The organism is Streptomyces sp. TN58 (assembly GCF_001941845.1).
In the GTDB taxonomy this organism is placed as follows: Bacteria; Actinomycetota; Actinomycetes; order Streptomycetales; family Streptomycetaceae; genus Streptomyces.
Window position 1 is genome coordinate 6,858,790 of sequence record NZ_CP018870.1, and the last position, 224,854, is coordinate 7,083,643.

A 224,854-nucleotide genomic window follows, 5' to 3' on the forward strand; every position below is an offset into this window, starting at 1 on the left:
GTCCGGAGCGGTCCTCGCCGAGGTCACCGGCGGCCCCGTCACCACCAACCTCAACCTGCACGGCCGGCTGACCGGACACGAGATCGTCTGCCCCGGCGAGAGCGGCACCCTCCCGCCGGAGCACCGGCTGCACCTCGACGACCTGTACGCCGAGCACGTGCCGGCGACCGGTCGGGTGGTGCTGCGCTCGCGCCGGCTGGGCCGCGAGGTGATCCCCGTCTACCTCGGCTACCTGGTGCCGCTCGCGCTGCCCGCGATACCGCGCACGCTCCTGCTGCTGTCCCCGTCGTCGATGTCACCGCTCGACGTGTGGGCGGGCGTACCGGAAGGCGCCGCGCGCGACAGCGTGACCACCCGGCCCCGGGTGGTCCACGGCGACGTCGTGCTGAGCCGCCGCAGCTGGACCACCACCGCCGGCGAGCTGCCCGTACAGGGAGTGCGGGAAGCCGGGCACTTCCTCGACTGGCAGCGCTGGCGGCGCCGCCACGGCCTGCCCGAGCAGGCCTTCGCGACCGTGTCGGCCGGCCCCTCGGCCGCCGGGGCCAAGCCGCAGTACGTGGACTTCGCGAGCCCCCTCTCACTCGGAGTCTTCGAGACGCTGCTGCGCGACCCGGCCCACCGGGTCGTCTTCCGCGAGGTGCTCCCCGGCCCCGAAGGGCTGCACGTGCACTCGGGGCGCGGCGCGCACGTCGCCGAACTCGCCGTGGAGACCTTCACCACGACGCCCCGGGAGGCGGCGGCCCCAGCGGGCGCGGCAGACGCAACAGACGCACCGGACACGACAGACCAGGCAGACCAGGCAGACCAGGCAGAGCTGGAAGGCGGCACGCGATGGCCGAGATGACCCCGTCCCCCACCGGCGCGCGCGCAGACGTCCGCGCCGACGCCCGCGCCGACACCCGCGGCGCCTGGCAGGCCCTGCACATCTTCTACGCCGCCAACCCCCAACCCCTGCTGGTGCAGTGCGTCCGGCCGCTGATCGCCGGGCTGACCGCCGACGGACTCCTCGCAGGCCACTTCTTCATCAACTACTGGCTGGAGGGCCCGCACGTGCGGCTGCGGCTGCGTCCCGCCACGCCGGAAGCGGAAACCGAGGTACGGCGCCGCTCCGAGGAAGCCGTCGCCGCCTTCCTCAAGGCTCGCCCGGCCCTCTACGAGGTCGATTCCGGATTCCTCAACGAGTTCTACAACACGCTGTTCGACATCGAGTTCCCCGAAGGCGACCGGGGCGCCTTCACGGGCCCCGACGGCCGGATGAACCTGCGGCCGAACAATTCGTACGCGCGCGAGCCGTACGAGCCCGAATACGGAAAGTACGGCGGCCCCGCCGGAGTCGAACTCGCCGAATGGCATTTCGCCCGCTCCAGCGACCTGGTCATCGACGCGCTGCACCGCATGAACCTGCACCTGCGCACCGTCCTGCTGGGCACCTCCGCCCAGCTGATGATGGTCATGGCCGGTGTCTTCCTGCCGGACCGGGACGAACTCGCCGGATATCTCGACCGGTACTACGAGTTCTGGCACCAGGCCTTTCCCGGCACCGGATTCATCGGTTCCGAGGAGTACGACCTGACCTACGGCCAGACCGCATCCGGGCTCGGACGACGCTTCGCGGCCGTGCGCGGCGCACTCGCCTCCGGCAAGAGCGCCCGGCTCCCCGCGTTCCTCGCCGGATGGGCGGACCACTGCCACGAGCTGCGCGCACGCGCCGAAGCGCTCGCCGTCGCCGGCGACCTGGTCTTCCGCTCCTGGGACGGCACCCGCGACGAACGCGTGACGGACCCCGCCGAGGCCCTGCCGCTGCTGCTCTCGCCGTACATGCACATGACCAACAACCGGCTGCACGTGACCATCCGCGACGAGGCGTACCTCGCACACCTGCTCGGCCGGGTGCTGCGCGAGGGCGCGGGCGACGGCGAGGCCGAGCGCGCGGGCGAGCGCGAGGCCGGCGCTACGGCGGCCGCGACATGAGCGGGCTGCTGCACCACAGGCCCGCCCTGCGGCCGGACGTCCTGCTCTCCCCGCCCCTGCTCGACGGGCCGGCCACCGTCCACCTGGTCAAGGACCCGGTGTCCGGGGCCTCCTTCGAGATCGGCCCCAAGGAGCACTTCCTCGTCTCACGGCTGGACGGCACCCGCAGCCTCGCCGAGATCGGCACCGAATACGGCCGTACCTTCGGACGCCGTCTCGGCGAGGGCAACTGGCAGCAGCTCCTCGCCCTCCTCGGCAGCCGGAGGCTGCTCGCCGGCGGCCCGCCGCCGTCCCCACCCGCCCCGCCCGGCGGCACGCTCCGGGGCGGTCTGCTGCGCGGCACCCTGCGCCTGGTCGCGGACGCCGACGCCACGACGGCCCGCCTGCACCGCGCGCTGCGCCCGCTCCTGCACCCGGCGGTGCTGGGCGCGCTGCTGCTCGGCTGCCTCGCCATGGAGGCCGCCCTCGCCGCGTCCCTGAGGGAACTCCTGACCGCCTTCGGGTGGTTGCTGCGCCACCCCGTGCCGCTGCTGGCCGTGGCGACCCTGATGTGGCTGAGCACCGCCCTGCACGAGTTCGCGCACGGCGTCGCCGCCCGGCACGTCGGCGGGACCGTCGGGGAGATCGGGCTGCGCTGGCGGCTGCCCGTCGCCGTCATGTACTGCACCGTCGACAACTACCGCTTCCTCAGACGGCGCCGGCACCAGCTGGCGGTCGCCTCCGCGGGGGCCTTCGCCAACCTGCTGTTCCTGCTGCCGTTCGCCGCCTGGTGGGCGGCCATGCCCCCGGGCGGCGACCCCACCCGGCGGACGCTCGCCGCGCTGCTGCTCGTCGGCAGCGCCCAGGCGCTCGTCAACCTGGTCCCCCTGCCCCCGCTGGACGGCTACACGATGCTCGGCCACGGCCTGCGCGTCACCCGCCTGGCGCCCGCAAGCTCCGGCTACCTCCGGCTGCGTATGCGCGACCGGACGGCCGCCGCCGCATACCCGCCGCGCGCCCGCCGGCTCTACCTCGGATACGCCGTCGGCTCCGCCGTCCTCGTCCTGCTGCTGGCGGCCGGCCTCACGGGAGCCGTCTGGCACGCCGCCACCGCCTGAACCACCCGACAGCCCTGCCACCCCGTACGACAGACACAGAGGGACGCACCACCCATGACCACAGACAGCACCCAGCCGCCCGACTCCCCGGCCGTCACCGTCCAGGACGTCCACAAACGCTACGGCGACCGCCGGGCGGTCGACGGGGTCTCCCTCGACGTGCGCCGCGGCGAGTTCTTCGGGCTGCTCGGCCCCAACGGAGCGGGCAAGACCACCCTCATCGAGATCATGGAGGGGCTGCGGCAGGCCGACGGCGGCACGGTCACCGTCCTCGGCCAGAGCCCCTGGCCCCGCAACACCGCACTGCTGCCCAGGATGGGCGTACAGACCCAGGCCTCGGCCTTCTTCGTACGGCAGAGCGCGCGCGAGCACCTCGCCACCGTCGCCGGCCTGTACCGCAGCGACCCGGCCGCCGCGGACCGCACACTGGAGAGCGTCGGGCTCACCGAGCAGCGCGACGTCCCCGTGGAGAACCTCTCCGGCGGCCAGCGCCAGCGCCTGGCCATCGCCTCCGCGCTCGTCCACGACCCGGAACTGATCTTCCTGGACGAACCGACGGCCGCCCTGGACCCGCAGGCCCGGCGCGATCTGTGGGAGGTGCTGCGCGCCCTGAAGAGCCAGGGCCGCACCATCGTCTACACCACCCACCACCTCGACGAGGCAGAGGCCCTGTGCGACCGCGTCGCCATCCTCGTCGGCGGCCGCATCGCCGCCCTCGACTCGCCGCACCGGCTGGTCACCGCGGCCGGCGCGCCCTCACGCCTGCTGCTGCCCGCCGGCCGGCTCGGCGTCGAGGAGGCCGCCGCACTGCCCGGCGTCGACCGCGCCGTCCTCCAGGGCGGCTCCCTCGTCCTGGAGACCGCCACGCCCGGCAGGGTGCTCCAGGCCGTGGACACCCTCACCGGGCTGGACGGGGTCATGACCCGCACGGCCACGCTGGAGGACGTCTACCTCGAACTCACCGGCGCCGCCGCACGCACGGACGCCGCGCACACCGCCGCCGCGCACACCGACGCCGCCCCCATCGGCCCGCAGGCCGGCCCCCACACCACGACGGAGCACCAGGCATGAGCGCGTACACGGCCCTGACCGCAGCCGGCTACCGGGCGCAGGTCCGGGACAAGGCCACCCTCTTCTTCACCTTCGCCTTCCCCCTGCTCTTCCTCGTCGTCTTCGGCCTGATCTTCAGCGGGCAGGACGTCGAGGAGACCGGCCGCCCCTACATCTCCTACATCGCGCCGGGGGTGATGTCCTGGGGCGTCGCCAACGCGGCCGTCTTCGGCATCGCCTTCACCCTGATGCAGTGGCGCCGCGACGACCTGCTGAGGCTGATCCGGCTCACGCCGACCCCGCTGACGACCGTGCTCGCCTCCCGGTACGTCCTGGCCCTCGCCGTGGGTGTGGTGCAGGCGGCCGTGTTCATCGCGGTGGCCATGATCCCCGGCTTCGGCCTCGTCCTGGACGGACGCTGGCCGCTCGTACTGCCCGCCCTGGTCCTCGGCATCACGGCCTTCCTCGCCATCGGCGTGATCGTCGGCACCTACGCGGACACCCCGGAGGCCGTCGCCGCCATCGCCAACTGCCTCATGGTGCCGATGGCGTTCGTGTCCGGCTCGTTCCTGCCGCTCGACATGATGCCGTCGTGGCTGCAGTCGGTCTCCCGCGTCCTGCCGCTGCGCTACCTCAACGACGCCGCGACCGGTGCGCTCACCGGCAGCGGATCCCTCGCCGCCATCGGCACCGGCTGCGCGGCACTGCTCGGCTTCGCCCTCCTCTTCGGCGCGATCGGCCTCAAGACCTTCCGCTGGAGCAACCGGACATGACCACGACCACCGCGGCACGCCCCCTCGCCCCCGACGGCACCCCCCTCGAAGCCGCCCGGCGCGCCCTCGCCCGCACGCTGGAACCGCTCGGCGCCGTCGTGGTGACCCTGGGCGTCCACGACGCCCTGGGGCCGCGCACCGCCGACCCGTTCGCCGCCGTCCGCCCGGCCGCCGGCGTCCACCTCAGCGCCCGGGAGGTCCTGGTCGGCCCGTGGGGCGGCGACGGCAGCGCACCGGCCTGCGGCCAGTGCCTGGCCATGCGCCGCCAGCGGCTGCGCAGCCGCAGCGAGCGCGACGCGCTGGAGACGGGCAGCCGGCCGGGCACCCCCACCGGGCCCGAATGGCCGCGGCTGTCCCCGTACGCGCACGACGCGGTGTACGCGCTGCACCAGGCCGTCCACGGCGGCCGGGCCACCGCACCCGCCGGGCCGGCCGCCGACCGGGCCCTGCCCCAGGTGTCCCGGCTGGACCTGGAGACGCTGCGGATCCGCACCCACCCGCTGCTCGCCGACCCTCTGTGCCCGGACTGCGGCCCCCGCGGAACCGACACGCCGCGGCCCTTCACCCCCGCGTCCAGGCCCAAGCCCCACCCCGGCGCGCAGCGGCTGCGCCCCGCCTCGTCCTACCCGATGCCGTACGCGGCCCTCGCCAACCCGGTGACCGGCGTGCTCGGCGCCGGCACCTGGCAGAACACCACCTCACCGACCACCGCGCCCGTCGCCGGGAGCGTCTTCATGCGCGGCTACGCCGGACTGACGGACGTCACCTGGAGCGGACAGGCCAACAGCTTCACCGCCAGCCGTGACCTCGCCCACCTCGAAGGGCTGGAACGCTACGCCGGCACCCACCGCCGCACCGGGAACACGCTGCTCACCGCCTCGTACGCGGAGCTGGGCGAGCGGGCGCTGGACCCGGCCGAGTGCGGCTTCTACCCGCCCGAGACCTACCGCGACGACCCGCTCGTGTCCCCTTTCGACCCCGAACGCCCCATCCCGTGGGTGTACGGGCACTCGCTGCGCGACGACCGCCCCCTCCTGGTCCCGGCCCGGCTGGTGCACTACAGCGCCGGCGTCGCCGCGGACAACTTCGTCTTCGAGTGCTCCAACGGCTGCGCCGTCGGCAGCTGCCCGGAGGAGGCGCTGCTCGGCGCGCTGCTCGAACTCGTCGAGCGGGACGCGTTCCTGCTCGCCTGGTACGGGGGGCTGCGGCTCACCGAGATCGACCTGGCGAGCGTCCCGGGGACCGCGGTGCGCACGATGGCCGACCGGGCGGCCCTCCAGGGCTACGACGTGCACGCCTTCGACAACCGCGTCGACCTGCCGGTACCGGTGGTGACCGGGCTCGCGGTGCGGCGCGACGGCGGACCGGGGCTGTACTCCTTCGGAGCGGGCGCCGCCCTCGACCCTGCGGACGCGGTGGAGGCCGCCCTGTCGGAAGTGCTCACCTACATCCCGCACCTGCCGCGGCAGGTCGAAGAGCGTCGGGGCGAACTGGAGGCGATGGCAGCCGACTTCGGCAAGGTGCTCCACCTGAAGGACCACGCACAGCTGTACGGGCTGCCGGCGATGGAGGAACACGTCCGGCCCTACCGCGAGCCCGTGGCCGTACGGCCGATGGACGAGGTCTACCGGTCCTGGACGGGCCGCGGGCGGCCGCGCACCGGCGACCTCCGGGACGACCTGCTGTACGTCGTCGACGAGCTGGTGCGCGCCGGACACGACGTCATCGCCGTCGACCAGACCACCCCCGAGCAGCGGCGGATCGGCCTGCACACGGTCTGCGCGGTGGTGCCGGGACTGCTGCCCATCGACTTCGGCTGGTCCCGGCAGCGCGCACCGCACCTGCCGCGGCTACGCAGCGCGCCACGCAGGGCGGGACTGCGGACGGCCGACCTCACCGGCGCCGAGATCCGCCGGGTCCCGCACCCCTTCCCGTAGGAGCGGCCCCGAACGGGCGGATGCCCCGGCCCCGCACGCGCGGGGACCGGGGCATCCTGGCGTCCGCGGCCCGACGGGTCAGGCGGAGCAGGAGGTGGTGCTGGTGGTCGACGAACACGTCGAGGTGGAGCTGCAGCTCGTGGAACCGGCGAGTACGACCTCGCTGGCGTCCGAGTAGTCGGAGATCTCGAAGGTCTCGGACTCCAGCTCCAGGATCTCGTCCGCGAGCGAGGCGAGGGGCGACTTCTCCATGGTGACTCCTTCTGAACGGTCGGGTGAGGGGACGGCACCGGGCAGCGCCGCGCCTGCCCCCATCAGAGCCGGTGCCGCCGTCACCCGACCCCCCGTACCTCTGACACTCCGCTGACACGAGGTGTCAGCGCCCTGCCGCGGCCACCCCCCGACGGTCGGCCGATGATGGGCCCATGACCGGCCACACACCCCAACCGCTCGCCCGACTCGGCGCGCACCTGAACGACCTGACGGCCTTCTACCTGGAACTGCACCGCGACCCCGAGCTGTCGGGAGCGGAACGGCGTACGGCGGACCGCTTCGCCGGGCGGCTGGAGTCGGCGGGGTACGCGACCATCCGGGGCATCGGCGGACACGGCGTCGCCGGCGTGCTCCGCAACGGGGAGGGGCCCACCGTGCTGCTGCGGGCCGAACTCGACGCGCTGCCGCTGCGGGAGACGACCGGGCTGCCGTACGCCGCCGACGGAGAGGCGGCGCACGCCTGCGGGCACGATCTGCACCTGGCCGCGGCGGCCGGCGCGGCCGACCTGCTGGCGCGGGCGCCGCAGGCCTGGCGCGGCACCCTCGTGGTGGTCGGACAGCCGGCCGAGGAGACGCTGGAGGGCGCCAGGGCGATGCTGGCCGACGGCCTCTACCGGCGGTTCGGGCGCCCCGACGACGTCCTGGCCCAGCACGCGGCTCCGCTGCCGGCCGGGATGGTCGCGCACGCGTACGGGCCCGTGACGGCGGGCAGCGCCACCTTCCGCGTGGTGGTGCACGGCAGGGGCGGCCACGCGGGCGCTCCGCACCTCGCCGTCGACCCGGTGGTGGCGGCCGCGCACGTGGTGACGGGGCTCCAGAGGGTGGTGGCGCGAGAGACCGCCCCGGCGGACCAGGTGGCGGTGACCGTCGGCTCCTTCCACGCGGGGGAGCGGGCGAACGTCATCCCCGACCGCGCCGAACTGGGCATCACCGTACGGGCGGTGAGCGAGGCCTCGCTGGCCCGGGCGGCCGCGGCCGTGGAACGGATCGTGCGGGCCGAGTGCGCCGCCGCGGCCTGCCCCCGCGAGCCGGAGATCGACCGGCTCTCCGCCTCCCCCGTCACCCACCCGGATCCGGGGCTGACGGCGGCCGTACGGCAGGCGCACACGGCCGAGTTCGGGGCGGATCGGGTGGCGATGTGGCCGCCCTCGCTGGCCACGGAGGACTTCGCACTGTTCGGCGACGCGGGAACGGACGTGCACGCAGAGCGCGGCATCCGGCTCGGCTACTGGATGGTGGGCACCGTCGGTCCGGCCGCCTGGTCCCGCGCCCCGGGCGCGACGGCGGCGGAGAAGATGGCGGCCCTGCCGGCCAACCACGCCCCGGACTTCGCTCCGGACGCCCGCACCGCCCTGCCGGCCGCCGTGCGCGCCCTGACCGCCGCGTCCCTGGCCCGCCTGGGCTCCCCCTGACGCGCGCACGCCCCGTACGGTCGGACCGAAGGGGCCGGCCTTCGCGTACCGGCCCCTGCGCCACACGCGGAGCGGCAGGCGGTGGTCAGCGGCCGGAGCTGCTGCCGGCCGACTTCACCGCGGCGCCGTTGCGGCCCCGGATCGGGTCGAGGGTGGCGAGGTGCTGGGCGATGAGAGCCCTCTGGAGCTTGGACTCCTCCTTGAACCACACGTCGACCAGCCCGGTCTGCGCCTTGCAGTCGACCTCGGCGACGGCGACGGCGATCTCCTCCGGCGAGGGACGGCCCGGCACGTGGGGCACCCGGTCCGCCGCGTCGAACGGGGTCGCGAGGCCCTTGTGCCCCTTGCCGTCCATGCACTGTGACCACTCGGCCAGGGCCTTCGTGACGGCAGGCAGCTTCATCGACTCGGTGAAGGAGTTGCCGTTGAGCTCGGAGACGAACGTCAGGTCGTCCTGCGAGGGCTTCGCGATCTGCCCGGCCGCCCAGTTCGCGCAGCCGCCCTCGTGGAGCTTCTTGCCGTTGTACGCCTCGCGGGCGCGCTCGGGGCTCTGCTGCGGCGCGTCCTTCGCGGTGGCGGCGGCCGGCAGCTTCCGGCCCGTCAGGACCTCGAACTCCACCGGCTCCAGCTCCGGCACCTTCTGGCGCACCGGCTCGGCGGCCTCGTCGGGCAGCCCGTACCCGTGGGCGGCCGCCGCCTCCCGGTCGGTGAGGCCGTAACGCCGCTCCATGTTCGCGTCGTTGTCGCTGGGCGGCGGGTTCGTCCCCTCCACCGGCAGCCGGACCGGCAGGCCGTAGTCGGCCATGCACCGCTCCTGGAGCTGCCGCACGGCCCCGTCGAGGAGGACGGCCTCCTCGAAGGTCTGCATGTAGGCCTCAAGCGGGAGGGTCAGCCCGCGGGCCAGACCGCGCTCCGGGGTGGCCTTGGGCCACTTGGCCCGGTCGACCAGGGGCCGGTCCCCGGCCACCGGCGCAGCCGGTGTGGCGGAGGGGGTTCCGCCGCCGGCGCAGGCGGTCAGCAGGCTGGTGGCCGCGACCACCACGATCGCGGCGGCGGATGCGCGCTGGTTGAACTTCACGGTCTCGGCTTCCTTTTCGGCGGGGGGAGGGGAGGAGGGGCGGGGTGGGGCGGGACGGGTCAGGCGAAGTGCTGGGAGGCGTTCTCGTTCTTCAGCGCGGAGATCAGGTTCGACCAGGGGCAGTTCCCGTAGGGCTCGCGCTTCTGGAAGTACTGGGAGGTGCCGCCGTAGCCGGAGTTGAAGTACACGCGGTAGGCGTCGGTGCCCGAGCAGTTCTGCACCGAGGCGGCGTTGTTCTTCATGTACTGCCACGACCCGGTGCCGTTGCCGTTGAAGGCGTACCGGAAGGTGGTGAGAGTGGAGCCCTGGTACTGGCTGGTGCCGGTGTAGTCGTGGACGTTGCCGTAGAACTGGGCCCAGCTGGAGGTGTAGGAGCCGTTCTTCACAGCCAGCTCCTTGGAGTTGTAGAAGAGCATGAGCAGGGGCTCGTTGGCGCAGTTGATCCAGGTCACCTCGCAGTTCGAGGTGACCTTGTGCTCGGCCGCGTGCGCGCTGGTGGCGGTGGCCGCGACGAGTGCCGTGGCCGCCGTCACCGTGGCGAGCGCGGTGCCCAGGCGGGCGACGGAGGTCTTCTTCATGAGGGGGAGGGCCTTTCGTGTCCTGGGGCGGGGCGGCGCGCCCCGCACCTGCGGGTGTTCAGGGCGCGCCGTTCGCCGTCGGTCGTGGGGTGTGCCGGAGGCCGGTTCAGAACCTGACGACGAAGTTGTTGACCGTGCCGGTGTTGCCGGTGATGACGTCGTCGACGCGGAGCTTCCACCAGCCGTTGACCGGCAGGTCGGTCCCGTTGACCGTGTACGTCTTCTTGAAGGCGCCCGACCCGGTGGACGTGCCGCTCGTACCGGCCGCCTTGAGGAGGTGGAAGGAGCCGTCCGGCGCGATCAGGTCGATCTTGAGGTTGTTCAGGGCCTGGTGCTCGACGTGCACGTACACCTGGAGCTTGTCGGAGCCCACGCCGGACAGGCCGTCGGCCTTGGTCCAGATCTCCGTGTAGTTCTTGTCCGGGACCGCCTTCACGGTCTGGTTCTCGTACGAGGGGAAGCCCAGCGACCAGCCCTTGAGGTCACCGGTGGAGCCGCCGGCCGAGTCGGTGACCTTCAGCGTCCAGGTGCCGTTCGCGGTGGCGTCGGTGGCGTCCACGCCGTAGGTGGTCTGCAGGGTGCCGCCGGCCTCGGAGCCGTACGGCTTGAGGGTGAAGGACTTGTTGTCCGGGCTGGTGAGGACGAGCCGCAGGTCGCCGATCTTGGAGTGGGTGAGGTTCGTGTACACCTGGAGCGGGCCGGAGGCGTTGCCGGGGATCTCCGAGACGCTGATGGTCGAGGAGAGGGTGCCGGTGTCGGGGATGACCTGGCTCGTGGTCTTCTCGAACGGCGTGGGGAAGATCAGTGACCAGGTGGTCAGCTTGCCCGCGTCGCCGTCGTCGGTGTCGGTCATCCGCAGCTTCCACTCGCCGTTGGCGGGCGAGTCGGAGGCGTCCACCGCGAACTGCGCGATGACGTTGTCGGCGCCGTCGGAGACGTTCGAGCTCTTGAGCAGGTACGTCTTCCCGGTGGGCGAGAGGAGTTCCAGCTTGACGTCGCCCCGGTAGGCGTGGGTGATGTTGACGGACGCGGTGAGGTTCTTCGGCGCGTTGCCGGGGTACTCCGTGATTTTCACCGGCGAGACGACCGGCGTCCCGGGGGTGCCCGCCCCGGCGGGGGCGTCGGGGATGTTCACGTCGAGGTCGTTGTCGACCTGGAAGGAGCGGGGCTTCTTGTCCGCCTCGGGCTTCGGCTCGATCGCCGTGAGGGCCTTGCCGAGGTCGACGCGGGGCGTGGTCGTACCGGAGTAGGTGACCGAGGTGGCGCTGGTGGCGAGGAGCGAAACCAGGCTGTCGATGCCCTCGGTGGGGTAGGTCTGCTTCAGCACGGCGAGGGCGCCCGCCACATGCGGGGCGGCCATCGAGGTGCCGTTCTTGGAGGCGTAGGTGTTGCCGGGCACGGAGGAGACGATCGAGGTGCCGGGGGCGAACAGGTCCAGCAGCGGGCCTCGGTTGCTGAAGGTGGAGACCTGGTCGTCATCGGTGGTGGAGCCCACCGTGACGGCGGAGGAGACACAGCCGGGGGCGCTGACGGCGTCGGCGTAGCCGTTGTTGCCCGCGGCGACGACGGTGGCCACGTTCTCGGTGAGCAGGCTGTCGATGATCGCCTTGCGGGGGTCGGCGGCGCAGGCCGTCGTCCAGCGGCCGCCGCCCAGGCTCATGTTGGCGGCGACGATGGCGCTGCCGGCCTTCTTCAGTGCGTGGACCTTCTCCAGCCCCTTGATCTGGGAGCTGGTGAAGCTGAGCACGCACGGGCTGGCTCCGGCGCCGCAGTACTCGTCGGATTCGAACTTCGAGAACACCTGGACGGCGACGATGTCGGCGCCGGGGGCGACACCGCGGACGGGCGCCCCGCTGACCCCGGCCCCGTTGCCGGCGGCTATGCCGGCGACGTGCGTCCCGTGGGAGCACGCGGTGCCCAGGGTGGCGCAGGCGCCGGCCTCGGCGTCGGCGCTGCCGGGGCCCTCCTGCTCGTCGCTGCCGTCGGGGCAGAGGCTGGTGGCGCCGTAGCTCTCGTCGTTGACGGAGAAGCAGGACTCCGACTTCACACGGCCCGCCAGGAACGGGTGCCGGGTGGCGACACCGGTGTCGAGGACCGCCACGGCCGTGCCGGCGCCGGTCTTCCCGGCGGCGGCGGCCTTGTCGCTGCCGATCCTGACGGTGGACTCGTTCAGGGTCGGCGGGACCGGGACGTCCTCGGTGACGCTGAGGACGCCGGGCTTGGAGTTCAGTGCGTCGAGACCCGCACGGTTCACACGGAGGGTGACCATCGGCACCGTGTCGTACGACACGAGGGTCTGGCCCGCCTCCGCCGCCGAGGCCAGGTCCGTGCGCTGGTCGGTGACGACGTTGACGCGGACGGTACCGCCGCTCGCCGTCTCGTCCAGGAGCGGCGGGTCGACCGGGCCGGTCGGCGCGGCGGCTGCCGGGCTGGTGCCGATCAGCGGGTTCGAGGGCACCGGTGTCGCGGTGAGCACCAGGGCCGCCGCGGTGGCGGTCACCATGGCCCATACGGGTCTTTTCACTTACTACTCCAGCTCGTGAAGGGGTTTTCGGGCGCGCAAAAGGGGGCCGGGCAGCGAAGCGTTCTCGTTGCCGGGCCCCCTCGTGGTCAACGGGGCCGGGACAGCTGGCGGATCAGGTGGCGTTGGCGCCGTTCTTGGGGCGTCCGAAGTAGAAGACGGCCGTGTAGTAGGTGTAGGCGGTCGACCGGCAGGCACCCTTCCAGAAGTAGGCAGGGCAGGTGTTGTTGTAGAGGATGTTGTAGAACGCGACATCGACGGAAATGCCCTTGTTGCGATCCAGGTAGTAGCGGTAGCCCTTGTAGCTGTTGCCGATGGTGCCGTAGCCGTAGTCGTGCGAGTCACAGGCGGCACGGAAGTCCCAGCCTCCGGGCTTGTCCGAGGCGCTGGTGCAGTGGTCGCCGTTGATGCCGATGACCCAGGCCTTGGTGGGCGTCTGCTTCCAGTACGGGTTCTTCCAGCCGTAGTGGGCGACCTTCGTGGCGCAGCCGCTGTACTGGTACCACATCCACGACACGGCGGTGGAGCAGTGGCGCGGGTAGGCCTGCGGGTCGGTGATCTCCGAGCCGCTGAAGTCGGACGCGGCCGGGGTGATGCCCTCGTCCTGGGAGATGCTGGGGGCGCCGCTCAGCGCGCTGCCCGCGTCCGGGACGGTGCCGGTGGTCTCCTGCGCCTGCGGGGCCACGGCGTCGCCGTCGAACGTCAGCTCCCAGCGGGCGCCGTTGTCGGAGGTGGCGGTGGCGACGCGGTCGCTGCCGTCGTAGGTGTAGGCGTTGAGCTCGCTGCCCTCCGCCGGGTTGCTGACCTGCCGCAGCAGACCGGAGGTGTCGTAGGAGTAGCGGGCCAGCGTCTGCACGGTCTGGTCGACGGTGAGGGTGATGTCCTTCACCTGGCCGTTCACATCACCGAGGGCGCTGCCCGAAGCGGTGGTGGCGGTGGCGTAGTTGACCTTCAGGGACTGCTCGGGGGTCTCCCCGCGGGCGGGCTCCTTGACGGTGGAGACGCGGCCCACGGAGTCGTAGGAGACCGTGGACTGCTTGAACGCCTTGCTGCCCACCGCGGTGACGCGCCAGTTGTCGCCGCCGCCGCCGACCTGTTTCCACGTGAAGGAGGTCTTCAGGTCGGCCGCGGCGATCGGGTTGCCCGCCTGGTCGACCGGGGCCTGGTCACCGGACTCGACGGTGGTCAAGTTGACGTTCAGGGTCTCCACGACGGTCGTCTTCAGCGTGCCGAGGAGGTCGTCCCACGTGATGCTCTCGACCACGGTCGAGCCGTCCTGCGCCTTGTACGTGTTGACGCTTCCGCCGTTGGCGCCGGCGACCGAGTCGGTCAGGTCGTAGCGGGTGGACTCGTTGGTGTCCAGGTACGTCGTGGTGATCGCACCGTTGCCCGTGGACAGCTTCCGGTTGAGCTGCCCGCCGAGGAACTCCGCCTCCCAGCTGGGCCCGAAGACGCCGAGGTCGGAGCGGGTGGCGGGGGCGTCCTGGGCCTGCGAGACACCCTGGGCCTGGGCGACGACCGTGTGGGAGCGGCCCATCAGGCCGGCGGGCACGTCGTTCTCGGCGATCTGGTAGCTGTTGCTCTCGGACATGTACATGCCCGGGCCGATGTTCTGGATCTCGCCCTGGGCGAGGGGCTGCGTGGGCAGTTCGGTGGCCGTGGCCGCCTGCTGCGGGAGCAGCAGGGCCAGGGACACGGCGGCCACGACAGGGAGCGCAGTTCTGCGCATGGGTGTTTCCCTCTCGGTCAAGTCGACCGGCGGTGATCGACAAGCAGGACCGTAGGGAGGGCTTTTGTTGTCCGCAAAGAACGCCCGCACCGATCAAAACCCCTTGTTTTGTTGATGGTCGGAGCCCGGACACGATGAGTACGCGTACTCATTCCCGGCGCGTCCGGCGGCGCGCAATGATGCCCGCATGCGATCGACGACGCTCTTGAAGCCTGTACTGGCGGCCGCGCTCGGCTGCCTGGTCCTCTCCGGCTGCGGCACCCCGGACGCCACCCCCGAGCGGGCGCCCGCGGGCAACACGGTGGGGGAGGTGCCGCAGGACCCGTCGTCGCCGGGCGGCGATCCGGAGGTGCGCTTCCTCGCCCTGATGACCCGTACCGCGCAGGGCTGCGCCCCGGACGCCCCGAAGGACGCCACGGGGGGTGGCGGCGTTCCGAAGCCGGAGGACCTGCCCGGCGCGGAGGCCCCACCCACACCGCGGTACGGGCCGGGCCGGACCCCGCCGGGCGTCCCGAACGCCGACGGGGACATCCCCGTACCGCTCGACGACGCCGCTCCCGCGGACAGGCCGGGCGCCGGCTCCGCCCCGGCCGCGAGCACGCCGGAGGTGCCGCTGGCCGGAACCGAGAAGTGCGTGGGCGGCGAGCACGTGAAGCGGGTCGCGGAGGCCCTCAAGGGCACGAAGCCGACCGGCCACGAGGAGCTGCGCGAGCGGCTGACGGGCCTCGACTACCCCGCCCCCCGGATCCACCGGATGCCGGACCGCGCGGGCGCCCCGCGGGTCAGGATCGACCTGCGGGTGATGGGCGGCCATGTGGCCCTGGAGGTCACCGCCGCCGGCGGCGGGGTCGTCGCGGAGGCGTTCGGCGCTCCCGAGACGGAGGACGTGAAGGTGACCGACGTCAGCCGCGGTACGGGCTCCGACGCCCCCGCGTCCTGATCCCGTCCGCTCCGGACGGGCGGGGCCCGCACCCGGTCTCGCTGTCCGCCCGCACCGCGGTCGGGGAGCGCGCCCGCAGGCGCCCCTCTCCGCCCGCGCCGTGACCGAACGTACGCGCGGGTATACGGGCGGGCGGACGAGTGAAGGGCGGGTGGGTGGGCAGGCGTACACAGGAAGCTACCCGGGACGTGTCCGGGAAGCGGTTTGCCCTGTCGTCCAGGAGAGCGGGCCCATGCCTCTCCAGCTGATACTGCACCTCGATCTGCACGGCCGGAGCGCCGCGGCGCAGGCCCGGCGTGCGACGCTGGCGCACCTCGCCGCTGCCGAGGCGGGCGGCGGCGAGCCCCTCCCGCCCCTGGCGATGGACACGGCGCTCCTGCTGATCAGCGAACTCGTCACCAACGCCGTCCGCCACACGAGCGGGGGCTGCCTGCTGGAGGTGCGTCTCACGTCGGAGGGGATCGACATCGAGGTCACGGACACCAGCGACGCGGAGCCGGAACCGAGAAGGCCCGAGCGGCGCGGTGAGGGCGGCTGGGGATGGCACCTCGTCAACCGGCTGGGTACCGACGTGGGGATCCGCCACCACGCGGCGGGAGGCAAGACGATCCACGTCCGCGTCCCGCGCTGACCTCAGGCCCGACCGGCCCGACCGGCCCGACCGGCCCGACCGGCCCGATAGGGCCGGTCGGCCCCGGCCGTGCGGTGCAGGCGTCAGGCCACCGCCCGGGCCCGCAGCACGCGCGCGGGCTCCTGGCCGCCGCCCGTCGCCAGCACCCGTACCTCGCCGCCGCTGCTGATCTCGGCCCGGACGATCCCGGTGGCGTCCTCGTACACGGGGTGCCCGCCCGGTCCCGCCGCGCTGGTGCGGGTCATCCGGACGACGTCCTCGCCGACCCCGTCCGCGGCCGCGAAGACGACCTCGTAGGCCTGCGCGTCCTCCTCCGGCGACCCGGCGCCCTCAGGTTGCACCGTACTCATGGCCGGCCTCCTGCCGTGACGTCTGCCCTTCGCCGGCGGTGGCCGACTCTCCACCTGCCACGCTAAGCCCGGCCCGCCGCTCTGTCCTCACCGGCCGCCACCGCCGAACCGGTCGGGTGCCGCTGCTCCCGGCGGGTGAACCCCGGCCGGGGGAGTGGGCGGCCCCGGCCCGGAGGAGAGGTCTCAGCCGCCGGGACGCACCACGAACGCGACCGCGTCCACCGGTCCGCTGCGGCGGAAGTGCAGCACGAACGGCATGGCGTCGCCCACCCGCCGGCGCGTCCTGACCGTGACGCCCAGGTCCAGGGTGGCCGAGGTCATGACGACGAAATCGCCCGCCGGGATGTTCGCCGAGGAGACCGTACGCGTCGTCTCGTCCTCCTCGCCGACCCGCTCGTGCCGGTTCAGCGTGATCTCGTCCGCGACCGGGGAGGTCACCGCCACCAACTGGTCGTCGGCCTCGCCGGTGTTGGCGATCCGGAAGAAGGCCGTGGTGCGCTCCTTTCCCGCGGCCGGGAGGAGGACCCGGCCCACGCCGACGTCGATCCGTGCCGGGCTGCCCGCGGCCCCCGCCTTGGTCCAGGCCGTCAGCCCGACCAGCATCGTCATACAGGCGACCACGGGCACCACGGCGCCGAACAGCCCTTCGCGCAGGCTCCGGCGGCCGGGGCAGCGGCCGTCCGCTACCGCCTGCACCACCCGGTTGCCCGCTCGGCCGCCCGTCCGGAGGGCGGCGCGCAGGATGTGCATCAACGGAGTGCCTTCCGTACGGAGGAGCCGAGGCGTCCCGGCGCGGGCTGCCAGTTGCACAGGCTGAGGCTGTTGGCCACCACCAGGAGCGAGCTGGCGGACATCGCGGCGGCCGCGGGCATCGGGCTCAGCAGCCCCACGGCCGCCAGCGGGACGGTCACCGCGTTGTAGCCGAACGCCCAGACCAGATTGAGCCGGATGGCCGCCAGGGTGCGGCGGGCCAGGCGGACCGCGTCCGCGACGGCCTCGATGTCACCCCGTACGAGGGTCACGTCGGCGGCCCCGATGGCCACGTCCGTGCCGCTGCCCATCGCGATTCCGAGATCCGCCTCCGCCAGCGCCGCCGCGTCGTTCACGCCGTCCCCGATCACGGCCACCCTGCGGCCGCCACGGCGCAGCTGCCGCACCAGCTCCGCCTTGCCCTCCGGCGTGCAGTGGGCGTGCACCCGTACGATGCCGAGCCGGCGGGCGGCGGCCCGCGCGGCGGCCTCCCGGTCGCCGGTGGCCAGGACCGGCTCCACACCGAGCCGCCGCAGCCGGTCCACCGCCCGGTGGCTGCCGGCCCGCAGGACGTCGCCCAGGGCGACGAGTGCCTCGTCGAAGCCGTCCACGCGGACCAGGACCGGGGTGAGCGCGGCGGCCTCCGCCTCGGCCAGGGCGTACGCCAGGGAGGCGGGCAGGCCCTCGCCCGGCGTACGTACCTCCACCCGGTGGCCCTCCACGACCCCGGTGACGCCGCTGCCCGGAACGGCCAGGAAGCCGGCGACGGGCGGCAGCGCGCCCCCGGCCGCGAGGCGCTGCGCGTACGCGGCGACCGCGCGGCCCAGCGGGTGCTCGGAGCCCTGCTCAACCGCCCCGGCCAGCCGGACGGCCGCCTCGCGGCCGATCCCGCCGGCCGCCCCCGTGACCTGTACGACGGACATGTGGCCGGTGGTGAGGGTGCCGGTCTTGTCCAGCACGATCACGTCGACGTGCCGCAGGGCCTCCAGGGCCCGCGGCCCCCGGACCAGGATGCCGAGGCGGGCACCGCGGCCGGTGGCGGCCATGAGGGCGGTGGGGGTGGCCAGACCCAGCGCGCACGGGCAGGCCACGACGAGGATCGCGACGGCGGCGGTGACGGCCGCCTCGGGGTCTGCTCCGGCGCCGAGCCAGAAGCCGAGCACCGTGACGGCCAGGGCCAGCACGGCGGGGACGAAGACGCCCGCCACCGTGTCGGCCAGGCGCTGGGCCCGCGCCTTGCCCGCCTGGGCCTCGGTGACCAGGTGCGTGATCCGGGCCAGGCGGGTGTCGGCGCCGACCGCCGTGGCCTGTACGAGGAGCAGCCCGCCCATGTTGAGGGCGCCGCCCACCACCGGCCGGCCGGGACCCACCTCGACGGGATCGCTCTCACCGGTGATCAGTGACAGGTCCAGGGCGGAACTGCCCGAGACCACGACGCCGTCGGTCGCGACCCGTTCCCCGGGCCGGACGACGAATCCCTGTCCCGGCACCAGTTCCCCTATGGGCATCCGGCGTTCCCTGCCACCCTCGCTGACCGTCACGTCCTTGGCGGCCAGACCGGCGAGGGAGCGCAGCGCCGCGCCCGTGCCGCGCCGGGCGCGCGCCTCCAGATGGCGGCCGGTGAGCACGAAGAGCGGCACGGCGACCGTCGCCTCCAGGTAGACGTGAGCGGTCTCCGTCCCGGCCGAGGGCAGGAGGCTGAACGGCATCCGCATGCCGGGATCCCCCGCGCCGCCGAGGAACAGCGCGTACAGGGACCATGCGAAGGACGCCAGGACGCCGAGCGAGACGAGGGTGTCCATGGTGGCCGCCGAGTGCCGCAGCCCGCGGGCCGCCCTCAGGTGGAACGGCAGGGCGCTCCAGACCGCGACGGGGGCGGCCAGTACGAGGCACAGCCACTGCCAGTGGCGGAACTGCAGGGCGGGCGCCATCGACAGGACGAGGACCGGCAGACCGAGCAGGGCGGTGATCAGCAGCCGTTCGCGGTCCCTGCGGGCCTCCTCCCGTGTCGGGCCGGCGGGATCGTCCGGATCGTCCGGGTCGTGGGGGTGCCGGGGGTCTTGGGGGTGGTCCCGACCGGCCGTGGCCCACGTTGCCGCCCCCGGCGCGGGGGGCCGTACCAACTCCGCCTGGTATCCGGCCCGTTCGACGGCCGCCAGGAGGTCTGCGGTCGGGACGCCGGCCGGATGGCGGACGCGCGCCCGGCCCGTGGCGAGGTTGACCGCGGCCGTCACCCCCTCGATGCGGGCCAGCCGCTTCTCCACCCGGTTCACGCACGCCGCGCAGGTCATGCCCCGGACGACGAGGTCGGTGGTCGCCCCGGCGACCGTTCTGCCGTCCGCCGTCATCGTCCACCGCCGGTGTGGCCGCCGGTGTTCCCGCTGCCGCCGTCGCCGGACCGCCCCGAGGGACCGGCCTCGCCCACGGTGCTCCGCAGGCCGGGCGCCACCGGCCCGGCCGCGGAACCGACCCCGTAGGCGAGGGCGAACATCGCCAGGAGCAGCACGGCGAAGCCGGTCAGCGCCGGGGGCGGGCCCCACCGCCCGGTGGCCGCGGGTGACGTGACTGCGGACTGCTGTGCATCGGCCATCGACATTCCCTGATCCGAGGATTCGCTCACGGAGCCACCGCCCCGCCAGTTCCTCTCAGGTGGTCGGATGCGGCGCCCGCCCGGTTCCCGCGGATCGCGCGGGCGGCCGGCGCCGGTGACGGACCCCGGTCCGTCCGCCCCGACCGCGTCAGGGGCGGGCGGTCAGGTAGCCGCCCATGGTGGTGAAGTACTCGGCCGCGGGCAGCTCGCGGCCGTCCTCGGTCCGCACCCGGGTGATGGCGAGCCCGTGGTTGCGGCCGGTGCGGGCGTCGGCGCCCGCGACGACGACGACGCCGTCGCCCTCGCGGTAGAAGACACGGCCGGGTGTGCCGCCGTACCGGCCCTGTGACACGAACGCGGCCAGGACCTCGATCCGGCGGCCCCGGTGGTAGGTGAAGGCGCTCGGGTACGGCTCGGACTGGGCGCGCACGAGGCGGTCCAGTTCCTCGGCTGACCAGGTCCAGTCGATGCGGCTGTCCTCGACGGAGCGCTTGTGGAAGAAGCTCGCCTGCGAGCGGTCCTGGCGGACGAACTCCCGCTGCCCCGAGGCGATGAGGTCGAGCGCGCCCACGGTGACGGGTGCGATGAGGTCGACGGTGCGGTGGAAGAGGTCGGTGGCGGTGTCCGCGGGCCCCACCGGCACGGCCTCCTGCCGCACGATGTCGCCGGCGTCGAGCTCGTCGTTCATCATGTGCGCGGTGACGCCCACTTCGCTCTCGCCGTTGATCAGCGCCCAGATCAGGGGCGAGAAGCCGGCGTACTTCGGCAGCAGCGAGTCGTGCACGTTCAGCGTGCCGTGACGCGGGAGGTTGAAGACGCGCGGGGGGAGCCAGGTCCGCCAGTTGTTGGCGACGATGATGTCCGGGTCCGCCTCCTTCAGGCGGACGAACAGCTCCTCGTCGTCGGGGCGGTTGCGCAGCAGTACCGGGATCCCGTGCTCCTCGGCGAGGTCGGCGACGGAGTCGCTCCAGATCTTCTCGTAGACGTGCTCGCTCTTGGGGTGGGTCACGACCATCACCACGTCGTGCTCGGAGTCCAGGAGTGCTCGCAGGGTGCGGTGCCCCCAGGTCTGGTAACCGAACATGACGACCCGCATGGGGTTCCTCCTCAGCACAGGGGCGTTGGTCATGTCGAGTAAAGCAAGGCTTGCCTAAGCCTGCAATGCCCTTGGTCCGCAAGGGAGTTGAAGATCACCCTCATGGGTGACTGCCCGTTTTGCCTATCGACAGTGGTGGCTAAATCAGCTTAGCCTTGCCTAAGTCTCACGGTTGCGGCTCTGCCGGCGTGCCCGAATTCCGGGCCCGGCGGACGCCCGGCCGACGGCCACCGTCCCCACGGCGCGCGGCCGCCCTCGCACGATGGGAGTGACATGGCACAGGTTCGTCCTGGCGAAGACCCGTTGGTCCACGACCTCGTCGGAATCGGCTTCGGCCCGTCCAACGTGGCCATGGCCATCGCGGTCAGCGAGCACAACTTACGCGTCAGCGGACAGGAAACGGTCAACGCCCGCTTCTTCGAACAGCAGCCCCGCTTCGGCTGGCACCGCGGGATGCTCATCGACGACGCGACCATGCAGGTCAGCTTCCTCAAGGACCTGGTGACGCTCCGGAACCCGGCGAGCGAGTTCAGCTTCCTTTGCTACCTCAAGAGCAAGGGACGGCTGGTCGACTTCATCAACCACAAGAACCTCTTCCCACTGCGCGTCGAGTTCCACGACTACTTCGAGTGGGCCGCCGCCCAGGTCGACGACATGGTGTCCTACGGCCACGAGGTCGTCGGGATCACGCCCTCCGTCCGCGACGGGGCGGTGGAGTACCTGGACGTCACCGTCCGCTCCGGCGAGGGCCTCGCACTCCACCGGGCCCGCAACGTCGTCATCGGCACGGGACTGCGCCCCTTCATGCCGGACGGCGTGGAGCGCACCGGGCGCGTATGGCACAACTGCGACCTCCTGACGAAGGTCGAGGCACTGGACGGCACCGCCCCCTCCCGGTTCATCGTCGTCGGCGCCGGGCAGAGCGCCGCCGAGAACGTCGCCTATCTGCACCGCCGCTTCCCCGGGGCCGAGGTCTGCGCCGTCTTCTCCCGGTACGGCTACAGCCCCGCCGACGACAGCGGCTTCGCCAACCGGATCTTCGACCCGGAGGCCGTGGGCGAGTTCTTCGCCGCGCCGGAGGACGTCAAGCGCCGGCTCATGGACTACCACGGCAACACCAACTACTCCGTCGTCGACATCGACCTGATCGACGACCTGTACCGGCAGATGTACCAGGAGAAGGTCCTCGGCACCGAGCGCCTGCGCTTCCTCAACGTGTCCCGGCTGACGGACGTCAGGGAGACCCCGGCGGGCGTCCACGCCACCGTGCGGTCCCTGGTCACCGGTGAGGAGACCGTACTGGAGGCGGACGCCGTGGTCTTCGCCACGGGCTACCGCCCCGCCGACCCGCTCGGCCTCCTCGGCGAGGTCGCCGGACGGTGCCTGCGCGACGAGGCGGGCCGCGTCCGGGTCGAGCGCGACTACCGCGTCGCGACCGATCCCGCGCTGCGCTGCGGCATCTACGTACAGGGCGGAACGGAGCACACGCACGGCATCACCTCGTCCCTGCTGTCCAACACCGCGGTCCGGGTCGGCGAGATCCTGGACTCCCTCCTCGGCCGCGGCCCCAAGTCCGGCTCCGACGAGGCCCGCACGCTCGCCGGCGGCACCGGCGGAACGGCCGCCCGCTGACGGCGGTACGGCCGCCGCCCGCCGACCGGCGGTCCGAGGCCGCCGACCCCCGCCCCACCGGTGGACCGAAGGGATGACGTACGGCGACATGGGCACGATCGCAGTGGAACGCCGCCTGCCCACGGGCACGACGCGGGTGCGCAGGCGGCGGATCGCCGGCTCGCTCACCCTGGTACTGCTCCTCCTCGTCGCGATGGTGGTGTCGTTGGGCGTCGGTGCGCGCGCACTGAGCCCGTCCGAGGTCTGGTACGGCCTGTCGGCCGCCCCCGGCCCCGGCGCCGACCAGCGGCTCACCGACATCCGGCTCATCGTGCAGACCGTACGGATCCCCCGTACGGTGCTCGCCGCCGTGGCCGGAACGGCCCTGGGCGTCGGCGGGGCCCTGATCCAGGGCTACACCCGCAACCCGATCGCCGACACGGGTCTGCTGGGCGTCAACGCGGGCGCCTCGTTCGCCGTGGTCTGCGTGATCGCCTTCCTCGGCTTCGCGAACCCGTTCCAGTACGTCTGGTTCGCGTTCGCCGGGGCGGCGGTCGCGGGCGTCGTGGTGTTCGGGCTGGCGAGCATCGGCCGGGGCGCGGGCAACCCGCTGACGCTCGCACTGGCCGGGCAGGGGGTCACCGTGTTCCTCGCCGCCATGACCACCGCGGTCGCGCTGTCCGACAAGGCGTCGCTGAACGCCCTGCGCTTCTGGAACGCCGGCTCGGTGGCCGGCGTCGGATTCGGCGTCATCTGGCCGGTGACCGCGTTCGTCGCGGTCGGGCTGCTGCTGGCGCTGACGACGCTGCCCGCCGTCAACCTGCTCAACCTGGGCGACGACGTGGCCCGGGGCCTGGGCGTGAACATCGCGCTGAACCGCACCGTCGGCATCGTCGCCATCACCCTGCTGGCCGGGGCCGCGACCGCCGCCTGCGGCTCCATCGCGTTCCTCGGACTCATGGTGGCCCACGTGGCCCGCTACCTCACCGGGCCGGACTACCGGTGGCTGGTGCCGTACGCGGGGCTCCTCGGCGCCATCGTCCTGCTGGTCTGCGACATCGCCGGACGCCTGGTGGTACGCCCGGGCGAGCTGGACGCGGGTGTCGTCGTGGCCCTCCTCGGCGCCCCCTTCTTCGCGGTCCTGGTGTGGCGCGGAAAGTTCAGGAGCGCATGAACGGAACCGGTATGGACACGACCCCGGTGAAGCAGCCGGTACCCCCGGTGAAGCAGCCGGTACTCCCCGGCGTGCGGTTCGGCCGGGTCTCCTTCGTCTGGAGGCCGTGGCTCGTCTGCACCACGCTGCTGCTCGCGGCGGCCACGTTCCTCGTCTTCTGCCTGTCCATCGGCGTGGGGGACTTCCCCATCGGCCTGCCCCGGGTGGTCGCCACCATCCTGGGCCGGGGCGAACAGGTCGACGAGTTCGTGGTCATGGACCTGCGGATGCCGCGCGCCCTGGCCGGATGCGTCGTGGGCGTCGCCCTGGGCATGTCCGGGGCGATCACCCAGTCCATCGCGCGCAACCCGCTCGCCAGCCCGGACATCCTCGGGATCACCTGGGGCGCCGGCGCGGTCGCCGTGTTCCTGGTGACCGTGTCCGGCGGGACCGCCACGGCGGTCGTCAACTCGGTGGGCCTGTCCGGGGCCGCCCTTGCGGGTGGTCTCGGCACGGGCCTCCTCGTCTACGTACTGGCGTGGCGGCGCGGGATCGACGGCTTCCGGCTCATCCTCATCGGCCTGTCGGTCAGTGCGGTGATGGAGGCGGTCACGACCTGGCTGCTGGTGACGGCCGACATCAGGGACGTGGCGCGGGCGCAGGCCTGGCTGATCGGCTCGCTGGACAACCGCTCGTGGGACGACGTGCGGGTGGCGCTGTGGTGCACGCTCGTCCTCGCGGCGGTCGTGGCGGGCGTCGCCTTCCAGTTCAGGACGCTGCACCTCGGCGACGACGTGGCCGCCGGCCTGGGCGTCCGCCACACGGTGGTACGCGCCGTGCTGCTGCTGTGCGCGGTGCTGCTGGCCGGGGTCGCCGTGAGCGCGGCCGGGCCGGTCTCCTTCGTCGCGCTGGTGGCGCCGCAGGTCGCGATGCGCCTGACGAGGTGTCCGACGCCGCCCATGGCGGCCTCCGGCTTCACGGGGGCCCTGCTGCTGATCGGTGCCGACCTGGTCGCGCGTACGGCGCTGCCCATGACGCTGCCGGTCGGCGTGGTCACCGCCGCGATCGGCGGCCCCTTCCTCGTCTACCTGCTGGTGAGGGCGAATCTTCGGTGATCGGAACATGTCGGCGCAGGTCGGGAACGAGGGGGAACCGTGGCCGTTGAGCACGTCGCCGGGAGAGCGCACGGGGGTGGTGAGACCGTGCGGCTGGCCGCCAGAGGGGTCACCGTCGGATACGGGGGGCGGGTCGTCATCGACGACCTGGACGTGGCCGTCCCGCCCCGGGTGATCACCACCATCATCGGCTCCAACGGCTGCGGGAAGTCGACCCTGCTGCGGACCCTGTCGCGGCTGCTGAAGCCGACCCGGGGCAGCGTCGTCCTGGACGGCGACGACATCGCCCGGCTCCGGACCCGGGACGTGGCGAAGAAGCTCGGGCTGCTGCCGCAGGCCCCGGTGGCCCCGGAGGGGCTCACCGTGGCCGATCTGGTGGCCCGGGGGCGGCATCCGCACCAGAGCTGGCTGCGGCAGTGGTCCTCCGACGACGCGGACGTGGTGGAGCGGGCGCTGGCCATGACCGGGGTCGCGGACCTGGCCGACCGCCCGGTCGACGCGCTGTCCGGCGGCCAGCGGCAGCGCGTGTGGATCTCGATGACGCTGGCTCAGGGCACGGACCTGCTGCTGCTGGACGAGCCGACCACCTACCTGGACCTGGCGCACGCCGTCGACGTGCTCGACCTGGTGGACGACCTGCACGAGTCCGGATGCACGGTGGTCCTGGTGCTGCACGACCTGAATCTGGCCGTCCGCTACAGCGACAACCTCATCGTGATGAAGGCGGGCGCCATCCTCGCCCAGGGGCATCCGCGCGACGTGATCACGGCGGAACTGCTGCACGAGGCGTTCGGGCTGCGTGCCAAGGTGATCGACGACCCGGTGGGGGACAGGCCGCTCATCGTGCCGATCGGCCGCGCCCACGTGAGGCCGGATCAGATGGACAAAGATACGGTTCAAGTAAGGCTAGGCTAGCCTCACTTGGGCGCGCTACTGTGTGCCTGCCCTCGGCCGGGGGCGCAATGGACAGCACGAAAGCAAGGGATTGCCGATGCTTCTCCATCGAACACCAGCCACGAACCGCTGGGTGCGGCCGGCGGCGGCGCTGGCCGCCGCGGCGCTCGGCGCCGGGCTCCTGTCCGGATGCGGCTCCGACCCGGCGGACCCGGCCGACAAGAAGAGCGGTGACGCCCCGGCCGCCGCGGCGGGCACCTTCCCGGTCACCGTGGAGCACGCCTTCGGATCCACGAAGGTCGCCAAGGCCCCCCAGCGGGTCGTCTCCGTCGGCTACACCGACGACCAGGCCGTCCTCGCGCTCGGCATCAAGCCGGTCGGCATGGTCGACCAGTACCCCAACCCGCCGGGCACCAGCCCCGACATCAACACCCAGTGGCCGTGGACCAAGGACAAGTGGGGCGACACCCGTCCCGAGGTCGTCATGAACAACGGCGACGCCGGCCCGAACTACGAGAAGATCGCCGCCCTGCGGCCGGACCTGATCGTCGCGGTCTACTCCGAGATCGACCAGGCCGCCTACGACAAGCTCTCCAAGATCGCCCCGACGGTGGGCCGGACCAAGGCCGAGAAGGAGCCGTTCAGCGCCCCCTGGCAGGACAACGCCGTCCACATCGCCAAGGCCCTCGGCCAGGAGGCCAAGGGCACCGAACTGGTCAAGGGCATCCAGGACAAGCTCGACGCGGCCAGGAAGGCGCACCCCGGCTTCGCGACCCAGACCGCCGTCGCACTGTCCTGGTACAAGGACTCGGTCGCCCCCTTCACCACCACCGACGTACGCGGCCGACTGGTGACGGGCATCGGCTACAAGGGCCAGACCGAGATCGACAAGATCGCCGACGGCAAGTTCTACACCACGCTCTCCCCCGAGCGCATGGACCTCGTCGACGTCGACCGCATCTTCGTCATCGCCGACAAGGCCGACCAGGAAGCACTCAAGAAGTTCGAGCTCTTCACCAACCTGAACGCCGTCAAGAACGGAAAGGTCTCCTACCTCCTCGACAGCGAGGGCCCGGCCGTCGGCGCGGCCATGTCCCAGGGAACCCTGCTCTCCCTGCCGTACGCCATCGACGAACTCGTCAAGTCGGCCGGCTGAGCGTGAGCGCCACGGACACGCTCGTCGCGCCGGCCACCCTGCGCACGACGACCGGAGGCGAGGCCACCCGCTGGGTGGTCTCGCACTGCCGCGAGGTGCCCTGGCTGACGGCCGCCACCGTCCTCACCACGGTGGCCGGCGCGGCCCTCCAGGTGCTCCCGCTGCTCCTGCTCGGCCGCGTCGTCGACGGGGTGGTGGCGGGCGGACCCCGCTCCGTGCTCGTCACCACGGGCGTGCTCATGGCGGCCGCCGCGCTCCTCGGCGCGGCGGCCACCGCCCTGTCCACCTACCTGGTCGGCCGGCTCGGCGCGGACCTCCTCGCCAAGCTGAGGGAAGGCGCCGTCCGGGCGGTGCTCGGGATGCCGAGCGCCCGGATCGAACAGGTCGGCCGCGGAGACGTGCTCTCCCGCGTCGGCGACGACGTCGCCGTGCTGTCCAGGGGGATCCGCACCGCCGTACCCACCGTCTTCTCGGCCGGCGTGCTCGTCGCCATCGCCACCCTCGGCATGTTCGGCCTCGACTGGAGGCTCGGCCTCGCGGGCGCCGGCGCGCTCCCCGCCTACGCCCTCGCCCTGCGCTGGTACCTGCCCCGCTCCGCCCCCCTGTACAAGCAGCAGCGGGCCGTCCAGGCGGACCGCGCACAGGCGCTGATCAGCGGACTGAACGGGATCGACACCGTCCGCGCCTACCGCCTGGAAGGCGCCGTCCGCGAGAAGGTCACCACCGAGTCGTGGCGCGTACGCGAACTCGGCATCGAGGTGTTCCGCCTCTTCGGCCGGTTCGTCGGCCGGGAGAACCGCGCCGAGTTCATCGGACTCGTCCTCATCATCGTGACCGGGTACGCCCTGCTGGAGGCCGACGCCGCCACCCTCGGCGAGGTCTCGGCGGCCCCGCTCGTCTTCCACCGGCTGTTCACCCCGCTCGGTTCCATCATGTTCACCTTCGACGAGGCGCAGAAGTCGGGCGCGAGCCTCACCAGGCTGGTCGGCGTCCTCGGCGAGGACGCCCAGGACCGGCTGGTCGGCGCCCCCGCCGTCGAGCCGGCGGCCGACGAGCCCCACCCGGTGACCGTGAAGGGCCTGACGTTCGCCTATCCCGGCTCCGAGCGGCCGGTCCTGCAGGACGTCGACCTGTCCATCCCGGCGGGCGGCTCGCTCGCCCTGGTCGGGGCGACGGGCGCCGGCAAGTCGACGCTGGCCGCGCTGATCGCCGGCATCGGCACCCCGCAGGCCGGATCGGTACGCATCGGCACGACCGACCTCGCCGGCCTGGACGAGGCCGGCGCGCGAGCCCTCGTCAGCATCCTGACGCAGGAGACGCACGTGTTCTCCGGGCCGCTCGCCGACGACCTGAGGCTCGCCGCACCGCAGGCCACCGACGCCGAACTGACCGCCGCCCTGCGCACGGTCGGCGCCGACGGCTGGGTGGACGCACTGCCCGACGGCCTGCGGACCCCGGTCGGCGAGGGAGGCGAGCGCCTCGACGTCACCAAGGTGGCCCAGATCGCGCTCGCCCGGCTCGTACTGGCCCGCTCACCCGTGGTGGTACTCGACGAGTCCACGGCCGAGGCGGGCAGCGAGGGCGCGGCCGAGCTGGAGCGGGCCGTGCTCGCCGCGTGTGCCGGCCGCACCACGCTGTTCGTCGCACACCGGCTGACGCAGGCCATGGCGGCGGACCGGATCGCCGTGCTCGACGCCGGCCGGGTCGTGGAGCACGGCACACACGAGGAACTGGTGGCCCTGGGCGGCCGCTACGCACAACTGTGGCGCGCCTGGCGCGAGGGAAGCCAGGACACGGCCTGAAGTCCGGCCCACCCGGTCCGGGTGGGCCGGCCGGCGGACACTGAAGGGGCGTTGAGTCTTCGATGACGGAACCGACCGCTCGTCTCGTGCGGCTTTCTCCCACGCGCCTGGCCGCGTTACGCCGGCGCGCGGGCGACTACCGCGACCGCACCATCACCACGGCGTGCTCGACCGGGCTGGCGTACTGGGCCACCGGCCGCAGCCCCGACGGCATGGAACTCACCCGCGACACCCTCTTCGCCGACGTCCTCGGCTGGGCCGACAACGGCGGCGCCCCGCCAACCGGCTGGGAGATCGGCGACGACGCCCGCAGCATCACCCTCCCCGAAGGCGTCGACCCGGCCGACGCGCAACTCGCCCTCGACGACCTGGCCGACTTCCCCGACCGGCCCCTCGGCACCATCGCCCCCTCCAGCGTCGCGGCCCGCGTCGAGACCCTGGCCCGCTGGAACGACACCGGCGCGGACCGGGCCCGCCCCACCATCGTCGAGATGTTCCGCGAACAGGCGCGCACCCGCCCCGACGCCGTCGCCGTCGTCGACGAACGGCGCTCCCTCACCTACGGCCAGGTCGCCGCGTACTCCAGCCAGTTGGCCCATGAACTCCTCGACCGCGGGACCACCGCCGAACAGGTCGTCGGCATCTCCCTGGCCCGCTCCGCCGACATGGTCGTCGCCCTGCTCGGCGTGCTCCAGGCCGGCGCGGCGTTCGTACCCCTCGACCCGCAGTGGCCCGCCGCACGACGGGCCGTCGTCGTCGAGGACGCCGGCGTCGTGCTCCAGCTCAACGGCACGGGCGGGCACGCCCCCGGCGAACCGGCCGCCGTCGCCGTCGACCTCGGCGACTGGCGGCACGGCTCCCACCCCGGCGGCGGCACCGGCATCACCACACCCGGCGACGCCCTCGCCTACGTCATCTTCACCTCCGGCTCCACCGGCAGGCCCAAGGGTGCCATGATCCGGCACGAGGCGATCAGCGAGCGCCTGCTGTGGCAGACCCACGAGATCCTGGGCTTCGGCCACGACGACGCCTCCCTGTTCAAGGCACCCCTGTCCTTCGACATCTCCGTCAACGAGATCTTCCTGCCCCTGGTGTCCGGCGGCCGCCTGGTGGTCCTGCGGCCCGGCGGCGAACGCGACCCCCACCACCTGCTCGGCGTGATCGCCGAGCAGCGCGTCACCTTCACCTACCTGGTGTCGTCCATGCTGGACGTACTGCTCGACATCGCCGGCGACTCCGGCCGGCTCGCCAGCCTGCGGCACGTGTGGTGCGGCGGCGAAGTGCTCACCCCCGAGCTGTACGAGCGGTTCCGCGACCGGCTCGACATACCCATGTACCACGGCTACGGGCCGGCCGAGACGACCATCGGCGTCTCCCACGTCGTCTACCGGGGCACGGCGGAACGCCTGACCACGTCGATCGGCAGGGCCAACCCCAACACCCAGCTCTACGTCCTCGACGACGAGCTGCGCCCGGTACCGGTCGGGGTCGGCGGCGAACTGTACGTCGGCGGATTCCTGCTCGGCCGCGGATACGCCGGCGCCCCCGGCCTGACGGCCTCCCGGTTCGTCGCCAACCCCTTCGCCGCAGACGGCTCGCGCCTGTACCGGACCGGGGACCTGGCCCGGTACGCACCGGACGGGACACTCGACTTCCTCGGCCGTGCCGACAACCAGATCAAGATCCGCGGCATGCGGCTGGAGATCGAGGACGTCGAGGCAGGCCTCGCCGAACACCCGCGCGTACGCCACGCCTGCGTCGTCGCGAAGCAGAACACCGCCGGCGGCACCTACCTGGCCGGCTACGTCATCCCCGCCGCCGGAGCGGCGGACCTGACGGCCCAGGAGGTCGCGGAGTGGGCGGCCGGGCACATGGTCGAGTACATGGTGCCCGCCCGTATCGTCGTCATGAAGGAGTTCCCGCTCACCGCCAACGGCAAGCTCGACCGCGCCGCGCTCCCCGAGCCCGGCACCGGGACAGGCCCGCTCGTCCCGCCCGCCACCGACAACGAGCGTCTGGTGTGCGCCGCGGTCGCCGCGCTCCTGCGGCTGGACGCGGTCGGCGTCGACCAGGACTTCTTCCGGCTCGGCGGCGACAGCCTGCTCGCCATCTCCCTGCTCGGCGCGCTGCGCAAGGACGGCCTGCACGTCACACCGCGGCAGATCTTCACCCACAGCGTGATCGGCGCGCTGGCCGCGGCGGCCGTCCCCGCCGACACCGCCGCCGAGGACCACGACGACGTCGAGACCGGCCCGGTCACCGGCTCGCCCGTCCTGCGCTGGCTCGGCGAGACCACCGACGCCGTCGACGGCTTCGTGCAGTCCGTCGTGCTGAACACCCCCGCGGACCTGACCGCGGGCGCCCTCGACGCGGTCCTCGCCGCCCTCGTCGAACGCCACGCCGTGCTCCGCGCCCGGCTCGTACGCGGCGACCACTGGAGCCTCGACATCCCGGCGCCGGGGGACCGCACCACCGCCGGCTGGCAGGAGAGCGACCGGCCGCTCGACGAGTGCGCCGCCCTCGCCGCCGCCGCACTGGACCCCGAGCACGGCGTCATGCTGCGCGCCGTATGGCGCCGCGACGCCCGGCAGCTCGTCCTCGTAGCCCACCACGTCGTGGTCGACGGCCTGTCCTGGCGGATCCTGGCGGAGGACTGCGCCACCGCATGGCGCCTGTACACCTCCGGCGAACCGGTCCGACTGCCGCCCGCGGGCACCTCGTTCCGCCGGTGGACCCAGCTGCTGGAACACGCCGCGTTCGACGGCGACCGCGCCCACTACCGGCGCCCCCTGCCCGGGCCGGACGCCCCGCTGGGCCGGCGCGCGCTCAACGCGGCCGACACCGTCGCACGGGAGCGCACGACGACCGTCACGGTCGGCCCCGACGTCACGGCCACCCTGCTCGGCGACCTCCCCGCCCGGTTCCACGCGGGCGTCAACGACGTACTGCTGACCGCTCTCGCCGTCACCCTCGCCCGGTGGCGCCGCGACCTCGGCCAGGACCAGTCCTTCGCCCACATCGAGCTGGAGGGCCACGGCCGCGAAGCCCGCTTCGTCGCCGACGGCGCCGGCTTCGAACCCGAACTCTCCCGGACCGTCGGCTGGTTCACCACCCTCTTCCCGGTCACCGTCGACCCCGGCGCGGCGGCCGACCCCACGGATCCCGCCTACCTGGCGGCCGCCCTGAAGGCGGTCAAGGAAGACCTCGCGCGCGTCCCGAGGAACGGCCTCTCCTACGGCGCCCTGCGCCACCTGGGAGGCGCCCGGTTCGACACCCCCGCACCCCAGGTGCTCTTCAACTACCTCGGACGCTTCGACGCGGGATCCTCAGCAGACTGGGAACTCGCGCACACCACCAGCCAGTTGGGGGAGCGGCGGGACCCCCGCATGCGACTGCCCCGCGCACTGGAGTTCAACGCCATCGCCGAACCCGACACGGCCGGCGCCTACCGGCTGGCCACCACCCTCTCGTGGCCCGAAGGGCTGCTCACCGACGAGGACGCCGCGGCCATCGGCGCCCACTACCGGCAGACCCTCACCGCGCTCGCCGCACTCGACCGGAACGGCCACGGCGGCCACACCCCCAGCGACTTCCCCCTGGTCTCCCTCACCCAGGCCGACGTCGACGAGCTGGACGGCCCCGCCCTGCGCGACGTCCTGCCGCTGACCCCGCTCCAGGAAGGCCTCTACTTCCACTCGGTCTTCGACGACGACTCCGCCGGCGCCTACGTCGAACAGCAACTGCTGACCCTGGAAGGACAGGTCGACGCCGACCGGCTCGCCGCGGCGGCCACCCGCCTGCTCGCCCTCTTCCCCAACCTCGCCGCCCGCTTCACACCCCTCGCCGACGGCCGCGTGGTCTGCGTGCTCGAAAGCGGCACACAGGCCCCCTTCACCGTCCTGGACCGGCCCGGCATCACCGACGACGAGATCCGCGAGCACGCGGAGCAGGACCGCCGCGCCGGATTCGACCTGGCCGCCGGCCCGCTCATGCGGTACACGCTCATCCGTGCCGGAGCCGGCCGCACCGTCCTGGTCCAGACCGTGCACCACATCATCGCCGACGGCTGGTCGGTGCCGCCGATGCTCCGCGCCCTCCTCGCCGAATACCACGCGCCGGGCACCGTGCACCCCGTCGGAGGCTTCACCGACTACGTGCGCTGGCTCGCCGGCCGGGACCAGGACGAGAGCGACCGGGTGTGGCGCGAACAGCTCGCCGGCCTGCCCGGCCCCTCGCTGGTCGCCGAAGGGCACACACCGTCCGATCGGTTCGCCGACACGGCCGCCGAGCCGGACGGCGACGACCTCGACGGAGCCGTCCGGGCGGCCGGCGTCCCCCTCAGCGTCGCCGTGCACAGCGCCTGGGCGGTGGCCCTCGGCGGCCTCCTGCACGCCCGCGACGTCGTCTTCGGCTCCACGGTGTCCGGGCGGGACGCGGAGGTGCCGGGCATCGAGGACATGGTCGGCCTGTTCATCAACACCGTCCCCGTACGCGCCCGCTGGACCACCGCCACCACGGCCCGCGACCTGTTCGCCCAGGTGGGTGAGCACCAGAGCGCCGTGCGGCCGCACCAGCACGTCTCACTGGCCCGCATCGGCCGCCACACCGGCGCCGGCCCGTTGTTCGACACCCTGGTCGTCTTCGACGTCACGACCGACACCGCCGCGCTGCGCGGCCCCGGGGACTCCCTCGTCGTCACCGGCATCGTCAACGAGGGTGCCCCGCACTACCCGCTGACCCTCGTGGCCGAGCGTACGCCCGAAGGCCGGCCCCGCTTCAACCTGATCTACGACGGCACCCTCCTGCGGGAGGCCGGCGCCCGCGCGATCCTGTCCGCCTTCACCCGCGCCCTCACCGCCCTCCTCACCCGGCCGGACGCCCTGGTCGACGTCCTGGCCGGCGACCTGGCACCCGGCGCCGCCCGACGCCCGGCCGGTACGACACCCCAGGCCGCCGAGGCCGCCCCGACGGCCCGGACCGACCAGCCCGCCCAGACGGCCCAGCCCGCCCCGAACACCCTGGGCGCCCTCTTCGACGCCGCCGCACGCCGCGACCCGGCCGCCACCGCCGTCACCCAGTGTGCCCTCGACGGCGCCACCCGCTCGCTGACCTACGCCGAACTGGCCGCGGGCCGCGACGAACTGGCCGCCACCCTGCGCGCCGCCGGCATCGGCCCCGGCACCCGCGTCGCCGTCGCCGTACCGCGCTCCCTGGAACAGGTCACCGCACTCGTCGCCGTCGTCACCGCGGGCGGCGCCTACGTACCGCTGGACCTCGGCCACCCCGACGGCCGGCTGGAGTACGTCCTCGCCGACGCCGCCCCGCAGGCCGTCCTCGTCACCCCGGAGCACCGGGACCGCTTCACCCGGCTGCTGGCCCGGGCGGGCGTCCCCGCCCGCGTCCTCGTACAGGGCGAGCGGCTGCCGCGAACCACCACAGGCCCCGCCGCGCGCGCCGCCGGCCCGCACGACCCCGCCTACGTCATCTACACCTCCGGATCCACCGGCCGGCCCAAGGGCGTCGTCGTCCCGCACTCCAGCGTGGTGGCCCTCCTCGCCAACACCCGCCCCGACATGGACTTCGGACCGCGCGACGTATGGGTGCAGTTCCACTCCTACTCCTTCGACTTCGCCGTCTGGGAACTGTGGGGAGCCCTGGTCCACGGCGGCGAACTGCTGGTGCCGGACTACGCGCTCACCCGCTCCCCGGTCGACTTCCACCGGCTGGTGCGCGAACGCGCCGTGACCGTCCTCAACCAGACCCCCTCCGCCTTCCACCGGTTCATGGAGGCCGACCGGCACACCGCCGAGCCGCTCCCCGCACTGCGCCGGATCATCCTCGGCGGTGAGCCGCTGGACCTCGGGCGGCTGCGCGGCTGGGTCGGGCGGCACGGCACCGCCTCCCCCCAGCTCGTCAACATGTACGGCATCACCGAGACCACCGTCCACGTCACCCACCGGGTCCTGACCGACGAAGACTTCGAGCGCGGCGGCGGCGCCAGCCCGATCGGCGTCCCGATCCCCGGCCTGGTCACCCATCTGCTCGATGACCGGCTCCGGCCGGTGCCGCCGGGCCGGGTGGGCGCCGTCTACGTCGCCGGCGACCAGGTCTCGCTCGGCTACCTGGGCCGGCCCGGGCTCACCGCCGGCCGGTTCGTCGCCGACCCCTTCGCCGGCGGCGGCGCCCGCATGTACCACACCGGCGACCTCGCACGCCGCACGCTCGACGGCGAGCTGGAGTTCACCGGCCGCGCCGACGACCAGGTACAGCTCAACGGCTTCCGCATCGAGCCGGCCGAGGTGGAGGCGGCGATCAGGGAACTCGACGGCGTCGTCGACGCCGCCGTCACCGTGGCGGACAGCGGCGACCACCTCGTCGCCCACATCGCAGGCCGGGTACCGGACGACCTCACCGGCCTGCTCTCGGCGAAGCTTCCCCCGCACATGGTGCCCGCCCGGGTGCTGGAGACCGACGCCCTGCCGCTGACGGTCAACGGCAAACTGGACCGCCAAGCCCTCACCGAACGGGCCGCCCGCGCCGCTGCGGTGGACGCCGGTGCCGTTCCGCCCGTGACGGCGCAGGACACCGCACTCACGGCGCTGACCGCCATCTTCACCGACACCCTGCCCGGCACCGCCGTGGACGGCGACTGCGACTTCTTCCGGGCCGGCGGCGACAGCATCCTCGCCATCACCGTCGTCAACCGGGCCCGGGCCCTCGGCCTCGCCATCACACCGCGGGACGTCTTCCTGCTCAGGACGCCGCGCGCGCTCGCCGCACACCTGGCGGCGAGCGCACCAGAAACCGCGACACCCGCCCCCGAGTCCGCCGCCCGCGAGGACGGACCCCTGACACCGACCCCGATCATCCTGCGCCTGCGCCGACTGGGCGGCTCCCTCGCCCGGTTCGCGCAGGCCCGGGCCGTGACCGCGCCCGCAGGAACCGGATACGCCGACGCCGAGCGCGCCGCGAACGCCGTCGTGGCCGCGCACCCGGTCCTGCGGCTGCGCCTGCGCGTCGAGCACGGCGTATGGACCCTGCGTACCGAACCCGCCCGCACGGCCACCGTCGTACGCACGGACACCGCCGACCCCGAGACCGCGGCCGACGAGGCCGCGGGACGCCTCGACCCCGAGACCGGCGACGTCATCGCCTTCTCCTGGCTGGAGGCGAGCCGCACCCTGGTGGTCGCCGTGCACCACCTCGCCGTCGACACCGTGTCCTGGCTGATCCTGCTGGACGACCTGGCCGCGGCCCTGCGCGGGGCGCCGCCGGCGCCGCCGACCACCTCCTACGCCGAGTACGCGCGGGCCCTGGCCGACCCGTCGGCCCACCCCGGCGACGACGGCCTCGACCACTGGATCACCACACTCCAGGCGCCCCCGCTGCTGCCCGCCGTCCGGGCGCCGCGCGACACCGTGACCGTGCTCCCGCCCGACCTGAGCGACCTCCTCACCCGCACCGCCCCCACCGCACTCGGCGTCGGCCTCACCGAACTGCTGTGCGGCGCCCTGCGCGCCGCCCTGACCCGCATCCAGCCCGCACCCACCGACCTCGCCGTCGACCTGGAGCGGCACGGCCGCGACCCGGTACTGCCCCACCACGACTACACCCGCACGGTCGGCTGGTTCACCTCCATCGCACCCGTGCGCCTCACCCCCCACACCGACCCGGTCGCCGCCGCCCGCGAGGTCGCCGCACGCCGCCCCGACGAGCGCGCCCACCTCGCCTACGGCCGGCTCCGCCACCTCGACCCGCAGACCGCCCCGCTCCTGGACGCCCAACCGCAGGTGCTCTTCAACTACCTGGGCCGGGGCGGCGAATCCCAGGCCCTGCCCGTCACCGGCGGCGACCGGGACAGCAGCCCCTACGCCGTCGAGGTCAACGCCTGGACGGACGCGGCCACCGGAAGCCTGCACGCCGTCCTCACCCTCGCCGAGGGCATCCCCGACGAGATCACCGGACACTGGCACGACGCACTGGAGCACATCGCGCGGGCCGCCGCGACCGCCGAGCGCACCGCACCGGTCACCCCCCTCCAGCGCGGCCTGTACTTCCAGGCCCAGCTGGGCGGACCGGCGGGACACTACGTCGCGCAGAGCTGGTTCGCCTTCGACCGGCGCCTGGACACCGACGCCCTCGCCGAGGCCATGGCCAGGGTGATCGCCCGCCACCCGTCGGTGGGCGCCGGCTTCGCCACCGACGACGACGGCAACGCCGTGCAGGTCCTCGCGGCCGGCCGGCGCGTCGACGTACGCACCGTCCACCTCGCGACCGACGCCGAGGTCGACACCCTGCTGGCCCGGGACCGCGACACCGGCTTCGACCCGGCCCGGCCGCCCCTGATCAGGCTGACCGTGGTGCGCCGCCCCGACGGCCGCGACGGCCTGCTGCTCAGCTACCACCTCCTGCTGTGGGACGGCTGGTCACGCGAGATCGTGCTCCGCGACCTGTTCGCCGCCTACGAGGGCTGCCTGGCCGGCGACCCGGCGACGCCCGCCCCGGCCAACCCGAGCTTCGAGGACCACGCCCGCGCCCTCGCCGCCAAGGACCCGGCCCCGGCCGAACGGTTCTGGGCGCGGCACCTGGCAGGCCTCCCCGGCCCGACCCTGCTCGCCGGCCCCGCACCGGCCCTCGCCGACGGCCTGCCCCGCGCGCTCGTCCACACCCTCGACCCCGACCGGTCACAGCTGCTGCGGGACACCGCCCGCACGCACGGCGTCACCCTGAACTCGGTACTGACCGGCGCCTTCGGCCTCCTGCTCGGCGCCCGGACGGGCCGCGGCGACGCCGTGTTCGGGGTGACGGTCTCGGGCCGGGAGGGCGAAGGCCTGGACGGCATCGTCGGCGTGCTGCTCAACACCGTGCCCATGTGGACGCGGGCACGGCCCGAGGACACCGTCCGCGCGTACCTGACGTCCGTGCAGGCCGCCCGGGTCGAGGCGATGGAACACGAACACATCGGGCTCGGCGAGATCCAGCGCGCCGGCGGACACGACACGCTCTTCGACAACCTCTTCGTCCTCCAGAACTTCCTGGACCTGGACGCCTTCGCCGACATGAACGCCCGCCACGGCATCACCGGCGTCCGGGCCGACGACTCCACGCACTACCCGTACACCTGGGTCGTCACCCCGGGCGACCGGCTCACCGTCAAACTGGAGTACCGCGACCACGACACCGCGGCCGCCCGGCAGCTCCTCGACGACTACCTGCGCATCCTCGACGACCTGGCCAGGGCGACCGGACCGCTCGGCACCCTGCCGGGCCTCGGACCGCGGCCCGAGCCCGCCGAGCGCACCGACGTGGGCACGGACACCGTCGTCGACCGGTTCGACCTGGCGGCCGACCGGGACCCCGGACGGACCGCCCTCGTCGCCCACGGACACACCATGACCTTCGCCGGCCTCCGGGACCGCAGCCGCGCCGTCGCGGGCGTCCTCGCCGCACGCGGTATCGGCCCCGAGACCACCGTCGGCCTCGCCGTCCCCCGTTCCCTCGACTCGATCGTGGCGCTGTTCGCCGTACTGCGCACGGGCGCCGCGTACGTCCCGCTGGAGCTGGACCACCCCGACGAAAGGATCGCCGCCATCGTCGCGGACGCCCGCCCCGAGGTGATCCTCAGCGTCAGCGCCGTGTCACCACGGCTGCGCCGACTGCCCGGCGACCTGATCGAGCTGGACCGGCCGCTCCCCGCGGCCGAGCCCGTCACGACGTTCGCCCCCGGCGACCCGCACCGCCTGCGCCACCCCGCCTACACGATCTACACCTCCGGATCGACCGGCAGGCCCAAGGGCGTGGTGACCGAGTACGCGGGCCTGACCAACATGCTGGTCAACCACCAGCGCCGGATCTTCGAACCGGTACTGGCGGACCACGGCCACCGGGTCTTCCGGATCGCGCACACCGTGTCGTTCGCCTTCGACATGTCGTGGGAGGAACTGCTGTGGCTCGCCGACGGCCACGAGGTGCACATCTGCGACGAGGAACTGCGCCGCGACGCCCCACGGCTCGTCGAGTACTGCCTCCGGCACGCCATCGACGTCGTCAACGTCACCCCGACCTACGCCGGGCAACTGCTCGCCGAGGGCCTGCTCGACGACCCGGACCGGCGGCCCGCCCTCGTCCTGCTGGGCGGCGAAGCCGTCACGCCCGCACTGTGGCAGCGGCTCGCCGAGACGGACGGCACGGCCGGCTACAACCTGTACGGACCCACCGAGTACACCATCAACACCCTCGGCGTCGGCACCTTCGAATGCGAGGACCCCGTGGTGGGCGTCGCCATCGACAACACCGACGTGTACGTCCTGGACCCCTGGCTGCGGCCCCTCCCCGACGGCGTCCCCGGCGAGCTGTACGTGGCGGGCATCGGCATCGCGCGCGGCTACCTCGGACAGCCCGCCCAGACCGCGCACCGCTTCGTCGCCTGCCCCTTCGGCCGGCCCGGCGAGCGCATGTACCGCACCGGGGACCTGGTGTCACGGCGGCCCGACGGGAACCTGGCGTACCTGGGCCGCACCGACCAGCAGGTCAAGATCCGGGGACACCGCGTCGAACCGGGCGAGGTGGAGGCCGCGTTCGCCGCGCACCCGGCGGTCCGGTTCGCCGCCGCGGTCGCCCAGCCCGACCCCCAGGTCGACGGCGCGTACCGGCTGGCCGCCTACCTCGTACTGGACGGCTCCGACCTGGCGGCGGTCGCCGCCGAAGTGGGCGCCGCGCTGCCGGACTTCCTGCGCCCGACGCACTACGCCCAGGTCGACGCGATCCCGCTGACCGTCAACGGCAAGGCCGACACCAGGGCACTGCCCGAGGCCCGCCCGCTGGGCGCGCTGACCACGGCGGGGGAGCGCGGGCCGCGTACCGCCACCGAGGCCGCCGTCTGCGCGTTCTTCGCCGAGGCACTGGACCTGGACGACGACGAGGTGAGCGCGGTGGGTGACTTCGTGTCCCTCGGCGGACACTCCATGCTGGCGGTGCGGCTGATCGCCCTGCTCCGCCGGGAGTACGGTCCAGTGGTCACGATCCGCGACCTGTTCACCCTGCGCACCCCGGAAGCGATTGCCCGCCACCTCGATGACAACTCCTGACACGCAGCGGCCCCGTTCGGGGTCCGGCATCCTGCGCACCGCACTGCGCCGCAACGTGGGCGCCATGGCCGGCGGCACCGTCCTCATGGGTCTTTACCAGGCCGGCGAGACCGCCTTCCCCATCGCGCTCGGCCTGATCGTCGAGCACACGATGCGGGACCGGAGCCCCGGCGCCCTGGTGCTGTCGATCGCCGCACTGGCGGTGATCATCACGACGGTGTCGCTGTCGTGGCGGTTCGGCATGCGCATCCTGCAGAAGGCCAACACGACCGAGGCGCACCGCTGGCGGGTGCGGGTCGCCGACTGCGGGCTCCAGCCCGTGGCCGGGGACGTCGGCCTGAAGTCCGGCGAGATCCTGACCATCGCCACCGAGGACGCCGACCAGACGGCCGACATCATCGAGGTCGTGCCCCTGCTGATCAGCTCGCTCGTCGCGGTGCTGGTCGCCGCCGTCGCGCTGGGGCTGGCGGACCTGCGGCTCGGCCTGCTGGTCATCGCGGGCACCGTCGCGATCCTGTCGATCCTGTCGGTGATGTCCCGGCGGATCGGCTCCAGTACGCGCGAACAGCAGGCCCGCGTGGCCCGCGCCGGTGCGAAGGTCGCCGACCTGATCACCGGTCTGCGCCCGCTGCACGGCTTCGGCGGCAACCACGCCGCCTTCCGCTCCTACCGGACGGTCAGTACCGAGGCGAAGCACCAGGCGGTCACCGTCGCCGGCGTGAACGGCGCGTACGCGGGCACCGCCATGGCCCTCAACGCGGCGCTGGCCGTCGCGGTGACGCTGACGGCGGGATGGCTGGCCTTCGACGGCCGCATCACCGTCGGTGAACTCGTCATGGCCGTGGGACTGGCGCAGTTCATCATGGAACCGCTCAAGATGTTCTCGGACATGCCCAAGTACGTGATGATGGCGCGGGCTTCGGCGGAGCGGATGGCGCTGGTGCTGACCGCCCCGCCGGTCTCCGTGCCGGGCCCGCGCCGGCCCGCCCCGGGCGGCGGCCTGGAGATCGACGGGGTGAGCCACGGAGCCCTGCACGCCCTGAAGTTCCACGTGGCGGCGGGTGAGTTCGTCGCCGTCGCCGCGTACCAGCCGCGTGCGGCGGCCGACCTCGCCGCCGTCCTGGCCGTGAAGGTCCCGCCGCACACGTACGAGGGAGCCGTACGGGTCAGCGGCCAGGAGATCGGTGAGCTGTCGGTGGAGGCGGTGCGCGAGCACATGCTGGTGAACCCCTACGACGCGGAGGTGTTCGCGGGCACGCTCCGCACCAACATCGACCCGTCGGGCCGCAGCCGCTCGGTCGCGGAGGCCGTCGAGGCGTCGATGCTGACCGACGTCGTGGCCCTGCACCGGGAAGGACTCGACTACGCCGTCCGCGACCGCGGGGCGAACCTGTCCGGCGGGCAGCGCCAACGGCTGTCGCTGGCCCGGGCCCTGGCCGCCGACAGCGACATCCTCGTCCTGCACGACCCGACGACGGCCGTCGACGCCGTCACCGAACAGCTCGTCGCACGCAACATCGCCCGCCTGCGCCGGGGGCGCACCACCGTCGTGATCACGAGCAGCCCCGCCCTCCTGGACGCAGCCGACCGGGTCCTCGTGCTGGACGGCGGCGTCATCACCGCCGAGGACACCCACCGCAACCTGCTCGCCACCGACCAGGACTACTGCCTGGCGGTGGCCAGATGAGCGGCCGGGCCGCTTCGGGGCCGGCCGCCCGCGTCACCCCAGGGCCCACGCCACGTCCCGCAGCAGGGCGTGGCGCCAGCCCGCCCGGTCGTGGGCGGAGGGCGAGCGCGACACGCGTACGGCCGCGCCCGCCCGGGCGGCCAAGGTCTCGACCAGTGCGCAGTGGGGCAGCATCCGCGTCTCGTGTTCCCCCACGTCGAAGGCGACCCGCAGTCCCGACAGGTCGGCGCGCTCGCGCAGCCGCGCCGCGACGGCGCCGCCGAGCGGACCGCCCAGCGGGTCCGCCAGGTCCGCGGCGCCGGGCGCCCACCAGAACGACGGGGACTGGCAGGCGACCCGCGACACCAGGTCCGGGAACTCCAGAGCCGCGTACATGGCGCTCAGTCCGCCCAGGCTCTGCCCGGCGACCACCAGGCGGTCCGCGTCCACCGGCAGGCCCGTCCGCACCACCAGCGGCAGCAGTTCCTCCCGTACCGCCTCCCACAGCTCGGGCCGGCATCCGAACTCGGCCTCCCGGTCCCTCGTCGGCAGGAAGACCAGGGTGGCGGGAGGCATCCCGCCCGCCGCGACGGCCGCGTCGAACGCCGTCATGGCCGGATGCAGGTACAGCCAGTCGTCGCCGTCGAGGAGCAGCACCAACGGGCCGCCCCCGCCCGCCGGATGGACCCGTACGGTGCGCCGCCCGCCCAGGCGCCCGCTCGTCCAGCGGACCCGGGTGGACGGAAGCGGAAGCACCGGGTCGGCGCCGAGGGCGGGCCAGTACGGCTGGGCGGGGACGTCCGGGGTCGCGGCGAGGGACCGGTCACCGCCCGCACCGGCCGGGTTGAACGGGTCGGGGCACTCCGCGCCCTGCGCGAGGAACCGGTACGTGACCCGCAGCCGCGCCGGCATGCGGACCTGTGCGTACCAGCAGTCGGTGTCCGCCCACCGGCGCAGCGCCACCGGATGCGACCAGCTCTCGAAGACGACACTCGCCGGGGAGCCGCGCCACAGGAACAGCGTCACCCACCCGCCGTCCCCGGCGGGGACGGACGCCGGGCCTGCCGCAGCCGCCCAGAACTCCTCCGACCCGGGTTCGCCGGGCAGTCCGTACGGGGCGAACTCGCCCTGCGCATCCGCGCCTTGGCCGGGGACGGTGTCGGGCAGGCGCATGCGGGTCTCCTTGTGAGCGGCAAGGGGAGAGACTAAGCTCGATGCAATTAGGCGAGCCTAACCTAATCCCGACGTTCCGGGGAGGCAACGACCGTGAGCACCAACCCCTTCGACGACGACGAGGGCCGCTTCCTCGTCCTGGTGAACGACGAGGGCCAGCACTCGCTCTGGCCGTCCTTCGCCGACGTGCCCGGCGGATGGACGATCGCCCTGGGCGAGAACACCCGGGCGGCGTGCCTGGACTTCGTCGAGGCGAACTGGACCGATCTGCGGCCCCGGTCCCTCGCCCGGACGGCGGACGCCTGACCCTCCACCCCGCCTCCGCCTCCGCTTCGCCGTCCCGCACACCGCCGGCCGCGCCGGCCGACCTCTCTGGGGGCCCGCCCGATGCTCTGCACCCGGCTGACCAACGCCCGCTTCCTCACCATGGACCCGGACCACCCGGTCGCCCGCGAACTCGGCATCTGGCGGGGCCGGATCGTCGGCCTGGACGGCGCGGTCGCCGCCCTGCCCGCCCGCGAGGTGGTCGACCTCCAGGGGGCCACCGTGCTCCCCGGGTTCATCGACGCCCATGTGCACCTGCCCTGGACCGGTTTCAAGGAGAACACCCCCAGCATGGCCGGCCGCACCCGGATCGAGGACGCCCTCGCCGTCGTGGCCGAGGCGGTCGCCCGCAAGGACGCGCCCGGATCCTGGGTGAGCGTCGTCGGCTACGACCAGCGGGCGCTGGGCCGCCACCTGACCGCCTCGGAGCTCGACGGGGTCAGCCGGGGCCACAAGCTGTACGTGCTCCACGACTCCGGGCACGGCTGCGTCGTCAACACCGCCGTCCTCGACCTGCTGCCCGCGGACGTCCCGCACGAGGACGGCTTCCTCACCGAGGGCGCCATGGGAGCCGCCCGCGCCCTACGACTGCCCTACTCCCAGGAGGAGTTGGCCGAGGCCATCGGGCGCGCCGCCCGCACCTGTCTGGCCGAGGGCATCACCGCCTGCGCCGAGGCGGGCATCGGTGGCGCCCTCTTCGGGCACACCCCGGTCGAACTCGGCGCCTACCAACTCGCCCGCGAGAAGGGCCTGCTGCCGCTACGCGTCCAGCTGATGGTCTCCGCCGACCGGCTGCGTCCGGCCGGCGCACACGAGGCCGACGGCATCCCCAGGGCGCTCGATCTCGGCCTGCGCACCGGATTCGGCGACGACTGGCTGTCCGTGGGCGCGCTCAAGGTCTTCACCGACGGCGGGATGATGGCCCGCACCGCAGCCCTCAGCGCCCCGTACGAAGGCCTGGACCATGCCGGCCAGTTGCAGGACGACCCCGACGTCCTCGCCCGGACGATCGTCGACGGCCACCTCGCCGGCTGGCAGCTCGCCGTGCACGCCATCGGCGACCGGGCCGCCGACGTGGCCCTGGACGCCCTGGAGGAGGCCCAGCGCCTGCGGCCCCGGCCCGACGCCCGGCACCGCATCGAGCACGCCGGCCTGATCCGCCCCGACCAGCTCCCGCGCTTCGCGCGGCTGGGCGTCAGCGCCGTGGTACAGCCCAACTTCCTGCGAAGCTTCGGCGACGACTACGCGGCCGTCATGGGCGAGGAGCGGGCCCCCTGGCTCTACCGCGGCCGGGGCTTCCTGGACCACGGCATCACCCTGGTCGGCAGCTCCGACCGCCCGGTCACGGACGGCTCCCCGCTGCGCGCCGTCCAGTTCATGGTCGAGCGCGCCTGCGAGTCCGGCCGCCGGATCGGCCCGGCCGAGGCGATCACCGTCGACGAGGCCCTCCACGCCTACACGGTCGCGGGCGCCCACGCCTGCCGCTGGGAGGACACCGCAGGCAGCCTCACCCCGGGCAAGCGCGCCGACCTGACCGTCCTGGGCGACGACCCGCGGCGCGTGGACGTATCGCGCATCGGCGGCATCGACGTGGTGGCGACGTACGTCGACGGCCGCGAGGCCGGCAAACCGCGGCACTAGGGTCTGTATCGAGTTGCCCCGCGGCGTCGCGACGCCGCGGGGCAACTCGACACAGACCCCAGGCCGTGTCTGACAAATCCCGCCGGGCGCGCGGCGCCCGGCACGCACACTCGCTGCGTTGTCGGAGTCATCCAAGTACGCCCAGTACAAGGATGATCCTCCGCCTTGCGATCGCACGCACCGGACGCCGCACGCCCCGCCCTGCGGGCGGACGGCGCAATGTGTCAGGCACGGCCTAGCCTCTGCCCGGCGTGCCCGTCGGCCGTCAGCAGGGGCGGACGGGCTGGTGGTCGTGGACGAAGCGGGCCGAGACCCAGCCGTTGGCGCCCTGGAGGCGGTACCAGAGGGGGTTGCCGTCCACCCATCCGCCGCGCGCCTGGCACCTGAGGAGCACCCGCTGACCGGGGCGCAGCGACTTGACGACCCCGGAGTAGACCGTCGGCCTCGCGCGTACGTGGAGCGGCGCGTCCGAGACCACCTCGCCCACCGGGTACGCGGCCCGGGGCGCGGCGGCGGCCGGCGCGGCCCCAGGCTGCGGGGCGGCCCACCCGGCGCCGCCCATCGGGCCGAGCGCCAGCCCTGCGGCCAGCACACACATCAGTACGGACTTGTTCATCTTCGGCCCTCTTCTGCGACGACTTCGGCGCGGGCATGCCGCCGCGGACCGCGGACGGTCGAGAGTGCCCGACACGACTATCCGCGCGGGCCGGTGCGGTCCGGCGGCCGACACGTCCGCCGTTCCCCCCAATGGCCCGCGAGCGGCCGCACCCGGGCCTCTGGCCGTGCCCCTGTCCGAGCGGCCGTCCGGGCGCATGTCCGGATCCCGCTGTTTCGGACGCGGACGAACGAGCAGACGCGAACCACGGCACCCGTGTCGTCGCGCCGCCGCGCCGTCGCCGCTGCCGTGCCGCCGTGCCGCTCCGGCCGGGCGGCGCGCCCCACCGCCGCCCGGCCGTCCGCCGCCCTCCCGCAGAGACGAGTCATCATGGACCACCGGCCCCACGTCCCCGAGCAGGACCTGACCTGGACGACCGAGATCCACCAGGTGCGGACCCGGCTGCGCTTCCCCCTGCGGGCCACGTTCCGCTGGTCGTCCGAGAGCCCGCTGGAGGTCGAGGTCGCCTTCCACCCGGTGGGGGCCGACGACGTGACCTGGGTGATCGGCCGCGACCTCCTCGCCAGGGGCCTGCGCACCCTGGCGGGAACGGGAGAGGTCCGGATCCGGCCGTGCGCCGGCCCGGGCCGCCAGGGGCAGGTCCTCCTGCGGCTGGGGGCCGAGCCGCCGTACGCCCTCTTCCTGCTGGACCGGGCGGGGCTGGAGTCCTGGCTGGACAGGACATGGGCGGGGGTCCCGCCCGGCCGCGAGGCGGAGCACCTGGACTGGGGATTCTTCGAGGGCCTGCTCGCGGACCGGTAGTGCCGTGACCGGCCCGGGTGCGTGCGCCGGGCGGCTGCTCTAGCGTCGAAGGAGGGGGAGGTCCGGCTGAGCCGGCCCGGTGGCCGCACGCCAGGCCGCGGGCCCCGTCGGCGGTCGCCTGCGGACCCGGAGGCGTAAAGGGGCCCGGGACCGCGCATCCCGAAAGCAGCGGTGAACCCTGAGAGCGGGTGTGTTCCATGCGTACGTCGACACATGTCGCCGGTGTCCTCACCGGCCTGGCCCTCGCACTCGGCGGCACGGCCCTCACGGCCCCCGCCGCGCACGCGGACGTCACGGCCTGCATCAACGAGGTCGAGCGGGAGCTGCGGGGCGGCGAGGCCCCGTCCTACGTCAGGACGGCCTGCTTCACCGGGCAGAGCGGTGACCACGAGGGGTGCGTGACGACCCTCACCAAGGGCGGCGGTGTGACGAACGGCACCGCCGTGACCGCCTGCAAGGTGGCCCCGTAGCCGTCACAGCCGCGGAGGTCACACCAGCGGGAGGGCCCTGTCGTCCGGGACGCCGTCCGCCGGGCCGGGGCCAGGCGCCGCCGGGGCGGCGGACGGCCCCGCGAGGTAGGCCAGGAGGCCGGCGATCTCACGGCCGGCCTCCGCCGGGTGCCGGAAGCGCGCGCCGGGGGCTATGGCGTAGCGGTTGCGCCGCCCGTCACGGGTCCGGGTGAGGTACCCGTCCGTCTCCAGGTCGGTGACGATCCCCTGCACGGTGCGCTCGGTGAGGTCGCAGCCCGCCGCGATGTCGCGCAGCCGGATCCCCGGGTCGCGCGCGATGGCGATCAGGACCCGGGCGTGGTTCGTCAGAAAGGTCCATTGGTTCCGACGGGAACCCGCGTGCTCGTTCTCCACTCCGACATTCTTGAGGGGCGAATCGCGAAAATCAAATCCCGAAAAGTTTTTCCGGTATAACTTGACGTGTGTCCGGGCTCCCGGCAGGGTGCAGGGGAGCGGAAGGGGACTTCCGCACCGACCGAGCAACGAGCGACCCAGATCGCGCTACGCGCCGCAAGCACCTGTGCCCAAGGAGCGACGATGACCATGACGGCCACGACCGAGGCCACCACCTCGGCGACGCCTCCCACGACGGACCGAACCCCCGCCGACGGCGCCGCGGAGGGCCCCGCGCTCAGCGGGCTGCCCGAGGTGCCCTGCCCGCGGGAACTGTCGACCGTCGACGCCCGGCAGCTGACCCGGGTGTTCTTCGAGCGGCTGCGGAGCCTGGAGGAAGGCACCCGCGAGTACCAGTACGTGCGCGGCACGCTGATCGAGATGAACATCTCACTGGTGAACTTCGCAGCCCGCCCGTTCCGTGACCGTCCCGGCGGACCCGAGAACGAGGACATCGTCCAGGTCGGCATCATCGGCCTCATCAAGGCCATCGACCGCTACGACCCGGAACGCAACACCCAGTTCACGACGCTCGCCCTGCCCTACATCACCGGGGAGATCAAGCGCCACTTCCGCGACGCGACCTGGGCCGTGCGGGTCCCGCGCCGGCTCCAGGAGCAGCGCCTGCTGCTCGCGAAGGCCACGGAGGAGCTGACCTCCGAGACGGACCACGCGCCCACCCCGGCGGAACTGGCCGCCCACCTGGGCCTCACCGAGGACGAGGTCCGCGAGGGCCTGGTGGCGGCGAACGCCTACTCCACCCAGTCCCTCGACGCACCCCAGACCGAAGCCGGCGGCACCGGTGCCGCGGCGGGCGGCCAGTCCGCCCGCTCCCTCGCCGAGACCGTCGGCGGCCTCGACCCCGCGCTGGAGGCCGTCGAGGACCGCCAGGCCCTCGGGCCCCTGCTCGCCGGCCTCGACGAGCGCAGCACCCGCATCCTGGAGCTGCGCTTCGGCCAGGAGATGACCCAGGCGGAGATCGGCGAGGAGGTCGGCCTCTCCCAGATGCACGTCTCCCGCCTGCTCACCCGCACCCTGGAGAACCTGCGCGAGGAGATGCTGCGCGACTGACCGGCGGTCGGAGGACCTCAGGGGGCCGGGCGGCCGTCACCGCCCGGCCGCCCCGACCCGTTCCCGAGACCTGACACCGGGGAGTCATGAACAGCTTCATCCGACTGCTGGCCGTCCTCGGCGGCTCCGCCGTGCTCACCCTCGTCGTGGGCCGCCTCACCGACCTGCTGCTGCGGCGCGCCGACGACCGCCACCACGAAACACCCCTGTGGCACATGCTCCGCCGCCGCGGACCGGCGTTGCGGGTGCTGCTGTTCACGGCGGTGCTGCGCGGCGCGTACCGGCAGATCGAATGGCGGCCGCTGCACGACCACGAGGCCGCCGTGGGCCGGACCCTGACGCTCGTGCTGATCGGCGCGGGAGCGTGGTGCGTCGTCGGCGTCGCCTCCGCCATAGTGGAATCCTCCTACGCCCGCTACGCGTTGGGCACCCGCGACCCCTCACGCGTACGCCGGGTCCGCACACAGGTCACGCTCATCAGAAGGATCGTCACCGCCGTCGTCGCCGTGGTCGCGGCGGCCGCGATGCTGCTCACCTTCCCCGCCTTCAAGGCCGTCGGCACGTCCGTGCTCGCCTCGGCCGGCGTCATCGGCATCGTCGCGGGCGTGGCCGCCCAGTCCACTCTCGGAAACCTCTTCGCCGGCTTCCAGATCGCCTTCGGCGACATGGTGCGCATCGGGGACACCGTCGTCGTCGACGGGGAGTGGGGTGTCGTCGAGGAGGTGACGCTCACCCTGATCGCCGTGCGCACCTGGGACGAGCGCCGGATCACCATGCCCGTCTCGTACTTCACCTCGCGGCCCTTCGAGAACTGGTCGCGCGGCGGCGTCCAGATGACCGGCACGGTCTTCCTCCACTGCGACCACACCGCCCCCGTCCCCCTCATGCGCGAGAAGCTGAAGGAGATCCTGGACGGCTGCGAGGCCTGGGACGGCCGAGGCTGGAACCTGGCCGTCACCGACGCCACCCCCACCACCATCGTGGTCCGGGCCATCGTCACGGCCGAGGACGCGGACCGGCTGTGGACGGCCCGCTGCGAGGTACGCGAGCAACTGGTCGGATGGCTGGCGGAGAAGCACCCCTACGCCCTGCCCCGCGTCGCCACGTCCGCGGCCGCACCCCTGCCGGACCCTGCCGGGGGACCGCTCGCGCCCGCGGCGCCGGCCGCGGACCGCCCCGGCGTCAGGCGGCCAGCGGGGTGAAGGGGTACAGCCCGTCCGCACCCGGCTGCACGATCCCGTAACTGCTCTCCGGCACCTCGTTCCACGCCCCGGGCAGGTCGCCGAGCGGCTCGGACACCACCAGGCGGGTCTCGTCGGACACGCCCTGCAGGAAGCGCATGTCGGGGTGCAGCCTGCGCAGCGTCTCCACCCGGCTGCTGTAGAACAGCGACCGGGACGCGCCCTCGCTGGAATAGCGGAAGGCCCACACCGCGACGCCGTTGGTGACGGCCACCGTCATCTGCATCGGATGCTCCACACCGTGTTCCCGGCCGACCCGCTCCACCACCCCCACCATCCTGGCGACGGCGCCCGGCGGGTCCTCCTCCAGGCCGAGGGTGAGCGCCAGGTAGAACATCACCTCGGAGTCCGTCGTGCCCTCGATCTCCCCGTACAGCGCGGGATCGACGAGCAGGGCGAGGTCCCGCCGCATCGTGTGGAAGCCGGCGATGGCTCCGTTGTGCATCCACATCCAGCGGCCGTGGCGGAAGGGATGGCAGTTCGTCTGCTGCACCGCCGTGCCCGTCGACGCCCGGATGTGGGCGAAGAACACCGGCGAGGTGACATGGTCCGACAGCTCCCGCAGGTTGCGGTTGTTCCACGCGGGACCGACGTCCCTCATCAGGGCGGGGGTGCCGTCGCCACTGCCGCCGTCCGGATACCACCCGACGCCGAAACCGTCACCGTTGGTCGTCTCCACACCCAGCTTGGAGTGGAGGCTCTGGTCGATCAGCGAGTGGGCGGGTTTGTACAGGATGGTGTCGAGCAGCACGGGGGTTCCCGAATACGCCAGCCACCGGCACATGTGCGATCACCTGACTCGTCCGCCCCGTCCGGTCGGCCGTGCCGTGCCGTGCCGCGCCGCGGGCCGGCCGGGGCCGTAACCGCCCGCGTGGACGCCCCGTCGCCCATGCGCCATTCTCCCGCCGCCCGGCGGGAGCCGCACGCGGGACGAACGGGCACCGGAGCGGCTACCAGCCGAAGCGGCGGTCGACGACGGCCGCGAACTCCTCGAAGCTCAGCACACGGTCGCCGTTCTGGTCGGCCGCGTCGAAGAGGGCCGAGGAGTCCTCGGTGTCCCCCACACCCCAGAACGGGATCGCTCCCTGCGCGGCGAGCGTGGGCCCCTTGGAGCGCAGGGCGCCGATGACCTCGGCGCGTGTCAGGGTGCCGTCCTGGTCGAGGTCGAGGGCGTCGAACAACCGCCGGGCCTTCTCACTCATCACATGTCCTCTCAGCGGTGCGCGCGCCGTCGCGGCCGACGGGTCCTGTAACCGAGGACGCGATCGGCCCCCGTAAGGTTGCCCGGCCCGCAGGGCGCGACTCACCAGACGGCGTGCAGCGCCTCCGGCGAGCGGTGGATCAGGGTGGGCCGCATCCGCGGCCGGGGACGGCCGGGGTCCGGGCGCAGCCCCGGCAGGCGGCTCGTCAGCAGCTCCAGCGTCAGCCGCAGCTGCTCGCGCGCGAGCCGGGATCCGGGGCAGCCGTGCGGGCCGTGCCCGAAGGCGAGGTGCCGGCGGTTCACGGGCCGGGTGATGTCGAACTCGCCGGCCCGTTCGTAGCGCTCCCCGTCGCGATTGGCCGCACCGTACGCCACCAGCACGGCGGCCCCGGCGGGCAGCTCGCTGCCGCCGAGGGCGACCGGCCGGGTGGTGGTCCGCCGGAAGGCCTGGATGGCGGTGTCGTGGCGGGCCGCCTCCTCCACCGCCGCCGGGATCAGCGACGGATCGGCGCAGAGCATCCGCCACTGCCGCCGGTCCTCGTCGAGCAGGTGCATCAGTGCCGTGCCGATGAGGGCTCCGGTGGTGAGGAATCCCGCGATCAGCAGGTTCTGCAGGCTCGTCACCAACTCGTGGCGCTGCTCCAGGGTGAGCTCGCCCGTACCGGGGGCGAGATCGGACACCATGGCCGAGCACAGGTCGTCCCGCGGCCGGTCGCGCCGGTCGCGCACGTACCCGTCCAGCAGGTGCTGGAGCGCGACCACGTCCTCGGCCGCGGCCGCCTGTCCCTCCGGGGGCAGCGGACGGAACAGAAGCTCCTCGGCCCGGTAGCCGCCGAGCACGGCCGCGGGCACGTCGGCCGGGTCCAGCCCGATCAGCCGCCCCACCACCATCCCCGGCAGCCGCCGCGCGTACGCCTCCACCAGATCCGCGGATCCGTCCGCCGCGAAGCCGTCCACCAGCTCCGCGGCGCACGCCCGCGCGTACGGGACCAGCGCCGCCACCCGCCCGGCCGACAGCCCCCGGTTGAGCGGGGCCCGGTGCCGGCGGTGGGCGGCGCCGTCCGAGGACACGACCGTGGGCCGGGGCCCGAACCCCCGCGACAGGACGGCCAGCGCCGCCTCCGACAGCTCCGCCGGCGGGACGTCCGGGAGCAGGGCGTTCGCGGAGGAGAAGTCCTCCGCGCGCAGCAGCACCTCCCGTACGTCGCGGTCGCGCGCGACCAGCCACGCGTCGAACTCGGGCACGTACGTGAGCCCTTCGGCCCGGCGGGCGCGGTCGTACAGCGGGTACGGGTCGCGGTACAGCTCGTCACGCCGTGCCTGCTCGTCGTGCCACGTCACAGGGGGACCTCCGGGGAGCGCGCGGGACCGGGCGGGGCGCCCGGCCATCCTGCCCGAACCCGGCCGCGCCCGACAGGGCGCGAGCCGGGGCGGGAAGGATCAGGAGCCGGAGTTGAGTTCGGCGACGATCGAGGCGGGGGTGTGGCCGCTGCTGTCCGACAGGCGGTGGAAGTCGACCGAGACGAAGTTCGGCGCGCGGCCGCCGGCCGCGGGCCGGCACCGCTCGGCGATGCGGTTCCTGAGCTTCGCGCCGTTGTCCAGCGCCGCCGTCAGCACGGTGGGCACGTTGCGGTGATGGCTCATCGTGAACAGTCGCCGGAAGCCGGGCTCCTGCCGGTCCAGGGGCACGTCCGGCCAACGGCTCACGCAGGACGTGTCGTTGCCCAGGTCGCCCAGGCTCCAGTAGTTGCTCACCGTCCAGGACCTGTCGTACATGACGCCCAGGTGTTCGCGGTCCGACCGGTCCGAGAAGATCAGCAGCCGCTTGCCGGAGGTGACCAGGTCGGCGGCCTTGGGCCAGCCCTTCTGCCGCACGCCCCACTCGTCCGGCCTGAACACCATGTCGGACAGCCCCCTGACCCGGCCCAGGGACCCGCCCAGCTGGTCGGCGCCCACGTAGTCCTCCAGGAACACGGTCACGATCTCCTGCGGGTGCGCGGCGAGGAAGTCCACCACCGTCTGCATGGTGCCGTGGAAGGACTGGCGGGGCAGCGCGTAGGTGGCACCCGCGAAGGTCTTGCAGTCGCCGTGGCACAGGTACACGTCGCTCGGGTAGCAGTCGCTGCCGAAGCTGATGACGCACAGCCAGGTGCTGCGCTCGTACCAGTGGGTGTCCAGGCTGAGGCCGCGGACGCCGCCTTCGAGCTGTGCGCGCACTGATTCGGACTGGTTGACGGAACTCCAGCGGGAGTCCTCGTAGTTGGTGAAGGCGTTGTGGGTGGTCAGGAAGGAGACCTCGTCCAGGCGCCGGTCGCCCCAGCGGGCGGCCGCGAGGTCGGCGAGGGCGCCTACCGGGGCGGCGCGGGTCGTCGTCGCGGTGCCGGCGGTGGAGGCGGTGGCCGTGGTCGCCGTGCCCAGCAGCGCCGGCAGGAGCAGGCACACCGCGGTGCGCCGGTGGTACCGGGGGGAGGGCCGGGGGGTCTGCCCCCTCCGCAGCGCACCGCGCAGGCGTCCGCGGAACCCCACTCGCCTCATGTCCATGTCAATCATGGCGGGAGGTTAGCGCGCGCCTCGGCGTTATAGCTCCCGGTGGACGCGCGCGGGATGCCCGCGGGCGCGGCTCAGTAGCGCAGAGCCCTGGCGGTCTGCGCCGACACCGTGCCGGACAGCTTGTGCGTGCTCCGGGCCGTGCCCTGGCCCGTACCCTTCCCGGGGACGTCGGAGACCGTCACCACCACGGTGTCGACGAGGTTGCCGCTCTCGTCCTTGAACTCCACCTGCACGGCGAAGGACTTGGCCGCGTCGTCGGTGTTCCGCACGGTCACGGGGACCGTCGTGTAGCCATCCCCGCCGGTGGCCACGGTGCCCAGGGACACCTGATCCTTGGCGTCCACGCCGTCCTTGACCTCGGCGAGCTTGTCCTTCGCGACGGCGGCAGCGGACTCGGCGGCCTTCGCGGCCTCGGACGCGGCCGACGAGACCGCCTCGCCGGCCGACTTCACCGCGGACGCGGCACTGGACACGGCCCCGCCCGGGTCGCCGTCGCCGCCCGAGCAGCCGGCGGCGCCGAGCACCACCGCCGCCAGCACCGCACCTGCCGCACCACGCATCCACGCGACCGTAGCCACCACGCCTCCAAGGGTGTTCCGGACCTCCCAGTCAAGGCCCCGGCACCCCCCGCCCGCCCGCTGGACGGGGCATCCGGGTGAGAAACGGGCGTACCGCTCCAGGGGACGGAAGCGAGTTTTCAAGGCAGCGCCTTGTGACAGGGCTGTCACAGCTTCGAAGATCGCTTGATCTTGCCCCGGTGGGAGAGACGACAGTGTCTCGATCACATGAGCGGGCGGTGTGCTCGCTGGTCAGACCAGGACGAAGAGGGGGAGTCGGCGTGACCGCGACCTGCGTCATTCTCGACATCGGCGGCGTGTTGGAGATCACGCCGGAAACGGGATGGGTGCAACGGTGGGAAGAGCGGCTGAGGCTGCCTCTCGGCACTGTCCGCGAACGGATGCACGACGTGTGGCGGGCTGGGAGCGTTGGGAGCATCGGCGAACGAGAAGTGCACGAGCAGGTGGCAGCCCGTCTGGGTCTCGACGACCCCCAGGTCGAAGCCTTCATGGCTGATCTCTGGGCGGAGTATCTGGGGACGCCGAACGAGGAGTTGATCGCCCATGTGCAAGGGCTGCGCGGAAGCTGCAGACTGGGCATCCTGAGCAACAGCTTCGTCGGTGCCCGGGAGCGGGAGGCGACGCTGTACCACTTCGACGAACTGGTGGAACAGATCGTCTACTCACACGAGATCGGTGTCGAGAAGCCCGACCTGCGGGCCTTCGAAGCGGCATGCGCCAGCTTGGATGTGCGGCCGGAAAACTGCCTGTTCATCGATGATGTCGCAGTCAACGTCGAGGCCGCCCGGGCGGCGGGCATGCAGGCGCATCTGTTCGAGGACAACGCTCGGACCGTCACGCGCATCGCAGCCCATCTGAATGCCGAGCCCTTGGCTCCAGAGCGGGTCCCGCTCGGATGACGTCGGGCTACGGGCTGCGGGGCAGCAGTCCGGCGTCGATGACCTCGGCGATATGGGTGGCGCCGCGACTGTTCTGGTGGATGTGGTCGGTCGTGAGTAGGAGGCCTCGCCGCCGCGAGATCGTGTCCAGGCTGCGGCGCAGCACCGCATGCTGGAAGAGGACACCGACGACCGCCGCGGGCGTCGCCTCCCGGTACGGGATCGGCGGCGGGTCCGCTTGGCGCAGTTCCTCGGTCTGGCGCTCGTGGAGCGGAAGGTAGGCCACCCCGTCGGTGGCGGCGACCTCCGCGATCATCCGGCTGTACGCCTGCGACGCCTGTGCCGCTGCTCCGTCCGGTTGTTGGCCGAGCACCGGGAGCGACAGCAGGCCGATCGTCGCGTCCGTCTCCGCTCGCAGCCGTGCTACGACGGCTCCCAGGCACTGTTGGAACCAGCCTGCCGACGGGCGGTCGGGGAGCTGCTTGCGCTTCATGGCCTGCTCGACGGGGTAGCCGGCCAGGCTCGCTCGGGCGTCGTTGGTCCCGATCAGCACGGTGATCACATCGGGCGGGTTCCGGACCACGGCATCGAGGCGCTGCAAAAGGTTGTAGGCGAAGTCGCCGTTGGCGCCGAAGCGCGCAGGCCGTACGTCACCGGGAGGGAGCCGTCGTCCGAGCAGTTCCAGGTAGTCGGCACTGAACTGCGCGCGGGTGAGGCTGTCGCCGAGGCACGCGACGCGTGTCGTCACGGCGCTGCCTGCGGGCTGGGCGTGCCGGCGCGTTCGGTCGGGCGGGTGTCGGTCCGAGGACGGGTGGCGGTCCGAGGACGGTGGTCGGTGCCGAGGGGCGCGGTGACGGCCAGGATGGACGCAGGCCCCTCCATGTCGACCACGTGCCATACCCCCGCCGGGTTGACGGTGGCCTCGCCCGGTCCGAGCAGAACGCGGTCGGGCACCCCGTCCACGTCGCGGGTGACCGTCACGGACCCGCTGAGGCAGACGACCAGTTCGTCGCCTGCGGGGTGACTCTCCCAGTGGTCGCCGGGCCCGTCGCCGTCGAAGATCATCACCATCCGGCCCTCGGCGCCGTCCGCCGCGACCGCGGCGCTGTAGGCCTGGAGCACTTCCGGGTCCCAGGCGAAGCCCTCGACGGGTTGCGCTCTCGATCCCAGTCCGAGGTGCACCGGGGTGGTCCGCAGGTCCACGGCATCGCGTTCGTGATTGAGGAGTCTCATGCCGACGATCGTCCACGACAGCGATCGGGGCCGTCTTGAACAAAAGGGAAGGGAAGCCGGCGCGACGGGCAGACGGCTCGGCTGTTCGGCGGCTCGGCTACCCGGCTCCGAGGAGGACTTCGCCGCGACGCCAGACCGTCGGCGACCGGCCCGTGAACTCGCGCCAGTCCCGGACGAGATGGGCCTGGTCGGCGTAGCCGGAGGCGGTTGCCACATGGCTCCACGGGAGAGGGTCCCGCACCGCCGCCAGTTCGTGCGCGTGCTCGAAGCGCAGGACTCGGGCGAAGGTCTTCGGCGACAGGCCGACCTCACCGCGAAACCGCTCGGTCAGGTACCGGCGGCTCCAGCCGAGTTCCGCGGCGACCGCACCGACCTGGACGCAACCCCGCGCGGCGACGAGGCGGCGCCACGCCTCGGCCACCTCGGGGCGCACCCGGCGCACACGGTCGCCGCAGGGGCCGCGGCCGACAGCTCGCAGGAGCAGTTCGTCCAGCGCGGCGAACCGCGCCGGCCACGTCGTCGCCGATCGGAGCCGGTCGACCAGCTCGACGGCAAGCGCTCCGAGAAGTTCGTCGAGTGGGACCAGCCGGTGGGCGAGCTCGGCGGCGGGCATGCCGTAGACGGCCCGGGCCCCGAGCGGTGTCAGCGATATCCGAACACCCTCCTCGCGTCCGTCGTGGTGGATCGCGACGGACCGGCACATCAGACCGCCGGCCAGGCTGCCGAACCGGGTGACCGGTGACGCGCCGTCAACGCCCGCCGCCACCTCCAGAGGATCCGACAGGCTGATCACCGCAGTCAGCGCGCGGCTCGGCGGTCCGCAGTGCACCCCCGTCGGGAGCCCGCGGAGGTCGAAGCCGACGTACGAGTCGACGTACTGCCGCAAGGCGGGCGCCGGACGTGCACGGATCCCGGTGGCCGTGTGGTCCCCCATTGCGTCAGTGTACGAGTCGCCGCCCGGCGCAGGACGTCAAGATCATCCCGTTGCCCCCTTGTCGTGCACCCCGCGCACCTCTCTCTTGGGGGCGGGTGAAGAGCCGTCGACGGGAGTCCGCGGGGTGCGGTTACGCGGGGCGTACCGGGAGACCGCCACGCCGGCCAGGCACAGCAGCCCGCCGAGCAGCGTCAGCCAGGCAGGTACCTCGCCCAGCAGGGCCCAGCTCAGCAGGACGACGATGGCCGGGACGGCGTACGTCGTCGCTCCCAGCCGGCCTGCGGGCATGCGCGCCAGGGCGTAGGTCCAGGTGGTGAAGGCGAGGGCGGTGGGGACCACGCCCAGGTAGACCATGTTCAGGGTCGCGGACAGCGGCGCCCGGGGAAGCTCGTCGAGCAGCCGTCCCGTGAAGGGCAGGCAGACCGCGGCGCCCACCATGCAGCTGTAGGCGGTGATCTGGAGGGGTGTTCCGTACGACAGGGCGGGCTTCTGGGCGATCACGCCGGTCGCGTAGGCCATCGCCGCGAGCAGGCACAGGAGTACTCCGAGGAGCGAGGTGGAGCCGCCGTCGCCCGTGGACATGGACAGGCCCACGACCGCCGCCCCGACGAAGGAGACGGCCATGCCGCCCAGCAGGCGCGGCGGCAGCGCCTCGCCGAGCAGGCGGGCCGCGAGCAGAGCCATGAGGACGGGACCGGTGTTCACGAGCAGGGACGCCGTGCCGGCGTCGACCAGCCGCTCACCCCAGTTCAGGGCGACCGTGTAGCCGCAGAACCACACCACACCGGAGATGAGGATCCCGCGCCAGGCCTCGCGGGGCGGCAGCCCCTGCCTGCGGATCAGGAGCAGGACGCCGAGCACCAGCGAGGCGGCCAGCAGCCGGCCCAGGGCCAGGGCGCCCGGGGAGTACGCCGTCCCCGCGCTGCGGATGGAGACGAAGGCGGAGGCCCAGGCGAACACCGTGAAGGTGACCGCGCCGACGGTGAGGACGCCGGGCGGTATCGGACTTGAGCGGAACGTCATGCCACCACCATACGACCACAACATTTCGGCATCCACCGAAATATGGTTCGGGGCCCAAGTGGCCCAGGCCGGCTCACCGCAGGCTCAGGACCAGTCACCGGAGGTGATCCCCAGGAGGCCGCCGAAAGCCCGCTCGCCGGCCGCGGTCACCTCCAGCGCCCGCCCGCCGCCCGGCGGGCGCACCACCCAGCCCTCCGCAAGCGCCCGCGCGCACAGCCCCGCCCCCGCCAGGCCGCCCAGATGGCGGCGCCGCTCGGTCCAGTCCAGGCAGGAGCCGGCCGGCCGCCTGCGGCCCTCGCCCGCGAGGTCGACATCGGCCTCGGCGCACCAGAGGCGACCTGCCTCCGTCAGCTCGAACACGCCGTCCGTGCGCAGCAGCCCGCGCCGTTCCATCGCATCCGTCACCGCCATGCCCAGCCGCCCGGCGAAGTGGTCGTAGCAGGTCCGGGCCCTGGCCAGCGGATCCGGTGCGCTGACGACCGGCACGGCGTGCGGGGTGTCCCGGTCCGGGATGGCGTACGAGGCGAGCTCGTCCAGCAGGCGGGCGGTCGCGGCGTCCGCGACGCGGACGTAACGGTGCCGGCCCTGCCGCTCGGTCACGCAGATGCCGGCATCGAGCAGCCGGTTCAGGTGTCCGGAGACGGTCGAGGGCGCCACCCCCGTGATCCGGGCCAGCTCGCCGGCGGTCCATGCGCGGCCCTCCAGCAGCGTCATGCAGATCGCGGCCCGGGTCTCGTCGGCCAGTGCCGCGGCGAAGGCCGCCAGCCGGGCGGCGGGAGCCGGGGCGTCCGCGGCGCCGGGGGCGGACGCGGCGGGCCCGGGAAGTGACTCGTTCATACGTCCAGGATGCCCGATGGTTTCGGCGGGCGGCGAACCATCCGGTCGACGGAAGGGGTCAGTGTCCGGCCGCTGCCTTCACCAGGGCCACCGCCAGGCCGATCGCCGCGTCGAGCGCCCCGGCCAGCAGGGCCACGGCGGCGCCGCTGCCCATGCGTACGCCCCCGTACCATCCCCAGCCGAAGAGCCCGGCGACGCTCACGCCGGCCGAGGCGTACAGGGCGGTCCGCAGGTCCATCACCCCCAGTGCGGAGGAGGCGATCAGGATCAACGGGGCGACGGCGGACAGCAGCAGGGGACTGCCGATCCAGAGCATGTGCCGCAACTCGGCCCCGGTGGCGAGGCGGCCGTGGACGACGCGGTGGGCCTGCTGGTCCGCGACGAGCATCGCCATCCACAGTCCGACGGCGGCCGTCAGCACCGTGGCCGCCGTCCCGGCGGCGCCCGCGTGCTCCGAGGCGGCCAGACCGATCACCACCGAGATCATGGTGATGGTCGCGTACAGCCGCTCCTTCAGCCGGGCGGCGGCCGCCGCCGCCACGTCGGCGGGCGAATCGGCACCTCCGGCGGCTCCGGCGGCGGCTCCGGCATGATCCATGCCGTCAGCGTAGGTCCTGTCCCCGAACTGCCGGGTCAGGCGCCACGTCCAGGTCGGGGCAGAGGGGCGCGCCCCCCGTGCGCCCTGCCCTGACGGGGCTTCAGGGGCCACACTGGAGGCCCGGGGGTGCGTCGCCCCCGTCACGAGGAGGCGGTGGCATGCCGGCGGAGGACCCTGCGGAGCGGCCCGCTCCGGCCGTACGGCCCGAGGTGTGGGAGACGTACGGGCCGGCCGATCTCAGCGCCGTGCCCGTGTTCGCCGGAGGGTTCATCAACTTCGGCTACTGGCACTCCGTCGACCTCGAAGGGCCGCTCTCGCAGGCGGACCGGATCCGAAGCGAGCAGGACCTCTACCGTCATGTGCTCGACGCGCTCGCCCCCGACGGCGGCCGCGCCGTGGAGGTCGGCTGCGGCCTCGGCCTCGGGTGCGCCCTCGCCCTCGACGAGTACGGCCCCGCGGCGGTCACCGGTGTGGACGTCCACCCCCAGCAGCTCCGTCGGGCCCGCGAAGCGAACTCGCCGCTGCTCGCCGCCGAGCCGCGGCGGCTGTCCTTCGTCCTCGGAGCGGCCGAGAGCCTGCCGCTCGGCGACGCGCAGTACGACTGCCTGTACAGCGTCGAGGCGGTCCAGCACTTCCCGGACCTGCCGGCGTTCGCCCGGGAGGCGGCGCGGGTGCTGCGGCCCGGCGGGCGGGTCGCGGTCGCCGGCTTCTTCAGCGTGGAGGGAGCCCCCGACCCGGAGAAGCGGCTCGCGGGCCTGCTGGAGACGTTCGCCAGCGGACTCGACATCGCCCGGCCCGTGTCCCGGCTGGCGCACGCCCTGCGCGAAGCCGGATTCGACGACGTCCGGGCCGACTCGATCGGCCCGCAGGTCTGGCCCGGCTGGGACCGCTGGCTCGCCCGCCTCTGGGCGCCCGGCACCTGGCCGCGGAACTTCATGGCCGCCTGGGAGCAGCAGATCCTCGACTACTACCTGGTCACGGCCGCCCGCCGGTAGGCCTCCGCCCGACAGCCGAGGCCACCGGGGCCGCCCGTCAGGGCGTAGGTCGCGGAGCCTCCTGCAGGTACGCGGCGATCATGGCCAGGTCGTCGGCTATGGCCACCACGTCCTGGGTGTCCGGGCCGGGGGTGGAAGCGCCGTTCACACCCGCGTAGAAGGGGTCGAAGCGGCCGCCGCCCCGGTCCAGGTATCCGGCGATGGTGATGGCCCCGACGGCCAGCCGGTCGTTGAGCGCGTCCTCTCCGACCGCCGCACCGGTCTTGGCGAACACCTTCCCGCGCGCCGGGCATTCGCGGCAGTTCAAGGCCAGCAGACCGTCGACACCGAGGATGGGCAGCGCCTCGCGGAAGAGCCGGGCGTCGGGGGTCCGCTGCCAGTACGCCAGCATCTGCACCAGTGCGGCGGGCGTGGCCCGGTCGGCCGGGTTGCCGCCCCTGCCGTCCGCCAACTGCAGCTCACCGCGGTCCACGCCCGCCTCGTCCAGGAAGTCCGCGAGGACCGGGAAGCCGTCCTCGCACTGGCGGCTGCCGGTCGTGACCGCCATCAGGCAGATGCCCAGGTTGGCGCCCAGGTTGTGGCTGACCTTGAGGATCAGCTTGGCGTACTGGGCGTAGGGCGGGGAGGTGTACGCGGCCACCCGCGGGCGGCCGTCGTAGTCGCGGGGGAGCCTGGCGACCGGGTTGGGGCCGGCCGGGTCCGCGGTGACGTCCACCCCGGCCCGTTCGAGTGCCTGGATCAGCGCGGCGCGCCCGAACGCGGCCGGGTCGGTGACGGGGGAGGTGCGCAGCAGTGGCTGGGCGCCGGCCGCGATCGTGCCCGACAGCCGGATCCGGGTGCCGCCGTCGGTGGCCGTCACCGTGATGTCCGTCGGCTTCCCGGCGGCGACGGTCTTCACCGTGGAGCTGACCTGGTACGGGGCGACCTTCGGCCGCCAGTCCAGCCGGGCGGCGGCGCCGGCGCTGTCCCCGGGAGTGGTCAGGAGGTCGATCAGGTTGTCGTTGATGATCAGCGGTGTCGGGGTCGGGTCCAGGACCGGGTCGGGGGCGAACAGCCGGCTGTCTACGATCACGTCCCCGGCCACGCGGGTGATGCCGGAGGCGCGTACCTGCCGGGCGAGCTCGTCGATCCCGGCGAGGGGGTTCTCCGGGGTCAGGGTCGCGCCCGTGAAGTCGTTGGCGTAGGTGTGGTCGAGGTCGGTGTACGCGACCGTGCCGTCGGGGCGCGTCCTGCCGCCCATGGTCAGGTCTCCCTGGGCGACGAGGTCGAGGTCGCCGGTCAGGGTGGCGCCGCTGCGGTCGCCGACCGCGTAGACGGGTGTCACGAAGCGGTGTTCCGAGCCGAGGGTGTGCCACGGGCCGGAGACGCTGACCAGTTTGGCGGTGGACCCGGGGACGAAGAACTGGTCGGGGTACATGCTGTGCACCACGCGGCGGCCGTCGGGACCGGTCTGCAACAGACCCCACTGGGCGTTGCGGTACTCCGGCTTCCGCATGATCTCCGTGATGCGCGGGTCGAGCCCGCCGGCGTCCCCGCCGCCGGTCGGCGAGGGCGTGGGAGCGGGGGGCGGGGTCGGGGCCGCAGCGGTCGCGGTACCGGAGGCCAGTGCCACGAACAGGAGGGCGGCGCAGACGGCGGCCATGCCGCGGCGCAGCGGGGCGGAGGGGTACGGACCGTTCACAGCGCGCTCCGTTCGTCGCGGGCTGCCGTCCCCGAGGCCTGTGAACAGCGTGGCACGCACGGCGGATTCCCGCATGCATGTCACCGCGCCGGCCGCACTTGGCCCGGCAGGCCACCTCGCCCGAGAGGTCCGGGTCCGGTGGCCTGCCAGGGGCGGACCGACGCATGGCCACCGGCCGGTCCGCCGTCCCGCCGGCGCTCCTGGCCGTGCCGCAGGTCCGCCGTCCCGCCGGTCCCGTCAGTCGTCCTCGTCCTCGTGCTCGTTCTCGCCCCCGCCGCCGGGGCGCACCGTCTCGACGAGGGTGGCGAGCACCCCGGCGCTGCCGTCGTGGTCGCTGCCGGCCGTCCCGCTGCCGCTCTGCAGGTTGGCCGCGCGGTCGACCTCGACCACGGAGTCGGAGTGCGAGTTGTCGATGACGGTGATCAGGCTGCCGCCCGCGGCGGCCGGGCTCGCGCCGCAGCCGACGAGGGCCACCGCGAGCGCGGCCGCGGCCCTGATGCGCGCGCCCGTCACACCTGCACGCTCTCGCGTGCCACGGGCACCGGGCGGTGGCGTGAGATGTTGTTCGTCAGCAGCCTCGTGGACTCGCCGACGCCGACCTCCTCGCCGCCGTCCGCCGCCGGCAGCCGCCCGTCGGCGAGCCGCAGTTCGGCGAGGGCGGTGTCCATCGCCTTGTGCGCGGCGAAGAGGCACGGCGTGCTGTAGATGGCCACGTCGACACCCAGTTCGGTCAGCTCGCCGAGTGAGAGCCGCGGGGACTTGCCGCCGGCGATCTGGTTGAACAGCAGGGGCTTGTCGCCCACCACCTCGCGGATCCGCTTGATCCACTCCACGCTGCGCACCCCGTCGACGAGTACGACGTCCGCGTCGGTCGCCGCCAGGGCCTGCGCGCGGTGAAGGATGTCGGCCTCCTCCGTCGCGTCGGTCCGCGCGACGACGACCAGGTCCTTACGGGCCGCCAGGACCATCTCCAGCTTCTCCAGGTACTCCGCCAGCGGAAGCACCTGCTTGCCGTCGGCGTGCCCGCACCGCCGCGGGCGCTTCTGGTCCTCCAGGATGACGCCGGAGGCGCCCGTCCGCTCCAGCGCCTCCACCACGTGGCAGGCCACCTCGGCGTCCACGTAGCCGTCGTCGATGTCGACGAGCAGGTGGTGGCGCGGGAAGGCGCCGCGCAGCCGCTGGACGAAGGCCACCATGTCGGGCCAGGCGATGAACCCGATGTCCGGCAGCCCGTAGTAGGAGGCGGCGAACCCGAAGCCGGACACGAACATCCCGTCGTAGTGCGCGGCCGTCACCGAAGCCGAGTACATGTCGTACACGCCGATGAGCGGCGTGGTGCCCGGCATCGCGATCTGTTCCCGCAGCTTGTTCCCGTAAGTCATCGTCAGTCCTCCGAGGAGCGCATCGACACAGGGGCAGAGAGCCGCGCCACCAGGGCTCTTTACCTGATGTAGATCATTCCTTGGGAAAGTGCGGAAGCTCGGCTGGCCAACGCTTTACTCACCCTGATGGCCCAACCGGTTCACCACAGAAACGTCACTGGGAGGATGGGAGGACAGGAGCGGGGTTCACGACTCCGTGGGCAGCCAGCAGCCGTGCAGCCCGAGCGGCACCCGGACGGGAATGCGGGCGCGGGCCACCGGCCCCGCCGCGGGGTCCTCGCCGGGGATCACCAGGAACCAGCTCGATCCGTCCGTACGATCCGTGGCGAAGGTCAGCCAGTAGCCGTGCTCCTCGGAATCCCGCCCGGGCTCGGGGGCGAAGACCGGCTCACCGACCGACAGGTCACCCGCCTCCCAGACGCGGGAGCTTCCCGTCTCCGTGTCGTACCAGCGCACGGCGTCGTACTCGCCCGGCAGCAGGTCCACCCGCCCGGTCTCGGTGGCCAGCGCGGTGTGCCGGTGGCGCCGGCCGATGAGCCGGTCGTCCACCCGCGGGAACTCCACCCGGGCGTCGTCCAGCGGCGTACGGACCATGCGCCCGGCGACCGGGTCGACACGAGCCCGCACCAGGCCGCCGCGCACGGCCTCGCCCGACGCCCCCGCGGCGCCGCCGACGGTGAGCCTGCTCCACTGCACGTAGTCGAGGACCACGGGAGCCTCCTCACCGGGGCCGTCGTCGTAGGCGTTCACGGTGTGCCACAGCCAGAACGCCTCGTCGGACGCCCAGCGCAGCGGCCCGCCGTCGCGCGGGATCAGCGCCACGCGGGTGCCCCGCTCGGGCCGCCAGGCCAGGAACGAGCCGCCCGCCATCGCCGCGGCCAGGTCGAAGAAGGCCGGGGCGAGCACGAGGACGGCGTAGCGGGCGGTCAGGGCCATGTCGTGGATCATCATCGGCTCGTCCACCCCGTCGACCGGCGTGGGCCCACGGGTGACGGCGCCGTCCCGGCCGATGACCGACCAGGTGAGGTAGGGCGGCTCCAGGCCGTAGCAGAAGACGGTCATCTCGCCCGTGAGCGGATCGACCTTGGGATGGGCGGTGATACCGGCGGGCAGTGCCCCGTCGAAGTCCTCGCGGCCCACGGTCCCCAGGCCCGCGTCGATGCGGAACGGGCACGCCGACTCGGCGAGAGCCAGGAGCCGTCCGGCGTGCCGGACGACGTTGATGTCCGGGAGGTCGCGGAAGGTGCCCGCGAGCTCCGCACCGACCTGGTCGGCGGTCGGCATGATCATGGACTCCAGGCCGCCCCAGAGGGCGTGTCCGGCCCGCTCCTCGGCCTCCAGCGCGGGGGTGCGTACGAAGCGGTTGCGGTAGCGGGCGCGGCCTCCGCTCACCCAGACCCCGTGCAGCATGCCGTCACCGTCGATGGGGTAGAGGTACGAGCCGATCGGGGTGAAGCGCGGATTGGGGCCGTTGCGCAGGTACAGGCCGTCCAGCGAGGGCGGGAGCCGGCCCGTCACCTCCAGGTCAGCCACGTCGACCTCCTCCGAGACCGGGGTGAACGACCCCAGCAGATGGGGGACGCGGGTCGGGTCGAAACGGGGCGGCGTGGGCGTGTTCACGGAACCTCCCGGCGTAGGACCGGCGGGATCCCGGCGACCGGAAGGGGCCCCGCACGGGCGCGCTGTCGCGGCACATTCCAGTGAAACGCGGCAGCCGAACGGGTGCCAGGCAGGCCGGCCGCCGACCCTGGGCCCCTGCCGAGGGGCCCCGGGCGCGGGCCCGTCGTACGGGCCCGTACCGGCAGGTCAGGAGGGGCGGTTCGGGCCGGCGGGAGCGAACAGGTCCGCGTCGGCGCCGTCGAGGACGAAGCCGTTGTCCAGGCGGACGCGCACCGCCACCCGAGGTCCGTGCTCCCCGTGCGCGATCCACTCGGGTTCGAGAGAAGTGATCTGCTCCGCCAGCTGCTGCCTGCTCGCGGGGGGCATCTGGTGCCCGAAGTCGTCCATGAGCGCCTTGAGGCGAACGTACTCGCGCACCGCGTGGCTCTGCTCCCGCTCCCGGGGCGCGTCCACCCGCTCGACGGTGCCGGCGGTGCCCGACGCGAGGGCCAGTGAGCCGGCTGCCGTGCCCTCGCCGGCGGGGGAGTCCTCGGCCGCGACGACCGTCCCGGCCAGCCTGAGATCTGCCGCCAGCGTGACCCGCTGGCCTTCCTGGAGCCGGGGCGTCATCGATCGTTCACTTCTCCGGTCGGGTGGCGGGGTCGGGGTCCGGTCGGGTCCGGGGGGTCCGGGGCGGCTGCCCTTCCCCAGTGTCCCACCCCGGCCGGCGGCGACGATCTTGAGGCGGCGGCCCGGCGGCCCGGCAGCCGCTCAGCGGTTCAGCCGCTCAGCCGTACGGCAGCGGGCGGGGAGCCGGCGGCAGGGCCCAGCGGATCGCCCGGGTCACCGCATGCCCGCCCGCGCGGGCGGCCGGGCCTGGGATCCGCTCGGCCACGGAACCCGAACCGGCGGTGACGGCCGCCCTCGCCCACGGCGGAAGCAGGTCCACGGCCGCCGCCGCCAGCAGCGCGTACGGCATCCGGGCGGGGCCCCCGGCAGCGGCGGATCGGTCAGCAGGAAACGGGCCGTGTCCCGGGACGCGGCCGTCGCCCGCAGGCACGGCCGGAACCCCGCCATCCGCGCGGCCAGTTCGCGCATGTCCTGCGGCGGCCGGTCCGCGCCCAGCGCCCGGGCCACCCGTGCCGTGTCGGCGAGGTAGGCGTCGCAGCCCGCCGGATCCAGCGGACGCCTGCCGTACCGCTGATGGGCGCGCAGGAAGCATTCCGCCTCGGCGACGTGCACCCAGGCCAGCAGTTCCGGGTCGTCGGCCCGGTACGGTACGCCGTCGGCCGTCCGGCCGCGGATGCGCGCGTGCACCTCCCGGACGCGCGCCACCGCAGCCTCGGCGTCAGCGCTCGTACCGAAGGTGGTGACGGCCAGGAAGGTGCTGGTCCGGTGCAGGCGCCCCCAGGGATCGCCGCGGTACCCGGAGTGCGCCGCCACGGCCGCCATCGCCACAGGGTGCAGGGACTGCAGCAGCAGGGCGGCGAGGCCGCCGACGAACATCGACGCGTTCCCGTGGACCTGCCTGACCGGCCGGCCCGGGGCGAACCAGCGGGGTCCGGGAGTCGAGTGGATCCGCTCCCGGTTTCGGGCTCCGTCGGGTCCGGCGACGCGGAGGAAGACCGCCTCGCCGGCCTGCCGCCTGAGCCGCCGGACGGCCGTCGTCGGGCTCGCCATGCGCCCAGTATGCGCCCGGCGCCGCTGCGCGGTCCCATGGACGGTAGGACGGCACGACGGTCGGGCCGTCGTCCCGGCGGGCCGTCGGCCGGCCGGGCCGTCCGGTGGTCGTACCGGAAGGAGTCTGGGCCGGTCGGGACGGTTGAGAGGTACCGCGCCGGGCAGGCGCACCGTGTACGAGGAGGTACGCCATGGCTACCGAGGACGCGCCCGTACCGGAAACCGACGCCGGGGCCGGGCACCAGGACCACTACGTGGTCGAGGTGAGCGGTGACATGGACCTGGACCACGCGGCCGAACTGCGCGAGACGCTCGCCGCCGCCCTGTCGCAGGCTCCTCCGGGCGCCGAGATCATCGTCGACCTGCGGAATTCCTCCTTCTGTGATTCCACGGGCCTCAACACGCTGCTGGACGCCCAGCGGCAGGGCGCCCGGACGGGCCATGTCCTGCACCTGGCCGCCCCCAGCCACCAGCTGCTGCGTCTGCTCGAACTCACCGGTTCGAGCGGCGCCTTCCCCCTGGACGCCTCAGTGCCCGGCTGAGCGCACCGGGGGCCGGTGCGCCCCCACCCGGCGGCACACCGACCCGGAAAGATCGGAGAAACCGCGATGATGAGCGCCGACGAGACCTACGGCGACGAGGTCTACCAGCCGCAGGAGACCGACGAGCCCGCCGAGGCGCAGCCCGACCTGGAGAACACCCTCGACGAACCGGGCCTCGACGACACCCTCGACACCGCGTACGTGCCCTTCGACCGCCCCCTCGCGGTCGACGACAGGGGCACCACCGCCGCCGAGGGGCACACGGGCGAGACACTCGAACAGCGCCTGGCGCGGGAGCAGCCGGAGGTGTCGGACCAGGACGAGATCGCCGACGAGGCCGGTGACCCCATGCTGGCGGGGCCGGACCGGGCGGGCCGTCTCGCCGCGGTGGACGACTCGGCTCCGCAGCGCCACATCTCCGTACTGGCCCGCGACGTCGGGATCGACGGCGGCGCCGCCTCGGCCGAGGAGGCCGCGGTCCACGTCGTCGAGGACCTGCCGCCTGTCGAGGACCTGCCGCCCGCCGAGGACCGGGACGCCTGAGGGCCGGTCCCGCCCCCCTCCGCGGTCGGACGCCGGTCAGTCAGTGAGCCGGTGACCACATGGCGGTCAGGTGCCCGCGGCCGCGGTCCAGGACCAGGTCCTGCCAGCCGCCCGCGAGGTCCACCACCACGACACCGGAGGTGGGGAACCCGTCCCGCAGCTGCTCCAGGAGCTCCGCCGGCCCGGTCCCGCACAGAGCCGTGGCAAGCTCGTGGATACCGGAGTTGTGGCCGACCAGTGCCACGCAGCCGAGCCCCGCCCCCCGCTCCCGCACCACGGTGACCAGCGTGTTCGGCTCCGCGTTGTAGAGCCTGTCGTCGTAGACGGCGTCGGGCGGGTCGGGCAGGGCGGGGACGAGCAGCTGCCAGGTCTGCCGTGTCCGGCGCGAGGGCGAGCACAGGGCCAGGTCCGCCCTGTAGCCGTTGTCCGCCAGCCAGCGGCCCGTCCGGGGGGCGTCGGCCTTGCCGCGCTCGCCCAGGGGGCGTTCGAAGTCATTGGCGGGATCACCCTTGGGCACCGCCTTGGCGTGCCGTACCAGCAGCAGTCGGCACCCGGTCGTGTGCGGCGCTGGGTCCGAGGACATGGCGGTCTCCCTTGCGGCTGGTGCGGTCCCGGGCGGCATACGCTCCCCGGATGGAACGCGCAGACGTACTCAGGCGAGTGATCGGCATCCTCACCGAGGCCCAGGACATCCGCCGGGCAGCCGAGGCCGGCGAGGACGCGGACACCCCGGCCGAGACCTCCGGAGTGGCCACACAGCTCCTGAACGAGATGCTGCCGTCGATCAGCGTGCCCGCCGACGCGTCACCGCAGCAGGTGGCGACCCTGGTGGCGGAAGCGCTCGGGCCGGCCCTGCACACGATGGTGTCCGGCTTCAGCCTGGCTTTCACCAGCCTCGCCATCGCCCACGACAACGGACGTACGGACGTCTCCTCGATCGAGGTACTCCAGGAACTCGCCCTGGAGGTCGAGGCCGGCACCTACGACGAGGGCCCCGGGGAATCCTGACCCGGCCCGGGCGCCGGCCTGCGGCCCCGGGCCGGCGACGTCACTGCGGGTCCCGATCCGACGGGTGGGACATCTTCCGCTCCTGCCGCATCCGCAGCTCCTCCGGCGTCTTGCCGGCAACCGGCTTGCTGGCCTCGGGGTGCACCGGGTCCGGACCCGGATGCTCCTGCTGCTGCTCCTCGCGGCCTCCGACCGGCTCCTGAGGCCTGTCCTGCGTACCCTTCATGGCTGTCGCTCCCTCGCACATCCGATCGACGCGGACTTCGGACTTCCTCCACCTACCCCACCCGTCACTTCCGACACGGCCGGGCCCACCTGCCCCGGGACGCGTCATCCGCCACTGGCTGGGAAGATGCCCAGTCATGTCGGAAACGATCAGCAGCTTCGCCACCCGTGTCGTACGGCGCCGCCGCGAGCCCGTCGCCGTCCAGGCGCTCCGCTCCACGGCCGCGGCCGTGATCAGCTACGTCGTAGCGCTGCGCCTGAGCAGCGAACCGAACCCGCTGACCGCGCCGCTGACGGCGCTGCTCGTCGTCCAGGTCACGCTCTACTCCACGTTGACCACCAGCATCCGCCGGGTCAACTCGGTGGTCGTCGGGGTTCTGATCGCGATCGGGTTCAGCGCCCTCGTCGGCCTTACCTGGTGGAGCCTGGGACTGCTGATCCTCGCCTCCCTGGTGGTAGGCCATCTGGTGCGCGTGGACGAGTTCGTGCCCGAGGTCGCCATCAGCGCCATGCTCGTCCTCGGCGTCACCCAGGTGGCGGACACCGCCTGGGACCGCGTACTGGAAACCGTCATCGGCGCGGTGGTCGGACTGCTGGTCAACCTCCTCCTCGCGCCACCCCTCTGGATCGGCCCGGCGGGCGACGCGATCACCGATCTCGCCCAGCGCATGAGCCGCCTGCTCGACCATCTCGGCGAGGAGTCCCTCGGCCCGGGCAAGGTCGAGCAGGCCGCCGCACGGCTGCACGAGGCACGCCGCCTCGACAACGACATCGCGCAGGTCGACACCGCCCTACGGCAGGCCGAGGACAGCATCCGGCTCAATCCGCGGGTCAAGGAGGGCCTGCTCTTCCGACTGGTGCTGCGCACCGGGCTGGACACCCTGGAGATCTGCGCGGTGGTCCTCCGCGTGGCCTGCCGGACCCTGACCGACCTGGCCAAGGCCCGCCCCGACGGCCCGCTGTTCGAGCCCCCGACCGCCGCGGCCCTGCGCGAGGTGCTGCGGCACACCGCGATCGCCGTGGAGAGCTTCGCCCAGCTGATCACCGCCCAGGTCAGCGCCAACGCCGAAGAGGCCGAGGCGCGCCTGACCGGCGAACTGGCCGTGGCCCGCTCCCATCGCGACCGGCTCGCCGAACTGCTGCTGGCCTCCGCCCGTGAGGACCCCGAGCACTGGCAGCTGTGCGGTGCGCTGCTCGCCGAGATCGACCGGGTCCTCGACGAGCTGGGCGTGGAGAAGCGCTCGCAGCGCCTGCTGGAGGAACTGGACCAGAACGCCCGTACCCGGCACACCGGCCGGCTGCGGGCGTGGACCCGCGGCCGCCGACGCGGACGCGGCGGCACGAAGCGGCCGGAGGGAGCGGGGTGACGTACGTGCGCCGGGGCGACCCGTGCGCGAGGGTGGGGGCATGGTGCACGTACTGGGCAGCAGGATCCTGCTGCGTCCCACGGACCCGGAGCGCTCCCGCGCGTTCTACGGTGAGACCCTGGGCCTCGCCGTATACCGCGAGTTCGGAACGGGACCCGAGCGCGGCACGGTCTACTTCATGGGCGGTGGCTTCCTGGAAGTGTCCGGCCGCGCAGACGCGCCGCCCGCGCCCGGCCTACGGCTGTGGCTCCAGGTCGCCGACGTACAGGCGGCGTACGAGGAGCTGCACAGCCGCGGCGCGGAGGTACTGCGGCCTCCGCTGCGGGAGCCATGGGGACTCATCGAGATGTGGATCGCAGACCCGGACGGCGTACACATCGCCGTCGTGGAGGTCCCGGCGGACCATCCGTTGCGCTTCCGCCCCTGATCGGGTGCGCGGGGCGCGGCCGGTCCGCCGGGAGCGCCAGGAATGCCCGGCGTCAGTAGTAGTGCTTGCGGCCGCCCACGGCGTGTCCGAGCGCGCCCAGCAGCCAGAGCACCAGGCCGATGACGACGAGGATCACGCCTATCGTCCAGAGGATCGAGATCCCCGTGACGAAGCCGATGATCAGCAGGATGACGCCCAGAACGATCATGACTACCTCCTGGTTCTTGTCGAACCGGTATGCAGGGCGTCTACCACGGTTGTGGGTGCTTATGCCTGCTTCCGCCCAGTTGTCAGTCGGCCCGGGCCGGGAGCCCCGCGAGACCCGTGTCGCGCATGATCCGCCCGACCGTCTCGGCGAGGGCGCTGTCGGCTCCTACGACGGTCTCGACACCACCGGGGAGAAGGTCCCGTTCCCGGTACCAGGCCCGCAGCTCCCGGTCGGTGACCTGGGCCAGGAGCCCGGGATCGGCTTTGGAGGCGTGGCGGGCCAGCGTCTCCTCGAACGGGACGTCGAGGTAGTAGCAGCAGGAGACGCCGCGGTGGTCGCCCAGCAGGTCCAGGAGCATGTCGCCGTACCGGTCGGCGTGGAGGATGCCCTCGACCACCACGTGGTAGCCGGCGTCCAGCGCCTGGCGGGCGACCGTGTCGATCAGTGCGATGTTGGCGCCGCCGGGCACGTCACGCTCCCTCAACACGGTGCGCCTCAGGTTGTCCTGGCCGACCAGGGCCACACCGCGGCCGAACCGGTCGCGGATCCCCGCCGCCACCGAGGACTTGCCCGACGCCGAGTTGCCCCGGACGACCACCAGCCGGGTCCCCTCGCCTCCCACAGCGCGCGGAGTGCTTGCCGCGGCGCCGCGGCGGATCCCGGTGCGGCCGGGGTCCGCCTGGCCCGGATCGCCGTCCCGGTGTTCCACGGGCTCGCCCGGCCGCTGGAAGTGGACGGCTGCCGGGAGTCCGGCCCGGTAGGCGTCCAGCCCGGCCCGGCAGTACGCGACCATCGGCGCCGGCAGCGCGTCCAGCGCGTACCAGCCCATGCCGTCGCACCGGTCCGGCTCCATCACGCGGGGCCGGCCGGACCAGCGACGCACCTCGAAGAAGACGCCGAGCCGGGACGACGTGCCCATGGGGGGCCGGTGGTGCACGGTGACCGCGGCGCGTACGTCCGCCGTCGCGATGACGATCCCGGTCTCCTCGCGGGCCTCCCGGATCACGGCCGCGACGAAGTCCTCGTCCGCCTCCAGGTGGCCGGACGGCAGATGCCACATGCCGGTCGCGTACACCGGGCCGGCCCGCCGCGACAGCAGGACCTCGGGGCCGCGGCCGCCGTCACGGCGCAGCAGGAGGTGGACGTCGACCGGAAGCAGGTGCCGCTGCGGAGCCGTCATCGGCCGGCCTCCTGCCGCGCCTCCCGGAGGTGGACGCCGACGATGTGGGCGACGGGCGCGTTCGCGGCCCCGACGCGCCCGCCCTCGGGAACAGTTGGCATGTCGGCTACCCCTCCGAGTGGCTGCGGAACACGGGCCACTGTCCCAGAAACGGCCAGTGGAGTGAGGCGTTTGCCGGCGAACCCAGCCGTTCCGGCCTCCTCGTCAGCGAGCCGTGGCCCTGGCCGGGCTTCCGTCCGGGGCGAACGGGTGGCGGAAGGTGAAGGCGTACGGAGCGGCGCCGTGACCGTGCAGGTGCTCCAGCCTGGAAACCCCGTCCTGCCAGGTCGGTATCACCTCGTCGGACACCCACCAGAACACGTGGCCCGGGTGCCCCGTCCTCTCGAACCAGTCGTGACGCCTGTTCAGAGCCCCTCGGTGCAGACCGGTGTAGACGGCGTCGAAGGCCGGGCGCACGCCCGTCCAGAGCGAGAGCGTCGTGGCCAGGGCGGTGGTTTCCACCGTACGGCCCTTGCCGTACCAGGCCGGTACGCAGAACTCTCCCCATGCGCCCCAGTCCGCTCCGAAGTGTGCGCCCCGGTCACCGGCTGCCGCCTCGGCGTGGGCAAGGTATCCGGGGTGCCGGCCGATCCCGCGGTAGACGGCCTCGCCGGTGTCGTAGAACTCGCGGGTGAGCGGTCCGGGATCGGCGAGAGGTGACTTCAGGACTCCGAATGTGTACAGCGCAAGACGGGGCACGCTTCTCTCCCTGGTGTGGGGTGCCTGGTGGGGACCGGTTCGGTGGCTCTCCGGGCGGTCCCGTCGCGGGTGGCCGGCCCGAAGAAGCCCCGTGCGACCGTGCACGATCGCCGAAGACCAGGTGAAGGTAACGGCCCGTGCCGAGCCTGTCGAAGTTGCGTTTCCCCGGTTCCCGTGGCTCCCTGCGCGGGTCCGCGGCGTGCAGGGGCGGCGCCGTCTCCCCGCCGCCGCACCGCGAGCGTGCCCCGCCGCCCGGACGGTATGACGACGCCTCAACTGGCGCCGCCCGGCCGCGTGCCGGGTTCCGGATCGGTTCAGCGCCTCGTCTCGTACCTGGTCATGACCACGCCGCCGGGAAACGTCCGCGTCTCCGCCAGGGTGAGGTTCACCCAGCTGTCCAGCGCGGTGAAGAACGGCGTGCCCCCGCCGATCAGGACCGGATGGGTGGCGATCACGTACTCGTCGATCAGCCCGGCGCGCATGGCCGCCCCGGCGAGCGTCGCGCCGCCGATGCTCATCGGGCCGCCGTCCTCGGCCTTGAGACGGGTGATCTCGGCGATCGCGTCGCCGGTGACGAGGCGGGCGTTCCAGCCGACGGTGTCGATCGTCGAGGAGAACACCACCTTCGGCGTGTCCCGCCAGTTCCGCGCGAAATCGACCTCCGCCGGGGCGGCGTCGGGCCTCTGGTCACCGGTCGGCCAGTAGGAGCTCATCGTCTCCCACAGCTTGCGCCCGTACAGGGTCAGGGCGCTCGCCCGCTCCTGGTCGAGCCAGAACCGGAACAGCTCCTGGCTCGGCGGTCCGCTCCAGCCGATGTCGTCGCCGGGGGCGGCGATGTAGCCGTCCAGAGTCAGGTTCATGCCGTAGATCAGCTTCCGCATGGCCCAGCCTTCCGTTCCGTGGGCGTCCGGCGTACAGACCGGCGCGGCGCGGGAACCGTCGGTGCGCGATCCGGGACCGCCGGCGATCCTCGTGTCCGGGGCTCAGCGTGGTCCACCCACCCGGCCCGGGCAAGTCACCAGATACCGCCCCGTCACGGCGCGGCGGCCCCGTCGTCCGACACACCAGGGGCCTGTCGGCCATCGTCCCCGACCGGGCCCTCGTCGCGCCGGCGGAAGCTCCAGGCCTCGATGTCGCGGTAGTGGATCGGTCCGGGGCCGCGGCCGATGTTGCTGCCCACCAGGTGCAGGCGGGCGGCCCGCCATCGGCGGCCGGAGAACGCGGCGAGTCCGGCGGCCGCCTCCACCACGCACGCGGGATCGTTGCGGCGGGTGCGGGCCAGAGTGAGGTGGGGGCGCAGCGGGCGGTCCTCGAAGGGGACACCGCACTCCTTGGCCACGGCGCGCACCTCGGACGCGAGCAGGTGCAGGCCTTCGAGGTCGCCGTCGACGCCGCTCCACAGCACCCGCTCGTCGAAGTGGCCGCCACCGCGAAGCGCCAGCTCGACGGGGCTGCGGCCCGCCGCCAGGGCCGCCAGCGGCGGACGCAGGAGCGGGACGGTGCCGACCGGCAGCTCTCCGAGGAAGGCCAGGGTGATGTGCCAGTCCTCGATGCGGTTCCACCGCATGCCCGGGTACGCCGCATAGGCGGGCCGCAGCGCCCGGGCGAGCTCCTCCTTGGCGTCGTCGGGCGGGGCGAGCGCTATGAACACACGAACGGTCGAGGGCTGGATCTGTTCCTTCACAGGAGTCTTCGTACCGTACGCCGCCCGCCCCGGTCATCTTCCGGCCCGCCGCCGCGCGCTGCCGCTCAGTCGACGAGTACGCCCGGGTTGAGGATGCCCCGCGGGTCGAGTGCGCCCTTGGCGGCGCGCAGCGCGAGCGCGAAGGGGTCGGGGCGCTGGCGGTCGTAGCCGGGGCGGTGGTCGCGGCCGACTGCGTGGTGGTGGGTGATCGTGGCCCGGTGGCGGTGCAGGACGTCGCTCGCCACGGCCTTGAGGTCGTCCCAGAAGGCCACCTCGTCGCCGGGGCGCCCGCCGGCGAGGACCGTGAAGTACGGCGCCGCACCGTCGGGGTAGACGTGGGTGAGTCGGCAGTTGACGATCGCCGGGTGCCCGGAGGCCTTGAGGGCGGCTTCCCCGACCTCCGTGCGGACGGCTTCGATCAGGCCGGGGATCCGGTCCCAGGTGGCCGCCGTCTCGAAGGTCTCCGCGACGGCTCCCATCCGGGCCAGCCCGTCGCGGAGGTAGGGCATCCGCAGGAAGGCCGACCGCCAGGCGCTCACGGCCGCGTCGTCGTCCGCGCCGCCGGTCCCGCCCGGGCCGCCGTGTCGGCCGCCGTGGGAGCGGGCCAGGTCGACGGCCTGTCCGAGCCGGGCGGTGACCGGTCCGTCCGCTGACTCGAATCCCAGGACGAGCACGGCGGAACCGTCGTGCGAGGCACCCGACAGCGCCGCCTCTCCGGCGTCCAGCAGCCGGCAGTTGGCGGGGGACAGGTCCGACTGCGCGAGGGCGCGGACCGCCTCCAGCGCCGCGTGGAAGTCGGTGAAGGCGAGGGAGGCCGACGCCTTGTGGGCGGGGCGTTCCTGCAGCCGCACCCACGCTTCGGTGATCACCCCGAGTGCGCCTTCGGAACCGAGGAACAGCCGGTCGGGGGAGGGGCCCGCGCCGGACGCGGGCAGCCGCCAGGAAGCGCTCGTGCCGGCCGGTGTGACCACGCGCAGGGACTGGACGAAGTCGTCGATGTGCGTGCGCCCGGTGGCGTAGTGGCCGCCGGCGCGGGTGGCGAGCCAGCCGCCCAGCGTGGAGAACTCGAAGCTCTGCGGGAAGTGCCGCAGGGTCAGCCCGTGGGGCCGCAGCTGGTCCTCCAGGCCCGGGCCGAGCGTACCGGCCTGGATGCGCGCCGCCCGCCCGACGGCGTCCACCTCCAGGACGCGGTCCATGGCGGTCAGGTCCAGGGACAGCACCGCGTCGTGGGCGTCGCCGCGGTACTCGACACCGCCCGAGACCGAGGACCCGCCGCCGTACGGGACGACCGCGACCTGCCGCTCGCCGGCCCAGTCCAGCAGGTCGGCCACCTCCCGCTCGTCCGTCGGGCGGGCGACCAGGTCGGGGATGCGTCCGGGGCGTCCGCGCAGGGCCCGTACGACGTCCCGGTAGGCCTTGCCCATGGCGTGGGCGGCCCGCTCCTCGGGCGCGGTGGAGACCAGGTGCGCCAGGCCGGCGGGAGGCTGCACGGCGGGGCGCTCGATGTCCAGGTCGCGGACGCGCGGGACGGGGAGGGGGTGGGCGAGGGTGCCCGGCACCAGGGCACCCATGGCGGCGCACTCCGCGTCCCCGGGGTGGGCGTCCGACCATCCCCACCCCCACCAGGAACGGGTGCGCGTGGCAGGGGTCGGCTGCGGCCTCGTACCGGGCATGGGGGCGCTCCAGGGGTGGCGGGACGTGAACTTACCTTGCGGTAAATTACCTACTGATAATATCCGCCCATGGCAACCCCCCGCTCGAAAGCCGGTACCAAGGGAGTCCCGCAGCAGCACCGCCGGCAGCAGATCCTGGCCGCCGCCACGGAGGAGTTCGGCACCCGCGGCTACGCCGCCGCCTCCCTCCCCGCCATCGCCGAACGCGTCGGCGTCACCAAGACCCTGCTGCACCAGTACTTCGGCACCAAGGAGGACCTGCACCTCGCCTGCCTGGTCCCCGTCGGGGACCGCCTGCTGGACACCATCCGCACCGCGATGGAGCCGGACGGCGGCACCACCGCCCACACCCCGCTGCGGGTGCTCCACAGCCTCTTCACCGCCCTGGAGGGCCGCCGGGAGGCGTGGTTCGTCCTCTACGACACCTCCCTGCCGCCCGGCGGTGCGGCCGCCCGCCGGGCGGCCGAGTACTGGTCCGCCATCGACTCCCTCGCCGCCGGCGGCACCGCCGACCTGCTGCGCGCGGCCGGATCCGACGACCCGCTGGACGCCGACGCGCTCAAGTACGTCTGGCGGGACCTGGTCGCCACCCTCGTCCGCTGGTGGATCAAGCACCCCGACCAGTCCCCGGAGGCCATGACCCGGCGCTGCGCCCGCCTCTTCGCGGCGGCCGCCGCCCTCACGCCCGACCCCGCCGACCCGCGTCGCTGACGTTGACGTCTGACCTCCGGCGCGCGGCGGCCGGAGCCGGTGCGGTGCCCGGCGGACGCGTGCCGCCGCCGCACCGGGGTTAGCCTGGACGGGGGAACGCGACACCGGCCGCGCCGGCACGCGAGAGGGAGGTCCCGTGGTCGCCAGACTGCGCGTGACGACGGTGGACGCCGGGCCGTTCACCATGCCGAGGAGCGACCTCCAGTACGGGGCCGACGGCATGATCACCATCCCGTCCACGGTCGCCGTCATCGAACACGCCACCCACGGGCTGGTCCTCTTCGACACGGGCATCAACCACCGGGTGGCCGATCCCGAAGCCGCCGAAGCCCACTGGGGCCCGGGCCTGCGCGCCGCGTACGGCGCCGAGGGGTTCACCCGGGCCCACGCCGTCGACGCGCAACTGGAACGCCTCGGCTACCGCCTCGAAGACGTCCGGTACGTCGTCTACTCCCACCTGCACCTCGACCACGCCGGCGGGATGACCTACTTCCCGCACGCCGTGCACGTCGCCCAGCACGAGGAGCTGCGCCACGCGTGGTGGCCCGACCGCTGGACCGCCCGGGGCTACGCGTTCCACGACTACGCGGCCGCCCGGGACTACGACTTCCTCGAACTGCGCGGTGACGCCGACCTGTTCGAGGACGGCACGCTCACCATCGTGCGCACCGCCGGCCACACCCCCGGCCACCAGGGCGTCGTCCTGGACCTCGACCACCACGGACGGATCGCCCTCATGGGCGACGCCGCCCACCTCCAGCAGGCGCTCGACCGCGACATCCCGATGCCCAGCGACTGGAACGTCGAGGAGAAACTGCTCGCCTACGGCCGCCTGCGCAGGCTCGCCCGGGCAGGGATCCGGGTCTTCCTCTCCCACGACCCGGACCACTTCGCAGACCTCCCGCACGACGGCGCCTACTGGGACTGAGGCGCCGCGGCCGGGACCGCGGCCGGCGCAGGCGCCGGGCCGGTCGACGGGGTCGGGGGTCGGTCAGCCGTTCAGGGAGGCCATCAGCTCGGGCGCGTACCGGTCGCCGGAGGCCACACCGTGCGGGGCCACGGCGTCGATCGCGGCCAGTTCGGCCGGGGTGATCGTCACGGCGGTGGCGGCGATGTTCTCCTCCAGGTAGCGGCGGCGCTTGGTGCCCGGGATGGGCACCGCGCCCTGGTGCAGGGTCCAGGCCAGCGCGAGCTGCGAGGGTGTCACGCCCTTCGCCGCTGCGAGCCGGCGAACCTGGTCCACGACGGCCAGGTTCCGGTGGAAGTTCTCGCCCTGGAACCGCGGGTCGGTGCGGCGGAAGTCGTCCGCCGCGAAGTCGTCGGGGCTGGTGATGGCACCGGAGAGGAACCCGCGGCCGAGCGGGGAGTAGGCGACGAGCCCGATCCCCAGCTCGCGCAGTGTGGCGAGCACGCCGTCGTGCTCGATGCCGCGCTCGAAGAGGCTGTACTCGGTCTGTACCGCGGCCAGCGGGTGCACGGCGTGCGCGCGGGCGATCGTGGCGGGGGAGACCTCGCAGAGGCCGATGTGGCGGACCTTGCCGGCCTCGACCAGCTCGGCCAGGGCGCCCACGCTCTCCTCGATCGGGACGTCCGGGTCGACGCGGTGCAGGTAGTACAGGTCGATGTGGTCGGTGCCCAGGTGGCGCAGGGAGCGGTCGGCGGACCGGCGAATGTACTCGGGGGTGGCGTTGTGCCCGCGGAACGCGCCCTCGTCGGTGAACTCGACCCCGGTCTTCGTGGCCACCACGGCCGCCTCGCGGCGGCCGGACAGGGCCTTGCCGAGCAGCTGCTCGTTGCGGAAGGGGCCGTAGCCCTCGGCGGTGTCGAGAAGGGTGACTCCCAGCTCCAGGGCGCGGTCGATCGTGGCGAGGGACTCGGCCTCGTCGGTGGCGCCGTAGTGGGCGCTCATGCCCATCAGGCCAAGGCCCTCGGCCCCTACCTCCAGGCCCTGGCCGCCCAGTGCGCGCATCTCCATGGTGTGCTCCTCGAAAGAAAGTAACTAACTGGATAGGTAGAGTCTGCGACGACGTGGTGGGCGTTGTCAATAACTGGATAGTTACTTGCTACGCTGCGGGCATGGCACGGGACTCCAACGCGACCAAGGCGCGCCTGCTCGACGCGGCCTTCTCCGAGTTCGCGGCGTACGGCATCGCCGGTGCGCGCGTCGACCGCATCGCCGACGCCGCGCAGGCGAACAAGCGGCTCATCTACGTCTATTACGGCAACAAGGAGCAGCTCTTCGACGCCGTGCTCCAGCGGGCCCTGGAGACCGGCTCGGAATCGGTCCCCTTCGACGCCGACGACCTGCCCGGCTACGCGGGCGCCGTCTTCGACCACCTCGTCGAGCGGCCCGAGCTGATGCGGCTCGTGCTGTGGAAGCAACTGGAGCGCCCCGGGTCCACGGGTGCGGAGGCCGAGTCCTACGAGGGCAAGATCGAGGCCGTGCGGAGGGCGCAGGAGGCCGGCCGGGTCAACGCGGGCCTGGCGCCGGCGGACGTGCTGACGCTGGTCATCGGCCTGTCGCAGGCCTGGTTCGGCGCGGTGGGCGGCCCGCCGGCAGGAGCCGGCGCCACCGCCTGGCCGGCGGCCCGCCTGGCCGCCCACCGCGCGGCGGTGGTGGAATCCGTCCACCGCATCACGGTGCCGTAGGGGGGTGGGGGCGGGGGCGGGGCCGCTCGGGCGGGAGCTTCGAGGACGCGGGGCGGGGGCTTCGGGGGCGGGAGCCGCACGGGCGGGCGGGGAGGCGTGAGGGGGTTCCGGGACTGGAGCCGCACGGGCGGGGTGGAACGCGCCGCGGCGGCGCGGGGCGGGAGCCGCCGGGGCGTGGCGGCGAAATGGGTGGCGGTGGCTGCGGGGGAGCGGGATCCGCACGGGCGGGGCGGGCAGGTGCGAGGGGCTCCGGGGCGGGAGCCGTGCGGGCGGGGTGGCCGGACGGGAGGTGGCTTCGGGAGGGCCAGCCGCGTGCGCGGGGTGGCCAGGTACGAGGAGGCTTCGGGGTGGGCGGGATCCGCTGGGGCGGGGTCGGTGGGGTTCTGGGGGTTTCCCGGCAGTCCCATCGTCTCTCCGCGTCGGGCCGGTCCGTCAAGGGCGCTCCCTTCGGTCGCGTCACTTCGTGAGGGCCTTCGGCCCCCCTTGACTGACCGTCCCGCCACGGAAATCCGAAAGACTGCCGGGAAGCCCCCAGAGGAACGGGCCGGCCATCCAGAGACACCCAAGGCGGTCGGCGCCGCGCGCCCGGATCCAGGAGCGCCCCCAATCGCTACGCGCTCCTGCCCGACGGCGTCAGCGAGCCTCTTGGGCTGGGAATAGGCCGCCACCAATTGCTACGCGCTTCTGCCTGACGGCGTCTGCGAGTCTCTTGGGCTGGGCATAAGCCGCCATCGACGCTACGCGCTCCTGGGTCCAGACGGCGTCTGCGAGTCTCTGGGGTTGGGCATAAGCCGCCAGCGATCCCTGTGCGCTGATCCATCACGCGCCTGCGGTTCGCCCGGGGCTGGGCACAAGTCGCAGAAAGCTTTCAGCGCCCCTTCCCGGACGGCGTCCGGCCCCTGGGTGGGGTGGAAGAGCGTCGGATGACGGCTGCGCCGATGCCAATCCATGTCTGGGCGGGTGAGCGCCGCCGGGAGGCTGCAATTCACCCCAATTACCCCGTCTGTGCCGGCGGGTGGAATCTCGTCGTGGTCTTGAGGGGGGTTGAGTTCGGCTGAGCCGATGCATCACCTTCCCGCCCCTCGATTCGCCCCTGTCGGCCGCTGTCCGCTTCTCGGTCACGCGTCTGCGGTGAGTTTGGGGTTGGGTGCAAGCCGCAGAAAGCTTTCCGCGCCCCTCTTGGACGGCGTCCGGCCCCTGGATGGGGTGGAAAAGCGCCGGATGACGGCTGGAGCGATGCCAATCCATGTCTGGGTGGGTGCGCGCACCCGAGAGGCTTCTCTTCGCCCCATTTACCCCTGTCTGTGCCGACGGGTGGGATCTCGTCGTGGTCTTGATAGGGGTTGAGTTCGGCTGAGCCGAGGAATCGTCTTCCCGGCCCTGGATTTCGCCCCTCCCAGCCCCGAACGAGGGGCGGACGCGGTCGTCGAGGAGCGCGTAGCGATTGGTGGCGGCTTATGACCGACCCCAGAGGCTCGCGGACGCGTGATGGAGAAGCGCGTAGCGATCTGGGGCGGCCTATGCCCAGCCCAAGAGGCTCGCTGACGCCGTCTGGCAGGAGCGCGTAGCGATTTGACGCGCTCCTGGATCCGGGCGCGCGGCGCCGACCTCACCGAGGGATGCCTCGATGGCCGGCCCGTTCCTCTGGGGGCTTCCCGGCAGTCTTTCGGATTTCCGTGGCGGGACGGTCGGTCAAGGGGGGCCGAAGGCCCTCACGGAGTGACGCGACCGAAGGGAGCGCCCTTGACGGACCGGCCCGACGCGGAGAGACGATGGGACTGACGGGAAACCCCCAGAACGTCTCTGGCCGCCGAATTCTCGAATCCCGTTCTACCCGAAGCCTCCTCGTACCTGGCCACCCCGCCCACGCGGCTGCCGCCCCGAAGCCCCCCGCAACTGGGCGCCCCCGCCCCCGCGGCTCACCTTCCCGAAGCCCCCGCCCCGCCCCGCCCCGCCCCGCCCCGCCCCGCCCCGCCCCGCCCACGCCCCGCGTGCCGTCAGGCCGTTGGCGCCGTTGGCGGGTGTTGCGTCAGGAGGGCGGCTACCTGGCGGGCGGTTTTCTCGCCCGCGCGTTGCTTGATCAGGCCTTCCTTGGCGGCGCCGCGGACGAGGGCCGCCGTGGAGTGCGGGCCGGTGCCCGTCAGGGTGACGGTGACCAGGACCGGGTTCATGTTCCCGAAGCCACCGCCGACGAGGGCGCGTACGACGCGCACCCCCGCGGAGGCATCCGCGTCGGCCGTACGCACCGGGGTCCCCAGGCGCAGGAGGACGTCGGCCGTGCGGGCGGCGGCCTCGGCCGGCGAGGCGCCCGGCAGGGCCACCTCGACCTCGTGCACGTTCTTCTTCAGCCGCCGGGCGGCGAACTTCGCGCCGAGCCGGCCGCCGGAGCCGCCGCCGGCGGCCCCCGTCGAGCCCAGCGCTTCCGCGAGTATCAGGTCTTCGTCGTCCGTCACGGCGGTAGCGTACGCCGCCCCCGCACACGCTCGGGAACCGATCACGTGTCTGCGCAAGTTGACGGTCCGGAGGGGTGCTGGCGGAAAGTGGACGGCGCGCGTGTCCGAAACCGCCGAGGCCATGAACAAACATGGCGCGACTCAAGATCACTGGTTCGAGGTAATCCCCACCTCTTCCGATGGGTGATCGGGTTCAGGGCTGGCTACTGTGCTTCCGGATCTAGAGGGATTGCCCGGGTATTCACCCTATTTTTCTTCTTCCATCGGTGATGTGCACAGCCATGCGCTGATCACCGCCCGCACGAAGGACACCAAGGAAAGGCCTGCGCGATGACCGTGGACACCAGCCCAGAGGCCCAGCTGGAGCCGACCCAGCAGATGAGTCTGGGCACGGCGGCCGCCCGCAACCTTGCCACCACGACCAAGTCCGCCCCCCAGATGCAGGAGATCACCTCCCGGTGGCTCCTGAAGACGCTCCCCTGGGTGGAGACCAAGGGCGGCACCTACCGCGTCAACCGCCGCCTGACCTACACCGTCGGCGACGGCCGCATCGAGTTCGTCCAGGACGGGGCCACCGTCCGGGTGATCCCGCGCGAACTCGGCGAACTCGCCCTGCTGCGCGGCTTCGAGGACGAGCAGGTCCTGGCCACGCTCGCCGACCGCTGCGTCCAGCGCGACTTCCGCGCCGGTGAGGTGCTGGTCGAGCGGGGGACCCCCGCCGAGCGGATCCACCTCATCGCGCACGGCCGCGTCAACCAGACCTCCGTCGGCAAGTACGGCGACGAGATCGCCGTCGCGGTACTGGCGGACGGCGACCGGTTCGGCGAGAACGCGCTGCTGGACGCCGACGCGACCGCCGACTACACCGCCACCGCCGAGACCTCCGGCACCCTGCTCACCCTGTCCCGCGCCGACTTCGCCGCCGTCCTCGACGCGGCGCCGAACCTCCGTGAACACGTCGAGCGCTTCGGCTCGCTCCCGAACCAGCGGCAGAACAAGCACGGCGAGGCCGAGATCGCGATGTCCGCCGGGCACACCGGTGAGGCCGCGCTCCCCGGCACGTTCGTCGACTACGAACTCAAGCCGCGCGAGTACGAGCTCTCCATCGCCCAGACCGTCCTGCGCGTCCACACCCGCGTCGCCGACCTCTACAACGGACCGCACAACCAGACCGAGGAACAGCTCAGGCTCACCATCGAGGCGCTGCGCGAGCGCCAGGAGTACGAGCTGGTCAACAACCGGGAGTTCGGCCTGCTCCACAACGCCGACTTCAAGCAGCGCATCCAGACCCACTCCGGCCCGCCCACCCCGGACGACATGGACGAACTGCTCTGCCGCCGCCGCGGCACCAAGTTCTTCTTCGCGCACCCCCGGACCATCGCGGCGATCGGGCGCGAGTTCAACGCACGCGGGCTCTACCCGGACCACGTCGACCTCGGCGGCCAGCAGGTCCCGGCGTGGCGCGGGGTCCCGATCCTGCCCTGCAGCAAGATCCCGATCAGCAAGGAGAACACCAGCTCCATCCTCGCCATGCGCACGGGCGAGGACAACCAGGGCGTCATCGGCCTGCACCAGACCGGCCTGCCCGAGGAGTACGAGCCCGGCCTGTCCGTGCGTTTCATGGGCATCAGCGAGCAGGCGATCATCTCGTACCTGGTCACCACCTACTACTCCGCCGCGATCCTGGTGCCCGACGCGCTCGGTGTGATGGAGAACGTGCAGATCGGCCGTCGGCGCGACTGACGGCCGGGCCGCCATCGGCCCGATCTCCCGGATCCCGGCCCCGCACGGGCGCGGGATCCGGGCGGCGCGCCCGTGCGGCCGGGGCCGTCCCGCCGATCACGCGGGCCTCGCGGCGTACGGTGCTGCGCCGTGCCGCGCCCCGCTTCGGCTCGTGGTCGTCGCCCCCCGGCGGCGCCTTCCCCGCCCGCCCCGTCCGCCTCAGCCTTCTTCCCCTCGGCCCAACGGCCCTGCGGGGAACCCTCCTGACGTCATCCTAGGAGCCACGGATGCCCGTTCCCGGGCCTTCCCCTGCGCAGTCGAGCCTGCCTGCCGCCGCGGCGCGCTTCGGTACCCACGGTCACGGCCGCGGTGCCGACGCCGCCACCGTAGGCAGGCCCGCACTGCCGACCGGGCCGGCGCTGCCCTTCGGGCCGGCGGCCGCCCCGCCCGCCCACCTCGTCACCGGGACGCCGCCCGCGCCGGGCGGAGGACCGGGCGGCGACCTGGCGGCGGCGCCGGCACGGGGGGCCGCCGCAGCGACGCCCGCACCGAACCCCGCCCTGGAGCGCATCCGGCGCGGCCCCAGCGGCCTCGGTACGGACGGGCTGTACTTCTTCACCCCCCACCGCGCCCAGCCGGCCGCCCCGGCACCGGAGGCGCCCGAGCCCCCGCCCGCGGCGCAGGGCAGGCCGATCCCCGGCCTCTACCACCACCCGGTCCCGGAGCCCGACCCCGCCCGCGTGGCGGAGGTCAGCCGGCGGATCAAGCGCTGGGCGGTGGACGAGGTGGAGGCGTACCCGCCGGAGTGGGAGGACCAGTTCGACGGCTTCTCGGTCGGCCGGTACATGGTCGCCTGCCACCCGGACGCCCCGACCGTCGACCACCTCATGATCGCCACCAGGCTGATGGTCGCCGAGAACGTGGTCGACGACTGCTACTGCGAGGACCACGGCGGTTCCCCGGTCGGACTGGGCGGAAGGCTTCTGCTGGCGCACACCGCGCTCGACCCCGTCCACACGACGGCGGAGTACGAGCCGGCCTGGGCTGAAACGCTCCTCTCGGACGCGCCCCGCCGCTCCTACCGCTCGGCCATGGAGTACTTCACCCGGGCGGCGACCCCGTCCCAGGCCGACCGGTACCGGCACGACATGGCCCGGCTGCACCTGGGGTACCTCGCCGAGGCCGCCTGGTCCGAGACGAAGTACGTCCCGGAGGTGTCCGAGTACCTGGCGATGCGCCAGTTCAACAACTTCCGGCCCTGTCCCACCATCACCGACACGGTGGGCGGTTACGAACTCCCGGCCGAGCTGCACGCGATGCCCGCCATGCAACGGGTGATCGCGCTGGCGGGCAACGCCACCACCATCGCCAACGACCTGTACTCGTACACGAAGGAACTCGAAAGCCCCGGCCTGCACCTCAACCTGCCGGTGGTCATCGCCGAGCGGGAGGGCCTGTCCCACAAGGAGGCCTACCTCAAGGCGGTCGAGATCCACAACGAGCTCATGCACGCCTTCGAGGCCGCCGCCGCCGAACTGGCGCTCTCCTGCCCCGATCCACGCGTGGTGCGCTTCCTCCGGGGCGTGGCCGCCTGGGTCGACGGCAACCACTACTGGCACCAGACCAACACCTACCGCTACAGCCTCCCCGACTTCTGGTAAGGATGGACTTATCCGTGACTAGCACCGATCTCTCCGTTGCCGCTCCCACCTCGGCCTTCATTCCCGCCCCGGCGACGCCCTACCAGGGCGACATCGCCCGCTACTGGGACCACGAGGCCCGGCCGGTGAACCTGCGCCTCGGCGATGTCGACGGCCTCTACCACCACCACTACGGCATCGGTGACATCGACCACGCCGCCCTCGGGGACACCGAGGACAGCGCCTATGAGAAGAAGCTGATCGCCGAGCTCCACCGCCTGGAGTCGGCGCAGGCGGACGTCCTGCTGAGCCACCTCGGGGCCATCGGCCGCGACGACACGCTCGTGGACGCCGGCTGCGGCCGCGGCGGTTCGATGGTCATGGCCCACCAGCGGTTCGGATGCAAGGTCGAGGGCGTCACCCTGTCGGCCAAGCAGGCCGATTTCGCCAACCAGCGCGCCCGGGAGCTGGGCATCGAGGACTCCGTACGCGCCCGCGTCTGCAACATGCTCAACACGCCCTTCGAGACCGGGCAGGCCGCCGCCTCGTGGAACAACGAGTCGAGCATGTACGTCGACCTGCACGACCTGTTCGCCGAGCACTCCCGGGTCCTCGCGGTCGGCGGCCGCTACGTGACCATCACCGGTTGCTGGAACCCGCGTTACGGCCAGCCTTCCAAGTGGGTCTCCCAGATCAACGCGCACTTCGAGTGCAACATCCACTCCCGCCGTGAGTACATGCGTGCCATGGCGGACAACCGCCTCGTACCGCAGGCCGTCGTCGACCTGACCCCCGAGACCCTGCCCTACTGGGAGCTGCGTGCGACGTCGTCGCTGGTCACGGGCATCGAGGAGGCCTTCATCAACTCCTACAAGGACGGCTCCTTCCAGTACGTCCTGATCGCCGCCGACCGCGTCTGACACGGTGCTGAAGCGGTCGGGCCCGTACGCACGGGCCCGACCGCCGCATGTCAGGAGTCGTCCTGTACTGGCCACGCTCGTAAAAAACCGATCAGATCTCGCGCTAATGTGCGCCCGTGAGTCTTCATGTCGTCATGGGTTACGGGCCCGCGGGCGCTGCCACCGCCCGTCTGCTGGCCGAGCAAGGACATTCCGTACGCGTCGTCACCAGGTCGGGCAGAGACCCGGAACCGGGGATCGAGCACGTCGCGCTCGACGCGGCCGACCGGGAGCGGCTGACCGCCGTGGCGCGTGGTGCGGCGGCGATCCACCACTGCGCCGCGCCGCCCTACCACCGCTGGGTGCGCGAATGGCCACCGCTCGTCGCCGCCGCCTGCGCCGCGGCCGAGGACACCGGGGCCGTACTGGTCATGCTGGGCAACCTCTACGGCTACGGGCCGGTGGACGGGCCCATGACCGAGGGGCTGCCCCTCGCGGCGACCGGCCCCAAGGGGCGGGTACGCGCCGCCGGGTGGGAGCAGGCGCGGGCACTGCACGAGCAGGGCCGCATCAGGGCGGTCGAGGTACGGGCCGGCGACTTCTTCGGCCCCGGCGTCACCGACGGCGGGCACCTCGCCCGACGGGTCGTGCCGGCGCTGCTGCGCGGCAAGCCGGTCTCCGCGCTGGGGGATCCCGACGCCCCGCACAGCTGGACCTACCTCCCCGACGTGGCAGCGGCGATGGCCGAGGCCGCCGGCGAGGAGCGGGCCTGGGGCCGTCCCTGGCACATCCCGACCGAACCCCCGCGCTCCGTACGGGAGATGGCCGAACTGATCGCCGCCGCTGCGGGAACCGGTCCCGCGGTGGTGCGCAGCATTCCTCCGGCGGTACTGGGCCTCGCGGGGCTGTTCTCCCCGCTGATGCGCGAACTCAAGGAGATCCGCTACCAGTTCGACCGCCCCTTCGTCGTCGATTCGAGCGCCTACGAAGCCGCCTTCGCGGTGCGTGCCACTCCCCTCGACGAACAGGTCAAGGCCACCCTCGACTGGTGGCGCGCACTCCCGGACTCCGCCCGATGACCGCCGTGACGGGGACGCCCCCGCCGGCGGGGCGCGAGGCGATAGCGGTCGTGGGCATGGCCTGCCGGTTCCCGGGAGCCCGAAATCCGAACGACTACTGGCGGCTCCTGACGGCCCCGCGGGCACAGTTCTCCGCCATCCCGGACTCCCGCTGGCGCGGCGCCGCCTTCCTCAGCGACGACTTCCGCGACGCGTCGTCCACCTACACCGACACCATGGCGCTGCTGCCGGACGTGGCCGGCTTCGACGCCGCGCACTACGGGATACCCCCGCGCCGGGCCACCGCGATGGACCCCCAGCACCGGCTGCTCATCGACCTCGCCCGCGAGGCGATCCAGGACGCGGGGTGGGAGGCCGACGGCTTCGACCGTGAGGAGACCTCGGTGGTCACGGCCCTCACCGAGAGCGGCTACCGAAACCTCAGCACCATGCAGATACGCATGCGCCAGCTGGCCGGCGGCGAGTTCGGAGCCCCCGCGGCGGACCCGGAATGGCAGGAGACCGTACGCGCGGTCCCCGGCCTGCACGGCACGTCCGTCGCCGGCCTGCTCCTCAACATGGGCCCCAACACGATCAGTTCGGTTTTCGACCTGCACGGCGAGAGCTACGCCCTGGACTCCGCGTGCTCCGGTGGGCTCATGGCCGTCGCCAACGCGGTGCACGCACTGCGTGCGGGCCGCTCCCGCATCGCGATCGCCGGTGGCGCCCAGCTGATCCTCACCCCGGACCTGCTGGTGGGGCTGTGCCGGATAGGCGCCATCTCCCGCAGCGGCAGATGCCTGCCCTTCGGCGCCGAGGCCGACGGCTTCGTGCTCGGGGAGGGCGCCGGCGTCCTGGTGCTGAGGCCGCTCGCCGACGCCCGGGCCGCCGGGGACCGCGTCTACGCGGTGATCCGCGGCGTGGGCACGGCCAACGACGGGACCGTACAGGGCGGACTGCACCCCCAGGCGGGCGGACAGCTCAGGGCCCTGCGGCGGGCCTACCGCGACGCCGATCTGCCCCCGGGTGCGGTGGGCTACCTGGAGGCGCACGGCACCGGGACCACCGTCGGCGACCCCGTCGAGCTCGCGGTCCTGGGCGAACTGCGCGGTGCGGACGCCGCCCCGGCCCACCTCGGCGCGGTCAAGGCCGTCGTCGGGCACTCGCTCAACTCCGCGGGCATGGCCGGACTCATCAAGACGGTCCTGGCCGTGCAGCGTGGGGTGATCCCGCCGCAGCCGGAGTTCGGCCTCGCCGACACCGCCGCCCTCGACGCCGCGCGGCTGACCGTCCCCACGGCGCCGGTCCCGTGGTCCGGGAACGGCCTGCCCCGCCGAGCCGGGGTGAGCGCCTTCGGCTTCGGCGGTACCGGCGTGCACATGGTCGTGGAGGAGTGCCCGGAGCCGCCCGCGCCGCCGGCACCGGCCGAGGGACCGTACGAACTGGTCCTGACCGCCCGGGACCGGCCCGGGCTGGCCCGGTACGCGCGAGACGTGGCACGGACCCTCACCGAGGACCGGCCGCCGCTGGCCCGGGTGGCGGACACCCTGGCCCGCCGCGCGCCCCTGGCGGAGCGCCTGGCCCTGGTGGCGCGGGACACCGCCGACGCGGCGGCCCGGCTGGGCGCGGCGGCCTCGGAGCTGGAGACCGGGCGCTCCGGCGCCGGGGAGCCCGTGCCGCCGACGGCCGAACCCCGCTCCGCGGGCCGTACGCCGCCGTGCACCCTGCCCCCGAGCCCGCTCGCCCCGCGCCGCCACTGGGTCGTGGACGACGCGGCACGCGAGGCCCCCGACCCCGCCGTGCGCCCAGTGGCGGTGCGTGCGCCGGCCGGGCACGCTGCTCCCGCCCCTGCCCCTGCTGTATCCGCTGCCCCCGCCGCATCCGCTGTTTCCGTCGCTTCGGGCGAGGACGCCGCGTCCCTCGTGCTGGCGGAGGTGTCGCGCACCGGGGTGTTCCCGCTCTCGGACCTCGGCGAGGACATGAAGCTCGTGGCCGGCCTCGGCTTCGACTCCCTCATGCTCCAGGAGCTGGCGGTCAACATCGGCAAGCACGCGCCCGGCTTCCCCTCCGAGGAGCTGTTCACGCCCGGACTCACCGTCGGCGGGCTGATCGCACTGCTCGATCCGGACCGTGCCGGGCCGGCCGCCTCCGGCCGGCCGCCGTCCGACGCTGCGCCGCCGGCGGCCGAGTGGCGTGCCGACGCCGCGAGCGTCGACGACTTCCCGGAGGTGGCCCTCTTTGAGCAGCGTCTGGACGCGGTCAAGGCCAGTGGCGCGGCCTTCCCGTACTTCCGTGTCCACGAGGGCACCATCCGCGACACCACCGTGATCGGCGACCGCTCGTACCTCTCCTTCGGCAGCTACAACTACCTGGGGATCTCCGGCCATCCGGCCGTCAACGAAGCCGTCCACCGGGCGGTGGAGCGGTACGGGACCTCGGTCTCCGCGAGCCGCGCCCTCTCGGGCGAGCGGGAGCTCACGGTCCGGCTGGAACGCGCCCTTGCCGGCTTCCTCGGCGTGGGGGACTGCCTCACGCTCGTCAGCGGCCACGCCACCAACGTCACCGCGATCGGGCACCTCGTCGGCGCCGGGGACCTGATCCTGCACGACGCGCTGGCCCACGACAGCATCCTCCAGGGCTGTGCCCTGTCGGGGGCGGCGAGACGCCCGTTCGCCCACAACGACGCCGACAGCCTGGAACACCTGCTGCGGCTCAACCGGTCCCGCTTCCGGCGGGTGCTGATCGTCGTCGAGGGCGCCTACAGCATGGACGGCGACCTGGCCGACCTGCCCGCCTTCATCAAGCTGAAGAGGCGGTACGGAGCCCTGCTGATGGTCGACGAGGCGCACAGCATCGGCACCGTCGGCGAACAGGGCCGCGGAATCGGTGAGTTCTACGGCGTCGACCGGTCCGACGTGGACCTGTGGATGGGCACCCTGTCCAAGTCCTTCGCCAGCTGCGGGGGTTACCTCGGCGGCTCGGCCCGCATGGTGCGCTGGCTGCGGCACACCCTCCCGGGCTTCGTCTACAGCGTGGGGCTCACCCCGGCCAACGCGGCCGCCGCCCTGGCCGCCACGGAGCTGATCACCGCGGAACCGCACCGGGTGAGCACGCTCAGACGCAACTCCGCACTGTTCCTCGGTCTGGCCGCGGCGGCCGGCCTGGCGACCGGCGCCAGTTCGGACACTCCGATCGTGCCGGTCGTCCTCGGCGATTCGGCGCGCACCCTGCATGTCGCCGACCGGCTCTTCGCCCGCGGGGTGATCGCCGATCCGATCTTCCACCCCGCCGTCGAGGAGGGTTTGTCGAGACTGCGGTTCTTCCTCACGTGTGAGCACCGCGAGGACGACATCCGCCGGGCGGTCGCCGCCGTGGCCGAGGAGGTGGACGCTTCCGCGGGAACCTGAATCGGCCATGGTCAGAACAGCGTTCGTTCGATCCGGCTGAGCATGGCGCTGGTGCCGGGGTCGCCGGCCGGTCCCGCCTCCGCGGAGGGGGCGGCGCCGTCCCGGCCCTCCGCGCCGCCCATCCGCTGCGAGAGCAGGTAGGCGATGATCTCCGCCTCCTGCTCCTGCACGTCGTCGTAGGCCGCCCGCAGGAGCATGTCGCGGACGAGTTCGGGGTCGAGGTTGGGGAAGAGCAGGCGGGCGGCCGTCTCGTCCAGCCCGCCGGCGCCGCGATGGCAGCAGATGATGTGGCCCAGCTCGTGCAAGATGATGTGCTCCTGATGCGCGCTGGTGGTGTTGGCGTCGTAGAAGATGAGGTCCTCGTCGCGGGCGGCTACCCACATGCCGCACGGGTGCGACGAGGGCATCTGCATCGGGACCAGGATGATCGGGCGGCCCCGCGCCTCGCCGAGGTGCCGGCACAGCTCGGCCACGTCGGTCGACTCCGGCAGGTCGAGCTCGGCGATCCGCTCCGCGCCGGCCTTCCGCAGCTTCTTGAGCCGGCTGCGGCGGTCCTGGTCCGCCGACCGCTCCTTCCGGGCGCTCCTCATTCCGGGCTGGAGGGGTCGTCGACGGGCGGGAGGCCCTGCAGCTGCCGGTACTGGTCCATGATGGCCGTGATGGCCTGGAGGTTCTCCTTCTTCATCCCGGCCGCCCGCATCGCCACGGCGCGGACCCCGGACTGGCGCAGCGCCTCGATGGCGGCGATCTCGCTGAGGACCGACTGGGCCACCTTGTCGTCGAAGAAGTAGGCCACCGAGACGCCGAAGAAGCGGGCCAGGGCGGCGAGGAGGTCGGGGGACGGATTCGAGCGCTTCCCCGTCCGCAGCTGCGACAGGTACACGCCCCCCACCTTGAGTTCGGGGTTGGCCCGCTTCAGTTCCTCCGCCACCTCGGCGTTGGTCCAGTGCTTGCCCTTGGGGCGGACCGTCTTGAACAGGTCGTCGAGACGCACTGCGAGCAGGGGCCGGTCATCGCCCCCGGTCTCGGTCTCCGTCATGGTGAACCTTCCTCCCGTCACCTCCTCGGCATAGCCCTTGGCTATGCGTCACTTTCCCAGAATAGCGGTCAGTTGACAATCGGGCTGGACTCCGCCAACGTTGGGTCTCGCCGATAGCTGTCAGCTAACGCGACTCACGGGGGAAACGGGGTCGGGTTTGCTGCGGAAATCGGACTGGCCCGGCCCTCGGGGGATGGGCCGGGCCAGTCCGGGCGGAAGCCACCCGTCCGGCCCGATGAAACACGGGGGAACGGGAGAAGCCCGCCCGGTTTGACGGGGGATGCAAACCGGGCGGGAGCTCTCAACTCGCCTTGCTGAGCTTACTGTAGGCGGCGGCAACCTGGGTGAGCCAGGCGACTTCCGCCACGAAGTTGTCGGTGTCGCGGTCGTCGAAGTCGCCCGCGTCCTTGCTGTGGTCGGGCACGATCCCCGTCCGCTTCGCCTCCAGGGCCTGCCTGATCTGCGCCGCTTCGGCGAAGGCCTGACGCAGCTCAGCGCCCGCCTCCCCGCCCGACATCCCGCCCGCGGCGCCGGCGGCGCTGGTCTCACGGTCGATGTAGGGCCTCAAGTCCCGCCAGCCGTCCCGGATTTCCACCACGCGGCGGTGCAGCCGGTAGTTCAGGTCGGATACCGAGGGTCCCGGGGGCTCCAGCGCGATGTCCGGCGAGGCCTCGTACAGGTCCCGCCACAGCGGGTGCAGCGCCCGGTAGGACCGGTAGCTGCGGGCCCACTCCGCCAGCCGTGAAACGGGCGGCCCCCACAGGGAGTTGATCAGGCTCAGGGAGAGGATCACGATGCCCGAGGCGCTGAAGACGTTGGAGGCGAGCTTCCACGCGCCGATGTCCACCCCGGCCGCCAGGGTCAGGATGTTCACCGTACGGGCCGTGCAGTAGAGGAACAGCACCACGGCGGCGACCGAGAGCATCCGCAGGGCCTGCCGCAGCGAGGCGTTGTCCGTCATCCGGGCGTACGGGCCGCACTGGCGGTAGATCGTCACGCACGGCACCGCCTGGGACACGATGAAGACCAGGAGGTAGGTCAGCAGCAGCGGCCTGTTGGTGCCGTCGAAGTCCGAGGCCGGTCGGCCGGGGCCGTCCGCGAGGAAGAACAGCACCGTCAGCAGCACGTCCAGGGCGATGCCGGTGATCAGCCAGTACCGGGTGCCGCGAGCCGCCGCCTCGTCCGTCGCCGCCCAGCGCAGCAGGATGATCTGCGCCGCGACGCAGAAGGCGACGGCGGCCAGGTGCATGATGAGGATGGCCAGGTTGCCCACGCCCAGGATGCTCCCGCCGCCCATGGCGACGGCGCCCATGGTGAAGGTGAGGCACTGGAGCAGCAGGGTGGCGATCAGCGCGCGGTAGGCGCTGTCGCGCCAGCTGCGGCGGACCTGGGAGAGGCGGTAGAAGAGCGCGGCGTAGGAGGAGAGCGCCGCTGTCGCGAAGCAGAGGGTTCGGATCGCGTTCACGTCAGCGGTCGCCCTCGCCCAGTGGGACCACGAGGCCGACGGTCTCGGCCGTCACGGCGACGGCCTGGTCGAAGTAGGCGGCCTCGTCGCGGACGCTGTCGTGCGTCCGGCTGAAGACCTGGAAGACCAACAGGCCGATCAGGCTGCTCCACAGGGCGATGCCGCGCTCGACGATGTCCGAGAACGGAGCCGGGGGCGCGCCTCCGAAGAGGGCCAGGGCCTCCGGCCGGAGCAGCGACGGGCCCGGCAGCGTCCGCCGGGGCGGGGTCAGTTCCCCGCCTTCCAGCGCCGAGCGGAGGATGCCGGCGAGCACTGCGGGAGTGCGCGAGGCGGGCGGGACGGTGTCCTGCGGGGCGTGGTAGCCGGGTACGGGCGAGCCGTAGATCAGCGTGAACTCGGCGGGGTGGGCGAACGACCACCCCCGCAGGGCGCGGGCCACCGCGAGGAGGCGGGCGCCCGCCGGCGCACCGGCGTCCGCGGCGGCCCGGTCGGCCTGCTCCATCGCGGCCCCGGACGCGTCGTAGGCGTCGACGACCAGCGCCGTCAGCAGGTCGTCCCGGTGCGGGAAGAGGGCTTCCACAGCACTGACGTCCAGACCGCCGCCGCGGGCCACGGCGTCCAAGGACAGTCCTGACGCCCCGTGTTGCGCCAGTTGTCGGCGGGCGGCGTCCTTCACCACCGCCGTCAGGGCCAGGTCGTCACTCGATTGCGTTGCGGAAACGTTCATGCGCGAACGGTACCCGCGGACGGCCGGACGGGGGGACCGGGTGGCCCGAACGCCCGTGCCACCCGCCGGGATCCGGCCACAGCCGGCAGGACGGGGGTCGGGGGAGACCGGTCCCCGGGCCCGGGGACCGGTCCTCCTCCGTTCAGGAGACGGTGACGAACTGCCCGACGCTCGGCACCCCTTGGGCGTCGAGGGCGAAGAGCATGTACGTACCCGGCAGCACCACACCGGTGTCCGAGGGGATCGACACCGTGTACGCGCCCGCCCCCGCAGGAGCGGACACGAGCGGGACCCGCCGCTGGTCGTTGTCGGTGGAGTGGGTCGCGGCCGCGGCCCGCATCAGGACGAACGACGTCACGGCCGAGTCCGTGGACACCGTCAGCGACGTGCCCGGAGCCGTCCTCGGGGGCACGCCCCCGGTGATGGCCGGCCTCGGCTTCTCCGTACCGTCCGCGTTGAGCAGGTACGGCGGAGTGAAGACCGCCCCGTCCGGATGGTTGGTTGCGCACTCGCCGCACAGGCCGCCGCCACCGGAGAAGACCCGTCCGTCCGGCAGCAGGTTGGCCACGCTGTGGTAGTTGCGCGGCACGGCCATGGTGGCGAGCGGGGTGAACTTCCCGGTGGCGGGGTCCCACAGCTCCGGCGTCAGGACCGAGGTGGCGTCGCTGAACGGCACCGGATAGGCCTGACCGCCGAAGACGGCCACCTTGCCGTCCGGCAGGACGACGCTGTTGCTGAACGCGCGGGCGTACCCCATGTCCCCCGTCCGGGCCGCCTGGACCTGGCTGCCCGAGATGCCCACGGTATAGGCGCGCTGCGTGGCGGGGGAGTCCTGGTAGGCCGGCGAGCCGCCCAGCGTGACCAGCTTGCCGATGTCGTACGGGACGGCGTTGCCGGTCATCGCGTCCTGGCTGTCGGCCCGGTTGCCGGCCGGTGTGACGGCGCCCTGCCCGCTGGTCGAGATCCAGTTCATCTGCCTGCTCGGACCCAGCTGGAGGACCTTGCCGCCCGAAGTGGCGTGCAGCCACATGTGGTTGTCCGCGCGGTACGGGCCCGCCGGATCCGCGGTCAGCGCCGCGGACGCGGGAACGCCGGGGAGCCGCCGCCAGGTACGGGTGTCCGGCGACCAGACCTCGCCGGCCTTGTCGGTGCTCGCGTTCCCGCTCCAGGAGCCGCCGAGGACGAAGGCCTCACCTGTGGAGAGCAGCGTCATGGCCTGGTAGCCGCGGGCGATGTCCATGCTGGTGGTCGCCGACCAGGAGTCGGTGGCCGGGTCGTAGATGCTGGCCTTCTCCGCGTTGCTGCCGCCGGTGACCAGTACCCGGCCGTCGGCCAGCATGGCTATGCCGGGGCAGAACATGTCGTGGCCGGTGTTGTCGATGCGGCGCTGGGTGACCTTGCCCGTCTTCAGGTCCAGGATCGCGGTCTGGGTGTAGCCGTTGCTGCCGCCGAAGCGGTCGACCGCGTACGCCGACCACGCGAGCAGCTTGTCACCGGGCAGGGCGGCGGTGGCCACGGGCACCAGCGGGAAGCCGATGACCCGGCCCCAGGAACCGTGCACGGCGGGGCTGGCCGGCCCGCTCAGGCGAATCTCGCCCGCCGAGGTCCACGGGCCGCGGCCGCCGGCCTCGGTGGTCACGGTGAGGCGTACGTACCGGGCGTGTGCGGCGCGGGTGAAGGTGGCGGTCTTGGCGGTGTCGTCGTCCCGCCAGGCGCCGGAGGCCACCGCGGCGCCGAAGGAGATGCCGTCGGTGCTGGTCGCCACGGTGTACGCGCCCGCGCGGCCGTTGGGGCCGTTGCCGCGGGGATGGTAGACGAGCGCGGAGACGACCGCGGTGCGGTGCATGTCGATGGTGATGCTGTGCGGCAGGGGAGCGGCCGGGGCGGTCCATCTGCTGTGCCAGATGGTGTTGGCGTCGCCGTCGAGGACGTTCGCGGCGCGGCCGTTCTCGCCGGTGGTCTCCTCGTCGCTCGCTGTCGCCGTCCAGCCGGTGCGGGGCAGGTCGACGGTGGCGGCGGGGGTGCCGGGGTCGCCGAGCAGGTCGATCTCGGCGGCGGAGGTCCAGGGGCCGCGGTTGCCGGCCTCGCTCTGGGCCGTCAGCCGGACGAACCGTGCGCCCGTCGGGGCGAATCCGAGGGTCTTGGCGGTGGCGTCGTCCGCGAGGGTGCCGGTGGCGAGGGCGCTGCCCCAGGTCCGGCCGTCCGCGCTGACGCTGATCGCGTACTCGCCGACGCGCCCGTTGGGGCCGTTGGTGCGCGGGCGGTAGACGAGTGCGGAGACGACCGCGGTGCGGTGCATGTCGATGGTGATGCTGTGCGGCAGCGGTGCGGTCGGGGCGGTCCATTTGCTGTGCCAGATGGTGTTGGCGTCGCCGTCGAGGACGTTCGCGGCGCGGCCGTTCTCGCCGGTGGTCTCCTCGTCGCTCGCCGTCGCCGTCCACCCGGCCCGGTCGAGCACGGGAGCCGCGGGCTCCATGGCGTTCGCCGGCGCGACACCGTGGTGCGGTGACTGCACCGCCGCCTGCTGATCGGTGGGCACGGGCGCGGCCCGCGGCCCCGGGGCCCGGCCGGCCGCGGAACTCGTGACCGCGAGCCACGGTGTCAGGCCTATCAGCAGGGCGCCGAGGCCGAAGGCTATGAGCAGATGGGAGCGGCGTAACAGACGAGAGAGCGCGAGAGAGCGCCTGGACTGCAATCTGACCTCCTGGGGCGAACCGGTGAGCCCCGTAGAAGATAGTCAGACCAAGCGCAACTCGTGCGGAAATATGGAGAGTTGGCGGGAAACCGCGACGGCCCGTACAGCGCGCCGCGGATCCCGCCGTCCGGGTCAGGCGCCGACGTAGGCCGCGAGGTGCTCCCCGGTGAGGGTCGACCGGTCGGCGACGAGGTCGGCGGGCGTGCCCTCGAAGACGATCCGGCCGCCGTCGTGGCCGGCGCCGGGGCCGAGGTCGACGATCCAGTCGGCGTGCGCCATGACCGCCTGGTGGTGCTCGATGACGATGACCGACTTGCCCGAGTCGACGAGCCGGTCCAGCAGGCCGAGCAACTGCTCGACGTCGGCGAGGTGCAGGCCGGTGGTCGGCTCGTCCAGGACGTACACCCCGCCCTTGTCGGACATGTGCGTGGCCAGCTTCAACCGCTGCCGCTCGCCGCCGGACAGGGTGGTGAGCGGCTGGCCGAGGCTGACGTAGCCCAGACCGACGTCGGCGAGCCGGTCCAGGATGCGGTGCGCGGCCGGTGTCGCGGCCTCACCGGACCCGAAGAACGCGAGCGCCTCGGTCACCGGCATCGCGAGCACCTCGCTGATGTCGCGGCCCCCCAGGTGGAAGTCCAGCACCGACGCCTGGAACCGCTTGCCCTCGCAGTCCTCGCAGGTGGTCGCCACCCCGGCCATCATCGCCAGGTCCGTGTAGACGACTCCCGCGCCGTTGCAGGTAGGGCAGGCGCCCTCGGAGTTGGCGCTGAACAGCGCCGGCTTCACCCCGTGGGCCTTGGCGAAGGCCTTGCGGATCGGGTCGAGCAGACCGGTGTACGTCGCCGGGTTGCTGCGCCGGGACCCGCGGATGGCGCCCTGGTCGATCGACACGACGCCCTCGCCCGCCGGGACCGAACCGTGGATCAGCGAACTCTTGCCGGAGCCCGCGACCCCGGTGACGACGGCGAGCACACCCAGCGGGATGTCCACGTCGACGTCCCGCAGGTTGTGCTTCGACGCTCCCCGGATAGCCAGGACACCGGTCGGCGTGCGCACCGTCTCCTTCAGCGCCGCCCGGTCGTCGAAGTGCCGGCCGGTGACGGTGCCGGCCTTGCGCAGCCCGTCGACGGTGCCCTCGAAGCAGACGGTGCCGCCCGCCGTCCCGGCGCCGGGACCGAGGTCGACGACGTGGTCGGCGATCGCGATCGTCTCCGGCTTGTGCTCCACGACGAGCACCGTGTTGCCCTTGTCCCGCAAGCGCAGCAGCAGGCCGTTCATGCGCTGGATGTCGTGCGGGTGCAGCCCGGTGGTGGGCTCGTCGAAGACGTACGTGGTGTCGGTGAGGGAGGATCCGAGGTGGCGGATCATCTTCACGCGCTGCGCCTCGCCGCCGGAGAGGGTGCCCGCCGGACGGTCCAGGGAGAGATAGCCGAGCCCGATCTCGACGAACGAGTCGAGGGTGTGGTGCAGCGAGGCGAGCAGCGGCGCCACCGACGGCTCGTCGAGCGAGTCGACCCACTCGGCCAGGTCGCTGATCTGCATCGCGCACGCGTCCGCGATGCCGACCCCCTGGATCTTCGAGGACCGGGCCGCCTCGGTGAGCCGGGTGCCGTCGCAGTCCGGGCAGGTCGTGAAGGTCACCGCCCGGTCCACGAACTCCCGGATGTGCGGCTGCATCGACTCGCGGTCCTTGGCGAGCATCGACTTCTGGATCCGCGGGATGAGCCCCTCGTAGGTCATGTTGATGCCCGCGATCTTCATCCGGACCGGCTCGCGGTGGAGGAAGTCGTACAGCTCCCTCTTGGTGTACTTGCGGATCGGCTTGTCGGCGTCGTAGAGGCCGGACTCGCTGTAGAGCCGGTAGCTCCAGCCGCCCGGCTTGTAGCCGGGGACGGTCAGGGCGCCGTCGTTCAGCGACTTGGAGTCGTCGTAGAGCTGGGTGAGGTCGAGATCGGTGACCGAGCCCCGGCCCTCGCAGCGCGGGCACATGCCGCCGGTGATGCTGAAGGAGCGGCGTTCCTTCACGGTCTGGCCGCCGCGCTCCACGGTGACCGCGCCCGCGCCGCTGATCGAGGCGACGTTGAAGGAGAACGCCTTGGGCGAGCCGATGTAGGGCTTGCCGAGCCGGCTGAAGAGGATGCGCAGCATCGCGTTGGCGTCGGTGGCGGTGCCGACCGTGGAACGGGGGTCGCCGCCCATCCGCTGCTGGTCGACGATGATCGCGGTGGTCAGGCCGTCGAGGACGTCGACCTCGGGCCGGGCCAGGGTCGGCATGAAGCCCTGCACGAACGCGCTGTACGTCTCGTTGATGAGCCGCTGCGACTCGGCGGCGATCGTGTCGAAGACCAGCGAGCTCTTGCCCGAGCCCGAGACGCCGGTGAAAACCGTCAGCCGGCGCTTGGGGATCTCGATGCTCACGTCCTTGAGGTTGTTCACGCGGGCGCCGTGCACGCGGATCAGGTCGTGGCTGTCGGCGGCGTGCCGGCCGGCGGGCTGCGTGTTCTTCCTCGTGGCCATGCTTGACGTCTCTCCATCCGGGAACGGGCTCAGGCTTGCGGGGGCGACCGGGCCGCGGTCGCGCTCCCGCCGGGTGGCGGGACCGAGACCGCGGCCGTCTCGTGCGGGTGGCGGTTCCTACTGCTTGCGGGGCTGGTTGAAACGGAGCATGTTGCCCGCCGGGTCGCGGAAGGCGCAGTCGCGCACACCGTACGGCTGGTCGATCGGCTCCTGCATGACCTCCCCGCCGGCCGCCCGGATGCGTTCGAAGGTGGCGTCGACGTCGTCGGTGGAGAAGATGACGCCGCGCAGCATGCCCTTGGCCAGCAGTTCCGCCATCGCCTGCCGGTCCGCGGCGGGGGCGCCGGGGTCGGCGAGCGGCGGTTCGAGGACGATCTCGACGTCCTGCGAGGGTGAGCCCACGGTCACCCAGCGCATCCCTTCGAACCCGACGTCGTTGCGCACCTCCAGGCCCAGGACGTCGCGGTAGAAGGCGATCGCCTTGTCGTGGTCGTCGACTGCGATGAAGCACTGCGAGAGGTTGATGTTCATGGCTCCGACGCTACGAGGCGCCCGCCGATTCCGCTTCTCCATTCCTGATCGGTTCACGGCGGACCGGTTCACCACCCCTGACCGGCCGTGTCAGGTACTTCGCGACGCACGCCGGGACGGCCTCGCCCGCCTCGTGCCCGCGGGCCCGGTAGGCGCTGGGGCTCTCGCCGACCAGCTCGGTGAAGCGTGAGCTGAACGACCCCAGTGACGTGCTCCCGACCGCGAAGCAGACATCCGTCACGCTCATGTCGCCCCGCCGCAGCAGCGCCTTCGCACGCTCGACACGCCGCGTCATCAGATAGCTGTACGGGGTCTCCCCGAAGGCGGCGCGGAAGCTGCGGGAGAAGTGCCCGGGGGACATCAGGGCGACCTTCGCCAGTGCCGGAACGTCCAAGGGCTGCGCGTAGTCGCGGTCGATCACGTCCCGGGCACGGCGCAGCCTCACCAGGTCTTCCAGGGTCATACGCACCAGCATCGCACGGCGCGGACCGCTCGCCTCGGCGTCCGCCGGATCCGGCGATATTCTTGATCCCTGAGATGAATTCCGGGTCTGCGAGCTCTCCCCGAGCCTTCCCGAGGGGTGTGGCGGTTCGACGCCGCGGCCGGGGGGCCTCGCCACCGCCCCGAACGGCAGTGGCACCCTGCGCCGGCCGGCCCCGTTCGGCGGGCGGTCCGCGCACGGTCGTCGTCGTGAGGGAGACCGGTCGACATGGATCTCAACACCGTCACCGAAGTCGTCCGGCGCCCGGGCGACCCGCCGGGCGCGGACTGGCGCGAGGGCGACGCCTGGCTCGCCGGCGGGACGTGGCTGTTCTCCACGGAGCAGCCCGGCCTGCGCCGCCTGCTCGACCTGACGGCGCTGCACTGGGACGCCCTGGTCCCCGACGACACCGGCCTCGACATCGGTGCCACCTGCACCGTCCGCGACCTGTACGCCTTCGCGCCACCGCACCGCTGGAAGGCGGGCCCACTCCTCGCGGCGAGCTGCGAGGCCTTCCTGTCCTCCTTCAAGGTGTGGAACTCCGCCACCGTCGGCGGCAACATCTGCATGTCCCTGCCCGCCGGACCGATGATCACCCTGACGGTCGCGCTCGAAGCCGGCTACGAGCTGTGGCCCCCCGACGGACCGGCCCGCCACGTCGACGCGCTCGACTTCGTCACCGGCGACCACCGCAACGTCCTCGCGCCCGGTGAGATCCTGCGCCGCGTCCGCATCCCGGAGCGAGCGCTGCGCAAGCACACCGCGCACCGCCGGTTCACCCTCACCCACCTCGGCCGCTCCACCGTGTTCCTCATCGGCACCCGGACACCGGGAACGGACGATCTGCTGCTCACGATCACTGCGGGCACCACCCGGCCCGTGCGCCTCGCCTTCGACGCCATGCCGGACGCCCGCTCCCTCCGGCAGAGCATCGACGCGATCCCCGCCCACCTCTGGTTCGCCGATCCCAACGGCACCCCCGAGCACCGTCACCACCTGACCACGTACTTCGCCGAAGAGATCCGCGGCGAACTCACCGCCGGGGTCTGACATGACGTACACCGTGAACGGCAAGAACTTCGACGAGACACCGGCCCCCGGCCAGTGCCTGCGCACCTTCCTGCGCGCCCTCGGCCACTTCGGTGTCAAGAAGGGCTGCGACGCGGGCGACTGCGGCGCCTGCACGGTCTGGGTGGACGGCGATCCGGTGCACAGCTGCATCACCCCGGCCTTCCGGGCGGAGGGCCGTGAGGTCACGACCATCGAGGGCCTCGGCTCACCCGGCGGTCTGCACCCGGTCCAGCGGCGGTTCCGCGACGCCCCCGGCTTCCAGTGCGGCTTCTGCACCGCCGGGATGATCATGACGTCGGCGACCTTCACCGAGGCCCAGAAGGCCGACCTGCCCCGCGCGCTCAAGGGCAACCTCTGCCGCTGCACCGGCTACCGCGGCATCGAGGACGCGGTCAGGGGCGTCGCCGGGATCGAGGAGGCCGCCCCGGGCCGGGCCGTAGGCACCAGCGTCGGCGCACCCGCGGCCGACGACGTGGTCACCGGCCGCGCCGAGTTCACGATGGACACCCACGTGGAGGGCATGCTGCACCTGAAGGTGCTGCACTCGCCGCACGCCCACGCCCGCATCCTCTCCGTCGACAAGAGCGCCGCGCTCGCCGTCCCCGGCGTACACCGCGTCTACACCTGGGAGGACGTGCCGCGCAGGCCCTACACCACCGCCATCCACACCGACCACCTCGTCGACCCGGACGACACCTTCATCCTCGACGACACCGTCCGCTTCGTCGGCCAGCGCGTCGCCGCCGTCCTCGCCGACACCGTCGCGGCCGCCGAGGAAGGCTGCCGGAAGGTCGTCGTCGAGTACGAGCCGCTGCCGGCGGTCTTCGACCCCGAGGCGGCCATGGCCGACGGAGCGCCGCAACTTCACGGCTCCCACGACCCGTTCGTCCGCGACCCCGTCCACAACATCCTGCTGGAGCTCCATTCCGACATCGGCGACGTCGACGCCGGGTTCGCCCAGGCCGACGTGGTCCACGAAGGCACGTACTCCTCGCCGCGCGTCCAGCACGCGCACCTCGAAACCCACGGCTCCATCGCCTGGATGGAGGACGGCCGGCTGAACGTCCGCACCAGCTCCCAGTCGCCGTCCATCGCGAAGGTCAAGCTCTCCTACCTCTTCGCCCTGCGCCCCGACCAGCTCCGCGTGTTCTGCATGCGCGTGGGCGGCGGCTTCGGCGGCAAGCAGGAGGTCATCTCGGAGGACCTCGCCGCACTCGCCGCCCTGGACACCGGGCGGCCCGTCTGCTTCGAGTTCACCCGCGAGGAGGAGTTCACCACGGCCTCGCCCCGGCACCCGATGTCGCTGACGGTCAAGATCGGTGCGACATCGGACGGAACGCTCACCGCCCTCCAGGTCCGCAACGTGTCGAACACGGGCGCCTACGGCAACCACGGCGGCGAGACCCTGTACGCGGGCGGCGCCGCCGTCATGATCTACCGCTGCCCCAACAAGCGGTACGACGCGTACTCCGTCTACACCAACACCGTTCCGAGCGGAGCCCTGCGCGGCTACGGCATGACCCAGCCGGCCTTCGCCGTGGAGTCGGCGATGGACGAGCTCGCACGCGCCCTGCACATCGACCCGCTCGACCTGCGCCGGCGCAACATCGTGCTGCCGGGTGACCCGCTCCTCGCCATGCACGACGGCCCCGACGACGTGATGTTCACCGAGAACGGGCTCGGCACGTGCATCGACCTCGTGGACGCCGCCCTGGCCGGTACGGCCGACGAGCCACCCCCCGGACCCGGCTGGCTCGTCGGCGTCGGCGTCGGCGTCGCCAGCTCCCTGCACGAGACCGCGCCCCCCACCGAGCACGTCTGCGAGGCCTGGGTCACCCTCGGCAACGACCTCATCTACGAAGTCGCCGTCGGCACAGCAGAGTTCGGCGAGGGGACCTCGACGGCGCACGTCCAGATCGCCGCCACCCAACTGGGCACCACCCCTTCCCGCATCCGCCTGGTGCAGTCGGACACCGACCGCACGGGATTCGACACCGGTGCCTTCGCCAGCGCAGGGCTCTTCGTCGCGGGCAACGCGGTCCTGCGGGCGGCGGGCGCCGTGCGCGACCGGATCCTGGAGTTCGCCGCCGCGCAGACCGGCGTGCACGTCGTGATGTGCTCGATGGCCGACGAGGGCGTCGTATGCGGGGACCAGCGCCTGTCCCTGGCCGAACTGGTGGCCCTCGCCCGTGCGCGCGGCATCCGCTTCACGGCCGCCAGGAAGGCCTACGGCTCGCCCCGGAGCGTCACCTCCAACACGCACGGGTTCCGCATCGCCGTGCACCGGGTGACCGGCGAGATCCGCATCCTGCAGAGCGTCCACGCTGCCGACGCGGGCGTCGTCGTCAACCCGGCGCAGGTCCGCGGACAGGTCGAGGGCGGCGTAGCCCAGGGCATCGGCTTCGCCCTGACCGAGAACCACCTCGTCGACGCCGGCGGCACCATGGTCAACCCGAACCTGCGCAACTACCGCATCCCCACCTACGCCGACGTGCCGCGCACGGAGGTGCTGCTGGTGGACTCCTCCGACTCCGTCGGCCCCATGCGGGCCAAGGGGATGGCGGAATGCTGCATCAACCCGGTGGCCCCGGCCCTGGCCAACGCCCTGCACGACGCCACCGGCGTCCGCTTCCGCGCGCTGCCGCTCACCCCGGAGAGGATCTACAGCCGCCTGGGCGAACAGCAGCCCGTACAGAGGGCCTGAGCTGATGGCCACCGAGAAGCCCGAGTCCGGCGTCGCGACCGTCATCATCGGCCACAAGGTGTTCCCGGGGCTGGAGCGGGAGTACGAGGTGTGGCAGGAGGGGGTCAACGCGGCGGCCGCCGGCTACCCGGGGCACCTGGGCGCCGAGATCTCCCCGCCGACGGCCCTGCAGCCCGACTGGGTCGTCGTCTACCGGTTCGACTCGGTCGCGCACCTCCAGGCCTGGCTCAACAGCGCGACCAGGCAGAACCTCCTCGACCTCGCCGGGGACTACTTCGACGGCCCGGCGACCCAGCAGTACGTCAGCGGAGGCACCCAGCCCGCCGACCCGCTCGTGACCGTCGTGGTCACCCACCGCGTCCAGCCCGGAAGCGTCGACGACTTCCTCGACTGGCAGCGCCGTATGAGCCTTGAGGAAAGCAGGTTCGAGGGCTTCCGGGGCACCGAGGTATTCCGCCCCATCGAGGGCCTCCAGGACGAATGGACCACCCTCTACCGCTCCGACAACGCCGCCCACCTCGACGCCTGGCTCACCTCGGACCGGCGGCGGGAGGTGCTGGCCGAGGGCGAGAAGTTCAGCGACTTCAAGCTGCGCACCATCGACAACTCCTTCGGCAGCTGGTTCGCCTTCGAGGAGAACGGCAGGGAACTCCCGCCGCCCTCGGAGACCAAGACCGCCGTCGCCGTCTGGGTGGGCCTGTACCCGACGGTCGTGCTCCTCACGCTCGCCCTCCACCCGCTGGGCATGCCCCTGTGGCTCGGGCTCCTCGTCGGAAACCTCCTGTCGAGCTTCATCATGAGCTTCGTGACGATGCCCTACTACGTGAACAAGCTGCTCCGGAGATGGCTGTGGCCCGACCCGGACGAGCCATCGGGCCGGACCAACATGACCGGCCTCGGCATCGTCGCCGCGGTGACGGTCCTCTGGGCTGCCTTCTTCTACGTGATCACGACCCGGATCTGGACGCTCCCCTGACGTTTTCCTCAACCTTTGGCTTTCCCGGCCTTCCCGGCCTTCCGTGTCCAGGCCGGACGCTCAGCCCGACGGGGAGTCGCCGACGATCAGGCTCCTGAGGGCCGGCATGCCGCCCTCCCGCAAAGCACGGCGCTGCCGGTCGGCCGGCGTCCCCTCCTGGAGGAGCCGGTGGACCAGGGACGACACCTCCCGTTCGTCGCCCGACTCGGCCAGCGCCGGAGCGACATGATCGAGCAGGGAGTACAGCACGTCACCACTGCTGCGGCAGCGCCCGTCGGGGTCGACCAGCGTGGAGTTCAGGCCGTGCCGTGCCGCGTGCCAGTTCGCGGCCTGCAGCAGCTCCGGCCGGCACCACACGGGAGCGGCCCCGGCCTTCTCCTCGGCCAGGGCCACCGCGACCAGCGCGCGCACCAGGCCCGCCAGCATCACCGCGTCGTCGGCCCGCAACTGCACGTCCAGGCACCGCACCTCGACGGTGGGGAAGCGGTCGGAGAGGCGCGCCTGCCAGTACAGCTGGCCCCGGTCGGCGATCACCTCGGACGCTACCAGCGCGTCGATCCGCTTCTCGTAGTCGTCGAACCCGTCGAAGTACGGCGGCGGGCCGCTCACCGGCCAGCGGCCGAAGACGATCGTGCGCCAGCTCGCGAAGCCGGTGTCCTTGCCGTCCCACAGCGGCGAGTTCGCCGACATGGCCAGCAGTGTCGGGAGCCAGACCCGGATGCGGTTCAGCACCGCGACGCCGGTCGCCGGATCGGGCACTCCCACATGGACGTGCATGCCGTTGATCAGCTGCTCGTCCACCAGCTGCCGGGCCTGGCCCTCCATCCTGAGGTAGCGCGGCTTGCGGGTGACCGGCACCGCCGAGGTGTCCCTGAGCGGCGCGGCCGCGGCCATGGCGACCCGGCAGCCGTGCTCCTCCGCGGCCGACGCGACCGCGTGCCGCAGCCGCAGCAGGTGGCCGCCCACCTCCTCCAGCTCCGTGCAGACCGGGGTGGCGACCTCGACCTGCGCCTGGAGCAGCTCGTCCTGGACCTCGTCGTCCTCCGCCAGCGGGCCGAGCCCCGCCGCCCTGCGCACGTACTCGGCCCCGGGGACCGGCAGCACCGTCACCGGATCCACCAGGAGGTATTCCTCTTCGACGCCGAATGTGATCACGCCCTGCGGTTACCCCGGGAGCGGTCTGATCATCCGGCGAATGCGCCGACCGGCCTACGGGCCGTCCGGCGGTCACGCGAGTGCGGTGGCCGGGAAGGTTCGCCGGGTCGCGGTGTCCGGTGCGGTGCGTCGCGACGCGGAGGACCACGGCTCGTACCAGACGTACGTGCGGGGTCCGACAACGCCGCGAGGTGCCGTACCGGGCGCCGTCGCCCCGGTGGACTACCCGGCCGCAGCACTAGTAGGTGCCCGCCGGGCGCTCAGCGGTCGTCGTCCTGCGCCCGCCTGCCGCCCGGGGGGTGCGGGCGGACCTGTTCCTCCCGGCCGGTGCCCGTCTGCTGTCGCTTCGCGGCGTGGGCGCCCGCCCCGCTGTCGCCCCCACCGTCGCCCCCGCCCTCCGTACCGCGCAGGACGGCCTCCTCGGCCTCCCGGCGGGCCTCCCGGTCACCGCTCTCGCCGGGGGCCTGCGACGGGGTGGTCCGCCGTCCGTGGCTCTGCCCGTGGCTCTGTCCGTGTCGTGTCATCGGGTCCTCCTCGATCGTCGCGGGCGGGCCGGGCTCAGTAGCCCAGCTCCCGCTTGAGCTCGGCCTTGTCCATGGACGACCGGCCATGGAGGTTCTTGCGCCGGGCCTCCTCGTAGAGCTGGTCGTAGGTCGGGCCCTGGGCGCCCTTGTGGGAGTGCAGCCCGCCGCGCCTGGCGGACGACATGTCCTCCAGCGACGTCCTGCTCGCCGTCTCGGACTCGCCTGCCCGGGCCCGTTCCTTGTTCACGGTCCGCGCGGCGATCTCCTTCGCCCGCTCCGGGCTCTCGCCGCGCTCCTCGGCGCTCTCCTTGATGTGCTCGTACTGGCGTTCCCGCTTGGGGCTGGAACCGCGAGGCATGGTGGACTCCCTGGCTGGTGTGCGGACACTTCGGTACGTCCGGCGCCTACCCCTGGCGGGCCGCCGCACACGGCGCGCCCCGGCCGGGCGGTCGGGCGGTCGGGTGGTCGGGTGGTTGGGGGATCGGGGGATCGGGGACGGGTGGATTGGTCCGCCGCCGACCGGGTAGCCGCCGCGGACAAGGGTTCTCCGGGAGGGCTTGCCATGATCCACGTGTCGATACCGCTGATCCCCGCCACGGACGGGGTACTGCTGATCCCCGCCGACCACGTGACCACCCTGCTGCGCCGCCTTGCGGCGGACTGGGTGGAGTCGGCCGAATCCGGCGAGCTGCGGGGCGACCGGCAGACCGCCGGCGACCTCTCCGGAGTGCTGACGGAGCTCGCCGACCAGATCGACGTCGAGTGCATCGGGTTCGCCTCCGCACTCGACGACGACAACGCCTGAGGAATCCCGCCGGTCAGTCCGGTCCCGCCAGGTGCAGTTCGGCCGCCAGGACGGCCTCGTGGACGGCCGACCGGCCCATCAGCACGCACAACGTGTAGGCGGCGTCGTCCATGGCGCTCCGGGCCGCCCTGTCGCCGGGGGCCGCCGCGAGCCGCTCCCGGGCCACCCGGAAGCGGGCCAGGGCCTCCCGGGTCCGGGCCCGGCTGGGCAGCAGCCCCACGCCCCGGACACCCCGGCCGGCCTCCGCGCCGGGCGGAGGACGCAGCAGGGCCTCCACGGCCCGGCGCAGCGCCCGTTCCCAGAGGGTGGGCACCGGTACCCCGTACGCGCCCGCGACCATCGCGGCCGCGAACTCCGCCGGCGGGACCAGGACCCGCTCGGCGGCGGCCGCCAGTAGGAGCCGCGCCTCGCGCGTCCCGCAGGGCGCGAGGGCCATCACCATGCCCGTCGCCCACTCCACCGCCTGCTCGGCCCGCAGGACCGGTACATGCCCTACAGAGGACTGATGAATGCTTTGAGACGTCACCGATCATCCTTTCAACCGAAGGCTGTGCGCGCGGTGGGAGGAAGTATGGAAGGTATGCCCGCAGCGGTTGCCTTCCCACACCCGAAGAACCCACCCTTGCCGCCGCGTTGCCGGTACGGCCCACCGCTTCAGCGCGCGGTGAGGTTGAACGTCGAACATTCGCCCCGCACTTCGGCAGGGCCGCGCGTGGAATCGGTGGGATAATCCTGTGTGGGGAGACCGGCGGGGAACACCGGCGGGGCACACCGGATCGTGAAGCTCGGGCGGTTCGAAGGAGGACGCGATGAGCACCCCCGACGCTCGCATCGCCGACCTGCTGGAGAACGCCCCTACGGCCGCCAACCCGGCCGCCCGGCCGCCACCCCCACCGCCCGGCCAGGAGCCGCGCACCGACGGCCCGACCCTGCGCGTCACGGTGCTCTGGGGCGACCTCTCGGAAGTCGCCGCCGACCTGCACGTCACGGGGCACTACCAGTCGGTCGTGCCCGCCGACGCGGAACTCGCCCTCGACCGCGCCATATCCGCCGGGCCCCGCGGGCTCATCACGGCCCACACCAAGCTCGGCTGGATCGACGCCCAGCTGGGGGAGGTCACCTACTTTCCCTGCGCGGACGGCACCGTGCGGTCCGCCGCCGTCGTCGGCATGGGCCCCATGGGAACCCTCACGGAACGCCGCGCCGGCCAGCTCTACGCCTCACTGCTCGGCGAGGCGGTCGCGCTCGGCCACGTCGCGACCATGGCCACCGTGCTCATCGGATCGGGCACCGGCAACCTCAGCGTCAGACAGGCTGTTCGCGCCCTCGTACGAGGGTTCTCCCAGGTCCTCACCGCCCTCCCGGCGTCCCCGGCACCCCGCCTCACGCAGGTGCTCCTCGTCGAGGTCGACCGACTGCGCGCCGAACAGCTCCACCTCGCGCTGACCGAGGCCACCGCCCACCTGCCCCAGCTGACGACCACCCCGGAGGTGCGCGAGGGCGGCGGTGGCCGGCTGTCCAGGCCCTCCGCCGCCGTGTACGCCCTGGCAGCGCTCACCGGGCTCGGCGGACCGGACGACGAGAGCGCCCTGCGCGCCGTACTGAAGGACTTCGACGACGGCATCCAGGCGCAGATCCGCGAGCAACTCACCGACCTGGCAACGGTGAGGCACACCGACCTCTCCCTCACGGTCGGCCGGTCCGCCGAGGCACCGGACGGCTCCGTACCCGTCCGGATGTCCGTCCAGTCGGGCGTCGGCGGGCTGCGCTGGGCGGCGCTGACCGGGCGGGCGACCATACCCGAACGGCTCGTCCCCGTGGAGATGGGCCTGCTGCGCGAGCTCGTGGACCGGCTGACGGAGCCGAGCGTCGAGGACGCACGCGAACTGCCCGGCCTGCTCTCCCGGTTCGTGGTCCCCTCGGAGTTCCAGCGGCTCCTCACCGACGACGCGACGGTGCTGCTCGAACTCGACCGGGACACCGCCTCCGTACCGTGGGAGTTCCTGACCGAGATCCGGCAGGCGGGCGCCGAGAGGCGGGACCCGCTGGCGATCCGCACCCAGCTCTCCCGGCAACTGCGCACGCCCTACTCGCGCGTGATGACCGAGGCGCTGTCGGACGGGCCGCTGCGCGCCCTGGTGATCGGCGACCCGGGGGACCCCGAGAAGGGCTTCAGGCTGCCCGGCGCCCGCGAGGAAGCCCTCGGGGTGGCCGCCCAGCTCCGGGAACTGGGCGTGGACGTGACCCTGTTCATCGGTGCGACCAATGCCTCCCGCGAGCAGGGGGTCGATCTCGCACGGCGCCTCGACGTCCTGCGGGTCCTGCTCTGCGGCGGCAACCACATCGTCCACTACTGCGGCCACGGCGACTTCGACTTCTCCGGTACGGGGCGCCGCGCCGGATGGGTCTTCGCGGACGGCCTGCTCACGTCCCAGGAACTGGCCATGCTGGAACAGCCGCCCCTCATCGTCATGGCCAACGCCTGCTATACGGCCCGCCTCGCCGGCCCGACCGGCCCCGGTACGGGTACCGGGACCGGCGTCGGAGCCGGGGCCGGCGGCGGGGCGGCGGGCGCGGGTACCGGCGCCCAGCCCGTACCGTCCGCGGCAGCCGCCGCGGACCGGACGCCGTGGGGGAACCCGCAGGCCGCCCTGGTGCCGAGCCTCGCCGACGAGTTCCTGCGCGCGGGTGTCGGGCACTACATCGGGGCGGCCTGGCGCATCCCCGACGACCAGGCGGTCACATTCGCCAGGCAGTTCTACAAGAACCTCTTCGCCGAGGGCACCGGCGACGGCGCGCCGACCGTGGGCGCCGCGGTCCGGGCGGCACGCAAGGCCATCCACCAGCCGGACGACGCGAGCGGACAAGTCCCGGGCACCGTGGCGAACGGACAGCGCCAGAGCGCCTGGGCCGCCTACCAGCACTACGGGGACGCGGCCGAACCGTTCACCCTGCCCGGCACATCCGACCGGCCAGGGGGGCAGTGAGGAGGGTCCGCTCATGGCCAGGATCCCGATGGGCGACGTCGTCGTGCTGCTCCCCGGCATCACCGGGAGCGTACTGACCAGGGACGGCAAGGACGTCTGGGCGCCCTCGCCGTCCGCCGTACTGGGCGCACTGGCCAGTCTGGGCGGCTCGCTGGACTCCCTCGAACTGCGCGGGGACGACTGGCGCGTGGACGACCTCGGCGACGGGGTCGCCGCCGACCGGCTGGTACCCGACCTGCACACCCTGCCCGGCCTGTGGAAGATCGACGGCTACACGGCCGTCGAGAGGTTCCTGCTGGACCGGTTCGACCTGGAGAAGGGCAGGAACTACTTCCCGTTCCCCTACGACTGGCGGCGCGACAACCGGGCCGCCGCCCGCCGGCTCGCCGAGCGGAGCACCACCTGGCTGCGCGCATGGCGCGAGTCGAGCGGCAACACCGCGGCCCGGCTCGTCCTGATCGGGCACTCGATGGGCGGACTCGTCGCCCGCTACTTCGTCGAAGCCCTCCAGGGCTGGCGGGACACCCGCGCCGTCGTGACCTTCGGCACCCCCTACTACGGCTCCCTCAACGCCGTCGAGTTCCTGTGCAACGGCTTCCACAAGCGGATCGGCCCCTTCGAACACGACCTCACCCGCCTGCTGCGCTCCCTCACCTCCCTGCACCAGCTCGTGCCCGTCTACAGGTGCGTGTACGGGCCGGACGGCCAGGCCGCGGTCCCCGCCAAGGCCGGACTGCCCGGCTGGCAGCCGCAGTGGAGCAGCCACCTCACCGAGTTCTTCGACGAGATGGAGAACGCCGCCAGGGACAACCGCAAGGACCCCGCCTGGGAGGCCGATCCGGTGGTCTACCACCCCATCGTCGGCATGGACCAGCCCACCCTGCAGTCGGCCCGGATCACCGACCACAAGGCCGTCACCCTCAGGGCCCGCGACGCCCGCGACGAGGGCGGCGACGGCACCGTCCCCAAGCTGTCCGCCGCGCTCTCCGGCACCGAGGACGCCCGCACCTTCGTCCCCCAGAAACACGGCAGCCTGCAGAACCAGGAGGCGATGCTCGACCACCTGAAGGGGATCCTGCAGTCCCTGCACGACATCCGCATCGACGACCTGCGATCCGCGGTGACCTCCTGGTTCAGCTACCTCGGTGACGACCTCTACCTCGCCGACGAGCCGTTCGTCTGCGAGATCGGAGCCAACAGCGCGCTGCGCGAGAGGGACCTGCCCGAGATCGAGGCCAACCTCTCCGTGACCGACCGGTCCACCGGTCTGAGCGTCCGCAACATGCCCGTCACCGTCCCCCGGGTCCGGCAGCGCTTCACCCTGGGCCTCCTGCCCCCCGGCACCTACGACCTGCTGATCAGGGCGAAGGCGGACACCGCACCCCTGTCCGACGTCTTCGTCGTCGCCGACCCGAACACCGCGGTGCCCTGACCGGCCCACCACCGTCGCCCGAGCCGACACGGGCCCGGTTGCGCCTCGGCGGAGCGGGGCGGGCGGGACGATGGGGACATGGCCGACACCTTCGTATCGCGCACCGTCGACGTGACGACCGGGAACCGGGAGACCGTCCACGACCTGACCCCGGCGTGCACCGCCTTCCTCGGGGAGGTGGCACGCGGCCGGAGCGGACTGCTCAACCTCTTCACGCCGCACGCCACCGCCGGGCTCGCCGTCATCGAGACCGGGGCGGGCAGCGACGACGACCTGCTGACCGCCCTGAGGTCGCTGCTGCCGGCCGACGACCGGTGGCGGCACCGGCACGGCTCCCCGGGCCACGGACGCGACCACGTCCTCCCGGCGATCGTCCCGCCCCACGCCACGCTCCCGGTGATCGACGGGACACTGGCACTGGGAACGTGGCAGTCCGTCACCCTGGTGGATACGAATCGGGACAATCCGGAGCGTCAGGTGCGGCTGACGTTTCTCGGACAGCCCTGATGCCGCCAGGACCGGTCGACGGTTGTGGTGGCCCACAGGTCGCCATGGCCCTCCCCCGTACCCGCGACAGCGCCACGCGACCCGGAGCAGTGGAACTCGGTGTCCACCCGACGCGACAGACGGCCACGAGCCCGCCCACCATCAACCACAGAACGTGAAACGGCCCGCCGACTCCGTCGGCAGACCGTCACGACACCCCCTAGGGTCTGTATCGAGTTGCCCCGCGGCGGCGCGACGCCCGGCACGCACCCTCGGCGCACGAGCCGAATGCCCTGGTAGCTCCGCTACGAGGACATTCGTCCCGCACGCCGAGGGCACGCACCGAACGCCGCTCCTTGCTCCACGGGGCAACTCGATACAGGCCCTAGCGGCCCATCTTGTAGACCGGCGGCTGCGGGGCGGGACGGGTCCGGGACAGCTTCGCGGCCGTGCCGCGGGCCTTTTCGAAGGCCACGACCGGGTCCCCGTCCTTGCGCCAGGGCTGGGCGCCGCACCACGGTCCGATCAGGCGGAACTGCTCCAAGGCGGGCGCGTACATCATCGACCGGAGCATGTAGTGGGCCAGCAGGTGGCGCAGGACCGGCAGGCGCTCGTCGTCGGGCGCGACCCGGTCGAACGAGGCGGCGATCCGCTTCAGCACGCTCCTCGCCATCGGCGTGACGGCCAGCGTGTCGGTGGCGGACCGCTCGGTGAGCTCGTTCAGCGCGTGGAGATAGATGCCGGCGAGCGGGCTGCCGGGCGGGGCCTTGCGGACCGCCTGGCGGGCGAACCGCATCATCCGCCGGTTGCTGCCGAACCACTTGGCGCACCAGTACTGGAGGGCCTGCCAGTGCCCCTCGTAGTGGTGGGGCGCGCGGGCGACGAGCCCTTCCCACAGCGGCTCGAACTGTGCGCGGTTGTACTGAGCACCGCGCGCTGCCGTGACCATGACGACCCAGGGGCCCGGGTTCGCGGGGTCGAGCAGCGCGGCCTGCCGCGCCTCCTCGATCGCGGCCGGGAGCATGGCGCGAAAGCGGTCCATGTCCGAGGCCATGACCTCGTGGGCATACCCGCTGCCTCGGATCTCCCAGGCACGGTGGACCATGATGCTCGCGTGGAGGGTGGCTGCGTCGCAGTTCCGGGGCTCGGCGGCACGCCAGGCGTCAAGCCAGGCGTCGTTCTCCCGGGCGACCTGTTGCAGGAGCTCCAGTCGGTTCCAGCGCTCGTCCCAGTCCTCGCCCGACGCCCGGACGTACCGCTCGGCGGACTGCCAATCTCCTCCCCACGCAGCGTCGGCGACGGCCTGCCGCTCCTCCGAGCGGTGTGCCGGCGGGGGTGGGCCGGGGCGCCGCGAGTCGAGCTGCTCACGGGGCAAAAGGCCGTACTCGGACGCCACGAAGCGCTCTCCGGCGCGGCGAGGGGCGATGAGCAGCGGGTAGAGCGCGAGGAGGAACACGCCGAGTACGACGGCGAGGAAGACGGTCACACCGGGGGATCATTCCCGAGCTCGTCACCTTCCGCAACAGTCGAGGCCAACGATAAGGCGAGGTCAAAGGGGGGAACAGGGCCGCGCCCGGCCGGGCGCGTGGACCGGTGACTGCCGGCGATCGGACCGGCCACCACGGCTGCGGCCACCGGCATCGCGCCGACAGAGGACGTGGTGGCCCATGGCACAAGCGTCCCGCTGGGGTTTCCTCGGCGCCGGCCACCTCTCCTGGAGCGGGCGCGCTGCCTGGCGCCCTAGGGTCTGTATCGAGTTGCCCCGCGGCGTCCCGACGCCGCGGGGCAACTCGATACAGACCCTAAACGGATGTGCGAATGTCGGACGTGCGTGATAGTCACTACCTCCACGAGGGGGGTGATCACGTGCCTCCCCGTGAGAGACACCAAGGGGTGGGGACAATGGCGTTGCTCCGTGAACGGGGGCTCACGCTGGGACGATGGACCGGCCGGCCCGGGGCGCGGCTGGAGAAGGACTCCGGCGATCCGGACGTGGCGCGGGTGCGCGAGGCGGCCGCCGCGGCGGACTGGGATGCCGTGCGGGGCCTGTTGGAGGCGCGACCGGAGAGCCAGGACCGTACGGGGCTCCTGTGGGCCGTCGGCGACACGGCCGGCGTCGAGCGGTGGATCGGCGACGTGCTGAAGAGGGAGCCCCGGTCGGCGCTGGCGCTGACCGTCGCGGGCATCCGCTACGTCAGCTGGGGCTGGGAGGCCCGGACCTCGGCGCGCGCGAAGGACGTCTCACGCGAGCAGTTCGAGGTCTTCCACTCCCGGCTGCGGCAGGCCGAGGAGTGGCTGTACGAGGCTGCCGAGCTCGAACCGGGCTGGACCTCGCCCTGGTACGTCCTCCAAGTCACCGGCCGCGGTCTGCAGGTCGGGCAGGTCACGGCGCGCCGCCGGTTCGAGGCGACCGTGCGCCGGAACCCGCACCACATGGGGGCGCACACGCAGCAGTTGCAGCAGATCTGCAAGAAGTGGGGCGGGTCGCACGAGGAGATGCACGCGTTCGCCCGTGAGTCCGTGTTCAAGGCTCCTGGCGGCACGCCGCTGGGCCGACTGGTGCCGGACGCGCACATCGAGGAATGGCTGTCGCTCGACTCGGGCCCTGACGCCGCGTACATGAGCCGGCCCGAGGTGGCGGAGTCGCTGAGGCAGGCGGCGGACCACTCGTACCGGCATCCGGACTTCGTGCACGAGGGTTCCTGGCTGGGGCTGCTGAACAGCTTCGCGATGGCGTTCTCGCTGGCAGGGGACCGGGCCTCCGCTCGGCAGTGCTTCCAGGCCACGCAGGGGCGGGTCACGGAGTCCCCGTGGGACTACCTGAACGGCTCCGACCCCGTCGCGGCCTACCGCAAGCACCGCTCGGCCGCCGGGCGCTGACCCGCGGGGCGCGCGCCGTGACCGGCGCCGCGCCCGCCCTTGCCCCCCATCGTCCGTTCTCCGCCCGCGCCCTTCGCATGCGCGGGCGCGCCAGTGAAGGATTCCGCCCGGTGCCACCGTCCGAGACCGCCCACACCTTCCAGGTCGACCTGCGCGGTCTGGTCGACCTGCTCTCCCACCACCTCTACTCAAGTCCCCGCGTCTATCTGCGCGAGCTGTTGCAGAACGCCGTGGACGCCATCACCGCCCGGCAGGCCGCGGCCCCTGACGCGCCCGGCGCGATCACCGTGCGTATCGGTGACACGCTCACCGTCACGGACACCGGCATCGGTCTGACCGAGGCCGATGTCCACCGCTTCCTCGCCACCATCGGCCGCAGCTCCAAGCGGACCGCCGAGGGCGCCCTGGACGGTGCCGGACTTGAGTCCGCCCGCGGCGAGTTCATCGGCCAGTTCGGCATCGGTCTGCTGGCGTGCTTCGTCGTCGCCGACGAGATCACCGTGCTCAGTCGGTCCGCAGCCGACCCGGCGGCACCGGCGGTCGAGTGGCGCGGTCACTCCGACGGCCGGTACACGATCCGTACGCTGCCGTCGTCGGCCGTTCCGGAGCCGGGCACGACCGTGCGGCTCGTCCCGCGGGCCGACAACGCCGAGTGGACGAGCCCGCGGCGGGTCGTCGACCTGGCCCGGCACTACGGCAGCCTGCTGCGGCACGAGGTCACCGTCGTGGGCCCGGACGGCGAGAAGGAGCGGATCAACGACACGCCGCCGTGGGAGCAGACCCACCGCTCCCCGCTGGCCCGCCGCGAGGCGCTGACCGCGTACTGCCGCGACCTGTTCGACTTCACCCCGCTCGACACCATCGAGCTGGACCTGCCGGCGGCCGGGCTGCGCGGAGTCGCGTACGTGCTGCCGACGCCGGTGAGCCCCGCGCAACGGGCGGGGCACCGGGTCCACCTGAAGGGCATGCTGCTCACCGACCAGGCGCGCGAGCTGCTGCCGGACTGGGCGTTCTTCGTGCGCTGCGTGGTCGACACCACGAGCCTGCGGCCGACCGCCTCGCGCGAGTCGCTGTACGAGGACGGCACGCTGTCTGCCGTACGGGATGCCCTGGGCGACCGGATCCGGGACTGGCTCACCGGGCTCGCGGCCAGCGACCCGGCGCTGCTGCACCGGTTCATCGACACGCACCACCTCGCGGTGAAGGCGCTGGCGCGGTACGACGACGAGCTGCTGCGGGTGGTGCTGCCGTGGCTGCCGTTCGAGACCACCGACGGCAACGTCACGCTGGAGGAGTTCGCACGCACGCACCCGACGCTGCTGGTCACCCGCAGTGTGGAGGAGTTCCGGCAGGTCGCCCCGATCGCCGCGGCGGCCGGTCTGGGTGTGGTCAACGGCGGTTACACGTACGACCGCGATCTCGTGCACCGGCTGCCGGAGATCCGTCCGGGCACGTCCGTGAGCGACCTCGACCCGGCCACGGTCACCGCCCATCTGGACGCGGTGGACCCGACGGCCGAGCTGCGCGCGGCGGCGTTCCTGGCCGTCGCCAGGGAGACGATCGGCGTGCACGACTGCCACGTCGTGCTGCGCGATTTCCAGCCGGTGACCGCCCCGGCACTGCTGCTCGACAACCGGGAGGCGCGCCACGAGCGGTCCCGGTCGAGCCTCGCCGCCGAGAGTGACGGTCTGTGGGCCGACATCCTGGGTTCTCTGCGGCACGAGACGCCGCGCGCCCAGCTGGTCCTGAACCACCTGAACCCGCTGGTGCGCCAGGCGATCACGATCTCCGAACGCGGTCTGGCGGTCACCACCGCCGAGGCGCTGTACGGGCAGGCCCTGCTGCTCAGCCGCCGCCCGCTGAAGGCGAGCGAGAGCGCCCTGCTGAACCGGGCCTTCATCGGCCTGCTCACCCACGCCATGCACAACCCCGGCACGGACGCGGACGGCTCCGGGCCCCGGAAGGACATCTGATGCTGGACACCCCCGAGGCCGTGATCGAGGCGCTGCGCGAGAACCACGACCGCCCGCACGGTCTGCAGCGCACCGTCACCGCCGAAGAGCTCGTCGAGGCTGCCGGGCAGTTCGAGAAGCCGGACGTCTTGGTCACGGCCCTGCTGGAGCTGATGTCGGCGTACGAGTTCACCGGCGAGTACCGCAAGTCGCCGGTCGTCTTCGGCCGGCTGCTGAAGCTCTGGGACGAGTCGCCCGAGGAGTTCAGCGAGTGGGAGGCCCACCAGGTCTACTGGCGGTTCAAGTGGGTGGCGACCTCGCTGCTCGACGTGCCCGAGGTGCCGCTGGCCTCGATCCAAGGCTGGATCGACGAGATGCGCACCCGGTACGAGAAGGCCGAGCACGGCATGCAGCCGGTGGCGGCGATGCGCTATCACGTTGCGGCCCACACGGGCGTCGGGGTGGCCGACGCGTACGACCTGTGGGTCACCCGGCCGCGTACCGAACTCAGCGACTGCGAGGCGTGCGAGACCCGGCACCTGGCCGCCCACCAGATGGACGGCGGCGACGACGCCCGGGCCCTCGACACCCTGCAGGCAGTCCTGGACGGGGCGATCGGCTGCTCCGAGGAGCCGCAGATGAGCCAGGCGCTCGCCCTCGCGGCGCTGCTGCGCTCCGGCCGGCTCGACGAGGCGCGCTCCCACCACCTGACCGGCTACCGCCGGGTCCGCGGCAACACCGGCATGCAGACCTGGGTCGGCCGGCACCTGGAGTTCTGCGTGCTGTCCCGCAACGAGGGCCGCGGTCTGGAGATTCTCGCGGAGAACCGGCCGCTGTTCGAGGCGACCGGTGCTCCGCACGCCCATCTGGACTTCCTGACCGGCGTCGAACTGCTGATCGCCCGGATCGTGGAGGACGGGCACGCCGACACGGTCGTCGCGGGCCCGCCGGGACGGAACTGGACGGCGGACGGACTGCTCGCCCATGTGCGCGCCGAGGCGGATCGCCTGACCGCGGCGTTCGACGCCCGTAACGGAACCACGGCGGTCGGCGACCGCCGTCGTGAGCGTCTGGCGCAGCGTCCGCTGCTCGACGCGCCGCTGCCGCTGGGGCTGCGGACGTCCGTCGCCCGGGCGGCGGCAGGCACCGCCGCGCCGGTGGCGGTTCCCGCCACTGCGGCTTCCGCCGCCGTCGAGATCCCCGACGACTTCGTCGCCCTGGTGCGCGAGGCACGGCGGATGGCGAACGCGGGGCACCCCGGGGACGCCCGGCTGTGGAACCGGATCACCGAGCGGCTGGCCGACGGCGGCGCGGTGCACGACGACCGGCTCGGCCCCGAGGAGCTGCTGCGGGCGGAACTCGCCGAGCAGCGGGCGGGCGAGCTGGCTATGGCGGAGCGCGACGACGAGGCCACCGTGGAGATGCGGCGGGCCGCGGAGCTGTACGAGCGGATCGGCATGCCGTGGCAGGCGCTGGCGGCGCGGGCCCGTGCCCTGGCCTGGACGGACCCGGTGGCCGACGGGGACGCCGAGCCGGCCGGGAGCGCCGGGCGTCTGGACGCCGACGGGATCCGGGAGGCGTTGGACGAGCTGATGCGCGAGGCGGAGCGGCTGCAGACCGAAGCCCCGTTCACCGGGGTGGCCCTCGGGGTGGCGGAGGCGGCGGCCGGCGACGATCTGGCGCAGGAGCGCAAGCTCGCCTATCTCGCGGTGTTCTATGGGCGCACCTACGCGGCCTACCGGGAGCTGGGCCGCGGTGGTCCGGAGGCCGCCCCGGGCGCCGTCGAGCGCTTCGAGGCGTGCGTCCAGGCCCTGCACACCGAGGCGGAGCGGCTGTCCGTCCCCCACCAGGTCGCCAACGCACGGCAGTTCGCCGCAGACGTGGCAGGCCGCCACGGCGACCTCGTGCGCGCCGAGGAGGGGCTGCGCGCCGTGCTGAAGGACCTGGAGGCCGCCGACCGGCCGTGGCGCGGCTCGCGCCCGCGCGCCCTGCTCGCCCAGATCCTGTTGGCACGGGAGCGACCGCAGGAGGCGGTAGAGCTGCTGCACCAGGCGATCGCGGACGCGGTGCGGTACGACGACGCGGACTTCCCGATGGCGCCGACGTACGCGATGCTCGGCCACGCGGCCTCGCACCTGGGCGACCACACGGGCGCGGTGCGCCACCTGTCGGAGGCGGCCGCGCGGTTCGACCAGTCCGGAGAGTCCGAGGAGGCGGCGGACGTGCGGCTGCGGCTGGTCGACGTCCTGATGCGGACGGGCCGGCAGGCCGACGCGGTAGCGGTCCTGGAGTCGCTGGTCGCCGAGGGGGCGGCGGCCGCGCTCGACGAGCGGACGGTCGCCCAGGCTCGGCTCACGCTGGCCCGAGGGTTGCGGGACCTGGGGGAGTTCCTGCCGTCCGCCGAGGAGTTCCTGCGGGTGGCGGACGCCGTCTCCGGCTGGGAGGACGACGCCCCCATCCAGACCATGGTGACCGCTGACACGGCCATCGCGCTGGCTCTGGCGGACCGCTGGGACGCGGCGGGCACGGCGTACGAGCGGGCGTTGGCGGCGCACGCGCAGGCGCCGAACCCGTCCCTGCTCATGCACATGATGTGCGAGTTCGCGCGTCTGGTCATGAACGCGCGGGGCTCGGAGGGCCTGGAGACGGCGCTGAAGCATCTCGCCGAGGCGGACGCGCTGGCGGCATCCGTGCCGGAGGGCACGGAGGGATTCGTGCCCTGGTGCGAGCGGGGCGCCGTGCACTACCGCAGGGGCCGTGTCCTGGCGGAGGCGGAGCGGTTCGAGGAGGCCCTGGCCGAGACGGAGGCCGCCGTCGCCGCCAACGAACAGGGCGGCGAGGAAGGCGAGTTGGCGCGTGCCGAGGCGGTCCGGATCGCCGCGCTGATCGAGGGCAACGCGCTGCGCCGGTTCGAGGAGGCCATCGCCCGGCTGACGGCGGCGTCGGCACGCTGCCGGCAGGCCGGCCTCTCGGAGGCGGCGCAGATCCTCGAAGCGCTGCGGCAGGACTACATGTCGCGGCTGACGTAAGGCCGTTGAGCCGGCGTCGCACCCAACCGCCCCCGGGCCCGGCCGTGCACTACGGCCGGGCCCGGGCCAGCGAGAACAATCCGGAGCGGCATGTGCGGCTGTCCTTCCTGGGATAGCCGCCGACCTGCACCGGGCTCCGGCAGCGGTCGGGACGAGTCGCGCGGCGGCGACCGGTCCGGCGACCACCACCGGAGCCGGGGCGGGGTGCGGACGTCAGCTCGTCAGGGACGTCCACACGGTCAGCGGGCGGTCGTCGACGCTGATCCGGTCCTCGTGGCGGTGGCCGTCGCGGATCACGATGATCCGGTACTTGTCCTGGTGGAACACCCAGAACAGGCTCAGGCCGTTGATCCGCTGCATGTCCGGTACGGCGAGGAACTCGTCGACCCGCGTGATCCCGTGCAGCGACCGCCACAGGTCGAGCCCGCGGTCGCCGCGCTCGATGACGTCCTGGTGCGCACTGCCGTCGGCGATCGAGATGAGCCGGTAGACCTGGCCGCCCATCAGGGTGTGGAACACCCAGTAGTAGCTCTTGCCGTTCATCCGCTGCATGTCGGGGACCGGCAGGAAGGCGTCGACCTGCTGCACCCCGCCGAGCGAAGTCCACGCGGACAGCGAGCGGTCCGGGCGGTCGATCCGGCCGGCCTGCTCGGGCGGGAGTCCGCTCTCCGCCCCGTCGGCGATCGAGATGAGCCGGTAGACCTGCCGGCCCTCCACGCTGTGGAACAGCCAGAACCGGCTGCGGCCGTTGACCTGCTGCTCGTCCGGAACGGGCAGGATCGCGTCGACCTTCGTGACCCCGGCGTAGCACGGCCAGGTGCTCAGCGGCCGGTCGGGGCGTTCGCGGGCGTCGCTGTGCTCGTCCCCCTCGGCGACGGAGAGGGTCCGGCAGACCGAGGTGCCGTCGCTGCCCGTCCCGTACGCCCAGTACCAGCTCCTGCCGCCGACCCGCTGCATGCCGGGGATGGGCAGGAAGGCGTCGGTCGGCCGGACGACGGCGGGCGGCTTGTCGGTCAGCCGGCCGTCACCGAGCAGGCGCAGCAGCCGCAGCGACGGCACGAAGCAGTAGACGGACCCCTCGGTGACGACGAACTGGCTCAGGCTCAGCTGCGTGGTCTTCCCGGGCGTCTCGTAACTGAGCGTGCCGGCGGCCCCGACCATTCCGTCGGGGCCGGGCTTCTCGGTCCGGTTCGGGGGGAAGTCGGGACTGTCGATCCACGCCTTCTGGATGAACTCGAACTGCTGCACGAGGTCCGACTGGTAGCAGACGAAGAGCAGGCCGCGCTTCTCGTCGGGCCCGCCCCCCTCCGCGGCGGGGTCGAACGGCGCGCCGTAGGGAGCGCCGCGGCGGATGATGCGGCGCCGGTCCATGACCGGGTTCTCGTCGAACGGCGCGTCCCCGGGCCTCTCCTGGAGGCCGTCGCGGGGATTGGTTTTGCGCAGGTGCGAGAAGAGGGGGGTGAGGAAGCCCTCGGGGTCGTTGCGGTAGCCGAAGTCGTTGTCCTCGCCGGCCAGCGCGTTGGACGGCTTGTCGGCGTGCGGGCACGTCGCGACGGGGGTGCCGGAACGCCACCGGCCGACGAGGCGGGCCGCGAGCCACTCCACGGTGGCCTCGGGCGGCACCACCTTGGCCTGCTTGAGGACCTTGAGCTGCCCGGCGACCTGGGACCAGAAGCCCGGGACGTCCTGGCCGAGCCGACGCACCACCTGGAAGCTGCCGTTCTCGGCCCAGTCGGGCATCTCGCGCGGCTCGCTGTCGACCCGGTCGTGGCCGACCACGAACTCCCCGGGCGGGATCAGCCGGGTGCCGTGATGGCCCTTGACGTACTCGGGCCTGGCCGGATCCGGTTCGTCGAAGCCGATCACACCGGGCTCGCTCACTCCGTCCTTGAAGCCGAAGTGCTCCTTGCCCCTGCGGTTGCCGGGCAGTGTGGCGGCGTCCTGCTGGAAGACAATCACGATCTTCGCCGCGGCGCAGGCCTCCCGCTGCTGCCGGACCGCCGCCTGGAGGTCCTCGACGGTGTCGGAGGCGACGGTGAGGACGGCGTGGACGGTCTGGCCCCTGCCGTTGCCGTTGCCGAACAGCCACATCCCCGGTGCGCTGTCGCCGGTGTCCCCCAGGGCCCGCTTGTCCGAGCCCTGCTTGAAGGCCTCCAGTCCGCTGAGGGGCCGGACGGAGGGCAGGGGGTCCTTTCCGGTCAGCTCGCGCAGTCCCTCGTAGGTGAAGCTCACGTTGATCCAGGTGGCCTTCAGCGTCTGCGGGTCGCCGCCGGCCGACGCCTTCCTGGCCATGCTGAAGGCGGCGTTGAACGTCGCCACCTGTCTCGTCGTGGAAATCTGCGGTTCCAGTGCCCTGACCCAGTTACGCGCCCTCGCAGGCTCCTCGAACTTGAGGAACAGCAGGGTCATCTGGTCCTTCTTGAAGCCCGCGAGCACATCGCCCTGGATGTCGTCGCTCTCGCGCAGCTTGAGATCGTCCACCGAATTGCCCTCCAGAAGATCGACAACTCCGCACTCTGGTTGCGCGGAGTAATCGGACGGTACGCGGTGATCGTCTCCGTTTCCGGGGGCCGACTGGCCTCGCGTAGGTGCTCATCACTCGATCACCGTCGATAAACGGGCTGGTCGGAGGGCGCATGAGGCTCGGTGGGGCGCATTCGGCGCTCGGGATCACCCACCTGCACCGGTCGGCAGGACAAGTCGGCCGACGGGTGGGAACACTGATCTTCGTCACTGTGCGTGCACAAGTGGCGGTCCTGGCGCGGACGCCTCCCGGCGTCCCCCTCGCCGGAACCCGCACCACCGCCCCCTTCCCAGCGAGGAGCCCCCATGCCCCCCGGTAACCCGCCCCCGCCCGCCCGCCGAAGGCTCGTCCCGGCGCTCGCCCTCTGCGCCGCCACCGCCATGGCCGCGTCCATGGCCCTGGTGTCCGCAGGCCCCGCACTCGCCCATACCGGTCACGCAGACGCAGAGCACGAACACGCCTTCCCGTACGCCCCCGCCTCCCGGGCGGCGACGGCTCCCGTCACCGTCGACCCGGAGGAGGCGGCCACACTCGGCAAGGAGCACGCCGAGGAACACGCCCGATCCCGGAAGGCCCTCGCCGACGTCGGCGAATACCCGCAGAGCACCCGGACCGCGCGGCTCGCGGCGCTGACCGCCTCCCAGGAGAAGGCCAACGGCTCCTTCGACGCCGCGGAGTTCGGCCGGTTCCAGGAGTACTTCCGATCCCCGGACTTCGCCGCCCACATCGCGCTGCTCCCCACCGGCAAGGTCCTGCTCTTCTCGTTCGAACGCATCGAGACCAACCCGCAGAAGGAGCCCGCACCCACCGACACCATCGGCGTGGAGAACGCCGGCCGAGCCTGGATCTGGGATCCCGCCAAGGGAACCGGAGACGCCGCGTTCACGGAGAAGAAGCCGCCGGTCGTCAACATGCCCGACGGCAAGAACGAACCCCGTCCGGCCCCGTTCTTCTGCGCCGGCCACTCCTACCTGCCCAACGGCATGCTCGGCGTCTTCGGCGGCAATCTCGGTGGCAACGGCGGCTCCGGCGCCAAACTGTCGCTGGTCTTCGACCCCTGGGCGGAGGAGTGGTACCTGAACGAGGACATGTCCGTCGGCCGGTGGTACCCGACCGTGGTCACCGGAGCCGACGGGCGCCAGATCATCATGTCCGGGCAGTCGGAGCTCGGCTGGGGCACCCCCACACCCGTCGTCGAACGCTTCCCCGCCGCAGCACACCCGGTCCCCTTCGACAGGTGGGTCAAGCCGATCGGCTGGGGCGTGGACACACTCCGGACCGAGGCCCCGTTCAAGTGGGACTATCCGCACCTGTTCTCGCTGCGCGACGGAAAGATCTACGGCCTCGGCCGCTCGGTGGACCAGCAGTGGCTCTTCGACACCGCCGCCGACACCAGGACCGACCTGCCCGACCGCCCGGACGCCAACAAGGGCAAGCCCGGCCCGGACGGCGGTGAATGGCGGCGCAACTACGGCTCCGCGGTCCCCCTCCCGGCCGGCTTCCGAGGCCCCGACTCCGTCCTGGTCCTCGGCGGCGACCGCAACGACCCCAACACCTACCGGCTGGCCGGCGGGAAGTGGAACACCGAGAAGCCGCGCGCGTTCGGCCGCACCCAGGACGACACCCTGCTCCTGCCCAACGGCAACCTGCTCACCGTCAACGGCGCCTTCGACATCCGCGACTACGGCAACGGACCGTACAACCCCAACGCCGACCTCAAATACCGCCAGGTCGAACTGCGCGACGAGAACGGAGACTGGAAGCTCGGCCCCGCCCAGCGGCTGCCCCGCGGCTACCACTCCAACGCGCTGGTCCTTCCGGACGGCCGCGTCATGATCACCGGCGACGAGCTCCAGCAGCTCGCCAACGACCCCGACATCAACGACAACTACAACGGCAGCATCGAGATCTACGAGCCGGCCTACCTCCACCAGGGCAGCCGCCCCTCGCTCGGCCGAATCCTCAACCCCACCGTCGGCTACGACGAGAGGATCACGGTGCGCACCGACACGCCCAACGACGTCACCCGCGCCGTGCTGCTGGCCCCGACCACCGCGACCCACGCGATCAACACCAGCCAGCGCCATCTCGAACTGCGCGTCAAGAGCCGCCGCGACAACTTCCTGGAGCTCCAGGCCCCACCCAGCGCCGCCGCGGCCCCGCCCGGCTACTACATGCTCTTCCTCCTCAACGAGGAGGGCGCACCGAGCAACGCCGGCTGGGTCCAGCTCAACCCGTCCACAGCCACCACCGGAAAGGCCGTGAAAACCGGCGGCTGACGGTCGCAGCCCGGCCGTCCCCGCCGTCCCTGCCGGCGTCCGGGGCGGGTCCCTCACCAGCGCCAGATGAGGGACCCGCCTTTTTTCGCGGGCCCGGTTCGCCTCCGGGGCGCCATTTGCCGGCTCGTGAGGGCGTGCGTGCTCGTAAACGCTCGTACCTCGCGTTTCCTCCGCGCGCTCGCCCTCACTCCCCGGCGCGCCCCTTCGGCTCACTCGCCGCCTCTTGCCGGGGGCTCGGTTCACCTCCGGGGCGCCGGGTGCCGACTCGTGGGGCCGCGTGGAACGGCCTCCCGAGGTGCCGGACCTTCCGGGCTGGCCCATCCTGCTCATGGGGCGACCTCAGCGGGCAGCAGCGTCCGCGGAAGGAGCCGTGACCGCAGCCGTGACCGTGTCCGCACCGCGCGACAAGCCGCCCCGCTTCACCGTGCCGGGCTGGATGCGCAGGTACACGCCTTTCCTGGGCCGGACCCTCGAACAGTTCGCCCGCGTCAACGTGCTGGACTGCGCCACCCGGCTGGCCGCGCAGGCGTTCCTCGGCGCGATCCCCGCCCTCTTCGTCATCGGGGCCCTCGCCCCCGACTGGCTGCGCGAACAGCTCATCTCCACGGTCAGCACGACCCTGGGCATCACGGGCCCCGCCCTGGACCAGATCCGTGCGGTGTACGCGGCGGGCGACACGGCGGCCGTCACGAGCACCGGCGTGGTCGGAGTCGTGGTGACACTGATGTCCGCCACCGCCTGCAGCCGCGCCCTGCAGAGGACGTGCGAGCGGTCCTGGCACCTGCCGAAGGCCGGGGCCCGGCTCGCGGCCTGGCGGTGGGTGGCCTGGCTGCTGGTCTGGCTGGCCGCCCTGCTGTTCCAGGGACCCCTGCAAGAGGCGTTCGGCATCGGCGGGGTCTTGGGCGCGGTCGTCTCGCTGGTCAGCGGCATCCTGCTGTGGTGGTGGACCCAGCACCTCCTGCTCGGCGGCCGCATCGCATGGCTGCCCCTGCTGCCCGGCGCCGTACTGGTCTCGGTCGGGGCCGGCCTGGTCAGCTGGGGCTCCCGGTTCTACATGCCCCGCGCCATGAACCACAGCCTCCAGCAGTTCGGCGGCCTCGGCCTGGTCTTCGTCATCCTGTCCTGGCTGATCACGTTCTTCGTCATCGTCACCATGGGCATCGCCCTGGGATACATCCTGGCGCACGAGCCCTGGACGGCACACCGGTTGCACACCCCGGACGACCCGCCGGAGCCCGCCACCCCCGCACCCGCCTCCACCCCCGCACCCGCCTCACCCGATCCGGGTGACCCAAGTGGTGATCACGACCGATGACGGATTGAGTGGAGGCCGTGGCCCGACCACAGTGCGACCCGATGCTCACGGCCAGGTTCACCGCACCGGCCGTGCCGAAGACCCTAGTCCACCGACCCGAGCTGCTCAGACGCCTGACGGCCGGGGTACAGGGCCCGCTCACCCTGATCAACGGCCCCGCCGGCTCCGGCAAGACCGTGCTCACCGCCCACTGGGCGGCGTCCGGCGGGCGCGCGCCACGGACCCCCTTGTGGCTGACCGTCGAGCCCGACGACGCCCCCGGCGTCTTCTGGGCCTACGTCCTGGAGGCCCTGCACCGGGGCGGGGTCGAACTGCCCGCCACCGTGGGCAGGCCCAGCCGCGCGGAAGGAGTGACCCAGTCGTTCCTGGTCCGCCTGGCGGCGGGCCTGGCCGAGTCCCCGCAGCCCGTCGTCCTCGTGCTCGACCAGTTCGACACGGCCCAGCCGCCCGCCATGACCGAGGGACTGGACTTCGTCCTCCGGCACGCCGCAGGAGGGCTGCGCATCGTACTCACCAGCCGGACGGACTCCCTGCTCCCCCTGCACCGCTACCGGGCGGCCGGCGAGATCGCGGAGATCCGGCAGGCCGACCTCCGGTTCACCCAGGCGGACGCCGCCGCCCTGCTGGGAGAACACCGGCTGGACATCTCGCCGGAAGGCATCCGGCTGCTGATGCGGCGGACCGAGGGATGGGCGGCAGGGGTGCGGCTGTGCGCCCTCGCGATGCAGCGCAGTCCCGACCCCGAGGCCTTCGTCCGCCAGTTCGCGGCCGACCGCACCACGATCGCCGACTACCTGCTCAAAGAGGTACTCGACGCACAGCCGCCGGACACCCAGGACCTGCTGCTGCGCGTCTGCGTCACCGACCGCGTCCACCCCGACCTCGCCGACGCGCTCACCGGCCGCGACGACGCCGCCCGGACACTCGCCGGGCTCGCCCGCGACAACGCCTTCCTGGAACAGGTCGACGCCTCGGACTGGTACCGGCTGCACCCCCTGTTCGCCGAGGTCCTGCGCGCACACCTGCGCCAGCGCCACCCCGGGCTGGAGCAGCAGCTGCACGGGCGGGCGGCGCGCTGGCTCGCCGGGACGGGCCGGCTCACCGAAGCCGTGGCCCAGGGGGCCGCCGCCGGTGACTGGCAGTTCGCCGCGGGTCACCTCGTCGACGACCTCGCGATCGGCCGGCTGTTCACCGGCCTGGAGGCCGAGCAGCTGAACAGGGCCCTCGCTCCGCTGCCGGCCGAGGAGCCGGGCGCGGCGCCGGCGCTGGTCGCCGCGGCCGCCCGGCTCGCCGTACAGGACCTCCCCGGATACGAGGACGCGGTGCGCCGCGCGGACTCCCGCCTGACCCCGGGCTCCGGCGCGGCCGCCCGGTACGGCCGGGCCTTCCTCGGGGTGCTCGCCGGGCGTACGGCCGGCGACCCGGCGGCCACCGAACGAGCCGCGGCCGACGCCGAACGCGTGCTCGGCGAGCTTCCGCCGCCGCGGGTCGCCGCGCACCCCGAGGCACGCGCCCTGATGCTGGCGGCCCTGGGCGCGGTACGGCTCGGCGCCGGACGGCTCGACGCCGCGGAGAGCGCCCTCACGGCGGCCGTCGCGGCGTGCGCAGCGCCCTGCGGGCCGGGTACGGGCCCCACGGCCGACGCGGGCACCGGCCCGGGCACCGACCCGGCCACGCAGTACCCGCTCTGCGACGCGCTCGGCTCGCTGGCCCTCGTCGAGTTGATGCAGGGCCGGCTGCGGCGGGCCGCCGAGCACGCCCGCGCATCCCTCGACGTCGCCGAGCAGTCGGCGCTCCCGCCGGGCCGCCGGTCCGGCGCCGGCCACCTCGTGCTGGCGGGCGTCGCGGCCGAACACGGCGACCTGCCGACCGCCCGCGCCCACCTGGAGCTGGCCACGGAGATCACGGCCGCGGCCACCGGTTCCCGCCCCGACTCCGCGGCCGTGGTCCTGGCCGCCGTCATCGCTGCCAGGATCGCGGCGTACGAGGGCGACGGTGACGCCGCGCTCGCCGTACTCACCCGCCTGCGCACGGCGGCCACAGCCGGGGCTGCGTCCGTTTCCGCGTGGGCGGTGGTCGAACTCGCCGTCGCCGAAGCGGCCGCACACCTGGCGCGCGGAGACGCCCCCGCGGCCCTCCGGGCACTCGACGAGGCCCCCTCCGGGCGGCCCGAGCACACCCTGGCCCGAGCCCGCGCCCTCCTGGCGGCCGGCCGTACCGGGCCCGCCGCGCGGGAGCTGGCCGGCCTGCCCGCGGACAAGGACCTCGCGGCCCCGGCCCGGCTGGCGGCGTTCCTGCTCAGGGCGGATCTCGCCGCAGCACAGGGCGACATCGCGGAGGCCCGGCGGAGGCGGGCCGAGGCCGCCGACCTCGCCCGGCCGGAGGGACTGCGCCTGCCGTTCGCCGAAGGCGGGCCCCGCGCGGCTCGGACCCCACGGGACGCCCAGCGGCCGGGCCCGCGCCCCGGCCGCCCGGCCGAGGGACCGCCGCCCGTGGTGGAGCCGCTCAGCGCGAGGGAGACCGAGGTGCTGCGCCAGGCCGCGCGGATGCTGTCCACCGAGGAGATCGCGGCCGAGCTGTACGTGTCGGCGAACACGGTCAAGACCCACCTGAAGAGCATCTACCGCAAGCTCGGCGTCGCACGCCGCAGCGACGCCGTCCACCGGGCTCAGGACCTCGGCCTGCTGTGAGACCCGCGGCGGCGCGGTCGCCCGTGGCGGGCGATGCCAGGACGCGCGGCGCGGGCCGACGATGGCAGGGCACCACCAGCACGAACACCAAGCAGCACCAGCAGCAGAAGTCTTCCTTCGGAGAGAAGTGAGTGCTCTCATGCGCTACGAGTTCCGCATCTCGGGCGTCGTGCCGGACACACTCGCCGCGAACTTTCCCGAGCTCGACCGCATTGCGGTCCGGGAGCAGACGCTCCTCCTCGGCATCGTGGCGGACGAGGCACACCTGTACGGGCTCCTCACACGCTTCCAGTCCCTGGGCCTGCGGGTGCTCGAAATGCGCCAGGTGCCCGCCTGACGCCGCACCGCCCGCCACCGACCCGGAAGGGAGGACCACCCGCTTCGGGTGATCACGAGAAGCCGTCGGCCGGACGACACTGCGATGGTCCGGCGCGGTACCGCCAACTGTGAGGTGAGATCGATGGGCCAGTCGACACCGACCGGGGGAAATTGGAACACCGGCCCCGCGCCGGGCACCACACCGCTGTCCGGCGGTGGGGACGGAACCGGAGCGGCGGTGGGCACGTTCTTCGCCGCGGTCCTCCTCGTCGTGACCGGATGCCTGGCGATCTTCCAGGGCATCGCGGCCATCGCCGAGGACGACGTGTACGCACGCCTCGGCAGCTACGTCTTCGAATTCGACCTGACGGCGTGGGGGTGGATCCACCTCATCGTCGGACTCGTCGTCGTCCTGACCGGAGTGGGCCTGTTCCTCGGCTCCAATGTCGCCAGGGGAGCGGGCATCGCCCTCGCCGGCCTCAGCATCATCGTCAACTTCCTGTGGCTGCCGTACCAGCCGTGGTGGTCGATCATCATCATCGCGATCGACGTGTTCATCATCTGGGCCCTCTGTACGAGTTGGTCGCAGAAGCCCGTGTGAGGCGACGCGGTGGGGCAGGCGGCACCCGGTCCGATCCGCTCGGACCGGGTGCCGCCACGCGCGCCGTCCCGGCGGCCGGCGAGGACGACCCGTCGCCGGCTGCCGCACGCGCACGCGGCAGCCGGCGACATGGCCGGCCGCCCGCTCGAACAACAGGGCCTCGAACCGACTGCCGCGCGGATACCTCCAAACGGCGCCGCGGGGACACCTCTTCGGGCGAACGGGGCCTTCCGGACTTCGGCCGGCGGTGGTCGGCTGCCGAAGAAGGAGGGGCGGCCCCCCTCGGGGCCGTGCGGTGCTCCGGCACCGCACTGCACGACAAGGAGATTCCACGTGTCGCGTGTTTGGAAGAGTGCGGGCGTCGCCCTGGTGCTGGGCCTGGCGGTCATCGGCGGTGCGTCCTCGGCCTCCGCGGACTCCGTCGCGGAGGGCATCGCCGTCGGCTCGCCGGGCGTGCTCTCGGGCAACGTCGTCCAGATCCCGATCCACATTCCGGTCAACGTCTGCGGGAACAGCATCAACCTGGTCGGCGCGCTCAACCCCGCCGCCGGCAACACCTGCGTCAACGTCTGAGCGACGTAGCACCGAGCCCGTCCCGGCCGCACCCCGGCCGGGACGGGCCGTACGTGTTTCCGGGGACCGGGAGCACTGCCGGCCGCGGACCCCCGTACGGCGCCGGGTGCTCCGCGTGCGAGGCTTGGCCGGTACCCGGAAGGAGATCAGCCGATGCACACGCCGAGCCGGCCCGAAGACCTCGACCACCCCGAGCAGTTGTGGACCAGAGCCGTGATCATGGCCATGGTTGACGCCGCATGCTCCACCGGCACGGAGTTCGCCCTCGACGAGGACGGGCTGTGGTGCCACGCCACCGGCGCCGGCGGCTGGTGGCGTCTGAGCGTGTTCGAGGGGGGACGCGCCGTCTTCTGCGGCCAGGACCCCGACGGAAGCCACACCCACGTGAACGGCGAGCAGATCGACTTCCTCGCGGGCGGGCCCGACTGGCTGCCCTGGGACCTCCTCCGCGACGACGCCGACGGCAACCTCTTCGGCTTCGTCTACTGGTGGGAGAACGGCGCCTGGCACCGCATCCCCTACCCGGAGGAGGTACACGAGGACGGGCTGGACGGAGCCGCGCCCTGGGTCGGCTCGCACGAGGAGTTCCTCGCACTCACGGCCTCCTCCTTCGACGCCCCCCACGTGCAGGAGAGGGCCCTCACCGAGGCCGTCGACCGGTTCGCGGCGCTCGCCCGGGACGGCAAGGCCGACGCCGACGCCGTGACGGCCCTGCTGACCGCACCCGGTACGGAGGGCCGCCCCACGCCACGCCTCGACGTGGCGCTCGACATCGCCGGCCGCGCGGGCATCCTGGCGTGACCCGGCCGAAGCCGGCCAGGGCGTCCGCTACTTGAGGGCGGCGAACGCCCTGGTGAAGGCCAGCGGCTGCTGGAGGATCGAACTGCACGTGGCGTCCGCGTGGTTGACGGCCCCGGCGGCGCACTGCTTGTCACGCGTCGAGGACCACATCGCCAGCCTGCCGATCCCCTTCGCCGCCGCGAACTCCACGAGCTGCGTGGCGTCCGCGACGGTGAAGACCTCGCTGACCACGTCGTTGACACCGATCATCGGCGTGACGGCGACGGCCTTCCAGGCCGCCGCGTCGGAGAGCCCGAGCACCCCCTTGATCTGGGCCTGCGTGGCCGTCGCGGCCTGGATCGCGTACTGCCCCATGTCCCCGCTGTACGCCGGGCCGTAGTCCATCGCCATGATGTTGACGGCGTCGACGCGTACGCCGTTGCTGCGGGCGTCGGCCAGCAGTGCCACACCGGGCTGGGTCAGGCCCTCGGGCATCACGGGCAGGGTGAAGGCCACGTCCAGACCGGGGTGGGACTTCTGGAGCCTGGCGATGGCCTGCGCGCGACGCGTGTTCGCGGCGGTGTCCGGCAGGGCCGCGCCCTCGATGTCGAAGTCGACCTTGGTGAGCTTGTAGTGGTCGACCACCTTGCCGTAGGCGGCGGCCAGGTCGTCCACGGTGGCGCAATTCAAGGCCAGTTCGTGCCCGGCGGCCCCGCCGAAGGACACGCGGACGTCGCCGCCCTTGGCGCGCAGCGCGCCGATCTGTGCGGCGACCCTGTCGTTCGCGAGGTCGGTGACGCCGCCCCACAGCGGTGCGCAGCCGCCGCCGGAGGTGATGAAGGCCAGGTGGAACTCCTTCACACCGGTCTGGGCCGCGGTGTCGAGCAGGTCGTACGCGGGATACAGCGAGGTGTCCACGTACGGGGCGAAGCGCGCGCCACCACCCGTGGGGGCGGGCGCGGTGGCCGTGGGGGAGGGGGTGGCCGTCCGGGTGGGTGCGGCGGAGGTGGCCGACGCCGTCGGGGCCGTGGTCGGCGCGGTGGTCGGCGCCGCGGTGGCGGTGGGACGGGCGGTGGGGCGCCCGCTCGGCTGGGCCGTCGCGCCCTGGTCGACGGAGCACTTCATGCCGTTGATGCGGCAGCCCGTGGGGTCGCCGGGGGCGCCGGAACCGCCGGCCACGAAGCCCACGGTGACGGAGGCACCGGCCGCCAACTGCCCGTTCCAGCCGGCGGGCTTCACGGTGACACGCCGCCCGTCGACGGTGTGGGTGCCGTTCCAGAGCGAGTCGATCTTCGTGCCCGCCGGCAGGTCGAACTCCAGCGTCCAGCCCGACTGCGCCTGGCCGGTGCTGTTGGTGATGACGTACTGGCCGGTGTAACCACCGCTCCAGGAGCTGGACTTCGTGAACACGGCGCCGACGGCACCCGCCTGCGCGGTCCCGGTGAGCGCGAAGGCCGCGCCGCCGATCACCGCCGCCGCCACGATCGCGCCCGTGACCCTCGCCGTACGACTCGCCCTGCGCCGGTGACCGACTGTGCTGCCCATCGCGTGCCTGCCTCTGTGTGTTACTGGGGAGTTGGGGTTGCGGCAGCACGCTAGCCGCACCGAAACGGACATTCGTTCGTTTCGGTGCGGCGGTGATGACTCTTAGGTTCCGCTTAAGGAAGGGGAAAGCGGGGGATCAGGAAGCGGCCCCGCGGTGTGGGGCGGTGCCGCCGGCCGTACGGTGGAAGGGGGCCACGGAATCAACCGCGGGCGAGGTGTGCTCCATGCGAAGGCCCATCCGATGCGCCGGGGCCCTCACCGGCCTGGTCCTCACGCTCGGCGGCATCGTCGCCGCCGCCCCCACCGCTGCGGCGGACATCCCCGCCTGCACGCAGACGGCGGCCCAGGCCGGCACGGACACCACCGAAGCCGTCACCGCCGCCTGCCGCAGCGGCGTCGCCGGCGACCTCCAGGGCTGCGTGGCCGGCCTCACCGCAGCCGGCGTCCCCGGCGGCGCGGCCACCGGCGCCTGCCGCCTGGCCGCCCAGGAACCCCGCTAGGGGGTCTCGTCGAAGTCCCGTCTGGGTGGCGGGGCCCGGCACGCACGCTCGCCGCGTTGTCGTCGGTCGCCGACGCCCGCGTCGACTCCTTCCTCCGCCTTGCGAGCGCACGCACCGGACCCCGCCACCTCCGCCCTCACGGGCGGTCGACGCTACTTTGACGACACCCCTAGCCGACCGCGCCGACGGGCCGGCAGGTGCCTGGGGGAGTCAGCCGTGGGTGGCGTCGATCACGCAGAACCTGTTGCCCTCGGTGTCCGCCAGCACCACGAAATCGGGGTCCGGCGGGTAGGAGTCCCAGTCCACGTGCCGCGCGCTCAGCGCCACCAGGCGCGCCACCTCCGCCGCCTGCTCCGCCGCGTCCGCCGCGTACAGGTCGAGGTGCACACGGGGGCGCTCCTGGACCGGCGTGACACTGCGCCCCAGCGCCAGCCCGGGGCCGCCTCCGTCGGCCGGGACCAGCACGGTCCAGCCGTCGTCCACCTCGCCGTCGCGCGGTACGTAGCCCAGTGCCCGGCACCAGAAATCCGCGGCCCGCCGCACGTCCTCGGCGCCCATGACGATCGTTCCGATGGTCAGCATGATCCGATTCTGGCAAACGCGGCCCGGCCGGCCCGCCTCAGGGCGGCGCGGTCGAGCGGCCCGTCTCAGGGCCTCGCGGGCCGCTCGACGGCGACCATCGCCGCGTCGTCGCCCAGGGTGTTGCCCGTCGCGTGCGCGAGCAGGTCCGCGCAGACGTGGTCCAGCAGCGCCTGCGGGCGCATGCCGGTGCATCCGGCGACCCGATCCGAGAGGGGATAGAAGGCCCCCGTCCGGTCGCGGGCCTCCAGGACGCCGTCCGTGTACAGCAGGAGCACGTCACCCGGCCCGAAGAGGAAGGTCTGGGCGGTGACCGTGGACGCCACGAGCCCGGCGAGCCCCAGAGGCGGCGCGGACCGGGCCACGTCGAGGCCCACCACGGCGCCGTCGCGGCGCAGGACCAGCGGCGGCGGGTGCCCGCAGCTGACCAGGCGCACCACCGGCTCGTCGTCGGGGATCTCCAGCACCGCGGCCGTCACGAAGCTCTCGCCCTCGTCCCCGCCGCCGTCCAGCTCCGCGCTGACCGCGGCCTCCAGGTAGTCCACCAGGCCGGCCAGCCCGGCCTCCTGGTGGGCGGAGGCCCGGAAGGCACCGAGGACGAGTGCGGCGTCCCCGACCGCCTCCAGCCCCTTGCCGCGCACGTCGCCGATGATCAGCCGGGTACCCGTGGCCGTACGGGCGGCCGCGTACAGGTCGCCGCCGATCTGGGCCTCCGCCGCCGCGGCCAGGTACACCGAGGCGACGCCGAGCGGGCCCACCCGGTCGCGCAGCGGCCGCAGGACCACTTGCTGGGCGGTCTCCGCCACCGTGCGCAGCTGCACCATCTCCTTCTCGTGCACCTCCCGCAGGTGGGCGAAGAAGGTCACGAAGACCGAGATCATGACGAGCGCGATGATCTGGAAGGTGTGGTTGAGATCGGCCAGGCTGGTGCGCGCCGTCGAGACCACCACCTGGGCCAGCACGGCCACCACGCCGACGAAGCCCGTCATCCGGGGCCCCGCGAAGGAGGCCGTCATGGCCGGTGCGGCGGCCAGGAACGGCCCGAGGTGCACCTCGGGCGGGGCGAGGACGTCGACCACGGTCACGCCGGCGATGAGGACGAACGGAGCCACCAGCTGCGCATGGCTCAGCTGCCGGGAGCGGTGGGGGCGCGTAGGCGGCGGCCGGAGATCCATTCCTCCTGCATACACCGGGCGCGATCGAAGATCCCCGAAGCCAGGCCGTCGGCGGACCCGGCCGGTCCACCGACGGTCCAGCCGGTTCCGTACGGCTACGGACGCCGGCGGGGCTTGCCGCCCTTGACGCCCTTGCCGCCCTTTGCTCCACCGGCTCCGGCGGATCCGGCGCGCGTACCCTTCCCCGCCGACTTCCCGGACGCGGGCTTTCCGCCCCCGCCCCCGGTACCGCGCCGCGCACCGGCGCCGCCGGCCTTGCCGGCGCCCGTCTCCGGCCCCTTGCGCTTCGCCTTCTTCGGCTGCGCGGGGGTCTGCGGACGGCCCCGGGTGCTGTTCACGGTCCGGCCGCGGACGATCCCGATGAACTCCTCCACCAGGTCCGGGGTGGGTTCCGCCTGCGGCCACGACAGCGCGACCCGCGACGTGGGCGCGTCCGACACGGGCCGGTAGGTGAGATCCCTGCGGTGGTGCAGGCGGGCCAGCGACTGCGGTACGACGAGTACGCCCACGCCCGCCGCCACCAGCTCGATCGCGTCCGCCGTCGTCGCGGGCCGCTCGATCGCGGGCCGGCCCGGCAGCTTCTCCCAGTCCAGGGTGTCGTCGAGGGGCTGCCACACGACCTCGTCGGCGAGGTCCCCGGTGGTGACCTCCTCGGCCGCCGCCACGATGTGGTCCTTGGGGACGACGACCACCGTGGTCTCGGTGTAGAGGGGGATCGCGCTCAGGTCCTCGCGGTCGACCGGGAGCCGGACGAAGCCCGCGTCGGCGTCACCGGAGCGCAGTACGCCGAACACCTCGGCGGAGGAGACCTGGGCGAGGGTCAGCGGGACACCGGGCAGCCGCTCGTTCCAGATCCGCACCCACTTCGCAGGGGTCACGCCGGGGACATAAGCGAGCCGGAACGCATGGGGTACTTCCGAGCCTGTCACCCCGCAAGGCTACCGGGCGTGGTCGGAACCCGTGCACACGCTCGATACCCTTGACCTCATGACGTCGCACCAGAACACCCAGACGATGAAGCCCGCGACCGCGGCGAAGAAGCTGGGCGTATACCTTGAGGCCACCCCCGCGGAGTTCCAGGAGGGTGTCGTCTCGCGCAGTGAATTGAGTGCGCTCCAGGCCGACCCGCCCCAGTGGCTCCAGGAGCTGCGCCGCAACGGCCCCCACCCCCGCCCGGTGGTCGCCTCCAAGCTGGGCGTCTCCATCGCGGGCCTCGCCCGCGGCGGAGTCACCGAGCCCCTCACCACCGAACAGATCGAAGCACTGAAGCAGGAAGCCCCCGAGTGGCTCCAGCGGGAGCGGGCCACCCAGGCCGAGGTCCGCAAGGAAGCGGTGCGGATCAAGGAGCGGAACGCCGAGCGGGCCGAGAAGGCGCGCAACCAGGAGTCCTGACGCGCGGCTCGGACTCCCGTCGGGCCCGGCCCTCCCTCACGGGGAGGACCGGGCCCGACGTCTTCCTCACTGCGGAGGGTCGCCCGCCAGCAGGCGTACGGCCCGGTCGAGCCTGGCCCGCCTGGTCTCCGGCGTGAGCGCCTGCAGCAGGGGAAGCGCCACCAGGTAGCGCCCGGTACGGTCCAGCGCCTCGAAGGCCGCACGGGCCTCGGGGCGCGCGTCGAGCGCGGCTTCGAGGTCTTCGGGCACCCCCGCGGTCCGCTGCGACGCGTAGGCGCCGCCCCAGCGGCCGTCCGCCTGCGCACGGCGCACCTCGGCCAGCCCCGGTTCCCGCATCCGGCCCGCCGCGGTCAGCGCGGCCACCTTGTCCACGTTCACCTGCGACCAGAGGCTCTTCGCGCGCCGCGGCACGTACTTCTGCAGGTAGTGGAGCTCGTCCAGGGAGCGCCGCTGCCCCGAGATCCAGCCGTAGCAGAGGCCGACGTCGACGAGCTCGTCGTCGGTGACCGACGCGATGCCGGACTTCTTCTTGGCGACCTTGACCCACACCCCTTCCCTGCGCGTGTGGTGCTCGGCGAGCCAGCTCTCGAACGCCGCGGCGTCCGCGAAGCCGACGATCTCCACCCCGTTGAGTTCGTCCATGTGCCACAGGCTATCGGCAGCCCCGGCGGCCGGTTCCGCGCTGGGACGGCCGGCGCGGAACCGATTCCGCGGGGTCAGGCCGCCACCGTCTCCGGGCGGGTGTCGTCACGGTGCCCGGAGGCGGCCGAAGCGCGCGACGTGAACAGGGAGTCCAGCGCGAGGGCGCCGGGACCGGTGAACACCAGCAGCAAAAAGGCCCAGCAGAACATCGCCGAGGCCTCGCCGCCGTTCTGCAGCGGCCACAGCGCACCGGGCTGATGCACCGTGAAGTAGGCGTACGCCATCGAACCGGAGGCGGCGAAGGCGGCGGCCCGGGTGCCCAGGCCGAGCAGGACCAGGGCGCCGGCGACCAGCTGGATGGCGGCCGCGTACCAGCCGGGCCAGGTGCCGGCCGCGACGGCACCGCCGCCGGGGGCGCCGCCCAGGACCCCGAAGAGGGAGGCCGCCCCGTGCGAGGCGAACAGCAGACCGGTGACGATCCGGAACAGGCCGACGGCGTAGGGCTGGGCATGGTCGAGACGTGCGTACATGGGGGGAGGCTCCTTCGGTTGGGGACGAATCCCGAAGTCGTGCCGAGCTGCTCAAGCGTGAGCGAGCACAGGTTAGGTAGACCTAACAGGCGTGGCAAGCGCGAGTTCCGGCCACCCCGCGTCCCCGGTCCGGTCGGCCCAGTCCGCTGGCGGGCCGCCTGCACGTGGGGTCCGCTGGACGGGTGAGCATCCTCCCCGGCCCGGGCTGGTGGGCGGGTCTCCCGCCCGCGGCGGGAGCCGCCGTCATGGCCACGGGCATCATCTCCGTCGCGCTGCACATGACGGGACACCAGGCGCTGTCGCTCGTCGCCTTCGCCATGGCAGTCGCCCTGTGGCTCGTACTCGCCGTCGACTTCACGGCGCGACTGCTGGGCGACCGCGGACGGTTCCGTGCGGAGGCCGACACCCCCGCCGCCCTCACGGCCGTCGCCGCCACCGCCGTCGTCGGCACCCGGCTCTCCCTCTTCGGCTGGCAGACCGCTGCCGCCGCCCTGCTCGTCCTGGCCGCGCTCGTCTGGCCCGGCCTCCTGCTCAACGTCGTACGGCACTGGCGCCGCGGCATGCCCGGAGGCGCCTTCCTCGGCTGCGTCGCCACCCAGGGGCTCGCCGTCCTCGCTGCCGCCCTCGCCGCCGTCGACCGCCAGGACTGGCTGGCCCGGGCGGCGCTGGCCGCGTTCTGCCTCGGGCTGGTGCTGTACGTGGCCGCCCTCTTCCGGTTCGACCTGCACGAGGTGGTGGGCGGGGCGGGCGACCACTGGGTGGCGGGCGGCGCGCTCTCCATCTCCGCGCTGGCCGGCTCCAGGCTCACCGCGTCACCCGTCTGGTCGGGTTGGGAGCACACCGCCCTGCGTACCGTCACGCTCGTCGCGCTCACCGTGTCCCTCGGCTGGTACGTCGTCCTCCTCACCGCCGAGCTGCGCCACCCCCGGCCGCGCTACGACATCCGCCGCTGGGCCACCGTCTTCCCGCTCGGCATGACGTCCACCGCCTGCCTCTCCGTCGCCGAACCGGCCGGCATCGCCTGGCTGGTGCCGCTGGGCGAGATCCTGCTGTGGATCGCCGTGGGCGCCTGGCTGTTGACCGTATCCGTCCTGGTCGCCCACCACCTCACCGCCCGGCGCCCGCCCGCCGCCTGAACCGCCGCTCCTGTGGCACGGCCGCCGCCCGGTCAGTAGGGTCCGGGCATGGCGTACACGTTTCAGGTGACCATCGACTCGACCGACCCGCACCCGCTCGCCGACTGGTGGGCCGACGCCCTCGGCTGGGAAGTGGAGCCCAGCGACGAGCAGTTCATCCGCGGCCTGATCGCCGCGGGACACGCGACCGAGGACGACACCACCACCCACCGCGGCATCCTCGTCTGGAAGACGGGCGCGGCGATCCGCCACCCGGAGGGGCTCGAAGGCGCACCCCGCATCCTCTTCCAGCTCGTCCCCGAGGCCAAGACCGTCAAGAACCGGGTGCACCTCGACGTACGGACCGGCGACGACGACCCGCAGGCCCTGGTCGAACGCCTCGTCGCCAAGGGCGCGAAGCACCTCCACGAGGGCCGCCAGGGCCCCAGCACGTGGACCACCCTCGCCGACCCCCAGGGCAACGAGCTCTGCGTCTCCCACTGAGGCGCGCGGCCAGGCGCTGCACCGTGCCCGCCCCGCCCCGCCCCGTGTGCCGGCCGGCCCCCGCGCGCCGGCGCCCGGCACGGCCTACGCTTCCACGGGTGAACGTCATCCTCTTCGGCGCGACCGGGATGCTCGGCCGGGGCGTCCTGCGCGAATGCCTGCGCGACGAATCCGTCAGCGGCGTCCTGGCCATCGGACGCCGCCCGCTCGGCGTCACCCACCCCAAGCTGCGCGAGCGGGTGCAGGACGACCCGTCCGACCTGTCCGCCGCCGGCGTCGACCCTGCCGCGTACGACGCCTGCTTCTACTGCCTCGGCGTCTCCTCCGTCGGCATGAAGGAGGAGGAGTACCGGCGCGTCACCCACGACCTGACCCTCGCCGTGGCCCGGCCGCTGGCCGCCGCCAACCCGGGCATGACCTTCGTCTACGTCTCCGGGGTGGGCACCGACAGCACCGGGCGGGGCCGTTCCATGTGGGCGCGCGTCAAGGGGCGTACCGAGAACGACCTGCTGGAACTGCCCTTCCGCGCCTACATGTTCCGGCCCGGCATCGTCCAGCCGGTACGCGGCGTACGCTCCAGGAGCCGGCTCCACCGCGTCCTCTACGCCGTCGCAGCGCCGCTGCTCCCGCTGCTGCGGAGGTTGTCGCCGGACCTCGTCCTCACCTCCGAGGCCTTCGGCCGCGCCATGATCGCCGTGGCCGCTCCCGGCACCGAGGTCCCCGGCCACATCCTGGAGCCCGCGGACATCAACCGCCTGGGAAGTGCCCGGACCAGGTCTAATTGACTACCGGGCACACCCTCCCGCAGGCGAGAATGAGCCATCTCAAACCGGGAGGACCCCATGAGCCAGGAGACCCTGACTCTGCATGACCTGCTGCCCGCCCAGGCGCTGGCCGACTCGATCGACGCCGGGTACGTGACCCGCAAGCCGCACCCCGAGCTGCCGCTGTCCATCTACACGTACACACGGACGGCCCAGTACGAGCGCGTCTGGGACGAGGTCACCACACGCTGCCGCGGTCTCGTCGCCGACGACGAGACCGGTGCGATCGTCGCGCTGCCGCTGCCGAAGTTCTTCAACGTCGCCGAACACGAGTCGGGCCAGCCGTACGCCCCGGCCCTCCCCGACGAGCCGTTCGAGGTGTACGACAAGGTCGACGGCAGCCTCGCGATCGTCTTCCACTACGCGGGCCGCTGGCGGGTCGCCTCCAAGGGTTCCTTCATCAGCGCCCAGGCCGTCTGGGCACAGCGCCGGCTCGACGGCGCGGACACCGCGGCCCTGCGCCCGGGCACCACCTACCTCGCGGAGATCCTGTACCCGCAGAACCGCATCGTCGTCGACTACGGCGACCGCCGCGACCTCGTCCTCCTCGCCGCCTTCGGCCTGGACGGCACCGAGGTCCCGCTCGCCGAGGCCGCGGCCCACTGGTCCGGCGTCGGATCCGTCGTGACGGTCTGGCCCGCCATGCCCCTCGACGAGCTGCTCGCGCTCGCCGAGTCCAACACCCTGCCCGGCGGCGCCCGCGTCAACGGCATGGACGCCGAGGGCTTCGTCCTGCGCTTCGCCTCCGGCGTGCGCGCCAAGGCCAAGCTGTCCGAATACGTACGCCTCCACAAGGTGCTCACCGGTGTGACCGCGCGGGACATCTGGCGCGGCCACGGCGTGCAGCGCTTCGCCGGCATGCCCGCGAAGCAGCTCGCGCAGGGCCTGAACTGCACCGTGGCCGACATCGAAGCGGCGGGCGGAAAGCCCCTGGACGCCCTCCTGGAGCAGGTGCCCGACGAGTTCGACCACTGGGTGCGCGAGGTCGTCGCCGGCCTGGAGGAGGCGGCCGCCCGCCACGAGCGCGCCATCGACGAGACGTACGCGGGCCTCGCGCACCTGACCGCCGACCGGGGTGCCTTCGCCCGCGCGGTCGCGCAGCTGCCCGACCGCACGGTCCGGCCCGCGATGTTCATGCGGCTCGACGGCCGGTCGACCGAGCTGACCACCTGGCGCCAGGTCCGGCCGGAGGCGGCCGACCCGTACATCGGCGACGAGGAGAACAGGACGGGACCCGAGGCGGTTCACCGACCCGGTCCTGGGGCGGAGAACAGGTCCGCTTCCGGGGCGGCGAACCGGATCCTCTCCGGGGAGGGGGACCGGACCGCGCCCGCGCAGGCTCGCTCCGGCCGGCCCGCCGCCGCGCCCGCCCGCACGCCCGGCGCGGCGCCGAGGATACCGGCGCCGGCGGCGGACGGGGCCGACCGCCCCGTGCGGCGGGAGGCCCGGCTGCCCGTCGTCCACGTCATGACGGGCCTGCCCGCGTCGGGCAAGACGACGGCCGCACGCGCCCTCCAGGCCGAGTCCGGCGGACGTATGCGCCGGGTCAACCTCGACGACCTGCGGGCCATGCTCGACCTGCCGGACCCCGCCCGCGGCCGCAGCTTCGCGCACGAGCAGACCGTACTGGCGGTCCAGGACGCGGCGGTCCGCGCGGCGGTCGACGGCGGCTTCGACGTGGTCGTCGACAACACCCACCTGACCAAGCACATCCCCAAGCGGCTGAAGGCGGCGGTCGGCGGCCTGGCGACCTTCGTCGTGCACGACTTCACCGACGTGCCGCTGGAGGAGTGCCTGCGCCGGGACGCCGCCCGCGAGCGGCAGGTCGGCGAGGAGGTCATCCGCGTGCTGGCCGAGAAGCACCGCAACGCCCGCAAGGGCGGCTGGCGGCTGACCACCGAGTGGATGAACGGCGGTTCCGGCGCGGTGGCCGCACCGCCCGTGACGCAGTACGTGCCCGACACGGCACTGCCGACGGCGGTGATGTGCGACATCGACGGCACGCTCGCGCTCACCGGCGACCGGGGGCCGTACGACTTCACGCGCTGCGAGCTCGACCTGCTCAACGAGTCGGTCCGGCACGCGCTCGACGCCTTCCGGCGCGCGGACGGCGACGTGATCGTCCTGCTGTCGGGCCGGAGCGAGGAGTTCCGGCCGCAGACCGAGGCCTGGCTGCGCCGGCACGCGGTGCCGTACGACGAGCTGTGGATGCGCGCGGCCGGCGACACCCGTCGTGACGACATCGTCAAGGCGGAGCTGTTCGACGCGCACGTCCGCCACCGGTACGCGGTGCGGGTGTCGCTCGACGACAGGGACCGCGTCGTCGCGGTGTGGCGCCGGATGGGCCTGCCCACCTGGCAGGTCAACTACGGCGACTTCTGAGATGCCCGGGGTCGGCGGGGCCGGAGTACCCGGGTGAGGACCGTTCTGATCGTCGACGCGGCGAACGTCGTCGGGTCCGTCCCGGACGGCTGGTGGCGCGACCGGCGCGGCGCCGCCGAGCGGCTGCGCGACCGGCTGGCCGCCCGGGCCGCCGGCCCGGAGGACGACGAGGAGATCATCCTCGTCGTCGAAGGCGCCGCCCGCGGCGTCGGGTCCGTGCCCGGCGTACAGGTCGAGGCGGCGCCCGGCAGCGGTGACGACCTGATCGTGGAGCTGGCCGAGGCCAGGGCGCAGGACGGCTGGCCGGTGGTCGTGGTCACGGCCGACCGTGCACTGCGGGAACGGGTCCGGGCGTACGGTGCGCGGTGCGTGGGGCCGCGTACCGTACGCCCGGTGGACTGACCGCGGTCACGGGTCAGCGGCAGTACTTCACCTCGGAGAGGTTCTTGACGTAGCGGGCGGAGACCCAGCGCTCGTTCTCGTAGGCCTTCGCGCGGCTGGGGGCCCGGCGCTCCTCGCCGTCCTGGCGGTCCTCCCGGTCCTGGCGGTCTTCGCGGTCCTGGCTGTCCTCCCGGTCCTGGCGGTCTTCGCGGTCTTCTCGGCCGGAGCCGTTCTCCCAGTCGCGGTCCTCGTGCAGGCGGTACCAGAGGCGGTTGCCGGCGACGTTCTCGCCGGACTTCTTGCACTCGATCTCGACCCTGCTGTTCGGCTGCACCTGGCCGACGGCGCGGGACTCGGTGGTCGGCTTGCTGCGCACCTTCAGCGGGCCCTTGGAGACGACCTTGCCGAAGGCGTACCTGCCGTACGGGTATTCGCCGGGCTGCGCGGACGACGGCGCCTCGCCGACGACGATCTCCCGCGGGCCGTCGTCCGCGACGGCGGCGCCCACCCCGACCAGACCGAGAACCAGGCTTCCGGCGGCGAGAGCGAGGATGGTTCTGGTGGGCTTCAGCATGAGCCGACTCCTCTGTGAAGACGTCCGACCGGCCGCGGCGCGCGGCACGGGATGGCAACGGGCGGCTGCCAGGGACGACTATGGCCAGGACGAGGCGCGCGGCCCCGATGGCTCACCGGCTTTTAGCCCGATATGACCAACCTGTCCACCGGGGTGCGGCGGCCGTGGCAGCCCCGTACGGGCACGGCCGCGCCGTCGGCCGCCCGAGCGCCCGGATCGCGGCTCCTCCCGGATGCGGCTGCGGGCGGTGCGGGCCAGAGTGGGCGCATGAGTATCGATGACTACGGCGGCGGAGCCGGCGCGCACGAGACCGGGGTCCTCGTCGTGACGACCAACGACGTCCCCGGATACCGGGTCGAACGGGTCATCGGAGAGGTCTTCGGCCTCACCGTGCGCTCCCGCCACCTGGGCAGCCAGATCGGCGCCGGCCTGAAGTCGATGATCGGCGGCGAACTGAAGGGCCTCACCAAGACCCTGGTCCAAACCCGCAACCAGGCCATGGACCGGCTCGTCGAGCAGGCCAAGGCGCGCGGCGCGAACGCCGTGCTGATGATGCGCTTCGACGTCACCGACGCGGCCGACGTCGGAACCGAGGTGTGCGCCTACGGGACGGCCGTCGTCCTGGTCCCCGCCTCCACCTGACCGCCCTTGTACGGTGGTTCCCCTCCGGAGACGAAGGGGCGGGGCCGATGGGTCGACGCAAGTCAGCGGCAGAGGTGTTCGACGCGCTGGGGGAGCGCTACGAGGAGGTGTTCGGGCGGGTACCCGGCCAGATCGAGGCCCTCGACTGGCTCACCGCCCGACTGCCGGGGAGAGCCCGCGTACTGGACGTGGGCAGCGGCACCGGACGGCCCACCGCCGAGACACTGGTCCGGGCCGGCTGCGACGTGACCGGCATCGACGTCTCGGCGGCCATGGTCGCCCTGGCCCGGGCCAGGGTTCCGGGGGCCCGCTTCGAGCAGGCCGACGTACGCACCTACACGCCGCCGCCCGGCGGCTTCGACGCGGTGTGCTCCTTCTTCCCCCTGCTGGTCATGGACCAACCGGAGGTGGCGGCGGCCCTGGACCGGATGGCCTCGTGGACCGCACCCGGCGGCTACTTCGTGATGGCCACGGTGCCGGGGGACATCCGCGGCCTGGACATCGAGTGGATGGGCCACGAGGTCACCGTCAGCAGCCTCTCCACGGAGGACCACCTGACGCGGCTCGCCGACCGGGGCCTGGAGGTCCTGCACCACCACACCGCGACGTTCATGCCCGCCGGCGACGGGGCGGTCCCCGAGGAGCACCTGTTCTGCTACGCCCGCCGCATGCCCTGACCGGCTGGCCGGCCGGCCGTGCCGAGGTGAAAGTTTTTCCGAAGAGGCGGCAACCTCCCGGCAGGTCGCGCGTCGTGCGGGGGTGAAGGGGCGTGGTCCCGCGCCCCCGACCCGACCGTGGAGAACCACCGTGAAGAACCTGAAGCGTGTCCCCCTGGCCGTCCGCCGCACGGCCGTCGCCGCAGCAGCCGTGGGGACGGCCGTGGCCCTCGCCGGACCGGCCCACGCCGCCGGCGGCAGCTCGGCCACCCCCTCCCCGTCGGTCAGCGTCCCGGCCAGCGCCGCGCCGAGCCCCGTCGGTCCCGCGCCCGCTCCCTCGATCAGCACCCCGCCGGTCAACGGCGAGGACGCCGGCAGCGCGTCTCCCTCTGCCGCCCCCAGTGCCTCCCCGAGCGTGCCGGGAACCGGCGCCGGACCCAGCGCCTCCCCCTCGGCCCCCGCCGCCGCGCCCGACGCCCCCGAGCTCGCGCATACTGGCTCCTCGGCGACGACCGTCGCGATGGGGGCAGGTGCGACCGGTCTGATCCTCGCCGGCGCCGGAGCCCTCTACGCCGTGCGGCGCCGCGCGAACAGCTGAGGAACCACGTGCTCCACCTCGCACCATCCGTCGGCCCCCTCATGCCCGGTCTCGGCCGGGCGTGGCGGGGCCTGTGGCCGTTGCTGCGCCGCGAGTCCTCCACCGCTCCGCTGGTCGCGCCCCGGTCGTACGGTCCGGCGTACGGGCCTTCGCCCGCGCACCGGCTCCACCGCCATCCGGGCGACGGCGATCCCGAGCCGCCCACCGTCACCGGGCTCTACCACGCGCACCGGCTGGGCATGGTCCGGCTGGCGGTGCTGCTCGTCGACGACCTCGCCACCGCCGAGGACGTGGTCCAGGACGCCTTCACCGCCCTGTACCGGCGCCACGGCGAGCAGATCGCCGACGTCGACAACGCCCTCGGCTACCTGCGCACCTCGGTCGTCAACACCGCACGGTCCGTCCTGCGCCGCAGGCGCACCGTACGGGCCTGGACCCCGCCGCCGACCGTGGACGAACCGTCCGCCGAGGACCACGTCGTCCTGGACGAGGCGCACCGCGAGGTGCTCGCCGCGCTCGCCCGGCTCACGCCGCGCCGCCGGCAGGTCCTCGTCCTGCGGTACTGGGCCGACCTCAGCGAGGCGGAGATCGCGGCCACCCTGGGCATCAGCCGGGGAGCGGTGAAGTCCAACGCGAGCCGCGGCCTCGACGCGCTGGAACGGAATCTGGAGGGACGGATATGACGCCGGACGGCGAACGCCTCGGCGAGCACCCGGGCGAGCGCCCCGTGGAGCGCCGACTGCGCCAGGCGCTCGACGCACGCGCGCAAGCCGTCGACGTGCGCCGGCTGCGCCCGGCCGGTCCGCCGGGCATGCGGGCGGGCCGCCGACCGGCGGGAGGGCTGCGGCGGTTCGCGCTGCCGCTCGCGGGTCTCGTGGCGGCCGCGGCCGCCGGGATCGGGTACCTGCTGCTCGCCCCGGACGCCGGGCCGGGGCCGCAACTGCCGGCCACTCCGCCGGAGGTCACGGCTCCGGGGCCGTCCACCGAAGCGCCGCCGTCACCCTCGCCGAGCCGGCCGGGCCCGGCGCCGAGCGGGGACCCCTCGTCGGCCCCCTTCGGTACCCCGGGCCCCAACCGTTCGGCGAGCCCGTCGGCGAGTCCCTCGGTGCAGGTCTCTCCCCGGCGCTCCGGATCGGTGACGCCGTCGTACAGCCCGTCCGTGACGCCCGGCGCGGTGACCGTCTCGTCCCCGCCACGGCCCTGAACCCAAGGGCTGTCCCGCACTCCCTCGCGCCCGCCGGGGAGCACGGGACAGCCCTCAGGGCTTGCGGAGGTTCTCCACCGCCGCCACCAGCGGCGCCAGTTCCGGGTTGCCCGCGGCCTCGTCCAGGGCCTCGCGCAGAGCCCTGTCGTTGGTGGGGCGGGCCTCGGCCAGCAGCGCGAGGCCGGATTCGCTGACGTCGGTGTAGATGCCCCGGCGGTCGGTGTCGCAGATGTAGCGGTTCAGCAGGCCGCGGTCCTCCAGTCTGCTGACCAGCCGGGTCGTCGCGCTCTGGCTGAGCACCACCGAGTCGGCGACCTGGTGCATGCGCAGGTGTCCGCCCGGCCCGTCGTGCTGGCGGCTGAGGACGTCGAGCAGGGAGTACTCGCGGACGCTGAGGCCGTGGCCGGCCTGCAGGGCCCGTTCGATGTGGGCCTCGATGCGGCCGTGCAGGAGCGAGAGGGCGCACCAGCCCTGGGAGAGGGCGGTCAGCGCGCTGTCCGTGGCCGTCATGGGCTCTCCTCCGTCGAAGGCGTTCACACCGTCGCACCCCAGGATATGACACCCCTGCAATAGCCCGCGCTTGCAATTATCCCGCGTCTGCAATTAATGTGGACGCACGTAAGCGGCGTCAGCATCGATGAGTGCAGGCCGCACCCCACCCGCACCACCCCCTGAAGGGCACCTCCCCATGCCTCTCGCACTTCTCGCCCTGGCCGTCGGGGCCTTCGGCATCGGCACCACCGAGTTCGTGATCATGGGCCTGCTCCCCGAGGTCGCCTCCGACTACGGCGTCTCCATCCCCACCGCAGGCTTCCTGGTCACCGGCTACGCCCTCGGCGTCGTCCTGGGCGCCCCCCTCATGACCGTGCTCGGCACCCGCATCCCCCGCAAGCGCATGCTGATGCTGCTCATGGGCCTCTTCATCGCGGGCAACCTGCTCTCCGCCCTCGCCCCCGCCTTCGGCGTCATGCTCACCGGCCGTGTCGTCGCCTCGCTCGCCCACGGCGCGTTCTTCGGTATCGGCGCGGTCGTCGCCGCCGAGCTCGTCGCCCCCGAGAAGAAGGCCGGCGCGATCGCCATGATGTTCACCGGCCTGACCGTCGCCAACGTCGTCGGCGTCCCCCTCGGGACCCTCGTCGGACAGACCGCCGGCTGGCGCACCACCTTCGTGATCGTCGCCGCGCTCGGCGTCGCCGGCCTCCTCGGCATCGCCCGCCTGGTGCCCGACCTGCCCCGGCCCGAGGGTGCGGTCCGCATCCGCCGCGAGCTCGCCGCCTTCCGCAACGTCCAGGTGCTGCTCGCGATGGCCATGACCGTGCTCGGATTCGGCGGCGTCTTCGCCGCGATCACCTACATCACGCCGATGATGACCGACGTCGCCGGCTACGCGGACTCCTCCGTCACCTGGCTCCTCGTCCTCTTCGGCCTCGGCATGGTCGCCGGCAACCTCATCGGCGGCCGCTACGCCGACCGGGCCCTCATGCCCATGCTCTACGTGTCCCTGGGCGCCCTCGCCGTCACCCTGGCGGTCTTCACCCTCACCGCCCACACCAAGGCAGGCGCCGCCGTCACCGTCGTCCTGATCGGCGCCCTCGGCTTCGCGACCGTGCCCCCGCTCCAGAAGCGGGTCCTCGACCAGGCCGCCGGAGCGCCCACGCTGGCCTCCGCCGTCAACATCGGCGCCTTCAACCTCGGCAACGCCCTCGCCGCCTGGCTCGGCGGGCTCGTGATCTCCGCCGGGCTCGGCTGGACCGCCCCGAACTGGGTCGGCGCCGCACTCGCCGCCTCCGCGCTGGTGCTCGCCCTCGTGTCCGGAGCACTGGAGCGCCGTACGGCCGCACACGCGGCCAGCGCCGCCGGCCGAGTCGTCGCGGCCGCGGCCGCCCCGGCTCCCGCGACGACCGCGGCCGCGCCCGCCCGCCACTGATCCCCCTTCCGCGAAACCCCGCCACCGCAAGGAGAAACTGGCATGACCACCCCCAGCCCCGCCCCCACCGCTGTCCGCACCGCCGTCGCCCCCCTGACCACCGGGGACGCCGAGCTGCTCGTCGCCGTCGCCACCTCCGCCGCCGAAGCGGCCGGGGCCGCAGTCAGCGTCACCGTCCTGGACGCCGGCGGCCACCTGCTGGCCTTCCGCCGAGACGACCGGGCCGTACTGATCTCCGGCGAGACCAGCACCCGCAAGGCCTACACCGCCCTCCAGCTGGACGCTCCCACCGCGGACCTCGTCGACGCGGTCCGCCCCGACGGGCCCTTCCACACGCTGCCCACGGCCCTCGACCGCCCCCTCCTCTTCATCCCGGGCGGGCTGCCCGTCCACCGCGACGGCCGGCTCGTAGGCGCCGTGGGCGTCGGCGGTGAGGCCCCCGCCCAGGACCACGCCTTCGCCGCCGCGGCGCTGGAAGCCCTGGCCTGAGCGCCGGGTCGCGCGCCCGTGTCCCCCGTGCCACCTTGGTACGGGGGACACGGGCACATGATGCGGAAGACGAAGCGGCACAGGAGGGTCCACGCCATCGCGACGGCAGGCGTCGCCGCGCTGGTCACCCTTGCCCTCCCGGGATGCACCGCGGCCTCCGACGAGGTACGCGCCCCCAGCCCTACGGCCCCCGGCGCGGCCCGTACGACGACCGCCCCGGCCGCCGCCCCCACCCCGCCGTCCCCGTCCCCGACGTACGCCCTGTCCACCGCCCCGCGGACGATACCGGCCGTACGGGAACACGAACCGGCCCGAGGCCCCGGCTGGAAGCCCGCCCCCGGCGCCCGGGTGGTCGTCGCACAGGACGACAAGGCCGCCCTCGCCGACGAGGCCCGGCTGATCGCCGGGGAACTGGGCCTCGCGTACGGCGAGTCGGCGGCGCCGCGCACCGGCGACGTGGAGCTCTCGGTGGAGGGGTCGGGCAAGCCCGAGTCGTACACCCTCACCGTCAAGGACGGCCGCGTACGCGTCAACGGCCCCGACGAAGCCGGGGTCTTCTACGGCACCCGCACCCTCAAGCAGGCCGTGCGCGCCGCAGGCGCGGCCCCCGAGGGCACCGTACGGGACGGCCCGGCCAAGCCCCAGCGCGGCCTCAACCTCGACATAGCGCGCAAGCACTTCACCCCCGACTGGATCAAGGGCCGGCTGCGTGAGATGGCAGACCTCAAGCTCAACCAGCTCGGCCTGCACTTCTCCGACGACCAGGCCTTCCGGATCCAGTCCGACAGCCACCCCGAGATCGTCTCCACCCCGCACCTCACCAAGGCGCAGGTCCGCGACATCGTCGCGCTCGCCTCCCGGCTGCACATCACGGTGGTCCCGGAGATCGACTCGCCCGGCCACCTCGGCGCGGTGCTGCGCGCCCACCCCGACCTGCAACTGCGCGACGTGAACGGCAAGGCCGTCAAGGGAGCGGTGGACATATCCAACCCGGCCTCGGCCAAGCTCGTCGACGACCTGCTGCGCGAGTACCGGCCGCTCTTCCCCGGCGGCGCCTGGCACCTCGGCGCCGACGAGTACCAGGCACTGGTCGTCCGGAACCCGCAGGCCTCCTTCCCGCAGCTCGCACGCGCGGCGCAGCAGCGCTACGGGCCCTCGGCCCGTGTGCAGGACCTCGCCACGGGATGGCTGAACGACCGCGCCGACGTGGTCCGCCCGTCGGGCAAGGCCCTCAAGGCGTGGAACGACGGCTTCTTCGCCGGAGGGGTGGCCACCGCCGCCAAGGACATCCAGGTCGAGTACTGGACCGGCAAGGAGATCGGCGCCCGCCCGCCGCTGGAGTACCTGCGCGAGGGCCGCAAGCTGGTGAACCTCAACGACGAGTACCTGTACTACGTGCTCGGCGAGCCGAACGAGTTCACCTACCCCACCGGCCGGCGCATCTACGAGCAGTGGACCCCGCTGGTCCTGCGCGGCACCACCCCGGTCCCGGCCTCCTACGACGGCCAGATCCTCGGCGGGCGCCTCGCCGTCTGGGCCGACCTGTCGGGCGCGCAGACCCAGGACCAGGTGGCGACGGGCATACAACTGCCGCTGGCGGCCCTGTCCCAGAAGGTGTGGGACGCACGGACACCGCAGCTGCCGTGGTCCGACTTCCAGGCCCTCGCCGGCCGGCTGTGAACGGGACGGCCGTCCGGCTGCGGTTCACGCCTCGGTGCGCGGCCGGACCCGTCCGCGGATGCGGCGGACCCGCTCGACGGCCGGCGGCAGGGCCGTCACCACCGTGAGGGCCAGGGCCGCCGCACAGCCCCACAGCAGTGCCTCGGACACGGCCGCCGAAGCCGCCACGAAGAGCGCCGCCGTCACCGCGGCCCACACCCCCGCCCAGACGGCGCGCCGCCGCCGGCGCCCCGACCGCAGCATCCGGTCGAGGGCGCGGTCGCCCCTGAGTTCCGCCTCGATCGCGGCGAGGGCGCGCTGCTCCCGATCGGAGAGGCCGGCTCCGTCCATCACGACGCACCTCCGCAGTGTTCGGCTCGGTCGCCCTCCGGGCCGCCGCCGGGGCGCGGAACGCAGCCTGTGAGCTGCGAATACCCGGCCTGACGCGCGTCAACCCCCGAAGGGCGAGGATGCCGCCGAGCGAGGTCACCAGATGGAGTCGACCCACTCCGGGTGGTCGATGAACGGGTTGCGGTTGTGCTGGTACACGTCGAATATGACCTGGTTGCGACGCTGTTCGAAGGCGTCCGGCGGATCGATCCGGTTCCACTGCTTCAGCAGGCTGATCCGGCCGAAGAGCGGGGCGGAGCCGTTGTTGACCTGGTCGTTCATCTCCAGGTTCGCGAAGCCGTCGCCGCCGTCGTAGCGGACGGCCATGTAGAGCAGCATGCGCGCCACATCGCCCTTGACCGCGTCGCGGGGCTCGAAGGAGTCGGCGTCGGTCAGGCTGCCCGGCGCCTCGCCGACGGGGCTGCCGCCCTCGTCGAAGTCCTTGTTGCCGCGGGTGTTGTTGACGGTGACGTCCTCGGGCCGCAGGTGGTGCAGGTCGGTGCCCGGGCCGGTGGCCGTGCCGAAGTCGCCGTGGCTCTTGGCCCAGACGTGCTCGCGGTTCCAGTCGTTGGCGCCGCCGCCGTTCGTCGACTTGGACTGCGAGCGGCCGGAGTAGAGGAGGATGACGTTGTTCGGGTTCGCCGGGTCCTGGTCGGTCGCCTTCAGGGCGTTCCACACCCCGTCGTAATTGACCTTGGACTGGTTCTTGACGATGTCGTGCAGAGCGGCCTTGAGGGCGGCACCGGTCTTGCCCTCGGCGGGCGCGTAGTAGGAGTCGTACGAGTACGAGTACGAGTATGAGTCGTACGAGCCGGCCGCGGCGGTGGCGGCCCCGGAAGTCCGGGACGCTGCCGTGTCCTGCTGGCCGGCTGACGCGGCCGCCGGTACGGCCACCAGGGCGGCGGCGGCGAGGCCGGCCGCCCAGGGGGTCAGGCGCGAGAATCTCATCGGTGGGGGGTACCTCTCCGTACGCACCGTCCCCGCCCGGGGAATTGGCGGGGGATCAGGTGGTAGAGCGAGGATTACATTGTCATGTGCCCATCAGGCAAAAAACATGTGTCGGCGAGGTGGAAACCGGCGTGGCCCCGGTGACCCGACCGGCGTGCCCCAGGTGGCCGACCGGCGCGGCCGTCCTCGGCTCACGGCGCGGAGCGCGGACGCACGGATGGCGGTGACCCCTGCACGGGGCCACTGCCATCCACGCGACGGGCGTCAGCTGCCGGTGGTGATCGCCGGAGCCGGCTCGTACTTGTAGTTCGCGCCGAAGTTCTTCTTCACGGCGGCTTCCCAGGACCCGTCCTGGACCATCTTCTTCAGCGCGTCGTTGATCTTGCGCTGGAGCTCCTTGTCGCCCTTCTTGACCCCGATGCCGTAGTTCTCGTTGCTGAGGTTCTGGCCCGTCAGCTTGAACTTGCCCTCGTTGCCCTTGCGGGCGGCGTACCCGGCCAGGATGGAGTTGTCCGTGGTCATCGCGTCGACGCGGCCCTCCTGCAGGGCGACGACACAGTCCGAGTATCCGCCGAGCTCCAGCAGGGCCGCCTTGGGGGCGAGGTTCTTCTTGAGGTTCTCCGCGGAGGTGGAACCCGTCACCGAGCACATCGTCTTGGAGTTGAGGTCCTCGGCCTTGGTGATGGAGTTGTCGTCGGCGCGGGTGAGCAGGTCCTGGTGGGCCACGAAATACGGCCCGGCGAAGTCGACCAGTTCCTTGCGCTTCTCGTTGATCGAGTAGCTCGCGACCACGAATTCGACCTCGTTGTACTGCAGCAGCAGTTCGCGGTCGTTGCTGAGGACCTGCTTGAACTCGATCTGGTCCGGCTTGTAGCCGAGCTCCTTGGCCACATAGGTGGCGACGTCCACGTCGAAACCGGTGAAGGTTCCGCCGGTCTCCCGCATGCCGATGCCCGGCTGGTCGAACTTGATGCCGATGGGCAGGGTCCCCTTGTCCTCTTCTCCGCTGCCGCACCCGGAGGCGGTCAGGGCGAGGGCGATCACTGCGGCGACCGCGCCGGCCTGGGGAACCTTCATGCTTGCACTCTTTCCTGGGGGGCGCGGGACGCGTCACCGGGATCGCCGGGCGTGTGGAACCGCGGGGACGTACGACACGTCGAGACATGTGTACGAGGAAGCTAGGAAGAGGGCGGCCTCAGCGTCACTACATTTGAGCGAAACTTGAGGATAACGATCCGGCTCGACGGAAGTTTCTTCGGTGAAGCCGGGTCTCAGCAGCAGAAAGGGGCGGGCGTGGCAACAGGTTCGGTACGAGTGGACGGAAATGCGCTGCTTTTGGGAGAAGGGGTGCAGATCAGGTTCATACGGACCCTGCGCCTGCCCGAATCCGGAACGCACGCGCTGCCGCCGGGGCTGGGGGAGTTCCCGCTGCGCCGGGTCGAGGACCACCCCGACACGGTGCCGCCGGAGTGGCTGGCCAAGGGCGGCGTGATGCTGCCCGTGTACCTGCGCGAGGCCATGTGGCTGAGCTTCGCCGGGACCCGGACCCCGGCGGCGCTCCAGGTCGGCGTCGGCAAGGTGTGCGCCGTCTCCGGCGAGCGCTGGACGGGCCGCCTGGCGCGCGACCCGCAGAACTACGTGGTGCTGCCCCGGCAGCCCTGGCTGGACGGCATCAACTCCGGCGACGGGACGGTGCGCCAGTTCGTCGCCGTACCGCTGGGGCTCGGCGCGACGGTCGAGGGGCAGGTCACCGGGGAGGAGACCACCGGCGGCGTGCAGCTCCAGGCGTTCGGGCTGGGCGGCGAGGCGCTGGCGCAGTGGCGCCGGGCCGAGCGGGCACGGCTGACACCGCCCCCGCCGCCGCCCGGGAGTGCGGGGCTCTACGGGGCTCCGCCCGCGCAGGCCCCGATGGGCGCCGGCTTCGGCGGCCCGGTCCCCGCCCCGATGATGGCCCCGCCCGCGCCGGGCGGCGCCCCCGCGCCCCGCTCGGCGGCCCCCGGCGGCAGGTCCGGCCCGCCCGCCGCCCCCGTGATGGGGCTCGGTGTCGGCGGCAGCATGCACCAGGAGGTCTACCGGGACGAGCGCCCGCTCTCCGACTGGGCCGAGGAGCCCGCCGCGCGGGTCTTCGTGCACCTGGTGCCCCCGCCCGCGTGGCGCGCGATCACCGGGGAGGAGGCGCCGCCCTCGCCGGTCGACCGCGCCGCCTACACCCAGGCGGGACTGCCCTGGTTCGACTACTACGACGAATCGGCCACCGACCTGGCGCCGGCTGACGCCCTCAGCGGGGTCAAGCCGGTGGGGGAGTGGCTCGGTGACGACCACGACCCGTGGGTGGAGCCCGCCTCCGGCCAGGTGAAGCCGCTCGGCAACGCCCCGAGGCCGGGCAAACCCGTACGGGACGGCGACTGGTAGCCGCGGCGGAGAGGACCGCGCGACGCGAGCGGAGCGGCCCGACTGGCCGGGAACGTACGGCGGTTCGGGCCGCGACGGGGCGCCCGTGGGATCATGGACGGGCAGTACCCGCAAACGGAGGGGGAGTTCGGTGACCGGTGTACGCAAGGGACTGGCGAAGGTGGAGGTCGCGCTGCGGTGGGACCCCAGCCCGGCCGGCACTCCCGCGAACGACCTCGACCTGGTGGCGGCGGTGTACGCGGCCGCGGATCCGCACGGGAGCCCCGTCCAGCTCGTGCACTTCGCCAGCCGGTCGCCGGACGGGACCATCAATCTCAACCGGGACAGCCACACGGGTCAGGGATTCGGCTTCGACGAGGTCATGACGATCGAACTGCACCGGATGGCACCGCAGTTGGGCCGAGTGGTGATCGGCGTGGTGATCCAGGACACCGGAGCCGCCGCGGGCGGGGCTGAGGGCCGCGCGAAGACCTTCGCCGACATCGGCGGTACGGGCTTCCGGATCAGGGAAGGCCACACCGACCTCGCCCAGGGCGATTTCGCGGGCGTGCCCGCCGCCACCGCCGCCACCGTCGCCGAGTTCACCCGGAACAGCGCGGGCGCGTGGTCGTTCGACCTGCGGCTGGCGGGCTTCGACGCCGACCCGGAGGAGTTCGCCCGGGCCATGGGCGGGCCCCGCTGAATGCGGCGGAGAGCGCCGCGCAGCCGCTCGGAGCGGGCGGCGGCCACTGACAGGAGTGGCCGCCGCCCGGTCCGGGTGGCGCACTGCCGCCGTCCCCACGAGGCAGCGCGGGCGGGCCGCCGTCCGGTCATCGGGACGGCGGCCCGCCGGTTCAGGGGGCCTGGCCGGCCGCCGGCCGCGTGGGGCGGCCGGGCGCGAGGCCCAGAGCCGGGAGTATGACCGCCTCCACGAACCGGACCAGGTAGTCGGCGTCCGCGTACCGCCCCTCCAGCACCGGCCGGATGCGCAGCACGCCCATCAGCTGGGCCGGCAGGAACTCCACGGCGGGATGGTCCGCGGCGATCTCGCCGCGCTCCACGGCCCGCCCCACCATCGCGTCGAAGGCGGCCAGTTCGGGCTCGACCAGCGCCTCGCGCAAGGCGGCCTGCAGCGCCTCGTCACTGAGCACGGCGTGCCCGAGGGCCTGCGTCAGGCGGGTGTCGCGGCCCGAGGTTCCGGCGGCGATCCGGGCCGCCTCGCGCAGGTCGCCCGCCAGGGTCCCGGTGTCCACCGCGGCGAGGGTGCCGCGGCGGGCGGAGCGCAGGGCGGCGGCGACCAGCTGGGGCTTGGTCTTCCACTGCCGGTAGAGCGTGGACTTGCCGCAGCTGGCCCGGGCGGCCACGCCCTCCATCGTCAGGGCCTCGTAGCCGTGTTCGCGCAACTGCTCCAGGACGGCGTCGTAGAACTCCTGCTCCCGCTCCGGGGTGATCTTGGAGCGGCGCGCGGGGATCGGCGTCGACGTCATGGGTTGCGGCTCTCCTCGGGGCGCCTCGACTGAAGGTTCCGCTACGAAGTGTACCGGAACGCGACCGTATCGGTACACGAGCGTATCGATACGCCAATGTATCGATACACTGGCGTGTCGCCGTGCGCGCAACAGGAAGAGAGACCGGGGGATGACCGCCCACACCACGCCTGCCGGGCCGCCGGCAGGCGGACCGAGAGCCGCTCGCCGACGCCTCATACGCGAGCTGCTGCTCGTCGCGGGATTCTTCACCGTCTACAAGGCGGGCCGGCTGCTCTCGACCGACCGCACCGGCGAGGCCTTCCGCAACGCGGACCGGATCTGGGACGCCGAGCGCGCCCTGCACCTGCCCGGCGAGGGCGCGGTACAGCGGTTGCTGCTCCACGGGGACGCCCTGGTGACCACCGCGAACACCTACTACGCGGCCGTCCACTTCCCCGCCACCGCGCTCTTCCTGATCTGGCTCTACATCCGACGCCCCGCGCACTACCTGTGGACCCGCCGGGTGCTCGCCGCGCTCACCGGAGCCGCGCTCGCCCTGCACCTCGCCTACCCCCTCGCGCCCCCGCGGATGCTCCCCGCCGCCCGCCTCGTCGACACCGGGCAGGTCTACGGCCCCACCGTCTACCGGGCCGCTCCGGACGCCGACACGCTGGCGAACCAGTTCGCCGCGATGCCCTCCCTGCACTTCGGCTGGGCGCTGATGCTCGCCATCGGCGTGATCGCCGCGACCCGGGGCGGGAAGCGGTCGCGGTGGAGCCTGCTGTGGCTGCTGCACCCGGTGGCGACCCTGCTCGTGATAGTCGGTACCGCCAACCACTACTGGCTCGACGCGATCGTGGCGGCCGTCCTCCTCGGGATCGCCCTGCTGTTGGTTCCGCGGCCGCGGGCGGGCGCCGCGGACACCGGCACCCAGCGGGCCGAGCCCGCCCGGACCGGCCCCGGGGAGGAAGGCGCCGGCCACGGACTGCCGCATCAGAGGGGCGGCGCCGAAACCGTGGGAGCGGGGAAGTGAACGACACCGCCCTCGCCGTCGGGCTCTGCCTCGCCTCGGCCGTGGCCTACGCGGCCGGCGCCGTCGCCCAGGAGCGGCTCGCCCGCGCCGGCGTCGCGCGCAGCGCCGGGGCGCTGCTCGGCTCCGGCGTCTGGTGGTGGTCCGCCGGACTGAACGCGGCCGCCGCCCTGCTGCACGCCGCGGCTCTGCGCTACGGGCCCCTCACGCTGGTCCAGCCGCTCGGCGCGCTCACCCTGGTGGCCGCCGTCCCGATGGGCGCGCGCAGAGTCGGCCGCCGCGTGGCCGCCACCGAATGGCGGGGCACCCTCGCCACCGTCGCCGGGCTCGGCCTGCTGCTGCTCCCGGCATCCGGGCCGGCTCCCGACGACACCCTCACGCTGGTCGAAGCCCTGGCCGTCTCCGCAGCCACCATCGCCGTGATCCTGATCCTGACCGCGGTGAAGGACCCGGGCTCGGGGCTGCGCCACGCCACCGCCTCCGGACTGGCGTCCGCGGTGGCCTCCGCCCTGACCCAGACCGTGGCCGTCGCCGGCGGCCGAGGCGGATCCCTCCTGAGCGTCCGGGTCGTCTGCGTGGCGCTGCTCGTCGTCGTGTTCGCGGTCGGCGGGATGCTCCTGTCGCAGCGCGCCTACCGGGGCGGCGGGCTGGGCGCCCCGCTCGCCGTGGTGAACCTGGCCAACCCCCTCGCCGCGGCCGCCATCGGCGCGGTCCTGCTCGGCGAGCGCCTCCAGGGCGGGCCGGCGGGGCTGCTGCTGGCGGTGGCCGGTGCGCTCGCGGCGGCGCGGGGAGTGGTCCTGCTGACCCGGGCGCCGGCCGCCCCGGCGGGCACCGCGGCGGCCCGGGTGCCGGCGGGCGCGGCCGAACTGGCCGTCCCCGGGGGCCGGGTGCCCGTCTGATCCGGCAGGCCGGGAGTTCGAGAGGGCCGGAAGGGCGGGAGGGTGGTCCGGATGCACGGGCGGGACCCGTCGGGTTCCGGCCGTTGTACGTCCGGGCCGCCCTCACCCTCGCTGCCCCCCGCCGGAACCGGGCCCCGTACGCTGGCCGCACCACGCGCAGCAAGAGACGAACAGCGAGGAACCGGTACCGAGATGAGCGTCACCCCTGTCCCCACCGCCGACCTGTACGACGAGCACGGCGAGAACCTCGACATCTGCACCACCGGCTTCCGCCAGTTCGGCGGCCGCCGGCTCTTCGCCGGCCCCGTGCGGACCGTCCGCTGCCACGAGGACAACGCCCTGCTGCGCGAACTCGTCCACACGGCGGGCGAGGGCGCCGTCCTCGTCGTGGACGGCGGCGGCTCGCCCAACACCGCCCTCGTCGGCGACCTCATCGCCGGCGCGGCCGAACGCAACGGCTGGGCAGGCCTGATCATCAACGGCTCCGTCCGCGACAGCGTCGCCCTCGGCGGCCTCGACCTCGGCGTGAAGGCCCTGGGAACCGTCCCGCGCAAGAGCGGCAAGACCGGCGCCGGAGCCGTGGACGAGCCCGTCACCATCGGCGACGTCACCTTCCGCGCCGGGGACACCGTCCACGCGGACGACGACGGCGTGGTCGTCCTGCGCGCCTGACGCCGCCCCCGGCCGAGGACCGCGACCGGCGCAGAGCCCCGGCCGGACGCCGGCGCGAGCGGCGGCCCGGACACCCCGCCCCGTTCGCGCCGCCGACCCCGGCGCGCGCCGGAGGCGAGAACCGGCCAGTGCCGGGGCGCCGGCCCTGGCAGCCGTCCGGCGCGCGGGGTTTCACTGCCGGTCCATGAGACGACACAGGATCACGGGCCTGCTCGGCGCGATCGCGCTGGCCGCCGGCACCCTGGCCGCCGCGGGCCCCGCGCACGGCCTGCCCCGGGCAGACCCGCCGCCCGCCGAGTTCGGCACGGACTGGCACGACCCCCTCACCGCCGCCCCGGCCGTCCCGCGTCCCGCGACCCGGTCGTGCCAGGTGACCCTCGCCGAGGCGCAGTTCCGCGACTTCACCCCCTACCGTGGCGGCTACACGCCCCCCACCGCCTGCGGCGCCGCCGACTGGGCCACGGTGGTCCTCCGCCTCGACGGCAAGGTCAAGGGCCGCCAGTACGACCGGCTGGGCCACCTCTCCCTGGGCGGTGTGGAGATCCTGCGCACCTCCACACCCCAGCCCTCACCCGACGGCATCACCTGGTCCGTCGAGAAGGACGTCACCCGCTACCGCGACACCCTGGCCCGCCCGCAGCCCGTCGAGATGCTCATCGGCAACGTCGTCGACGAGACCTACACCGGAGTCATCGACGTCAAGGCCACCCTCACCTTCTACGCCGCCGAAGGACACACCCGGGCACCCGACACCCCCGACCGCGTACTGCCCCTCACCACCCCGGTGGTCACCACCCCCCGCAACACCGAGCGGATCGTCGCCGAGGTGTACGCCACCGGCTCGGGCGGCGGCTGCGAGGAATACTGGTACATGACCGTCCCCGACGCGGCGCCTTACTCCTGCAAAGCCGCCGACGGCCCCCACCGCGAGGTCCGCGTATCCGTCGACGGCCGGCTCGCGGGCATCGCCGCGCCCTTCCCCACGGTCTGGACCGGCGGCTGGTCCAACCCGTTCCTCTGGTACGTCACACCCGGCCCCCGCGCCTTCGACGTCCAGCCGATCCGCTACGACCTCACCCCCTACGCCGCCCTCCTCAACGACGGCCGCCCGCACCGCATCGAGGTGGGTGTCGCGGGGCTGCCCGCCGGACAGAGCGGCTGGAGCACCCCCGCCAACCTGCTGCTGTGGCAGGACGAGGGCCGGCAGGTCGTCACCGGCGCCCTGACCCGGCACGAGGAGAGCACCCCGTCGGGCCACTCCTGGTGGACGCCCGCGAGCCCGGGGGGACAGCACCGGGTGGACACCGAGGGCGCACACCACCTGACCGTCGCCGGTTACCTGGACACCTCCCACGGCCGGGTGGCCACCACCGTCACCCGCTCCGTGCGCCACACCTCCGCGCACCGCTGGACCGACGGCGAGAACCTCGACGCGCTCGCCGCGAGCTGGACCGACAAGGAGAGCGTCGTACACGGGGGGACGACCACACGGACCGACCGCACCTACACGATGGACGGCGAGACCACCCTCGGCGCCGGCGACCGGCTGCGCACGGTCCTCTCGCTCGGCGACCGCGCGGACACCGTCACCCTGCGCGGAGGCCGGACCGTCGGCACCACCCGGCTCGACGACCGGTACACGGGCGACGCCACCTACACCGCGAACGTCCCGCGGGACCAGCGCCACGCGGTGGGCACCACCTCCGCCCGCTACCGGCTGTACGGGTCACAAGTCCCCGGCGGGTGCTACGACCGTACGGTGGGCACCGTCCAGGGAACGGTCACGGTGGACCGGCGGCGCTGCTGACGGTGGCGGCGCTTACGATGAGCCGCCATGGACACGAGTGAGGCCGGCAGACAGCTGATCGACGGGCGCTTCGAACTGGTTGCGCCCCTGGGCAGCGGCGGCATGGGTACCGTCTGGCGGGCGCGCGACATCGCCCTGCACCGAGAGGTCGCGCTCAAGGAGGTGCGCCCGCCGGACCCGGCGACCGCCGCCGCCCAGCCCGGCCTGGCCGACCAGATGCGCGAGCGCGCCGTCCGCGAGGCCCGCGCCCTCGCCCGACTCGCCCACCCCCACGTCGTGACCATCCACCACATCGTCGAACCGGCGGACGGCGCGGACGGCCACCCGTGGATCGTCATGGAGATGGTCAAGGGCGGCTCCCTCCACGACCGCCTGGAGTCGGGCCCGTTGTCGCCGGCGGAAGCCATCCGGCTCGGCCTCGACGTGCTGTCCGCGCTGCGCGCCGCACACGCCGAAGGAGTCCTGCACCGCGACGTCAAGCCGGCCAACGTCCTGCTGCGCCCGGACGGGTCGGCCGTGCTGACCGACTTCGGCATCGCCGCCCTGCACGACTCCACCGGACTCACCGCCACCGGCGTGCTGATCGGGTCGCCGGAGTACATCGCGCCCGAACGCGTCCGCGGTGAGGAGGGACTGGCCGCCTCCGACCTGTGGTCGCTGGGCATGCTGCTGTACGTGGCCGCGGAGGGGGTCAGCCCGCTGCGCCGGGCCACCAGCCTGGCCACGGTCGTGGCCGTGCTCGACGAGCCGATCCCGGCACCGGTGCGGTCCGGCCCGCTGGGGCCCGTACTGGAGCGGCTGCTCGTGCGGGACCTGGCCGCCCGGCCCGACGGGGCACAGCTGGAACAGCTGCTCCGCGACGCGAGCGCTGCTCTCGGTGCCGGTTCCGGTACCGGTTCCGGCGCGGGGGCCGGTGCGGGTGCCGCGGCCGTGCCCGCGCCGCCCGCCGCCGCGCCGCAGGCCGCCCCGGCCGCGCCGCACCCGTACGGGCAGTTCGGGCCCTACGCACCCACCCCGCCCGGACCGGTCCCGACCCCGCACACCCCGCCGCCGTACGGCTCCTCCCCGTACGCGGCCGCCACCACGCCCGTCCCGGTGGCGTCCGGCCCGCGCCGCCGCCCGGCCCTGATCGGCGCGGCGCTGGCCGTGGTCCTCGCGGCCGGCGTGGTCGGCATCGTCCAGCTGCTGCCCGACGGGAAAGCCGGTGACGACGAGGCGAAGGGCGGCCCCGCGACCCGTCCGGCAGTCACCGGCGCCGCCACCCCGGACGCACGCGGCGCCGCCTCGGCCCCCGCCCCGAGGGCGAGCGCCCAGAAGGCGGACGCGCCCCGCGGCAGCATGATGACGCCGGGGAACGTCCGCACGGCCCTGGAGGCCTTCAAGAAGCAGGCGGGGACGACCACGTTCGTCGACATGACGCTCTACGACGGCTACATCCTCGCCTCCATCCCGACGGCCGCCGGCGCCGAGACCGTCGACTCCTGGCAGTACCGGGACGGAGTGGCCAGCCGCACCGGTCCGGACGGCACGGTCAAGGACGGGGAGCCGCTGATCGACATGGGCGCGGTCGACTGGGACCAGCTGCCCGGTCTGCTGGAACGGTCGCAGAAGGAGCTGAAGGTCGAGAAGCCGAGCTCGCGCCACGTCATCGTCGACCCCTGGATGATGGACAAGGCCCCCGCCATCCGCACCTATCTCAGCGACGAGTACGGGCGCGGCGGTTACGTCCTGTGGGGCATCGACGGCAGCCTCAGGAAGGTCTACGGCTGAGCAGCGGGGCCTGAGCCCGCGGGGCCCTTGAGCCCGCGGGGCCCGGCCGGCAGGGGCGGGCCAGAATCCGCTAGACGAGTAAGTCCGAAGTGTTGGTCAGTGGTCGTAGGCGACGAGTGATCGGGTGATGGATGTTCCGTTGGCCCGGTTGTGCCAGATGGCTGCGGTCAGGGCCAGGATGCGTTGTCCGACGCGGGCCAGGACCCCAGATGGGGTCCTGGCTCCGTGACGTTCGAGGTCGAGTTGGCCTTTGAGGGTGTCGTTCACCGACTCGATGAGCTGCCGGATCGGTTTGAGCAGGTGCTCGCCCGGCCGTGGCTTGCGGTTGCGGTAGCTGGGCCGCAGCAGGGTCAGGCCGTGGTCGGCCATGAAGGCGTCCAGGTGCTTGGAGACGTAGCCCTTGTCACCGACGATGGTCTGCCCGGGGTGGGTGGCCAGCAGGTCGATGTCCTGGGTGAGCATGCCGGCGAGGACTTCACGCTCGTCCGTTTTCGGGTTGGCCAGCGCCCAGGCAATGGGCAGGCCGCCGGGTGTGCAGAGCAGGTGCAGACGCAAGCCCCAGAAGAACCGTGAGTGCGAGGCGCAGTAGCCGTAACCGGCCCAGCCCGCCAGTTGCGAGCGTTTGACCGTCGGCCGTGAGCGGGCGCACTCCACGGGGGTGGAGTCCACGATCCATACGTCGTCGTGCCACAGGTCGGTGTCGCGGGCCAGAGTGCGGATGAACCGGCTGATCAGCGTGTTGGCGGCCCGCAGGCGCTTGTTGTATCCGGACTGCTCGGGCAGGTAGGGGAACTCGGCGCTCAGGTGGCGGCGGGCGAACCGAAGCCAGCGGGTCTCGGAGGCGAAGCCGAGGACGGCCTGCATGACCGCGAGCGTCAACAGCTCGGCATCCGTCAGCCTCGGCGGACGGCCCCATCGCCGCGTTCCTGCCAGAGAGTCATCAATCCTCACGTACAGTGCAGTCGCGAGGGTTTCGAGATCTGTCGTCACAAACGGATCAACGAGACCCTCGCTTCATGCGCCCGAAAACTTCGGACTTACTCGTCTAGTAGGCGCCGTTGACGTTGTCGATCGAGCCGTAGCGGGCGGCCGCGTAGTTGCAGGCCGCGGTGATGTTGGCCACCGGGTCGTAGGAGTCCAGCGAAGTGCCCGGCACGTGATAGGCCTTGAAGGTCGGGTCGATGACCTGGAGCAGCCCCTTGGAGGGGATTCCGTTCCGGGCGTTGATGTCCCAGAGGTTGATCGCCTTCGGGTTGCCCGAGGACTCCCGCATCACGTTGCGGTGAATTCCGTTGTAGCTGCCGGGAATACCGTGCTTGGCCATCACGTCGAGGGACTCGCGGATCCAGCCGTCGAGATTGTTCGGGTAGGAGGACGCCTTCTTGGCGGCCGTCTTCACCGCGGTCTTGGCCGCCGTGGCGGCCTTCGCCTGGGCGCCGATGGCCAGCTTGGTGCCGGGGCGGATGATCGACGGGTTGTCGCCGACGACCGCGCGGTTCGCCTCGTAGAGCTGCTTCCACCCGCCGCTCACGGAGTGGTCCGCGGCGATCTCCGAAAGGGTGTCGCCGACGACCACGGAATACGTGGTGGGAGGGGCCGTCACCGCGTTGACCGTGTTGACCGCGGTGGCCGCGGTGACGGTGGTCACGGCGGCTGCCGGCGCGCTCGTCCCGGCCGCGCCTGCGGTGGTCGCGCTGATCAGCGGGAGCGTGAGGGCCGCGCCACCTGTGCCGGCGAGGGCCAGCTTCCGGGTGATCGGGTTCTGCTTCGGCCGACGGTGCTTACCCTTTGCAGGCATGGGGGAATTCCTCACGTGGGGGGACGGGAGACCCGGGTCGGCGGCGCCGTATTCGGCAGCCCGCGTCCTGGAGTGAGGTGACCGTAGGTGAGCCCGCCGGGCGCGAACAAGCCCCGAATTCCACCCATAGATCGACATCCCGCTATCCGCCCCGGAAATGACCTTGTGGGCGTGGCGGAGAAAAAGGCCGATTCCCTTTCCGGTAAAAGGGAATCGGCCTGCGGCGGGAAATGATGTTGAAGTGTTCCGCGTGACTGACATCACGGGCCGGCGGCCCCGGGCTCAATAAGGGCAAGTCCACTCTCTGTTGGCCTCATTCGGGCGACTCGCGCTTAGCGGCTAAATCGCCCATCCAGGTCTCATTCCGGCGCTTCTGCCTTCCTTACGCCCCCGTCCGGGATCCCGGCCAGCGCGGTCAGCCGCTCCAGGGCGGCCGCCACCGCCTCCCGCGAGGCGGGCAGCAGGGGAAGCCGTACATCGGGGGCCGGGATGCGGCCCTGGGCGTGCAGCACGCCCTTGACGACGCCCGGATTGGGCTCGGCGAAGACCGCCGCCGACAGCCCGGCGAGCGCGTGCCCCAGCGCCCGGGCGCGTACCGCGTCCCCCGCCCGCCAGGCCGCGGCGAGCTCCGCGAAGCGTTCCGTCGCCAGATGTGCCGAGGCCAGGATCCCGCCCGACGCGCCCAGCGCGAGCATCGCCGACACGTGGACGTCGTCCCCGGCCAGCACCTGGAAACCGGCCGGCCGGTCGCCGAGCAGTTCCACCGCGTCCTGGTCGAGGGCGCCCACCGCGTACTTCACCCCGACGACGCCGGGAAGCGAGCCGAGGGCCCGCAGCGCGGCGGCGTCCAGCGGCTGCCCCGTGCGGTACGGGACGTGATAGACGATCAGCGGCACGGGGCTCACCGCGGCCAGCCGCTCGAAGTGCGCCAACACCCCGGCCGCCGACGGCCGTACGAACGACGGCACCGTGACCAGCGCCGCCCCGGCCTGCGGCCACCGCGCCAGCCCCGCCAGCGAGGCCTCCGCGGCCCTGGTACCGGACGCCCCCGCGCCGACGGTCAGCACGGCGCCGCGCTCGCCGCAGACCCGGGCGCACACACCGGTGACGAGATCGCGCTCCCCCTCGTCGAGGGCGGCCGCCTCACCGGTGGTCCCGAGGGCGACGATCCCGGAGGCGCCCGCGTCGAGCACCTCGTGGGCCAGCGCCTCCAGGGCCTCGGCCGCGACCTCCCCGCCGGCTGCGAAGGGGGTGACGAGCGGTACGTGGATCCCCTGGAGCGGGACCGCCCCTGTGGCCCCCTGCCGTACCGCGCCCGCGATGTCCTGTGTCCTGTTCTGTGCCATGCCCCGAGCCTGGCCCGCTCCGAGCGGCAAATCCAGTTCACGTTCCTTACCCAACCCGTAAGCTGAGCCGATGCTCGACGTACGGCGGCTGCGCCTGCTGCGTGAACTCGCCCGCCGCGGCACCATCGCCGCCGTGGCCGAAGCCCTCTCCTTCAGCCCTTCGGCGGTGTCCCAACAGCTCGGCGTGCTGGAGCGGGAGGCCGGCCTGCCCCTGCTGGAACGCACCGGACGGCGGGTCCGGCTCACCCCCGCCGGGCAGAACCTCGTCACGCACGCCGAGGCCGTCCTGGAACGGCTGGAACAGGCCGACGCCGACCTCGCCGAAGCCCGCGGCGGCCTGGCCGGAGCCCTGCGCATCGGCGCCTTCCCCACCGCCTCCCGCGCGATCGTCCCGGCCGCGCTGGTGGCCCTCGCCCGCCGCCACCCGGGGCTGGAGCCGATGGTCTGCGAGACCGATCCGGCGGCGGTCGCCCACGCCCTGCGGGCCGGGGACCTCGACGTCGCCCTCGTCCACGCGTACGACCTCGTGCCCGCCGAGCGCGAGCCGGGACTGACCACCGAACCCCTGTACGGCGAGGGGATGTACCTGGCCGAGCCCGCCGCGGGAACGCCCGGGGCACCGGGAACGCCCCGGCCCGCCGGGACGCCCGCCGGAGCGCCCTCCGCCGACCAGGACGCCGTCCTGCGGGCGCACGCCGGATCGCCCTGGATCACGGCCACCCCCGGCACCCTCTGCCACGCCATGACCGTGCGGGCCTGCCAGGCCGCCGGCTTCACGCCCCGGGTGCGCCACCAGGTGGACGAGTTCGCCACCGTGCTCGCGCTGGTCGCGGCGGGCCAGGGCGTGGCCGTCGTACCCCAGCTCGGGGTCACGGGTCCGGCGGACCCGTCCGTGCGCCTCACCCGGCTGGTGATGCAGCGGCGCACCGAGCTCGCCTTCCGCAGCGGCGCCGGCGCCCACCCGGCCGTGGCGGCCTTCGGCGCGGCACTTCGCGCCGCCGTACCGCCGGATCTGGCCGGGTCGCGCGCCGAAGCGTGACACAACTCCCTTGCCGGGTGGCGTCCGTGTACGTTCGTTGATCCAGACCGAACCGATCAGAACGGGGTACGACGTGACACATCGCGTACGAGGGGTCATCGCCCGGAGCAAGGGCGCACCGGTGGAGACGACGACGATCCTCGTGCCCGACCCGGGTCCGGGCGAGGCGCTCGTACGGGTGCAGGCCTGCGGGGTCTGCCACACCGACCTGCACTACCGCGAAGGCGGGATCAACGACGAATTCCCCTTCCTGCTCGGCCACGAGGCCGCCGGGATCGTGGAGTCCGTCGGCCCGGACGTCACCTCCGTGGCCCCCGGCGACTTCGTCGTCCTCAACTGGCGTGCGGTGTGCGGCACCTGCCGGGCCTGCAAGCGCGGACGCCCCTGGTACTGCTTCGCCACGCACAACGCCACCCAGCCCATGACCCTGGAGGACGGCACCCCGCTGTCCCCGGCCCTCGGCATCGGCTCCTTCGCCGAGAAGACACTCGTCGCCGCCGGCCAGTGCACCAAGGTGGACCCGGCCGCCTCCCCGGCCGCCGCGGGCCTCCTCGGCTGCGGGGTGATGGCCGGCCTCGGCGCCGCCCTCAACACGGGCAACGTCGGCCGGGGCGACTCCGTCGCCGTCATCGGCTGCGGGGGAGTGGGCAACGCGGCCGTGGCCGGTGCCCGGCTGGCGGGCGCCTCACGGATCATCGCCGTGGACCTGGACGACCGGAAGCTTCAGTGGGCGCGCGGCCTCGGCGCCACCCACACCGTCAACGGCCGGACCGAGGACGTGGTCAAGGCCGTCCAGGCCCTCACCGGCGGCAACGGCGCCGACGTGGTGATCGACGCCGTGGGCCGCCCCGAGACCTACCGGCAGGCCTTCTACGCGCGCGACCTCGCGGGGACGGTGGTCCTGGTGGGAGTGCCGACCCCGGAGATGAAGCTCGAACTCCCGCTCCTGGACGTCTTCGGCCGCGGCGGCGCCCTGAAGTCCTCCTGGTACGGCGACTGCCTGCCCGAGCGAGACTTCCCCCTCCTGATCGACCTCTACCTCCAGGGCCGGCTCGACCTGGACGCCTTCGTCTCCGAGGCCATCCCGCTCGACGGGGTCGAAGAGGCCTTCGCCCGGATGGAACGGGGCGAGGTGCTCCGCTCGGTCGTCGAGTTCTGACGCAGTCCCGGGGCCCGACGGCCCGGGCCCCGGCGGCCCGGGCCCCGGCGGCCCGGGCCCCGGCGGCCCGGCCGCCGGCCTCCCGTGCGCTCCGGCCCACCGCCGCCGCCGCACGGAAGGCCGGTAAGGCCCCACCGCCCCCTGAGACCCGGACAGGTCATAGACTCGGGCGACCGCCGCGCCCCCGCCCCACCCGGCCGGGGCGCGGAATTCCGTACCTCGTATCCCTGGGGGCCGTCCGTGACCGTCGTCCACAGCTACCGCCAGCCCGGCACGGTCCTCACCGACCACCGGTTCTCCGTCCCCCTGGACCACGCGCGCCCGGACGGGGAGCGGATCGAGCTGTACGGCCGCGAGGTGGTCGCCACCGGCAAGGACCCCGAGTCCCTGCCCTGGCTGCTGTATCTGGAAGGCGGCCCCGGCTTCGGCGCCCGCCGCTTCACCGGCCGGCAGGCCTGGCTGGAGCGGGCCCTGCAGGACTACCGGGTGCTGCTGCTGGACCAGCGCGGCACCGGCCGGTCCACCCCCCTGAACCGGCAGACGCTGCCCCTGCGCGGCACTCCCGCCCAACAGGCCGAGCACCTCGCCCATTTCCGCGCCGACTCCATCGTGCGCGACGCCGAGGCCATCCGCCCCGGCCTGACCGGCGGCGCCCCCTGGACGGTGCTCGGCCAGAGCTTCGGCGGCTTCTGCACCGTCCGCTACCTCTCCAGCGCGCCCGAGGGCCTGGCCGCGGCTCTGATCACCGGCGGGCTCCCGTCGCTGACCGCCACCGCGGACGAGGTGTACCAGGCCGCGTACCCCCGCATCGAGCGCAAGAACCTGGCCCACTACGCCCGTTACCCCATGGACGTCGAGCGGGCCCGCCGGATCGCCGCCCACCTCGTGGAGCGGCCTGCCGAACTCCCCGGCGGCCACCTCCTCACCGTCGAGGCCTTCCAGTCCCTGGGCATCCTCCTCGGCGGCGGCGACGGCAGCCACCAGCTCCACTACCTGCTGGAGGACGCCTTCGTCCCGACCCCGGCGGGACCGGCGCTCTCCGACGCCTTCCTAGAAGGCGCCCGAGCCCTCCTGTCCTTCGCCGGACACCCCCTCTACGCGCTGGTCCACGAGGCGATCTACGCCCAGGACCCGGCCGCCCCCACCGCATGGGCCGCCGAACGGGTCCGTGCGGACCACCCCCGCTTCGACGCCCACAAGGCCCTCGCCGGCGACGAGCCCCTGCTGTTCACCGGTGAGACCATCCACCCCTGGCACTTCACCACCGACCCGGCCCTCACCCCGCTGCGCGAGACCGCCGACCTGCTGGCCGCCCGTACCGGCTGGCAGCCCCTCTACGACCCGCGGCGGCTGGCGGCCAACGACGTCCCGGTGGCCGCGGCGGTCTACCACGACGACATGTACGTGGACGCGGAGGACTCCCTGCGCACGGCCCGCTCCATCCGCGGCCTGCGCACCTGGGTGACCGACGAGTTCGAACACGACGGCCTGCGCGCTGGCGGCCCCCGCGTCCTGGACCGCCTGCTGGCCCTCGTGAACGACGACGCCTGAGCCGGAAGGGCTCAGCAGGGCTCGACGAAGGCGCGGGTCAGGTGGGCCGTGGCCAGGAGGGCGCCGCGGCGCACCGCCTGCGCCAGCAGGTGCTCACGGGAGGCGCGGGCGGCGGGCCGGTCGCGCTCGTGCGAGTACGGGACCGCCGGGTTGCCCAGTTGCACGGCGTGCACCAGCACGTCGCCGGTGACCAGCACGTCCCGGCCCGCCGGGCCCTGCTCGACCAGCACCGACTGGTGGCCGGGGGTGTGACCCGGCGTCGGCAGCAGGGTGATCCCCGCCCCCAGCCGGTGCGTGCCGTCCACCTCGTGCAGGTGACCGGAGGCCCGCAGCGGGGCCACGGTCCACTCCCACACCGCGTCGTTCCGGTCGAGGGCGGCGACCTCGGCCCGCTGGACGACATGGCGCGCGGCGGGGAAGAACGGCTCACCGCCGGGCCCCGAGGTCCAGCCCGCGTGATCCTCGTGCAGATGGGTCAGCACCACCGCCTCCACGTCCTCCGCCGCGATGCCGGCCTCCGCGAGGGCGGCCGGCAGCCGCCCCGGCACCGGCGCCCACCCGGCGGCGGGCCCGTCCGCCGGCCCGACCCCCGCGTCCACCAGCACCCAGCGGCCCCCCGGCCGCGCCACGGCGAAGCACCGGAAGTCCAGCCGCCAGGCATCGCCGGCACCCGCCGCACCCGGATCCAGCAGTGCGGCGCGCGCCCAGTCGTCCTCGTCCGCGCCGGGGAAAGCCGTCCCGGCGGGCTCGAAGAAGGTTCCCGAGGCGTCGAGGAGGGCCACTACCAGTCCGTGTCGGTCCATTCGCCTATTGTGCGACGCATGACCGAACAACGTGATCTGCAGGCCCCCTTGGAGCCCATGCCCACGGACTGGCGGCGCGCCCTCGCCGTCGTGGCCCACCCGGACGACCTGGAGTACGGGTGCGCGGCCGCCATCGCGGACTGGACGGACGGCGGCCGCGAGGTGGTCTACCTCCTGGCGACCCGCGGCGAGGCGGGTATCGACTCCGTCGCCCCCGCCGAGTGCGCCGCGCTGCGCGAGGCCGAACAGCGTGCGAGCGCGGCCGTGGTCGGGGTGTCCGAGGTGGAGTTCCTGGACCACCGCGACGGCATCGTCGAGTACGGCCTCGGCCTGCGCCGGGACATCGCCGCCGCCATCCGCCGGCACCGACCCGAGCTGGTCGTCACCCTCAACCACCGCGACACCTGGGGCGGGGAGCAGGGCGGCGGCTTCTGGAACACCTCCGACCACAAGGCCGTCGGCCGGGCCACCCTGGACGCGGCCGCCGACGCCGGCAACCGCTGGATCTTCCCGGAGCTCATCTCCGAGCAGGGCCTGGAGCCGTGGGACGGGGTCCGCTGGGTGGCGGTCGCCGGCACCAGCACGCCCACGCACGCGGCCGACGCGGGCCCGGGCCTGGAGCGCTCGGTGCTGTCCCTGCTGGAGCACAAGGCCTACATCGCGGCGCTGACCGACCAGGATCCGGAGGAGTACGTCCGTACCTTCCTCACCGGCAACGCCGAACGGGTGGCGGCGCGGTACGGCGGCCGTCCGGCGGTCGCGTTCGAGGTCTTCCCCCGCTGAGCGCCCCGGACCTAGTCTGACGATCCGTCAGGACATGGGCAGCCGCCGGGCCGGAGGTGCGGACAAGGTGATCGACACCATCTCCACGGAGATCGAGGAGGGCGAGGAGCGGATCCGCCTGGAGGCCGCAGAGGGGCTGGCCGTCCTCACCCTCTGCCGCCCCGACAAGCTCAACGGCTGGAGCTGGGAGTCCAGCCGCCAGCTGGGCCTGCTCGCGGACCGGATCCGCTTCGACCCCTCGATACGCGCCGTGCTGCTGCGGGCCGAGGGCCGGGCCTTCTGCGCCGGCATCGACGTGACCGCCCCGGGCGGCGCCATCGCGGGCGGAACGCACGCCCGGCGCACCCGCGACTACTACGAGGGCATCCGATGGGTCCACGAGCGCTTCACGGTCCTCACCCGACTCCCGCAGCCGGTGGTGGCGGCCGTCCAGGGCTACTGCCTGGGCTTCGGTTTCGAGCTGGCGCTGATGGCCGACATCCGGGTGGCGGCGCGGGACGCCGTCTTCGCCCTGCCCGAGGCGCGGCTGGGGGTGGCGGTGGACGCGGGAGGCGACCTGCGCATCGCCCGCGAGGCCGGTGCGGGGTGGGCGAAGTACCTGGCCCTGACCGGACGCCGCATCGACGCCGCCACCGCCGAACGACTCCACCTGGTCCAACTCGTCGTCGACAACGAGGACTTGGAGACGGTCTCCCGCGCCTTGGCGGCGGAGATCGCCGCCAACGCCCCCCTCGCGGTCCAGGGCATCAAGCGGGCGGTCGACGCCTACGCCGACGCCGCCCTCCCCGCGGCCCTCGACCGAGTGGCGATGACCGCGGCCCTCACGCTCGCCTCGGACGACGCCCGCGAGGGCTACACCGCCAAGGCGGAGCGCCGGCCACCCCGCTTCACGGGCGGCTGACCCGTCGCACCACGACACCCCTCAAGGGCTGTCCCGTAATCCCTGGCGGATCAGCGTGCGGTGTCGGATGCGGTGCATCGCAAGGCGGAGGAGCGTCCTCGTACTGGGCGTATGCGGGGGTTTGCGACAACGCGGCGAGGCGCCGTAGCCGGCGCCGCGCGCCCGCCGGGGATTACGGGACAGCCCTTAGGCGACGTCGAACGGGCCGCGCCCCAGCTGCTCCCGTACCGGGACCACCTCCGGGCCGACCACCGTCCGGCGCTGCCAGTTGGCGCCGTCGACGACCAGGGTGTGGCCGGTGACGAACCGGGCGAACGGTGAGGCGAGGAAGGTCGCGGCCCAGCCCAGTTCCCGGGGAGACCCCACCCGCAGGGCCGGCTGCCGGGCGTCGGCGGTGCCGGGCGCGGCGCGTTCGAGGCCGCCCCGGATGTCCGCGGTCATGTCGGCGTGCGGGAAGAGGCCCGGGACGAGCCCGTTGACCTGGATGCCGTATGGTCCCCACTCCACGGCGAGCGTCTCCACGAGGTTCTTCACCCCGGCCTTGGCGGCGGCACTGTGCGCGAAACCCGGCCCGCCCGTCCAGGCGTAGGAGGCCCCGACGTTGACGATCGACCCGGGGGTGCCCGCCGCGAGGTGGCGGCGGCCGAACTCCCGGGTCATGAACCAGGTGCCGGTCAGGGTGATGTCGACGACCGCCCGCCAGGCGTTGGGCGACAGGTCCTCCGCGGGGGAGGGGAAGTTGGCGGCCGCGTTGTTGACCAGTACGTCCGGCAGTGCCAGCGCGTCCTGCGCCGCGTCGAAGACCTCGGCGACCCGCTCCGGGTCCCGGATGTCGCAGACGGCGGCGGCCACCCGGCCCGCGCCCGGTACGGCCGAAAGCTCCTCCCGCGCCGCCTGGAGCCGCTCGGGGCGGCGGCCCGCGATCAGCAGATCGGCGCCGAGCCGGGCGAACTCGGCGGCCACGGCCTTGCCCAGCCCGGTGCCGCCGCCGGTCACGAGGACCACCTGCCCGGCGTACGTACCGGCGGGCAGGGCGGCGGCACCGAGCGGCGGCGGCGCGGGGAGGCCGCGCAGAGGGTTCTCCATGCGCCCATCGATAGCGTGCGGGCGCTCAGATCACCATGGCGCGGACACCCCGTCCCCCTGGCGGGTGGATCCGCCGCACACCGGCTAACTGCCGGGGTTGTACGCCTGCTTCGTCGCGCAGGTCCAGATCACCGGCTTGAGCCGGCCCTTCGCGTCCACGGCGGCCCCGCCGACGCGGTCGCCGTCCGACACCGCGTCGGCCATGCTCGCCCCGCCCGCGGCCAGCCGCGGCAGCGCCTTGACCGGGCCCGAACCGGCCCGCAGAAGCGCCTGGTCCGGGAGGGTCAGCTGTTCCGGGTGGTGCTTGGCCGTGCCGACGCTGACGTTCGTGGTCGGGCTGATCGCCTCGAACGTGGCGTACGGGTGGGTGCTCAGCCCCCCGGGCGAGGTGCCGAGGCCGGCGAGCGAGGGTTCCCACACCCACGTCTGGTACTCGTGCCACGGCCCGGCCCAGTCGTAGCCGACGACGCGGCCGCTCTCGTCGAGATCCTGGACGTAGCTGTCGTTCGTGGACCGCTCCAGCGCCCTGGGGGCGGTTCCGTCCCCCGGCCACAGCACCGGGTAGGAGCCCTCCAGGTGTTCACCGGTCTCGGGGATCTCGTGGTCCTGCGTGACCACGCCGAGGACGTCGCCACGGTTGTTGACGCCCGTGACCATCGAGATCCGGGTACCGGGGCCCGCGTCGGCCGGTACGGGCAGCTCGCGGACCTTCCGGCCGTCCTTCCAGACGGTGCCGGCCCAGCTGCCGGAGCGGGACACCACGTAGCCGGCGTCGTTGACGTCGGCCTCCAGGTCCGAGCCGTCGCTGTCCGGCAGCAGGGTGATCGCCGGGGCGCCCGCCTGGTACGTGAAGAGGGAGGTGGTGTCGGAGCTGCGGAGGACTCCGACCATCAGGCCGTGCGCGTTCACGGCGAGGACCTGCCCCCTCTGGTTCGGGTCGGTCAGCGGGACCTGGTGCACGGTGGTCCCGGTCCAGTACGCGGGCTTGTAGCCGGAGACGCCGACGGCGAGGCCGTCCGGGCCGAGGTCGAACACGCCCTGGCTGCGCTGCGCGTCGCGTGTGTACGACTCGTCCCCGATCGAGCCGAGCACCTGGACCTTCGGCGTGCACTTCGCGGCGGGTGCCGCGTCCGCCACCGCGACCGGCCCGGCCGCGGTGACCAGGCCGGCCAGAACGGCTGCGGCCGCGGCAGCGGGCGTACTTCTTCTCATGTGATGGTCCCCCCTGGACAGGTGCAGTTCCCCGTTGAGTCGTGACACGTGCACGCCACATATTGCCTGACCGTATGACGAATGTGGCCTGAAACAGCGCGTGTTGTTTCGAGTCGGTAGGCATCCGCGCCCGATCCGCACGCGCCGGAGATTCACAGATGGGCAAGCGACCGCTTAGTATGTGCTCGGAGCGTGATCCCTCGACGGCGGCTGGAGGCCCCGGATGCAGGCATGGCGAGTACACACCCCCGGCGAGCCCCGCGAGGCCATGCGCCTCGAAGAGGTGCCCGAACCGGTACCCGGCGAGGGCGAGGTGAAACTGAGGGTGCTCGCCGCCAACGTGAACTTCCCCGACGCGCTGCTCGTCCGCGGCCGGTACCAGATCACACCGCCGCTGCCCTTCAGCCCCGGCGTCGAGGTCTGCGCCGAGACCGAGGACGGCCGCCGCGTCATCGCCAACCCGAGCCTTCCGCACGGAGGCTTCGCCGAGTACGTCACCGCACCGGCCCGAGCCCTGCTCCCGGCCCCCGACACCCTCGACGACGCCGAGGCGGCCGCCCTCCACATCGGCTACCAGACCGGCTGGTTCGGCCTGCACCGCCGCGCCGGCCTCCGGGCCGGCGAGACCCTTCTCGTGCACGCCGCCGCCGGCGGTGTCGGCAGCGCCGCCGTCCAGCTGGGCAAGGCCGCCGGAGCCACCGTCATCGGGGTCGTCGGGGGCAAGGACAAGGCCTGTACCGCCGAAGAACTCGGCTGCGACCTGGTGGTCGACCGCACCGCGGAGGACATCGCCGCCCGCGTGAAGGAGTTCACCGCCGGACGCGGCGCCGACGTCGTCTACGACCCGGTCGGCGGCGACGCCTACACCGCGTCGACCCGATGCGTCGCCTTCGAGGGCCGGATCGTCGTCGTCGGCTTCGCGAGCGGCACCATCCCCGCCCCCGCCCTCAACCACGCCCTCGTGAAGAACTACGCCGTGCTCGGCCTGCACTGGGGCCTGTACGCCGCCAAGGACCCCGCCGCCGTCCTCGCCTGCCACACCGAGCTCACCCGGCTCGCCGCCGAAGGAGCCGTCACACCGCTCGTCAGCGAACGCGTCCCGCTCGCGCACGCCGCCGACGCCGTGCAGCGCGTCGCCGACGGGACCACCACCGGCCGCCTGGTGGTCCTGCCCGGCCTGGACGGAGCCGCCCGATGACCACCGGAGCCACCCCCACCACCCCCGAGGCGCTCCGCGCCCGCACCCGGGACCTGCTGACCGCGCACCCGCCCGCCCGCACCGACCGCACCGCGTTCCTCCGCGCCCGCTTCGACGCCGGACTCGCCTGGGTGCACTACCCCCCGGGCCTCGGCGGACTCGGCGCACCCCGCACCCTCCAAGCCGTCGTCGACGCCGAACTGGAAGCAGCCGGCGCCCCCGACAACGACCCCCGCCGGATCGGCATCGGCCTCGGCATGGCCGCACCCACGATCCTCGCGTACGGCACCGAGGAGCAGAAGCAGCGCTTCCTGCGCCCGCTGTGGCTGGGCGAGGAGGTCTGGTGCCAGCTCTTCAGCGAGCCCGGCGCCGGATCCGACCTCGCGGCGCTCGCCACCCGCGCCGTCCTCGACCAGGACGCCGGCGACTGGATCGTCGACGGCCAGAAGGTCTGGACCTCAAGCGCCCACAACGCCCGCTGGGGCATCCTCGTCGCCCGCACCGACCCGGCACTGCCCAAGCACCAGGGCATCACCTACTTCCTCTGCGACATGCACGCCCCCGGCGTCGAGGTCCGGCCGCTACGCCAGATCACCGGCGAAGCCGAGTTCAACGAGGTCTTCCTCACCGGCGTCCGCATCCCCGACACCCACCGCCTCGGCGCCGTCGGCGAGGGCTGGGCGGTCGCCCGCACCACCCTGATGAACGAACGCGTCTCCATCGGCGGCATGCGCATCCCGCGCGAGGGCGGCATGATCGCACCCGTCGCCGCCGCCTGGCGCGAACGCCCCGAACTGCGCACCCACGCCCTCCACCAGCGGCTGCTGGAACTGTGGGTCGAGGCCGAGGTCGCCCGCCTCACCGGCGAGCGGCTGCGCCAGCAGCTCGCCGCGGGCCAGCCCGGCCCCGAGGGCTCGGGCATGAAGCTCACCTTCGCCCGCCTCAACCAGGAGATCAGCGGGCTGGAGGTCGAACTCCTCGGCGCGGAAGGACTCCTGTACGAGGACTGGACCATGCGCCGCCCCGAACTGGTCGACTTCACCGGCCGCGACGCCGGCTACCGCTACCTGCGCGCCAAGGGCAACAGCATCGAGGGCGGCACCAGCGAAATCCTCCTCAACATCGTCGCCGAACGCGTCCTCGGCCTGCCCCCCGAGCCGCGCGACGACAAGGACACCGCCTGGAAGGACCTCTCCCGATGACGGCACCGACAGCGCCGACGGCGCCGGCCGACCTCCTCTACTCCGAAGCCGAGGAGGAACTGCGCACCGCCGTACGCGCACTCCTCGCCGCCCGCTGCGACGCCAGGACGGTCCTCGCCCGCGCCGAGACGGGCCGGCCGCACGACCCGGCCCTGTGGCACACCCTCGCCGCCGAGATCGGCACGGCGGGGCTCCTCGTACCCGAGAAGCTCGGCGGGCAGGGCGCGGGACACCGGGAGGCGGCCGTGGTGCTGGAGGAGCTGGGCCGGGCCGTGGCCCCCGTCCCCTACCTCACCAGCGCCGTGCTCGCCACGGAGATCCTGCTCGGCTGCGACACCGCCGAAGCCGCCGCGCTGCTGTCCGAACTGGCCTCGGGCAGCACGGTGTGCACCCCGGCCGTCCCGCTGACCCTCGCCCCCGGCGCACCCCTGCCCGCTCCCGTACGGGACTCCGGCGGCGGCACCCTGACCGGCACGGTCGACGCCGTGGCCGACGCGGTGGCCGCCGGCGTCCTGCTCGTGCCCGCCGACACCGGGCTCTACGCCGTCCGCGCCGAGGACGCCACCGTGACCCCGCTGGTCGGGCTGGACCTGACCCGCCCGCTCGCCACCGTCGCCCTGGAGGCGGCCCCCGGCATCCGCCTCGCCGATCCCGCCGCGGCCCGGGCCGCCGTCGCCGGAGCCCTGCTCTCCGCGGCGGGCCTCCTCGCGTCCGAGCAGGTCGGGCTCGCCGAGTGGTGCCTGACCGAGACCGTCGCACACAGCAAGGGCCGCTACCAGTTCAACCGGCCCGTCGGCTCCTTCCAGGCGCTCAAGCACCGCATGGCCCGGCTCTGGCTCGACGTGGCCTCCGCCCGGGCGGCGGCCAGGGCCGCGGCCGACGCCCTCGCCACCGGCGCCCCCGACGCACCCCTCACGGTCGCCGTCGCCCAGGCCTACTGCTCGGGGGTCGCCGTACGCGCCGCCGAGGAGTGCGTCCAGCTCCACGGAGGCATCGGCATGACGTGGGAGCATCCCGCCCACCTCTACCTCAAGCGGGCCAAGGCCGACTCCCTCGCCCTCGGCACGGCGGGCCACCACCGCGGCCTGGTCGCCGACTTCGCGGAACTCCCGGCGCCGTAGCCGGCGCCGGGAGCCCGGCACGCGGCGTACCGGGTGCCGGTACCGGTGCGGGGCCCGGGGTGCGGATGCAGACCGGACGCATGCCCGCACGACGCGGGTCCCCGCCGCCGCGCACCGGGACGCGTCGCCTCCGCCGGCTCGCCGCGGCCGCCGTGGCCGCGACGACCCTCCCGGTCCTCGCCCCGGCCGCCCCGCCCGCCCCGGCAGCGGCCACGGACACCACCGACCCGACCGCCGGCACCGCCGGGGCCGACTTCACCGGGACGGTGCCCCTGCCCGCCCGCCGTCGCGTCCACGTCGTCCGTACGCGAGGTGGGGGACCGGATCCGCGACGAGCAGCGCGGGCGAGGGCGTTGAGCCCCGTGTCGGCGGCCCCGCCTGCGGCGCGTCCCCCGCTGCTCCCTATGCTCGCCGCATGACCGCCGCGATCACCGCCCTGTCCGCCGCCGGCTTGCGCGCCCACCGTGACGAACTGGCCGCCCTCCTGCGGGCCGTGGTGTCCGACGGCTCCTCGCTCGGCTTCCTCGCGGGCCTCGACCGCGCCGGCGCCGCCGCCTGGTGGGACTCCCTGCTGCCCGCCGTCGAGGACGGAACCCTGGCCCTGTGGGTCTCCCGCAGCGGCGCCGGCGGCCCCGTCGACGGCACCGTCAGCTGGCACCGGGAGTCCAAGCCCAACGGCCGCCACCGGGCCGAGCTGCGCAAGCTCATGGTCCACCCGGCAGCCCGGGGCCGCGGCACCGCCCGCGCCCTCCTCGCGCACGCCGAGGCCGAGGCCGCCGGCGCGGGCGTGCTCCTGATGTACCTGGACACCCAGACCGGCAGCGCCGCCGAGCACGTCTACCGCTCCGCCGGCTGGGTGGAGGCCGGCACCATTCCCGACTACGCCACCGATCCGGAGGGCCGGCTGCATCCGACCACCTTCTTCTACAAGCAGCTCCGGGGTGCCCGCGGGTGACCTCGCCCGCCGCGCGGCGTTAGACCCGTAGCCGCCGGCCACCGAGCGAGGGAGACCGCATGTCCGCAGCAACCGCCGCCGCATCTCCGACCCGACGCGCACTCCTGCGCGCGGCGTTCACCGCGGCCATCCTCGCCGGTACGGGCGCTGCCCTGGCCCCCGTACTGCGCGCCCGCCGGCCCCGGCAGACCCTCACCCCGGCGCCGCTCGCCGAGGAGACGTACCGCGGCCGGCACATCGCCGTCGACGTCGCCGGGGTCCGCATCGACGGCCGCCCCCTGCACGTCATGCGCCGCGCCGACGGCAGCTATCTCAGCGGGATCAACCACTTCCAGTCCTATCCGACCCCACTGGAACTGGCCCGTGCCGCCGTCGACGAACTGGGCACGACCCAGCTGGCGTTCGCGGCCCCGCACCACGGCTGACACACCCAAGGGAACGGGAGGACCCCCGCTTTGCACGTCCGGCAGAACCAGAAGAACCTCACCAGCGCCCAGAAGAAGCGCTTCGTCGCGGCGGTGCTGGAGCTCAAGCGCAGCGGCGCGTACGACGCCCTGGTACGCACCCACGACAAGTACTTCGTGCCCGACCGGGACCGCAAGCTGCGCGTCGGGCACATGTCCCCGTCCTTCTTCCCGTGGCACCGGCTCTATCTGCTGGAGTTCGAGAAGCAGTTGCGGCAGATCGACCCGGGCGTGTCCGTGCCGTACTGGGACTGGACCACCGACACCAGCCCGGTCTCCTCGCTCTGGGCGGACGACTTCCTCGGCGGAACCGGCCGCGCGTCCGACCGCAAGGTGATGACCGGGCCGTTCGCCTACGACAAGGGCAACTGGACGGTCACCGTGGGCATCACGGAGTCCGCGTTCCTCACCCGCAACCTCGGCAGGCCGCAGAACCCGATCACCCTGCCGACCCCGGCCGAACTCCAGTGGGCGATCGACGACCCCGTCTACGACGCCTCGCCCTGGGACTCCACGGCCACGGCCGGCGGCTTCCGCAACAAGCTGGAGGGCTGGGCCGCCCCGAAGAGCGAGCGCTGGCGCAACCACAACAAGGTCCACCAGTGGATCGGCGGACACATGACGGGCGGTACGGCGCCCAACGACCCGGCGTTCTGGCTGCACCACGCCTTCGTGGACCTGGTCTGGGACCGCTGGCAGCACAAGCACCCCCGCTCCGGCTATCTGCCCGCCGCCCCCCTGCCTCCCGGCGACCTCCAGCGCGGCCGGGTCATCGCCCTCGACGAGCCGATGCCGCCGTGGAACGTCACCCCGCGCGAAGCCCTCAGCCACCAGGGCCTGTACCGCTACGAATGACCGGGCGCCCCCGGCGGACCCTGCGCCCCCGCGCCGGAGCCGGGGCGCCGGGCACAGGGGAAGGGCCCCCGCCGACGGCGGGGGCCCTCAGGCCGAGCAGGCGATCAGTGACCGTAGTCGCCACCCTCGGTGTGGTGGTCGGCGCCGCCGCCCGAGGCGTTGACGCAGGTGTTGCCGAACGCCGGGTTCAGCAGGGCGATCACGTTCACGGTGTTGCCGCAGACGTTGACCGGGACGTGCACCGGAACCTGGACCAGGTTGCCCGACAGGACACCGGGGGAGCCGACCGCCGCACCGTGCGCTCCGGCATCGGCGACAGCCAGGCCCGCACCGGCGACCACGGCGCTACCGGTGACAGCGGTGATGGCGAATGCCTTCGCGATACGCGACATCAAAGATCTCCTCGTGAGATGTGGGGCGCCACAGAATCTGTGGCATTTGACATGGCATACAACGCGGGGACGGCCGCGGGGTCACGGCCCCGGTGCCTACCCGGTCACGGGAAAGCCGACGGAGGCGAAGTACGGCCGGATCTGAGCCACCTCGCCGGGGCGCAGCGTCCCGACGATCCGGCCCGAGCAACGGGGGCCCTGGTACAGGGTCGCCGAACCGCGGGTCGTGTTGGTGACGGCGCGCCCTCCGCCGCCCTCCGCCGCCACGCAGCCCCGCGGCGCGGTGAGCCCGTGCACCCGGTCGTCCTGGCCCACGTACTGGAAATCCGGCCCGGCGGCGTGGGCCGGGCCGGTGACGCACGAGATGCCCGCCAGCAGGAGGGCGGGCAGAGTGTGGTGGATACGCAGGATTCGCATGCCCGTCCAACCGGGCCGGTCCCCGGCCCGGTCACGCCTTGTCACCCGTTGGAAGGCTGTGCGACCGTGCGGGACCGGTACAGCCGCAGGAGGACGGGATGAGCTCAGAGGGTGTCGCAGCGGCAGGCCGGCCGCGGGCCAGGACCGCGGCCGGCGTGGTCGAGGGCCGTACCGGGGCCGGCGGGATCGCGGTCTTCCGGGGCATCCCGTACGCCGCCCCGCCCGTCGGCGCCCTCCGCTTCGCGCCGCCCGCGCCCCCGGCCGCCTGGGACGGCGTACGCCAGGCCGCGGAATTCGGCCCGACCGCACCGAAAGTGCCCTACCCGGCCACCTTCGCGGCCCTGCTGACCGACCCCGAGATCCCCGGCGACGACTGCCTCAACGTGAACGTGTGGACCCCCGACCCGGCCCCCGGGGCCGGTCTGCCCGTCATGGTGTGGATCCACGGCGGCGCGCACACCCGCGGCTCGGCGGCCGTGCCCGTCTACGACGGCACGGCCTTCGCCCGCGACGGCGTCGTGATGGTGTCCTTCAACTTCCGCCTCGGCGTCCTCGGCTACGGGCTCTTCCCCGACGCTCCCGCCAACCGCGGCCTGCTCGACCAGATCGCCGCCCTCGAATGGGTCCGCGACAACATCGAGGCCTTCGGCGGCGACCCGGCCCGCGTCACCGTCTTCGGCGAGTCCGCCGGCGCCATCAGCATCGGCGCCCTCCTGGCGGCACCGCGCGCGGCCGGCCTCTTCCACCGGGCGGTCCTGCAGAGCGGAGCCCCCGAGGCACTGCCGCGCCCCCGGGTACGGGCCATGGTCCGGCGGATGGCCTCCCTGCTGAAGGTGGACGCCACCGCCGCGGCCTTCACCGCCACCCCGCTGCCCGACCTGATGGCCGCCCAGGCGGCCGTCCTGCGCCGGTCGGGCCCCCTCCTGGGCGGACCCGCCTTCGGCCTGGTCGTCGACCCGGACACCCTCCCCGCCGACCCGCTCGACGCCCTGACCGACGACACGGACGCCGCCTCCGGCACGGTGCCGCTGCTGTTCGGATGGACCACCGAGGAGTACCGGCTCTGGCTCGCGCCGACCGGCGGCATGCGGCTGCTCGACCGGATGGGCCCGCTCGCCGTGGCCATGGCCCGCGCCCGCGCGGGCAAGGACCGGGCCGCCGTACGGGCGCTGCGCACCGCCCTGCCCGGGGCCGGGCCGGCCGAGCTGGCCGGGCAGCTCCTCACCGACCGGCTGCTGCGCGATCCGCTGCGCAGGCTCGCGGGGGCCCGGCGGGCCGCGCCGAGCCACCTGTACGAGTTCGCCTGGTGCTCGGGCGTCCCGGGCCTCGGCGCCTGCCACGCCCTGGAGCTGGGCTTCGTCTTCGACACGCTGTCCGTGCCCGAGGCCGCGTGGCTGGCCGGGACCGAAGCCCCGCAGGCGCTGGCCGACGAGATGCACGCGGCGTGGGTGCGGTTCGCGACGACGGGCGACCCGGGCTGGGCGCCCTGGAACGGCGACGGCCCGCCGAAGGTGTTCGGCGGGCCGGAGCGCGATCGGAGGGAGGTGCCGGTGGCTATTCGACCGGTCCTTCCATGACCTTGCTGATGTACTGGATCGGCCCCTCGCCCATGTTCGGGACGTAGGTCTTGGCGTTGTGCTGCCCGCCCGGTATCACCCGCAGGCTGGTGTGCACGGGCCCTTTGTTGCCGAAGGTGGCGACGAACTTCTGCACGTCCGGCAGGGTCTTCTTGTTGCTCTCGTTGTCGCCGACCTGGAAGGCGATGTAGACGTCCGGACCCTTGGTGTCGATGAGGTGCCTGGCCAGCACCTCCGGGTTGTTCTCGGCCTTCTCCTTGTCGTGCCCCTTCCACAGCGAGGAGTCAGGGACGATGTCCGGGCCGGAGGCGATCACGGCCTTGAACTTGTCCGGGTGCTTCAGCACTGCCTTCATGCCCGCGAAACCGCCGGTGGAGGAGCCCATGAAGGCCCAGCCGTCACGGGACTTCACGGTGCGGAAGTTCGCCTTCATCAGGTCGGGGACGTCCTCGGTCAACCAGGTGCCCATCTTCGGCTGGCCGGGTATGTCGGAGCCGTCCCAGTAGACGCCCTTGTCGTCCGGGCCGGGGTTGAGCACCGGCATGGCCAGCAGGAACGGCTTGCTCTTGCCCTCCGCGTACCACTTGCTGATGCTGGTCTGGAGCCCGAGGTCCGTGCCCATCCAGTAGTTGTTCGGGTAGCCGGCGCCGCCCGGGAGGGCGATCAGGACCGGGAAGCCGCTCTTGGCGAACTTCGGGTCGTCGTACTCCTTGGGGGCCCAGACCCAGACCTTCCCCTTGAAGCCCGACTTCTTGCCGTCCAGGGTGGTCACGGCCACATGCGTGCCGTCGGCCAGCGTCATCGAGTTCTTGAAGTCGGCGGCCGGCCCGGTCGGCATCATCATCTTGGAGTTCGCCGGCTGCTGCGCATCCGCGCCGCCCTGGTCCTTGCCGCCGGACTGCTGTCCGAAGGAGACAGTGGAGCCCTTGTCGGTGAACGGGGGTATCTCGTAGTGGGTCATGACGCCGGCGGCCGTGCCCGCGAGCGCGAGGAAGCACACCCCGGCGATCAGCCAGCGCCTGCCCCGGCGGCGCGGGCGCCCGGGCGGCTCCTGCTCCCGGTGGCCCTCCGGCTGCTGCCCGTACGGCGCGGCGCCGTGCTGCTCCTGCCGCGCGTACTGCTCTCCGTACGGCTGCCCGTACTGCTCGCCGTACCGGTCGCCGGAGGGGGGCCGCGGGCCCTGCCCTCCCGGCCCGTACGGCTGGTGGTGCTGCCCCTCGGGTGCGTACGACATGTGCGGTGGCTCTCCGGCTGGTGCTGCCCCAGAGGGGCGGGGTGGTCCGACGACTCGGTTCTTCCGTTCGGAAGATGAACGGAAGTACGTCAGGGTTCCGCACTTTTCCTTCTCTTGGGATTCCCTGGGGCAGCGCATTGCCCGCCGGCCGGCCGCCATCATCGGCTCCGGATCCGTGGCCGCCCCTACCTGGTACCCGCACCCGCCGCTGGGTAGGGTGCCCCAGCCCCGCTCCCGGAACGCCCACCGCCCGGAGTCAGCCGATGACCCTGCAGCGCCGGATCCTGATCTTCGCCGCCACCCTCGCCGTGCTCACCGCCGTGGGTCTGACCGCCGTCCTGCGGGCCTCCTCCGCGGCGGGCGAGAAGGACCGGGCCCCCGCGGACGGCCCGCGGACCGGCCCGGGCGAGGTCTCGCTGGCCCCGGACGCCGGCGGACGGCGGATCGTCTTCCGGAACATGGCCTGGGGCCCGCACCGCGACGAGCTCGCCACGGTGCCGGCCGGCGCGCCCGGGAGCGACCGCACCGTGTCCGGGGTCGCCTGCCTGCGCTTCCACGCGGCAGGAGGCACGGGCATCTGCCTCCAGGCCGACAAGGGCGCGGTCCAGGACCGCTACCGGGCCGTCGTCCTCGACGCCCGCCTGGAGGAGGTGTCCGCCCGGCCGCTGGCGGGGATCCCCACCCGGGCCCGGGTGTCGCCCGGCGGGCACCTGGCCGCCTGGACCGTCTTCGTGGGCGGGGACTCGTACGCCGGTACGGACTTCTCGACGCGGACCTCGGTGCTCGACCTGCGCACCGGCAGGTTCGACGCCTCGCTGGAGGACTTCACCGTCCACAGGGACGGCAAGCCGTACCGCAGCGCCGACGTGAACTTCTGGGGCGTCACCTTCGCCGCAGACGAGCGGACCTTCTACGCGACCATGGCGACCGGCGGCCGGACCCACCTCGTCCGCGGGGATCTGGCCGCGCGCGCCGTGACCACCCTGCGCGAGAACGCCGAGTGCCCCTCCCTGTCACCCGACGGGACCAGGGTGGTGTTCAAGAAGCGGGTGGCGGGCCGGCCGGCCGAGGCGCCCTGGCGGCTGCACGTCCTGGACCTGGCCTCGGGCGGCGAGACCCCGCTCGCCGAGGAGCGCAGCGTGGACGACCAGGTGGTGTGGACGGACCGCGGGACCGTCGTCTACTCCCTGCCCGGCGACTTCGGCGCCGACCTGTACTCCGTACCGGCCGACGGGAGCGGTGCCCCCGCCCGGCTGATGGACTCGGCCCTGGCCCCGGCCTTCCTCGGATGAGGACCGGGACAGGCGCGGGACCGGGACCCGGGCGGGGGCAGGACCGTTTCCGTCGATCCCTCAGGCGGGGATGAGGGCCTTGCGGCGGCGCTTGCGCTGCGCCCCCGCCGACAGCCTCAGCTCGATGATCGACCGTACGGCCGGCCACTCCTCGTCGAGGATCGAGTAGAAGGCAGTGCTGCGGACGGCGCCGTCCAGTCCCCGTGAATGGGCCCGGCGCACTCCTTCGCAGGTGAAGCCGAGACGTTCCATCGCGGCGCGCGACCGGCCGTTGCGGGCGTCGGCCCGCAGCGAGATGCGGCGGACGCCCCAGACCTCGAAGGCATGGCGGAGCATGAGCAGCTTCGCCTCGGTGTTGATGCCGGTGCCCTGGGCGGCCGGCGACAGCCACGTGTTGCCGATCTCGGCGGCATCGGGGACCGCCGTCGCCGGATCACCGAACGGAACGCCCGGCACGGCGGGCCACACCAGCGGCCCCTGCCAGTAGTCGAGTTCCAGGAACCGGGTCGAACCGACGACGCGCCCGTCAGCGGCTCTGACGATGGCGAAGGGGAGCGATCGACCCGCGGCCTGGTCTGCGAGGGCGCGGTCGATGTACTCGTGTGACGCCTGCACCCCATGGGGTACGGGGGTGAAGGCGTAAGTCGTACGATCCTCGGCCCCGGCCACGGCCAGAGCCTCGGTGTGGTGGGGGGCGAGGGGCTGGAGCCGCACGGTGCGGCCCGCGAGGTGTACGGGTACGGGCACGGAGCCTTCGGTCCTTCTGGGCGGTGGGGAGGTGGCACAGTCTGCGTCCATGACGTCGCCCCCCGTGCAAAACACGAGTGAAAGACGACCGGCTGTCTGGTGAACGCGGGTGGCTCAATGTAGCCCCTTAAAGTCCTCTCATGAAGCCCCAATTTGGCAATGGTGTGACGCTGGTTTCCGACGACTCGGGTCCCCGCCACGGAGCGCCCGTGATCCTCGTCCACGGGCATCCCTTCAACCGCACCATGTGGGCCCCGCAGACAGCTGCGCTCACAGCCGCCGGATACCGCGTGATCACCCCTGACCTGCGAGGATACGGAGACAGCCCGGTGTTGCCGGGCAAGGTGACGCTCGCCGACCACGCCGACGACATCGCCGCCCTCCTGGACGGACTGGGCCTCGAACAGGTGGTCGTCGGCGGTGTGTCCATGGGCGGTCAGATCGCGATGGAGATCCGGCTGCGCCACCCGGGTCTGGTACGGGCCCTGGTGCTGTCCGACACCTCCCCGGCGCCCGAGACGGAAGCCGGGGCGAAACTCCGCAGGGAGACCGCCGACCGACTGGTCGCCGAGGGCATGCGGCCCTACGCCGGCGAGGTGATCGACAAGATGCTGGCGCCCTACAACGTGACCGGCATGCCCGAGGTCGCCGCACGGGTCACGGCCATGATGTGCGCGACCGACCCCGAGGGTGCGGCCGCCGCCCAGCGCGGGCGGGCCGAGCGCCCCGACTACCGCCCCGTGCTCGCCTCGGCCGCCGAGCCCTGCCTGGTCCTGGTCGGCGCCGACGACGTCTACACCCCGGTCGCGGAGGCCCAGGCCCTGCACGCGCTGCTGCCGCACTCGGTGCTCACCGTCATCGAGGGGGCCGGCCACCTGCCGGGCGTGGAACAGCCGGAAGCCTTCAACCGGGCGCTGCTGGACTTCCTCGCCGGGCTCTGAGCCGGGATGGCGTGAGCACGTCCAAGCGCGGGCCGCGGTACTGAGATCATTCCGGGTATGGACGACGTACTGCGGCGACTGGCCGCCGTGGGCCCCTTCTTCACCGTGCCGTACGGGCCGGAGCCGCCCGGGCCCGGCTTCCGGCCGCTCGCCGAGCTGTACGGCGCGCAGCTCGCGCCCTACGTCGCCGAGGTGGGCCGCCGGATCGGCAGCGGACCGGGCAGGGTGGCCGCCTCGACCGCCCAGTTCGGGATCGCCTCCCGGCTCTGGTCGGTCGGGCTGGGGTGCGCGGCGCTGGCCGGACGGGTACCGGACCTGGCGGCCGACCGGGTGTGGTGGCGGCTGCCCGACGGGGGCTCGCTCCAGCTGTGGCTGCCCGAGCCCGCAGCCCGCCCGGCCGAAGGCCTCGGGGAGTCGGTCCTGGGAAACCTGGCCCTGCTGGAGACCGCTCTGCGGGAGCGGTACGGGGTCTCCCCGACGGTCCTGCGCGGGAACGCCGCGTCCGGGCTGGTCGGCGCGCTGCGGGTGCTCGTCGACCGGGTTCCGGGCGGCGCGGCCGTCGACCTGGCCGGCACCCTGCTCGCCGAGGACGGCGCTCTCGCGGGTACTGGGACGTTCATCCACGAGGAGGGGCTCGGCGTGGCCTTCGTACGGCGCAGCTGCTGCCTCTACTACCGCGTCCCCGGCGGCGGCCTGTGCGGCGACTGCGTGCTGCGTACCCGGCGCGGCACCTGAGGCGGCGGCAAGCCCGTTCGGAGCAGGCGAGGGCGCGGCACACCCCCGCGTGCGGGGGCCCGTCGTAGCGTCCCCTGCATGACCGCAAGCACACCGCACCAGCCCGCTTCCCTGACCCGCCGCGCCGCGCTGACCGGTCTCGCCGCGGGAGCCGGCGCGCTCGCCGTCGGGAGTACCGCCTGCACCGCGGCGGCCGTGCCCACACCGTCCGCGACGGACGCGACAGCCGCCGAACCGGCGCCCGGTGCGATGAAGCTCTTCGCCGATCCCGGCTTCAACTTCGCGGGACTTCTCGCGCTCGGAGCCGCCGGCATGCGCGCCTCCGAGGTCGGCGAGGTGCTGACCGCGGTCAACGCCGTCAACGCCGCGGGCCTGTCCGAGCAGACCTACACCGACACCTTCCGGTCCTGGGGCGACAGGCTCTCCGCGCCGCCGGCCGCCGGCCGCGACGGCGGCGGGACACCGTCGCAGACCCGCCGCTTCCGCTCGCTGCGCGCCGCCCAGTACTACGCCCAGGCGCTGTTCTACGTCCTCGGCACCGACCGGCCCGGCGACGAGGAGGCGGTCTACCGGCAGGGACGCGAGGCCTGGGACACCTTCGCCCGCCTGTGCACGCCGGCCGCCGTCACCGCCCGGGTGCCGTGGGGGAAGACCCGCCTGCCGCTGTGGTTCTTCCGCCCGGACGGTCCCGCGGAGCGCCGCCCCACCGTCATCCTCACCAACGGCAGTGACGGGCAGAACCTGGACATGTGGACCTACGGCGTGTCCGCGGCCCTCGACCGCGGCTGGAACGCCCTGGTCTACGACGGCCCCGGTCAGGGGCAGTTGCTGTTCGTGGAGGAGATCCCCTTCACCACCCGCTGGGAGACGGTGGTCAGCCCCCTCGTCGACTGGCTGCTCCGGCGTGCGGACGTGGACGGCGACCGCATCGCCATCACCGGCCTCAGCATGGGCGGCAACCTCGCCCCGCGCGCCGCCGCCTTCGAGCACCGGCTCGCCGCGGTCGCGGCCATGCCCGGATGCCTCAGCCCCTGGCTGGGCTTCGACAAGGAGCTGCGCGACCTCGTCACGCCCGACAAGGCGGAGACCAACCGGATCTGGAACGAGGACGTCGTCCCGGAGCTCACCCCGCAGCTGGCCTTCAACGTCAAGAAGCGCTTCGAGATCTTCGACCGGCAGGCGCTGCGCCAGGCGCGCGAGGGGAGGGTCCCCACGGACATCTGGACGCCGGCCCAGGTGGCCATGGGCCTCGACATCACCAAGGTGGTCGGGAGGATCAAGGCCCCCACGCTCGTCCTGGACTACGACTTCGAGCAGTTCTACCCCGGCCAGCCTCGGCAGATGTACGACCTGCTGCGCACCCGCCGCGAGTACGTGAAACTGACGAAGGCCACCGGGGCGCAGTTGCACTGCTCCCCGATGGCCCCTCAGCAGCACTGCGACGTCGTCTTCGACTGGCTGGCCGACGTCCTGCGGCGCTGAGTGTCCCGGTGCGGTCCCTTAGAAGGTGACGTTCCAGGAGTCGATCCGGCCGACGTCTCCGCGGGCGTTGTCGTTGACCCGGAGCTTCCAGGTGCCGTTCGCGGCCTCGGAGGAGGCGTTGACGGTGTAGACCTGGTTGATGTTGTCCGTGCTGCCGCCGGAGCGGTTGTGGACGGTGTAGACGCTGCCGTCGGGGGCGATCAGGTCGACCTTGAGGTCACCGATGTAGGTGTGCACGATGTTCACACCGACCTTGAGGGTGGCCGGGGCGTTGCCGGTCACGCCGCTGACGGTGATCGGGCTCTCCACGGTGGTGTTGTCACCGATGGTGAAGTCCGCGGTGTTCTCGAAGTACTTGCCGGGAGGCGGCGTGCTGCCGACGGCCTTGAGGGCGTCGACCTGGCCCTCGCCGAAGAAGCCGTTCTTCGCCGTGGTGCCCTTGCAGCGGCTGTCCGACGGGCAGGCGACGTCGTTGGCCTGGGTGGCCAGCTTGTCGCGCAGCTGCGCCGGGGTGATGCCCGGGTTGGTGCTGGCCAGCAGGGCCGCCACACCGGCGACGTGCGGCGAGGCCATCGACGTACCGCTCATGGAGCCGTACTTGCCGCCCGGCAGGGTGCTGTAGATGCCGACGGCGTCTCCGCCGGGGGCCGTGACGTCGACGACGTTCAGGCCGTAGTTGGAGTACGAGGCCTTCGCGGTGGTCCCCATCGCCGAGACCGTGACCACGCCGGGGAGCTCGGTCGGGATGTCGAGGCAGGCGTTGGTGATGGTGCGGGTGACCGGCGTCGAGTCGTTCGGGCTCTCGGTGTCGGTCGTCTTGTTCGCGAGGTCGAGGTTGGAGTTGCCGGCCGCGGCGACCTGGAGCGAGCCCTTGCTCTCCGCGTACTCCTGGGCGCGCTTGACGCCCTCGATGATCGCGGCCTGGTCGGCGTTGTCCGGGCAGTTGAACTGCCACGGGTCCGTGTAGTAGCTGTTGTTGGTGACCTGGAAGCCGTGGTCGCCGGCCCACATGAAGCCGCAGACGGTGTTCTCGGCGAAGAAGAGCGAGGAGTCCGGCTCGGCGATGCGCACCGAGGAGATCTTCACGCTCGGGGCCACGCCGATGACGCCCTTGCCGTTCTTGGCGGCGGCGACCGTGCCGGCCACGTGCGTGCCGTGGGTGCCGATGTCGCGCCAGGCGCCCGTGCGGGTGTCGGGCTTGCCGTAGGCGCAGGACGCGGAGTCCGCGGCGTTGAAGTTCGGCGCCAGGTCCTGGTGCTGGTCGTCCACACCGGTGTCCAGGATGCCGACCTTGACGGAGGCGGAGCCCGTGGTGACGGCCCAGGCCTGGTCGGCCTTGATCTGGGTCATGTCGGCGCGGACCGGCTCGCCCGAAGGGGTCGTGGACTGCGCCGGGTTGGCGGGCAGCCTCGGGTTGTAGGCGTCCGCCGGCACGTCGGAGGTGCGGGTGGCGCCGACCTGCTGGACCCCGCTCACGCCGCGCATGGTGGCGGCGAAGGAGGCGGAGGCGGAGTGGGCGGTGATGACGCCGATCGCGTCGTAGTACTGGAAGACGGTTCCGCCGTTGGCGGTGACCGCGTTGCGGACCGCGGTGGTGTCACCGGGGGCGGTGATCACGAGGTAGGCGCGGGTGCCGGCAACCCAGGTCGCACTCTGGGAAGCGGGAGCCGCGGCCTTGGGGGCCGCCGCCGCGGGGGCGGGGACGGCCGAGCCGGAGGGCGAGACGGGGGCGGTGCCGGCGAGCGCGGTGGGAGCGCCGAAGGCGAGCGCCGCGCCGAGCGTGGCCGCCAGCACGAGGGTACGTCGAGGTCGGCTGGATATGTGGGGTATCAATGCGTCCTCCGAAGACCCGGTGGTCAGGCCGGGTCGTACGAAACAAGTGGTGGACGCAAGATGTCATGCACGCGGCCAGTTACGGAAGTACCTTTTACAGCACGGGGGTTCGTTTATCGGTGGCCGAATACCGACTATGGGTGCAAGTGGGGAGAATGCGGCGGGCCGGCCGGGCTGGGCACCGTGGGGGCGAGCCCTGCCCGGCCGGCCCGACGCGGGCGGACCGGCTGAGGAGGAGGGGCTACACCGGTACGCCGTCCTTGGGGTTGTGCGCCGCGACCGGCGCGGTGGTCGAGCTCGCGTCCACGGTCGCATCCGCGTTCGCGGCCGTGGCCACGGCCGGGGCCGTGTCCGCTTCGGCCGGGGCCGTCCCGTGCCCGTCGTCGACCAGCGTCTTCTCGTCGAAGGGCAGCCGTCCGGCGAGGACCTCCGCGGCCCGGTCACGGTCGAACTCCTTCGTCCACGTCCCGATGAGCACCGTGGCGACCGCGTTGCCGGCGAAGTTGGTCAGGGCCCGCGCCTCGCTCATGAACCGGTCGATGCCCACGATCAGGCCGACACCGTCGACCAGTTCCGGCCGGTGCGACTGCAGGCCGCCCGCGAGGGTGGCCAGGCCCGCGCCGGTCACGCCGGCCGCGCCCTTCGAGGCGATGACCATGAACAACAACAGGGAGATCTGCTCACCCAGGGCCAGCGGCGTCCCCATCGCCTCGGCGACGAACAGCGAGGCCATCGTCAGGTAGATCGCCGTCCCGTCCAGGTTGAAGGAGTACCCGGTCGGCACGGTGATGCCGGTGACCGGCCGCGAGACCCCCAGGTGCTCCATCTTCGCGATCAGCCGCGGCAGCGCCGACTCCGACGAGGACGTCGAGAGGATCAGCAGGAACTCCCGGCCCAGATAGCGCAGCAGGGCGAAGACGCTGACCCCCGTGCACACGCGCAGCAGGGTGCCCAGCACCACGAAGACGAAGAGCAGACACGTCGTGTAGAAGCCGATCATGATGACGGCGAGGGACTTCAGCGCGTCGATGCCGGTCGCCCCGACCACCGCCGCGATCGCCCCGAAGGCCCCGACGGGAGCCGCCCACATGATCATCGCGAGCACCCGGAACACCAGCTTCTGCACGTGCCCGATGCCCCGCAGCACCGGCTCGCCCGCCGCCCCCATGGCCTGGAGCGCGAACCCGCACAACAGCGCCACCAGCAGCGTCTGGAGCACCTCCCCGCCGGTGAACGCGGAGACCAGCGTGGTCGGGATGATCCCCAGCAGGAACTCCGGGGTGCTCTCCGCCCCGCCCGCCTTGGCCTGCGCCTCGCCCGCGCTGCGCGCCGCCTCGGTCAGGTGCAGGCCGCTGCCCGGCTCCAGGAGGTTGCCGACCAGCAGCCCGATGGCCAGCGCCACCGTGGACATGACCATGAAGTAGCCGAGGGCCAGCCCGCCCACGGCGCCCACCTTGGCGGCCTTGCGTACGGAACCGATGCCCAGCACGATCGTGCAGAAGATCACAGGCGAGATCATCATCTTGATGAGGTTCACGAAGCCCGTGCCGAGCGGTTTGAGCTCGACGGCCACGCCGGGGGCGGCGAAGCCGACCGCGATGCCGAGCAGCACCGCGGCGATCACCGCGATGTAGAGATAGTGGGTTCTGTCGCGCTTGGCGGCCACGATGCCTCCTGGTGGTGAAGTCGTCCGGGGAGACCATCACCCAGCGCTGTGACCCCGGTCACCCTTGCGTTCATTGAGTTCACGACCCGGTGCACACTGAGCGCCATGTTCCGCTTGCCTCGTCCGCCGCGCAGCCTCGCCGGCCAGCTCTTCGCCATGCAGGTACTGCTCGTCGCCGTGGTCGTCGCGGGCTGCGCCGTCTACGCCTACGCCACCGCCCGCGGCCAGTCGGAGGACGCCGCCAGACGGCAGGCCGGGGCCGTCGCCCGCGCGGTCGCCGACTCGCCCTCCGTACGGGAGGCGATACGCGGGGCGGCGCGCGGCAGCGACCCCTCCGCCGAGCTCCAGCCCTACGCGGAGAAGGTCCGCGTGGACTCCGGCGTCGACTTCGTGACGATCATGGATCCGGACGGCAGGCGCTGGACCCACCCCGACCCCCGCCGCATCGGCAAGCCCTTCATGGGCAACACGGCACCGGCCCTGCGCGGCGAGACCTTCAGCGAGACCTACACCGGCACCCTCGGCCCCTCCATCCGCGTGGTCACCCCGCTGGAGGACGACGGCCGGCTCGTCGGCCTGGTGAGCGCGGGGATCACCGTCCGCGCCATCAGCGACCGGCTCGGCGCGCAGCTCTCCGCCCTCGTCTGGGTCGCGGGCGGCGCACTCGCCCTGGGCGGCGCGGGCACGTACGTCGTCAACGCCAGGCTGCGCCGCCACACTCATGGCATGAACGCGGCCGAGCTCAGCCGGATGTACGACTACCACCAGGCAGCCCTGCACGGGGTGCGCGAGGGGCTGCTCATGCTCGACGGACAGCGCCGCATCACCCTGATCAACGACGCCGGACGCGAGCTGCTGGGCCTGCCGGCGGACGTCACCGGCACCGGGGCGGCCGACCTCGGGCTGCCCGCGCCCCTCACCGGCGTACTGCTCGCCGACCGCCCCCGGGTGGACGAGGTGCACCTGACGGCGGACCGGGTGCTGGTCGTCAACAGCTCGCCCGTCGCCGGCGGCGGCCGCCGCGGCACCGTGGTCACCCTGCGCGACCACACCGAACTGCAGGCCCTGACCGGCGAACTGGACCACGAGCGGGGCTTCACCCAGGCGCTGCGCTCCCAGGCCCACGAGGCGGCCAACCGGCTGCACACCGTGGTCTCCCTGATCGAACTCGGCCGCGCGCAGGAGGCGGTGGAGTTCGCCACCGCCGAGCTGGAACTGGCCCAGGCCCTCACCGACGAGGTGGTCACCGCCGTCGGCGAGCCCGTACTGGTCGCGCTGCTGCTGGGCAAGGCGGCCCAGGCGCACGAGCGGGGCATCGAACTCGTCGTCACCGCCGACAGCCGCAGCCTCGCCGACCTGGGCGGACTGCCGCCGGCCCGGGACCTCGTCACGGTGCTCGGCAACCTCATCGACAACGCCGTCGACGCGGTGACGGCCGTACCGGGAGCCCGTATCGCCGTCACCCTGCGGCCCGAACGCGACGAGCTGCTGCTGCGGGTCGCGGACAACGGGCCGGGGCTGCCCGAGGGGGTGGACGTGTTCCGCCGGGGCTGGTCCGGCAAGGGGGAAGGGCGCGGTCTCGGCCTCGCACTCGTACGCCAGGTCGCACAGCGCTACGGCGGTGCCGTGGTCGCCTCGCAGGGGCCGGGCGGCGGCGCGGAGTTCACCGTACGGCTGCCCACCGCCCCCGAGCGGGCGGCGGACCGGGACGGGGCCGCGGGGGCCGCGCGGTGAGCGGCGGCGAGGTGCGCGTGCTGGTGGTCGAGGACGACCAGGTCGCCGCCGACGCGCACGCGCTCTACGTCGGCCGGGTACCCGGCTTCACCGCCGTCGGGGCCGTCCACTCGCTGGCCGAGGCCACCCGGGTGCTGGAGCGCACCCGGGTCGACCTGCTGCTGCTGGACCTCGGCCTGCCCGACGGGCACGGCCTGCGCTTCGCGCGCGGACTGCGGGCCGCCGGGCATCCGGTCGACGTGATCGTGGTGACCTCGGCCCGGGACCTGGCCGTGGTCCGCGAGAGCGTCTCGCTGGGCGTGGTCCAGTACGTCCTGAAGCCCTTCGCGTTCCCCACGCTGCGCGAACGGCTGCTGCGCTACGCCGAGTTCCGCCAGGCGGCCGGGGAGGCGGCCGGCCAGGACGACGTGGACCGGGCGATGGCAGCGCTGCGCGCGCCCCGCCCGGCCGAGCTCCCCAAGGGGCTGAGCGCGCCGACCCTGGACCGGGTCGCCGCCCTGCTGCGGGCCGCGCCCGAGGGGCTGACCGCGGCGGGGGCGGCGGAGGCGGCCGGGATCTCCCGGATCACCGCACGCCGCTACCTGGAGCACCTGGTCGACACCGGCCGGGCGGACCGGACTCCCCGGTACGGCCAGGTCGGCCGCCCCGAACTGCACTACCGGTGGCTGGCGGGGGCCGGTTCGGTGTCGAAGGTGTAGAACTTCCGGTGGTCGAGCATGTCCGCCGGGGTCACGTCGTTCCACGGCCGCATGGTGTCGTTCAGGTCCACCACGTTCGGCGTGCCCGCTGCCGGCAGGTACGTGGACTGCGGGTGCTTGGCCTGCCACTCGGCCCACAGCTTGTCGATGAAGGCGTGGTGCATCCAGAACACCGGGTCGTTGGGGGAGACCCCGGTGGACATCTGCCCGCCGACCCACACGTGCACCCGGTTGTGCAGGTTGGCGCCGCGCCAGCCCTCCAGGTGGTTGCGGAAGCCGTTGGAGGAGCTGTTCCAGGGAGCCATGTCGTAGACCGGCATGGCGAGTACGGAGTCCACCTCGGCCCGGGTCGGCAGCTGGGCCACGCCCGCCCCGAGCGCGCGCCGCAGGTACGGGCGCCCGTCCACGCGCACGTCGATGTTCCACCGGCCCGTCGCGTACGCGAAGGGGCCGTCCATGACCTGCCCGTCACGGGCCCGGCCGGTGCCGCCGAGGAAGTCGGGGCCCCAGAGGGAGGAGCGCGTGGTGCGGTCGGCGGTCCAGTCCCAGTAGGGGAGCGCGACGCTCGCGTCCACCTTCTGCAGCGCCTCCTCGAACTCCAGCAGGAAGCGGCGGTGCCACGGCAGGAAGGAGGGGGAGCGGTGGCCGACGCGGTCGCCCGAGTCGGTGTCGCTCATGATGAAGCCGTTGTGGGTGGTGACGAAGCGGTCGTAGCTGCCGTTGCGCTTGAGCTCCAGCAGGGCCGAGGTGAAGGCGCGCTTCTCCTCGGGCGTCAGCGTGGCCTGGTTCTTGCGGACGGTCATGCCGCACCGCCGAAGGGGACGAGGGGCGCGCCCTGGAGGTCGCGGACGGCGGCGCGGGCGAGTAGCTTCGGCTCGGTGAACGTCTCGTAGTGGTTGATGACGCTGATCCAGCTGCCGTCGGCGTTGCGCATGATGTGGAGTTCTCTGCCGTCTATCCGGACGGTGGGTTGGCCGGGCGCGTGGTGGCCCCCGTGGTGCCCTCCGCCGCCCGTGGTGATCTGGATGCGGCGGCCCTGGTAGACCTCGTCGACGGTGCCCGGGGGGGTGGGCACGGCGGGGGTCGCGGCGGCGCTTGTGGCGACGCTCGTTGCTGCGGCGGTCAGGCCGAGGACGGTGAGTGCACCGGCAGTGGTCCCCAGGGCCTGACGGCGGGTGATCTTGTTCATGGCCGAAGAGGTATCAGCGCCCGTGAAGGGCTTGGCCGGTATCCGGACATCAGCGGATAAGTTGCCGGTAGAACAAGTTGGATGATCTTCCCGTCCGGGCCGGATCCTGCGGCTCGAACGGGAAGATCTGCGGCAGCAAGCCTACTCGACGGTAAGTTTTACGCGTCGGCAGGGTGTCTATGAACGGTGTCACACTGCAGAGTCGGCCGGAAGCAGAGTGTCAACCAGGCCGTGGAGGGGAACGTCAGGCGGACCCGTCCCGGGAAGGGGGGACGTCCTTGACGAAAACGAGTCCGTCGGTCGCCGCCAAGTGGGCCGGGTCGAACGGGAAGTAGCCGAACCACGCGGACGCGCGGGGTGCCGCGAGCGTACCGGCGAGGGCCGCGCCGAGGGCGGGGGAGTCGACCACGCAGACGTCGGCCGGGAGCGCGTACAGCACACCCTCCAGGGTGCCCGGTCGCGGACTGTCCACCCCGCGATGCCGGATCGTGCCGAGGGCCGTCGCGAAGAAGGCGTACTGCTCGCCCAGCCGCGCGCTCGCGATCGAACCGGCGCTCCACCACTCCAGCGGCCGTCCGCCCATGCGCATGGAGCTCCTGGCCCGCTGGAGGTGGCTGTTGTGGGCGTGGACCAGGGTGGGGCCGCGCTCGGCCAGGGCCAGGAGGTTGTCGGCCATCATCAGGTCCCGCAGGCCGACCAGCCGCTCCACGCGGCCGGGTGAGGTGTCGGCCATCCAGTAGTGGTAGCGCAGCAGGCCGGTCGCCGTGCGCCCGTACATCCGGGCCAGCTCGCACGCCTCCCGCGAGGTGGCCGTGATCAGGTGCGGGGCCTGCGCGTCGAGCAGCGCCACCAGGTCGTCGGCGAGCAGCCGCAGCTCACGGGCGTCGGCGGAGCGGCCCGCAGACCGGGCCGGGTCGGTCATCGCGGCCGGTTCGGTCCACCGGCCGTCGTCGCCGAGGAGGCGGTCGAGCACGGGGGCGGTGCAGGGGAGCAGGTCGGGGTCGACGTGGGGCGCGAGGTAGTCGTGCAGTGCGGTGAGGGCCTGCCGGGGGCCGGCGGCGCCGGTCATCTCCAGCGGGCCGTCGAAGCCGGCGAAGCGGATCCGCTCGGGCGCGGGCCGGCCTTCGTTGTACGCCCGCATCCAGCGCACGAGTTCACGGTTGGCCGCGGACCCGCCGAAGCCGTGGCTGAACCCGCGTTCCATGACCTCGTCGAGGCTGCCCGTGCCGGAGGTGACGTACGCGTCGACGGCCGGCCCCGCCATGCAGTCGCTCTCGATCGCGATCGTCCGGTAGCCCTCCTCCTCGACAAGCTGCCGGAAGAGCTCGTTGCGCACGTCGAGCAGCGCGTCCTCGCCGTGGGTGGGCTCGCCCAGGGCGAGCAGCCGCGGCCGGGTCGCGAGCAGCCGCATGACGGCGGCGGCCTCCACGGCGTGGACGGTGTCCTTGATGTCGGTAGCCATGCCTTCAACGCTATCGTTGAAGCTTCGGTTGAGACTTTCCCGCGATATCGTCGGCTCCGTGGCACGAAACCTTCAAAGCGGGATACAGCTCAGGCCGGTCGACCTGGCGCGCGGGCACGGTCTGTCCACGCAGGCCGTCAGGAACTACGAGGAGGCCGGGATCCTCCCGCCCGCGGACCGCACCCCCCACGGCTACCGCACCTACACCCCGTTGCACGCGCGGGCCCTGGACGCCTTCCTCGCCCTGGTGCCCGGCCACGGCCACCGGACGGCGGCCTCGATCATGCGGGCCGTGAACGAAGGCGCCGCCGAGGAGGCGTTCCGCCTCGTCGACGAGAGCCACGCCCAACTCCTCGACGACCGGCGGACCCTCGGCGCCGTGGAGAACGCCCTCCGCGACCTGGAGCCGGCCGCGGCGGCGCCCGCCTCCGGTGAGACGTTCATCGGGCCGCTCGCGCACGAGCTGGGGATCAGGCCCGCGACCCTGCGTGCCTGGGAGAGGGCGGGGCTCGTCCGCCCGCGCCGCGACCCGCTGACCGGCTACCGCGTCTACGACGGGGCGGCCGTCAGGGACGCCCGCCTGACCTGCCAACTCCGGCGCGGTGGCTACCTGCTGGAGCAGATCGCCCCCCTGCTCGACCAGGTCCGCTCGGCCGGCGGCCTCGAACCCCTCCAGGCCGCACTGCTGACCTGGCGCGCGCGCCTGTCGGCCCGCGGCCGTGCCCTGCTGGCGGGAGCGGCCGAGCTGGAGGCGTACCTCCGCGCCCGCGACTGATGATCCGACAAGACCTCTCGCCTGAGCGGGAGTTACGGCAGTGTTTCTCCAAAGAAAATTCTGCAAAAGTACTTCTGGAAAAGGTGCGGCCCCCCTACCCTGCTCACCATGCCCAGCGAAGATCACATACGCGTACTCGATCCCGAACGGGACGCGGCGGCGCTCAAGGCCCTCACCCATCCCCTGCGCATCCGGCTGCTCGGCATGCTCCGGCAGGACGGCCCCGCCACCGCCAGTGAACTCGCGGTCAGGACGGGGGAGTCGTCCGCCTCCACCAGCTACCACCTGCGGGTCCTGGCGAAGTACGCGTTCGTCGCCGAGGCCGAGCACCGCGACGGCCGGGAGCGCCGATGGCAGGCCGTGCACGCCCTGACCTCCTGGAGCAACGAGGCAATGGAGGCAACGCCGGGCAGCCGTGCGTACGTCACCCTCTCCCGCAGGACGCAGATCGAGCACCTGGCCGCGTCCCTGGCCCGGCACGAGGCCGACATGGCCGACGGCCGGCTGAGCCGGGACTGGGTGGGGCCCTCCGGCATCAGCGACCGGATGCCGCGGCTGACCCCCGAGTCCTTGACCGAACTCCGGGAGGTGTTCGACCGGAGGCTGGCGGAACTGGCGGCGCGCGACGCGGGCGACCCGCGCGCGAAGCCGGTCGTCCTGCTCACCGCCGGTCTGCCGCTGGCGCCGCGGGAACCCGGCGCCGCCGCCGCTGAGGCCGGCCGTGCGGAAGCCGGTGCCACGCAGGCCGGCGGCGCGGAAGCCGGAGGCGGAGCGTGAGCCGGGTGGCGGACCTGGCCGCCGCGCGCCGCCGGTACGCCACGGTCTGCGTCCTGTACTGGCTGCCGCTGGGGCTCACCATCGCCCCCCTGATCCTGCTGCTCACCGAGCGCGGCCTGTCCTTGCCGGCCGTCGCCGGCTGCCTGGCCGCGCACTCCCTCACCGCCGCCCTCCTGGAACTGCCCACCGGGGGACTGTCCGACGTCGTCGGGCGCCGCGTCGTCCTCGCCGCCGCCGGCGTGTCGAACCTGGCCGCCCTGGTCCTCGTGGCCCTGGGCACCTCCGCCTGGCAGCTCGCACTCGGCATGGCCCTGATCGGCGCCGGCCGCGCCCTGTCCAGCGGGCCGGCCGAGGCCTGGTACGTCGACACCGTCCACGCGCGCTCCGGTCCCGACGCCGAACTGCGCACCGGCCTGGCCCGCGGCGCCTCCGCCACATCGGCCGCCCTCGCCGCCGGCACCCTGCTCGGCGGTGTCCTGCCCTGGCTGCTCGGAGCGGGGCCGGACCTCGGCGCCCGGCTGAGCGCGGCGACCTCCGGCACGGTCCTGCCGCTGTCCTGGCCGCTGCTGCTGGGGGCGTCGGTCGAGGTCGCCTTCGTGCTGTACGTCCTGGCGGCCCTGCACGAGCCGCCCCGCCCGGCGACCACGCTGCGCGGCGTACTGCGGGGCGTGCCGGCCACGGTGGCGGGCGGGCTCCGCCTCGGCGGACGCGACGCGCTGGTCCGCCGGGTCCTCCTCGGCGCGGCGGGCGCCGGCAGTGCGCTGGCCGTCGTCGAACTGCTCACGCCGGGCCGCACCGCCGCCCTGACGGGTGCCGCGGAGTCCGGCGCCGTGCTCTTCGCCGCGCTGGCCTGCGCCGGATTCGCCTGCTCCGCGCTGGGCAGCCACCTCGCGCCCCTCACCGCCAGGCTCGCGGGGGGCGGGCAGCGGGCGGTCGTACTCGGGCTCGGGGTGGGCGCGGGCGGCCTGTTCCTGATGGCGGCGACGGCGGCGTCCGCCGGTACGGCCGCGGCGGTCCTCGGAGCCGCCGGTTTCGGGCTGGTCTACCTCGGCCGCGGGGCGGCGGGCCCGAGCGAGAACGAGCTGCTGCACCGGCGTGTCGACGGTGCGGGGCGGGCCACGGCCCTGTCCGTGCAGTCCCTCGCCCTGCAGCTTTCGGCGGCCCTCACCGGTTCGCTCGCCTCCCTCCTGCCGCCGGGGCCGCTGCCCTGGCTGCTGGGCGGTACCGCGATGCTGGCCGGAGCCCTGGTGTGGGTCGACCGCGGGGCCGTCCGGCCCCACACCACGTCGATGCGCAGTCTGTCCGGTAATGGCGGTTTTCGTCGCCTATAGTCCAGGCATGGCTCTGCATGAGACGAAGGACGCAACCCGCCAGGACGCCGACACGGACGTGTTCGCGTCCACGCTGAGCGGCCAGGTCCTCCCCAAGTACCGCATGCCGGAGGACCACTCGCCCACCGAGGTCGTCTACGAGCTCCTGCGCAACGAGCTCCTGCTCGACGGCAACGCCGCCCAGAACCTCGCGACCTTCTGCACCACCTGGTCGGACGAGGGCGTGCACCGCCTGATGAACATCTGCCTCGACAAGAACATGATCGACAAGGACGAGTACCCGCAGACCGCCGAGATCGAGTCCCGGTGCGTCAACATTCTGGCCGACCTGTGGAACGCCCCCTCCGGCACCACCGCGACCGGATGCTCCACCACCGGCTCCAGCGAGGCCGCCATGCTCGGCGGGCTCGCCCTCAAGTGGCGCTGGCGCGAACGCCGCCGGGCCGATGGGCTTCCCACGGACCGCCCGAACCTCGTCTGCGGGCCCGTCCAGATCTGCTGGGACAAGTTCGCCCGCTACTTCGACGTCGAGCTCCGCCAGGTCCCGCTGGAGCCCGGAGCCACCGGCCTGCAGCCGCACCAGCTCGCCGAGTACGTGGACGAGAACACCATCGGCGTCGTCGCCATCCTCGGCGTCACCTACACCTGCGACTACGAGCCCGTCGCCGAGCTGGCCGCCGAGCTCGACCGGATCCAGGCCGAGCACGGCTGGGACATCCCCATCCACGTCGACGGCGCGAGCGGCGGCTTCGTCGCACCCTTCCTCCACCCCGACGTGGTGTGGGACTTCCGGCTGCCGCGCGTCGCCTCCGTCAACACCTCCGGCCACAAGTACGGACTCGCGCCCCTCGGAGTCGGCTGGATCATCTGGCGCTCCGCCGACCTGCTCCCGGCGGACCTCGTCTTCAAGGTGGACTACCTCGGCGGCGACATGCCGACCTTCGCCCTCAACTTCTCCCGTCCCGGCGGTGAGATCATCGCCCAGTACTACCTCTTCCTGCGCCTGGGCCGGGGCGGCTACCGCCGCGTCCAGCAGGCCTGCGCCGACACCGCCCAGTACCTCGCGGGGCAGATCGCCGACATGGGCCCCTTCACGCTCCTCTACGACGGCCAGGGCGCCCTGCCCGCCGTCTCCTACACCCTCACCGACCCGGCCGCGTCCCCCTTCACCCTCTACGACCTCTCCGACCGGCTGCGCATGCGGGGCTGGCAGGTGCCCTCGTACCCGCTGCCCGCCAACCGCGACGACACCGTCATCCAGCGCGTCCTGGTCCGCCACGGAGTCACCCGCGACCAGGTCGCCCTGCTCGTCGAGGACATGCGGCGCGCCGTGGAACACCTGACCGCCACACCCCCGCCCGTGCCGGCCACCGAGCCCCAGTCCGGCTTCCACCACTAGCCGCGCGCCGGCGATGGGCGAAGGACCGGCTGACGTCTGGGCGGAGGGCGGCGCCTACGAGCGGTACATGGGACGGTGGAGCCGCCGGGTCGCCGAGGCGTTCTGCGCCCGGCTCGACGTCCCGGCCGGTCAGCGGTGGCTCGACGTCGGATGCGGCACCGGCGCGCTGACCGCCGTGGTCGCCGCCCGTTGCCGGCCGCGTGCCGTGCTCGGGCTGGACCGCTCCGCCGGATTCCTGCGCGCGGCCCGGGACGCCGCGCCCGCACCGGCCCGGTTCGCCGTCGCCGACGCCCTGGCGCTGCCGGTCCGCGACGCGTCGTTCGACGCGGTCGTCAGCGGGCTGGCCCTCAACTTCTGCGAGCCGCCCGCGAGCGCGGTGGCCGAGGCCGCCCGCGTGGCCCGGCCGGGCGGCCTGGTCGCCGCCTACGTATGGGACTACAGCGACGGGATGGCCCTCCTGCGCCGCTTCTGGGACGCCGCGGCCGCCGTCGACCCGGCGGCCGCCGCCCTGGACGAGGGCCGGCGGTTCGCGCTGTGCCGCCCCGGCCCGCTGCACGCGCTGTGGACCGGGGCGGGGCTGGCCGACGTCTGCGTCGCCGCCGTCGAAGTCCCCACCGTGTTCAGCGGAATCGAGGACCTGTGGGAGCCGTTCCTCTCCGGCCAGGGCCCGGCTCCCGGCTACGTCGCCGGCCTCACCCCGGCTGCCCGGGACCGGCTGCGGACCCGGCTCGCCGCGACACTTCCCACCGGCCCGGACGGCTCGGTCCCCCTGGCCGCCCGGGCCTGGACGGTCCGGGGCCGGCGACCGTGACCCGCGCGCCCCGGCGCGGCGGGCGGCAGGACGCAGGCGTGACGCGGCAGCCCGTCGGCCGAGTGGGCTCGATCTCGGGGCTGCGCCAGTGGGGCCGCGCCCGGTGGAGCTTCGCCTACACGGGCTCTACGAAAGCGGCCCGCCACTCCGGGCGCGGGTCGGCGCCGAGAGCAGTCCAGTACTCCGTCCCGCGGACGATCCGTCCCTCGCGGACGGTCCAGAACGACGCCGCCCGGAACACCCCGACGCCCTCGTGCGGGACCTCCACCTCGGAGACGACCTCGTCACCGGCGGCGACGATCCGCAGTACGCGGATCGCCCAGCCCTCCGGGTACTCGGAGTTCACCGCGACGTAGTTCCCGCTGCCCACCATCCGCTCACCGGTGGCCGGCCACTCGACGACCACATCCTCCGCGACCAGCTCGGCGACGCCCTCCCAGTCCCGCGCCTGGATCCGGTTCCACAGTGCTTCCACCACTTGCAAAGGCTCCATGCGGATCACCCTGCCAGACACGGCCGCGGCGGACCCCCGCGGGCCGGCCCGCCGGCACCTCGCCCTGGACTCCCCTACTTGGCGCCGAAGTTCTGCGTCCACCAGGGGCCGCCCGAGCCCTGGTGGACGCCCACGCCTATGTCCTTGAACGAGCAGTTGAGGATGTTCGCCCGGTGGCCCGGGCTCTTCATCCAGGAGTCCATGACCGACTGCGCCGTCTGCTGGCCGCGGGCGATGTTCTCGCCGTACGTCGACCAGCGGTAGCCGGACGCCGTGGTGCGCTCGCCGGGATCCTCGCCGTCGGGGTTGGTGTGGTCGAAGAAGTGCCGCGCGGCCATGTCGTCGGAGTGCCCCTGGGCGGCCGCCCGCAACTGCTGGTTCTCCTTGAGAGGGCCACATCCGGCAGCCGCCCGCTCGGAGTTGACCAGCGCGACCACCTGGCCGGCGATGCCCGGCGGCGCGGGCGCCGGCTCCGGCTGCGAGGCGCGCGGGCTCGGCGAGCTGCTGCGGCTCTGCGTGGGGCTCGGGCTCGCCGACGGACTCGCCGAGGCCGAGGCCGAGGCCGAGGCGGACGGGGAGGGGGAGGCCGACACGGACGGCGAGGGGGAAGCCGACTGCGAAGGGACCCCGGCAGTCTCCGTGGCCGAAAGCGCGGCCAACGGCGCCGAACCACTTCCTTCCTTGGGGCCGCCGGAACCGGGGAGCCCGCCCAGGTAGGCCAGGCCGCCGCCCGCCACGCAGGCGGCGACCACCGCGCCGCCGACGACCCGGCGCCGGCTCTGCCGGCGCTTGCGCAGCGCACCGCGGCCGCCCGTGACGGCAGCCCCGTCCGCCCCCGGCCCCGTACTCGTGCCGGTGGCCGTGCCGGTGGCCGTGCCCGTGCTCGCCACCGGGGTGAGCTGGGTCGCCGCCTCGGCGAAGCCGCCGTCGGCGCCACCCGAACCGTCCGCCGCGTAAGCCGCCGCCACGGGGTCGAAGCCGCCCGCGCCGGCCGCGCGTATCCCGGCCAGCAAAGCCGCCGAGACCGGTACGAGAGCCAGACCGGCCAGCAGCCCCTCCGCCGGAACCAGTCCGCTCCACAGGCCGGAGCACCGTACACATTCACGCGCGTGACGGGCTATTCGCTTGCGCCACAGCGCCGAGGGCCGACCGTCCCAGGCCCCCAGCACGCTCCTCAGCTCCTCGCACCCCGGCTGGGCCTCCAGGGCGCGCTCCACCACCCGCGCCGCCTCCAGCTGCGCCTTCATCCGCTGCACCCGCACCGCCGTGTGCTGCGGAGACAGCTCCAGCGCCGAGGCCACCTCCGCCCGGTTCAGCTCCCCGGCACACTCCAGCCACCACAGCGACAGCAGCGCCCGGTCCTCGGGCTCCAGCCAGCGCGTCGCCCGGGCCGTCTCGCGCCGCTGGCCCGCCAGGTTGAGGCGTACGACGGTCAGGTCGACGAAGTCCGCGCCCGGGTCGGCCACGTCCCAGGCCGACTCCAGGGTGCTCTCGCCGAAACCGCTCTGCCGGGCCTGCCAGTGCGCCCGCACCCGGTTCATCGCGATGGCCACCAGCCAGGACCGGAACGACTCCTCCGCCCGCAGGCCGCCCAGCCCGTCCAGGGCACGCAGCATCGTGTCCTGCACCACGTCGTCCACGTCGCAGGAGCCGCCCAGGGCCCGCCCGACGATGTTGTAGACGAGCGGGAGGTGGGCGCTGACGAGCTCGTCCTGTGCGCGGGCATCGCCCGCGCGAGCCGCTGCCACCAGCGCTGCGGTGTGCTGAGTAGTCATGTGAATGTCCCTGTCCGTACCGGCGGTCGATGATGCCCGATACATGGGAGACCGAGCAGGGGGACCTCGATAACAGTTAATCGGAAGAATTTTCCCGGGCGCCATTTCCGGGCGTCCACCAGGGTCACGGCCGGGGCGCCGGCGGCCGCGTACCGGGGAGCGGCGGCGGGGCGAGGGGACCGCCCGTACCGCGCGGATGCTCCGCCGCCGCGTCCGGATCGGTGACCCAGCCCGCGGCGAGGACCAGCCGGGAGGACCGGTGGACGGCCAGGAACCCGAAGGGCCGGTCGAAACGGACCTCGGCCCGCCGGGCCCGGTGACCCGGCTGCCGTGGCGCACCGCCGGGTCTGGCGGCGATGGCGGTGACGGCCGCCGCCTCGAACCCGGCGGCATGGAAACGGGCCATCGCCGACTGCCGTGCGGAGCTGATCGCCAGCGGGGCGGTGCTGATGCCGGGGAAGTGGCCGTGGCCGCTGTCCGTCGCGGTCAGCAGGCCGAACAGCGCCGCGTCCTGCGCCTCTTCCAGCAGGTCGTGCTCCGCGGCCAGGGAGAAGACCACCGTGGACACGGAAAGCATGGGCTGCGGGCTGAACGCGTCCACCGTCCCGATGGCCAGCCCGGGGCCCGGAGCCCCGTCCGGGAGGGCGGCGCCGCCCACCGAGGGATGGTCTCCGGAGAGGGCGGCGACACCGGTCGCCAGCACCTCGGCGGCCGGCGCCGCCGGGCCGCCGAGGAGGAGGTGCACGTCCATGTCCGTGCCCTCGGCGCCGCCGACCTCCAGGACCGTGACCGGACCCGCGGGCCCCTCGGCCACCCGTACCGGATCCAGCGAGGACGTGGTGCGCACCAGCTGCCGCAGCCCGCGGCCCGCCCAGGGGCCCTCGCAGGGCCGTCCCGGGAACTCCACGAACGGCTCCGCCCACTTCAGCGTCAGCGCGAGCGCGGAGGCGAGGACGAGGCGGGTGTCGTGCCGGAGCGACACCGGCATGCGCTCGATCAGGCCGCCGGTCCGGTCCGAGGCCCACGCGTCCAGGACCCGTGTGTCCGCCTCGGGGTCCCCGGTCAGCGTGCCCCGGGTCCCGGGCGGCAGCTTCGCCGACCAGCCGTCCTCCAGCGGCAGGCCGGCCGCCGCCCACAGGCCGGTCGCCGCACTCAGCCCCCGTACGCCGTCCAGCACGGCCAGCAGCTCCCCCGCGGCGGCGGCCGCGTCCTCGGCGGGTATGCCCAGTGCCTGCGCCAGCTCGCCGCGGGCCGGCCCGGCGGAGCCGTCCGCCAGCAGGGCGAGCAGCGGCCAGACCCCGGCTGCCGTGAAGACCGTGCCCGCGCCGTCGGAAGCGGCCCGCGCGGCCCAGCGGGTGGTGAGGCGGTTGACCGCCCGTACCGCCGGTGCCGCCCGTACCGCATGCGCTGCCGGCTCGGTCGAATGCGTCTGCTTCATGCGCGTCATGCGGGGGAGCGTACGTGGAGGGACGCCGCCGGGCCGGACGCTTTCCACGGCCCGGCGGCGCCGGTCAGCTGCCCCGCAGGCCCCGCTCGACGGCCGTCATCAGCTCGCCGTCGGCGGTGTCCGCGTCAAGGGACCAGAACATCGCCCCGCCCAGGCGGTGTTCGCGGACGTAGTCGGCCTTGGCGCGCAGGACCCACGGGTCGTCGTACGTCCACAGGGTGGTTCCGTCGAACAGCCAGGCGTGCCCGCCGCGCCGGTCGCGGTGGACCTGGTACGCGCCGGATTCGGCCAGCTTCTTCAGCGCCTTGTAGTCCTCGTACCCGGCGGCCCAGGTGGCCGGGGCCGGACCGGCGGCGGGCTGCCCCATGCCGTCCCCGCCGCCGCTGACACCGGTCCAGCCCTGCCCGTAGAAGGGCATGCCCACCACGAGCTTGTGGGCGGGCGCGCCGCGCCGCTTCCACGCCTCCACGGTGCCGTGGACACTGAAGTCGCCGCGGGCGTACAGCGCCGACTGCTGTGCGGTCCTCGGTTCGCCGGAGACGTGGAAGTCGTAGCCCTGGAGGTTGACGAAGTCCAGGTCGCGCATGATGCGGCGGACGTCGAAGCCCGCGTCGATCTTGGCGGGGGCGGTCGGGACGAAGGCGGTCAGCTCGTACTTCGTGCGCCGCTTCTGGCTTCGCGCGTACGCGTCGAGCTGGGTACGGAACTCCTTGACGAGTTCGGTGAAGTTGCGCTTGTCCTCGGGGCGGTACGTGGTGTCGGTGTCGCCGGCGGAGCCGGGCCACTCCCAGTCGAGGTCGATCCCGTCGAACACGCCGGCGGCGGCTCCGGCGCCGCCGCGGGTGCCGTCCTGGGGGAGGTCGCCCTTGATGTAGAGGTCGATGCAGGACGCGACGAAGGCCTTGCGGGAGGCGGGGGTGAGCGCCGCGTCGGAGAAGTGGGTGGACCAGCTCCAGCCGCCCAGCGAGATCAGCACCTTGAGACCGGGGTGCTTGGCCTTGAGCTCGCGCAGCTGGTTGAAGTTGCCGGCGAGTGGCTGGTCGACGGTGTCGGCGACCCCGTCGACGGAGTCGGCGGCGTCGAGCGGCCGGGCGTAGTCGGCCCAGGCGTCGGCCTCGCCGGGCACGTTCCCGGTGAAGCACCTGCCGTCCGCGCTGACGTTGCCGAAGGCGTAGTTGATGTGGGTGAGCTTGCCGGCCGAGCCGTTCGCTTCGAGGTCCCGGACCTGGAAGTCCCGCCCGTAGACGCCCCATTGGGTGAAGTACCCGACCTTCTTGTACGAAGTGCCGGATCCGGGTCCCCCCGAGGCGCCCCCGCCGTCACCGCCGGCGGGGGCGAAGGCGGTCAGCAGGGAGAGGGAACAGGCGGCTACGGCCAGTCTGCCGAGCATGCTGCGGCGCATGGGCTTCCTTTGCGGATGCGAGGAGTGGGCGTGAGCGCGTGCGGCTGTGCATGCCGGAAGTTATTGGTCTGGACCAGAGCGGGTCAAGGGGGTGTCCACAACCGCATGCCCGAGCCGCCGCCACACCGCCTCCGGGGTGCGCGGCGGGTTCGCTCCGGACTCGCGCCGTCCGGCGGGCACCGTGATCGAGCTGGCGGCCGAGGAGTTCCCCGACTTCGACGACACCGTCATGGGACTCTGCCGCTGACGCAACGCCCGCCGACGGTAAATGACTGGAGCCTCCGCCGCCGCCGTGCCATCGTTGGTCTCGCCGAAGGGGTGTAGCTCAGCTGGTCAGAGCAACGGTCTCCAAAACCGTAGGCCGCAGGTTCGAATCCTGCCGCCCCTGCCAAGGCACGAGCCCCGTCGACCGTTCGACGGGGCTCCGCCGTGTCGGTGTCGGGGAGCGGCTAGGGACCGTTCAGGTCGGTGTGTACCAGGTGGTGGTCCGAGTACGGGCTGGGGCGGACGTGGTGCGTGCGCGGGGTGATGCCGCGGAGGAACACGTAGTCGAACTTGCTGTTCCAGTCGGTGGTCGTTGCGCAGACGCCAGGGTCGGCGTCGGGCACGCGGCCGACGGTCGGGGGGTGGCAGCCGGAGTCGGTGTCCGTGGCCAGGGCCCACATCGGGCCGAGTTCACCGGCGTGCGGCAGGGCGTTGAAGTCGCCGAGGACGATCGCCCGGTCGTGGCGGGCGACCTCCGCGGCGAGCACCTTCACCTGGCGCGCCCGTACCGGCGCCTGCCGGCGCTCGGCGAGGTGGGTGTTGAAGACGCGGACGGGCCGGCCGCCCACCAGCGTCGTGACGGCCAGGTAGCCGCGGTCCTCGGAGCCGCCGTCGGGGTATTCGACGCTCACCCGGTCCGTCATCGGCGCCGCCGACAGGATCGCCTGGCCGAAGCCGCCCGGCCGCCACGGGAGCCCGCCGCAGCGATTCCAGTTCCGCAGGACCTTCCCGTACTCGACCCGGTAGACCAGCCCGTAGGCCTCCTCCAGATACGCGCGGATCTGCTCGACGTCGCGTACGCACGCCTCCTGCAGGCCGACGACCTGCGGCGCGTACGCGGCGATCTCCGTCGCCCGGCCGAAGTTGTTCCCGCTCCCGCACGGATTGCAGATGTTCCAGGTGGCGACCCGGTCCGGTACGAACGGCGGCGGGCCGGCCGGCGGGGCACCGCGGCTCGGCGCGCCGGGGCCGAGGAGCAGCAGCATGCAGACCGCGGCCATCGTGCCCGCGGCCCACCGCACGCCCCTGCTCAGCACCGTCGCCTCCTCGAAGTGGACGCACATCATCACACGACGCCCGCGACGCCCCGTCCAGCTGCTCCCCGACAGGGCCGGGCGGCCGGCTCACGGCGACGGGCTGCGAAAAACCTGTTGGTCGGAAGGGGCGGGCGCTGCCATCGTCGGGCAGTGACCATGATCAAAAACCCATCCGCGGCTGTTCCGCCGGCCGGCGGCCTTGTCCTGCGACCGGCGCGGCCCACCGATCTCGATCAGATCGGCGCGCTCCTGACCGCGCGCGGGGAACCGGACGACGCCGTCGACCACCGGCTGGTCGTCACCGACCCCGACGCGGGCCTGTCCGCCTGCGCCGTGGTCGTCGACGGCGACCGGGTGGTGTCCACCGCGACGCTCCTCGACGAGGAGCTGCGCATCGGCGGGATCCGGCTGCCCGCCGGCCAGGTGGAACTGGTGGCCACCGACGCCGAGTACGAGGGCCGCGGGCTCGTGCGGGCGCTCATGGACTGGGCGCACGCCCGTTCCGCCGCCCGCGGCCACCTCGTCCAGGCGATGATCGGAATCCCGTACTTCTACCGGCTGTTCGGCTACGAGTACGCCATCGACATACCGCAGGTGCTGGACGTGAACACCCTGCCGCCCGGCGACGGGTCCGCGACGCTCCTGCGTACCGCGCGGCCTTCCGACATCGCCTCCATGGCCGCCCTGCAGGCCTCGGCACAGAACGGCTTCGATGTGACCATGCCGCACTCGGCGGCGTGCTGGCGGTGGCTCCTGGACCACGAGTCGAGCAATCTCATGGTGCTGGAGCGGGACGGCGCGGTCGTCGCCACCGCGCGCACCACACCCCCCGGTGACGAGGTGCTCGTAGCCGAGGCCGCGGCACACGACGCGGCCGCGGCCCGGGACCTGCTGCGCGGCGTCGCCGCCCTGGCACCCGGCGACCCGATACGGATCGTCCACCGGGCGGGCACCGTGACGGGCGACGCGTGGCAGGAGTTCGCCGACCACCAGCCGCGGGCGGGCGCAGAGCAGTACTACATCCGCATCCCGGATGCCGCGGCGCTGCTCGACCGGCTGCGTCCGCTCCTCTGGCAGCGCCTCACGAAGGCCGGGATCGACCGCACCGGCCAAGACATCGTGATCTCCACCTTCGGCGCCCACCACCGGATTCCGGTGCTCCCCGACGGACTCGGCCCGGTCACCACCGGCGGCCCGATGCGGTCACCGGGTACGGCGGGCGGCGCGGGCGTGGCCCCCGACCACCTGGCCGCCCTGCTGTTCGGCCCCCACGGAATGCAGGGGCTGAGCCGGATCCGCCCCGACGTCTACGCCGCCGACGAAGAGCTGTTCGAGGCGCTCTTCCCTCCCGTCACGGCCGACGTCCTCAGCTACTACCTCCCGTACTAGGGCCTGTATCGAGTTGCCCCGCGGCGTCGCGACGCCCGGCACGCCGAGGGCACGCACCGAACGCCGCTCCTTGCTCCACGTGGCAACTCGATACAGGCCCTTGGGGCGTGTTGGAGCAGGCGTACCCCGGTCCCGGGTCGGAGATTGCCCCCGTCCTGTTCGGGGGACCACCGCACCGTAGGCTGCGGGGTATGCACAACACGCTGACCGAGCACGCCCGGTGTGTCTACGGAGACGAGTACCGGCCGACGCCGGCGTGCGGTCAGGAGCATCGCGAGCACTACTTCGTGGAGGAGCTGACGTTCGCCGACGCGGAGGGGATCCTGTCGATGCTGCGGGAACTCTGCCCCAACATGGTCGACGGCCTGCTCCCGGTATGGATTCGCAACCTCGCCTACCGGCTCGTACTCCTGGAGAGGCCCGACGACCCCGCCCTTCTGCGGGAGGCCGCACAGAACCTCTGGCTGCACGGCCCGGACTGGGACGACATCGCGGCGGAGCTCACGCAGCGAGCTGAGGCGCTGGAAGCCCGCTGAGCGCAGCGCAGCCGGACACGGCGGCAGGCGGCGCCTGCCCGCACGGCAGGCGCGCGCCGGTGACCCGGACGCAGCGCTGCGGAGCAGCCCCGGGCGACTCCCGCGAAGATCAGAGCAGGCCGGGGCCGTTGTCGAGGGTGAGGTTGCGGCTGTTGTCGACGCGCCGGCTGTTGTCGACGCGTGTGCTGACGTCGACGTCCGAACTTGTCCCGCAACGGTTGTTGTTCACCGACTGGGAGGCGTCGCCGCCAACGGCCTCGCCCCCATCCCCCGTGATGACTCCGGAGGCGGAATTCCCGCCGTTGGTGGCCTCCCCCTCGGAGATGAGCGAAATCAACTCCCGCACCAGGGAGTCCCCTCCGGAGGCGTCGACAAGGGAGACATTGGTCGGGTTGTTGCACCGGATGACCGTGGGAAGCTCATCCGAAGCCGGCGCTGCGAATGCGGAGCCGATACCGAATACCGCGGTTCCGAGCGCGAGTACGACGGCCGAGACGGCGCGTACGACAGACTGCACGATTTTCCTTTCCGAAGGGCGCCAGACGTGCGGGGCGCCGCAGCAGTGGTATTGCGTGACGGACGTGACGGGCCGGTTCACCGGTTCAGAGCAGGCTGGGGCCGTTGTCGAAGGTGAGGTTGCGGCTGTTGTCGATGCGCTGGCTGTTGTCGACACGCGTGCTCGCGTCGACGTCCGAGCTCTGCCCGCAGCGGTTGTTGTTCGCCGACTGGGAGGCGTTGCCGCCGAAAGCAGTGCCGCCGGCGCCCGTTTCCACAGCGGAGGCATTGTTTCCGTCGTTCGTGCCAGTGCCTCCGTCTTCGGTGATGAGCTCGATCAGTTGGCTGACCAGGGAGTCCCCGCCGGAGGCGTCGACGAGCGAGAGGTTAGTCGGGTTGTTGCACTGGATGATGACGGGGACCTCGTCCGAGGCGGATGCCGCGACTGCGAAACCGTTACCGAATACCGCGGTTCCGAGGGCGAGCACGAGGACCGAGACAGCGCGAACGACAGACTTCACGACTTTTCCTTTCCGAAGGGGGCGCCCCATTCGGCGCCGTGAGGTCAACCACCTCACCGCGATATCGGTTTCGGGTCGTGCTTCCGGTTCACCCGAGCGCCCCAGCGCGGCACCCGGGGGGCGGAGCGTGTGCGGCCCCGACCGCCGCTCATGTGCGCGTTCTGGCAGACCGGGGCGCGTAACCAGGCGGTGCAGGACAGGAAACCGATGTGATTCCGGTGCGGTCCCGCCACTGTGACCGGTCTCCCCCCGCGACGAGCCTGCTCGTCCTGCACGACCTCAACCTCGCCGCCGCTCTGCGACCGGCTGTACGTCCTCTCCGACGGCCGCGTCGCGGCCTCGGGCACACCGCGGGACGTGCTCACCGAGGAGCTGCTGGAGGAGGGGTACGGAGTGCGCGCCCGGGTCGGGGTCCACCCCGACACGGGCGCGTCCAACGTCGTCTACCTGCCGGTGGCGGCGGGCTCCTGGTAGCCGTAGGGGCGGGTGATGATCTCCATACCGTGCCCGGCGGGGTCCGTGAAGTAGACGCCGCGACCCCCGTCGTTGTGGTTGATCTCGCCGGGGAGCCTGCCGTGCGGGTCGGCGAAGTACGGGATCCCCGCCGCGCGGATCTTCCCGAACGCCACGTCGAACTCCTCCTCGGAGAGGAGGAAGGCGTAGTGCTGCGGGGTGATGGTCTCGGCGGGAATGGTGGCGAAGTCCAGGGTGACGCCGTTGGCGGTGTCGACGGGGATGAACGGACCCCACTCGGCCCCGACCTCCAGGCCGAGGACGTGCGCCAGGAACTCGGCGGACTCCCGGTTGTCACGGGAGTGGACGATCGTGTGGTTCAGCTGTACGGACATGGGTGAATGCCTCCGGAAGGCACCTCACGGGCACCTCCATGCCTCACCCGGTCGGTGACCGACACGCGATGCCGTGATCACGAGGCTAGCCAGTTCCGGCGGCGGAGCCAAGCCGTTTCCTCCGCCGGGCCCGGTCACGAACGTCCGTACACCGCCTCGACGTTGTCCCGCGGCGGCCCTCTCCGACCACGGGGGATGGGCCGGTGTCTCGACCGGCCGGTGCCCGGTCGGCGTGGCCCGGGCGGGCCGCCCCGACCCCGGCTGACCTGGGCTAGCCCAGGGGGAGCACCAGGTGGGCGGCCGAGTCGTCGGTCGAGGTGATCGTGGTGGTGCTGCCGCCGTTGCCGCCGGCGTCGGTGTGGGCGTCGGAGTAGAGCTGGTCGCGGCTGTTCACGACCAGCATCAGCCGGTGGTCGGGGGCGATGTCGTAGCCGGCGGCCTGGAGCTGCCAGGTGGTGTCGCGGTTCTCGCCGGAGGACAGGTCCCGCAGGGTGACGGGTTCGTGCGTGATGATGCGGGCCGTGTCGTCGGGGCCGACGTCGAACAGGTAGGCCACCAGCGTCGTGGCGTCCGCGGAGCTGCGGACGGTCAGGGTGAGCTCGGGGACGCCGCGGATGCGGCGGGCCGTCTGGAGCGGACCGCTGGTCCACACGGCGAGGTGCCGGCGGTCGAAGGCGTCGGTGGCGTACTGCTTGGGGTTGCCCTTCCACTCGGCTTGGCCGGTCGTGATGACGGCGTCGACCGCGGTGGCGGCCGTGAGCTCGCCGGCGGTGAATTCCAGCTTCCAGCCCGTCTCCGGCGCGGTGCCCAGTCCGCCGTCCTGCCGTCCCGCCCCGGTGGCGGTGAGGTACCAGCGCTCGGTGGAGGTGGTGACGTCGGACCAGGACGGCCGCGGCTCGCGGACCGCCGGTTCGGTGATGACGTTCTGCCCGGTCTCCGGGTCGGTCCGGGTCGTGTACGTGAACATGATCTGGCTGTTGACCGCGGGCCAGTCGGCGACGCCGTTGTCGGCCCCGAGCACGTGGTGGTCGAGCCAGGCGAACGCCTCCTCGACGGGCAGGTTGGGGCCGCTGAACGGGATGGTGAGGCCGGCGCCCTCGGGTGCGGCGTGGTCGCCGATCCAGAGGTTGAGCCGCTTGGGCACGGTCAGCCGCTCGAAGTGCTCGACGGCCTGGTTGGCCGGGAACAGCGTCTCGTGCCAGGTGTTGGAGATGAAGGTGGGGATGCCGCGGGCGTTCGTCGCGTCGGCGTACGTCGACGGCGAGCGCTTCCTGCCCCACGCCACGACGCCGTCGGGATTCCGGCCGGCCCGGAAGTCGTCCAGGACCTGCCGGGTGGCCGCGTCGAACTTCCGCTCCTCCGGACCGCCGGTGAAGTCGATGAGGGACTGCACGGCCTTCAGGTGCCGGGTGCCGTTGTGGTACAGGCTGTCGGCCAGGTCGCCCCAGGTGCTCAGGGCGACGACGGCGTCCACCCGGCCCGCCGGGTCGGTGGCGGCGACGAGCTGGCTGATGCCCGACCCGTAGGACTCGCCGAAGAACGCGATCCTGCTCGGGTTGAAGTGCTGCTGGGCGTAGTCGATGACGGTGGAGCCGTCGGTGCGGTCCGCGGGCCCGGCCACGTCGATCGTGCCCCCGGAGGTCCACGGCGCGTCGACGTAGCCGCCGCCCGGCAGCGGGGAGGTCAGACCGATGCCGCGCGGGGTGTAGGCCAGAACGTGGTAGCCGCGCAGCGCCAGCTGGAGGTAGGCGTACTCGAAGAGGATCCAGCCGAAGGGCGTCCAGCCCGCCGGCACGATCACCACGGGGCGGGGCTCCGAGGTGTTGAGCCTGATCGTGTGCGCGGAGAGCTCCACCCCGTCCTCGGCGGTGATGCGGGGGAAGCCGAAGGTCGCTTTCTGCCGGACCTGTTCGGTGAGCTGCTGGAGCTCGGGGGTGAGCAGCGTCGTCTCGGCCGTGCCGTTCAGCGTGGCGACCAGGGCCTCGGCGACGTTGACGGCGGCCGGGTCGACGGCCGTGGGCGAGCTGTAGATGCCGTGCCCGGCGATCCGGGTCAACTGCGCCGCGGTGACGGGGGTGATCGGGTTGTCGTCCTGCGAGTGGCTCATGAAGCGTCCTCTCGAAATCGCCGACCGGGCGTGCCGATCGGTGCCGTGGGGGACCCGTTGTAGCCCGTCCGGGCCACCTCGTGGCGCATATCAGGACATCCATGGCCTTGACGGCATTAGGTGGGCTTCACCCGTCCAGACCGTTTGAACGCAACCGGCACTGCCGTGTCGCGAGGAACGATCACTGTCCGCCATCGGGTGGTCGGATACGGTCTCCCAGGCGCCGGGAGTGATCGACTTGATCCGGCCCCACGCGTGCCGCAGAACGGGGGAGAGCCCCTCCCGCAGCCCAGTCGGACGTTCTAGGCTGGCCCTTTGTCGTTTCCGAACACCAACCGGTCGCGGTGGAACGCCGGATGGCGTACAGCGACCTAGATGAACGATTCCGCACAGGCGGTCGGTGAGAGCGGGTTCACCCTCCTCGCGCGGGAGTGTCCGGGCCTCCCGCACGGTGTTCGACGGTGGAGAGCACCCGTACCAGGGCGGGCGTCGCGGGAGCCGACGCGAAGCCGAAGCGTACGGGCGGAAAGACGGGCGCCAGGCCGCCGAGATCGGTCCCGTCGAGTGAGGCCCGGGCGGTGGTGATCGGCCACAGGCCGGTCGCCGCGTACCACTGGCGGTATCCGGGGCGCGAGCTGCCCCGGGTCCGTACGCCGGCCATCAGGCGGGCGGGCCCGTCGGTCACGGCCGCCCACGACGGGCGTCGGGCGAGTGCCCGGGGGACGGCCAGCAGGGCCAGGCCGAGGATTCCTGGACGCCCGACCCGGAAGCGCAGTTCCAGGGGGCCGGCCGCGACGCCGATCCCGCCCGCGCGGATCCGTACGCTCACCGGGTCCGTCCGGACCTCGTCGAAGTGGTAGACGCCGGAGACGTACTCGGCAATGCGGGTGGTGGGGGCGATCAGCGTGCGCCGGCCGTCGGCGCGCTCCACCATCACGTCGCTGAACGGCCCGAACGGCGAGCGCGGCCAGTGGCCCACGACCACGCGCGTGCCGGAGGCCGTGCCGACGGCGGCGATCCAGCCGTCGAAGGTCAGCCGTTCGCGTTCCACGCCACGTGCTTGTCCGGTGTCCTGTGGCTGTGGCTGTGGCTGTGGCTGTGCCTGTGTCGGTGCCGTGGCGGGTGTGTGTCCATGACCAGCCACTCGTCCAGCTCGGGGTCGTAGAGGTTCTGGACACCGAACCGCAGCGCCTGCCAGAACGTGCCCCGGTCCTCCTCGTCGACGTGGATGTCGCCGAGCGCGAACGGCACACGCGGGTGGTTCCCGGGAGGCAGGTCCGGGAGGACCACGCCCACCCGCCAGTGGTTCACGTGCCGCTGCGGGGTGCGCCGCAGGGTCTGCCGCCCGACGAACCGGACGTTCTCGAAGCGCCGGTTCAGCGACTCCAGGTTGAAGCCCGGGATGCGTGAGCAGGGGTGCTCGTACAGGCCGGGCCACTTGTAGGTCAGCGTGCAGAGCGTGTCGCGGTAGATCAGGTTGGTGAACCAGATCGGGCACTGCGGGCCGCCCGCGGCCAGCTGGCTGTCGCCGTCCCGGACGATCCACCTGCCCTTGCCGCGGAAGTCGCGGGGGAGGCGGGGCGGAGGAGGCGTCGGCGAGGGCCGGGGGCCGGAGCCGCCGGGGCGAGGGCGGCCACCGGCGAGAGCCGCCGGTGCGGCCGTCCGGCGTACGCCTTTCCAAGCCATGGTCTCCCTCGTCCCTCGCGTCAGGCGCCCTTGCGGGGCGGAGGACAAACACGGTGATGCCGGGACACCGTCCCCGGAATCAGGGATTCCGAAACTGCCTCGCCATCACCCCGGGCGCGACCTCAGGCCTCGACGGCATCCGCCGTCGCGGAGTCCTCGGCGTCCTCGGCCTCCCAGCGGAGCAGGTCGCCCGGCTGGCACTCCAGTACCTCGCAGAGCGCGGCGAGCGTCGCGAAGCGCACCGCCTTGGCGCGGCCGTTCTTGAGCACCGCCAGGTTCGCCGGGGTGATCCCCACGCGGTCCGCGAGCTCGCCCACGGACATCTTCCGCCGGGCCAGCATCACGTCGATGTCGACGGCGATGGGCATCAGATCACCTCGTCCAACTCGGCCCGCATCCGCGCGGCTTCGCCGTCTCGCGCGACGGCCTGGGCGAGCAGCATCCGAAGTACCAGCACGATGAGCGCGACGCCGAGGACGGCCAGGCCGATCCCGCCCATGATCACGGTGACGCCCGGGTCCTCCCGCTGCCCCGGGGCGTTGATCGCCGTGACCGCGAACCACAGCAGGGCCGCCGCCACGATCGCCCAGATCACCCCGTCCACGTACCGGAACGCGGCGTGCGAGAACACGGTTCCACGGCGCACCATCGTCACCAGCCGCCACACGCAGACCAGCGCGACCTGGGCCGTCACCATGCCGAGGATCGTGATGACGCGCAGCGGCGTCAGCGGCAGCGACCCTTCCTCCGGGTCGTTCCCCAACGCCCACACCATCGACGCCTGAACGAGCACGGTGCCGGTGAGCACCACCGCGAGCACGCCGCGCAGCGTACCCACTGTCAGTCTTCCCATGAGCCATCCTTCCATCGACTTACGATGGAAACCTATCGAATATCGATAGGGTGGGCAAGGTGGGGGAGGGGACGGACGGACTGGGTGCAGGCTGGTCCGATCGGTCGGATCTGCCGGTGGTTCGCGCCGGGACGCTTCGGGCGGTCGCACGCCCGAAGCTATGAATGGGGCGCCTGACCGTCCACGAGCGTCAACCTCAGGAGCCATTCGATGCGCCCCATCAGAGCCGCCTCTCTCGGCACGGCCACCGCGCTGGCCGCCCTCCTCGCCTGCGCCCCCGCCGTGTCCGCCGCAGCGGACACCGAGCCCGCCCCCGCCAAGGACCACGCCCGGGTCATCGTCCTCACGGGCCGCCTCGCCGAGCAGTCCCGCTTCCCCGTCAACCCCGGCGGCGCGCCCGCCCAGGGCGACCGGACCGTCTTCCGCTCGATCCTCTTCGACAAGGACGGCCAGGAGGTCGGCGAGACCGGCGGTACCTGCACCACCACCCGCGTCACCAACGGCGGAGCGGAGGAGTGCGTCGTGACGTACGTCCTCCCGGGCGGGCAGCTCGCCGTCCAGGGAATGGTCTTCGGCCACCTCGTCCCGGGCCCCCCGCCGTCGTTCGACAACGCGATCACCGGCGGCACCGGCAAGTTCGACCGGGCCCGGGGCTCGGTGCACGCCGACACGATCGGGACGGGCGTCAGGCGCTTCACCATCGACCTGGAGCGCTGACCCGCGACACAGGGCGCCCCGTCGCCCCGACGGACCTGCTGCGCGGTGACGGCGACGGCGAACGGGCCGTACGGCGCCAGCGCGGAGGCGACGGGGGACGGGGCGCCCTGGGCGGTGTCAGGGTGTCACGGTGTCAGTTGTCCGAGCCTACGGTGTTGTCGTGGCCGGCGGAGAAGACGTCGTCGCCGGCGATCTGGGACCAGTCGCCGAAGACGATGGTGAACGACGGCTGCGGATGGTAGTCCACGGTCACGTCGGCGCTCGCGGCACCGGCGGTACCGAGCACGACGGCGCCGGCGGCAAGGGCGGTCAGAAGGAAACGCATGCTGCACCTCTCTGCGGAAGGGCAATGGCATGCCCAAGCTAAAGAACCGGGGCGCCAGACGGTTGCCGACTGGCGGTGCGGCCGCGAGTCTCATCCGATCGGCGGCGCCACCCCGCTCCTGCTTGAGAGACGGTGACGGGGCCTGTACGACCGACGCGGATCGGTCCGCGGGTCACCGCCCCGGTTGCACCTGCTGCAGGCGCGAGACCGCGTTCGCCTGACCGGCCGTGCCCTCGCGGATGGTCTGCGCCCGGTCCATGACCGCCCAGCCCGCCCGGCCCTCCGCATGCACCTCGTCGCGCGCGTCACGTACCCCGTAGTGCCGGAAGAGCTGCGTCTCCTCCGCCACGGACAGGACACTTCCACAGTCCAGGGCCGCGCAGGGAGCCTGCTCGATCACCGTCACCGGATACGGCACGACCAGGCGCCCGCTCTCCAGGTCTGCCTCGCGCAGCGGGACGAACACCCCACCCAGGCCGGACGCCCGATCGATGATCCGCACCCACTCGGGCCTGCCGGTGGTGTCGTCCACCAGGATGTACTCCACCAGCCCCAGGCGCTGCCCCTGGCCCGTGAAGGCCGTGCATCCCTCCATGGCCGCGATCTGCTCCTGCGTGATCACTGTTGCTCCTCAACCCCTGCCGCGCGCTCTGTCGTCCCTCGGCTACCCAGCCGAGCCGATGTGAAGCACCGCGCCGGCGGTGCCTTGTCATGGTCGGCGGACACACGGCTGGGCCCCGACCTGGGAAAGAGGTCGGGGCCCAGCCGTTGCGAGGGGTTCGCCGCAGACCGCAGACCGCAGACCGCGGACAGCGGACAGCGGACAGCGAACCGCGGACCGCCGACCGCGCTCAGCTGCGGAAGGCGTCCTTGACGTCTTCCTTCGCGTGACGGGCCTTGCCCTTGGCCTGCTCCGCCTGCCCCTCCGCGGTCATGCGCTCGTTGCCGACGGCGCGACCGACGGTCTCCTTGGCCTTGCCCTTGGCCTGCTCGGCGTGCGCCTTGCTCTTCTCAGTGCCCGACATCGGGGACCTCCTCGTTGCTGTACCGGATTGGTCGTGACCGCTCTCCTGCTCCCGATCGCCGCCCGCAAACCCGGCGTGTGGGACAAGTTCCCGGGGCTCCGGCCTGTCCTCGTCCGCCCTGCGCGCGGTGCGCCCCGCCCCGGCGTCCGGACGGCCTACTTCGCCGGGTGCGGCCGGGGGAGGGCTCCGATACTGGCCGGCAGGCCCCCGACGGCGGGGCGTCGCTGACGAAGGAGCACGGACATGAGCGGACCGATGGCCGGGGAGAGCAGTTGCCAGATGATGGAGCGCCTCGCGGACGACCTGAGGGAGAGCATCACCAAGGCGTCGGAGCGTGCGGCGAAGATCAAGGCCAGGATCGCCGAGCTGAAGGCCCAGGCGCACCCGGACCAGAGCCAGATCAGCGCCTTGGAGCAGACGCTGGAGGTCCTCCTGAAAAAGATCGAGGACGACCGCACGTCGCTGGCCGACCTGGAGTCCGTGATCAGCGAGAACTGCTAGTGCCGCGACCGCAAAGGTCACCGGGTCACGGCGCCGCACTGGGTCTACCTCGCCGGGCTCCCATCGCGGGCATCTTCCTCTGGCCCGCGAGATGAGGCCATCTCTCTGACGGCCCCCGCACACACGCCCGGTCGGCAGGAGAGTCACACTGCGTAGGTGCTGATCAGACGAGAAACCCCCGCCGACCTGGCCGCCGTCCGTGCGGTGACCATCGCCTCCTCCTACAAGCCGCACGAAGAGGAACCTGTGGAGGTGATTCTGCGGGACTCACTGCGAAAGGGTGAAGACCGGATACCCGCGCTGTCTCTGGTTGCCGAGGACAAAGACGGCGCAATCATCGGCCATGCTCTGTGCACCTGGGGCCGAATCGGTACGGTCCGAGTCCCCAACATCAGCCTGCTCGGTGTTCACTGCGACCATCGCCGCCGTGGCTTCGGAACGGCTCTGATCCATGCCGCTCTCGCCGCAGCCGACGCCCTCGACGCGCCGATGGTCGCTGTCCTCGGCGACCCCGACTTCTACGGGCGGTTCGGCTTCCGCCCGAGCACCGACCTCGGCATCGTCGGCGAGGAACCCGCCTGGGAGCACATGTTCCAGATCCGCACCCTGACCGCCTACGACCAGTCCGTACAAGGCGAATTCATTTACCCGGAACCCTTCGGCAGCATCTGACGCCGACGCGGCAGCACAGGGAAATCCCGCCTGGCTCGGTGATCCGAACGACCAGACCCAGGTCGATCAGCGCGGCCCGGGCCTTGCTCGACATTTCGAGCAACGCATAGCGTCAGGCTGTGGAGACGACGCACCGGCCGGCCGCCCGGGTCCTCTGCCTGGACGCCGCCCACCGCCTGCTTCTTCTGCACTGGCGTGATCCGTTCGACGGGACATGGCTCTGGGAGCCACCGGGCGGCGGGATCGAGCCGGGCGAGACGCCGCTGGTCGCGGCACGGCGAGAACTGGCCGAGGAAACCGGACTGGACCCGGCTGCGGTGCTCGACCGGTCTGTCCCGGTCGACCGGGACGTCCGGTGGAACGGCAAGCGGTACATCGGGACGGAGTACTTCTTCCTTGCACGGTTCGCCGACGAGCGGCCATCGCTCGTGCGGACCGGACTGCTCCCCGATGAGCAGGCCACCCTGGACGCGCACGCCTGGATCGAATGGTCGGATCTGAGTTCGCTGCGGGACCCCGTTGAGCCGCCCCAGCTGCCGGCCGTGCTCGGGGCCCTGGCACCGGACGGTCCATGGCGTGTTCGTGGGTGACGGGTGCGGCGCGGGCTGCCGGAACACCGCTCACGCACCCAACCCGGGGCCGTACCGCTCAGGCGCGTCCTGCCGAGGAGAGCCGGTCCGGGACAGCCGCCCGCTGTGAGCACCAGGCTCAGGCGTCACACCAGGGAGCGTCGCCTCAGGCGGGGTGGGCTGGGCGGCGCGAAGTGGTGGAGCGGGCGCAGCGGACGCAGGTGGTGGCCGCCGGACGGATCTCCAGGCGTTCGGGCGGAATCGCGCCGCCGCAGACATCGCAGTGTCCGTACCGGCCCTGTTCGAGCCGCCGCAGTGCCTCGTCCAGCTCTTCCAGGTGTTCGCGCGCCTGGGCCATCAGGGCAGCCACATGCGCCCGCTCGAACGCGGTGGTTCCGCCCTCGGGGTCGTGCTCGTCATCGACCGCGACCAGCGCGTTGGCTGCGACGATGCCGTCGAAGTTGGGGCGGTCGCATGCCAGGAGTAATCAGGGGGTCACGTGGGGTGGAAAGACGCGTTCGGCGACGCGATGAAGGAACTGGAGGCGATACGAAAGCAGCTCACACGTCTCGATCGACTCGATGACCCGACGGTCGGGCTGACCGCATTGCACGGTGACGTCACGCAGAGCCGCCTGAAGATTCTGGAACAGCTCCAGGCGGGCGTCACCGGACTTCGTGAGGAGAACCGAGAGGTCCGCCGTTGGCAGGACCGGATGATCAGCGACCTGAAACGAGACGCGAGGTGAGCTCCGCCAGCTCCTGGACCTGATGGACGTCCTGCGTCCTTTCGTGCCGCCCGAGGGGACAGATGACATGTCCGGCGAGGGGACCCAGACCCATCCCGGGGGTACTGCGCGGCCGCCCGAACCCGAGGCCGGCTACGGCTCGTCGGCCAACACTCGAAGGCCATCCGTCCGTCTCAACCGACACCGGCCCCCAGGGGGGAACCATGGAGAACACCGGGCACCAGCCGCAGCCCGAGTCCGGCGGGGACCAGGAACTCGCGCTGAAGAGGGCCATCGAGGCCGCCTACGAGGGCACCGTCCCGTCCGTCGGCCAGCCGGCTGCTGCCACGCCGCAAGCCTTCGTCGGCGCGGAAGATCCGCAGGTCGCCCACGGCGTCCTGCTGCTGAGGGCCGCCGGCGTGGCCTCCGCCGAACTGATCGCGCACCGGGACACCTGGGTGTGACTCGCCGCCCTGGCCGTCGACCACAGCCACTTCCGCACCCCGCCCTCGGTTGAGGACATCAAGGAGGGCCGTGTCCAGACCGTCCTGTCCGGACGCTCCCTCATCGCCCTGCTCATCGAGCTGTGGAACACCCGCTCCACCGCCACGCCGCTGCAGGGCGACTGGGCACTGGCCATGACCACCTACAACCGCGTCGCGGCAGAACTTACCGGCGTCACCGGACAAGGCGAGACCATCCGCATCGTCCTGGACGACGGTCTCTCCCGCGAGGCCGGCGACTGACTAGACCGCACCGACAAGCAGACGACGGCCGCCCGGATCGATCCGGGCGGCCGTCCTGATGCGCGAGCTGGAAAGCGCTAGGGCCGCACGGTCATAAGCGTGCGGCCCTTCGATTTACGTCTGAACCCTGGGGGTATGGCCTGCCTAAGTGGTAGGGGACCTTGCTGGCTCACGCCACTTCACCGGATGCCTGCTGCTGGGGGCGAGGCGCCGACAGCACGGTTCGCCCCGGCTCGTTCGGCACGGACCCGGCGCAGCGCTGCGGCCTCGGCCACCGCGGCCTGACGGCGCCGCTGGAGGCGAGCGTCGTCGATCGAGGCCAGCGCATCGTCCGGGGTGACGTCGGTGTCGGGGTACGCGCGGCGGCCCTCGGCCGCCCCGACCCCATCGGACCGGAACACCGCGTGGTCAAAGCCCTGACCACCCGCACGCCCACGCAGAGATACCGGCAGCTCGTCAAAGCACCGGCGGCGTACGCAGACTCCCTGGCCCAAGCACCGGAGGGCTCTGGAGGTCGCACAAGGTAACCAGACCGTGCTGATGCACCCGACGATCAAATCCTTGGACTTAACCCTTGGATTTATATCTTGACTTGATCCAAGGATTAATACCTTGGATCCATGCCAAGCAATGAGAAGCCTCGCCTCATCCCGACCGGCAAGTGCTGGTGCGGCTGCACGAAGGACGTCGGCCTGGGCAAGTTCTTCGCAGCCGGTCACGACAAGATCGCCGAAGCAGCGCTAATGGCCCTCAAGTACGACGGGTCTGTCGCTCAACTGCTTCACGCCCACGGCTATGGTTCGCACCACTCCGTCCGCCACGCCGCCGTCGCCGATCCGGACTGCTCGTGGCAGAAATGCGCCGACTGCAACTACAGCGGCGCCCCCGCCAGCATCGCCAACCACCGCAAGAAGGACCACCCCGAGCAGCACGTCCTCGCCCAGGCGATCCGGACCCTTGGCGGCACCTGGGATCCACCACGCGCCATCACGGTGCTGGGCGACCACGGCCACACGTGGGAAGACCAGCGGGCGGCGGAGAAGCGAGTCCGGCAGATCCTGCGAGACCTGTGCAAGGACGGGCTTATCGTCAAAACCGACCTCCAACGGGCCGTCTACGACCTCGTGCAGGAGTAGAGCCAGGAAATCGCGGCACCCGGCAGCCATCGGCTGCCCGGCGTGATGGCGGCCGACGAGCCCCTCGGGCCTGGGGACCTTGACTGGAAGGGCGTCGAGGTGCCCAGGCCGATCAAGGCGGAGAACATTGCGTTCCGAGCCGCGGCGCCCTCGGCCGCCCCTACAGTTGCGCCATGGAACTCAACTGGGGCGACTAAACCTGGCAACTGATGCTGACGAAGCGTCCCTCCGGCACGCACTTCTCGCAGTCGAGTGCTACAGACGGACAGAGCCCGCTGGCGCGGGATGACGGCAACACGCTCAACACGCACGCCGTGCTGTTCAACGGGGACAAGGCGGCCCTGGCGATCTTCGCCGCAGGAGCCGCAGTGACATTTGCTGTGGTTGAGGTGGCACCGCATGTCAAAAACGGGTTGATCAGCCTCAAGTCGAAGCTGAGCCGCCGGGCGGAAGACCCTGCCGACAAGCCCTTCGCTCCACTCACGGTTGTTGCAGAAGCGGAGCCAGAGCAGCCTGAGCCCCCTCGACTGCGGGCCGTCTGACCATCACGCCTGCAGGCGGCCGTTACCTACGGTCACTACCTGGCTGAACTACCGCACCCGCGCTCGCAAGCTACCGCGCTCCCAACTCGCAATCTGGTTCGCTACACCAAGCCCCCTGAATAGGGCATACCTCTCGGCCACTCGCAAACTAGCGTGCTCCGTCAGAGCAGCCAGGCAGGGACAGGGTGCCCCCTGCACACGCGGCCCAGCCGTAGTGATCACGGCTGTTACGGGACGACCAAGCTGCTGCCGTCGGGTGCCGACCCCGAAGGTGACCGGTCGCCACTGGCATGCCTGTTCACAACGCGCTCGCAGCCAGCGGGCAGCGGGCCAAGCTCTGGAGCACTCGATGGGGTGCACCTGGCGCACGAGCGGCAACCGCGTCCCGCGCAGGCAGGTTGCCGAGGGCATGAACGACGAGACGTCATCACGAGCGAGATCCGGGCCACGAGCCGGCCGCCGTCGAAGCGGCACAGCGGATCGCCGAGTTGTTCCTCTCCAGCGGCCCGTGCCGGCTGCGCCGCACGCCGGGCGAGGCGGAGGTGCTGGTGTACGCAGATGTCCACCAGAGTCCGGACGAGGGCGGCTACCTCGACCCCGCGGAGGAGGCGGAGGGCGCAGGCGCGTTTCTGCGGTGAACCCGCTTTCCCCCCGGAGTGAGACGGCCCGACCCGGTTCGGCCCGGCGGTCGGTGACGCGCTATCACCAAGCACGGCCGACGTTGACGGCCCCCGCGCGGTGGGATCAGCCCCGCGTGATGAACCGGGCCAGGTCCGTGTCACTCCCCCGCGGCAACTCCTTCACCGCCGCGTCGGGCAGTCCGGCGACGATGGTGCGCAGCCGCGCTTCGAGTTCCGGGAGCGCCGCCCAGGCCCCTTCGGGGGCCGTGACGGTTGCGAGCAGCAGGTCTCCCTCGTAGAAGTAGGCGTCCAGCAGCGGTTCCTCGGCCAGCAGGCGCACCGCGAGGGGAAGGACGAACGGGAGTGCCACCTGCTGCGCGAGGAGGGTGCGCAGGTCGGCGGGTCGCAGTTCGCCGAGCGGGACCCGGCGCAGACCATGCACCGTGCGGACCAGCCGTGTCGCGTCGGCGGGCACGGCGTCCCAGCTCGGCGGGTCGAGGTCGTCGAGCGTACGGTCGAGGTGCAACAGAGGGTCCATGGGTGCCATTCTCGGCCCGGTTTAACTGATCGTTTCAGAATGACTCCGACCGAGAGCAGGAGTTCCGTGGCACTTGTGCACGGTGTTGGCACCTTGGCCCATGCCCCTGTACATACGGCCTGAGCAACAGAAGCAGAGCCGGACCGGTCGGACGTAGGAGTGGGTGGATGGGCGCGGATGCGGAGCGGGAGTGCTGGGAGCTGCGGTCGGGAGCCGGCGTGGGTCCGCTGCAGTTCGGGATGTCTCCAACCGAGGTCGCCCTTGCACTCTTGGTCCCTGGACCGCAGGAACGGGTTGGCGGTCCGTATGCGCAGGAGAACTTCCCGGATGGGGTGAAAGCGTTCTACGACGCGGGC

General features: G+C 72.9%; 212 protein-coding genes, 1 tRNA gene and 3 pseudogenes (2 of these 216 running past the window's edge). 115 read left to right on the plus strand and 101 right to left on the minus strand.

Annotated features, from left to right (window positions below; translation table 11 throughout):
• The 6 genes in view from BSL84_RS31030 to BSL84_RS31055 are tightly spaced (at most 54 nt apart) and all read left to right on the plus strand, a layout consistent with a single transcriptional unit that may run on beyond the window.
• A protein-coding gene (locus tag BSL84_RS31030; protein ID WP_234363574.1) for a lantibiotic dehydratase crosses the window boundary here: on the plus strand, window positions 1–844 show its final stretch. It extends 1,991 nt beyond the left edge of the window; the window shows 844 of its 2,835 coding nt (coding positions 1,992–2,835); the start codon falls outside the window, past its left edge; its stop codon occupies window positions 842–844.
• Window positions 841–1,971, plus strand: a complete 1,131-nt coding sequence (locus BSL84_RS31035; RefSeq protein ID WP_075972330.1) for a lantibiotic dehydratase C-terminal domain-containing protein — start codon at window positions 841–843, stop codon at window positions 1,969–1,971. The genes BSL84_RS31030 and BSL84_RS31035 overlap by 4 nt, the downstream gene beginning before the upstream one ends.
• A complete protein-coding gene (locus BSL84_RS31040; RefSeq protein ID WP_075971717.1) occupies window positions 1,968–3,068 on the plus strand; it encodes a metalloprotease in 1,101 nt (366 codons plus the stop codon). The genes BSL84_RS31035 and BSL84_RS31040 overlap by 4 nt, the downstream gene beginning before the upstream one ends.
• 54 nt (window positions 3,069–3,122) lie before the next feature.
• Window positions 3,123–4,139, plus strand: a complete 1,017-nt coding sequence (locus tag BSL84_RS31045) for an ABC transporter ATP-binding protein (protein WP_075971718.1) — start codon at window positions 3,123–3,125, stop codon at window positions 4,137–4,139.
• The gene (locus BSL84_RS31050; RefSeq protein WP_030033732.1) at window positions 4,136–4,891 is read left to right on the plus strand and encodes an ABC transporter permease; all 756 of its coding nucleotides are present in this window, start codon (window positions 4,136–4,138) and stop codon (window positions 4,889–4,891) included. Before BSL84_RS31045 ends, BSL84_RS31050 begins: the two co-directional genes overlap by 4 nt.
• A complete protein-coding gene (locus BSL84_RS31055) occupies window positions 4,888–6,828 on the plus strand; it encodes a TOMM precursor leader peptide-binding protein (RefSeq protein WP_045322261.1) in 1,941 nt (646 codons plus the stop codon). The genes BSL84_RS31050 and BSL84_RS31055 overlap by 4 nt, the downstream gene beginning before the upstream one ends.
• Before the next feature lie 78 nt (window positions 6,829–6,906).
• Here the strand turns inward: BSL84_RS31055 and BSL84_RS31060 are convergent, their stop codons facing one another.
• Window positions 6,907–7,080: a thiazolylpeptide-type bacteriocin gene (locus BSL84_RS31060; RefSeq protein WP_007268044.1), complete on the minus strand. Its 174-nt coding sequence runs from the start codon at window positions 7,078–7,080 to the stop codon at window positions 6,907–6,909.
• 173 nt (window positions 7,081–7,253) lie between these two features.
• Between BSL84_RS31060 and BSL84_RS31065 the strand changes: the two genes are divergently transcribed.
• Entirely contained in the window at window positions 7,254–8,513 is a 1,260-nt protein-coding gene (locus BSL84_RS31065; RefSeq protein ID WP_075971719.1) for an amidohydrolase, read from the plus strand.
• 85 nt (window positions 8,514–8,598) lie between these two features.
• Here the strand turns inward: BSL84_RS31065 and BSL84_RS31070 are convergent, their stop codons facing one another.
• The 4 genes from BSL84_RS31070 to BSL84_RS31085 all read right to left on the minus strand — a co-directional run bounded on the left by BSL84_RS31070 (window position 8,599) and on the right by BSL84_RS31085 (window position 14,419).
• Window positions 8,599–9,591, minus strand: coding sequence for a hypothetical protein (locus BSL84_RS31070; RefSeq protein WP_051873485.1), 993 nt, complete (start codon window positions 9,589–9,591; stop codon window positions 8,599–8,601).
• Window positions 9,592–9,650: 59 nt separating this feature from the next.
• A complete protein-coding gene (locus tag BSL84_RS31075; protein WP_075971720.1) occupies window positions 9,651–10,169 on the minus strand; it encodes a hypothetical protein in 519 nt (172 codons plus the stop codon).
• Window positions 10,170–10,275: 106 nt separating this feature from the next.
• A complete protein-coding gene (locus BSL84_RS31080; RefSeq protein ID WP_324610034.1) occupies window positions 10,276–12,693 on the minus strand; it encodes a proprotein convertase P-domain-containing protein in 2,418 nt (805 codons plus the stop codon).
• Between the two features lie 112 nt (window positions 12,694–12,805).
• Entirely contained in the window at window positions 12,806–14,419 is a 1,614-nt protein-coding gene (locus BSL84_RS31085; RefSeq protein ID WP_234308461.1) for a phospholipase A2, read from the minus strand.
• Between the two features lie 187 nt (window positions 14,420–14,606).
• Here BSL84_RS31085 and BSL84_RS31090 point away from each other — a divergent pair, with 187 nt between their 5' ends.
• Both BSL84_RS31090 and BSL84_RS31095 read left to right on the plus strand, forming a co-directional pair.
• Window positions 14,607–15,359 (plus strand): hypothetical protein, encoded by a 753-nt coding sequence (locus BSL84_RS31090; RefSeq protein WP_052680599.1) that lies wholly within the window; start codon window positions 14,607–14,609, stop codon window positions 15,357–15,359.
• Window positions 15,360–15,591: 232 nt separating this feature from the next.
• The gene (locus BSL84_RS31095; RefSeq protein ID WP_030035014.1) at window positions 15,592–15,990 is read left to right on the plus strand and encodes an ATP-binding protein; all 399 of its coding nucleotides are present in this window, start codon (window positions 15,592–15,594) and stop codon (window positions 15,988–15,990) included.
• Between the two features lie 83 nt (window positions 15,991–16,073).
• Here the strand turns inward: BSL84_RS31095 and BSL84_RS31100 are convergent, their stop codons facing one another.
• The 5 genes from BSL84_RS31100 to BSL84_RS31120 all read right to left on the minus strand — a co-directional run bounded on the left by BSL84_RS31100 (window position 16,074) and on the right by BSL84_RS31120 (window position 20,776).
• On the minus strand, window positions 16,074–16,340 hold the full coding sequence (locus tag BSL84_RS31100) for a DUF6296 family protein (protein WP_045322686.1): 267 nt from the start codon (window positions 16,338–16,340) through the stop codon (window positions 16,074–16,076).
• A 183-nt stretch (window positions 16,341–16,523) separates the two neighbouring features.
• Window positions 16,524–17,090, minus strand: a complete 567-nt coding sequence (locus BSL84_RS31105; protein WP_052680600.1) for a copper chaperone PCu(A)C — start codon at window positions 17,088–17,090, stop codon at window positions 16,524–16,526.
• Window positions 17,090–19,438, minus strand: coding sequence for a heavy metal translocating P-type ATPase (locus tag BSL84_RS31110; protein ID WP_075971721.1), 2,349 nt, complete (start codon window positions 19,436–19,438; stop codon window positions 17,090–17,092). Before BSL84_RS31110 ends, BSL84_RS31105 begins: the two co-directional genes overlap by 1 nt.
• Complete coding sequence (locus BSL84_RS31115) at window positions 19,435–19,680, minus strand: hypothetical protein (RefSeq protein WP_037663414.1); 246 nt, start codon at window positions 19,678–19,680, stop codon at window positions 19,435–19,437. The genes BSL84_RS31110 and BSL84_RS31115 overlap by 4 nt, the downstream gene beginning before the upstream one ends.
• A 148-nt stretch (window positions 19,681–19,828) precedes the next feature.
• Window positions 19,829–20,776 carry a methionyl-tRNA formyltransferase gene (locus tag BSL84_RS31120; RefSeq protein WP_030030658.1) on the minus strand — a complete coding sequence of 316 codons (948 nt, stop codon included), beginning with the start codon at window positions 20,774–20,776 and terminating at the stop codon, window positions 19,829–19,831.
• Between the two features lie 273 nt (window positions 20,777–21,049).
• Here BSL84_RS31120 and BSL84_RS31125 point away from each other — a divergent pair, with 273 nt between their 5' ends.
• The 8 genes from BSL84_RS31125 (at window position 21,050) to BSL84_RS31160 (ending at window position 41,281) form a co-directional block, all read left to right on the plus strand.
• Entirely contained in the window at window positions 21,050–22,408 is a 1,359-nt protein-coding gene (locus tag BSL84_RS31125) for a lysine N(6)-hydroxylase/L-ornithine N(5)-oxygenase family protein (RefSeq protein WP_045322689.1), read from the plus strand.
• An 88-nt stretch (window positions 22,409–22,496) separates the two neighbouring features.
• Complete coding sequence (locus BSL84_RS31130) at window positions 22,497–23,561, plus strand: FecCD family ABC transporter permease (RefSeq protein WP_075972332.1); 1,065 nt, start codon at window positions 22,497–22,499, stop codon at window positions 23,559–23,561.
• Window positions 23,558–24,655, plus strand: coding sequence for a FecCD family ABC transporter permease (locus BSL84_RS31135; protein WP_107484873.1), 1,098 nt, complete (start codon window positions 23,558–23,560; stop codon window positions 24,653–24,655). The genes BSL84_RS31130 and BSL84_RS31135 overlap by 4 nt, the downstream gene beginning before the upstream one ends.
• Before the next feature lie 39 nt (window positions 24,656–24,694).
• The gene (locus BSL84_RS31140) at window positions 24,695–25,570 is read left to right on the plus strand and encodes an ABC transporter ATP-binding protein (RefSeq protein WP_030026424.1); all 876 of its coding nucleotides are present in this window, start codon (window positions 24,695–24,697) and stop codon (window positions 25,568–25,570) included.
• Window positions 25,571–25,646: 76 nt separating this feature from the next.
• The gene (locus BSL84_RS31145) at window positions 25,647–26,705 is read left to right on the plus strand and encodes an iron-siderophore ABC transporter substrate-binding protein (RefSeq protein WP_030026423.1); all 1,059 of its coding nucleotides are present in this window, start codon (window positions 25,647–25,649) and stop codon (window positions 26,703–26,705) included.
• Window positions 26,706–26,707: 2 nt separating this feature from the next.
• On the plus strand, window positions 26,708–28,507 hold the full coding sequence (locus BSL84_RS31150; RefSeq protein WP_075971722.1) for an ABC transporter ATP-binding protein: 1,800 nt from the start codon (window positions 26,708–26,710) through the stop codon (window positions 28,505–28,507).
• Between the two features lie 62 nt (window positions 28,508–28,569).
• The gene (locus BSL84_RS31155; protein WP_075971723.1) at window positions 28,570–39,594 is read left to right on the plus strand and encodes a non-ribosomal peptide synthetase; all 11,025 of its coding nucleotides are present in this window, start codon (window positions 28,570–28,572) and stop codon (window positions 39,592–39,594) included.
• On the plus strand, window positions 39,581–41,281 hold the full coding sequence (locus tag BSL84_RS31160; RefSeq protein ID WP_030026417.1) for an ABC transporter ATP-binding protein: 1,701 nt from the start codon (window positions 39,581–39,583) through the stop codon (window positions 41,279–41,281). Before BSL84_RS31155 ends, BSL84_RS31160 begins: the two co-directional genes overlap by 14 nt.
• A 33-nt stretch (window positions 41,282–41,314) precedes the next feature.
• Here BSL84_RS31160 and BSL84_RS31165 read toward each other — a convergent pair whose 3' ends face one another.
• A complete protein-coding gene (locus BSL84_RS31165) occupies window positions 41,315–42,433 on the minus strand; it encodes an alpha/beta hydrolase-fold protein (RefSeq protein WP_075971724.1) in 1,119 nt (372 codons plus the stop codon).
• A 93-nt stretch (window positions 42,434–42,526) separates the two neighbouring features.
• Between BSL84_RS31165 and BSL84_RS31170 the strand changes: the two genes are divergently transcribed.
• Together BSL84_RS31170 and BSL84_RS31175 are read left to right on the plus strand one after the other, a co-directional pair.
• Window positions 42,527–42,739 (plus strand): MbtH family protein, encoded by a 213-nt coding sequence (locus BSL84_RS31170; protein WP_030031549.1) that lies wholly within the window; start codon window positions 42,527–42,529, stop codon window positions 42,737–42,739.
• An 81-nt stretch (window positions 42,740–42,820) separates the two neighbouring features.
• Window positions 42,821–44,398, plus strand: a complete 1,578-nt coding sequence (locus BSL84_RS31175; protein ID WP_030031550.1) for an amidohydrolase — start codon at window positions 42,821–42,823, stop codon at window positions 44,396–44,398.
• Between the two features lie 265 nt (window positions 44,399–44,663).
• On the opposite strand, the gene BSL84_RS36685 is transcribed toward BSL84_RS31175, so the two are convergent.
• The gene (locus BSL84_RS36685) at window positions 44,664–45,014 is read right to left on the minus strand and encodes an SH3 domain-containing protein (RefSeq protein ID WP_051873498.1); all 351 of its coding nucleotides are present in this window, start codon (window positions 45,012–45,014) and stop codon (window positions 44,664–44,666) included.
• A 369-nt stretch (window positions 45,015–45,383) separates the two neighbouring features.
• Between BSL84_RS36685 and BSL84_RS31185 the strand changes: the two genes are divergently transcribed.
• Together BSL84_RS31185 and BSL84_RS31190 are read left to right on the plus strand one after the other, a co-directional pair.
• Window positions 45,384–45,815, plus strand: coding sequence for an SsgA family sporulation/cell division regulator (locus BSL84_RS31185; RefSeq protein ID WP_159393597.1), 432 nt, complete (start codon window positions 45,384–45,386; stop codon window positions 45,813–45,815).
• A gap of 197 nt (window positions 45,816–46,012) precedes the next feature.
• Window positions 46,013–46,285, plus strand: a complete 273-nt coding sequence (locus BSL84_RS31190) for a hypothetical protein (RefSeq protein WP_030027315.1) — start codon at window positions 46,013–46,015, stop codon at window positions 46,283–46,285.
• 18 nt (window positions 46,286–46,303) lie between these two features.
• Here the strand turns inward: BSL84_RS31190 and BSL84_RS31195 are convergent, their stop codons facing one another.
• Entirely contained in the window at window positions 46,304–46,678 is a 375-nt protein-coding gene (locus BSL84_RS31195) for a helix-turn-helix transcriptional regulator (RefSeq protein ID WP_051873095.1), read from the minus strand.
• Window positions 46,679–46,867: 189 nt separating this feature from the next.
• Here BSL84_RS31195 and BSL84_RS31200 point away from each other — a divergent pair, with 189 nt between their 5' ends.
• Window positions 46,868–47,788 (plus strand): SigB/SigF/SigG family RNA polymerase sigma factor, encoded by a 921-nt coding sequence (locus BSL84_RS31200; RefSeq protein ID WP_030027313.1) that lies wholly within the window; start codon window positions 46,868–46,870, stop codon window positions 47,786–47,788.
• Between the two features lie 86 nt (window positions 47,789–47,874).
• Window positions 47,875–48,990: a mechanosensitive ion channel family protein gene (locus BSL84_RS31205; RefSeq protein WP_075971726.1), complete on the plus strand. Its 1,116-nt coding sequence runs from the start codon at window positions 47,875–47,877 to the stop codon at window positions 48,988–48,990.
• Here BSL84_RS31205 and BSL84_RS31210 read toward each other — a convergent pair.
• The 5 genes from BSL84_RS31210 to BSL84_RS31230 all read right to left on the minus strand — a co-directional run bounded on the left by BSL84_RS31210 (window position 48,971) and on the right by BSL84_RS31230 (window position 53,340).
• Window positions 48,971–49,813 (minus strand): class II glutamine amidotransferase, encoded by an 843-nt coding sequence (locus tag BSL84_RS31210; RefSeq protein ID WP_030027311.1) that lies wholly within the window; start codon window positions 49,811–49,813, stop codon window positions 48,971–48,973. The genes BSL84_RS31205 and BSL84_RS31210 overlap by 20 nt on opposite strands.
• A gap of 166 nt (window positions 49,814–49,979) precedes the next feature.
• Window positions 49,980–50,231 (minus strand): EF-hand domain-containing protein, encoded by a 252-nt coding sequence (locus BSL84_RS31215; RefSeq protein ID WP_030027310.1) that lies wholly within the window; start codon window positions 50,229–50,231, stop codon window positions 49,980–49,982.
• 101 nt (window positions 50,232–50,332) lie between these two features.
• A complete protein-coding gene (locus BSL84_RS31220) occupies window positions 50,333–51,571 on the minus strand; it encodes a cytochrome P450 (RefSeq protein WP_030027309.1) in 1,239 nt (412 codons plus the stop codon).
• A 99-nt stretch (window positions 51,572–51,670) separates the two neighbouring features.
• On the minus strand, window positions 51,671–52,780 hold the full coding sequence (locus BSL84_RS31225) for a PI-PLC domain-containing protein (RefSeq protein WP_159393598.1): 1,110 nt from the start codon (window positions 52,778–52,780) through the stop codon (window positions 51,671–51,673).
• Between the two features lie 71 nt (window positions 52,781–52,851).
• Window positions 52,852–53,340, minus strand: a complete 489-nt coding sequence (locus BSL84_RS31230; RefSeq protein WP_030027307.1) for a hypothetical protein — start codon at window positions 53,338–53,340, stop codon at window positions 52,852–52,854.
• 278 nt (window positions 53,341–53,618) lie between these two features.
• Here BSL84_RS31230 and BSL84_RS31235 point away from each other — a divergent pair, with 278 nt between their 5' ends.
• Window positions 53,619–54,257: an HAD family hydrolase gene (locus BSL84_RS31235; protein WP_045322723.1), complete on the plus strand. Its 639-nt coding sequence runs from the start codon at window positions 53,619–53,621 to the stop codon at window positions 54,255–54,257.
• Between the two features lie 7 nt (window positions 54,258–54,264).
• On the opposite strand, the gene BSL84_RS31240 is transcribed toward BSL84_RS31235, so the two are convergent.
• From BSL84_RS31240 to BSL84_RS31265, 6 genes are all read right to left on the minus strand, one after another.
• Entirely contained in the window at window positions 54,265–54,984 is a 720-nt protein-coding gene (locus BSL84_RS31240; RefSeq protein ID WP_030027305.1) for an SGNH/GDSL hydrolase family protein, read from the minus strand.
• Window positions 54,981–55,469 carry a cupin domain-containing protein gene (locus BSL84_RS31245; protein WP_045322724.1) on the minus strand — a complete coding sequence of 163 codons (489 nt, stop codon included), beginning with the start codon at window positions 55,467–55,469 and terminating at the stop codon, window positions 54,981–54,983. The genes BSL84_RS31240 and BSL84_RS31245 overlap by 4 nt, the downstream gene beginning before the upstream one ends.
• A gap of 97 nt (window positions 55,470–55,566) precedes the next feature.
• Window positions 55,567–56,403: an AraC family transcriptional regulator gene (locus BSL84_RS31250; protein WP_045322725.1), complete on the minus strand. Its 837-nt coding sequence runs from the start codon at window positions 56,401–56,403 to the stop codon at window positions 55,567–55,569.
• A gap of 42 nt (window positions 56,404–56,445) precedes the next feature.
• Window positions 56,446–57,426 carry a DMT family transporter gene (locus tag BSL84_RS31255; RefSeq protein WP_045322726.1) on the minus strand — a complete coding sequence of 327 codons (981 nt, stop codon included), beginning with the start codon at window positions 57,424–57,426 and terminating at the stop codon, window positions 56,446–56,448.
• Between the two features lie 84 nt (window positions 57,427–57,510).
• Window positions 57,511–58,263 carry an ArsR/SmtB family transcription factor gene (locus BSL84_RS31260; protein ID WP_075971728.1) on the minus strand — a complete coding sequence of 251 codons (753 nt, stop codon included), beginning with the start codon at window positions 58,261–58,263 and terminating at the stop codon, window positions 57,511–57,513.
• Window positions 58,264–58,321: 58 nt separating this feature from the next.
• The gene (locus BSL84_RS31265; RefSeq protein ID WP_234308463.1) at window positions 58,322–58,861 is read right to left on the minus strand and encodes a hypothetical protein; all 540 of its coding nucleotides are present in this window, start codon (window positions 58,859–58,861) and stop codon (window positions 58,322–58,324) included.
• A gap of 158 nt (window positions 58,862–59,019) precedes the next feature.
• Between BSL84_RS31265 and BSL84_RS31270 the strand changes: the two genes are divergently transcribed.
• Window positions 59,020–59,856 (plus strand): class I SAM-dependent methyltransferase, encoded by an 837-nt coding sequence (locus BSL84_RS31270; RefSeq protein WP_030031017.1) that lies wholly within the window; start codon window positions 59,020–59,022, stop codon window positions 59,854–59,856.
• 37 nt (window positions 59,857–59,893) lie between these two features.
• Here the strand turns inward: BSL84_RS31270 and dacB are convergent, their stop codons facing one another.
• The 6 genes and pseudogenes from dacB to BSL84_RS31300 form a co-directional block, all read right to left on the minus strand.
• Window positions 59,894–61,537: a D-alanyl-D-alanine carboxypeptidase/D-alanyl-D-alanine-endopeptidase gene (dacB, locus tag BSL84_RS31275; protein ID WP_234308464.1), complete on the minus strand. Its 1,644-nt coding sequence runs from the start codon at window positions 61,535–61,537 to the stop codon at window positions 59,894–59,896.
• A 237-nt stretch (window positions 61,538–61,774) separates the two neighbouring features.
• The gene (locus BSL84_RS31280; RefSeq protein WP_199838771.1) at window positions 61,775–62,050 is read right to left on the minus strand and encodes a hypothetical protein; all 276 of its coding nucleotides are present in this window, start codon (window positions 62,048–62,050) and stop codon (window positions 61,775–61,777) included.
• Entirely contained in the window at window positions 62,047–62,919 is an 873-nt protein-coding gene (locus BSL84_RS31285) for an isocitrate lyase/PEP mutase family protein (RefSeq protein WP_030031300.1), read from the minus strand. Before BSL84_RS31285 ends, BSL84_RS31280 begins: the two co-directional genes overlap by 4 nt.
• Window positions 62,920–63,105: 186 nt before the next feature.
• Window positions 63,106–64,539: a carotenoid oxygenase family protein gene (locus tag BSL84_RS31290; protein WP_075971729.1), complete on the minus strand. Its 1,434-nt coding sequence runs from the start codon at window positions 64,537–64,539 to the stop codon at window positions 63,106–63,108.
• A 186-nt stretch (window positions 64,540–64,725) separates the two neighbouring features.
• Window positions 64,726–65,148 carry a hypothetical protein gene (locus tag BSL84_RS31295; RefSeq protein WP_045322729.1) on the minus strand — a complete coding sequence of 141 codons (423 nt, stop codon included), beginning with the start codon at window positions 65,146–65,148 and terminating at the stop codon, window positions 64,726–64,728.
• Window positions 65,149–65,305: 157 nt separating this feature from the next.
• Window positions 65,306–66,198 (minus strand): annotated as a pseudogene (locus BSL84_RS31300) (oxygenase MpaB family protein).
• Window positions 66,199–66,389: 191 nt separating this feature from the next.
• Here BSL84_RS31300 and BSL84_RS31305 point away from each other — a divergent pair.
• Entirely contained in the window at window positions 66,390–66,740 is a 351-nt protein-coding gene (locus BSL84_RS31305; protein WP_052680605.1) for an STAS domain-containing protein, read from the plus strand.
• A 66-nt stretch (window positions 66,741–66,806) separates the two neighbouring features.
• Complete coding sequence (locus BSL84_RS31310; protein ID WP_324616558.1) at window positions 66,807–67,283, plus strand: DUF5709 domain-containing protein; 477 nt, start codon at window positions 66,807–66,809, stop codon at window positions 67,281–67,283.
• A gap of 40 nt (window positions 67,284–67,323) precedes the next feature.
• Here BSL84_RS31310 and BSL84_RS31315 read toward each other — a convergent pair whose 3' ends face one another.
• Window positions 67,324–67,866 (minus strand): SixA phosphatase family protein, encoded by a 543-nt coding sequence (locus BSL84_RS31315; RefSeq protein ID WP_075971730.1) that lies wholly within the window; start codon window positions 67,864–67,866, stop codon window positions 67,324–67,326.
• A gap of 50 nt (window positions 67,867–67,916) precedes the next feature.
• Between BSL84_RS31315 and BSL84_RS31320 the strand changes: the two genes are divergently transcribed.
• On the plus strand, window positions 67,917–68,291 hold the full coding sequence (locus tag BSL84_RS31320) for a hypothetical protein (RefSeq protein ID WP_030028373.1): 375 nt from the start codon (window positions 67,917–67,919) through the stop codon (window positions 68,289–68,291).
• Window positions 68,292–68,331: 40 nt separating this feature from the next.
• Here the strand turns inward: BSL84_RS31320 and BSL84_RS31325 are convergent, their stop codons facing one another.
• Window positions 68,332–68,517 (minus strand): hypothetical protein, encoded by a 186-nt coding sequence (locus BSL84_RS31325; protein ID WP_051873168.1) that lies wholly within the window; start codon window positions 68,515–68,517, stop codon window positions 68,332–68,334.
• A 136-nt stretch (window positions 68,518–68,653) separates the two neighbouring features.
• Between BSL84_RS31325 and BSL84_RS31330 the strand changes: the two genes are divergently transcribed.
• Together BSL84_RS31330 and BSL84_RS31335 are read left to right on the plus strand one after the other, a co-directional pair.
• Window positions 68,654–69,883, plus strand: coding sequence for an FUSC family protein (locus BSL84_RS31330; protein ID WP_075971731.1), 1,230 nt, complete (start codon window positions 68,654–68,656; stop codon window positions 69,881–69,883).
• Window positions 69,884–69,923: 40 nt separating this feature from the next.
• Window positions 69,924–70,310, plus strand: a complete 387-nt coding sequence (locus BSL84_RS31335; protein WP_030028376.1) for a VOC family protein — start codon at window positions 69,924–69,926, stop codon at window positions 70,308–70,310.
• 52 nt (window positions 70,311–70,362) lie between these two features.
• Here the strand turns inward: BSL84_RS31335 and BSL84_RS36690 are convergent, their stop codons facing one another.
• From BSL84_RS36690 to BSL84_RS31365, 7 genes and pseudogenes are all read right to left on the minus strand, one after another.
• The gene (locus BSL84_RS36690; RefSeq protein ID WP_199816197.1) at window positions 70,363–70,518 is read right to left on the minus strand and encodes a DUF6131 family protein; all 156 of its coding nucleotides are present in this window, start codon (window positions 70,516–70,518) and stop codon (window positions 70,363–70,365) included.
• Window positions 70,519–70,600: 82 nt separating this feature from the next.
• Window positions 70,601–71,140, minus strand: a complete 540-nt coding sequence (locus tag BSL84_RS37235; RefSeq protein WP_030028378.1) for an AAA family ATPase — start codon at window positions 71,138–71,140, stop codon at window positions 70,601–70,603.
• A 231-nt stretch (window positions 71,141–71,371) separates the two neighbouring features.
• Window positions 71,372–71,698, minus strand: a pseudogene (locus BSL84_RS37240) (NUDIX domain-containing protein); the annotation flags it as partial.
• Window positions 71,699–71,902: 204 nt separating this feature from the next.
• The gene (locus BSL84_RS31350; RefSeq protein WP_045322734.1) at window positions 71,903–72,436 is read right to left on the minus strand and encodes a DUF3291 domain-containing protein; all 534 of its coding nucleotides are present in this window, start codon (window positions 72,434–72,436) and stop codon (window positions 71,903–71,905) included.
• A 314-nt stretch (window positions 72,437–72,750) separates the two neighbouring features.
• Window positions 72,751–73,317: a dihydrofolate reductase family protein gene (locus BSL84_RS31355; RefSeq protein ID WP_045322735.1), complete on the minus strand. Its 567-nt coding sequence runs from the start codon at window positions 73,315–73,317 to the stop codon at window positions 72,751–72,753.
• A gap of 152 nt (window positions 73,318–73,469) precedes the next feature.
• Window positions 73,470–74,120, minus strand: a complete 651-nt coding sequence (gene thpR / locus BSL84_RS31360; RefSeq protein ID WP_075971732.1) for an RNA 2',3'-cyclic phosphodiesterase — start codon at window positions 74,118–74,120, stop codon at window positions 73,470–73,472.
• 65 nt (window positions 74,121–74,185) lie between these two features.
• Window positions 74,186–75,793, minus strand: coding sequence for an FAD-binding oxidoreductase (locus tag BSL84_RS31365; protein ID WP_075971733.1), 1,608 nt, complete (start codon window positions 75,791–75,793; stop codon window positions 74,186–74,188).
• A gap of 69 nt (window positions 75,794–75,862) precedes the next feature.
• On the opposite strand from BSL84_RS31365, the gene BSL84_RS31370 reads away from it, so the two are divergent.
• Together BSL84_RS31370 and BSL84_RS31375 are read left to right on the plus strand one after the other, a co-directional pair.
• Window positions 75,863–76,504: a TetR/AcrR family transcriptional regulator gene (locus BSL84_RS31370; protein WP_030030737.1), complete on the plus strand. Its 642-nt coding sequence runs from the start codon at window positions 75,863–75,865 to the stop codon at window positions 76,502–76,504.
• A gap of 136 nt (window positions 76,505–76,640) precedes the next feature.
• Window positions 76,641–77,432: an N-acyl homoserine lactonase family protein gene (locus BSL84_RS31375; RefSeq protein WP_051873317.1), complete on the plus strand. Its 792-nt coding sequence runs from the start codon at window positions 76,641–76,643 to the stop codon at window positions 77,430–77,432.
• A gap of 63 nt (window positions 77,433–77,495) precedes the next feature.
• Here the strand turns inward: BSL84_RS31375 and BSL84_RS31380 are convergent, their stop codons facing one another.
• Window positions 77,496–78,479 carry an aldo/keto reductase gene (locus tag BSL84_RS31380; RefSeq protein ID WP_030030740.1) on the minus strand — a complete coding sequence of 328 codons (984 nt, stop codon included), beginning with the start codon at window positions 78,477–78,479 and terminating at the stop codon, window positions 77,496–77,498.
• A gap of 101 nt (window positions 78,480–78,580) precedes the next feature.
• Between BSL84_RS31380 and BSL84_RS31385 the strand changes: the two genes are divergently transcribed.
• Entirely contained in the window at window positions 78,581–79,153 is a 573-nt protein-coding gene (locus BSL84_RS31385) for a TetR family transcriptional regulator (protein WP_075971734.1), read from the plus strand.
• Window positions 79,154–81,150: 1,997 nt separating this feature from the next.
• Here the strand turns inward: BSL84_RS31385 and BSL84_RS31395 are convergent.
• Entirely contained in the window at window positions 81,151–81,606 is a 456-nt protein-coding gene (locus BSL84_RS31395) for a hypothetical protein (RefSeq protein WP_030032377.1), read from the minus strand.
• 330 nt (window positions 81,607–81,936) lie between these two features.
• On the opposite strand from BSL84_RS31395, the gene BSL84_RS31400 reads away from it, so the two are divergent.
• From BSL84_RS31400 to BSL84_RS31420, 5 genes are all read left to right on the plus strand, one after another.
• Window positions 81,937–83,349 carry a family 2B encapsulin nanocompartment shell protein gene (locus tag BSL84_RS31400; RefSeq protein WP_045323400.1) on the plus strand — a complete coding sequence of 471 codons (1,413 nt, stop codon included), beginning with the start codon at window positions 81,937–81,939 and terminating at the stop codon, window positions 83,347–83,349.
• Window positions 83,350–83,615: 266 nt separating this feature from the next.
• Window positions 83,616–84,989 carry a family 2 encapsulin nanocompartment cargo protein terpene cyclase gene (locus BSL84_RS31405; RefSeq protein WP_075971735.1) on the plus strand — a complete coding sequence of 458 codons (1,374 nt, stop codon included), beginning with the start codon at window positions 83,616–83,618 and terminating at the stop codon, window positions 84,987–84,989.
• A 14-nt stretch (window positions 84,990–85,003) separates the two neighbouring features.
• Window positions 85,004–85,888, plus strand: a complete 885-nt coding sequence (locus BSL84_RS31410; RefSeq protein ID WP_075971736.1) for a geranyl diphosphate 2-C-methyltransferase — start codon at window positions 85,004–85,006, stop codon at window positions 85,886–85,888.
• Window positions 85,889–86,004: 116 nt separating this feature from the next.
• Window positions 86,005–86,946, plus strand: a complete 942-nt coding sequence (locus BSL84_RS31415) for an NAD-dependent epimerase/dehydratase family protein (RefSeq protein WP_045323402.1) — start codon at window positions 86,005–86,007, stop codon at window positions 86,944–86,946.
• Entirely contained in the window at window positions 86,943–90,332 is a 3,390-nt protein-coding gene (locus tag BSL84_RS31420; protein WP_075972336.1) for an aminotransferase class I/II-fold pyridoxal phosphate-dependent enzyme, read from the plus strand. Before BSL84_RS31415 ends, BSL84_RS31420 begins: the two co-directional genes overlap by 4 nt.
• 11 nt (window positions 90,333–90,343) lie before the next feature.
• On the opposite strand, the gene BSL84_RS31425 is transcribed toward BSL84_RS31420, so the two are convergent.
• The 8 genes from BSL84_RS31425 to BSL84_RS31460 form a co-directional block, all read right to left on the minus strand.
• Window positions 90,344–90,922, minus strand: a complete 579-nt coding sequence (locus BSL84_RS31425) for a toxin (protein ID WP_030030636.1) — start codon at window positions 90,920–90,922, stop codon at window positions 90,344–90,346.
• Window positions 90,919–91,371: a helix-turn-helix domain-containing protein gene (locus tag BSL84_RS31430; RefSeq protein ID WP_030030635.1), complete on the minus strand. Its 453-nt coding sequence runs from the start codon at window positions 91,369–91,371 to the stop codon at window positions 90,919–90,921. Before BSL84_RS31430 ends, BSL84_RS31425 begins: the two co-directional genes overlap by 4 nt.
• Window positions 91,372–91,672: 301 nt before the next feature.
• Window positions 91,673–92,836 (minus strand): MAB_1171c family putative transporter, encoded by a 1,164-nt coding sequence (locus BSL84_RS31435; RefSeq protein WP_030030634.1) that lies wholly within the window; start codon window positions 92,834–92,836, stop codon window positions 91,673–91,675.
• 1 nt (window position 92,837) lies between these two features.
• Complete coding sequence (locus tag BSL84_RS31440) at window positions 92,838–93,563, minus strand: TetR/AcrR family transcriptional regulator (protein WP_045323403.1); 726 nt, start codon at window positions 93,561–93,563, stop codon at window positions 92,838–92,840.
• A 142-nt stretch (window positions 93,564–93,705) separates the two neighbouring features.
• Complete coding sequence (locus BSL84_RS31445; RefSeq protein ID WP_234308528.1) at window positions 93,706–96,258, minus strand: discoidin domain-containing protein; 2,553 nt, start codon at window positions 96,256–96,258, stop codon at window positions 93,706–93,708.
• A gap of 132 nt (window positions 96,259–96,390) precedes the next feature.
• A complete protein-coding gene (locus BSL84_RS31450; protein WP_075971737.1) occupies window positions 96,391–98,775 on the minus strand; it encodes an ATP-binding cassette domain-containing protein in 2,385 nt (794 codons plus the stop codon).
• Between the two features lie 117 nt (window positions 98,776–98,892).
• Window positions 98,893–99,306, minus strand: a complete 414-nt coding sequence (locus BSL84_RS31455; protein WP_030027260.1) for a VOC family protein — start codon at window positions 99,304–99,306, stop codon at window positions 98,893–98,895.
• Window positions 99,307–99,316: 10 nt separating this feature from the next.
• On the minus strand, window positions 99,317–99,769 hold the full coding sequence (locus BSL84_RS31460; RefSeq protein ID WP_030027261.1) for a helix-turn-helix domain-containing protein: 453 nt from the start codon (window positions 99,767–99,769) through the stop codon (window positions 99,317–99,319).
• A gap of 246 nt (window positions 99,770–100,015) precedes the next feature.
• On the opposite strand from BSL84_RS31460, the gene BSL84_RS31465 reads away from it, so the two are divergent.
• From BSL84_RS31465 to BSL84_RS31475, 3 genes are read left to right on the plus strand one after another with little or no spacing between them, the layout of a single operon-like run.
• Window positions 100,016–100,837 (plus strand): FAD binding domain-containing protein, encoded by an 822-nt coding sequence (locus tag BSL84_RS31465; RefSeq protein ID WP_075971738.1) that lies wholly within the window; start codon window positions 100,016–100,018, stop codon window positions 100,835–100,837.
• Between the two features lies 1 nt (window position 100,838).
• The gene (locus tag BSL84_RS31470) at window positions 100,839–103,562 is read left to right on the plus strand and encodes a molybdopterin-dependent oxidoreductase (protein ID WP_075971739.1); all 2,724 of its coding nucleotides are present in this window, start codon (window positions 100,839–100,841) and stop codon (window positions 103,560–103,562) included.
• A gap of 4 nt (window positions 103,563–103,566) precedes the next feature.
• Window positions 103,567–104,538: an antibiotic biosynthesis monooxygenase gene (locus BSL84_RS31475; RefSeq protein WP_075971740.1), complete on the plus strand. Its 972-nt coding sequence runs from the start codon at window positions 103,567–103,569 to the stop codon at window positions 104,536–104,538.
• A gap of 60 nt (window positions 104,539–104,598) precedes the next feature.
• Here the strand turns inward: BSL84_RS31475 and BSL84_RS31480 are convergent, their stop codons facing one another.
• The 3 genes from BSL84_RS31480 to BSL84_RS31490 form a co-directional block, all read right to left on the minus strand.
• Window positions 104,599–105,693 carry a carboxylate-amine ligase gene (locus BSL84_RS31480; RefSeq protein ID WP_075971741.1) on the minus strand — a complete coding sequence of 365 codons (1,095 nt, stop codon included), beginning with the start codon at window positions 105,691–105,693 and terminating at the stop codon, window positions 104,599–104,601.
• Between the two features lie 260 nt (window positions 105,694–105,953).
• The gene (locus BSL84_RS31485; protein ID WP_045321908.1) at window positions 105,954–106,217 is read right to left on the minus strand and encodes a hypothetical protein; all 264 of its coding nucleotides are present in this window, start codon (window positions 106,215–106,217) and stop codon (window positions 105,954–105,956) included.
• A gap of 34 nt (window positions 106,218–106,251) precedes the next feature.
• On the minus strand, window positions 106,252–106,575 hold the full coding sequence (locus BSL84_RS31490; protein WP_030820365.1) for a hypothetical protein: 324 nt from the start codon (window positions 106,573–106,575) through the stop codon (window positions 106,252–106,254).
• A 204-nt stretch (window positions 106,576–106,779) separates the two neighbouring features.
• Between BSL84_RS31490 and BSL84_RS31495 the strand changes: the two genes are divergently transcribed.
• On the plus strand, window positions 106,780–107,022 hold the full coding sequence (locus BSL84_RS31495; protein WP_045321909.1) for a DUF6213 family protein: 243 nt from the start codon (window positions 106,780–106,782) through the stop codon (window positions 107,020–107,022).
• 13 nt (window positions 107,023–107,035) lie between these two features.
• On the opposite strand, the gene BSL84_RS37245 is transcribed toward BSL84_RS31495, so the two are convergent.
• Window positions 107,036–107,548: a DUF5133 domain-containing protein gene (locus BSL84_RS37245; RefSeq protein ID WP_234363575.1), complete on the minus strand. Its 513-nt coding sequence runs from the start codon at window positions 107,546–107,548 to the stop codon at window positions 107,036–107,038.
• Between the two features lie 283 nt (window positions 107,549–107,831).
• Between BSL84_RS37245 and BSL84_RS31505 the strand changes: the two genes are divergently transcribed.
• From BSL84_RS31505 to BSL84_RS31515, 3 genes are all read left to right on the plus strand, one after another.
• Complete coding sequence (locus BSL84_RS31505) at window positions 107,832–110,009, plus strand: CHAT domain-containing protein (RefSeq protein WP_045321910.1); 2,178 nt, start codon at window positions 107,832–107,834, stop codon at window positions 110,007–110,009.
• A gap of 13 nt (window positions 110,010–110,022) precedes the next feature.
• Window positions 110,023–111,441, plus strand: a complete 1,419-nt coding sequence (locus BSL84_RS31510) for a lipase/acyltransferase domain-containing protein (RefSeq protein WP_234363576.1) — start codon at window positions 110,023–110,025, stop codon at window positions 111,439–111,441.
• 78 nt (window positions 111,442–111,519) lie between these two features.
• Window positions 111,520–111,948 carry a YjbQ family protein gene (locus tag BSL84_RS31515; protein ID WP_075971742.1) on the plus strand — a complete coding sequence of 143 codons (429 nt, stop codon included), beginning with the start codon at window positions 111,520–111,522 and terminating at the stop codon, window positions 111,946–111,948.
• A gap of 364 nt (window positions 111,949–112,312) precedes the next feature.
• Here BSL84_RS31515 and BSL84_RS31520 read toward each other — a convergent pair whose 3' ends face one another.
• The gene (locus tag BSL84_RS31520; protein WP_075971743.1) at window positions 112,313–113,413 is read right to left on the minus strand and encodes a hypothetical protein; all 1,101 of its coding nucleotides are present in this window, start codon (window positions 113,411–113,413) and stop codon (window positions 112,313–112,315) included.
• A 416-nt stretch (window positions 113,414–113,829) separates the two neighbouring features.
• Here BSL84_RS31520 and BSL84_RS31525 point away from each other — a divergent pair, with 416 nt between their 5' ends.
• The 3 genes from BSL84_RS31525 to BSL84_RS31535 all read left to right on the plus strand — a co-directional run bounded on the left by BSL84_RS31525 (window position 113,830) and on the right by BSL84_RS31535 (window position 119,788).
• Window positions 113,830–114,807, plus strand: a complete 978-nt coding sequence (locus BSL84_RS31525) for a hypothetical protein (protein ID WP_234308392.1) — start codon at window positions 113,830–113,832, stop codon at window positions 114,805–114,807.
• Window positions 114,808–114,884: 77 nt separating this feature from the next.
• A complete protein-coding gene (locus BSL84_RS31530; RefSeq protein ID WP_075971744.1) occupies window positions 114,885–116,780 on the plus strand; it encodes an HSP90 family protein in 1,896 nt (631 codons plus the stop codon).
• Window positions 116,780–119,788, plus strand: a complete 3,009-nt coding sequence (locus BSL84_RS31535; protein WP_075971745.1) for a hypothetical protein — start codon at window positions 116,780–116,782, stop codon at window positions 119,786–119,788. Before BSL84_RS31530 ends, BSL84_RS31535 begins: the two co-directional genes overlap by 1 nt.
• A gap of 213 nt (window positions 119,789–120,001) precedes the next feature.
• Here the strand turns inward: BSL84_RS31535 and BSL84_RS31540 are convergent, their stop codons facing one another.
• On the minus strand, window positions 120,002–122,269 hold the full coding sequence (locus tag BSL84_RS31540) for a Dyp-type peroxidase (protein ID WP_075971746.1): 2,268 nt from the start codon (window positions 122,267–122,269) through the stop codon (window positions 120,002–120,004).
• Window positions 122,270–122,617: 348 nt separating this feature from the next.
• Between BSL84_RS31540 and BSL84_RS31545 the strand changes: the two genes are divergently transcribed.
• From BSL84_RS31545 to BSL84_RS31575, 7 genes are all read left to right on the plus strand, one after another.
• Entirely contained in the window at window positions 122,618–124,591 is a 1,974-nt protein-coding gene (locus tag BSL84_RS31545) for a galactose oxidase early set domain-containing protein (protein ID WP_075971747.1), read from the plus strand.
• Between the two features lie 370 nt (window positions 124,592–124,961).
• On the plus strand, window positions 124,962–125,906 hold the full coding sequence (locus BSL84_RS31550; protein ID WP_075971748.1) for a YhjD/YihY/BrkB family envelope integrity protein: 945 nt from the start codon (window positions 124,962–124,964) through the stop codon (window positions 125,904–125,906).
• Window positions 125,907–125,977: 71 nt separating this feature from the next.
• Entirely contained in the window at window positions 125,978–128,596 is a 2,619-nt protein-coding gene (locus tag BSL84_RS37545; RefSeq protein WP_267894060.1) for a LuxR C-terminal-related transcriptional regulator, read from the plus strand.
• Between the two features lie 139 nt (window positions 128,597–128,735).
• Entirely contained in the window at window positions 128,736–128,933 is a 198-nt protein-coding gene (locus BSL84_RS31560) for a hypothetical protein (RefSeq protein ID WP_030033663.1), read from the plus strand.
• A gap of 123 nt (window positions 128,934–129,056) precedes the next feature.
• A complete protein-coding gene (locus BSL84_RS31565) occupies window positions 129,057–129,515 on the plus strand; it encodes a DUF7144 family membrane protein (RefSeq protein ID WP_030033664.1) in 459 nt (152 codons plus the stop codon).
• 333 nt (window positions 129,516–129,848) lie between these two features.
• Window positions 129,849–130,088 (plus strand): chaplin, encoded by a 240-nt coding sequence (locus tag BSL84_RS31570; protein WP_030031286.1) that lies wholly within the window; start codon window positions 129,849–129,851, stop codon window positions 130,086–130,088.
• 153 nt (window positions 130,089–130,241) lie between these two features.
• Window positions 130,242–130,889: a hypothetical protein gene (locus tag BSL84_RS31575; RefSeq protein ID WP_075971750.1), complete on the plus strand. Its 648-nt coding sequence runs from the start codon at window positions 130,242–130,244 to the stop codon at window positions 130,887–130,889.
• Between the two features lie 27 nt (window positions 130,890–130,916).
• Here BSL84_RS31575 and BSL84_RS31580 read toward each other — a convergent pair whose 3' ends face one another.
• Window positions 130,917–132,413 (minus strand): cellulose binding domain-containing protein, encoded by a 1,497-nt coding sequence (locus BSL84_RS31580; RefSeq protein WP_045321920.1) that lies wholly within the window; start codon window positions 132,411–132,413, stop codon window positions 130,917–130,919.
• 224 nt (window positions 132,414–132,637) lie between these two features.
• Between BSL84_RS31580 and BSL84_RS31585 the strand changes: the two genes are divergently transcribed.
• On the plus strand, window positions 132,638–132,913 hold the full coding sequence (locus tag BSL84_RS31585; RefSeq protein ID WP_030031283.1) for a hypothetical protein: 276 nt from the start codon (window positions 132,638–132,640) through the stop codon (window positions 132,911–132,913).
• A 210-nt stretch (window positions 132,914–133,123) separates the two neighbouring features.
• Here the strand turns inward: BSL84_RS31585 and BSL84_RS31590 are convergent, their stop codons facing one another.
• The 3 genes from BSL84_RS31590 to BSL84_RS31600 all read right to left on the minus strand — a co-directional run bounded on the left by BSL84_RS31590 (window position 133,124) and on the right by BSL84_RS31600 (window position 135,596).
• Entirely contained in the window at window positions 133,124–133,495 is a 372-nt protein-coding gene (locus tag BSL84_RS31590) for a VOC family protein (RefSeq protein ID WP_075971751.1), read from the minus strand.
• Between the two features lie 65 nt (window positions 133,496–133,560).
• Complete coding sequence (locus BSL84_RS31595; RefSeq protein ID WP_075971752.1) at window positions 133,561–134,667, minus strand: PP2C family protein-serine/threonine phosphatase; 1,107 nt, start codon at window positions 134,665–134,667, stop codon at window positions 133,561–133,563.
• A 95-nt stretch (window positions 134,668–134,762) separates the two neighbouring features.
• Window positions 134,763–135,596, minus strand: coding sequence for a LysR family transcriptional regulator substrate-binding protein (locus BSL84_RS31600; protein ID WP_030028511.1), 834 nt, complete (start codon window positions 135,594–135,596; stop codon window positions 134,763–134,765).
• A 58-nt stretch (window positions 135,597–135,654) separates the two neighbouring features.
• Between BSL84_RS31600 and BSL84_RS31605 the strand changes: the two genes are divergently transcribed.
• On the plus strand, window positions 135,655–136,059 hold the full coding sequence (locus BSL84_RS31605; RefSeq protein WP_030028512.1) for a DUF5997 family protein: 405 nt from the start codon (window positions 135,655–135,657) through the stop codon (window positions 136,057–136,059).
• 66 nt (window positions 136,060–136,125) lie between these two features.
• On the opposite strand, the gene BSL84_RS31610 is transcribed toward BSL84_RS31605, so the two are convergent.
• Both BSL84_RS31610 and BSL84_RS31615 read right to left on the minus strand, forming a co-directional pair.
• A complete protein-coding gene (locus tag BSL84_RS31610; protein WP_030028514.1) occupies window positions 136,126–136,701 on the minus strand; it encodes a YdeI/OmpD-associated family protein in 576 nt (191 codons plus the stop codon).
• 74 nt (window positions 136,702–136,775) lie between these two features.
• The gene (locus BSL84_RS31615; protein ID WP_045321926.1) at window positions 136,776–137,231 is read right to left on the minus strand and encodes a DoxX family protein; all 456 of its coding nucleotides are present in this window, start codon (window positions 137,229–137,231) and stop codon (window positions 136,776–136,778) included.
• A gap of 182 nt (window positions 137,232–137,413) precedes the next feature.
• Between BSL84_RS31615 and BSL84_RS31620 the strand changes: the two genes are divergently transcribed.
• The 5 genes from BSL84_RS31620 to BSL84_RS31645 all read left to right on the plus strand — a co-directional run bounded on the left by BSL84_RS31620 (window position 137,414) and on the right by BSL84_RS31645 (window position 142,458).
• Window positions 137,414–138,367 (plus strand): tellurite resistance/C4-dicarboxylate transporter family protein, encoded by a 954-nt coding sequence (locus tag BSL84_RS31620; RefSeq protein WP_037661946.1) that lies wholly within the window; start codon window positions 137,414–137,416, stop codon window positions 138,365–138,367.
• A gap of 48 nt (window positions 138,368–138,415) precedes the next feature.
• On the plus strand, window positions 138,416–138,850 hold the full coding sequence (locus BSL84_RS31625) for a VOC family protein (RefSeq protein ID WP_030028518.1): 435 nt from the start codon (window positions 138,416–138,418) through the stop codon (window positions 138,848–138,850).
• Between the two features lie 98 nt (window positions 138,851–138,948).
• Window positions 138,949–139,635 (plus strand): epimerase, encoded by a 687-nt coding sequence (locus BSL84_RS31630; protein ID WP_030028520.1) that lies wholly within the window; start codon window positions 138,949–138,951, stop codon window positions 139,633–139,635.
• A gap of 57 nt (window positions 139,636–139,692) precedes the next feature.
• Window positions 139,693–142,056 (plus strand): AAA family ATPase, encoded by a 2,364-nt coding sequence (locus BSL84_RS37255; RefSeq protein ID WP_234363578.1) that lies wholly within the window; start codon window positions 139,693–139,695, stop codon window positions 142,054–142,056.
• 33 nt (window positions 142,057–142,089) lie between these two features.
• Window positions 142,090–142,458, plus strand: coding sequence for a hypothetical protein (locus BSL84_RS31645; protein ID WP_030030605.1), 369 nt, complete (start codon window positions 142,090–142,092; stop codon window positions 142,456–142,458).
• Between the two features lie 13 nt (window positions 142,459–142,471).
• On the opposite strand, the gene BSL84_RS31650 is transcribed toward BSL84_RS31645, so the two are convergent.
• Window positions 142,472–143,011: an SH3 domain-containing protein gene (locus BSL84_RS31650; protein WP_052680538.1), complete on the minus strand. Its 540-nt coding sequence runs from the start codon at window positions 143,009–143,011 to the stop codon at window positions 142,472–142,474.
• 267 nt (window positions 143,012–143,278) lie between these two features.
• Here BSL84_RS31650 and BSL84_RS31655 point away from each other — a divergent pair, with 267 nt between their 5' ends.
• From BSL84_RS31655 to BSL84_RS31675, 5 genes are all read left to right on the plus strand, one after another.
• Window positions 143,279–143,653 carry a YbjQ family protein gene (locus BSL84_RS31655; protein ID WP_030030603.1) on the plus strand — a complete coding sequence of 125 codons (375 nt, stop codon included), beginning with the start codon at window positions 143,279–143,281 and terminating at the stop codon, window positions 143,651–143,653.
• A gap of 47 nt (window positions 143,654–143,700) precedes the next feature.
• A complete protein-coding gene (locus tag BSL84_RS31660; RefSeq protein WP_030030602.1) occupies window positions 143,701–144,330 on the plus strand; it encodes a class I SAM-dependent methyltransferase in 630 nt (209 codons plus the stop codon).
• 130 nt (window positions 144,331–144,460) lie between these two features.
• Window positions 144,461–144,907: an LPXTG cell wall anchor domain-containing protein gene (locus tag BSL84_RS31665; protein WP_051873302.1), complete on the plus strand. Its 447-nt coding sequence runs from the start codon at window positions 144,461–144,463 to the stop codon at window positions 144,905–144,907.
• An 8-nt stretch (window positions 144,908–144,915) separates the two neighbouring features.
• Entirely contained in the window at window positions 144,916–145,590 is a 675-nt protein-coding gene (locus tag BSL84_RS31670) for an RNA polymerase sigma factor (protein WP_234363579.1), read from the plus strand.
• Complete coding sequence (locus BSL84_RS31675) at window positions 145,587–146,111, plus strand: hypothetical protein (RefSeq protein WP_075971754.1); 525 nt, start codon at window positions 145,587–145,589, stop codon at window positions 146,109–146,111. Before BSL84_RS31670 ends, BSL84_RS31675 begins: the two co-directional genes overlap by 4 nt.
• 54 nt (window positions 146,112–146,165) lie before the next feature.
• On the opposite strand, the gene BSL84_RS31680 is transcribed toward BSL84_RS31675, so the two are convergent.
• Window positions 146,166–146,621 carry a MarR family winged helix-turn-helix transcriptional regulator gene (locus BSL84_RS31680; protein ID WP_030032535.1) on the minus strand — a complete coding sequence of 152 codons (456 nt, stop codon included), beginning with the start codon at window positions 146,619–146,621 and terminating at the stop codon, window positions 146,166–146,168.
• A 178-nt stretch (window positions 146,622–146,799) separates the two neighbouring features.
• Between BSL84_RS31680 and BSL84_RS31685 the strand changes: the two genes are divergently transcribed.
• Genes BSL84_RS31685 through BSL84_RS31695 form a run of 3 tightly spaced genes read left to right on the plus strand, consistent with a single transcriptional unit; the run spans window position 146,800 to window position 150,207 of the window.
• Window positions 146,800–148,038, plus strand: coding sequence for an MFS transporter (locus tag BSL84_RS31685; protein WP_075971755.1), 1,239 nt, complete (start codon window positions 146,800–146,802; stop codon window positions 148,036–148,038).
• A gap of 42 nt (window positions 148,039–148,080) precedes the next feature.
• A complete protein-coding gene (locus BSL84_RS31690) occupies window positions 148,081–148,527 on the plus strand; it encodes a GlcG/HbpS family heme-binding protein (RefSeq protein WP_075971756.1) in 447 nt (148 codons plus the stop codon).
• A gap of 57 nt (window positions 148,528–148,584) precedes the next feature.
• On the plus strand, window positions 148,585–150,207 hold the full coding sequence (locus BSL84_RS31695; protein ID WP_420711158.1) for a beta-N-acetylhexosaminidase: 1,623 nt from the start codon (window positions 148,585–148,587) through the stop codon (window positions 150,205–150,207).
• A 24-nt stretch (window positions 150,208–150,231) separates the two neighbouring features.
• Here BSL84_RS31695 and BSL84_RS31700 read toward each other — a convergent pair whose 3' ends face one another.
• The 3 genes from BSL84_RS31700 to BSL84_RS31710 form a co-directional block, all read right to left on the minus strand.
• Complete coding sequence (locus BSL84_RS31700; RefSeq protein ID WP_030037330.1) at window positions 150,232–150,537, minus strand: DUF3040 domain-containing protein; 306 nt, start codon at window positions 150,535–150,537, stop codon at window positions 150,232–150,234.
• 135 nt (window positions 150,538–150,672) lie between these two features.
• Window positions 150,673–151,524, minus strand: a complete 852-nt coding sequence (locus tag BSL84_RS31705; RefSeq protein ID WP_030037331.1) for an endonuclease I family protein — start codon at window positions 151,522–151,524, stop codon at window positions 150,673–150,675.
• 264 nt (window positions 151,525–151,788) lie between these two features.
• Entirely contained in the window at window positions 151,789–152,601 is an 813-nt protein-coding gene (locus tag BSL84_RS31710; RefSeq protein ID WP_030037332.1) for a glutamate ABC transporter substrate-binding protein, read from the minus strand.
• A gap of 216 nt (window positions 152,602–152,817) precedes the next feature.
• On the opposite strand from BSL84_RS31710, the gene BSL84_RS31715 reads away from it, so the two are divergent.
• Together BSL84_RS31715 and BSL84_RS31720 are read left to right on the plus strand one after the other, a co-directional pair.
• The gene (locus tag BSL84_RS31715; protein ID WP_075971757.1) at window positions 152,818–153,936 is read left to right on the plus strand and encodes a hypothetical protein; all 1,119 of its coding nucleotides are present in this window, start codon (window positions 152,818–152,820) and stop codon (window positions 153,934–153,936) included.
• Window positions 153,937–154,066: 130 nt separating this feature from the next.
• Entirely contained in the window at window positions 154,067–154,618 is a 552-nt protein-coding gene (locus BSL84_RS31720) for a TerD family protein (RefSeq protein ID WP_030033710.1), read from the plus strand.
• Between the two features lie 151 nt (window positions 154,619–154,769).
• Here BSL84_RS31720 and BSL84_RS31725 read toward each other — a convergent pair whose 3' ends face one another.
• Window positions 154,770–155,402 carry a TetR/AcrR family transcriptional regulator gene (locus BSL84_RS31725; RefSeq protein WP_045321933.1) on the minus strand — a complete coding sequence of 211 codons (633 nt, stop codon included), beginning with the start codon at window positions 155,400–155,402 and terminating at the stop codon, window positions 154,770–154,772.
• A 151-nt stretch (window positions 155,403–155,553) separates the two neighbouring features.
• Here BSL84_RS31725 and BSL84_RS31730 point away from each other — a divergent pair, with 151 nt between their 5' ends.
• From BSL84_RS31730 to BSL84_RS31750, 5 genes are all read left to right on the plus strand, one after another.
• Window positions 155,554–156,417, plus strand: a complete 864-nt coding sequence (locus tag BSL84_RS31730) for a phosphatase PAP2 family protein (protein WP_075971758.1) — start codon at window positions 155,554–155,556, stop codon at window positions 156,415–156,417.
• Window positions 156,414–157,313, plus strand: coding sequence for a DMT family transporter (locus BSL84_RS31735; RefSeq protein ID WP_075971759.1), 900 nt, complete (start codon window positions 156,414–156,416; stop codon window positions 157,311–157,313). The genes BSL84_RS31730 and BSL84_RS31735 overlap by 4 nt, the downstream gene beginning before the upstream one ends.
• 192 nt (window positions 157,314–157,505) lie before the next feature.
• Entirely contained in the window at window positions 157,506–157,985 is a 480-nt protein-coding gene (rraA, locus tag BSL84_RS31740; RefSeq protein WP_045321936.1) for a ribonuclease E activity regulator RraA, read from the plus strand.
• 184 nt (window positions 157,986–158,169) lie between these two features.
• Window positions 158,170–159,792 (plus strand): peptide-N4-asparagine amidase, encoded by a 1,623-nt coding sequence (locus BSL84_RS31745; protein ID WP_075971760.1) that lies wholly within the window; start codon window positions 158,170–158,172, stop codon window positions 159,790–159,792.
• 27 nt (window positions 159,793–159,819) lie between these two features.
• A complete protein-coding gene (locus BSL84_RS31750; RefSeq protein WP_075971761.1) occupies window positions 159,820–161,562 on the plus strand; it encodes a serine/threonine-protein kinase in 1,743 nt (580 codons plus the stop codon).
• Window positions 161,563–161,658: 96 nt separating this feature from the next.
• Here the strand turns inward: BSL84_RS31750 and BSL84_RS31755 are convergent, their stop codons facing one another.
• The 3 genes from BSL84_RS31755 to BSL84_RS31765 all read right to left on the minus strand — a co-directional run bounded on the left by BSL84_RS31755 (window position 161,659) and on the right by BSL84_RS31765 (window position 164,706).
• Window positions 161,659–162,552 carry an IS982 family transposase gene (locus BSL84_RS31755; RefSeq protein ID WP_030036058.1) on the minus strand — a complete coding sequence of 298 codons (894 nt, stop codon included), beginning with the start codon at window positions 162,550–162,552 and terminating at the stop codon, window positions 161,659–161,661.
• A 55-nt stretch (window positions 162,553–162,607) separates the two neighbouring features.
• Window positions 162,608–163,360: a LysM peptidoglycan-binding domain-containing protein gene (locus tag BSL84_RS31760; protein WP_075971762.1), complete on the minus strand. Its 753-nt coding sequence runs from the start codon at window positions 163,358–163,360 to the stop codon at window positions 162,608–162,610.
• Window positions 163,361–163,719: 359 nt separating this feature from the next.
• Window positions 163,720–164,706 carry a dihydrodipicolinate synthase family protein gene (locus BSL84_RS31765; RefSeq protein ID WP_045321940.1) on the minus strand — a complete coding sequence of 329 codons (987 nt, stop codon included), beginning with the start codon at window positions 164,704–164,706 and terminating at the stop codon, window positions 163,720–163,722.
• Window positions 164,707–164,776: 70 nt separating this feature from the next.
• Here BSL84_RS31765 and BSL84_RS31770 point away from each other — a divergent pair, with 70 nt between their 5' ends.
• From BSL84_RS31770 to BSL84_RS31780, 3 genes are all read left to right on the plus strand, one after another.
• Entirely contained in the window at window positions 164,777–165,745 is a 969-nt protein-coding gene (locus BSL84_RS31770; RefSeq protein ID WP_075971763.1) for a LysR family transcriptional regulator, read from the plus strand.
• Between the two features lie 73 nt (window positions 165,746–165,818).
• Complete coding sequence (locus tag BSL84_RS31775; RefSeq protein ID WP_075972339.1) at window positions 165,819–166,904, plus strand: S-(hydroxymethyl)mycothiol dehydrogenase; 1,086 nt, start codon at window positions 165,819–165,821, stop codon at window positions 166,902–166,904.
• Window positions 166,905–167,144: 240 nt separating this feature from the next.
• Entirely contained in the window at window positions 167,145–168,455 is a 1,311-nt protein-coding gene (locus BSL84_RS31780) for an alpha/beta fold hydrolase (RefSeq protein ID WP_045321942.1), read from the plus strand.
• A gap of 11 nt (window positions 168,456–168,466) precedes the next feature.
• Here the strand turns inward: BSL84_RS31780 and BSL84_RS31785 are convergent, their stop codons facing one another.
• Complete coding sequence (locus BSL84_RS31785) at window positions 168,467–169,258, minus strand: MBL fold metallo-hydrolase (RefSeq protein WP_045321943.1); 792 nt, start codon at window positions 169,256–169,258, stop codon at window positions 168,467–168,469.
• An 18-nt stretch (window positions 169,259–169,276) separates the two neighbouring features.
• Between BSL84_RS31785 and BSL84_RS31790 the strand changes: the two genes are divergently transcribed.
• Entirely contained in the window at window positions 169,277–170,041 is a 765-nt protein-coding gene (locus BSL84_RS31790) for a PIG-L deacetylase family protein (RefSeq protein WP_045321944.1), read from the plus strand.
• A gap of 67 nt (window positions 170,042–170,108) precedes the next feature.
• Entirely contained in the window at window positions 170,109–170,942 is an 834-nt protein-coding gene (locus tag BSL84_RS31795; RefSeq protein WP_079273514.1) for an enoyl-CoA hydratase/isomerase family protein, read from the plus strand.
• Between the two features lie 186 nt (window positions 170,943–171,128).
• Here BSL84_RS31795 and BSL84_RS31800 read toward each other — a convergent pair whose 3' ends face one another.
• Together BSL84_RS31800 and BSL84_RS31805 are read right to left on the minus strand one after the other, a co-directional pair.
• Complete coding sequence (locus tag BSL84_RS31800) at window positions 171,129–172,028, minus strand: SDR family oxidoreductase (RefSeq protein ID WP_075971764.1); 900 nt, start codon at window positions 172,026–172,028, stop codon at window positions 171,129–171,131.
• A gap of 84 nt (window positions 172,029–172,112) precedes the next feature.
• The gene (locus BSL84_RS31805) at window positions 172,113–173,240 is read right to left on the minus strand and encodes a hypothetical protein (protein WP_075971765.1); all 1,128 of its coding nucleotides are present in this window, start codon (window positions 173,238–173,240) and stop codon (window positions 172,113–172,115) included.
• 223 nt (window positions 173,241–173,463) lie between these two features.
• Between BSL84_RS31805 and BSL84_RS31810 the strand changes: the two genes are divergently transcribed.
• From BSL84_RS31810 to BSL84_RS31835, 6 genes are all read left to right on the plus strand, one after another.
• The gene (locus BSL84_RS31810) at window positions 173,464–174,438 is read left to right on the plus strand and encodes an NADPH:quinone oxidoreductase family protein (protein ID WP_045321946.1); all 975 of its coding nucleotides are present in this window, start codon (window positions 173,464–173,466) and stop codon (window positions 174,436–174,438) included.
• Entirely contained in the window at window positions 174,435–175,640 is a 1,206-nt protein-coding gene (locus BSL84_RS31815; protein WP_030029634.1) for an acyl-CoA dehydrogenase family protein, read from the plus strand. Before BSL84_RS31810 ends, BSL84_RS31815 begins: the two co-directional genes overlap by 4 nt.
• Window positions 175,637–176,761 (plus strand): acyl-CoA dehydrogenase family protein, encoded by a 1,125-nt coding sequence (locus BSL84_RS31820; RefSeq protein ID WP_045321947.1) that lies wholly within the window; start codon window positions 175,637–175,639, stop codon window positions 176,759–176,761. The genes BSL84_RS31815 and BSL84_RS31820 overlap by 4 nt, the downstream gene beginning before the upstream one ends.
• Window positions 176,762–177,176: 415 nt before the next feature.
• Window positions 177,177–177,716 carry a GNAT family N-acetyltransferase gene (locus BSL84_RS31825; protein WP_030030917.1) on the plus strand — a complete coding sequence of 180 codons (540 nt, stop codon included), beginning with the start codon at window positions 177,177–177,179 and terminating at the stop codon, window positions 177,714–177,716.
• 59 nt (window positions 177,717–177,775) lie between these two features.
• Window positions 177,776–178,141 carry a tyrosinase family oxidase copper chaperone gene (locus BSL84_RS31830; RefSeq protein ID WP_075971766.1) on the plus strand — a complete coding sequence of 122 codons (366 nt, stop codon included), beginning with the start codon at window positions 177,776–177,778 and terminating at the stop codon, window positions 178,139–178,141.
• Window positions 178,142–178,171: 30 nt separating this feature from the next.
• Window positions 178,172–179,035 (plus strand): tyrosinase family protein, encoded by an 864-nt coding sequence (locus BSL84_RS31835; protein WP_030030915.1) that lies wholly within the window; start codon window positions 178,172–178,174, stop codon window positions 179,033–179,035.
• Window positions 179,036–179,139: 104 nt separating this feature from the next.
• On the opposite strand, the gene BSL84_RS31840 is transcribed toward BSL84_RS31835, so the two are convergent.
• Window positions 179,140–179,427: a chaplin gene (locus tag BSL84_RS31840; protein WP_030030914.1), complete on the minus strand. Its 288-nt coding sequence runs from the start codon at window positions 179,425–179,427 to the stop codon at window positions 179,140–179,142.
• A 96-nt stretch (window positions 179,428–179,523) separates the two neighbouring features.
• Window positions 179,524–179,844: a hypothetical protein gene (locus BSL84_RS31845; protein ID WP_030030913.1), complete on the minus strand. Its 321-nt coding sequence runs from the start codon at window positions 179,842–179,844 to the stop codon at window positions 179,524–179,526.
• Window positions 179,845–179,942: 98 nt separating this feature from the next.
• On the opposite strand from BSL84_RS31845, the gene BSL84_RS31850 reads away from it, so the two are divergent.
• A complete protein-coding gene (locus tag BSL84_RS31850) occupies window positions 179,943–181,421 on the plus strand; it encodes a carboxylesterase/lipase family protein (RefSeq protein ID WP_079273372.1) in 1,479 nt (492 codons plus the stop codon).
• On the opposite strand, the gene BSL84_RS31855 is transcribed toward BSL84_RS31850, so the two are convergent.
• Entirely contained in the window at window positions 181,399–182,655 is a 1,257-nt protein-coding gene (locus BSL84_RS31855; RefSeq protein ID WP_079273373.1) for an alpha/beta hydrolase, read from the minus strand. The two genes, BSL84_RS31850 and BSL84_RS31855, sit on opposite strands and share 23 nt — an antisense overlap.
• A gap of 263 nt (window positions 182,656–182,918) precedes the next feature.
• Here BSL84_RS31855 and BSL84_RS31860 point away from each other — a divergent pair, with 263 nt between their 5' ends.
• Window positions 182,919–183,947 carry a TolB family protein gene (locus BSL84_RS31860; protein ID WP_030026597.1) on the plus strand — a complete coding sequence of 343 codons (1,029 nt, stop codon included), beginning with the start codon at window positions 182,919–182,921 and terminating at the stop codon, window positions 183,945–183,947.
• A 60-nt stretch (window positions 183,948–184,007) separates the two neighbouring features.
• On the opposite strand, the gene BSL84_RS31865 is transcribed toward BSL84_RS31860, so the two are convergent.
• Window positions 184,008–184,694 carry a GNAT family N-acetyltransferase gene (locus BSL84_RS31865; RefSeq protein WP_030026596.1) on the minus strand — a complete coding sequence of 229 codons (687 nt, stop codon included), beginning with the start codon at window positions 184,692–184,694 and terminating at the stop codon, window positions 184,008–184,010.
• Between the two features lie 140 nt (window positions 184,695–184,834).
• Between BSL84_RS31865 and BSL84_RS31870 the strand changes: the two genes are divergently transcribed.
• From BSL84_RS31870 to BSL84_RS31880, 3 genes are all read left to right on the plus strand, one after another.
• Window positions 184,835–185,635: an alpha/beta fold hydrolase gene (locus BSL84_RS31870; RefSeq protein WP_075971768.1), complete on the plus strand. Its 801-nt coding sequence runs from the start codon at window positions 184,835–184,837 to the stop codon at window positions 185,633–185,635.
• 57 nt (window positions 185,636–185,692) lie between these two features.
• Complete coding sequence (locus tag BSL84_RS31875) at window positions 185,693–186,370, plus strand: (2Fe-2S)-binding protein (protein ID WP_030026594.1); 678 nt, start codon at window positions 185,693–185,695, stop codon at window positions 186,368–186,370.
• Between the two features lie 78 nt (window positions 186,371–186,448).
• A complete protein-coding gene (locus BSL84_RS31880) occupies window positions 186,449–187,852 on the plus strand; it encodes an alpha/beta hydrolase family protein (protein WP_045321954.1) in 1,404 nt (467 codons plus the stop codon).
• Window positions 187,853–187,870: 18 nt separating this feature from the next.
• On the opposite strand, the gene BSL84_RS31885 is transcribed toward BSL84_RS31880, so the two are convergent.
• Window positions 187,871–189,646, minus strand: coding sequence for a S8 family peptidase (locus tag BSL84_RS31885; protein ID WP_030026592.1), 1,776 nt, complete (start codon window positions 189,644–189,646; stop codon window positions 187,871–187,873).
• Window positions 189,647–189,926: 280 nt separating this feature from the next.
• On the minus strand, window positions 189,927–191,351 hold the full coding sequence (locus tag BSL84_RS31890; protein ID WP_078848948.1) for a cation:dicarboxylate symporter family transporter: 1,425 nt from the start codon (window positions 191,349–191,351) through the stop codon (window positions 189,927–189,929).
• A gap of 105 nt (window positions 191,352–191,456) precedes the next feature.
• On the opposite strand from BSL84_RS31890, the gene BSL84_RS31895 reads away from it, so the two are divergent.
• Complete coding sequence (locus BSL84_RS31895) at window positions 191,457–193,085, plus strand: sensor histidine kinase (protein ID WP_075971769.1); 1,629 nt, start codon at window positions 191,457–191,459, stop codon at window positions 193,083–193,085.
• Window positions 193,082–193,783 carry a response regulator gene (locus tag BSL84_RS31900; protein ID WP_030026589.1) on the plus strand — a complete coding sequence of 234 codons (702 nt, stop codon included), beginning with the start codon at window positions 193,082–193,084 and terminating at the stop codon, window positions 193,781–193,783. Before BSL84_RS31895 ends, BSL84_RS31900 begins: the two co-directional genes overlap by 4 nt.
• On the opposite strand, the gene melC2 is transcribed toward BSL84_RS31900, so the two are convergent.
• From melC2 to BSL84_RS31915, 3 genes are all read right to left on the minus strand, one after another.
• Window positions 193,741–194,586, minus strand: a complete 846-nt coding sequence (gene melC2 / locus BSL84_RS31905) for a tyrosinase MelC2 (protein WP_075971770.1) — start codon at window positions 194,584–194,586, stop codon at window positions 193,741–193,743. The genes BSL84_RS31900 and melC2 overlap by 43 nt on opposite strands.
• Window positions 194,583–194,972, minus strand: a complete 390-nt coding sequence (gene melC1 / locus BSL84_RS31910; protein ID WP_030026587.1) for an apotyrosinase chaperone MelC1 — start codon at window positions 194,970–194,972, stop codon at window positions 194,583–194,585. The genes melC2 and melC1 overlap by 4 nt, the downstream gene beginning before the upstream one ends.
• A 244-nt stretch (window positions 194,973–195,216) precedes the next feature.
• A complete protein-coding gene (locus BSL84_RS31915; RefSeq protein ID WP_075971771.1) occupies window positions 195,217–196,434 on the minus strand; it encodes an erythromycin esterase family protein in 1,218 nt (405 codons plus the stop codon).
• A 58-nt stretch (window positions 196,435–196,492) separates the two neighbouring features.
• On the opposite strand from BSL84_RS31915, the gene BSL84_RS31920 reads away from it, so the two are divergent.
• The 5 genes from BSL84_RS31920 (at window position 196,493) to BSL84_RS31940 (ending at window position 201,527) form a co-directional block, all read left to right on the plus strand.
• Window positions 196,493–197,209 carry a TioE family transcriptional regulator gene (locus BSL84_RS31920; protein WP_030026584.1) on the plus strand — a complete coding sequence of 239 codons (717 nt, stop codon included), beginning with the start codon at window positions 196,493–196,495 and terminating at the stop codon, window positions 197,207–197,209.
• A gap of 108 nt (window positions 197,210–197,317) precedes the next feature.
• A complete protein-coding gene (locus BSL84_RS31925) occupies window positions 197,318–197,986 on the plus strand; it encodes an ArsR/SmtB family transcription factor (RefSeq protein WP_030026582.1) in 669 nt (222 codons plus the stop codon).
• Window positions 197,983–199,317, plus strand: a complete 1,335-nt coding sequence (locus tag BSL84_RS31930) for an MFS transporter (protein ID WP_199838773.1) — start codon at window positions 197,983–197,985, stop codon at window positions 199,315–199,317. The genes BSL84_RS31925 and BSL84_RS31930 overlap by 4 nt, the downstream gene beginning before the upstream one ends.
• A 7-nt stretch (window positions 199,318–199,324) precedes the next feature.
• The gene (locus BSL84_RS31935) at window positions 199,325–200,716 is read left to right on the plus strand and encodes a glutamate decarboxylase (RefSeq protein ID WP_075971772.1); all 1,392 of its coding nucleotides are present in this window, start codon (window positions 199,325–199,327) and stop codon (window positions 200,714–200,716) included.
• A gap of 13 nt (window positions 200,717–200,729) precedes the next feature.
• Window positions 200,730–201,527 (plus strand): class I SAM-dependent methyltransferase, encoded by a 798-nt coding sequence (locus BSL84_RS31940; RefSeq protein ID WP_045321967.1) that lies wholly within the window; start codon window positions 200,730–200,732, stop codon window positions 201,525–201,527.
• 115 nt (window positions 201,528–201,642) lie between these two features.
• Here BSL84_RS31940 and BSL84_RS31945 read toward each other — a convergent pair whose 3' ends face one another.
• The 4 genes from BSL84_RS31945 to BSL84_RS31960 all read right to left on the minus strand — a co-directional run bounded on the left by BSL84_RS31945 (window position 201,643) and on the right by BSL84_RS31960 (window position 206,644).
• Entirely contained in the window at window positions 201,643–202,020 is a 378-nt protein-coding gene (locus tag BSL84_RS31945; protein WP_045321968.1) for a nuclear transport factor 2 family protein, read from the minus strand.
• Window positions 202,021–202,094: 74 nt separating this feature from the next.
• Window positions 202,095–203,795, minus strand: a complete 1,701-nt coding sequence (locus tag BSL84_RS31950) for a sigma-70 family RNA polymerase sigma factor (RefSeq protein ID WP_075971773.1) — start codon at window positions 203,793–203,795, stop codon at window positions 202,095–202,097.
• A 124-nt stretch (window positions 203,796–203,919) separates the two neighbouring features.
• A complete protein-coding gene (locus BSL84_RS31955) occupies window positions 203,920–205,242 on the minus strand; it encodes a serpin family protein (RefSeq protein WP_324616560.1) in 1,323 nt (440 codons plus the stop codon).
• 64 nt (window positions 205,243–205,306) lie between these two features.
• Window positions 205,307–206,644: a glycoside hydrolase family 18 protein gene (locus BSL84_RS31960; RefSeq protein WP_075971775.1), complete on the minus strand. Its 1,338-nt coding sequence runs from the start codon at window positions 206,642–206,644 to the stop codon at window positions 205,307–205,309.
• A 91-nt stretch (window positions 206,645–206,735) separates the two neighbouring features.
• On the opposite strand from BSL84_RS31960, the gene BSL84_RS36305 reads away from it, so the two are divergent.
• Both BSL84_RS36305 and BSL84_RS31965 read left to right on the plus strand, forming a co-directional pair.
• The gene (locus tag BSL84_RS36305) at window positions 206,736–206,891 is read left to right on the plus strand and encodes a hypothetical protein (protein WP_158879928.1); all 156 of its coding nucleotides are present in this window, start codon (window positions 206,736–206,738) and stop codon (window positions 206,889–206,891) included.
• A 67-nt stretch (window positions 206,892–206,958) separates the two neighbouring features.
• Window positions 206,959–207,035: transfer RNA gene (locus BSL84_RS31965), tRNA-Trp, on the plus strand.
• Window positions 207,036–207,093: 58 nt separating this feature from the next.
• Here BSL84_RS31965 and BSL84_RS31970 read toward each other — a convergent pair.
• Window positions 207,094–207,972 carry an endonuclease/exonuclease/phosphatase family protein gene (locus BSL84_RS31970; protein WP_075972342.1) on the minus strand — a complete coding sequence of 293 codons (879 nt, stop codon included), beginning with the start codon at window positions 207,970–207,972 and terminating at the stop codon, window positions 207,094–207,096.
• 129 nt (window positions 207,973–208,101) lie between these two features.
• On the opposite strand from BSL84_RS31970, the gene BSL84_RS31975 reads away from it, so the two are divergent.
• Both BSL84_RS31975 and BSL84_RS31980 read left to right on the plus strand, forming a co-directional pair.
• Window positions 208,102–209,334 (plus strand): GNAT family N-acetyltransferase, encoded by a 1,233-nt coding sequence (locus BSL84_RS31975; protein ID WP_234363652.1) that lies wholly within the window; start codon window positions 208,102–208,104, stop codon window positions 209,332–209,334.
• 191 nt (window positions 209,335–209,525) lie between these two features.
• Complete coding sequence (locus tag BSL84_RS31980) at window positions 209,526–209,870, plus strand: hypothetical protein (protein ID WP_075971777.1); 345 nt, start codon at window positions 209,526–209,528, stop codon at window positions 209,868–209,870.
• A 109-nt stretch (window positions 209,871–209,979) separates the two neighbouring features.
• Here BSL84_RS31980 and BSL84_RS31985 read toward each other — a convergent pair whose 3' ends face one another.
• Together BSL84_RS31985 and BSL84_RS31990 are read right to left on the minus strand one after the other, a co-directional pair.
• Window positions 209,980–210,387, minus strand: coding sequence for a hypothetical protein (locus BSL84_RS31985; RefSeq protein ID WP_030036335.1), 408 nt, complete (start codon window positions 210,385–210,387; stop codon window positions 209,980–209,982).
• An 85-nt stretch (window positions 210,388–210,472) separates the two neighbouring features.
• The gene (locus BSL84_RS31990) at window positions 210,473–210,886 is read right to left on the minus strand and encodes a hypothetical protein (RefSeq protein ID WP_030036337.1); all 414 of its coding nucleotides are present in this window, start codon (window positions 210,884–210,886) and stop codon (window positions 210,473–210,475) included.
• A gap of 254 nt (window positions 210,887–211,140) precedes the next feature.
• Between BSL84_RS31990 and BSL84_RS31995 the strand changes: the two are divergent.
• Window positions 211,141–211,360: pseudogene (locus tag BSL84_RS31995) on the plus strand (histidinol phosphatase); the annotation flags it as partial.
• On the opposite strand, the gene BSL84_RS32000 reads toward BSL84_RS31995, so the two are convergent.
• From BSL84_RS32000 to BSL84_RS32025, 6 genes are all read right to left on the minus strand, one after another.
• Entirely contained in the window at window positions 211,330–211,734 is a 405-nt protein-coding gene (locus BSL84_RS32000) for a VOC family protein (protein WP_075971778.1), read from the minus strand. The pseudogene BSL84_RS31995 and the gene BSL84_RS32000 overlap by 31 nt on opposite strands.
• Before the next feature lie 271 nt (window positions 211,735–212,005).
• Entirely contained in the window at window positions 212,006–213,841 is a 1,836-nt protein-coding gene (locus tag BSL84_RS32005) for a CocE/NonD family hydrolase (RefSeq protein WP_030036342.1), read from the minus strand.
• 412 nt (window positions 213,842–214,253) lie between these two features.
• Window positions 214,254–214,892 carry a hypothetical protein gene (locus BSL84_RS32010; RefSeq protein WP_107484877.1) on the minus strand — a complete coding sequence of 213 codons (639 nt, stop codon included), beginning with the start codon at window positions 214,890–214,892 and terminating at the stop codon, window positions 214,254–214,256.
• Entirely contained in the window at window positions 214,874–215,527 is a 654-nt protein-coding gene (locus BSL84_RS32015) for a hypothetical protein (RefSeq protein ID WP_075971779.1), read from the minus strand. The genes BSL84_RS32010 and BSL84_RS32015 overlap by 19 nt, the downstream gene beginning before the upstream one ends.
• A gap of 122 nt (window positions 215,528–215,649) precedes the next feature.
• Entirely contained in the window at window positions 215,650–215,895 is a 246-nt protein-coding gene (locus BSL84_RS32020) for a helix-turn-helix domain-containing protein (RefSeq protein WP_045321565.1), read from the minus strand.
• Complete coding sequence (locus BSL84_RS32025) at window positions 215,895–216,380, minus strand: DUF2975 domain-containing protein (protein WP_045321564.1); 486 nt, start codon at window positions 216,378–216,380, stop codon at window positions 215,895–215,897. The genes BSL84_RS32020 and BSL84_RS32025 overlap by 1 nt, the downstream gene beginning before the upstream one ends.
• Window positions 216,381–216,590: 210 nt before the next feature.
• On the opposite strand from BSL84_RS32025, the gene BSL84_RS32030 reads away from it, so the two are divergent.
• A complete protein-coding gene (locus BSL84_RS32030) occupies window positions 216,591–217,097 on the plus strand; it encodes an allene oxide cyclase barrel-like domain-containing protein (RefSeq protein ID WP_030036351.1) in 507 nt (168 codons plus the stop codon).
• A 133-nt stretch (window positions 217,098–217,230) separates the two neighbouring features.
• Here BSL84_RS32030 and BSL84_RS32035 read toward each other — a convergent pair whose 3' ends face one another.
• The 3 genes from BSL84_RS32035 to BSL84_RS32045 form a co-directional block, all read right to left on the minus strand.
• Window positions 217,231–217,422, minus strand: a complete 192-nt coding sequence (locus BSL84_RS32035) for a hypothetical protein (RefSeq protein WP_045321563.1) — start codon at window positions 217,420–217,422, stop codon at window positions 217,231–217,233.
• A gap of 172 nt (window positions 217,423–217,594) precedes the next feature.
• Window positions 217,595–218,044 (minus strand): PRC-barrel domain-containing protein, encoded by a 450-nt coding sequence (locus BSL84_RS32040; RefSeq protein ID WP_052680510.1) that lies wholly within the window; start codon window positions 218,042–218,044, stop codon window positions 217,595–217,597.
• Window positions 218,045–218,273: 229 nt separating this feature from the next.
• A complete protein-coding gene (locus BSL84_RS32045; RefSeq protein WP_075971780.1) occupies window positions 218,274–218,447 on the minus strand; it encodes a CsbD family protein in 174 nt (57 codons plus the stop codon).
• A gap of 243 nt (window positions 218,448–218,690) precedes the next feature.
• Between BSL84_RS32045 and BSL84_RS32050 the strand changes: the two genes are divergently transcribed.
• From BSL84_RS32050 to BSL84_RS32060, 3 genes are all read left to right on the plus strand, one after another.
• Window positions 218,691–218,948: a hypothetical protein gene (locus BSL84_RS32050; protein ID WP_075971781.1), complete on the plus strand. Its 258-nt coding sequence runs from the start codon at window positions 218,691–218,693 to the stop codon at window positions 218,946–218,948.
• Between the two features lie 156 nt (window positions 218,949–219,104).
• Complete coding sequence (locus BSL84_RS32055) at window positions 219,105–219,620, plus strand: GNAT family N-acetyltransferase (protein WP_075971782.1); 516 nt, start codon at window positions 219,105–219,107, stop codon at window positions 219,618–219,620.
• A 119-nt stretch (window positions 219,621–219,739) separates the two neighbouring features.
• On the plus strand, window positions 219,740–220,210 hold the full coding sequence (locus BSL84_RS32060; RefSeq protein WP_075971783.1) for an NUDIX hydrolase: 471 nt from the start codon (window positions 219,740–219,742) through the stop codon (window positions 220,208–220,210).
• Window positions 220,211–220,355: 145 nt separating this feature from the next.
• Here the strand turns inward: BSL84_RS32060 and BSL84_RS32065 are convergent, their stop codons facing one another.
• Window positions 220,356–220,670, minus strand: a complete 315-nt coding sequence (locus tag BSL84_RS32065) for a TraR/DksA family transcriptional regulator (protein WP_075971784.1) — start codon at window positions 220,668–220,670, stop codon at window positions 220,356–220,358.
• Window positions 220,671–220,688: 18 nt separating this feature from the next.
• Here BSL84_RS32065 and BSL84_RS37260 point away from each other — a divergent pair, with 18 nt between their 5' ends.
• Together BSL84_RS37260 and BSL84_RS37265 are read left to right on the plus strand one after the other, a co-directional pair.
• On the plus strand, window positions 220,689–220,937 hold the full coding sequence (locus BSL84_RS37260; RefSeq protein WP_234363580.1) for a hypothetical protein: 249 nt from the start codon (window positions 220,689–220,691) through the stop codon (window positions 220,935–220,937).
• Between the two features lie 203 nt (window positions 220,938–221,140).
• Window positions 221,141–221,380: a hypothetical protein gene (locus BSL84_RS37265; protein ID WP_234363581.1), complete on the plus strand. Its 240-nt coding sequence runs from the start codon at window positions 221,141–221,143 to the stop codon at window positions 221,378–221,380.
• A 461-nt stretch (window positions 221,381–221,841) separates the two neighbouring features.
• On the opposite strand, the gene BSL84_RS32075 is transcribed toward BSL84_RS37265, so the two are convergent.
• Window positions 221,842–222,063 (minus strand): hypothetical protein, encoded by a 222-nt coding sequence (locus BSL84_RS32075; RefSeq protein WP_075971785.1) that lies wholly within the window; start codon window positions 222,061–222,063, stop codon window positions 221,842–221,844.
• 219 nt (window positions 222,064–222,282) lie between these two features.
• Between BSL84_RS32075 and BSL84_RS36700 the strand changes: the two genes are divergently transcribed.
• The 3 genes from BSL84_RS36700 (at window position 222,283) to BSL84_RS36315 (ending at window position 223,978) form a co-directional block, all read left to right on the plus strand.
• Window positions 222,283–222,798, plus strand: coding sequence for a hypothetical protein (locus BSL84_RS36700; protein ID WP_075971786.1), 516 nt, complete (start codon window positions 222,283–222,285; stop codon window positions 222,796–222,798).
• 209 nt (window positions 222,799–223,007) lie between these two features.
• Window positions 223,008–223,340, plus strand: coding sequence for a hypothetical protein (locus tag BSL84_RS36310; RefSeq protein ID WP_159393599.1), 333 nt, complete (start codon window positions 223,008–223,010; stop codon window positions 223,338–223,340).
• A 488-nt stretch (window positions 223,341–223,828) separates the two neighbouring features.
• Window positions 223,829–223,978: a hypothetical protein gene (locus BSL84_RS36315; RefSeq protein ID WP_159393600.1), complete on the plus strand. Its 150-nt coding sequence runs from the start codon at window positions 223,829–223,831 to the stop codon at window positions 223,976–223,978.
• Window positions 223,979–224,084: 106 nt separating this feature from the next.
• Here BSL84_RS36315 and BSL84_RS32085 read toward each other — a convergent pair whose 3' ends face one another.
• Window positions 224,085–224,498, minus strand: coding sequence for a contact-dependent growth inhibition system immunity protein (locus tag BSL84_RS32085; RefSeq protein WP_075971787.1), 414 nt, complete (start codon window positions 224,496–224,498; stop codon window positions 224,085–224,087).
• A gap of 218 nt (window positions 224,499–224,716) precedes the next feature.
• On the opposite strand from BSL84_RS32085, the gene BSL84_RS32090 reads away from it, so the two are divergent.
• Window positions 224,717–224,854: the beginning of a hypothetical protein gene (locus tag BSL84_RS32090; protein WP_234363582.1), read on the plus strand. Its footprint extends 234 nt past the window's final position; 138 of the gene's 372 nt are visible here — the first part of the coding sequence; it begins with the start codon at window positions 224,717–224,719; its stop codon lies beyond the right edge, outside the window.

Coding starts and splice junctions, on each gene's coding strand:
- BSL84_RS31655 (WP_030030603.1), top strand. CDS start 143,279: ATGAGTATCGATGACTACGGCGGCGGAGCCGGCGCGCACGAGACCGGG.
- BSL84_RS31840 (WP_030030914.1), bottom strand. CDS start 179,427: ATGTCGCGTATCGCGAAGGCATTCGCCATCACCGCTGTCACCGGTAGC.
- BSL84_RS32000 (WP_075971778.1), bottom strand. CDS start 211,734: ATGTCCGTACAGCTGAACCACACGATCGTCCACTCCCGTGACAACCGG.
- BSL84_RS31785 (WP_045321943.1), bottom strand. CDS start 169,258: ATGGACCGACACGGACTGGTAGTGGCCCTCCTCGACGCCTCGGGAACC.
- BSL84_RS31605 (WP_030028512.1), top strand. CDS start 135,655: ATGACGTCGCACCAGAACACCCAGACGATGAAGCCCGCGACCGCGGCG.
- melC2 (WP_075971770.1), bottom strand. CDS start 194,586: ATGACCGTCCGCAAGAACCAGGCCACGCTGACGCCCGAGGAGAAGCGC.
- BSL84_RS31705 (WP_030037331.1), bottom strand. CDS start 151,524: ATGAGATTCTCGCGCCTGACCCCCTGGGCGGCCGGCCTCGCCGCCGCC.
- BSL84_RS31855 (WP_079273373.1), bottom strand. CDS start 182,655: ATGTCGTACGCACCCGAGGGGCAGCACCACCAGCCGTACGGGCCGGGA.
- BSL84_RS31065 (WP_075971719.1), top strand. CDS start 7,254: ATGACCGGCCACACACCCCAACCGCTCGCCCGACTCGGCGCGCACCTG.
- BSL84_RS31370 (WP_030030737.1), top strand. CDS start 75,863: ATGGCAACCCCCCGCTCGAAAGCCGGTACCAAGGGAGTCCCGCAGCAG.
- BSL84_RS31035 (WP_075972330.1), top strand. CDS start 841: ATGACCCCGTCCCCCACCGGCGCGCGCGCAGACGTCCGCGCCGACGCC.
- BSL84_RS31710 (WP_030037332.1), bottom strand. CDS start 152,601: ATGAAGGTTCCCCAGGCCGGCGCGGTCGCCGCAGTGATCGCCCTCGCC.
- BSL84_RS31820 (WP_045321947.1), top strand. CDS start 175,637: ATGACGGCACCGACAGCGCCGACGGCGCCGGCCGACCTCCTCTACTCC.
- BSL84_RS31185 (WP_159393597.1), top strand. CDS start 45,384: ATGGACCACCGGCCCCACGTCCCCGAGCAGGACCTGACCTGGACGACC.
- BSL84_RS31970 (WP_075972342.1), bottom strand. CDS start 207,972: ATGTGCGTCCACTTCGAGGAGGCGACGGTGCTGAGCAGGGGCGTGCGG.
- BSL84_RS31225 (WP_159393598.1), bottom strand. CDS start 52,780: ATGATTGACATGGACATGAGGCGAGTGGGGTTCCGCGGACGCCTGCGC.
- BSL84_RS31615 (WP_045321926.1), bottom strand. CDS start 137,231: ATGTACGCACGTCTCGACCATGCCCAGCCCTACGCCGTCGGCCTGTTC.
- BSL84_RS31355 (WP_045322735.1), bottom strand. CDS start 73,317: ATGCGGAAGCTGATCTACGGCATGAACCTGACTCTGGACGGCTACATC.
- BSL84_RS31660 (WP_030030602.1), top strand. CDS start 143,701: ATGGGTCGACGCAAGTCAGCGGCAGAGGTGTTCGACGCGCTGGGGGAG.
- BSL84_RS31260 (WP_075971728.1), bottom strand. CDS start 58,263: ATGAACGAGTCACTTCCCGGGCCCGCCGCGTCCGCCCCCGGCGCCGCG.
- BSL84_RS36310 (WP_159393599.1), top strand. CDS start 223,008: ATGCTGACGAAGCGTCCCTCCGGCACGCACTTCTCGCAGTCGAGTGCT.
- BSL84_RS31200 (WP_030027313.1), top strand. CDS start 46,868: ATGACGGCCACGACCGAGGCCACCACCTCGGCGACGCCTCCCACGACG.
- BSL84_RS31870 (WP_075971768.1), top strand. CDS start 184,835: ATGAAGCCCCAATTTGGCAATGGTGTGACGCTGGTTTCCGACGACTCG.
- BSL84_RS31940 (WP_045321967.1), top strand. CDS start 200,730: ATGGGCGAAGGACCGGCTGACGTCTGGGCGGAGGGCGGCGCCTACGAG.
- BSL84_RS37265 (WP_234363581.1), top strand. CDS start 221,141: ATGGAGAACACCGGGCACCAGCCGCAGCCCGAGTCCGGCGGGGACCAG.
- BSL84_RS31215 (WP_030027310.1), bottom strand. CDS start 50,231: ATGAGTGAGAAGGCCCGGCGGTTGTTCGACGCCCTCGACCTCGACCAG.
- BSL84_RS31210 (WP_030027311.1), bottom strand. CDS start 49,813: ATGTGCCGGTGGCTGGCGTATTCGGGAACCCCCGTGCTGCTCGACACC.
- BSL84_RS31530 (WP_075971744.1), top strand. CDS start 114,885: ATGCGCGGGCGCGCCAGTGAAGGATTCCGCCCGGTGCCACCGTCCGAG.
- BSL84_RS32045 (WP_075971780.1), bottom strand. CDS start 218,447: ATGTCGGGCACTGAGAAGAGCAAGGCGCACGCCGAGCAGGCCAAGGGC.
- BSL84_RS31675 (WP_075971754.1), top strand. CDS start 145,587: ATGACGCCGGACGGCGAACGCCTCGGCGAGCACCCGGGCGAGCGCCCC.
- BSL84_RS31175 (WP_030031550.1), top strand. CDS start 42,821: ATGCTCTGCACCCGGCTGACCAACGCCCGCTTCCTCACCATGGACCCG.
- BSL84_RS31810 (WP_045321946.1), top strand. CDS start 173,464: ATGCAGGCATGGCGAGTACACACCCCCGGCGAGCCCCGCGAGGCCATG.
- BSL84_RS31425 (WP_030030636.1), bottom strand. CDS start 90,922: ATGAGGAGCGCCCGGAAGGAGCGGTCGGCGGACCAGGACCGCCGCAGC.
- BSL84_RS31580 (WP_045321920.1), bottom strand. CDS start 132,413: ATGGGCAGCACAGTCGGTCACCGGCGCAGGGCGAGTCGTACGGCGAGG.
- rraA (WP_045321936.1), top strand. CDS start 157,506: ATGAGCGTCACCCCTGTCCCCACCGCCGACCTGTACGACGAGCACGGC.
- BSL84_RS31325 (WP_051873168.1), bottom strand. CDS start 68,517: ATGAAGGGTACGCAGGACAGGCCTCAGGAGCCGGTCGGAGGCCGCGAG.
- BSL84_RS31455 (WP_030027260.1), bottom strand. CDS start 99,306: ATGAACATCAACCTCTCGCAGTGCTTCATCGCAGTCGACGACCACGAC.
- BSL84_RS31700 (WP_030037330.1), bottom strand. CDS start 150,537: ATGGACGGAGCCGGCCTCTCCGATCGGGAGCAGCGCGCCCTCGCCGCG.
- BSL84_RS31110 (WP_075971721.1), bottom strand. CDS start 19,438: ATGACGGCGGACGGCAGAACGGTCGCCGGGGCGACCACCGACCTCGTC.
- BSL84_RS31585 (WP_030031283.1), top strand. CDS start 132,638: ATGCGAAGGCCCATCCGATGCGCCGGGGCCCTCACCGGCCTGGTCCTC.
- BSL84_RS31945 (WP_045321968.1), bottom strand. CDS start 202,020: ATGGAGCCTTTGCAAGTGGTGGAAGCACTGTGGAACCGGATCCAGGCG.
- BSL84_RS31770 (WP_075971763.1), top strand. CDS start 164,777: ATGCTCGACGTACGGCGGCTGCGCCTGCTGCGTGAACTCGCCCGCCGC.
- BSL84_RS31060 (WP_007268044.1), bottom strand. CDS start 7,080: ATGGAGAAGTCGCCCCTCGCCTCGCTCGCGGACGAGATCCTGGAGCTG.
- BSL84_RS31850 (WP_079273372.1), top strand. CDS start 179,943: ATGAGCTCAGAGGGTGTCGCAGCGGCAGGCCGGCCGCGGGCCAGGACC.
- BSL84_RS31045 (WP_075971718.1), top strand. CDS start 3,123: ATGACCACAGACAGCACCCAGCCGCCCGACTCCCCGGCCGTCACCGTC.
- BSL84_RS31490 (WP_030820365.1), bottom strand. CDS start 106,575: ATGCCTCGCGGTTCCAGCCCCAAGCGGGAACGCCAGTACGAGCACATC.
- BSL84_RS31505 (WP_045321910.1), top strand. CDS start 107,832: ATGAGCACCCCCGACGCTCGCATCGCCGACCTGCTGGAGAACGCCCCT.
- BSL84_RS31975 (WP_234363652.1), top strand. CDS start 208,102: ATGATCAAAAACCCATCCGCGGCTGTTCCGCCGGCCGGCGGCCTTGTC.
- BSL84_RS31860 (WP_030026597.1), top strand. CDS start 182,919: ATGACCCTGCAGCGCCGGATCCTGATCTTCGCCGCCACCCTCGCCGTG.
- BSL84_RS31875 (WP_030026594.1), top strand. CDS start 185,693: ATGGACGACGTACTGCGGCGACTGGCCGCCGTGGGCCCCTTCTTCACC.
- BSL84_RS31880 (WP_045321954.1), top strand. CDS start 186,449: ATGACCGCAAGCACACCGCACCAGCCCGCTTCCCTGACCCGCCGCGCC.
- BSL84_RS31135 (WP_107484873.1), top strand. CDS start 23,558: ATGAACGGAACCGGTATGGACACGACCCCGGTGAAGCAGCCGGTACCC.
- BSL84_RS32005 (WP_030036342.1), bottom strand. CDS start 213,841: ATGAGCCACTCGCAGGACGACAACCCGATCACCCCCGTCACCGCGGCG.
- BSL84_RS31245 (WP_045322724.1), bottom strand. CDS start 55,469: ATGAGACTCCTCAATCACGAACGCGATGCCGTGGACCTGCGGACCACC.
- BSL84_RS31295 (WP_045322729.1), bottom strand. CDS start 65,148: ATGACGCCCCGGCTCCAGGAAGGCCAGCGGGTCACGCTGGCGGCAGAT.
- BSL84_RS31040 (WP_075971717.1), top strand. CDS start 1,968: ATGAGCGGGCTGCTGCACCACAGGCCCGCCCTGCGGCCGGACGTCCTG.
- BSL84_RS31265 (WP_234308463.1), bottom strand. CDS start 58,861: ATGGATCATGCCGGAGCCGCCGCCGGAGCCGCCGGAGGTGCCGATTCG.
- BSL84_RS31950 (WP_075971773.1), bottom strand. CDS start 203,795: ATGACTACTCAGCACACCGCAGCGCTGGTGGCAGCGGCTCGCGCGGGC.
- BSL84_RS31545 (WP_075971747.1), top strand. CDS start 122,618: ATGCCCCCCGGTAACCCGCCCCCGCCCGCCCGCCGAAGGCTCGTCCCG.
- BSL84_RS36700 (WP_075971786.1), top strand. CDS start 222,283: ATGCCAAGCAATGAGAAGCCTCGCCTCATCCCGACCGGCAAGTGCTGG.
- BSL84_RS31380 (WP_030030740.1), bottom strand. CDS start 78,479: ATGGAGATGCGCGCACTGGGCGGCCAGGGCCTGGAGGTAGGGGCCGAG.
- BSL84_RS32020 (WP_045321565.1), bottom strand. CDS start 215,895: ATGCCCATCGCCGTCGACATCGACGTGATGCTGGCCCGGCGGAAGATG.
- BSL84_RS31730 (WP_075971758.1), top strand. CDS start 155,554: ATGACCGCCCACACCACGCCTGCCGGGCCGCCGGCAGGCGGACCGAGA.
- BSL84_RS31595 (WP_075971752.1), bottom strand. CDS start 134,667: ATGGATCTCCGGCCGCCGCCTACGCGCCCCCACCGCTCCCGGCAGCTG.
- BSL84_RS31165 (WP_075971724.1), bottom strand. CDS start 42,433: ATGCGCCTGCCCGACACCGTCCCCGGCCAAGGCGCGGATGCGCAGGGC.
- BSL84_RS31385 (WP_075971734.1), top strand. CDS start 78,581: ATGGCACGGGACTCCAACGCGACCAAGGCGCGCCTGCTCGACGCGGCC.
- melC1 (WP_030026587.1), bottom strand. CDS start 194,972: ATGAACAAGATCACCCGCCGTCAGGCCCTGGGGACCACTGCCGGTGCA.
- BSL84_RS36690 (WP_199816197.1), bottom strand. CDS start 70,518: ATGATCGTTCTGGGCGTCATCCTGCTGATCATCGGCTTCGTCACGGGG.
- BSL84_RS31090 (WP_052680599.1), top strand. CDS start 14,607: ATGCGATCGACGACGCTCTTGAAGCCTGTACTGGCGGCCGCGCTCGGC.
- BSL84_RS31095 (WP_030035014.1), top strand. CDS start 15,592: ATGCCTCTCCAGCTGATACTGCACCTCGATCTGCACGGCCGGAGCGCC.
- BSL84_RS31085 (WP_234308461.1), bottom strand. CDS start 14,419: ATGCGCAGAACTGCGCTCCCTGTCGTGGCCGCCGTGTCCCTGGCCCTG.
- BSL84_RS31830 (WP_075971766.1), top strand. CDS start 177,776: ATGTCCGCAGCAACCGCCGCCGCATCTCCGACCCGACGCGCACTCCTG.
- BSL84_RS31250 (WP_045322725.1), bottom strand. CDS start 56,403: ATGGGGGACCACACGGCCACCGGGATCCGTGCACGTCCGGCGCCCGCC.
- BSL84_RS31895 (WP_075971769.1), top strand. CDS start 191,457: ATGTTCCGCTTGCCTCGTCCGCCGCGCAGCCTCGCCGGCCAGCTCTTC.
- BSL84_RS31465 (WP_075971738.1), top strand. CDS start 100,016: ATGGATCTCAACACCGTCACCGAAGTCGTCCGGCGCCCGGGCGACCCG.
- BSL84_RS31960 (WP_075971775.1), bottom strand. CDS start 206,644: ATGCGCCGCAGCATGCTCGGCAGACTGGCCGTAGCCGCCTGTTCCCTC.
- BSL84_RS31450 (WP_075971737.1), bottom strand. CDS start 98,775: ATGGCCACGAGGAAGAACACGCAGCCCGCCGGCCGGCACGCCGCCGAC.
- BSL84_RS31535 (WP_075971745.1), top strand. CDS start 116,780: ATGCTGGACACCCCCGAGGCCGTGATCGAGGCGCTGCGCGAGAACCAC.
- BSL84_RS31765 (WP_045321940.1), bottom strand. CDS start 164,706: ATGGCACAGAACAGGACACAGGACATCGCGGGCGCGGTACGGCAGGGG.
- BSL84_RS31270 (WP_030031017.1), top strand. CDS start 59,020: ATGCCGGCGGAGGACCCTGCGGAGCGGCCCGCTCCGGCCGTACGGCCC.
- BSL84_RS31815 (WP_030029634.1), top strand. CDS start 174,435: ATGACCACCGGAGCCACCCCCACCACCCCCGAGGCGCTCCGCGCCCGC.
- BSL84_RS31590 (WP_075971751.1), bottom strand. CDS start 133,495: ATGCTGACCATCGGAACGATCGTCATGGGCGCCGAGGACGTGCGGCGG.
- BSL84_RS31285 (WP_030031300.1), bottom strand. CDS start 62,919: ATGACTTACGGGAACAAGCTGCGGGAACAGATCGCGATGCCGGGCACC.
- BSL84_RS31695 (WP_420711158.1), top strand. CDS start 148,585: ATGATGCGGAAGACGAAGCGGCACAGGAGGGTCCACGCCATCGCGACG.
- BSL84_RS31400 (WP_045323400.1), top strand. CDS start 81,937: ATGACCGTGGACACCAGCCCAGAGGCCCAGCTGGAGCCGACCCAGCAG.
- BSL84_RS31230 (WP_030027307.1), bottom strand. CDS start 53,340: ATGCGTGGTGCGGCAGGTGCGGTGCTGGCGGCGGTGGTGCTCGGCGCC.
- BSL84_RS31690 (WP_075971756.1), top strand. CDS start 148,081: ATGACCACCCCCAGCCCCGCCCCCACCGCTGTCCGCACCGCCGTCGCC.
- BSL84_RS31315 (WP_075971730.1), bottom strand. CDS start 67,866: ATGTCCTCGGACCCAGCGCCGCACACGACCGGGTGCCGACTGCTGCTG.
- BSL84_RS31475 (WP_075971740.1), top strand. CDS start 103,567: ATGGCCACCGAGAAGCCCGAGTCCGGCGTCGCGACCGTCATCATCGGC.
- BSL84_RS32035 (WP_045321563.1), bottom strand. CDS start 217,422: ATGCGTTTCCTTCTGACCGCCCTTGCCGCCGGCGCCGTCGTGCTCGGT.
- BSL84_RS31255 (WP_045322726.1), bottom strand. CDS start 57,426: ATGACGTTCCGCTCAAGTCCGATACCGCCCGGCGTCCTCACCGTCGGC.
- BSL84_RS31760 (WP_075971762.1), bottom strand. CDS start 163,360: ATGCCTGCAAAGGGTAAGCACCGTCGGCCGAAGCAGAACCCGATCACC.
- BSL84_RS31650 (WP_052680538.1), bottom strand. CDS start 143,011: ATGCTGAAGCCCACCAGAACCATCCTCGCTCTCGCCGCCGGAAGCCTG.
- BSL84_RS31565 (WP_030033664.1), top strand. CDS start 129,057: ATGGGCCAGTCGACACCGACCGGGGGAAATTGGAACACCGGCCCCGCG.
- BSL84_RS31320 (WP_030028373.1), top strand. CDS start 67,917: ATGGAACGCGCAGACGTACTCAGGCGAGTGATCGGCATCCTCACCGAG.
- BSL84_RS31525 (WP_234308392.1), top strand. CDS start 113,830: ATGGCGTTGCTCCGTGAACGGGGGCTCACGCTGGGACGATGGACCGGC.
- BSL84_RS31145 (WP_030026423.1), top strand. CDS start 25,647: ATGCTTCTCCATCGAACACCAGCCACGAACCGCTGGGTGCGGCCGGCG.
- BSL84_RS31925 (WP_030026582.1), top strand. CDS start 197,318: ATGCCCAGCGAAGATCACATACGCGTACTCGATCCCGAACGGGACGCG.
- BSL84_RS31335 (WP_030028376.1), top strand. CDS start 69,924: ATGGTGCACGTACTGGGCAGCAGGATCCTGCTGCGTCCCACGGACCCG.
- BSL84_RS31685 (WP_075971755.1), top strand. CDS start 146,800: ATGCCTCTCGCACTTCTCGCCCTGGCCGTCGGGGCCTTCGGCATCGGC.
- BSL84_RS31055 (WP_045322261.1), top strand. CDS start 4,888: ATGACCACGACCACCGCGGCACGCCCCCTCGCCCCCGACGGCACCCCC.
- BSL84_RS31980 (WP_075971777.1), top strand. CDS start 209,526: ATGCACAACACGCTGACCGAGCACGCCCGGTGTGTCTACGGAGACGAG.
- BSL84_RS31440 (WP_045323403.1), bottom strand. CDS start 93,563: ATGAACGTTTCCGCAACGCAATCGAGTGACGACCTGGCCCTGACGGCG.
- BSL84_RS31420 (WP_075972336.1), top strand. CDS start 86,943: ATGACCGCCGTGACGGGGACGCCCCCGCCGGCGGGGCGCGAGGCGATA.
- BSL84_RS31190 (WP_030027315.1), top strand. CDS start 46,013: ATGCGTACGTCGACACATGTCGCCGGTGTCCTCACCGGCCTGGCCCTC.
- BSL84_RS31050 (WP_030033732.1), top strand. CDS start 4,136: ATGAGCGCGTACACGGCCCTGACCGCAGCCGGCTACCGGGCGCAGGTC.
- BSL84_RS31790 (WP_045321944.1), top strand. CDS start 169,277: ATGACCGAACAACGTGATCTGCAGGCCCCCTTGGAGCCCATGCCCACG.
- BSL84_RS31915 (WP_075971771.1), bottom strand. CDS start 196,434: ATGGCTACCGACATCAAGGACACCGTCCACGCCGTGGAGGCCGCCGCC.
- BSL84_RS31105 (WP_052680600.1), bottom strand. CDS start 17,090: ATGCACATCCTGCGCGCCGCCCTCCGGACGGGCGGCCGAGCGGGCAAC.
- BSL84_RS31510 (WP_234363576.1), top strand. CDS start 110,023: ATGGCCAGGATCCCGATGGGCGACGTCGTCGTGCTGCTCCCCGGCATC.
- BSL84_RS31130 (WP_075972332.1), top strand. CDS start 22,497: ATGGGCACGATCGCAGTGGAACGCCGCCTGCCCACGGGCACGACGCGG.
- BSL84_RS31750 (WP_075971761.1), top strand. CDS start 159,820: ATGGACACGAGTGAGGCCGGCAGACAGCTGATCGACGGGCGCTTCGAA.
- BSL84_RS31115 (WP_037663414.1), bottom strand. CDS start 19,680: ATGGCCGATGCACAGCAGTCCGCAGTCACGTCACCCGCGGCCACCGGG.
- BSL84_RS31805 (WP_075971765.1), bottom strand. CDS start 173,240: ATGAGAAGAAGTACGCCCGCTGCCGCGGCCGCAGCCGTTCTGGCCGGC.
- BSL84_RS31100 (WP_045322686.1), bottom strand. CDS start 16,340: ATGAGTACGGTGCAACCTGAGGGCGCCGGGTCGCCGGAGGAGGACGCG.
- BSL84_RS31845 (WP_030030913.1), bottom strand. CDS start 179,844: ATGCGAATCCTGCGTATCCACCACACTCTGCCCGCCCTCCTGCTGGCG.
- BSL84_RS36685 (WP_051873498.1), bottom strand. CDS start 45,014: ATGAACAAGTCCGTACTGATGTGTGTGCTGGCCGCAGGGCTGGCGCTC.
- BSL84_RS31155 (WP_075971723.1), top strand. CDS start 28,570: ATGACGGAACCGACCGCTCGTCTCGTGCGGCTTTCTCCCACGCGCCTG.
- BSL84_RS31575 (WP_075971750.1), top strand. CDS start 130,242: ATGCACACGCCGAGCCGGCCCGAAGACCTCGACCACCCCGAGCAGTTG.
- BSL84_RS31800 (WP_075971764.1), bottom strand. CDS start 172,028: ATGGAGAACCCTCTGCGCGGCCTCCCCGCGCCGCCGCCGCTCGGTGCC.
- BSL84_RS31625 (WP_030028518.1), top strand. CDS start 138,416: ATGGCGTACACGTTTCAGGTGACCATCGACTCGACCGACCCGCACCCG.
- BSL84_RS32085 (WP_075971787.1), bottom strand. CDS start 224,498: ATGGACCCTCTGTTGCACCTCGACCGTACGCTCGACGACCTCGACCCG.
- BSL84_RS31430 (WP_030030635.1), bottom strand. CDS start 91,371: ATGACGGAGACCGAGACCGGGGGCGATGACCGGCCCCTGCTCGCAGTG.
- BSL84_RS32025 (WP_045321564.1), bottom strand. CDS start 216,380: ATGGGAAGACTGACAGTGGGTACGCTGCGCGGCGTGCTCGCGGTGGTG.
- BSL84_RS31310 (WP_324616558.1), top strand. CDS start 66,807: ATGATGAGCGCCGACGAGACCTACGGCGACGAGGTCTACCAGCCGCAG.
- BSL84_RS31205 (WP_075971726.1), top strand. CDS start 47,875: ATGAACAGCTTCATCCGACTGCTGGCCGTCCTCGGCGGCTCCGCCGTG.
- BSL84_RS32050 (WP_075971781.1), top strand. CDS start 218,691: ATGAGCGGACCGATGGCCGGGGAGAGCAGTTGCCAGATGATGGAGCGC.
- BSL84_RS31075 (WP_075971720.1), bottom strand. CDS start 10,169: ATGAAGAAGACCTCCGTCGCCCGCCTGGGCACCGCGCTCGCCACGGTG.
- BSL84_RS32030 (WP_030036351.1), top strand. CDS start 216,591: ATGCGCCCCATCAGAGCCGCCTCTCTCGGCACGGCCACCGCGCTGGCC.
- BSL84_RS31495 (WP_045321909.1), top strand. CDS start 106,780: ATGATCCACGTGTCGATACCGCTGATCCCCGCCACGGACGGGGTACTG.
- BSL84_RS31745 (WP_075971760.1), top strand. CDS start 158,170: ATGAGACGACACAGGATCACGGGCCTGCTCGGCGCGATCGCGCTGGCC.
- BSL84_RS37255 (WP_234363578.1), top strand. CDS start 139,693: ATGAGCCAGGAGACCCTGACTCTGCATGACCTGCTGCCCGCCCAGGCG.
- BSL84_RS31610 (WP_030028514.1), bottom strand. CDS start 136,701: ATGGACGAACTCAACGGGGTGGAGATCGTCGGCTTCGCGGACGCCGCG.
- BSL84_RS31725 (WP_045321933.1), bottom strand. CDS start 155,402: ATGACGTCGACGCCGATCCCCGCGCGCCGCTCCAAGATCACCCCGGAG.
- BSL84_RS31330 (WP_075971731.1), top strand. CDS start 68,654: ATGTCGGAAACGATCAGCAGCTTCGCCACCCGTGTCGTACGGCGCCGC.
- BSL84_RS31515 (WP_075971742.1), top strand. CDS start 111,520: ATGGCCGACACCTTCGTATCGCGCACCGTCGACGTGACGACCGGGAAC.
- BSL84_RS31460 (WP_030027261.1), bottom strand. CDS start 99,769: ATGACCCTGGAAGACCTGGTGAGGCTGCGCCGTGCCCGGGACGTGATC.
- BSL84_RS31125 (WP_045322689.1), top strand. CDS start 21,050: ATGGCACAGGTTCGTCCTGGCGAAGACCCGTTGGTCCACGACCTCGTC.
- BSL84_RS31825 (WP_030030917.1), top strand. CDS start 177,177: ATGACCGCCGCGATCACCGCCCTGTCCGCCGCCGGCTTGCGCGCCCAC.
- BSL84_RS31120 (WP_030030658.1), bottom strand. CDS start 20,776: ATGCGGGTCGTCATGTTCGGTTACCAGACCTGGGGGCACCGCACCCTG.
- BSL84_RS31160 (WP_030026417.1), top strand. CDS start 39,581: ATGACAACTCCTGACACGCAGCGGCCCCGTTCGGGGTCCGGCATCCTG.
- BSL84_RS31560 (WP_030033663.1), top strand. CDS start 128,736: ATGCGCTACGAGTTCCGCATCTCGGGCGTCGTGCCGGACACACTCGCC.
- BSL84_RS31680 (WP_030032535.1), bottom strand. CDS start 146,621: ATGACGGCCACGGACAGCGCGCTGACCGCCCTCTCCCAGGGCTGGTGC.
- BSL84_RS31955 (WP_324616560.1), bottom strand. CDS start 205,242: ATGACGCGCATGAAGCAGACGCATTCGACCGAGCCGGCAGCGCATGCG.
- BSL84_RS31935 (WP_075971772.1), top strand. CDS start 199,325: ATGGCTCTGCATGAGACGAAGGACGCAACCCGCCAGGACGCCGACACG.
- BSL84_RS31305 (WP_052680605.1), top strand. CDS start 66,390: ATGGCTACCGAGGACGCGCCCGTACCGGAAACCGACGCCGGGGCCGGG.
- BSL84_RS31365 (WP_075971733.1), bottom strand. CDS start 75,793: ATGCCCGGTACGAGGCCGCAGCCGACCCCTGCCACGCGCACCCGTTCC.
- BSL84_RS31485 (WP_045321908.1), bottom strand. CDS start 106,217: ATGACACGACACGGACAGAGCCACGGGCAGAGCCACGGACGGCGGACC.
- BSL84_RS32015 (WP_075971779.1), bottom strand. CDS start 215,527: ATGGCTTGGAAAGGCGTACGCCGGACGGCCGCACCGGCGGCTCTCGCC.
- BSL84_RS31470 (WP_075971739.1), top strand. CDS start 100,839: ATGACGTACACCGTGAACGGCAAGAACTTCGACGAGACACCGGCCCCC.
- BSL84_RS31405 (WP_075971735.1), top strand. CDS start 83,616: ATGCCCGTTCCCGGGCCTTCCCCTGCGCAGTCGAGCCTGCCTGCCGCC.